Genomic DNA, 230,686 nt, shown 5'->3' on the forward strand with positions numbered 1-230,686 from the left:
CCGTCATCAGGGTTGTAATCCAGATTTGGATACCCTGCTACAGAATTATATTTAGGATGTTTATAATTATAGCTGTTGATGTCATAATCATCCGTAATATTTTTGGTTGCATTACCGGCGTTGTAAGTGTTTTTCTGAGATTTAAAATCATAAATCTTCACTTTTCTTCCGTCACCCACAGTATAGGTGTCATGATTATAACCGCCGATCAGTCTGATATTCATCTTTGGATTTCCTGTTCCTGTTACTTCATAGATGTCATCATCCTCCAGTCCGTAGATCCACAATTCTTTTGTTTTCGAATCATGATAAGTTTTTTCAAAAACCAGCTCATTCTTGTCTTTATCCTTACCCAGCTTATATTGCTGCACAAGTACAGAATGTCCGTTTTTTGTAATGACAAACTTATCAGGATTTACAGTTCCTGCCAGAGGTACTTTTTTCTGTAGTACATCATAATACTGGGCTGCATAGGTCTGAAGTTTTGTTTTTCTAATTTTCAGCTTTCTCTGGATTTCGGCGATGGTGTCGTCCTGTACTTCTTTTGGAAGATTATGGAAAGCATCATCAATATCCGCATCGGTAAGATGCTCCTGTATGTATTTTGCCTGAGCTTCCCATTCACTCTGATCAGCTCCCTTCAAGAAAACAAGATCCATCGGGTAAGGTTCCATGGCAAGCCATTTCACGCTACTGATATCTTCTGTAAAGGTCTTCATATGGCGGATGGCCGGAACATTCATGATAAGTTTAAATGCGGCACCGTCATATTTACTGAACGCCTGATCCCTGTCTTTCGGAATCGGTTTATAGATTACTTTATCGCCTTCTTCATATTCTGCCCATTTCCATTGGTCTGAATGTCTGTCCCAGTCACCGATAAGCATGTCAAACAGCCTTGCTCTGATATAAGATTCCCTGTCAACAGAATATTTATTACTCTTATTGAGGTTTTTCAGTACATCATCCGTAGAGACAATATCTTTTGCATTGTTAAGATAAGCCAGCGTCTTAGGATCAGAAGAAAAACGTTCTTCAATCATATACATTTCGTCCCCGTAGTTTTCATTATATCTTCCCAAGGCTTGCTGCTTAGGGATGTAATACAGTTTTGGGTTACTGTGAAAAATACCCAGTTTTTCCGACATGTTCCCGATCGTAAAAGGGGTAAACGGATGATTGGTCGTGTAAAAATCCAGCAGGAATTTTTCAGGGAATGTATCGGCCAGTTCTTCACCTAATGTGCTTTTCTGGAAAGCCATGTTGTTAAGGAAGCGGATCGCACTTTTTTTCACACCGCGCATTACAAACTCCTGTCCTTCTGCAGACTTCAGACGTAAACTGTTGGATTGGTTTCCTCCTCCTTCTCTGAAAGGAATATACCCGCCATTCAGTTCTGAAAGATTAGCGGTTGGGGCTTCAATCGGGATTCCGTAATATTTTCTGTAGTGGTCTCCCCAGAGCCATCTGTAAAATTTTCTTTTTTCTGTAAGCTGTACGGGATAAATAGTTGAAGAAAATGTTGCCGGAAAAGAATTGGGGAAGTTATTGACAAATACATCCGGTTTAGACATCACGGAAATATGAGTCAGTTTCTGAAGCCGGGCATCTCTGGTTGAAAAATACTCAACATCTGTGCTTTCGTCTTTTCTGAAATTTAAAACAGCAAAACCACTGCCTCCGTAAGAGAAGTCTGTTTTTTCTACAATGGTAGACGGATCGGTTTTAGAACCCGCACCACTGATAATCTGTCTCAGGTTCCCATCTTCATGATATTGCAGATTATGATCATGTCCTGATACGAAAATAATGTTTTCCTTATCCTGTACAATACTTTTCAGCCTGTTGGCAAGATCTGCATAATGTTGGTTGTTAATATCTTCAGGGCTTGCTCCTGAGGAACTCCTTAAAATATTAACCACACTGGCAACAACCGGAACAGGGATTTTACTATTTAAAGGAAACAGATGGGATTTAGCAGAGGTAAAACCTGCGTGTGTTCCACTGCTGATGACAGGATGGTGTAAGGCAACAATTATTTTTTTACCCTGATTTTTAATAATAAGGTCTTTAAACTCCGTAAAAAAATCTTCCCGTGTTTTAATATTACAGTTTTTGTTGATTCCCGGGTAATTATCCCAGTTGGCAATCACCCATTCCGTATCGATGGCAATGAGCTTAATGTCTTTAGAAATGTTGATGTCATCAATAGGACATCCGCTTTTTGGTAGAAAAGCTTTTTTATCATCGAGATATTTTTTTACCAGTCCTTCCTGAGCATTCAAACCTTCCAGCCCGTTATACCAGTCGTGATTTCCCGGAATGACCAATGTTTTTCCCTTGAAGTCTTTTGTAATGGCCAGCTGGTTTTCCAGTTTCTGTTTCGCTAGTGCATAATCTTTGTCCGTTTCTTTGGGCATCCCGTTAGGATAGATATTGTCGCCCAGAAAGATCAGCATAGAATTGCTGTCGGCGGAATCCAGTTTGCTTTTCAGTAAATTCAGCGTTTTTTGTGCCTGAGGTTCATCTGCATTTCCTGCATCTCCAATCAGAAAAAGTTTAAAATCATTTTCTGATTTTATTTCGGAATCTTTTACTTCAAATAAGTTTTTGCCCTTTTGTACGTTATATGTAGCACAGGAATAAAGGACTCCTGCGGACATTACTGTTCTAAGAACAATAGAAGTATTTTTAAGATGAGTTTTAAAGGATAAATTCATAAATTTACATTAACAAAATTTCAGGAATGAACATTCTAGACAAAGCTAAAAATTATGTTGAAATCTTATTCAAAGATAAGTTATCTTCGGTATATTTTTATCATAATTTTATCCATACTGCCTACACGGTAAATAAGGCTGAAGAAATTATGAAGAACACCCCTGTTTCCGAAGAGGATCAGGAGAAAGTTCTCGTTGCGCTGTGGTTTCATGATACAGGGTATATAGAGTGTGCTCTCAATCATGAGGAGAGAAGTGTGGAGGTGATGAAGAATTTTTTGCAACAGGAAAATTATCCTGAAAATTATATTGCTGATGTTGAAAAGCTGATTCTGGCTACCAAAATACACTATGAACCTCAGAACTTACTGGAAAAAATTGTAAAAGATGCGGATTTCAGTCATTTTGCAGGTCATGATTATACCGATATTTCAGATGCTTTGAGAAAAGAATGGGAGCTGACCAATGTTAGATGCTTTTCCAATGAAGAATGGAATGCCGGAAATCTTGATATGCTGAAAAACAAACATACTTTTTATACGGATTACGCTAAAGAAAACTGGGAGCCTTTGAAAAAGAAAAACATCAAAAAGATCGAAAAGAAACTGGAAAAAGAGGAGGAGAAAAAAGAGAGTAAGAAGGATAACCCAGAAGGTAAAAAAGAGAAAGAAAAATCAGACAGAAGTGTGGATACCTTATTCAGGGTAACGCTGAACAACCATACAAGGCTGAGTGATATTGCGGACAGTAAAGCCAATATTCTTTTATCTGTAAATGCGATTATCATTTCAGTGTGCCTTTCCGTATTGGTTCCGAAGCTGGATGCTCCCAAAAATTCGCATCTGATTCTTCCGAGCTTTATTTTACTGCTGTCAAGTGTACTGACTATTATCTTTGCGATTCTGTCCACAAAACCGAATGTGACGAAAACAACATTTACTCCTCAGGATATTGCCAACAGAAAAGTAAATCTTCTGTTTTTCGGAAACTTTCAACAGATGCTGTTTGATGATTATAACAATGCCATGAAAGACCTGATCAAAGACAGAGATTACATTTATGATTCTATGGTGAAAGATTTATACTATCTGGGGAAAGTGCTTAACAGGAAATACAAGCTTTTATCCATTACCTATAAAATTTTTATGGCAGGGATCATTATTTCTGTTTTGTCTTTTGGAGTGGCTTTTCTAAGTCTTTAACAGGATCAAGATCAATTTTTGAAAATAAATATAAATACATCCGGGACTTTTGTGCCGGATTTTTTATTCCTGTGGTAGGGTAAAGGAGACCCTTAGCGCCAGCAATCCTGTAATTCCCTGGAGATCCTCAACCTTCAAAAATTCCACGTCATGTTGTAAAACCCCTTTTTTCTGAAGTTTTGAAATGTAGTCGAGATATTCTTTCTGGTTTTCCATTCCGAAATAGACAATGGTGATTTTTCCGGGAGCTGTGATGCGTTCTGAAGAATCTTTGACATGAGCTTTATCCAGACGCTTTTTGATAATTTCGTAATAAGAATTGTATGCTCCGTCTACGTCAAAACGTTTTTCATCCATTCTGAAACGGATGTCGATCTTTTCATTGTACACAAAGATGAGCGAGGCAATATCCAGCTGTATAGGAAGATCTTTTTTAAAAGTCTGGAAATCAAGTTCCATTTTACAGATGGTTTTCATCTGCCAGTATCTCAGTTTATGAACAACTTTTGAGGTATAATGAAGCTCAGGTGCAATGGTAGGGCCAATGTACAGATTATGCTCTACACCGTCAGACTTGAACCTTTCATAATAATGTGGGAAAATTTCCTGGGCTTTTACCTGGCTTTCGTCCAGCATATCCGCCAGCTTACGGTTAACCAGAGTAATAGAGTCATCCAGTTTTTTCCGATGGGTGTAAAACAGCTCCGTTGATGAAAAAATCTGTGAAAAATAATCTTTGATCTTTGTCTTTATTGCTCTGGGGGTTTTAATTTCCAGTTTCCCCTGTAAAAAGGGATGAATCTCTTCCCTCAGCAATCTCTGAAAGCGTTGTTCCGTATCAGCTTTTATTTCATTATTGAGCTCATTTTCAAAAATATCCAGTGCCAGCAGAAACTTTTCTGATTCGGAATTGGTAAGCGTTAAAATTTCGTTCAGTGATTCAATCTGCTGGTTGAGATCCTGCAGCATCAGATTAAAACGTTTTTCTGATGAAGAGCGGATGTCTGAAACCCCGAACAATGGCGTAAGGTTTTTAAATGAAATCTGCTTTAGTGTATAAATTTTCTTTCCCAGCGATGCCGTAAAATATTTTTCAGCTTCATTCCTGAACTTCCACACCACACTGTCATGAATGGTGGTATATTCACGTTGAATAATAGCTTCTATCTGATAGTTTTTCTCAAAATAGAATCTGTTCAGAGAGAAAAGAACCATATCAGTGAAAAATTCCAGTTTTTTAAGCTTTAAGCCATTAAAGCTGCCGGCAATAGGAGAAGTAAATTCCATGATGGCCAGGAGCTCACCGTCTTTCATGATAGGTATTACCATGAAGCTGTTGACATTATTATCCTTTAAAATACTGAAAGAAGGCAGTTTTTTAACGCTTTCATCCAGATTGTTTACATTGGAAACAACAACAGGTTTTGAATTATGATTCAGATTGTTGAAGGTGCTCTTACGGGTTTCTTCATCAAAGGCATTGATCCAGAAATCGAGGATATGATTAGTGAGAAGACTCTCATAAATCGGAAGCTTATCCAGCTTCTGTTCCTTTTTGTTGAAGGTCATCAGTCCAAAACTGAGTTCCGGAACATCAAAATAGGATTTAAAGATTTCGGTCAGATTTTCATCGGGATTCAAATCTTCGGGATCAATTTCGATCATGCTTGATTTCAGATCAGAAAGTGCCACTTCAGAAGTGCAGTCAACCAGTGAAATAATCGTAAATCCTTTTAAAATCCAGGATTGGGAAGGAAAGTATTTCTTCCACAATTTAAAATCATCCAGATTTTCCAGGAGCATATCCAGTATATCATCAGATGGAATTTTGGCATCCTCTGTAGGGATAATTTCTGTGAAGTCTGAATTGACGGTAATCTTATAGTGCTTCATGATTCCCTGCTTGTTAGGGATATCATAATAAAGCGGAATCGTACTCTTAATATCTTTTTTGAAGTAGCTCTGAAGAATCAGACAGCAGCAGAACACATAAAATTCATTATCTGAAATATTTCTCAGTTCTATTTCAAAATCTTTTCCAGCATCTTTCAGAATGTCTTTAAATCTTTCTGTATAATTGAAAGTGATATTGGAAAGAGGAATACTGGCCGCTTTGATCTCATTTTTGGTAAGTCCGGTCGGGAACAGATCGGCAAGAAGAAGCCTGATGAGGTCTTCATATTTTTCGAGGAGGGCGGTGTCCTGGAAGCCTTCTCTGAACTCTTTAAAGTTTCTCGTACTCTCAATCAAAGACTCCGCATAGTTCACCCTGTATTCTAATCTGTCATTATACCGGATATGCTCCAGAACATCCAAATATTTTTTGAATGATATATAAACCTGAAAAGGGGAGTCTTTTTTATAGAGATTAGCCAAGAGCTGAAAAATTTAGAGTAAAGTTATGAAAAAAGCGGAATATTAATAGGAGGATAATTTATTTTATTGTACATAATTTACTTGTACTTCAGGAAACTTTATAAGATATTTTGTAATTATTTGTTGTTTTTTTGGAAAGAGGATGGCAGGATTAATGAATAATAAATTTTATGAATTTTGTTTCAGATATGGCCAAAAAAAGCACAACTGAAAAGTTGTGCTTTTAATATCTTAAAATTCAGGTTTTACAATCCGAACATTCTTGCAAACAGATCCGGGAAAATTCCCAGGATAATAATCAAAGCAATAACAACGACTGCAATGATGTTGTAAGTAAGGGTTACTTTTTCTGATGATTTGAATGTTGATTCTTTAAAGAAGAACATCGCGATGATCAGTCTTAAATAGTAAGCGATAGACAGGGCAGAACCTAATACTGCTACCAGTACAAGGAAAGCTGCACCATTCATAGCCTGGGAGAATAAAGCAAATTTTCCCATAAATCCGGCTGTTAACGGAACTCCTGCCATTGAAAGCATAGAGATCGTTGCTGCTGTGGCTAATAAAGGTTCAGTTTTCGCCAATCCTTTGAATGCCCCGAAAGAAGTTTCTCTTTTCAATTTCTCTACCCAGATCAGACACATGAAAACTCCTACTGTAGATAAAGAATAAGCAAATAAATAAAAGGCAAGGTTATAAGTAGAAAGGCTTGTCATTCCGAAGAATACCAATCCGATATATCCTGCGTGAGAAACTGAAGAATACGCTAACATTCTTTTTGCATTCGTCTGAGCAAGACCCATAACGTTTGCCAAAAGTAAAGTAATGATTAAGAATACTCCTAAAACATTGATCCATTCGTGCGTAACTCCGGTGAAACCCAGTGTCATCAATCTGAACAGGGCAAAGAATCCGGAGATCTTTACCACACTTGCCATGAAAGCTGTGATCAATGATGGTGAACCTGCATATACATCAGGACTCCACATATGGAAAGGTGCTAATGCTACTTTGAATGCCAATGCGCAAAGGATCAGTAATACTCCCAGGATGAACATTACGTTCCCTGAGTTAGCCACACCGAAGTCATGAATTTTATAAAGATCAAAACTTCCTGCACTTCCGTAGATAAATGCAATACCAAACAGTAGGAAACCTGTTGCAAATGCTCCCATAAGGAAATATTTGATAGAAGCTTCATTTGATCTCAGATCAGTTTTGTTAGCTCCGGCCATTACATATAATGGAATAGAAAGGATTTCAACTCCCAAGAACATCGTCACTAAGTTCTGATATCCGAAAAGGATAATTCCTCCGCATAATGCAAACAGCATCAATGCATATAATTCTGACTGGTGGCTTCTGTGGTTGCTGAAAGCAAAACCTCCCAGGAAGAATAATAATAAAGTCGTTACGATTGATATTTTAGTGAATAATGCAGTATTGTCACTGTACTCATACATATGCTTGTAATGGTCGAAGAACGAACATTCCGGCATAAAACTTACGTACAATGCGATGATTAATCCCAAAATCCCAATGTATCTTGCGAATTTTCCTTGTTCAAAAACTCCTGAAAATAACGCAATAACTGCCGTTAGGAAAACAATAATTAAAACACTCATTTCTTAAAATATCAAATTAACTTACCATTGATTGGTAGATAAACTTCACCGAACTACTCACCATTTCAATTACCGGTTGTGGGAAAATACCAAGTAAAATCACAAAAACCGCTAAACTTGCCAATACAGAAAATTCTACACCTGATAAATCTTTTGCTGTACTTAGAACTGCTTCATCTCCTTCACCAAACATTGCTTTTCCGTAGAATCTCAATAAATATACAGCACAAAGAATTACTGTAAGACCAGCAATTACTGCTGCTGTTCCGTTAAAATCATACACTGATTTCAACAAAATAAATTCTCCGATGAATCCATTGGTCAATGGAACTCCCATTGAACCTAGTATAATAATCAGGAACAATACAGCAAACTTAGGCGCTACTTTAGCCAAACCTCCCATTTGTCTGATGTCTCTTGATTTAAATCTCTTGTATAAAATATCACAACAGTAGAATAATCCCACTACGTTGATACCGTGAGCGAAAGTCTGTACCAAAGCACCTTCAGCACCTTCTACATTGAAAGTTCCTCTGAGAGTAACTACTGCGGAAGCAAAGATACCAGCTACCATCAATCCTACGTGGGAGAAAGATGAATAGGCAATGATTCTCTTCATATCCGTCTGGATAATGGCAATCAAAGCTCCGTGAACAATGCCCACAATAGCAAGGATGATCACAATCTGTCCGGAAATTCCGGCAATCGGAATCGGTGTGATTGGAAGTAAATAACGCATTACACCGTATACTGCCATCTTAAGCATAATTCCTGATAATAACATCGATCCCTGAGTAGGAGAGTAGGTATAGGTATCAGGCTGCCATGTATGGAAAGGGAACACCGGTAGTTTCACCGCAAATGCGAAGAAGATGAACCAGAATACCACAGTCTGTTGTGTTTCGTTCAGTTGTGCATTATATAAATCTGTCAAAGCGAATGATGCAGAGTGGTTGTACACATAGATCAGCCCGGCTAACATAAATAATGATCCAACAAATGTATATACGAAGAATTTCGTAGTGAATTCGAACCTTTTATTTTCTTGTCCCCACAGTCCGGCAATGAACCAAATTGGAATCAAAGTTACTTCCCAGAAAATGTAGAATAACAATCCGTCTAAAGAAGTGAACACTCCTACAAGACCAAACTGCATCAATAGAATCAATCCGTAGAATGTATTTCTGTAGTTTACATTTTCGTTGAAAGAAGATAAAATAATGATTGGAGCCAGAATATTGGTCAGTAATAAAAGAAGCATGCTCATTCCATCGATACCGAAGTGAAGAGAGCTCTTCATAAATTGTGACCATGGATAATTGATCTCATGCTGCAATACGCTGTCTACCGTTGGATTAAAATCAAAATCCGAAAGTACATAGAACGTAAGAAGCATTTGTACCAATGCAATTCCAAGCGCCAAATATTTGCTGGAATTATTCTTCCAGGCAAAAACTAATCCCGAACCTACTAGAGGTAATAGTAATAATGTTAATAACAAACAAGACATTATTATTGTAATAAAAAGTTAACAATTAATATAATTCCCACCGCTAAAGACATGATAAGGATATATGTCTCTACATTTCCGTTCTGTACACGCTTCATAGCTTTTCCGCTGTCTTCAGCACCATCACCTACAAAGTTTACAAAACGGTCTAAGATACCCTTATCAAACATTTTTCCTCCGCGTCCTAATCCTTCAACAGTTTTTACAATCAATGCGTTGTAAAGTTCGTCTACATATAATTTTTTAGCAGAAAGCTTTTCCCATCCGGTATAGCTTTCTTCTGCCACAGCCATCTTTTTCTTTTTCACGTAGGTATTTCTTACGATAAACCAAACAGAGAAGAACATAATTACTGTAGCTGCCAATAAGATCATTTCAGTATTGAAAGGTACTCCTGAAAGAGTAGCTTCCATCTGGCTGAAGCTTTGTTCTGTAAGAACAGGCTTTAACCATTCCATCAGTTTGGCATAATGACCGTGACCGATGAAGTGAGGCAGGTTTATGAAACCTCCGATCACAGAAAGAACAGCCAATACGATCAATGGTAATGTCATATTAGACGGGCTTTCATGTAAGTGGTGTTTTTGTTCTTCAGTACCTCTGAATTCTCCATGGAAAGTCAGGTAGTACAGTCTGAACATATACGTTGCAGTGATTGCCGCTAAAACAAATAGGATTACCCAGTAAACAGGGTTTTTAGCGAAAGCTGCTACTAAAATTTCGTCTTTGGAGATCATCCCCGATAATAAAGGGAAACCTGAGATCGCTAATGTTCCGATCAGGAATGTAGCGTGCGTAAGAGGAATATATTTTTTAAGACCTCCCATGAAGCGCATATCCTGTTCGTTGCTCATAGCGTGGATTACAGAACCTGCACCTAAGAATAATAACGCCTTAAAGAATGCATGCGTCATTACGTGGAACATTGCTGTTGTATATGCCCCAAGACCTAAAGCAATGAACATAAACCCAAGCTGTGAAACGGTAGAGTATGCCAATACTTTTTTGATGTCGTTCTGACGAAGTGCATAGAATCCTGCCAAAGCAGCTGTTAAGAACCCGATGAATAAAATTCCTCCCTGAACGGTTGGGGCTAAAGTAAATAAGAAATTGGATCTTACCACTAAATAGATACCCGCAGTTACCATTGTTGCCGCGTGAATTAGCGCAGAAACCGGAGTCGGTCCGGCCATCGCATCCGGTAACCATGTATATAATGGAACCTGAGCTGATTTACCGGTAGCACCGATGAATAAACTCGCTGTGATAAAGATGATCACTGTTCCGTCCAATTCAAATTTTGAAGCATTTTCTGCTACAGAAAGATAATCTACAGCATTGGTCTGAGAAGCGATCATGAAGATACCGATCAATAACGCAAGGTCACCAATCCTGTTCATGATGAAAGCTTTTCTTGCTGCTTTACCGTATTCTTCGTTGGTATACCAGAATCCGATCAACAGGTAAGAACAAAGACCTACACCTTCCCATCCGATGAACAGGATAAGGTAGTTGCTTCCCATTACCAAAAGTAACATGGAGAAGATGAAAAGATTCAGGTAAGTAAAGAACTTGTAGAACCCTTTATCATGACTCATATATCCGATAGAGTATAAGTGGATCAGTGAACCGATCCCCGTGATGATCATGACCATCATTAACGAAAGCTGATCAATCTGGAATCCAAAATTGATTTGAACTCCGTTTACTCTAAACCATTCAAAAGCTTTTACAATGACAGGCTGGCTTTCAGAATTGAAATTCATGAAAAGACTTACCGCAATACAGAAAGATCCGAAAACTACTGCAGTAGCCAGGGAACCAACCAATATTTTTGGAAGATTTTTTCCGAACAGCCCGTTAATAAGAAACCCTAAAAGTGGTAAAAGTACTATTGCATATACTAGATTCTCCATTCTTATCCTCTTAATTTATTAAATATACTCACATCTACAGAACGGGTGTTTCTATACAGCATAGCAATAATTGCCAGACCTACCGCTACTTCAGCAGCAGCTACCACCATAATGAAGAAAACTAAAAGTTGTCCGTCGCCGTTGCCTTTGTATGCTGAAAAGGCCGCCAATAAAAGGTTTACAGAATTCAGCATAAGCTCTACACAGCCCAGAATCACAATAGCATTTTTTCTAAGCAATACTCCCATTACTCCCAGACAGAACAATACTGATGAAAGAATGATGAAGTAGTCCAAAGGGATGCTTTGTATAAATGTATTTACTTCTCCCATAATTTTATAAATCTTTTTTACCGATTAATACCGCGCCTACAATACCTGCCAGAATTAGGATGGAAGCAAGCTCAAACGGTAAAACATATTCATTAAACAAAAGTCTACCCAGATTTTTTGTAAGACCAACTCCTCTGTCTACATTTTCAACAACGATGTGATTGTCCTGAATCCCTCTGAATACCCCTAGAACTCCAATTAATAAAAGCCCTGCAGTAAAAACTCCGACAAACTTTAAAGTATTGTTCTTCTTACTTTCGTCTGCTTTATTAAGGTTAAGCATCATTAAGATGTAAAGGAAAAGTACCATGATGGCACCTGCGTATACTATAATCTGGATAATTGCAAGGAATTGTGCATTTAAAAGAATGTACATTCCGGCAATTGAAAACATTGTAACAATTAATGACAAAATAGCATATAAAGGATTTTTTGAAAATACAAAGTAAACCGCACTTGCCACTGCTAAAAACGCCACCAAGAAAAATAAAAACTGATCCATTATTTTACCGCATTTTTTTGTTTCTCGGATTGTCTTGTCGTGATATCAATCCTTTCATTTATTTTTTCAACTAATTTATCTTTTCCGTAAATGAAAGAACCTCTGTTGGTTTCTACATCCACCAATCTGTCTGTAAGGTAGATGGCAGATTTAGGACAAGCTTCTTCACACATACCACAGAAAATACATCTCAGCATATTGATTTCATATACTGAAGCATACTTTTCTTCTCTGTAAAGATGTTTTTCCTCTTTAGTTCTTTCAGCAGCAGTCATCGTAATGGCTTCTGCAGGACAAGCTACCGCACAAAGCCCGCAAGCTGTACATCTTTCTCTGCCTTCCTCGTCTCTTTTCAAAACGTGCTGACCTCTCCAGATAGTGGTTCTTGGCTTCTGTACTTCCGGATATGAATATACTGCGGGAGCACCCTTTATCACGGTTCTTACAGCATGCTTAAATGTAATCCCCATCCCTGTAAAGATCGCAGGAAGGTAGATTTTTTCAGCAAGGGTCATTTCTTTATTGGAAACAACTTTTGATCTGTTTGTAAGTTTCATTTAATTATAGATATTAGATGTTAGACACCAGATTTTAGACTAATCTTGTCTGTTATCTTAATTTTTAATATTCAATATTCACACAAACCTAACAGGTTTTTAAAACCCGTCAGGTTTAGATGGTTTAATTTCCAAACGCTAAAATTACAGCTCCTGTAATTAACAGGTTTACCAATGCCATCGGGATTAATGTTTTCCATCCCAAGTGCATTAACTGGTCGTATCTGAATCTTGGAAGGGTCCATCTGATCCACATGAAGATCAGAATTCCGATAACAGTTTTCGTTAAAAATGCTACGATACTCAAGATTCCTGCTGTGTTTTCTCCCCAGTTCTGAGTGACCCATTCAATACCAGGATAGTTGTATCCCCCGAAGAAAAGAACTACCATGAAAGCGTTTGAGATAAACATGTTCACGTATTCCCCGAACATATATAAACCTAACTTCATAGAAGAGTATTCTGTAGAGTATCCTGTTACCAATTCAGACTCACACTCAGGTAAATCGAACGGGTGTCTGTTGGTTTCTGCCAAAGCGGCTACAAAGAAAACAAGGAAAGCAACCGGCTGGTAGAAAATATTCCAGTTCAATCCGGAAACCCAAGGAATAACACCCCATAATTTACCGGTAGTCTGGCTTTCAGTGATTTCTTTTAAGTCTAAACTTCCTGTCATCATGATGATAGAAAGAAGCGCTAACCCCATTGCCAATTCGTAAGAAATCATCTGAGAAGAAGCACGGATAGCACCTAATAATGAATATTTGTTGTTCGAAGCCCAACCTCCGATCATGATTCCGTAAACACCAATTGAAGCCATTCCGATGATGAAAAGTACGCCAACATCAATGTTAGCTACCTGAAGATCAAAAGAAGTACCTGCAATATTTAAACTTTTACCCCAAGGAATAACAGCTCCTGTAATCAATGAAATAAACATTACCAAAGCTGGTCCTAATACGAAAAGGAATTTTTCTGCATTGGCAGGCGTAAAGTCTTCTTTGAAGAAAAACTTTCCACCGTCAGCAAGCGGCTGCAGTAATCCGAAAGGTCCGGCTCTGTTAGGACCAATTCTATCCTGCATGATAGAGGCAACTTTTCTTTCTGCCCAGGTAGAGTAGGCGGCAATCGTCAGTGATAGCAGGAAAAGTGCTAGTACAAGTATAAGTTTAAATGTAAGTAAATCCATTTTTTATTTAGATTTTAAGATGTCAGATGCTAGCTATCAGATGGTCTGAAGTCTGAGGTCTGAAATCTGATGTCCTATTAATTATTTTTCGTCTTTTTCACTGATTTCTTTAGCCATCGGATTGTCTAGAACTCTTAGCTCATCTTTTGGCTTTTCGTAGTGGTTCAATGAAATTACAGAATGTCTGTCGATATGTCTCGGCCCTTCGATATTCCAGTCTGATAACGCTTTTCTTTCAAAACGGCATGTATCACAGATGAATTCTTCTACTTCACCCCACTGGTCTTTTCTTGCGGTAACTCTTACAATTTCATCACCTTTCATCCAGACTACAGCTTTTCCGGAACATTTATCACATTTGCAGGAAGCGTTCATAGGTTTTGTAAACCAAACTCTGCTGGCAAAGCGGGCTGTTCTGTCTGTTAATGCTCCAACCGGGCAAACATCAATAACATTTCCGATGAAGTCATTATCCAAAGCTTTATTTAGGTATGTTGAAATCTCAGCGTGATCTCCTCTGAAAAGGATCCCGTGCTCTCTTTCCCCTGTTAATTGGTTGGCAGCCAATACACATCTTGCGCAAAGAATACAACGGTTCATATTCAATTTGATGTGTGGCCCAAGATCATCAGCTTCGTAAGTATTTCTTTCGAATTCTGTTCTTGTATTCTCCACACCATGCTCATACCCTAAATCCTGAAGATGGCATTCTCCTGCCTGGTCACAGATAGGGCAGTCCAGCGGGTGGTTTACCAAAAGGAATTCGGTAACTGCTTTTCTTCCTTCCTGAGCTTTCTCAGAAGTAAGGTTTTTTACTTCCATCCCGTCCATTACATTAGTTCTGCAGCTTGCAACCAGTTTTGGCATAGGGCGCGGATCTGCTTCAGATCCTTTAGATACTTCTACCAGACAGGTTCTGCATCTTCCTCCACTGGTCTCTAATTTGCTGTAGTAGCACATAGCAGGAGGTACAGATTTTCCACCGATTTGTCTTGCAGCTTCAAGGATAGAAGTTCCTGGCAACACTTCAGTAGTCTGTCCGTCTATAGTTATTTTGAATTTTTTAACTTCTTCGCTCATATTGTATGCTTTAAGCTTTATGCATTAAGCAATAGGCTTTGTTATTTATATTTCTTAGTATTAAATGTATATCCGATTCCTGCAAGGAGCTGTCCGAAAACGAAATCCTGCTGGGCTTTGTCCGGCTTATTATTCAATGTAGTCTTGATATCCCACATATTGATGTAACCCGCTTTTCCTTCTAATCTTACCATTACATGGTCCCAAAGAACAAGGTTAAGACTGGCTCTTACGTCTGTTCCCATACCTGCCACGTGGAAACGGTCGCTTCTTTCATTTCCGAAAAGCTTTACATTACTTTTCGGGAACATGAATCCGATACCGGCTCCGTAAGACCAAACCAGATCAACATTTTTCTTATTGATCAGATTCTGATATCTTTCAAGACCTAAATTTTCATAATTAAGTCCGTCAGTATGTTCAAAAGTAAGGAACTTCTCATCTGCCAGGTTTACCTGTCCGTTTTGTACCATTGCTGCATATTCAGGATCTGAAATATGGCCTTTGAAATTTACGGTCTGGTTTTGATCCATTACATATTTCATATGGTCTATTCCCAAAACCAGGGCTAAATTATCTTTAATAAAATATCCCGCTCTGAAATTGTACTGAACCACTGTAAACCAACCCGGATTGATATAAACAATACCAAATTTGGTAGGTCTGTCCTGTGCAGATACATTATTAAGCTGAAAGTCATAGCCATTTCCTGTGAAACGGATATCAGAGTTACTGAACGCCGCTCTGTTCCATCCGAAGAAAACGAACATCTGACCTTTTTTGCTTAAAGGTTCCGGTTTCTTTCTTGAAACCAATGCTCCTTTATCTGAACTTCTATCTATTAAAGAATCCTTTTCTTTATTTTGTCCAAAAACAAAACTCGACATCATTAAGCCGACAACCAACAATTTTTTCATTTCACCTATGCATTCTTTTCTACAGCCGGGATAGGATCTGCATAATGTGCCAATCCATAATTTTGTGTCTGAGACAACTCTGGGTTTTTCACGTGCCACTCAAATTCATCTCTGAAGTGACGTATTGCTGCTGCAACCGGCCAGGCTGCTGCATCACCCAACGGACAAATCGTATTTCCCTCGATCTTTCTCTGGATATCCCAAAGCAGATCGATATCTTCCATTTTTCCTTCTCCTTTCTCGATTTTCTTTAAAATTTTGTACATCCATCCCGTTCCTTCACGGCAAGGAGTACATTGTCCGCAGCTTTCGTGATTATAGAATCTTGCCAAAGTCATGGTGTGTTCTACAATACACTGGTCTTCATCCAAAACGATGAAGCCTCCTGAACCCATCATGGTTCCGGTAGCGAAACCACCGTCTGCCAAGGACTCATAGTTCATATATCTCGGCTCTCCGTTCACTGTTCTCAGCAATAGATTTGCAGGAACAATCGGAACAGAACTTCCTCCGGGAATACAAGCCTTTAATCTTTTACCGTCTTTAATACCACCGCAGTATTCATCAGAATAGATAAATTCTTCTACAGTGATCGTCATATCGATTTCGTATACGCCAGGTTTGTTGATATTTCCACAAGCAGAAATCAATTTCGTTCCTGTGGATCTTCCCACCCCGATTTTAGCATATTCAGCACCTGTTATATCAATGATCGGAACCACTGCTGCAATAGACTCAACGTTGTTTACCACCGTTGGTCTTTCCCAAAGACCTTTTACAGCCGGGAATGGTGGTTTTAATCTTGGGTTACCTCTTTTTCCTTCAAGGGATTCAAGCAATGCAGTTTCTTCACCGCAAATGTATGCTCCACCACCTCTCTGTACGTAGATTTCAAGATCGAAACCGGTTCCTAAAATGTTTTTACCTAAAAATCCTGCTGCTTTGGCTTCTTCAATAGCTTCCTCAAGGATATCCGGAATCCATGAATATTCTCCACGGATGTAGATATAAGAAGTATTGGAACCTAAACAGTAAGAAGAAATCAGCATTCCCTCGATCAATAAATGAGGAAGGAATTCCATCAGATATCTGTCCTTGAATGTTCCGGGCTCAGATTCATCCGCATTCACAACAAGGTGTCTTGGAACACCTTCAGGTTTTGCCAGAAAGCTCCATTTCATTCCTGTCGGGAATCCGGCTCCACCACGACCTCTCAGTCCTGAAGCCTTTACTTCTTCAAGAATTTCGTCAGGAGTCATTTTCAAGGCCTTTTCAGCTGCTGTGTAACCTCCCTGCTTACGGTAGGTTTCAAAGTAACGGATACCTTCTATATGTGCGTCTTTAAGTAAAAGTTTTTTACTCATTGTTATTTGCTTATTGCAATTGGCTTTTGGTGCCTTGCATTAATTATGATTAAACGTTAAGTGAATAATTTAAAATCTACAATTTAGAGTTTAAAATTTCTATTAGTCTAAAGCAACCTGTCCCTGTCTGCAAAGATCAAGGATTTCGTCTACTTTTTCTATCGTTAAATTTTCATGAAAGAATTTCCCAAGCTGCATCATTGGTGCATATCCGCATGCTCCAAGACATTCTGCCGGCTTTAGTGTGAACATGCCGTCTTCAGTAGTCTCTCCGTCTTTAATGTTCAGTTTGGTTCTGATATGATCCAGAATTTTTTCGCTTCCACAAACCATGCAGGGACCTGTTCTGCAAACTTCCAGAACATATTTACCTACCGGCTTCATATTGAACATTGTATAGAAAGTAGCCACTTCATATACTTCGATCGGTTTGATGCTTAATAGTCCGGCAACATAATCCATTACAGGAACATCTAACCATCCTCCGAACTCTTTCTGTGCCAGGTGAAGTACAGGAAGAAGAGCAGACTTCTGTCTTCCTTCAGGGTATCTTGCGATAATTTTGTGTACCTGTGCTAAACTTTCCGGTTTAAAAGCTATTGTTTCGCTCATTTTTTTAAATGTATTATTGTACAGTGTACAATGTACTAATGACTTATTTATTTATCATTGTAAAATCATGAATACATTTTACAATGGTACTTTTTTACAATTGTTATGCGTCTAATTCTCCCGCAATAATATTCATACTACACATCGTTACAATGGCATCTGAAATTACAGAACCCGTAATCATTTCAGGATATGCCTGATAGTAGATGAAGCATGGTCTTCTGAAGTGAAGCCTGTAAGGACTTCTTCCTCCGTCGCTCACAAGATAGAACCCTAATTCTCCGTTTCCACCCTCTACTGCATGATAAACTTCTCCTTTCGGTACATCAGTTTCTCCCATTACGATTTTGAAATGGTAGATCAATGCTTCCATTTTCTGATATACATCTGCCTTTTCAGGAAGATAGAAATCAGGAACATCCGCATGGAATGGCCCTTCCGGAAGGTTTTCGTATGCTTGTTTGATAATTTTGATTGATTCCCAGACTTCCTGTTGACGAACCATGAAACGGTCGTAAGTATCTCCTGAAGTTCCTACAGGAATAATAAAGTCGAAGTCCTGGTATGAAGAATAAGGCTGTGCAACTCTTACATCGTAATCTACACCTGCTGCACGTAAGTTTGGACCTGTAAAACCATAGCTTAATGCTCTTTCGGCAGAGATGGCCCCCGTACCGATGGTTCTGTCCATGAAAATTCTGTTTCTTTCCAATAAAGTACAGAACTCTTTGAATCTTGGCGGGAATGTCTTTAAGAAATCCTTGATCAGCTCATGGAACTTAGGCGTGAAGTCTCTTTCAAAACCTCCGATTCTTCCCATATTGGTCGTCATTCTGGCACCGCAGATCTGCTCATACATATCGTAAATACGTTCTCTTTCGATGAACATATAAGTAAGACCTGTAATAGCTCCTGAGTCCATTCCGGTTACCCCGTTACAGATCAGGTGGTCGCCGATTCTGGCAAGCTCCATCAGGATGACACGCATATAATCTACACGTTTTGGAACTTCTACGCCGATCAGCTTTTCTACTGTCATATGCCAGCCTAAGTTATTGATTGGTGCAGAACAGTAATTCATACGGTCTGTAAGGGTAGTGATCTGAGAATAGTTTCTTCTTTCAGAAATTTTCTCAAACGCTCTGTGGATATATCCCACTGTTTGTTCAGCGTGGAGGATTCTTTCTCCGTCCATCGTTAAGATATTCTGGAAAATCCCGTGCGTAGCAGGGTGGGTGGGTCCTAAGTTGAGGGTATATAATTGCCCGTCAATCTGTTCCTTACTTTCGTACTGGTTTAGTATATTAGATAATGAGTTATCTTTCATAATTTAAATGCTTTAGGCTATAGGCTCTAGGCTTTAAGCTTATTGCTTGCTGCTTACTGCTTATTGCATTATTTTTTATCTTCCGAACATACTATCGTTCTTGTCGGTCCTTGTACCGTCTTCAAGGCGATATTCTTTCAACATTGGGTGATATCCGAGATCTTCCATATTCAAAATAGGTCTGAGGTCCGGATGTCCTTTAAATTTAATCCCATAGAAATCATACGTTTCTCTTTCCATCCAGTTTGCTCCCGCATATAGATCCGTAAGGGAATCTACCTCTATATTTTCTCTGGACATGAAGATTTTCAGACGTAATCTGAAATTGGTCATCATATTATGTAAATGGTAGACAACACCTATTTCCTTTTCCGGGAACTCAGGGTAATGAATTCCGCAGACATCTGTAAGGAAATTGATTTCCAGAGATGAATCTTTAAGATAGTGAATGATTTTCTTAATATCTTCTTTTTTTACTTCAATCGTCAGCATTCCATAAGGCTCTGAGCTTGAAATGACAGATTCCGGAAATTCTCTTGTGATAGCTTCTAATACAAATTCGTTTGTCATTTCCGTTAGTTGCTTATATTGTAAGAATCTAATAATTTCTGATACTCAGGCATGTCTCTTCTTCTGATGCTTTCGCTTTCTGCCAAAGCCTGTACCTGCATTACCCCTTCAATGATCTGTTCAGGTCTTGGAGGACATCCGGGAACGTAAACATCTACCGGAATAATTTTATCAATTCCCTGAAGTACAGAATACGTATCAAAAATACCACCGCTGGAAGCACAGGCTCCCACTGCTACCACCCATTTTGGCTCAGCCATCTGAGTGTACACTTCTTTCAGGACTGGTCCCAATTTCTTTGATATAGTTCCGCAAACCATCAGCATATCTGCTTGTCTTGGAGAGAAAGAGTTTCTTTCCATCCCAAATCTTGAAGCATCATAAGTAGGGTTCAGGGTAGCCATAAACTCGATACCACAACAAGAGGTTGCAAATGGTAACGGCCAAAGTGAAAACTTTCTTGCCATCCCGATTACACTGCTCAGTTTTGTTGCGAAAAACCCTTCTCCTTCATAGCCTTCAGGAGCAGGTGCATCTGTTCTTATTACTGGTTTTTTATCTGACATTTTTAGTAAATATTTAAAGATTAAAATATTTAAAGATTAAAAAAATAAGATCTTGAAAATCTTTAAATTACTTAAATACATTCAATCTTTTAATTAAAATTTATTTATCCCAATCTAACGCACCGCGTTTCCAGACATAGAAAAACGCCATGAAAAAGATGGCTACGAACGTAAGCACGGCAAGGAATCCTTCCATACCGAATTCTCTGAAGTTTACAGCGTAAGGATAAAAGAATACGATTTCAATATCGAATAGTACGAACAATACCGCAGTCAGGAAGTACTTGATAGAAAACGGTGTTCTGGCATTTCCTTCTACAGGAACTCCACATTCCCAGCTTTGGTTTTTTACAGAGTTTCCTTTTTTCTGCTGTGGGCCTAAGAAATGGGCACCAAGCAAAGAAACCGCTACAAATCCTACTGCTACACCAGCCTGGATAAGGATTGGAATATAACTTTCAGGTAAATTCATTTTTGCATTATTATCTCAATTTGCAAATTTAGCGAATAAACAAGAAAGCATGAAATTTATCAGCTTAAAAGTAGGATGAAAATGAGTTAAATCAGTAATTTAGAATCAATAAAAATTAGCTTTTTATCTTCGTTTTTTTGCCGGGTTTTTCCCCGTTTTTTGTAGTGAATGTGGAAAATTACATTCTGCCGGATAATATTTGGGGTATTTTGAATGCTTTGTACAAATAAAGATAACTTGTTAAAAGCACTGTTGGGGTTGATTTTATTTTTTCATTTTTTTCAAAAGCGTATAAGCCATAAATGAAATATACCCGAAAAGAATACTGGCAAAAAGAATATTAATCACCGTATTTGTTTTGTCATCCGGTGACTGAAAGAAGAAATTGTAACTAATAAATCCAGTTATTAAAATAGCAAAAATGATCAGCTGTGGTTTCATAAATTTTTAGATTTTAAATTATTGCTTAGTACAAAATACAGCATCAGTTATTGATATCCATAGAATAGGTCCTTCTTCTCTTATGATTTACCGGATTATAATCCTGCCATAACAGCTGAATACTTTTGTTTTCTTCCAGCTCCGGGTTGGTTTCCAGGTATTTGACTCCTTTTTTTCTGAATATATCCCAGATTTCTTTGAAGATGATAGAGGTTACCCCTCTTCTCTGGTAGTCCGGATGAATTCCGATCAGATAGAAATTAGCCCTGTCATTCTTCTTTCCTGCTTTTAAAAAGTGCCACCAGCCAAAAGGAAGCAGCTTTCCTCCTGATTTTTGCAGGGCCTTGGAGTATGAAGGCATTGTAATCGCGAAAGAGATCAGATTATTGTGCTCATCAGCAATGCATACAATAAAATCTTTGTCGATAAGTTTGAAATATTTCTCTTTATAGGTTTTACGCTGTTCGTCAGAAATAGGAGTGTAGGTGGAAAGGTGTTTGTAAGTTTCGTCCAAAAGATCAAACATAGGATCCACATACTGAATGATTTCCTCCTTTGTTTTGAATTTTAAAACTTTCAGTTTGTATTTTTCGGAAATAAGCTGATTAAATTTATGGATTTTTTCAGGCAGGGTTTCAGGGAAGATAATTTCAAATTCTACCCATTCCTTCTCCTTGGTCAATCCCAGATTTTCCAGATGTTTCGGATAGTATTCGTGGTTGTAAATTCCGATCATTGTAGCCAGCTGGTCGAAGCCTTTTATCAGCATTCCGGCTTTATCCAGATTGGTGAAACCCATAGGGCCCTCAATTTTGCCAATGTTTTTTTCTTTGGCATAATCAACCGCTTTCTGAATTAGTGCTTTTGAAACTTCAGCATCATCAATAAAATCGATCCACCCAAAGCGTACTTTTTTAATTCCTAACTCTTTCTCTTCTTTGTGGTTAATAAGAACTGCAATTCTTCCTACAATTTTATCGTTTTTATAAGCAAGATATTGTCTGGCCTCCGAATATTGAAGCGCAGGATTTTCATCAGCATTCCAAATGTTGATTTCGTCATTGATAAAGGACGGAACGTAGTAAGGATTGTTTTTATACAGATCCATCGGAAATCTTACGAATTGCTTCAGCTGACCCGCAGTTTTTACTTCAATAATTGAAATTGTAGACATGTTTTTTGAGAAGAATTAAAGGACAAATATAAATAATAATATCGTATACTTTGGCACAGTTTTTATTTGATTATGGGTAAAATTAAACACAAAATTTATATAAAATGGTGGGTTATTATATCATTATTGGTATTTCAATGTTGGTGAGCTGGTGGGTTTCGTCCAGGTTGAAATCGAAATTTGAATATTATTCCAATGTACACCTTCGAAATGGCCTTTCGGGGAAAGAAGTAGCGGAAAAGATGTTGAGAGATAACGGGATAAATGATGTTCAGGTAATATCAGTACCCGGGCAGTTGACGGACCACTATAATCCGGCAGATAAAACAGTTAACCTTTCTGAAGGGGTTTATATGCAGAGAAACGCAGCGGCAGCGGCAGTAGCAGCTCACGAATGCGGCCATGCAGTACAACACGCGGTAGGCTACTCTATGTTGAATTTACGTTCAAAACTGGTTCCTATTGTTAATATAAGTTCCAATCTGATGCAGTTTGTCCTGATTGCAGGTATCGCAGTAATGGCAGCATCAAGAACGATTGAGAACCCAAATGGAAATACAACAGTTCTTGCCATCGGAGTTGCAATGTTTGCTGTGACAACGCTGTTTGCTTTTGTAACACTTCCGGTGGAATATGATGCGAGCAACAGGGCAATGAAATGGCTTAAAGATACAGGAACAGTAACTGCAGAAGAATTCGTTGGGGTACAGGACAGTCTGAAATGGGCGGCAAGAACTTATGTGGTAGCTGCTTTAGGTTCACTGGCACAGCTTCTTTACTGGGCATCTTTGCTCCTTGGAGGAAGAAGGGATTAATTAATCATTAAATTCAAATGAAACATACTGCATCTCGGAAAGTTTTTCTGAGATGCTTTCTTTTTGGGCCAGTTTCAGGGATGCTGTAAGGATACAGTTTTCATTTGCATCGAAATTCAGGACTTTGGCATCAAATTTTGAAAGCAGGGTGAATATCGTGTTCTGTTGATTGAAATTAAACCGGATCTCGACTTCTGTTTCCAGCTCACGGGTAATGATATTGGCTTCCTCCAATGTAATCTTCGCAGATTCTTTGTAAGTTTTCACAAGGCCGGAAACTCCGAGTTTAGTTCCTCCGTAATAACGAACAACAATTACAAGTACATTCGTGATCTCATTCGCCAAAAGCTGATTGTAGATGGGTAATCCTGCACTTCCGGAAGGTTCGCCGTCATCATTGGCGCGATAGTTTTCGCCATTCAATCCCATTCTGAAAGCATAGCAATGGTGGGTCGCTTTCGGATGTTCTTCCCTGATCTTTTCCAAAGCTGCCTTTAACTCTTTTTCATTATTTACAGGGTAAGCAAATCCGATGAACTTACTTCCTTTTTCTTTTAAAAGAGTGTTTTCTATGGGTTTCTCTATGGTTTTGTATTCAAACGTCATCGTGTATTCCGGCTTTATAGATGCAAAAATATAAAACGCATTTAAAAGTTAATAGTATTTAAAAGAAAATACCACCAAATGATGGTGGTATTAAATTATTTTTGAGAGATGTTTTTTAAACGCATATTACATCTCCACCTCCGCCACCTGGATTTCTCCAGTAGCAAGTTCTTGTTTCTGGGGGGCAACCGTATAATTCTACACAGCTTTCTTTTTTGATAAGTCCTCCTTTAACTTGTTTTAAACTTTCTCTTGAAATTTTTTTTAGATTTTTCATGATTTTAATATTAGTTTTTAATTGTAATCCTAAATTAGTAAATTATTTCAAGAGCGGGTGATAAAAAATGAGGATTATGAATTTTTTAACTTATGTATTGATATGGTATTATCCCTGTAGTTTTCAGTTTTGCCGGGTATATGGCTAAATTCCGGGGCTTTTGTGCCATTCTGTAATTTTAGATTTTCGTTTTTAATAACTATAGCTTCGTCCCAAAGACCGGCATCAATGAATTGTTGTAATGTAAAACGCCCGCCTTCAATAATGACGGACTGTATCTGTTCTTTGTACAGTGCTTCCATCAATTCTGACAGAAAATTGTCCTTGTTTGTTTTTATGAATTGGATGTGGTTTTCGTTACCTTCTTTTACAGAATTTAAAACCAGTGTTTTTGCTGCGTTATTGTAAATATTGTAATGAGCCGGAACTTTCAGATCAAAGTCGATTAAAATTCTGACAGGGTTTACTCCTTCTGCATTTCTTACGGTAAGGCTTGGATTGTCATTTAAAGCTGTTTGTGTTCCTACTAAAATAGCATGCTCGTCGGCTCTCAGCTGATGAACAAATTGATTTACCAGTGAGTTGGAAACAGCAGTTGGTTTAAAATCCTTATCCAGAAATCCATCACCGGATTCTGCCCATTTTAAAATGATATAAGGCCTTTTCTTTTCATGATAGGTGAAGAATCTTTTATTAAGTTCAATACATTCTTTTTCCAGAATTCCTGAAACGGCTTCAATGCCTGCATCCTGAATGATTTTCTTTCCTTTGCCGTTCACTTTATCATGGGAATCCATTGCCCCGATCACCACTTTTTTAAATCCAAGTTCTTTAATTTTCAAAGCACAAGGCGGAGTTTTTCCGTAATGTGCACAGGGTTCCAGGGATACATAAATTGTTGATTCAGGGATAAGGTCTTTATTTTTAACTGAATTGATGGCATTGATTTCAGCATGGTTTTCCCCTGCCTTATGATGGTATCCTTCACCAATAATTTCCCCGTTGTGGACAATCACACTTCCTACAAGAGGGTTGGGATATGTTTTACCAAGTGCCTTCCGGGCCAGTTCTATACATCTTTTGATATAAAGTTCGTCGTTGTTCATATTGTATAAAAAGAAAAAGCGAAGACAAATTACTTTGCTCCGCCTTTATGTATTTTGTTATGTATTATTCTCCGCTGATAATGTTGTGGAGATTTTGTTTTAACGTTTCCAGATGGGCTTTTTTCTCATCAATGGTATTGTAAGTATCCTTTAAAAGAGGATTTTCTCTTGACGGCTTGTTGAAGAAAGACAGGTTGTTTTCCAGCTTTACAATTTCTGCTTCAAGATCAGAGATCTGATTTTTGATCTTTCTCGCTTTGTCGGTAAGCTGATTTTCAGATAAACCTTCTTCTTTCAGCTCAAGCTCATTGATCTTGTTTATTTTCAATTTCTCTCGTAATGTTTTGTTGAATTCAGAGTTGATTGAAATTTTGTCTCTTGGAACTTTTCCGATATTATTCCATGAAGTTTTGATCTGCTCGATTCTTTCGATGCTTCCTTCGTCATTGGAAACTTCTTTCAGTTCATCAAGAAGAGCTTTTTTGTTTTTATAGTTCTCCTTCCAGTTGTCAGTTGAAGTATTGCTTTTCTCTCTGTAATTGTTGAAGAATGCGTTACATGCATCACGGAATTCATCCCAGATCTTATTGGTCATGCTTTTTGGTACGTGACCGATTTTTTTCCAGTCTTCCTGAAGCTTTTTGAATAGAGGCACTGAGATATCCCATTCCTCATTGTTCATATTATCCTGTGCAGTCTGGATTAGTTTTAGTTTTTCTTCAAGATTGGCCTGCTGAGATCCTTTCAACGATTTGTAATAATTGTTTTTCGTTGTATTAAAGGCCCTTAGTGTTGTTTTGAAGTCATTCCAGTTCTGGTTGGAAAGTTTTCTCGGCACACTTCCTGTTTTTAAAAAGTCAGATCGCAGATCTTCCACTCTTTTGATGGCATTTTGCCAGTAGTTGTGGTTAGGTGTTTCTGAAGGTTCGGAAAGCTTTTTGATTTCAGCAATGATCTGATTTTTCTTTTCAAGGTTTTCACTCTGTTCTTTTTCAATAGAAGCAGAAAGCTCAGATTTTCTTTCGTGAATTTTGTTGGAGATTTCTTTGAATTCTTCCCATGTTTTTTCACGGAATTCTTCTGCTACAGGTTCGGCTTCTTCTTTCCAAAGTTTATGAAGATACTGAAGCTCATTCAGCGCCTTCTGGATTACCGGTTCGTTTTCCAGTTCTTTGGCACGGGCAATGATGTGCTCTCTTTTTTCCAGATTATGGCTGTATTCCTGCTCCAGGAATTCTTTGTTCAGATCCAGCATCTGATAAAACTGATTCAGGTGATGGAAATAGTTATTATTAAGAATTTTAAATTCAGATTTTGCAACCTGTCCGGCTTTTGACCAGTCTTCTTTTATTTCACGGATGGATTTGAAAAGATTGATCCCCGGTTCAGAGCTGGTATAAAGATTTTTAAGTCTTTCAATAATATTCTGGCGGTGTTCAAGGTTTTTCTTCTGTTCTTCTTCCTGTCCTTTCTGGAAGTCGTCATGTTTTTCCTTGAAAATATTGACTAATGCAGAATACTTAGCCTGAGAAGGGTGCTCATAGCTGAAATTTTCAGCAACGTTTCCGGCTTCTATGTATTCGTGTCTTTTGTCTTCCACTTCATCATGGATGTAATGACTTGCTTTTTCCTTCAGTTGGTTGAATCTTTTGAAGTTTTCACCGGCATTAGGAGTGTTGATGATTTTTTCCATTTCCTTTAAAGCATCGGCAAGAGAGAGCTCTTCCTCTTCATGTTCTTCCAGGTGTTCTGCATCATCTTCATGCGGGTTTGCATCATGAGAAACCGCGTTTTCTGATGTGTCCTGAGATACTTCGTTAGGATTTTTCTTTTCTTCGTTTTCAGAAAGATTGTTTTCTGTAGTCATAGCAAATCTTTTATGTGAGTGGCGTTAATATCCTTTAAATATAGCTGTAAGGCCAATTAAAGTACTAATTTATGTTATTTTTTTTGAAAATTCCAAATTTCCCAGGCTTTTTCTGCTTGCTGTTCAAGCATATAATACCCATTTACAGTTTTTGCTCCTTTTTCAGAGGCATTGAGGATGAATTGGGTGTAGTTGGGATTGTAAATCAGATCAATAACCAGATGATCTGAGGAAAGCCCGTCAAAAGGAAAGTTCAGACAGTCCTTAACATTTGGAAAAGTACCTACAGGCGTACACTGAACAATAATTTTATGTTCTGAAACCGTTTCCTTATCAAGATTTTCAAAATTGATTTCTGTACTTCTGGAGATAGTTATTGAAGGAATATTATGTTTATCCAGCGCATACTTAACTGCTTTTGCGGCTCCTCCGTTTCCTAAAATGAGTGCTTTATCCTGTGAAGGTTTTCTATGCAAAAGAAGTGTCTTTTCAAAGCCGAAAGCATCCGTATTATAGCCTGTCTTTTTACCATCCTGAATAAGAACACAGTTAACAGCGCCTATTTTTTCAGCTTCATCACTTAATTCATCAAGATAATCAATTATTTTTTCTTTATAAGGAATGGTAACATTAAACCCTAACAGCTCCGGAGAAGCAAAAAGATTTTCTACTTCATTGATTTCGTTCAGATCAAAAATGTCGTAGGAAAAGTTCTTCAGCATGAGCTTCTGGAACTTGTTTTCGAAGAATTTTTTAGAAAATGAGTAAGAAATATTTCGTCCTATCAATCCTAATTTTTTGTTGGAATCCATATATCAAAAATAAAAAAAAGACCGGACAAATCCGGCCTTTGGTTTTAAATATTTTTTAATAATTAATCTACGATAAATTTAGCGGAGAAACTGTCTGTTTTCAGGATGTAAGTTCCTTTTACCATGCCTTTAAGGTTAATCTTGTTTGAGTGTCTGAAAGGATTGGCAATTGTTTCAATTAATTTTCCAGAAAGATCATAGATGTCAGCTTTTGAAATTTTGCCGAGATTTTCTCCCTTTACGGATAATTCATTATTTCTTACCGGGTTAGGGTAGATGGTGAATTCTGATTTATTTTTTGGAGTTTCTGCTGTTGCCAGCGTACCGAAACATGTCCAGCTGAGATCATCCATTGCAACCCTGTCGCCACTGTTTGGATTTACGATCTTAATTGTCACATTACCGCTAACATTTACATTAATGGTAGTCGTTGTTACAGTGCTGCTGTATGGAATAGTTCCTACAGTAACATCATTTATCAATACGTTCAGATTGCCGTTGTTACCGTTGTATTTTCTCTGCGTGGTCAATGTCAGAGACTGAACACCGCCTGAAATAACAGAACTTGTTAAAGTTCCTTTATTGGTACAGACAGCTTTACCATTGATGGTTTCGTCGGTTCTTGCCAGAGTGGCTGTCCATGTGATATTATTGTTTGTCCACGTTCTTGTGGCATATGAAGACGGTAAAGATGAGCCATCCTGCATGGTGCTGAAATCTTCCGTTCCACAGCTTCCGCCTCCTGCAGGCCCGTCAAGGGTTGTCTCTGTAGCGGTTGTACTTTGCGGAGATGAATTTCCTGCTGCATCTTTAGCAATGACATAGAATGTATATTGAGTAAGCGGAGATAATCCTGAAATTACAGTAGAGGTAGTTGTACCTGATACGGTAGCTTTTAGGGCACCGTTTGCATAAACCAGGTAAGATGCTATTCCGATGTTATCCGTAGCAGCCGTCCAGCTTACATTGATAGAGTTTGAAGTAGGATTGTTGGCTACAACGTTTGTTGCAGCTGTAGGGGCCTGTGTGTCAACAACCGGAGTTCCCCAGATCTGAGTAACATATTCAGGGTGGTCAATGAAAGGGTTTCTGTTTCCCTGGTAGATATAAGATGCATTATTTCTTGCAATTTCTTCAGGAGATACAGGGTCCATGGCATTCCATGCCAAATACTGGTTAAGTGCCCAGGGCTGCAGTCCGGGGTATGCTGTGTTGCCAAGCATGTCCCCTGTAGTAAAATTGGGAAGATTGTCTTCATATCTTGTCACAAAATAAAGGATCATTCTGGCAATATCACCTTTAAACGCATCAATCGGCTCAAATACAGTGCCCGAATATCCCGGAGATACTGATGTTCCTAATTTTGATCCGTTTTTAGATAAGAAAGAAACGCTGCCAACAACTCCGTAAGGATAATTCGATCTCATTCCGTTTACTTTTCCATCGGTAGGACGGATAAAGTGAATGTCAGCGACCATAGGGGAAGCACTGTTGAATAAACTTTGAGGAATGACGTGTTCTCTGTTGTAGCATTGTCCTTCCGTAGAATATGTTCCGCACTGGTTAGTTCCTAATGTATAGCTGTATTGATCCGGTCCAGTGGGATTTTCAGAATAAATATCCAGAATGGTTCCGTCATTTTCGTAAAAATAGTCACGGTCAGTTGTTGCATAACCTGTCCATAAACCGCTGTACCCATGGTCTACATGTCCGTTACTGATAATGTTTTTAAGGGCTGTTTTAAGAGCTGCACCTGTTAATCCTGGCGATTGATTATAATATCCTGCCGGAGCCTGTGCCAAAGCGCTTATAAATGTCACGCTTACAAGAAAAAAAGATAAAAGTTGTTTCATTTTTTAAAATTGGGGCGTAAAGGTACGAAAAAATGAAACCGAAGTATATTAATTGTGTGTAATATATGAAGTTAATATATTAGTTTTTAGTAATATATTCTTTGCTGATTTTTGAAAAAAACCATGAAATTGTGATTCCAAATAAGGAAGCTGTAAGGGCTACAATAAGATAATTCTTTCCTACAATTTTTACCGGGAATGGCAATACCTCATTGGCTCTGAAGAATTCTGTATAAAGCTGGAAATAGCAAAGTGCTGTTCCCATAATTAATCCGGTGATGACTCCGGAAATGACAATCAGGATTCCGGTGTAGAAATAGGTCATCCTTAAATGGCTTAAAGGGAACCCAAGTGATATCAATGATTTTGCCTGCTCTTTTTTATCAAGCTGAAGAATGATGATAGCTCCGGCAAGATTAAAGGTGGTAATAAAGATAACCAGTGCAAAGATCAGGTAAATAAAAAGCTTTTCAGTGTTGATCATCTTCCAGAAAGCAGCATTTTCTTCTTCTTTGGTTTTAATCTCAATATTTTTTCCGATTGAAGAAAGCAGGTTCTGTTTTACTGCATCTGCATTTTCCGGATTTTTCAGTTTAATGACAATCTGGTAAGCTGATTTTTTAGGAAGGCTAAGTAATTCTTCTGTAAGTTCGATAGGAGAGACGATATAATTGTCCAGCTGATCTTTTCCAGGGAAAACACCCGTTACCAGAATATCTCTTTTATTGTAAATGTCTTCTTCCTTACTGATGATTCCTGTACCCGGCTTGGGCATAAAGATGGTTGCATAATGATTGGAAGAATCCACAGGAATTGAAAGCCTGTTGTCCAGACTGTTTTCCATCAATACCTCATTAGAGTATCTGAAACTTGGATAAGTTCCGTAGAATACTTCTTTATTAATAGGATTTACGTTGACATAAGCAGAATCAACACCTCTTAAATAGGCAATATCACCTTTTCCATTGAAGCTGATGTATACTTTTTCTTCAATAACACGGGAGAAACTGCTGATCTCTTTATTTTTACTCAGAATTTGAGTAACATTATCGAGATTTTTGATAGTTTTTCCGGAAGTGCTTTTTAAAGTAAGATCTGCATGAAGATTGGAAATAAGGTCCTTGTTCAGGTCTTCAAGTCCTGAAAAGACAGAAATAATGACGAACATTGCAGCCACAGCAACCGTCATGGCACCCACAGCCAGCCACGTAATGAACGTAACGGCAGTACTTCCTTTTTTAGCCAAAAGGTATCTGGATGCTATGTAAAATGCAATATTCTTCAAGATCTATAAAACAGGATTGTCGCCTTCGCCCCTTAATTCTCTTTCCAGTCTTTCAACATCATCAAGAGCGGTATCCAGGTAAAAGTTAAGTTGTGGAATAATACGCACCTGCTTTGCCATCTTCTGGCCAATGAAGTTTCTGTATTGAGGTTTGTTTTCTTCAATCTCCTTCATTACAGCGGTACGGAATTCCTGTGGGAAAATGCTTAAATAAATCTTGGCAATTCCTAAGTCAGCAGTTACTTTTACATCTGAAACAGATACCAATATGCTCTGTTTGCTTTCTGCAGCCTGTTTGCGGAAAAGTTCCGCGAAGTCTTCCTGAATGATCTGTGCTACTTTTCTTTGTCTGTTACTTTCCATAATTTCTGCAAATTTAGTACTTTTGTTTGAATTGATACTTTGAAATTCAACTGCAGTATCAAATTTACGATTTAATTATATTGATTATTATTTATGAAGCTAGAACATATTGGTATTGCCGTACAATCTTTAGGCGTTTCTGATGAGCTTTTTGCAAAACTGTTAGGGAAGGAATCCTATAAAAAAGAAACAGTGGAAAGAGAGGGCGTTGTGACATCTTTCTATGAAACAGGAGAAAGTAAAATCGAGCTGCTGGAAGCCAGTAATCCTGAAAGCCCGATCTCAAAATTTATTGACAAAAAGGGAGAAGGCATCCATCACCTGGCTTTTGGAGTTGAAAATATCCTGGAAGAAATAAAAAGATTAAAAAAAGAAGGATTTCAGTTTATCTCTGAAGAACCGAAAGAAGGTGCTGATAACAAATTAGTTGTATTCCTTCATCCGAAGTCTACCAACGGCGTGCTGGTAGAACTTTGCCAAGAAAAGCAATAAAAAATTTTGTAGTGAAAGAAATTTTACTATTTTTGCAAACACAAAATTTAACCAAGTTTTGAGGTCCTATAGCTCAGTTGGTTAGAGCACCTGACTCATAATCAGGTGGTCCCTGGTTCGAGCCCAGGTGGGACCACGACTTCGAAGAACAGATTTCTTCAAAAAATTATAAAGCCCCTGTTTTAGGGGCTTTTTTTATTTTTTGTTTCGTCATCGTTCGTTATAAAATCGTCCCCCTTTTCGCCTCCCTCTTTTTTGGTAGATGGTACCACATTAAAGAACCTTCCCATCGCAGCAGCACAGTTTCTCCATCTATAAGAACTGACGGCATTTTTAAAATAGCTGAGGCGTACATTTCCCAAATGGTCTGTATATGCCTGTGTCTGTCCAAAAGTAGTTCCGGTTCCGGTATACCCAAACCCACCAAAATCAGCAGAAGTACCACCGCTTCCATTAGGAACTTTCTGATGAGGATTAAAACTGCCTCCTAACATCTGCCACATATAAGACCCTTCTACCAGATGGTTCTCCATTCCTTCGTAAAGAACAGGTACCGCTTTTCTTCCGTCAGGATCGATAAAGCTTATTGGATTGTTTAAAGCATAGGCATAAGGTGAGAATCTTCTTGATGATTCTGCTAGAGGATCAATTACTCCCCATCTTCCGATATCAGCCATATACATTCTGGCACCATAGTCATTCCACCCGGTTTCTTTTTGCAGTTCCTTACCGTTGTACTGGTAATTGTAAGATGGGTTTCCGCCTATGTTATTATATCCTAAATGCTTTAATCCAAAAGGGCAGTAGTTGTTTTCTTCAAGAGTTTCTGCCTGCCACTGGTGTTTTTAGGAAAATTTAAAATAGAGTATTGATTTTCAATACTCTATTTTATTACCAACATGTTTGAAACATTACCAGACTATCTAATATTACGAAGTATTACATCAGCGACATTCCACTTCTCATCATTCTTAACAACAATAAAACATATTGCATCATTATCATTTGCCCAAAAAACTGCATATGCAAGATCACTATTCAGTTTATAATACTTTACAAACAAATCACTATCTGAGTTTTCTTTATTGTTTATTGTAATTTTAATATCTCTATTTGAAAACGACAATGGTTCTTTAGTAATAAGATGCTTTGAGTCTAAAATTATAATCTCATTTTTGTTTGGAAATTTTTGTTTAATTGTACTATAAAAACGTTTATCCAAAAAGAACTGTTTTTCAAAGCTTTTTTTATCTATAGTATTTTGAAGATGATTGGCTGAACAGGAAATTGTAATTAAAATATAAACTGTCCATAAAATAACTTTTTTTAACATATTAATAAGATTTAAATATATTTGATAACATTTGAAAATTATGGGAGACATAATTTTTAAATATGATGAAAAATTTGGAGCATGACCACTATATAAAATACCTGGAGCGGTCTTTGCATTAGTGGCCCGGCCTGAAATAATCTAAATTCAAAAGCATTTCCATGCTCATTGTCAAATTTCTTAATAAAATTATTTATCTCTGACGTTGGCCCTTTAATATTATTTCAACTTTACATTTTTACTAATATTTTTAAAAGAGTATTGAAAACCAATACTCTATTTTATTACCAACATGTTTAGAACATTACCCTATTCTTCTTCTATTTTTATTTTACCAGTAAATAATAATTGTAAATACAATTTCAAATTGAATTTATAACTATAAATTCTTTTCAATTTAATAGAAGAGTCTATTTCTTTGAAATTATCATAGAAAAGTCCACTTATTTTAAAAACAGTATATCCTTTCTTGACGAGATAAACTACTTTATATTCTCCTCTCATACTAGTTTCCGATGTTTTTATTTTATTATCAAAATCATCTAATTTAAAAGTATATCCAAAAGGTCTTAATACCGAATAATATTTTAATGAGTTCCTTTGCCTATCTATAATTATATATTTGAAATCTTTAATTACTAGTAATAATGATAAAATAACTACAATCAGAATTGCTATTGGAATAAATGATTCATTATTTTCATGAATATTATTTGTCTTTTTTATAATTGCTTTTATTAAGCCGAATAGTATTCCAAATTCACAGAATACCAAAAAAAAGAACCACAAATACCAATTACGGTGTATCTTACTTTTAATCATAATTTTAATTTAATAAAGTCCATCGTACATTTCTACCAAGGGACCTCCTGTTGCTTCGTCAATCATATCTCCCAAAGCTCCTCCTGTCCACCAGCTCATATAACCGTTTCGGTTTTTAAGCGAGAAATCTCCTCCGTTTTGTAAAGATTGCATCAGATCAGCGTAGGCCTGTGTCTGTCCAAAGGTGGTTCCGGTTCCGGTATACCCAAACCCACCAAAATCAGCAGAAGTACCACCGCTTCCATTAGGAACTTTCTGATGAGGATTAAAACTGCCTCCTAACATCTGCCACATATAAGACCCTTCTACCAGATGGTTCTCCATTCCTTCGTAAAGAACAGGTACCGCTTTTCTTCCGTCAGGATCTATAAAGCTTACAGGATTATTTAAGGCATAGGCATAAGGTGAGAATCTTCTTGATGATTCTGCTAGAGGATCAATTACTCCCCATCGTCCGATATCAGCCATATACATCCTGGCACCATAGTCATTCCATCCGGTTTCCTTCTGTAATTCCTTACTGTTGTACTGGTAATTGTAAGATGGGTTTCCGCCTACGTTATTATATCCCAAATGCTTTAATCCAAAAGGATAATAGTTGTTTTCTTCAAGAGCTTCTGCGCTGCCGCCGGCATTTTTAGGAAAATTTAAAATAGAGTATTGATTTCAATACTTTATTATATTTATTAATACATTTTAAGAACATATTTTTGCAGTAAATAAACAGATAAAAAAAAATTAGTTGTAATACAAATAGTAATTACCCAAACAATAGTAGTTCCTTTTTGATTTTCTTTTTCAGATAATTTATCAAATTCTTTGTTATACGTTTTCCATATGTCTGTACGTATAAAAGAAAAATAATTAATAATAGAAAAAACGACAAGAGAAGTCAATAAAATAGGACTAATCGTATCTATATTTAATTTTTTATCATTAATAATTGAATAATAATTCAAAAAAGAGCCTACAATCCAAAGTTCAAGAGTGAGAATTACTAACCCAGCTTTAAAATCAGTCCAAAACGCACCTCCTACCATTTCAGAAGTATATTGGATTGATTTATAAACTTTATAAAAAAGATAATAATATGCTTTTTTTATTTTTTCCATAATTATTTTTATTTCGGTTCATGGGCTCCAAACACATTGATTCTATAGGGTCCTGCCTGATTAAATCCTTGATCTAGTTTTCCTTGAACAAAATTGCTATCATTAAACATACCTGGCCAACCTCCAGGATAAAAACTATCTACCCCAAAATATACTGTACTAAGAGATGATCCTATTGATCCACCCCAATTGCCTAAAGCTCCAAATCCTGTATTTATAAGAGCTTTTCCCAATGACACTTGACCAGTTGCCATTCCACCTATATCACTTATAACACCTATTCCAAAGGAAAAATGGCCGACAAATCTTGCTGTTCTTGCAATATTAGAAACAGGTTGTGTTGCATCAGTCATCGCCATCTTACCAAATTGGCTTAGGTTTCTACCTGTAAGTTGATAATTCCCAGCGATTCCTCTCCTAATGCCTTTTGAATACATATTATGAGAGTCAATAACTCCTGCAGTACCACTCAAAACTCCTGCAGTACCAAAAAACCAGTTTCCCTTTCCTGCAAGGCTATACCAATCATTTGACACATTCTCTACAAGTTTCATCATATGCGCAATCATTTCCTGAGCTGTTGTAGCATCTCCCAAAGCTCCTCCTGTCCACCAGTTCATATAACCGTTTCGGTTTTTAAACGAGAAATCTCCTCCGTTTTGTAAAGATTGCATCAGATCTGCGTAGGCCTGTGTCTGTCCAAAAGTAGTTCCGGTTCCGGTATACCCAAACCCTCCAAAATCAGCAGAAGTACCACCGCTTCCGTTAGGAACTTTCTGGTGAGGATTAAAACTGCCTCCCGCCATCTGCCACATATAAGAACCTTCTACCAAGTGATTTTCCATCCCTTCGTAAGGAACAGGTACCGCTTTTCTTCCGTCAGGATCGATAAAGCTTATTGGATTGTTTAAAGCATAGGCATAAGGTGAAAATCTTCTTGATGTTTCAGCCAACGGATCTATTACTCCCCATCGTCCGATATCCGACATATACATTCTGGCCCCGTAATCATTCCAGCCGGTTTCCTTTTGTAATTCTTTCCCGTTGTACTGGTAATTGTAGGCAGGATTTCCGGTTAAAAAGTTATAGCCCTGATGCTTTAAACCAAAGGGATAATAATTGTTTTCTTCAAGAACTTCTGCATTGCCACCTACATTTTTAAGTTATATTCAAAAATTAGAGCATTGAAATCCAATGCCCTAATTAGCTATCAAAATTTTGGAATATTATTAATACTATAAGTTTTTATACAGATTTACTATTTCCAAAAATCTTCAATAAGATTGGTGAAAGACCTACTGAAACAATTAAGAATAATCCTAAATTTGATATATTCAATTTATTAGGAAACATTACCATTAACATTAGCCATGTTAACATTATACCAATCATTGTATAACCATAAATCTTAGCTGATTTAGTACTATACCAATTGTATTCAACAATCGAATCATTACTCCTTTTTTTATTCTGCATAGTAATAATTTCAATTAAATCTTCTTTAAAATCTAAATAATTTCCACTATCTTTTTTAGGAATATTCAAAAAAATTTTATAAGACTTAAAGACTAATCTACATCCATAAAATGTTTCAGTTTCACTAAAATTATAATTACGAATATCTATTATATCAATTTTTTTATTGTTAAAAAAAATATAATCATCATCCAAAATTATATTATATGTAAATGTACAATTATTTTTAATTAACATAAAGCTTAAAGCTGATAATGCAAAAAGTACAATCGCAGGAAAAATCCTTGGATTATAATAAATAGAAGTTAGTATAGTTAATGACATTACTAAAACAAAAGAAAAAGACATAAGCAATATCAGTCTTTTTATTGAAAAATTTTTAAATTTATATTTTTTCATTTAATTTTTTTATGGATACCAAATTGTAGATTTTCTACCAATGCTCTTATCTAACTGATCACTTACTCCAAACATATAGTCTGCTACTCCATAAATTGCAATCCCTGCAAGGATGGCAGGAGCTGCTGCAACTATAACAGGAGCTGTGGCAAATGTAGCAACAGCTGTTGCACCTAATAGACCAAGATTTACAATTGAATGGGCATCCCAAGTATCAGTTCCAAATTCATATAATGTTACCCCAGCAGTTAATGCTGTACCAACATAGCCTAATCTTTTAGATATTTTACCTACAGATTTCATAAATCCTTCGGTTGATCTTAAAATCTTTCCTGCTCTAATACCACTAACTGCTGAAAGAAACGTTGAAGCGTTTATTTTGTTTATGTTAGATAATTTATTATACTCATCTATTATCATATTAGCATTTCCTAATTGTCCATTTAAGTGCTTTTCAGTGTCTTTAAAAAAATCTTCCGTTTGATATTTCATTAAAGAATGACTTGCACTTTCTATATCATTCGTAAGTCCTAATAAACCATCTCCAGCGATCTTTAACATATGGCCCATCATTTCCTGAGCTGTTGTAGCATTTCCCAAAGCTCCTCCTGTCCACCAGCTCATATAACCGTTTCGGTTTTTAAGCGAGAAATCTCCTCCGTTTTGTAAAGATTGCATCAGATCAGCGTAGGCCTGTGTCTGTCCAAAAGTAGTTCCGGTTCCGGTATACCCAAACCCTCCAAAATCAGCAGAAGTACCACCGCTTCCGTTAGGAACTTTCTGGTGAGGATTGAAACTGCCTCCTAACATCTGCCACATATAAGAACCTTCTACCAAGTGATTTTCCATTCCTTCGTAAGGAACAGGTACCGCTTTTCTTCCGTCAGGATCGATAAAGCTTATTGGATTGTTTAAAGCATAGGCATAAGGTGAAAATCTTCTTGATGTTTCAGCCAACGGATCTATTACTCCCCAACGTCCGATATCAGCCATATACATCCTGGCACCATAGTCATTCCAGCCGGTTTCCTTTTGTAATTCCTTACCGTTGTATTGATAATTGTAAGATGGGTTTTCGCCTACGTTATTATATCCCAAATGCTTTAATCCAAAAGGGTAGTAGTTGTTTTCTTCAAGAGCTTCATTAGGGACTCAATACTCTAATCTATAATAAACATGCTTAGAAATAGCGCTGCTACTTATTTTTATATTTATGATAAAATTTAAGTATTGTACTTTCTAATTCATCAAAATTAAATGCTAATGTATTTGAAGAAATTGAAATAGGAGTTCCATATGTTTTAAGAGTTCTCCTTAACAATTTCTGTTTTGTAGTATTTTGATTGTTTATATATTTATTAGGATCTTTTACATTAATAATTAAAAATTTTGTAGATACAACGCTAATACTTTTTATTGATGTAATATCATCCCATAAAATCATTCCTACACTAACGTAGCTAGAATTATCAATAATTCCTTTTTCGTTAATAACAAGATTAAATTTACTTGAAAAAATACTTTTTGATAAAAACATTAGGCAAATTCCAAAAAATAATATTGCTGCAATACCTGTAATACGTATAAAAGAAGTATTCCTAAATATTGTGGATAAGAATTTATCAGGGTTAATTGCTAGCCACCCACCTAAACATATAAATATTAGTGAGCCTAATAGCATTAAGGTCAATTTTGTATTGCTTCCTTTTATTTCAATTGAATCCATTTTTATTTTTCTATTTGATATTATCTGCTTTATTTAAAAAACCGTCAGCCCAGCCTTCTGCAATCTCTCCTCCCCAAAATCCGCCAACAATACCTCCAACTACACCTCCTATTGCGGCTCCAACAACTGTTCCTTCTGGACCGACAAGAGTTCCTATAATTCCTCCAACTTTACCTAATGCCCATGCTCCTGCTGCTGCGCCTGCCATTCCTCCAACTACACCAGCTGATGCCACCTGAGATCTAACTCCAAACTTCCCACCATCTTGATACATACCATATCCTATTTGTCCAGCACTAATTGCATAGCCTACATAACCAGCTCTTTTGGCATATTTTCCAAGCATTGTAGTAGTTCGCACATAATCGCTTCTTAACCCTATTAACGATCCTCTAGCTCTTCCTGCGTATGCAGTACTTCTCATTTGTCCAAGATTATCAACCCAATATCCGCTATTATATAATGCTGTTCTCTGTTCAGCAAGGTATTTAAATCCTCCTCCAACAGTACTGGCCCCCCAATCTGCCCAGTTTTTATAGGCATCCCAAGGTGTACCGGCATTAAGTTTCATTCTATGAACAACTAATTCTTGTACTCCAAACTCTAATTTTCCATCTACAATTCTACCATATCCTAATTCATCACCATCTGTCCACCAGCTCATATAGCCGTTGTTGGTTTTGAGGGAGAAATCTCCTCCGTTTTGTAAAGATTGCATCAGATCTGCGTAGGCCTGTGTCTGTCCAAAAGTGGTTCCGGTTCCGGTATACCCAAACCCTCCAAAATCAGCAGAAGTACCACCGCTTCCGTTAGGAACTTTCTGGTGAGGATTGAAACTACCTCCCGCCATCTGCCACATATAAGACCCTTCTACCAAGTGATTTTCCATTCCTTCGTAAGGAACAGGTACCGCTTTTCTTCCGTCAGGATCGATAAAGCTTATTGGATTGTTTAAAGCATAGGCATACGGTGAAAATCTTCTTGATGTTTCAGCCAACGGATCTATTACTCCCCAACGTCCGATATCAGCCATATACATCCTGGCACCATAGTCATTCCAGCCGGTTTCCTTTTGTAATTCTTTCCCGTTGTACTGGTAATTGTAGGCAGGATTTCCAGTTAAAAAGGTATAGCCCTGATGCTTTAAACCAAAGGGATAATAATTGTTTTCTTCAAGAACTTCTGCGCTGCCAGCTGAGGATCTGGAGTAGCTTACCCGTACATTTCCCAAATGGTCGGTATAGCTGTAAATATACTTATTATTTTCAAAATTATAATAGCCTTCTGCAGTGGGAATAAATTTCAAAACAAGAGGTCCTGCTCCTTTTTTGCTTGTTGTGGTTTCATACTGAAAGCCATCAAGGTATTCAGTAATATCGGATGTAAGTTCTGTGGCAGTTCCCAGGGGATCAAAAGGAGTGTAGTTATACACTTTCTTTACTTTTGTTCCGTCTGCACGGTAGGTATAGATTGTATTTTCATTAATGATGCCTGTACGTGTTTGTAATCCCTTATCAAATTTTATATAATCCGGGAGGTTCAGGAAGTTATAATCAATCTGCAATACCCCTTTGTCCTTATGGCTGGCCATGTTTCCATTGTCATCATAAGAGATCATATTTCCGGATATCTCAGAATAACCGTTGTAATTAGTGGATATATCGGTAACTGAATTCAACCTGTTCCCGGTATAATTGTAGGTAAGATCATCCATAAGGGCAGCCATTCCTGACATCCCTGTATTTCTCTTAAGCGAAGTGATATTGCTTCCGGAATCATATTCCACGGTCTCATTATACAACCCATTCTGCGGTGCAGAGGCATTAGGTTCAGAATAAATTCCTTTCTTTAGCCTGTTTAAAGCATCATATTGGTAATTATACTGCCTTAACACATTATCAGTAGAGGTTTTCCAGCTTACTTCCGTTATATTCCCGTTATATTTTGCCGGGGAATTGGCGGTATTCTGGGGGTTGGTATATTTCAGTTCAAATCCAAACAGTTTGGTTCCCAGCTGTGCCGGATCGTTCAGTTTGGTGAGCATGCCCCGGATATCATAGGCATAATCTATACTTTGCAGGTTGTTTCCAACTTTTTTGTTGCTGATCTGTGAAAGCTCATTATATGTATTTTCCGCCAGCAGTTCCTGTGGCTGGCTGCCTACCTGGTGCCATTTCTTTTTCAGGCGGTTTTTACTGTCATATTCATAAACCTGGCTGATGATTTTCTCTGTATCGGCACTGACTCTTTTGTGATACACCTTGGTTTGTTTCACAACGCCTGCAAAATCAAATTCTGTCTCTGTTTTTGTGTATCCGCCAAGATGATTGATAGAATAAGCACCGATAGCCATGCCTTTGGTATTATAGTAGGCATAGTTTTTAGTCCAGTTATTATCTTCAATATTTTTGATAAGGCTAAGGGTGAGAAAGCCTTTTGTGCTGACAGGAGTTGCATCAGTGATAACATTTTGCCCCAATATGGCTGCCGGAAAAGCAGGATTGAAACTGTAAGCGGGATAGGTATCATAATAATTGACACTTAATACGGTGATATTCCCGGTTGGAAAAGCATTCTGAGTATAGAAAACCTGCATTCCGTTTGCGGTAAATGAAGTATCACTCCTTGATTCATTATTTTCAGCATTTACCGTCACATTGTTGATCGTATTCTGCAGGGTAAGCCGGGAATCATCACTCGAAAAAAAACCGGAATACAGCACTCTTCCCCATTTATCATACCTGGTAAACATCCATCCTTTGGCAGAAAAAGTATTGTTCACGGTTCTCAGTTTAGCATCCTGTGTCATAATTACCCTGTCCTGCTGATCATAGATGATGTATTCCCAGCCTTTACCGGGAAGCTTTTTCTCTACCTGCCTTCCCTGGGAATCATAATGATATTGATAACACAGGTTATCCAGCACAGCAGTGGTAAGGGGTGCTGAAGCAGACATCCCGGCAGATGCCAGCGGAGGTATGACATAGGCGAGGTTTCCGAACTCATCATAGAGATAATACGTATCTATGGGTTTTGTTCCGTCGTTTTTCCTTACCAATACGGTTTTACCAGAGCCGTTTGTAAACTCAGTGGTAGTATTGCCGTCTCCATCTGTTGCAATGCTCTTTGAAAGCTGATTGGGAGCATAATCAGGATTGTAGCTCAACGTATAAGAAGTAGCATTGTTCACCCATGAGGTAACAACAGTTATTTTTCTGACCTGATCTCCGGAAGCATTTCCGGAAACGGCAAGCTGTAAAGGGTGGGAAGCCCATGCATTTCCTGCGGGAATCACCTGTTTTACCTGTCCGGAGATATCATTCTGAAATATTTTTTCGGAATATATTTTCTCTGATCCATACACAGCGCCTGCATTGGACAGCGGAGAGGAATAAATAGCTCCGCCCTGTGACCCTTGCTGGGGTACAGGAAGGAAACTTTTTACCTGTCTGTCATAATTGTCATATTCCATATGCTGAACAATATCTTTTCCGGAAGGAGTCGCTCCGATGGAAATTACCTGTTTATTTCTTCCGAATCCATCCACATACTGAACAGCCTCACTTTTTTTGGTACAGGTTTCATCCAGGCAGTTTTTGCTGTATATATAATTTTCTGTAGTGCTCAGTGTCTGGGCATCTATAAACAATGCCAACCCTAAGCTTGCTATTGATAATATTCTTTTCATGATCATGAGTTTTTATTGCTTATAGTTATATTGATATGTTTTCAGTATTTTGCCGTCCTGGTCCGTTACCTTCTCAAGCCTTCCGGCTTTATCATAGGTATACGTTTCTTTTGCTCCGTTAGGGGCTGTTACAGAAGTCATCCCTGTGAAGATATCCCAGGTATAGGTAGTAACGTTGAAGTCTTTCACTGTACTGCTGGTCCGCAGGTTTTCAAGAGCCGTTTTCAGAGCTCCTTCATTTTCCGGAGTTGCAGAATTGGAGGCGGTTACTGCATTCTGTACAGCAGGCAGTGAAATAATCTGAGCATAGGAAGCGCCCTCAATTTTTGCAATAGGTTGGGTATTGTTATATCCATATACAACAGCGGTCGGAATTCCTTTAGGCGTTTTGGTTTCCACGGGATTTCCATAGCTGTCATAATTACTGAAAATTACTTTCGTCTGTGCTGACTGATTCTGCATTTCATATGAATTCACAGAGGTTACCTGAAGTGATGCGGGATTATCATATTTGGTTTCTGCTTTACTGACGAGTTTTCCGTTTATTTTTATTTCCGTATTTAAAGGAGCAGAAAGGATACGGGCATTTACCAGTTTGGTATTATTAAGCTCAGAAGAGTATTTGATGTTTTTTTCAGTTACTGTTCCATCCGGAGTTGTCACTTTTGTATATAGCGGCTCGAAATTAACCGGACTGTAAATGACCTCAGAACTGTTTTCCAATGCGGACCCATCGCTGAAAAATGTTTTTGAAGTTGTCTTTGCAGACTGTGTCCAGGATGATCTGCTTGTCGTTCCGTCACATAGGGTATATTCAGGTGCGTTATTGATTTCAGTAAGTACATAATCCGTATTTTCATTTGAAATCAATTGGTTCTGCGCATTATAGACTTCTTTCTTATACAGTAATCCTCCTGAAACGATATTATAATGAGGTCTTGTCCCATTCCCTGCAAAATCTTTTGGAGTCTTGAAATAATACTGGGTATAGCCAAGATTGTTATTAGAATCTCCATAGATTTCTTTCACATTATTATATAAAATTACAGAATTCAGGTAATCATATTCCTGAGACTGGCAGGTTTCCAGTGTAAAGTAGTCTCCACTTGAGTTCAATGCATTGTCAAACGCATTATATTCATAGTTAATACTTTTTTTCAGGATATTATCATCATAGTATTGTATTGTTTTTATCCTTGCTGCAACATCTACTTTTTTAGCATTTCTGTAAGGCGGGGGATCTGTCTGGATCATCCCGATGTGAAAATCCCCATTTCCAAAGCCGGTTTTTATTTCTATCGTATAGGTTCCGGGGGTTACCAGATATCGGTCCGGACTTCCGTTGCTGGAGATCACGGTGCTCCCTTTTTTAATAACATAGGTAATCTGGTAATTATAAGTGTCAGGATTATCATGAATACCAAGAGTGTATTGGTCTTTATAATACACTTCGGAATCTTTGCTTACAAAGACGGCCCGGGGAGCATCTATCTGGAAAGTGTAAATGCGGCTGGTATTGGTGTCAAAAAACATTGGATTTGAAACAAACCGCTGGATTTCAGGATATTTAATTGTATAATTATCGGCATCTGAGTAATTGACAGCAGTGTAGATTTCATTGGCATCATATTGATACCTGATACGACCTCCTTCTGGCAGCTTCATTTCTGTTAAAGTTCCTATCATTTGTGAAGAAGAATTTAAACTCCCATACTGAAAAGAATAGCCTTCTAATGTATTCTGGTTCTTATCAAGCCTGTACAAGCCGGAAAGAATCCTTTTTTCCTGTGTCTGATCGCTCGTCATATTCATGGTTCCATAATCAAATCTATATTTGGAAACCTGTCTTCCTGAATTATCGAGTAAAGCAATACTCTGTATTTTGTTGGGATCACTGCTTCCGTGATCCTCCCAATACGGCTCATAAACATTTTCAAAGCTGATTTTTCCAAAGATGGTTGTGACTGTTGCCAGGTTACAATTCTGATATTTTACAAATGTTCCGCTATACCTGGTGTCTTTCTGATAGGTAAGCGTTACAATTTCAATATTATTTTCATCCAGAATTTTACTCAGATAAAATGCAGATCTGTAATTGGTGTTATAGCCATCCCTCGAAGCAAGACTGTAATTATCATATATATATTTAAATCCTTTATCATCTGTTATTTTAAATGATTCGAGGATAAGGGTTGCTGTATTGGCAGTTCTGGTAAATTCTATTTTAACATTATTTCCTGAGAGATTATTAAGCGTAAAGGTATTGTTTATCGTATCTCTTACAAATTTAAACTTCCCTGAACTTCCCGGTAAATAGTAATGATATACATCATCGAAGGCATTCTTCTTATAATCAGGTTTGGTGATATTATCATATTTTTCATCAAGCTCATTGTTGATCACCCTGGAAATAAGTCCTACTTTTGAAAGTGACCATCCTAACCCCGTTTCTCCAGCCGGTTTTCCTAAACCAACATTATAGATGTGATAGTTCAGTCCAACAGGAATACTAAGATTCTTATTGCTTGTGGGTAATGTAAACAAGGGCACGGATATTTCCGGAACCCCGGTAGCTAATGAAACGGGAGTATTGGAATAAGAAGCAAAAGAAGAAGCCGAAGGTACCGGATCAGGAGTGGTACCGAAGTTTCTTTCTATCTGAGCCTTGCCCGATCCATACACTAAAATAAATAGTAGTAATATTTTTTTCATTGTATTTATTTCTTAATTAGTTTAGCATTCGCCGTTTTATTGTTATCCGTTTTTATCGTCACCAGATAGGCTCCCTGAACCAAAGCCTGGGTATTAATTTTAGTCACTTTATTCTTCGTTTTAATACTCTGAAGCTGTCTTCCACTCATATCATACAACAGAATATCAGCCTCTTTAAAATCAAAACCGATTTCTATGTAAGCATAATCTGACACCGGATTCGGGTAGATCTTGATATCATATTTTTCAATTAACTGATCAACCTGCTTGTCCCCAAGCTTTACGATCTTCCAGTTCTCTTTACCCAGCTCTTCAGCACTGGTTCCGGCCAGAACAATAGAACCATCCCTGTTGAGTTTTACATCAGAAAGTCTTTCTTCCTTCTTTCTGGATTCTCCTTTGACGTGTTTTCTCCACTGCTCATTGCCATTCTGATCCAGATACAGCATCCAGAAGGTTTCATCATCCGTTTCTATTCTTCCTTCCGCCTGGGTATAACCGCCCAGCAGAATGCCTTTAGAACTCCCGTTTCCGTCTTCCTGCTTCCCGCTTATTACACTCATTCCCATCAGGATATCCCGGTTACCCAAATTGTAAGATTTCTGCCACTGTTCATCACCTCTTTCATTCAAGGAAATCAGCCAAAGGTCTGTTCCTTCTTCAATCCCTACGGTTTTATTTCCTGACCTTTCCGATCTGGATTCCCCGCCAATGATAAAGCCGGTTGAAGTTAAAGCAAGGGTTCTGATATGGTCATCACCTTTTCCTCCGAAATTCTTTTCCCATTCTACTTTTCCGTTTTTGTCAAGCTTTACGATCCAGTAATCGCCTTCGCCGAAGTTGCTGCTGGCTTTGGAATAAGAGTCGATCTTCACGCCACTTCCAGCTTCCCGCTTCCCGCTTCCCGCCTTTACTTCAGAACTCCTTGAATAAATACCCAGTAATGCTCCGCCGTCTTTTGTTGGAATCATTTTTTCTACTTCATCCAAACCTTTCCCCCCTAAAATTACCTGTGAGAGTTCTTTTCCGTTTTTGTCCAGTTTTGTGATCAGAACATCTTTGGAGCCGTACCCTTTTGAAGAGCCCTGTACGTTACCCGCAACAAAGAATCCTAAATCGGTAGTCTGGATAACTGCCCTGGCTTCTTCATCGGAAGTACTTCCTAGTGTTTTCTGCCATAATTCATCCCCGAATTCATTGATTCTGACCAGCCAGATATCTGATCCTCCTTTGGAATCCTCTTTTTTATCCAACCCTTTTCCTGAATAGCTGGTACCAGCTAAAAGAAATCCACCGTCCTGTGTGGTAACCGTTGCAGAGAGATAATCATGGTTTTGTCCTGAGAAGTATTTTTCCCAGACCTCTTCTCCCTGCTGGTTCAGTTTGATAAGGTGAAAATCGTAACCGTTGTTCTGCTTACTTCCAGCCTCCGGCTTCCCGCTTCCTGACTGTATGGAACTTCCGGTGATAAGATACTGCTGATCAATGGTAGTGGTAACCTGGCTTAGGAAATCCTGCGTAGAGGATTGGATATCTTTCTGCCATACCACTTCCTGGGCATGCATACCCAGGGCTGTACATAAGATGAATGCACTGAGAGAGATTTTTTTCATTCCCGTGTTTTTTTAAGTTAATATTGTTTTGTTTTTATAGATCATGGATACATCCAATTCTTTAATGAAGAGGTTGTTTAAACTTTTATCATCATTATTTAAACCACAAAAGATTTAAACCACAAAAGGCATAAAGTTTTAAATACTTCAATTTTTTCAGAGCCCAACCTTATGCATAATAAGTACACGTAAGTTTTCTGAAAATCTTTGATTTTCTTCTGACTTTTCTGTGGTATCATTTTAAACTTACTTAAGCACATTCAAGTGTTTTGTGGCTTTGTAAAGTTTAAACCACTTTAATAATAAATTTTTCAAAACTATTGAAAATAACATTCTTCTGGGGGCATAAAATATTGTATTTCATATGCATGAAAATGTGTACACATTAAACTGGTTTTTGAATATTTTAAAAGCCACTGAAGAATATCCTCCGAATGAATGTAATTGAATAAAAATTTCATAGTTATTGTTTTTTAAGCATGACTTTGACTGATTCATAAAATCCGGCAAATTTAACATTTTTTAACACACCTGTCCGAATATGGCATTGATTTAATACAAAAATATTGCTTTGAAGCGACAGAACCTGTCGTGTTATTTAAAGCATCCCCATTTTATAATAATCCTTACCCATATATTCATCAGATGCTGCAATAATAATAAAGACTTCGATTGTCTGCTTACGGAAAAGCGTAAATTCCTTTAAATCACTCTCAATACCGCTCAGAAATACCCGTAGGCCCTTCGGAAGTGCCTCCAGCCCGTTCAATAAGTGTCTGGAGGGACTTCATGAACGGGCTCCACCCCCTTCATGAAGGGGCTGTACCCCCTTGGGTAAGGGGGTAAAGGGGGTTGCATAAGGGGGTACCGGGGCTTGTATAATGGGTAGAGACCGTTACCAAAGAGGGTAGAGACTGTTGCTGTACTGCCTGGAGGGGGTAAAGAAGGAGGTAGGGGAGGAAAACGTGGCTTTATTCAATAAATGGACACACTAAGACACATTAAGCCTGCTCTAAAAGTAGCAGGCTTAAAGCTGAAAAACAGAAACTAAAATATTCCTCAGCTAACTTTCAATGATAGTCAGTTCAATACAATAGCTAAAGACTACTATGAAGATGAGAGCTTTTGTAAGGCTGATGATGGAGAGATTAACCTATGGAATGTATAATCTCTTTACACAAGCTAATAAGAGTAGTTATATAGATACTTTCCTTGACAGAAATCTGAATGCTTTTGAATTTACTAAAGGTATTCAGAAAACGCTCAGTGATAATCTAATTATCATTGGTTTTTGAGTTGGGATCTCAGATCAATAGTGATATTTGTAGACAATGTTATCTCCGATACTTACACTACAACGACAGAAAAAACATATACGATTTCATAGTTTTAGTTTAAGTATATCTTATTTTCAATTGGGTACAAAAGAGTCATGGCATTACTATGACTCTTTTATATTATTTACTTTTTTAGTATCTTGAACAGATGCAAGACGATGTAAGAAAAGATTTTTTGCCATTAACATCTGAAACATGGTGGTTCATGACCTGGATAACCAGGACTTTTGGCGGGCTTTTATTGTTGGTGGCATTTCTGCTGGTATTGGGATTACCCGTTATGATCAGTGATAAACTGGCCATATTTAGTATTGTAGCAATGGTATATTATCCGGCTCTTGCTTTCGGTTTATACCGTTTCTTTAGGTATCAGAAGAGACTCAGAAAGAAAGTGATCCGAAAGATAAGGGTTGATAATCAGGGGATTCATTACGAAAGAGCCGATGGGACGATAGATCAAATTCTTTATCATGATCTGGAAAAATATAACCTTCCCGATGTATATGATGTAAGTTTCAGCCCAAGAAACAAGATGTATGTATTGAATGTGAAGCACAAAGGCTCTTCAGCAGACGTAGATTTTGACGGAACAGATGCCGGTTACTGCTATTATTTCGGAAACTTAAAAGCTTTACGAAGAAGATATATTCAGGGAATTGTCCGTTTCCGGCCAGATGTACGCATAAATCCTATGATTTATGAAGTTTATTATATCAATCCTGCTGATTTTACTTTCGATAAAAAAAAGTACCGTACAGAATTGGCACTGACTTTTGCTGTCATGACAATAGGCTGCATAGTGTTAGGAGTAATTATGCTTGGACTGGTTAAGTGGATTTTTTAAGAATAGAAAATTAAAATTTCCACAGCCTCTTCATTTTATTTTCACATCTCAGAATCTTATGCTTATATTTATTTTATAGAAAGGTTTCTCAGCCAATAAGATAAAAGAGCATTGCTTTAGAAACGGGGCTGGATTTAAAATAAAATACATGAAAAATTTAAAAAAGCAGCTCGGGCAGTTCCCTGATGAAAAAAGAAAAGAATATTTCAATACACTTCCCAATTATCTCAATGGCAGATTTCAGAATATATTACCGACACCTGCTCTGTTAGAAGGTGAAAGTATGACCAAAGTACTTTTTCATACCTTATGCAAAGTAGAAAATACTTCACCCAAAACGGCACTTCCGTTTGTGGTAACTGATCTGAAAAACCTCCAGTCCGAAGAAAATGTATTGGTTTGGTTCGGGCACAGTTCCTATTTCATACAGGTGGATGGGAAGAAATTTCTGATCGATCCTGTGTTCAGCGGAAATGCTTCCCCGATGCCGGGTTCCATAAAAGCTTTTCAGGGAGCCGATTATTATAAACCGGAACATATGCCGGAGATCGATTTCCTGCTTATCTCCCATGATCACTGGGATCATCTGGATTATAAGACTGTTCAGGAATTAAAAGATAAAGTGGGTAAAGTCATCTGTGGGTTGGGAACCGGCCAGCATTTTGAATACTGGGGCTGGAGTTTTAATAAAATCATCGAGAAAAACTGGTGGGAAAGCATAGACATTGCTGAAGGTTTCAGGATCACTCTTACTCCTGCAAGACATTTTTCCGGAAGATTACTGAACCGTAATATCTCACTCTGGACATCTTTCGTTTTAAAAACCCCGTCAAAAACTCTGTTTTTAGGAGGTGACAGCGGTTATGGAAATCATTTTACAGAAATCGGAAACAAATATGGCCCGTTTGATCTGGCCGTCATGGAAAACGGCCAGTATAATGAAAAGTGGCCCTATATTCATACTTTGCCGGATCAATTGATAACAGAAATAAAGGAACTGAAAGCCAGAAATTTCATTCCTGTACACAATTCCAAATTCAAGCTGGCACAGCATGCATGGTATGAGCCTTTGGAGCTGGCATCAAAGCATGCAGAAGAAAATAATATCCCGATAACACTCCCGATGATCGGGGAAAAAGTAAATCTCGATCAGTTAGGATCAGCAAGCTGGAAAAAATGGTGGGAACAATACATATAGTGAAAGAAACAGAAGCTATATAAATTTTCACATCGGTTATTTATAACCATTTAACTTACTGAACTAAAACTAAAGTGTTTTAAATAAAGGTTTGTGGTTTTGTAAATTTAATATAAAAACCTGCCCATCACTGAGCAGGTTCTTCCTTATTATAAAAAAATAATCACTACAAAGGCTCCTTATGGTTTACCTTCGTATGGATGATGTCGTAAAATACAGACGGGTTGGTGGCATCAGGAGTAATTCTGTAAGTGAACGTAGTTTCGTTCAGGACCAGGATATCCACAACACGGGTAAAAGTAGGCGTAGTAAGTGTTCTCTTTTTTCCGTCCGGAGAAATAGACCATGTTCCTTCAGATCTTACTACATCGTTTAATCCGAAAATTCTGAAAGTTCCGTTGGCCTTGAAGTAAGAGTATCCTACATAACCTGCAACACTGGCGTCACTTAAAGCAACATTATTTCCGCTCTTATCCTTAGCTCCGGTGGTCTCCCATGGAGTGGAAGCAAGGGTAAGCTGTCCGTTAGCAGGTTCAGCATGGGAGGTTCTTGTATGGATAATGTCATAATACAGAGAAGGATCACTCGAGTTAGGATGGATTCTGTAAGTAAACTCATTTCTGTTCAAAACAAGAATTTCAACATCACGGGTGAAAATAGTGGTTCCGTCCGGGTTTAATGCTGCAATAGTCCTTGTTTTTCCCTGCGCATCCACAGACCATGTTCCCATCGATCTCAGCACGTCAGTCAGATTATAAATAGCAAACTTCCCGTCTGCCCTGAAGTAAGCAAAGCCTACATATCCGGCTACGCTGGCATCAGTAAGGGCTACATTGTTTCCATTCTTATCTTTTGCTCCGGTAGTTTCCCATGGAGTAGAAGACAGAACCTGTGAGGGGGTCTGCTGTTCAATACTTATTTCATGATCATCGCCTGAACATGAAACGAAAGATGCTGTTAGCAATACAGCTGCAGACAGGTAACATAATTTTTTCAGTGTATTCATAAGGGAATTTTTAAGTCTTTGCAAACTTATCCCTAATACATATCAATGCATTGTACAAAATATCTCTTTTGTTGTAGAAAACATAACAAATGCCCAATTAGAATGAGAAAAATAATAGCATTGGCAAACTTCTCTATCAAAGGTTTCCAATTCCCCTCCTTTGGAGGGGTGGCGAAAATTCAAAGAATTTTTGACGGGGTGGTTGAATATTCCCGGATAAAAAATATTTCTTACCATAAAAACTCTATTTTTGAGTATGAATAACAGAAACCGCGGGAAAAATACAGGGGATGATACCCTGTTCGGTTCAGAGAAACAGATCAGCAAGCTTAAACTGGCGGTTGAAGACATGCTGTATCTGCTGACCAGAGACTATCCGGAAAAAGCAGCAGCTGAACTGGTCGGAAACAGGTACAGACTTAAAACCCGGCAGATACAGGCTCTACGGGGTGCATCCGCTTCTGCTGCACAGCTTCAAAACAGACAGCTGAAACATGTAGATGCTTCAATGTTACAAGGTAAGACCATATACCTGGACGGTTTCAATGTTTTGATTTTGCTGGAAAGTCTGCTTTCCGAAGCCTATATTTTTGAAGGACTGGACGGCTGTTTCCGTGATCTTTCCGGAGTTCATGGAACCTATAAAAGAGTAAACCAAACGCTGAGAGCCGTGGAATTGGTAGCCTCTTTTTACCGGCAAAATCAAATTGAGAAACTGGTATGGATCTTTGACAAACCTGTTTCCAACAGCGGACGGATTAAACAGATTGTCCTTGATTTTGCAGAACAGCAACATCTTAATTGGGAATCGGATCTGCAATATAATCCGGATAAAATTCTGGCAGAAAGTGCAGAAATCATTATTTCCTCCGACGCATGGATTCTGGATCATTGCAAAGCATGGTTTAACCTGATCGGTTATCTGATCAAAGAAGAAAAACTCTCTGTTAATCTGATCAAAATGATGTAAATATGAATCTGTTTGAACCCTATATTTCCCTCTTTTCTGAAACATGGAAAAGTAGATACAAAGCCATTTTAGAAAGAGAGCATCTGGAAAATCTGGAAGAAAATATCTTTAAGTTTAAGAAGAATAATCTGGAACAGGATGTACCTTATTTTAACGAAGAAATAATAATCAACCGGGAAGAAAGTTTCGGAAAACTGATTACCATTCTTGAAAGCAACAATTCGGATGAGGTGAAAACAAAACTTCTGGAAGCAATTCCGTTTGAACATTGGCTGAATGTTTTAGAGCAGAGAGTAACCTCTGCAAGCATCCGCGATGAAAACGCTATTCCACCTTTGAAAACCGTGCTGATCAATGCCTGTGAAGAGCCTTTCAATAGTGAAATTACCATTGCACAGAGGGCCTGGGAAAAACATATCGGAAGAATGGATGATAACTTCTGGGGAGAAATCAAAGGGAACAATCAGCAGAAGCAGGAAAAAGTAATGGCAAAAATCCATGAAATTCTTGAAAATAAAACCTGGTGGAACGTTTTCTTCCATTACAAGCATCAACTGGTTTTTGAAGTCCGGGAAAAACAGGGCCACGGAATCCGCTGGAGCCACGGAGGGACAAAGCTGATCGGCTTTCTGGAAAAATTTATCAACGAATAAACACAAATCTCTGTGGCATCTGTGAAATTCGTGGGAAAATAAAACTCTCGCAGATTTTGCAGATTCTTTTAAACAATAGCTGCATTTCCTTAGTCGTTGCCTTTAATGGAAGATTTACCTTTCCACCTTTTTATCTTTTTTTTAACTACGTAAAAACATTGCGCACTGAGCTTCTAGTTTTGCAGACATAAAACAGAAGCTATGAATCCATCAGATCAAAAATTTTCAAATGAAGAATGGGAAACCTGCCTCAAAGTTTTGAATGCTTTGAAGGAAAACCCTTTCCTGAATCCTGATAATCAAACATTTTCAGGACTGATCACCAAAATTCATAAAAGTGCCAAAAAACAAAGCCGTCATGAGAATTACTCAGAAATGAAGTCCCATGACCTGGCGGTAAATTCCAATTCAGTGTTGATGCAGAAAGCATTGGCAGGGGTTTCTGCTTTTTATGATGATGAAAAGGAAGAAGTGAAATTTACAAAACTTCAGATTCCCAAAAACTGCTACTGCTGTAACCAGAGCTATCAGTATGCACACTCTTTCTATTCCAGATTATGTCCTGCCTGTGCTGAAGAAAACTATGAAAAGCGTTTTGAAACGGCAGATCTTACCGGCAGAAATGTAATCCTTACAGGAGGAAGGGTGAAAGTAGGTTTTGCCACCGCATTGAAGGTTTTAAGAAGCGGGGCCAATCTGGTTTTAACAACCCGTTTTCCGGCACTGGCGATGGAGCTTATGCAGCAGGAAGCAGACTATGACAACTGGAAAGACAGATTGTGGATATACGGGTTGGATCTGAGAAATCTAAAGGCAATTCAGGATTTTATCAACTTTTATCAATTCAATTTTGATACGCTGGATATCCTGATCAATAATGCTGCGCAGACCATAAAATATCCTGATGAATATTACCTTCCGATCATAAAGCGTGAGAAAGAAAAACTGGTGGAATTTAAAAATATTCATACCCTGATCCCGAATCAGACGGAAATTTCAAGTGAAACTGCAAAACTGGAGTATGCTCATAACGAAGAAACCCAGGTGGCACTCACCCGTTTTGGACAGCCTGTGGATAACAGAGAAAAAACGAGCTGGAATTCTACGCTGGAAGAAGTTTCATTGTATGAGCTGGTAGAGGTGAATCTCATCAATCATATTGCGCCTTATTTTCTGATCAAAGAACTGAAACCATTGATGAAAAGCTCAGCGTTTAAAGAAAAATTCATCATCAATGTGACCTCATCAGAAGGAATTTTCAGCTACGAAAATAAAACCATTTTCCACCCGCATACCAATATGACAAAAGCAGCGCTGAATATGATGACCCTGACGTCTGCAAAAGAATTTGAAAATGATCAGATCTATATGAGTGCCGTAGATGTGGGATGGATTTCTACAGGAGCAAAAGAAAGCCTCAGAAAGAAGCAGTTTGAGATGGGATACATCCCGCCACTGGATTCTGTGGATGGTGCAGCGAGAATTCTGCATCCTGTGATGGAAGGAATAAAAGGAAATTACTTCAGTGGAGTTTTATTGAAAAATTATAAAGTTCATACCTGGTAAAATCCATACGGAGATAATAGTAATAATGGAAAAATACATTTTGCTAAAATGAGTTGCAGGTTCGATTCCTGCTTATCTCCCAACCAGAGAAACGGTAGTTCAAAGGAAGAACACTGACCTTCCACGTCAGAGGCTGCAGGTTCGAATCCTGTCCGTTTCACAGGAGTACATAGTTCAACAGTGAAGAATGCGTCCCTGTCACGGACGAGGCTGCAGGTTCGAGTCCTGCTGTACTCCCAATTTAAATAATGGAGATAATAGTTTAACCGGAAAAATAATTCCTGCACAGAATAGTTGCGTGTTCGAATCACGCTTATCTCCCTAACTGGAAAGTCAGAGTGGTAGTTTAAGACGGAAAAACATATCCACGAAGGATAGGTTGCCGGTTCGATCCCGGTCTCTTTGGCTTTCATTTTAAAATATTAATACCATGCTTAAAGATTTATTGATTTTTTTGAACATCATTGACGAAGTAAAAGTTCCGGTGCCTATGCAGTGGAAGGAAAGAAAACCGGTTGAAAGAACTACAAGGCCAAGAATCCCTAAAACAGAACTGGTTAGAAAAACAGAAGTAATTCCGTTGGAAATTAAACAGGAATCTCTTGAGGATACACTTGTAACCCAAAATGATAATATACCGGAATACTTTTCAACAGCAAGAGAAAGAAAAAGCAATAGAAATTATCTGAACAGAATCAACGATCTGGCACAATATACAAAAGGGTATAAAGAATACTGTCTGGAAAAAACAAGTAATCAGCACATGCTGAAAGCAGAGGATTATCATATTTATGCTAAAAGCGGCACTACAGAAACATTTCTGATTGCAAAAGATGCTTTTATAACCCATAATGAACATAAAATGCTGCGGATAGAAAGCAATTGCTTTGTAAAGTATATCCAGCAGGAATACAACCCAATAACCCAAATGATTGAAAATGCATACGACTGATACCATACGACGATATAAAATATTCTCCGAAGAAGACTGGGCGAATATTGTTTTTGATGAATATGCTTTGATAGAGGTATATGCTAAAAATATGACCTTTCATTGCACCGAAATATCAGGAAGCCTGGTTTTGCGTGGCGAAGGCTGCCGGTTTCCGGATCTGAAGTACATCAAAGGAAGTCTTTCTATTGATGCCCCGAACTGTGAAATTCCGCTGCTGGAAACGGTGGAAGGACATTTTAAAATGCATTGCCGTACCCAGCTGGACCAGCTTAAAAAAGTAAGCGGTCATTTTAAGTGTATCATCAACTGTACCTTTAAAAATCTGGAAATAATTGGGGGATATGTTTCTGTAAAAAATACTAAGGTATACGCCAGGAACGGTCAGCTGCTGAAGACAAGAGTGGTTATTCCTGTTCAGGACCAGTTCCAGGCTGATGCACTTCTGAAAGACGGTATTTTTGATATCAATATCCTTGGAGACAATATTATGATTCCTCACCGGGAAATCCGCGGTAAGATCAATGTTGTGGGTAAAAATATTTCATTCCCCAATCTGGAATTTATTCAGGGTACCCTTAGAATCAGGTGTGACGGGGCATCCGGACACAGGTTTACTCATCATTTTCCTGAGCTGAAAAAACTGATTGGTAATCTGAGGCTGGACAATACAAGAGTTTTATTCCCGAACCTTCAGGAAACCAGCGGAAATATCAATCTGCAAAATGGCTCTTATGCTAACTTTCAGGCGCTTGAGAAATGCGGAAACGTGGCTGTCAACGGAGGAAGCGGAGTGGCATTTCCGGTGCTGACAGATATTAACGGGAGCTATCAATATTATGGTTCTGAAATCTGCTACCTGCATGCACTTCAATATGTGAAAGGAAGTTTCAATGCGTTTAAAACCATTGCTCCTAATATTGCTGAGATAGGAGATTTGATTATCCATGAAAACGGAGATTTCGGGCATCTTCAGAAAATTAACGGGCAAATTCAGATCCCTTATCATGCGGATGTTCGTGTAGATTTTAAATCATTGGAATATCTGGGAGAATGGGGCGATTCAAAACAGCAGGAGCTTCAGTTTCCGGCTTTGGGTTGTGTCAACAATTATTTGTATGGTACCTATGAGGGTTTTGAGCAGATCGCAAAGAATATTTATTTTAAAATTAATGACAATATCTATCTTACAAAAGATCAGTTCATTGTCTCAAGGTTACCTTTCCATTTTATTTTACAGGAAAAAGGTCATCCTTTGAGAAAGCTGATTGCCATTTTAAAATTACGGCACAGCAGTTTTCAGAATTTTGAAACCCGTGAATATGAAAGACAGTGGGAAAATTTTGATACTCCGTTTTTTACACAGATTTTAAATAAAATTAAAAGCCTGTGGGATGAAGTGGAACCGATGAAGTTTGAAGAATTCTTTAATGAAGAAAACCGGAACTTTAAACTTTTCTGCTTCAGCTATTATGGAGTTGGGAATCTGATGGAAAAACTGGAGGCCCAAAAAATCAATGAAAAAGAAATTGAAGTTGATTATGTAGAATACGACAAAAACGGAAACCAGAAACTAATCCGAAAGGTCAACCGTTATGAAGTACATGAAGTTGAAAACCGTAAACTGGGAGTCTTCATATGGAGAAGCAGAGCAGAATATTCTTATGCTGTGAAATGCTGGTGTCCATCTACAAAAAAAGAACATTGGCTGTGGATAGAGCAGGAATATAAAAATGATGCTTTGACAGCTATTGCCTCTACCTTCAGAATACACAGTAACCTCATACCCCATATAAAATGTTTAAAAAGACAGGGAGATTTGCTGATCTGCGAATTGAAGGAAAAAATGGCTCCAACAGGAGAAGTAAGACCTTTGACCGCTTCAGAGTACTTTAATCTCCTGAGAGCAGAATCATAAAACAGGAAACAGTAGTTTAACTGGAAAAACCTTCCACTCCAAGGAAAGTCGTCGGTTCAAACCCGACCTGTTTCTATTTTTTACATTAAAAATCATGAAAGAATTAGAATCAATTTTACATAGCATAATCAAAGAGAAAAAAGGATATATTACTTTCCTCACCGGAGCCGGAATCTCTGCGGAAAGCGGACTTCCAACATACCGCTCTATTGATGGAATTTGGATCAAAGGAACCAAATATCACCGTCCGGAAGAATTCGGAACATTAAAATATTTCAGACAGGAAACAGAAGAAGTCTGGCAGTACAATCTTTTCTGGAAAAAACTTATTGCTGAAGCTCAACCCAATGAGGGACATCTTGCGCTGGCGGAAATTGAAAATCTTTTGGGCGACAGATTTAAATTAATTACCCAGAATGTAGACGGTCTCCATCAAAGAGCAGGAACCCAAAAGGTTTATGAAATCCACGGAAATAAACAGAAAGTACGCTGCTCAAAAGAATGCAGTGAGCCTATTGACTTCCCGGAAAATGTAAAGCAGAAAGAGTATACGGAAGACCTTAAACCAGAAGATATTGACGGTTTGAAATGTAAAAAATGCGGAAGCTGGCTAAGACCTCATACTTTATGGTTTGATGAGTCTTATAATGAAAAATATTACTACTTTGATACGGCTTATGATATTGCTGATCATACCGATATTTTGTTTGTTATCGGAACTTCAGGATCTACTGCATTGCCTGTCAGTATTGTAGAAACTGTAAAAATCAGAGCCAGGTGGATTGTCCTTGTCAACCCTGAAAGTGATACCTATTTCGATCATATCCTGAAAGGAAGCAAAACACTTTATTCAATTCGGGAAAGCAGTACATCAGCATTGCCGGAGCTAAAAACAATAATTAAGGAAATAATAAAAATGTAAAAAACAAATGAACACTTATATTGATATTGGCATTAATCTGACCAATAAACAGTTCTATAATGAACACGATGAAATTATCAACCGTGCTTTAGATCACGGTGTGGAATATATGATTCTTACGGGAACCAGCGTAAGGGGAAGCAAAGAATCTGCAGAAATTGCACAAGAATATCCGGAAATTCTGTTTTCAACAGCAGGAATTCATCCTCATGATGCCAAATCATTTAACGGAGAAAGTATTGGGGAACTCAGGAAGTTATTGAAACAGGATCATGTGGTTTCAGTAGGAGAGTGCGGACTGGATTTTGACCGGGATTTCTCGCCGAGACCTGTACAGGAAAAATGTTATAAAGCCCAGCTGGAGCTTGCGGTAGAAGTTGATAAACCACTTTTTCTTCATGAAAGATCTGCATTTAAAAGATTTAATGAAATAGCAGATGAATATCTTTCCCGGCTACCGGAAGCGGTTGTACACTGCTTTACCGGAACATTGAACGAAGCAAAAACCTATCTTGATAAAGGATTTTATTTAGGATTCACCGGAGCCATCAGCGATGACAGAAGATTCAAACATTTGGAAGAAGTAATACAATACGTACCTCTGGACAGAATCATGATTGAAACAGATGCGCCTTTCATGCTTCCGAAAAATGTGACCAGAATGCAGAACAGGAGAAATGAGCCTTCATTCTTACCTTATGTGGCACAAACAATTGCCCATCTGAAGAAGATCAGCATTTCCGAAGTGGCTGACGAAACTACAGAAACAGCCAGGAATTTTTTCAGATTATAAAAAAGAGCTCTACTGATGAAGTAAAGCTCTTTTTTTGTAAAATTGCGAAACCGCAAAAAGGCTAAAATATTGTAGAGTAAAAAACAAATTGCAAATTCGCTTTTTCGCCGTTATGCTCCTACGCCTTTTATAAACTCTTAACTGCTGATTCCAAAGCCAGTTCCATCATTGGATTCAAAGCTTTTTCTCTCTCGTCAGCAGAAATTTTTTCGTGCGTTGGGATAATGTCAGTTACTGTAAGAATAGTCGCTGCGTTTTTTCCTAAATGCTGCGCATTGGCAAATAAACCAAAAGCTTCCATTTCTACTGCAGGACAGTTATATTTTGTAGCAATTTCCGGAGTAGCAGGATCTTTTCTGTAGAAAATATCACTGCTGTGGATGTTGATTGCTTTAGCATTTAAGGATAATTCTTTAGCCGTATCATTAATGGTATTGAAAATATTTCCCTGGTGAGAAAGGATTTCATCTTCAATTCCCCATGCATATTTGGCGTAGGTACTTTCACTGGCCGCTTTATCAATATTTAAAATATCAAAAAGTTTAAGATCGGTATTGTATGCACCACAAGTCCCGATTCTGATGATGGTGTCTACCTCATACTCTGTAAAAAGCTCAAAAGAGTAGATTCCGATACTTGGAAAGCCCATTCCACTCGCTCCTACAGTAATTTCTTTACCTTTATAAAGGCCTGTATAATAAAAGATACCTCTGGTCTTGCTTACCAGTCTGGCATTTTCCAGATAATTTTCAGCAATATACTGTGCACGAAGCGGATCCCCCGGCTGCAATACTACTTTGGCAATTTCTCCTTTTTTTGCACTGATGTGAATACTCATAATGTTATTTTGAATGGGGCAAATATAATAACTTTTAGATTGTTTCAGTCATTGCAGGAATGTAAACAATGAAGCGGCTTGTCATGATCAGAATGCATAAGATGTTATCCATAAGTGCTTTAAATAAGATGATATGAGAAGTCCTTTACATTTTTCAAAACGTAATCCGGTAAATACAGAACAATAAAATAATAATAAAGAGCAGGTATCATGAAAACGGGCTGGCTACATTTGTGGCTGTCAAACAGTAAATATTTAAAATATGAAAATTGAACATATTGCGATTTGGGTGAAAGATCTTGAAAGATCGAGAACATTTTACCAGAAATATTTCGGAGCGGTTTCCAATGAGAAATACCACAATCCGGTTAAAAATTTTCAGTCGTATTTTCTCAGCTTTGATAACGGATGCCGTCTTGAAATCATGACCAGGCCGGACATCAGAGAAAGCGGAAACTCTTACGAATCCCAGCAGTACGGAATCATCCATCTTGCATTCTCTGTGGATAAGAAACAAAAAGTAGATGAACTTACAGAAATACTGAGAAAGGACGGCTATACAGTTGCCGGAGAACCCCGCACCACCGGAGACGGTTATTATGAAAGTGTCATCCTTGATCCGGAAAACAATATTATCGAAATCGTATCACAGTAAACCATAGCGAGGATGCAATTTTTATAGTAAAGAATACATAATGTCAAACCTTATAGGTTTTTAAAACCTATAAGGTTTAATTTTAACACATACTTTTGCTGAAAATCCTTGATTTTCTTGTGCCTTTGCGTTTTCCAACCTTATCACCGGCATAAAGAATCCATATTTAACACGAATCTTTCCCACAAAAATTTTATTCTCAACGAAATAATTTTATTTTTGTTAGATCATGGAAACCCAGTCACCGTTTTTAGACACGATCTTTTTGCTTCGTAAGGAAGAATGCATTACTCTTTTTTCAGACTTACAGCAAATCTCCCCCCAGGAAGAGGCGGAAGCAGGAGATTATTTTGAAACAGAATTCGAAAAAGAACGGCTTGAATTTTTATCTGACCGGCTTACCTGCAACAAAGAAGCTGCCGTTTGGGCCGCCAAAGTTCTCTATCACAGTGCACAGCTTTATCTCATCAGGGAAAATACAGAAAAAAATATTGAAAAACTTATTCCCGGATTCAATGGAAAAAGGGATATTTCTTCCATCTTATCTGCAGATTTATCGCTGAGGTTTTTACCACAGGTGATTATTGCATTAAATACAGTTGATCCTGAAGATCCTTTGATTGCTATGCTGGAAAATATTCTGACGGAATTTCACTATTCCGGAATAGGGTTTGACCTTGATCTTAAAAATGTAAACTGGAAGGAAGAACTGACAGACAATACTTACAGAAAACTATACCTGGAAAGAATTGTTGAAAAAAGAGATTATAAACTGGCCGAAATTCCGTTTATCAATAAACTGCTAACAGCCGAATTCGGAATGCACAAAGATGTATTCTGGCGAGAACTAAAAACTATAACCGAAGACAACAATGAAAACGTATGAGAAAGTATTTGAATTTTTAACAGACCCGACAAAGGAAACATTCCTGAAGTGCCGTGAGCTGGTAATCAGTGATCCGGAATATGATCCTTATTCCGAAGACCTTGAAAACATACAGGATTTGCTCAATGAAGGAAAATTTGAAGAAGTTGCGCAATACGTCAATGTCAATATTCTGCTGAGCCCGAGAGCACATATTTATAAATATTTTGCCTATAAGGAATTGGGTGATGAAAAAGGCAGGAATATTGAAATGACAATAACGCAGATTATTTTTGAATGCCTTGAAAAGACAGGAGACGGAACCAAAGATTCCCCCTATATTATCACAAGAATTTCTGATGAAAGGGATCTGATCAGGCATCACCTCAATAAGCAGGATATATCACAAAGTCTGGTAAAGGACGGAGATAAGATTATGGATGCACTCACGCTGGATGATGGCACACAGCTGCACTTCGATATCAGGATACCTTACCAGAGACTTGCTTTTTCATTCAGTAAAAGGAATGAACAGGCAGAAAATAAAGCAGAAGAGAAACCACAGAAGAAAAAGTGGTGGAAATTTTAATTTTTAAACCAATGAATCAGAATATCAATCAACTCAATACAGTCCTCAACTACGTTAAAGATACTTTTGTAGGCAAAAATGATGTCGTGGATCTGCTGGGGATCTGCCTTTTGGCAAGAGAAAATGCTTTTCTGTACGGACCTCCGGGGACTGCAAAATCGGCTATCGTCAGAACCCTTGCGAAAACAGTGAAAGACGGGAAAAATTTTGAATATTTATTAACCCGCTTTACAGAACCGAACGAGATTTTCGGACCTTTTGATATCAGAAAACTGAAAGAGGGAGAACTTTTGACCAATACGGAAGGAATGATGCCTGAAGCTTCCATGGTTTTTCTGGATGAGATTTTCAATGCAAACTCCGCTATTCTGAATTCCCTCCTGATGGCACTCAATGAAAAAATCTTTAAAAGAGGAAAAGAAACCAAACACTTACCCGCACTGATGTTTGTAGGGGCAAGTAACGTTCTTCCGGAAGATGAAGCGCTGAATGCATTGTTTGACCGTTTTCTGGTGAGAATTAATGTCGATTACGTTAATCCTGAACTTTTACAGCAGGTTCTTCTGGCCGGAAGAAAGCTGGAAAACGAAGAAGAAACGGAAATCCCTGAAATTCATGCTGATGAAATCAGGCAGCTCCAGAATCTGTGCAGGACCATAGATCTTAAGCCGATTTATGAAGTGTATCTGAATACGATTATGACCCTTAGGAATACGGGAATTGCTATTTCAGACCGTAGGGCTGTCAAGCTTCAGAACCTCATTGCAGCAAGTGCCCTGATCTGCGGAAGAAAAGAAGCCGTGCTTTCCGATCTGTGGGTATTAAAGCATATCTGGGATACAGAAGAACAGATTGAAATTCTGGAAGGAATCATCAACAGGACGATTGAAAAAGATGATCATCCGGATTCCCATCCACAGGCAATGCAGAACAAAACACCCAATCCCGAAGAAGTTATGAAAGACGTAAAAATCCTGGTGGAAAAATGGAATGGCGGAATGCTGAGCTTTGAGGAACAGAACGTAATAAAAGATAAACTGAGATACCTGCAGACCCGTTGTGACTGGATCAGAAACCAGGAACAGAAGCAGTATATACAGCAAGAAATTGAAAGCTTATGGCAGAAGATTCTTCAAAGCGTTTAAAAGAATTCTGGGCAGAACTTCCCCGTGCTGATGAAGATTTTCTGGGCTCAATCAGAGACTGGAAAAATGTTCAGATTGCTGTGGATGAAGATATCATCTGGCTCAAAGGCTTTACTGATGAACAGGCCGAAGCTCCGGAAATACAGCAATTACCGGATTTTATCCTGTATGAGCTCCGGGATGGTCTTTTATTCAGGAAAGAAGCTTTGGTTCCCAGCAAAAAAATAAGGACAGCATTACTCTGGGCACCTATAGATAAAGCATTACAGCTTACTTTACCTCCTTCCAACCAAAACTATTTTGGAATTCAGGAACAGGTTCAGGTAAGATTAAAAGAAAGCAATGAAGAGCAACCGGTAATCGCTTTGTTGAGTAATATATCCGATATCAGGGAAAATATCATTGCATTACCAAAATTTAAGCTTGAAAAAATAAAATGGACGGTGCTGGAGGATAAAGCTCTGTTTGTGGGAACTCCGTTGTTGAGCTTTCCCGGAAAAACCTATTGGACCAAAGACAGGCATCTGCTGCCGGCAGGTCTGGATTTTGAATTTAAAAACCTAAGCACACTGTTACATCAAAAATATAATAATGAGCCGGAAGGATGGCTGCTGTGGGATGAAAACGGAAATTACCTTTCAATAAAGGATGCTGATTTCCGTACTTTATCCGTAAGCTCATTCCGTCTCACAGAAAAATCAAGAGCATGGAATTAAAGGCTTATTTCCAGTCCTATGAAAATTACTTTTGGGAATGGAAAACGGATGAAGATGTTCCCGGTGATTCCGGTTATCATGAAAACAACCTCCTCTCCATTCCCGGAGTAGGAGCCATTGCTTACAGACCTTATGTCATGGAGATTCTGAAAGAGCTTCAGCCACAGGGCTGGCCTCCGTTCGGGGCATTGCTGATGGTTCTGTATGCGATGCAGGACGGATATGCAGATTTCGCAGGACCTTTAAGACGTACAGCAGAGTTTTACAGCGGTGAAGACTTTGAGTTCAATGTGGAAAAGCCAATTGAATTCCTTGAAAAAATACATTCTCTTCCCAAAGTTTATAAACAGAAACAGAACAGAATTGTATTGTTGCAGACTTTATTCAGTAATGGTCATAACAGGGTGGCTTCTCTGTTGGCAGATGTTAATTTAAAAATCTATTATAAAAGACCGCAGGAGCTTTCCATCAGTGCAGAAAAACAAGAGGCAGCCCCCTCAGTTCTGAATAAAGATCTGAGTGCTTTGAATCTGAATGAAAAATTTCCTACAGTACAGTCTATCATTGATGCCATGAAAGGCCTGATTGATGAACCGGAACTGGATGATGAAGTGCTGGAAGAAGAAACAACAGCAGATACAGATAAAGACTTTATCAAAGAATTAATTGAAGAACCCAAAACATTTCAGGTAGGAAGCCTGATCAAAAGAATATGGAGCGGACTGAAAATCCCGATGCGTCATCTTTCTCCCGGAGAACAGCCTGTCGGAGGTATTTCTGATATGACCAATAAAGGGGATTTTCACAGAATGCTTCTTTCCGAATTTGCCAACGAAGATGACGTCTTCATGAACCGTGTAGCGAATAATGAGGCACTCTATATTCAAAGGGAAATCCCGCCTGAAGAAAATATTTTTGAAAGAATTATACTGATCGATACTTCCCTCAAAAACTGGGGGACACCAAAGGTATTGGCTTTTGCCTCTGCCATTGCCGTGATCAAACACCCGAAAGCCCATTCCGAGTGTAAAGTTTTTACCTTGGGACAGGCAGCGGTTTCCGTTGCGCTTAATAAAGTGGAAGATGTTGTGGAAAGCCTTAACCAGGTGAGTTCCGTGCTGGAAGTTTCAGCTGCGCTGGAGGCGTTTTTTAATGAAAATCATTCAGAAAAGGATATTGAAGTGTTTTTCATTACCCATCAGGACAACATGGAAGACGAAAAAATGCAGCGAGTGATCCATCAAAACAGAGACAGACTGAAGTTTCTGGTGACCACAACCTCAGATGGTGAGATTAATTTTTACAAACACCACAAAGGAGCAAGAAAGCATATTCAGAAAATAAAACTTCCATTGCAGGAGCTGTGGGCCAATCCGCCGCAACAAAAACAAAGTGTTAATACTTCTAACGGAAAGAAAACAGACCTTCCGCAAAACTATCCGATCCTGTTCCCGACCCCCGTTAATAAGATCGCTGAGTTCCTGTATGAAGGAGAATTTTTCATTCTGAGCTCAAAAAAACAATTGCTGAAGACTTATCTTTCTGATAACTATTATGACAGACACTCTTACGATTATTATAAAACACATCATGGCTGTGAAGTGCTGTTTGATAAGATTTCCATAAAACCGAGAGGACAGTTTGCTCTGGCAAAAAACAGACAGCAGCATTTTATTCTGTGCCAGTATCAGTATGATAAGAGATTGATATCAAAGCTTAATCTTAATACCGGAGAATATTCCGAACAGAATCTTACAGGGATGAACATTCCGATGTTTTATAAACTGATTTATTTTGGACGAAATTTTTATCTGCATAAACCGGATAATTCAACCCATTACAAAATCAATATCGATGGGAATATCTCTGTGGAGACTATCACTTCAAAAGAGAAGGAACTGGAAAAAAATACAGTAAAAGCAGAAGCAGAAGTTGCAAAACTAAAAGGAAGCGGGTTGCGGATTATCAATAATTTCAATAAGATCGGGATCAATCAGTACGGAAATCTGGTTATTTCCGGTAATGAATTGTACAGTGCTTCTGAAAATACGCTGGGTTTTTCCAGAAATAAATATGATTTTCAAATTTTTGCCGAGCAGGACAAAAATAAATTTACATTTCCCGATGGAAGTGAAATGATTACAGATTCCCGCGGGATGCTGACCTTCCGAAGCAGTAACAAGAGCATTGAGGAATTTTTTATTCCCTCTACACTTGGCGGTTTCCTGTCGCTGGCGACCTATACGGAATTTGGAGGATCAGAATATTATCTTCCGGAGCATGCGCTGCTGAAGGTAAGAACAATGGATGATATGTGTGACAGGTTTTTGAAACCATTTATAGAACAGATTCTGGATTATGGAGCTTAGAATAAAACCTTTCCCGAAAAATAACTATCCTAAAAAAGGACTTCTGATCAGAGGCGCTTCACCGGTGGTATGGCTGCAGGAAATGGAAATATTGAATATCGGTTTAAATCAGGTAAGATCATTCGCTATTCCGGCCAACAGTCCCAATGTGCTGTATGGCTGTTTTCTTATTTTTAATGACTATGCTCCACAGGAAATAGGAAGGAACGCTTATTTTCAATGTGTTGATGACAGACTTTTCATTCCTGAAAACACTACTTTTTATCCTAAGATCAATCCGGAAGACTGGGTACAGCTAGATTCACGTTTCCTGATTATGCATCCTGAATTCGGATTGGTAAAGCTTTCGGAAGAAATAGACTGGATCTCAATGATTCAGCAGCCCGGATCCATTAATAAAAGTGTCAGAAGACCTTTGAACGGGGTTTCGATTCCTCAAAAAATAGAAAGCTATACGGTTGAAATGGATGACGAGAAAGTGATGGAAACTTTGCAGCCCAAACAAACCGAAGAAGAATGGATGAACAACCTGCCTTTTGACCTTAAAAAAGTAATGGCCGGGAATAAAAAAGAAATAGAAAAGTATTTACAATATATTGAAAAATATCCCGAGCGGGCAGTAGAATTAGGTATTCCCCTTGACATTATGGGAACTTCCAGAGGAGATGGCTTCGGGAAATTTACCTGGCTGGAAGGATTGTTTGGAGGATCCAATGGAAGAAAGGAAAGTGCGGGAACAAGAAATTTTCGCAGAGTGTTCTGGGCAGTCATTATTGCGGCTATTGTACTAAGGATTGCTTTGCCTTCAGATAAAAAAAGCAAAGAACAGCAGGAAACCAGGCCTTCTTCAGGAACAATTGTGAACAATGCGGTAAAAGCGCCTTCTGATATGATTGCTTTTCAGTCGGGAACTTCGGAAATTGACCTTAAGATCGATTCAATGTATCATCAGGAGAGAAAAGGGTTATCAAAAGAACTGATCAATGCCGGTATCATAGAATCCAAAACAAAAAAAGACAAAGAAAACTATAAAAAAGCCGGTGGCAGAGAAGTAGGCGAAATAGGAAAAGATATTGAAAAGCTTGTTAACAAAGAAAAGCAAAGCAGGGATTCTCTAAAAACCATTTATACCCAAAAAATTACAAAACATCTTGAACAGAAAACGGAAAAGCTCAAACGTAAAATCTCAGATTCCCTGAAGCAGTATACCAAAGGAAAACCGGTAAATGGTGATGTCGTAAAATATCTCCTGAAAAAGAAGAAGGCTTTGATGGCAGATTCTCTGGGAAAACTTTATGGAACGCTGGATATTGTGGATCCCTCTTCGGCCTCAATTGACAAATCGAAAGTAAAAGGGATAGGAACAGAGGGAACTCCGATGGAGGAAAAAGCTCCCGTTTCAGATATTTTATATATGATAATCCTGATGATTGCCGGAGTAGGACTGTATTCATTCCTGTTTAAAAATAAATCCCTCAATGTCGGTGGAGATAATGTACCTGTCTGGGTGAAATTTATTCTCATTACAATTCTTGTAGCAATGCTGGTATACCTGTTTTATCCATTGGTAGAAATGTTTGGGTACAACTGGTTTGTTTGGGTGCTGGTAATCGGAGTGATGCTGATCCTTTACCGCCTTTTCAGAGAAGATAAGACTATTTTAAAATCTGATGACGATGAATAAACAGAAATTTATAGACAAATTCATGGCAGCATTCGTACTGCTGGCGATGTTTAAGGTTATCGGGATTGTTGCACAGCTGTTCCATGAAAGTTTCTGGAGTGTGGTGGGAACATTAGGTATTTTCTTAATTGTGGCCTTCATCATTCTTCTTGTCATTACCTCTTTAAAAGATAAAGAACAAAATAAGAGAAATGCAGCAGGAAGAAAAGGAAGTGGAGGCAGCTTTTATCTCGAAAACTCACTTTTTGACAGAATCCGAAGCAAATACGAAGAACTTGCCGAGAAATACATCGCTGAAAATGATTATAAAAAAGCAGCAAAGGTGTATATGAATCTTCTGCAGGATAATTACAGAGGGGCGAAAACATTGGAAAACGGAGGATTTTACAACGAAGCAGCCGTGGTATATCTTAAAAAACTGCATAATAAATCCGATGCTGCAGCTTGTTATGAAAAGGCCAGGCAATACAAAAAAGCAATCGACCTTTACAAAGAAATGGAGCAGAAAGAAAAAGTAGGAGATCTCTATAAAGAAATCAACGATCTTAAAAATGCCCATTATTACTATCAGATCGTAGCAGATGACTATACAGGAAATAATCAAATGGTGAAAGCTTCTTTGGTATACCGCAACAAAATGGAAAAACCTGAGGAAGCACAGAAAGTACTGCTGAAAGGATGGGAAGAGGACAAAGATGCATTCAACTGTCTGAATAACTATTTTGCCAATATTGTTGATATGAAAAGACTGGAATCTGAAATACAGCATCTGTATGAAAGGGCGCCGGCTCACAAAAAAATTACGTATCTGGATGCCATGAAATATGAATTCAAAAAAGATCCGAAGCTCCATACGGTCACAAGAAATATAGCTTATGAAATCATTGCAGAAAAAGTAGCGACCCGCTCTGAAATTATCAATGAACTGAAATATTTCAACCCGGACGATCAGGTAATTCTTAAGGACATTTCAAGATTCAAGACCGGAAGAAATAAAATGTTCAGAAATTAAATATTCAAAGATTGAAGAATTTATATTTAAAAACGCTTCTGCTTCATCAAATCAATTTTTATTCCTACATGAGATTCTTCCTCGTCAGCGACAATGGTGTAACATTATATAGTCGTCATAAAAAAAGTATTAAATTTTATCGCAGATCAAATCCTTGCGCCCTAAAAGCTCCATTTTTTGCGCTTTTGCGTATATAAAAACCTTCCGGTAATTGTGAATATTATAAAATAATATAAAAAAGATTTATCTTTGCGCCAGAAAATTATGACAATACAAAGAGCACATATCAATGCAGAACTATGCGGAAGTCCTTCTAACAAAGGATTATTCGGGTATGATGAGGTGATATGGAATGAGGCGAAATGTGCTGACTTTGGAAATTATTTACTGTAAACTTGTAAAAAATTAATCAAAATACGACAGAAACGCCTCGAAAAATCGAGGCGTTTTTTGTTTTTTAGGTCAGAAATTATTTAGAATGAAAAAAAATAACCATAAACATGAAAATTTTTTAATCAGCAATGAAACTTTAATACAATAAAATAGAGTGATAAGCAACCCGGTGAGAGACAGTCATTTAGGTAATTAAGAGATCTGCAAAAATATTGCGGACAGAAATTCTCTATTCTAAAACCTGAATATAAATATCTGATTATCAATAAATTAATTTGAAAATTTATTTGCGGATTTCAAAAATTCATATTTACTTTGCAACCGAAAATTGAAAGCAACAGGTTTTCAGGATTCAGTTAAAAATAATTTAGAAACAAACAAAAAATAAAATGAAACAATTACATAACATATTCAATCAATATTCAAGACTATTCGGACAGGAGCCGACAGGTGTTGCATGTATTCTTGAAAGTGGAATTGTGGATGAAAGGTGCTTATATACGTGGGTCAGCTAATGATCTCTTACGTCAGAATATATGAAGCGCCTCCCGAAAAGAGGCGCTTTTTTTATGGTTTCTTTAGCTTATTTGGTAAAGCGCCGGTCTGTGGAACCGGAGAACAGGGTTCGATCCCCGGAGATACCCAAAGTATACAATCTCATAGCTCAATTGGTTAGAGCACCGGTCTTTTAAACCGGGGGTTGAAAGTTCAAATCTTTCTGGGATTACAAAAAACGGTTCCGTAGCTCAACTGGAGAGAGCATGGGTTTTCTAAACCCAGGGTTAGAGGTTCGAATCCTCTCGGAATCACCAGGGTTCATGGAAATTTTCCATCCGGCTGTCTCCCGGAAAGAAACGGAAGTGAACCCCAAAGCTGGAAAGATAACGGTGGTTGTTTACCCGTCTTGGACGCGGGAGGTCGCAAGTTCGAATCTTGCTTTCCAGACAAATTGTTCCATTAGCATAGTGGTAAGTGCATTCGGCTTTCTACCGAACGACAAGGGTTCGATCCCCTTATGGAATACCAATGATTTCGTAGCTCAAATGGTTAGAGTATCGGTCTGATACACCGAAGGTTGAAGGTTCGAGTCCTTCCGGAATTACAATGATTTTGTAGCTCAATGGCAGAGCACCGGTCTGTTAAACCGGCAGTTGAAAGTTCGAGTCTTTCCAAAATCGCAGGTAACTAATTGTTAATTGTTTCAGGAGAAAAAGTAAAAGTTTGTCGAGAGCAGAAGATCTTTACGCCAAATACGAAAATACAGACAGGCTTTTCTTCTCTCCGGATGAGTTAAAAATTAAAAAATATCATTTATAAATTTTAGGTAAAAATAAAGTTTGTTGAGCGCAGAAGTTCTTATATCAAACAATTTTAGACAGACTTTATTTTTTAATCTGATGGTTCGCCGAAGTGGAAGAGTCGGGGCGGTCTGCAAAACCGTTGTGTACACTGAGTGGGTTTGAATCCCATAACCATCTCAATATAAAATTATAGGAGATAAAAGAATCTTTCATCAATGATCTTTTATCATCTATAACAGAATATCCTTTATTAATAAAAGAAAAAGGCTGTCGAGCGCAGAAGATCTTTAGTCAAACATTCAATATAAAGACAGGCCTTTTCTTTTTAAAAGGGAAAAAATGAGGAATTACTTGTTATTCATGATTAATTGCTCTTAAAAATCCGGAAGTACGCCGAAGTTGGAGAGTCGGGGCAGACTGTAAATCTGTTGCTTCATTGCTGAGTAGGTTCGAATCCTGCTACTTCCACCAACCACTGATAATGTAATGGCAGCATGCAGGAACTGTACTCTTGTTGTCCGGGTTCGATTCCTGGTTAGTGGGTTAAATGCTCTATTCGTCTAACGGTGAGGACGCCTGCCTTTCGAGCAGAAAACAAGGGTTCGATTCCCTTATAGAGTACTGGATGTGAATAGCTGGTCAATATTGAATGAATATAATAAATACCATGAAAGTTCAGATTTTTTAAAAAAATTGGCCAGTTACCATTCACACAAAAAATGAAGAAAAGAGAAAAGGACTGTCAAGAGCAGAAGATCTTTAGTCAATAAAAACAGACAGCCTTTTACTTTTTTTAAAAAAGTACATTAGGAAATGAGAAAGGTTTGTCAGGCGCAGAAGATCTTTACAAACACTAACAGGCATTGTTTATAAAACAGACAGAGCTTTCTCAAACCTAAATATAATATGAGTAATTACCAATGAATAATGAGTAATTAAACAGCATAAGAAATTACTTATTACCGATTACTCATTACTCATAAAAACGCTGCGGGAATGGTGGAATGGCAGACACTCTTGACTTAGGATCAGGCTTTTGGGGGTTCGAATCCCTCTTTCCGTACCAAAAATATAAGCAATAAATAATGATAAAAAATTACTCATTACCCATTACTTATTGCTCATGAATTAATCTGATTCATAGTGTAATGGGCAGCACACAAGATTTTGATTCTTGGAGTTTAGGTTCGAGTCCTAATGAATCAACAATTTTACTCTGATAGTGTAATGGCAGCATCTCAGTCCAAAACTGATGGTATTGGTTCGGGTCTGGTTCGGAGTGCAAAAAATAGAAAGTAGAAACTAGAGTTCAAAACAGAACTGCTAGTGATCATTTATCAATTATCAACAATCATTTATGAATTAAAAATGTAGAAAAAATGGAAACGCAACAACAAACATGGCAGAATATGAGTGGAAAAATTTTCCAGCACTCTATCACACAGCTGGTAGAAGAAGCCATCATTCGCGAACAGGCTAACGGACACCGTCTGAAAGTATGTGTGGGATCAGACTCTCATGTATACGGAGAGGCCATCAGTTATGCTACGGCAGTAGTGTTTATTCGTGAGGGAAAAGGAGCGTTTACCTTTATCAGAAAAGAAAGGGAAATACAGAGTATCAGTATCAAGGAGCGAATGCTGAATGAGGTCAACAAATCCGTTGAAATTGCATACGCCATCTGCTCTGTGCTGGATGCTTATGGTGTGGAAATGGAGGTACACGCAGACATTAATACCGATCCGGATTTTAAATCCAATGTAGCACTGAAAGATGCCATGGGATATATTCTGGGCATGGGATATGTGTTTAAAGCAAAACCTTACGCTTTCGCAAGTTCCAATTGTGCTGATATGATGGTGTAATAAAGATTGAAGAGGGATGTCGGAAGCTGGAAGTGTAAAGAGTTTATAAAAATTAAACAATGGAAAAAACAAAAAGATTATTATTTCTGGATGATATAAGATATCCCATTGAGGCCTATCATTATACCAGACAGGATGTTTTCCTCAGAAACGACTGGCATATCGTTCGGAATTACGAGCAGTTTGTCAACAGGATTTTGGAAAAAGGACTTCCGGAGATGATCTCTTTTGACCATGACCTGGCTGATGAACATTATCTGAAACAGGATTCTCAGGAATTTACAGAAAAAACAGGATATGACTGTGCCAAATGGCTGATCGAATATTGTATGGATAATTACCTTGATCTGCCAGAATTTTATTGTCACTCCATGAATCCGGTAGGAAAAGAAAATATTTTAAACCTGCTGCAAAAATTTAAAGAATTGTAATGGACATTTTTAGACTTATCGAAGATATAAAAAGACATCTGAAACTAACATTTAATGAGGTAGACGGATGGTTTGAAAAAGATGGAGAAACTTTGGATCATCAGCCTTTAAACGGAGGCTGGAAGATTCAACAGATTTTAGAGCACATTTATCTTACGAACTTTTATCTGCTGATCCTTATAGAAAAAGGTTCAAAAAAAGCAATGAAGAATTCTTCACATCTTGACCTTGAATCTGAAATAAAAAACTACAGTTTCAATAAAGAAAAATTCGATAAAGTAGGAGAATATGGCGCTTTTGAATGGATAAGACCGGAACATATGGAACCGAAAGGAGAATTATGCTTGGGTGAAATAAGAAATTTAATCAACCAGCAATATCTGCAGTGTATGCATTATCTGGAAGTGATGAAAAATGGGGAAGGGCTTTTGTATAAAACTACCATGACAGTGAATGAACTGGGGAAAATCAATGTATATGAATATATTTATTTTCTGTCACTCCATGCCCAAAGACATGTTACCCAGATGAAGAAAAACGAATCAGAAACGATTAAAAACTAAAACAAAATGATTTTCAAAACATATAATTCTATAGAAAATGCTTACCAGGCCCGTGTGATCGAACAGATCAGAATGCAGGGCTTTGGGGATGAGGTTTTCATCGTACAGGAAAAAGTTCACGGCGCTAATTTCTCTTTCTTTACCGACGGAAAGGAAATTAAAATCGCGAAAAGAACTGCTTTCATTGAAAAAGATGAAAAATTTTTCAATGCCCATCAGATTTTGGAACGCTACAGAAAAAATGTAATAGCAGTATTCCAAAAAGTAAAAACCATCTACCCGGAGGTAGAAACTGTAGTGATCTACGGTGAATTGTTCGGTGGTGGCTACAAACATGAAGAAGTAGAACCGGTAAAAGATGCCGTTAAGGTACAGAAAGGTATTGAATATGCACCTTACAATGAATTTTACGCTTTCGATATTAAACTGAATGGAATTACCTATTTGGATACAGAGGTGGTCAATCAGATTTTTGAAGAGACAGGATTTTTCTATGCTAAAACTTTGTTTAAGGGAACTCTTGAAGAAGCTCTGAAATTCCCTAATGTTTTCAATTCACAAATTCCGGTTTGGCTGGGATTACCTGAATTGGAAGACAATATGTGTGAAGGAACCATTGTAAAAACTTTGAAAACCAACTACTTTGGAAACGGAGCAAGAATCATTCTGAAAAATAAGAATGAAAAATGGGTAGAAAAGTCCAAAATGGTTAAAAAGAAAGCGAAAACCGTTCATAAACAGGTTCACTTCAGCGAAAAAGCTCAGGAGATCTGGGAAGAAATCCAAAAATATTTGACTGTCAACAGATTAAATAATGTGGTCAGCAAAATCGGAGAATTTGAACCTAAAATCATAGGTAAGGTAATTGGCCTTTTTGCTCAGGATATTTTAGAGGATTTCCAGAAAGATTTCCCGGTAGCTTTTGCAGCTATTGAAAAAGAAGAGCAGAAAAGGATCAACAAGAAGTTGAATTCTTTAGTCATTGATTTTATAAAAGAAGAGCTGATGACTCTTAAAGTATAGTTTCGGTAAAAAATACCGAAACTTTTTTATGTATAACCTTAACCGTAAAAGCAATATAATTTTATGGTAATTCAAACAATTAAAAAAATGAAACCCAATATATTTTTTACAGCAGACCATCATTTTGGCCACGGGAATATTATAAAATTTTCAGAGAGACCCTTTGAATCACTGGACCATATGAATGAAGAACTCATAAAAAGATGGAACGAGAAAGTTGAGCCCGGTGATACGGTCTACCATTTAGGAGATATGAGTTTAGGAAAACCGGATTTTACTAAAGAGATTTTAGATCGCTTACATGGCAATATTCATCTGATCAAAGGCAATCATGAAGGAGCGGCTCTCACATATCCTAAGCGATTTGATTCTATCAGAGATTATCATGAACTGAGAATTGATGAACCTGATAACAGTAATGGAAAACAGAAAATTATTCTTTTCCACTACGCTATGCGCACCTGGAATGGCTCCCACCGCGGGGTATGGCAATTATACGGTCACTCGCACGGAACATTGCAGGACGATGAGACGGCACTCAGTTTTGACGTTGGAGTAGACTGCCACAATTTTTATCCGGTTTCCTACGAGGAAGTCAAAGAAATAATGAAGAAGAAAAAATGGACACCTCCATTTGCTCCGAGGTGATTGGCTGTAAACTGAAGCCGGAGGCCGGAAGCAGATTACAGGTGTAAGACTTTCATCTTCCACCTTTTAACAATTAAATTATAAACAAGTGAAAACAACAGAAAATATATTAATAGTAGACCTTGAAGCAACGTGTTGGGAAAACCGCCCGCCAAGAGGCCAGGAAAGTGAGATCATCGAGATCGGTGTATGCATCATGAATGCAAAAACCGGAAAGATCTCCAAAAGTGAGGGGATTTTAATAAAACCCCAGCATTCAAAAGTAAGCCCGTTCTGTACCGGGCTTACCACCATTACCCAGAATATGCTGGATCATGAAGGAATTATGCTGGATGATGCTTTTGATATCCTGAGAGCAGAATATGATTCAGAAGAGCTGACATGGGCCAGTTACGGGAATTATGACCTGAACATGCTTCAGGATCAGGCAAGGAGATTCTACACCGATTATCCGATGAGTGATGACCACATCAATGTGAAGACATTATTCGGTGAAATTCATCCTACCATCAGGAAAAGTGTAGGAATGCAAAGAGCTTTGGGAGAATTGGGCCTTACATTGGAAGGTACACACCACAGAGGAGTAGATGATGCAAAGAATATTGCAAAAATCCTGCATTGGTGCCTGAAGAATTATTAAATAATCCAAAATATATAATGAAGACTGTCTCAAATAATGAGGCAGTCTTTTATTTTGTTAAACCAGATATTGTATTACTGATAGAATCATAAAGTTCCACCGGAATAGAATGTCCCATACCATTTATCAGAATCCATTCAGAATCTGAAATAGAATCCGCAATATCTTTTCCGCAATCAGGGTGAAAAATCAGATCATCTGTTCCGTGAATAATCATGGCTGGAGCAGTTATCTTTTTCAATAGGGCAGGATTATATTGAAAAGAACCCATCGCCAGAAGTTGCCGGATGATGCCGTTTTTTGTTCTTGAACGGGTAAGCTCCTCTTCAAGCAATGCTTTTTCCTGGTTCGGATCAAACAGATATCCGGAGCCGGATATTTTTTCTGCAAAACGGAGTTTCTCACTGAAATATTCTTCTTTATGAAGATCCGGATCAGAAGATGCCTGTGTCATCATAGCCATAATTTCAGAGTCTGGCTTAGGAAGAGAGGGATTCAAAGATGTTGACATGATAATCGTTAATGACAAAACTCTTTCAGGGTAATATGAGGCTAAAATCTGTGAAATAATTCCACCCATGGAACGGCCTGCAATATGGGATTTTTTAATCTTTAAATGATCAAGCAGCCCGATCACATCATTGGCCATATCCATTAATGAATAAGGAATACCTTCTTTACTGAAAGCAGCAAAAACCTCTTCAATGCTTTTATCTGCAGGAATTTCTCGTTTTGCATTAAAGACGGAACTCCCCGAATCCCTGTTATCAAAACGGATTACTCTGAATCCTTTTTCAACCAGAAGGTTACAGAACGCAATATCCCAACGGATCATCTGGCTTCCTAATCCGGAAATCAGGATTATATTCTCTGTGTTTTTCTCACCAAAGACTTCATAACAAAGGTCTACTTCACCAATTCTGACTATTTCCATTTAATCTCTTTTTCCATTCAACAGTATTTCTTCCAGCGGTAAAAGTCTCGAATCTTCAATAGCAGCAATTCTGTGCCCCATAATTTTCATATAGTCTTCATTCTGTTCAAAGCTGAAAAAATCATTCACACTTTTTTGCCTGATCAGCAGGCAAAGGTCCCAGTACTCAGTTTCAGGACCTATCAGAAACATGTCCCCTTTCCCTATAAATAAAATTTCCCCGCCGCTTTCTTTTAAAAATGGCTTGGTTTCTCTGATATAAGTAAAATAAGTATCCCATCCACTGATCTTTTCATCAGGCTTCAGATCAGGATATGCTGAATAATCTGCTTCTTTCCTTAGTTTAATCAGATTCAGATTAATGACTGGCCCCTGTATATTCTTCATAAACAAATGTTTCCCGGCTTCAAAAGTAGGCGATAGATATTTTTCTGACATATTTCTAGTATAATGGTGTGCTGACTCCGGAAATATAAGCTTGTTCGGCCTTTTGTATCTCCTGACGATAGTTGATATATTCATTGTTCTGATCAGGAACAATCGTGACAAATTCAAAGATAAAAGCTTCACTTCCGGATTCTCTCCATTCCTTTTGTAGCTGAGGGTGGGTGAATATTCCACCATTTAAAAGGAATTTCATTTTATTCACCAAAGCTTCAAGATGTAAAGACCCCTGGATATATTGTTTTCCATTTGTAGTATTGGTAACCGCAAGAACCCCCATCGTTGTTTTGTGGTCTTTTGCTTTTTCCCTTAGCTGTTTTTTTGCTGCATTTTTCATTGATGATTATTGTATATTTCCTCCAAGATCAAATAAAAATTCATTTACTGTTTTTAAAGATTTACTCTTCTTGGTAGAAAGGATTTCTTTCGTAATATGCTCGGCGCTTTGTTTTGCCTCTTCAAATATCTTTTTGCCATTCGCCGTAATCACAACATAGCTGACACGGGCATCTCTTTCATTGGTTTCTCTTTCAACCAGACCTGTTTTTTCAAGTGGATTCAATAAACGGGTTACTCCTGATGCTGTAAGTCCTGTTTTTTCAGCAAGATCTATCCTCCGCATCTTACTCTGGGAATAAGAACTGAGAATATAAAGTATAACAAAGTCATTGAGACCCAATCCATGAGCCCCCAGAGAATCAAACCTTCTGGCAATTACGGATTGCAGTTTATTAAGGTTAATTAAAAATAATAATTCATTGCTTATCATTGAAAAGTATTTGATTTGTCAAGTATTTTATTTTGCAAATATATAAAATTTAATGAATTACAATTCATGTTCTACCATTTTAAAGAAAATTAACGTATCCGTCCGGTTAAATGATTTTATAATGTGACAGTAGATTTCCTGAAATTAAGACACCAGATGTTGTCTAAATATCAAAATACAGGGCTTTTAACCCCTTTTAAATAAATATATCTTTAAACAGAGAATTATTTTGCACTGCCAGCGTTGATGGCAGCAGTTGTTTTATTAACTTAATATTTTGTTAAAAAACTCACATTTAAGGGATAATTTACTGTCTGTCAGCCAATATTTTTTAATTTAGCTGATAAGAATGAATTTATGTTTATTGATGGAGATTTTAGGACAATATATTTAAACTGTAAAGAAGAGATTGTACCGTTTTTAAAAAGCCTTCCAAAAGTTAAAAAAGAAACGATTGTTCTTTTCAAAAAATATGTCAATAAAGAACGGAATCAAAATGTGATTTCACTGCCCGCTTCCCGGGTTGGAAATAAAAATGGAAATGGATATGGATTTGAAGCGGCATCTGTTTATTTTGTCGACGGATTCCTGTCTGAAAATTTTTGTTTTTTGAACAGTTTATCAATTCTTATCAAGATGTTTATTACTGTGATTCATCAGGTTCTATATCGGTTGCCTTATTTTTCAGGCTCCGTTTTTGCAACAAAATATTTCAGATATGATATCGTACCCAGTAAAAAGTATATGTTTTTTGATGCATAAATGAGCCAACTTAATAAAGAAGGGCACTTTGTAGTATAGCTTTGAAACTTTAACAGAAAACAAAATAACCTGAAAACAATTATATATCAAATTGAAAGCACATGAAAGAAAGACTTTATGAGATCCTTAATGAGGAAAAAATACATGAGATTATCCCTTTTCTAAAGCAGCTTAGCATTGAGGAAAGAAAAACACTGGTACCGTCTATAAAGAAAATGGACCGGGAGATCAGCAAGATCGTAATGACCAAAAACTCTTACCACACCGCAGGGTCTGTCAATCAGCATTCTATTATTGATATTGCTTCGTTTGTCTGTATGGATAAGAAAAACTTCGGTAAAAATTACTGGAGTCTTTTCCGTAATGCAGAACAGACCGAACAGATTTTGGAGTGGGGCTGTCCGGAATGGTTTTCAGACTTTATCAACGAATCTGTGGAAGCTGACTTTACAGCATTTAATTACAAAGATATTTTAGGATGGACAGAAAAAGGCTATGTACAACCGAAACCCCAATTGCTGGGACATCACCTGAGTAATTATCCGGCCGACCTGGATCATTATCCCGAAACCCTGAATACCCATTTCTGGTACCTGTGTGAATATCCTTCCAAATCCTTACCTTTTCGTAAAGAATGGTTTCCTATTGTTCAGAAACTTATTGCTGAGAAAAAAATTGAAAGAAAAAGATTTCTGAGAGAATGCCTTTTGGCTTCGAACAGAAAATTTAATAAAAATGTCACAGGCTGGTTTATGGATGCATTTACTTCCTTAAAGCCAACGGAAGAGGAATTGTCTGATCTGCAGGAAGAATTGCTTGCAGGCCTGGCATCTCCTCAGTCGAAAGCCGTGAATACCATGTTATCACATCTTAAAAAGATTGTGGGAATTCCTGATTTCAAAAATGAGGAATTTTCACATTACCTTCCGGATCTCCTGAGTTCAGAAGTAAAAACAGTAATCGTTTCAAGCTTAGTGCTTACTGAAAAAATATTCCAGAGAAGGAAAGTAAATCCGGAACTGCTGGGAATGGCTTTAAGTACGGCATTTGTGAGCAAAGACGACGGCATACAGTCAAAGGCGGCCAAGATTATCCTGAAATATATTCCTGTTTCCGAAAATATGATTGAGGCACTTTCACATTACTCCGATAATATCCTGACGAATATACGTCCTCTTTTGTCAAAATATATTGAAGAAAAACAGCCGCAGCTGGAGACAATAGCTTCGGAAAAACTATCTTTGACAGCAGACGAAAATGCAGTTAAAGTACTTCAGAATTTTGAAGACCTGATGCTTTATCTTCCTTTGGCTATGGATGACCCGTACAGCCATCATTGTGATATTGCCCTGGCGGGATTTATCCGTTTTGCCGGTGATGTGGATGCCGGATCAGTGAAATTAATAGAACCTGTATTCCTGAAAGCCTGTAAGACAATTTCTAAGTGGGAGGTTCCCTTTCTGAATGTTCTGTTGTGCAATGCCATCATCAATTATGGCTTGGCTCTGCTTGAGCAATATCCTGTTCAGCTTAAAAATCTGGAAAAAATCTACCGGAAGACGGAAGAAGAAGAGGCGGAAAGAGAGTCTTATTTAAATTATCAGAAGAAACTGGGACCAATAGAAAATGTAGGAGCAGATTGTCCTGCCAGAAATGCATTTAAGGAGATTGCGATATATGCTTTTCAAAAAATTAAATCCGGAGACAAGATTCCTCTGCTGTTTCCTATTACCCATGCGCCATGCTGGATTTCTCCTGTTACACTGGTGGAGAGACTGGAGGCTTATCAGAAAGCTGGTGCTGAGCCACATCATCTTGATATTCAGCTGGCATTGCAGCGCTGTGCTTTAGATAACACTTCAGAAGCTGTCTTGCAGGCAGAAAAAAGACTGAAAGGGGAATATAAAGACTTATTACTTTTCTTCTTTGGTAAAAATGCTGAACCCAAAGGTGAATTTAAACATCCTTCATGGTGGATGACAGCGGGAATCACACGTTCACCGGAAACTGTGTTTGAAGAATTCAGCAGTTTTGGATACAACATTCCTGTAGAATTTCTTTCAGGAGAATACAAGTGGAGAACTATTGACAGCAGAAAAAATTCTTATTATCCTGCAGAGCTGAACATTACCATTCCGAAATACCACCTTGAAAAAAGGAAAGATCCCTTGTTTATGGAGTACTTTGTGGCAGAACAGAAAGAGCTCAATGAAATACCTGCCCTGATGCTGTGTTTTCCGAATACCCCGGCAAATGCTCTGGTAAAAGTAATGAAACACTGCCTTTTCTATTCAGGAATTGCTGAAGTTTATGAAAGAAGTCTGGTTCTGAATACTGCAAATGCACTTTATCAGACCAAAAAACCGCTGGATGAAATCGGATATCTGTTTCTGGGAACTATTTTCCTTGACAGTGATAAAACCATCCGGGAAACGGCGGCCAATATGTGGCTTGAACATGTGTCCGGCCAAATAATGGATAATGCCCGTTTAGGAAGGGTGATCGGGCTGCACGAAAAATTGGAGTGGGCACCCGTCAAAAGATTAACGGATCTTATACAGCATCATATGCTGAATGTCAGTAAAAATCATAATATTGCTTTGGAAGAACTGATTTTCAATATATTGATTCAAATGGATACCCCTGTCACCAATCTGAAAAAAATTCTGGAAATCTATCATGAAGTTCTTGCGCTGAATCATTCGGAAGCTCATCACAAGGTAATAGAGAAACTTAATAATTGGAAAGAAAATTCCAGTCTGAAAAAAATATGTAATCTCCTCTTAAAAAAATAGAAGCTTTTTGATATATCTTATTGTTGACCAATGCAAAGACGCAAAAACCTTGTTTGATTAAAGAAAAGTTTTAACTGGGTTTTTGTGTCTTTGTTTTGTATGACAGGAAAAATTTGGCATTAATTTTTTGCCTGTTTTATCCATTCTTCATAGCTAAGTACTCCTAATTCAGGTTTACCTTCACCATCAAGGATAGAAATAAATTCAAGCTGGTTTCCGTCCGGGTCATTAAAATAAACAGCCAGCGCAGGCATCCATGCAAATACCATAGGCTCAGCACTGCCATTTTTCAGGAAATTGTATGGTTTTAAGTTTCTATTTTCTAAAAACTTCACTGAGTAATTTAAAATATCCTCCTTACTGCTGGAAAAAGCAAAATGTCTGGTCTGAAGATTTTCCTTCTGTTCCCACAATCCCAACATAAATTCTTTTCCCTCTCCAACCCATAGAAAAGCAATGGGCCTGTTTTCATCTCTGTGAGCCAGTTTTAGCCCTAATACTTTGGTATAAAACTGTATCGCATTTTCCAAATCACTCACCTGAACATGAGTTTCATATAGTCCTTTAATCATAGCTTTAATTTTAATAAGACAAAGCTAGGCAACGGTTCATGAAAAAAGCGGTACAGGCGATCTCTTAAATGAAATTTAATGATAGAAGGATTTTATAATGCTGAATGATGATGCAGCTGTATTATTTTAACATGCATATAAAACTTTGAAATCTGCGAAAAATAATCTGTTTAAGATTACTCAATAGAGGTTTAGTCCGCCTTATAAACAGTATCCTTCATCCGGCTTTAGCCAAAACTTAAAATCTGTACAAACGGAGAGATTTATTTTGAATGGCCTACACTTAAAATAAAAAACAAAGAAAAATTTTCTACGCAAAAACATTGCGCAATACTGTGTTTACTTTGCATCAGAAATCAGGGAGGACTTCTCCATGTTTAACAGTTAAAACAGTAACCATGAAATTTAATTTTTTAAGAAAAGAAAATAAAGTAGTACTGAACTATGAGGGTGCAAAATCCTATGCGATGACACCTGCAGAAGAATTGTATAGTGCTGTTGTTACAACAGGACTGTCAGATGCCAACTATGAAAAGGGAAATGACAGATTGGAAAGAATCCGGTCTCTGATCAAAAAAAATGATCCTGAATTTGTGGCAAAACTGGCGGTATATGCAAGGAAAGATATGTACCTGCGTTCCATTCCTTTGGTATTGACTACTGAGCTGGCAAAGCAGACTTCCGGAACAGATCTGGTGAGCAAAACAGTAGATGGAGTCATTCAGAGAGCTGATGAAATTACAGAATTGCTGGCTTATTACCAGCTCGCCAATAAAAGGACGGAAACTAAAAAACTGAACAAACTATCCAAGCAGATTCAGAAAGGTCTGGTGAAATCATTCAACAAGTTTGATGAATACCAGTTTGCAAAATACAACAGAAAAGCAGAAGTAACCCTGAAAGATACATTATTCCTTGTTCACCCGAAAGCAAAAGACGAAAACCAGCAAATGGTTTTCAATAAAATTGCAAATAATACATTAGAAACTCCTTATACCTGGGAAGTGGAACTTTCTGTTCTGGGACAGACAAAGTTTGCTGATGATGCAGAAAGAAAGCTTGCTTTCAAAAACAAATGGGAAGAACTGATTTTCAGCAATAAATTAGGTTATATGGCAACCATGAGAAACCTGAGAAATATCCTGGATGCAGGAGTGTCTGCTGATGCAATGAATAAAGTCTGTAAATACCTTTCCGATGAAAGAGCCGTCTCCAATTCAAAACAGCTTCCATTCAGATTTCTGGCGGCTTACAGAGAATTGAAAACTATAGATTCTCCTTATCTGTCATCCGTATTGGAAGCACTGGAAGAAGCGGTTGTGGTGAGTGCTAAAAATATTAAGGGTTTTGGTTTTGATACTTCAGTGGTGGCTGCTGCAGATGTCTCAGGCTCTATGCAGAAACCTATTTCTCATAAAAGCAAAATACTGCTGTATGATATTGGCTTATTAATGTCGATGATCCTTCAGTCGCAGTGTAAAAACGTTGTGACAGGTATCTTCGGAGACCGTTGGTTGAGGGTTCCAATGCCTAAAAATGGTATTTTAAGGAATGTGGATGCTTTCTACAAACGGGAAGGTGAAGTAGGATATGCTACCAATGGCTACCGGGTGATTGAAGATCTGATTAAAAGAGGTGAAAAAGTAAACAAAGTAATGTTATTCACCGATACTCAGATGTGGGATAGCACTGGAAACAGAAACTCTTTTGAAGACCTGTGGAGCAAATATAAAACTATTGCTCCTCATGCGAAACTGTATATTTTTGACCTGGCAGGTTATGGCAGACAGCCGCTTGATATCAGGAAAAATGATGTGCACCTTATTGCAGGCTGGTCAGATAAAATTTTCGATGTATTAAACGCTTTGGAAGATAAAAAGTCAGCTGTGAAAATGATTCAGAAAGTAGTGCTGTAACAGGCACTGCTTTTGAAATAAAAACGGGACAGAAATATGACATAGGAAACGGAGGCGTTAAGAAAATAAGCTATACGAACGTTAAGAAAATTCTATTGTTTGAAGCGCGACACGGAAAGTGAAACGAAGAACTAATGTAACATTCGCGCGAGTTTTAGAATTTTTAGAGAGTGCAGGTTATTTTAGCCGGAGTTTCCAGGTCCTGAACTTTGGTTCTTTTGCTTCAAGGCAAAATGAACAAATTAAACAAAAATAAAACAATGGAAAATTTAATGCATAGAGTTGAACAGGATCTTAAAGCTGGCAGAAAGAAAAAAGCATGTGACAGGTTAAGAAATATGATCAATCAGTTTCCCAATGATCTTTCCTTGAGAAAAAAATTAGGACAGATTTATTTTAAAGCAGGATTTCTTGACGAAGCTGGTAAATTCTGGATTCTGTCTAAACCAGATAATAATGAAATGAGAGATGCAGTAGGGATTTACAGAAAGTCTTTAAGCAATTCAGGAAATGCCATTTTAAAAGACATTGTTTTTAGAGGAGATAAAAATTTACTTGATGAGCATGCAAAGAAAGTAATCATAGAGCTTGAACAAGATAGCCTTAAAGTGACCAAACAAATTCCTGTTTTTAAAGCTAAAACAAGAGAGAAAGGAACCTATCCAGAAAATAAGACAAATTTTTTTAGTAAAATCGGAATCTGTTTAATCATAGGATTTATTATATCGCTTCCCCTATTAGGTATTTTAAAACTTGTTGAAATGATTTTATCATTATTTCCTTAATAAAAATAAACTACGTAAAAAGATTGCGTACATGCAATATAATTTTGCAGTGATAATAATACTGGTGCCGTTAGAAAGATCTGCTTCGATTCCAAACTGAAAGAGTCTTTCACCAGATTGCCCGGTAACAGACCAATGCCGTTCATAAGAGTTCCATCATCAAACATTTAATTTGACCCGAATCAAAACTCTTATACCTTGTTACTTGGTTTTTAATAAAAAAAAACTGCACAAGTAGAATGTGCACCAGCAATATAAATTTGTAGAAGAAATAAAAACTGATAACGATGAACAATTAAATCAAGTGTCGTCTTAGAATCATACTTCGAGATTGAGTAAACATTGGGTCGCAGGTTCGAATCCTGCCTTTTCCCTCGAAAAGGAGAGGTAGCTCAGCGGGTAGAGCAAATGCACGGAAGATTCTGAAAAATATTACCTTGATTTGCATAAAAAGAGTGCCGTAGAAAAGACTTACTTCGGTATAATATTGGTTCGACTCCATAACAGATCACGAAAGTGTTCTTGTCAAAGTCTTTTTGAATCTAGCCTCTTTTTTTTATTTTAAAAAACAAACAAGTGCCGTAGAAAAATGTTACTTCGCTCATTACGACGGGGTCGCGGGTTCGAGTCCCGTCTCTTCCACAAAAAAAACACAGTCTATATAGGAAGAGTAGCTCAGCTGGTTAGAGCACGACTGCATTTTTCGTTTATTGCCTTGCTTTCATCATAAAGAAGCCGGAAGTGGAACGTTGAAAGATCTTTGTATCATAATTTTCTATTAAGTCGGAGGAAATCTCAGACTTGCCATCTTTCTTCTTCCACTTCCAGCTTCTTTATATGACCATTTGAAGTGTCGTCAGGAAAAAATTCATCGTACCACAATTTTGGGAGGAATAGCGAAGCCGGTAATTCCGGCAAGGCTATCCGGTTCGACTCCGGCATACGTACAGCCCGTTTTTTCCTTACTATTACCTTTAAAAAAATGCTGGTGAATTATTTACCGGCATTTTTCATTGTATCTTCAAGCTCTTCTTCAAACATGACTTTCCATTTTGAAAGCGTAGTTCTGCTTATTTTATATTTTCTCGACATATAGCTTGTGGAATGACCATGTTTTTTCTGGTACTGAAGTAATTTTAGCATAGTCTGCCTGTCGTAGGTTTTGAGTTTTTGATTTTCCCTGGACTGCTTGAACAGTTTCTCATTGAATTTAAGGACATCCTCACTCGTGTTAAGCTTTTCAAGAAGTTCTTTGATTTTTGGATCTTTCAGTTTTTCAGGATGTTCCATCTTTAGCATATCCTGATAAATTCTTTTGTAATTGGGGCGCATGTCTTATCTGTTTATCCGTTTGCATTATCACTCTTCTGAAGCCATCTGTGCAGTGTACTTTTAGGAATAGAATATTCTTTGATGACTTCGCTTTGGGTCATCTCACCGGAAAGAATCCTTTTCATAATGAAGTCTTTGATTTCCTGAGTATAAATATTTTTCCTGAAATAAGGTGTTTTTTCGGACTTTTGATTGTTTTTGTTAACGGCAGAAGGCGGAGCATATAAAATCAAATGGGAGCTGTAGAGCCTGAAAAAATCATATTCCAGTAATTTACTCCATCTTAAAAGAAGATCCGTATCCATTGATCTGCTTTCATACATCATTTCAACCGTTTCTTCATCTTTGTTTAAAAATTTGCAGATTCTTTCAATTGTTATTTCAATTTCATCAACCCTTTCCTTAATAAATTTCCCAATATGGATTTCTTTATATAACATTTTTACTGAAAATTATTCTTTTGTTTCAACTTATATATAAAAAAACGAGAATAGGTGAGATATTATTCTGATATGGTAGGAAGTAAGCTGTTAAAATTTGAAATTGATAAGAAATGATAATTATGATTGAATAATAGTTAAACGTATCCGATGAAATTATTCATCTGGAAAATGAATTTTAACTTATCAATAAAACAGGTGGGTAGGAATTACCTTAATATATTGATATATTCTTTTCAATGGTTTTTTTCTTCTTCTTTTTCAAACTTCTTTTTCCTGCCATTTGTGTGAATAATATATAACCTATTAAGGTTTTTACACAATTCTATGAGTAAGAGCTGCAGATAATCTGACAAACAGCTTTATACACATTGAATCTTAATTAGTACCAAATAATTGCTTATTTGCTTTCAAATGTAGACAAAAATAAAATGTAAAAACAGTTAAAAATATAAAAATTACACTTTATCTGTTTATTTTAAGTAAAATTAACATATTATAAGGGCTAATGTGTGAATTATTTAAAATAATAACTCCCTTACAGTAAAATCATAAAAAGAAAAAATTGTATACCATCCGCACAGTGCATACCTTTGCAAATCAATGAAGAATACACTAAGCTTATTCGATTTTTCGAAAAAAATCAATTATAAAAATGAACTGCTGGCAGGTTTTACTGTAGCAATGACGATGATTCCTGAATCTCTTTCATTTGCTATTCTTGCCGGCCTGTCTCCTCTTACAGGTTTGTATGCGGCTTTTATGATGGGACTTGTGACTGCAGTTTTAGGAGGACGTCCTGGTATGGTTTCCGGTGGGGCCGGAGCAACCATCGTGGTGTTGATTGCTTTGATAAAGTCGCATGGAGTAGAATATCTCTTTGCTACAGTTGCATTAGCCGGGATATTTCAAATGATGGTAGGTATCTTTAAGCTGGGAAAATTTGTGAGGCTTATCCCACAACCTGTTATGTACGGGTTCCTGAACGGATTGGCTATCATTATTTTTATGGCGCAGGTAGAGCAGTTCAAAATAACAGATAGCAGCGGAGCTGTAAACTGGTTGCAGGGAATGCCTTTGTATATCATGGCTGGTTTGACCACACTGACGATTGCTGTCGTTTATTTCTTTCCCAAAATCACAAAAGCCGTTCCCGCTTCTCTCGTAGCCATTATCATTGTATTTGCTGTTGTTCTTGGATTTAATATTCCAACAAAAACGGTTGCTGATATTGCGCATATCAGTGGAAATCTTCCAGGTTTTCACATTCCGGAGATTCCTTTTTCCCTGGAAACTTTGCAGATTATTTTTCCTTATGCCTTGATTATGGCGGGAGTAGGTCTTATAGAATCTCTTCTGACCTTATCAATGGTGGATGAAATTACCAATACAAAGGGAAGTGCCAATAAAGAATCCGTAGCACAGGGATTAGCGAATATTACCAATGGTTTCTTTGGCGGAATGGGAGGCTGTGCGATGGTGGCACAGACGTTGGTAAATCTTAATGCAGGTTCCAGGGCAAGGTTGTCAGGAATTGTAGCATCTCTGCTTATTTTGATCATCATTCTGGTTGGAGCCCCCGTGATAGAGAAAATTCCTATGGCTGCTTTAGTCGGAGTGATGATGATGGTTGCCATCAGTACATTCCAGTGGGTGTCCATCAGGATTGTGAATAAAATGCCGAAGTCTGATATTTTTGTTGGAGTTACTGTAGCAGTAATTACGGTGATTTTACATAACCTGGCTTTGGCTGTTTTGGTTGGCGTAATCATTTCAGCATTGGTTTTTGCGTGGGATAACGCTAAAAGAATCCGTGCAAGGAAATATATTGACGAAAATGGAGTGAAATTTTACGAAATATACGGACCGCTGTTCTTTGGTTCAGTAACGGCATTTACAGATAAATTTGATCCTTTGAATGATCCTGATCAAGTGGTTGTTGATTTTAAAGAAAGCCGCATTGTAGATATGAGCGCTATAGATGCACTGGACAAGTTATCCAGACGTTACAAACAGCAAAATAAAATAGTACATCTGCGTCATCTCAGCGAAGACTGCCGGAAAATACTGAAAAATGCAGAAGCTGTAGTAGAAATTAATATTCAGGAAGACCCGACTTATAAGGTGATGCCGGAGAAATAGGGGAGAAGTCAATGAGTGAATTTTGCTTTGCAAGTGAATCGTGAATTCTTTATAGCGCAAAAAGAATTGGCAAGCAGGGCGTATTGACGATTGACCATCCTTCATAAACAAGACAAGGACTGTAAGAAAAATCTACAGTCCTTGCTTGTTTAGGTTATTAATGTATTTGCGATAAAATCAGGCACTAATGCATAGTGCGATAATTGCATGCTGATGGAAGCTCTTCCGCTTGTCAGTGTTCTCAGGTCAGAAATGTATCCGAAAGTTGAAGCTAACGGAACTTCTGCCGCAAAAATCTTTCTTCCCGATTTTTCATCAATAGAAGTAATAATTCCTCTTCTTCTGTTGATGTCTGCTGTGACAGCTCCCGTGTACTCATCAATACTTTGGATCTCCACTTGCATGATCGGTTCCATCAGTTTAGGATAGCACCCTTTTGCTGCTGCTTTGAATCCTTCTCTTGCAGCAATTTCAAAATCTAATGCTGCAGAATCCTGAGCGTGGAAAGAACCGTCAAGAAGGGTAATCTTCATGTTTTCCAAAGGATATCCATTCAAAGGGCCATAATCCATAGCTTCTCTGAAACCTTTTTCAACGGAAGGAATGAATTCGGTAGGAATAACTCCTCCTTTGATCATATTGATGAATTCCAATCCATGTTCATTATTATTTCCAGGCCCGATTTCAAAGGTGATATCAGCGAACTGGCCGCTTCCTCCATTCTGTTTGGAAAGTTTTTCCCTATGAATTTTGGTTGTTGTCAGAATCTCACGGTAAGAGACTTTAGGTTTTCCCTGATTGATTTCAATACCGTGGTTCAGACGGATTTTCTCCAAAGTAACCTCAAGATGAAGTTCTCCCAGTCCGCTCAGTAAAGTTTCTCCGGTCTGCGGGTCTCTCTCAACCACCAACGAAGGGTCTTCTTCCTGAATTTTTGCCAGAACCAGCCCGAACGATTTTTCATCTCCGTTTGTTTTCGGCTCAATAGCCACTCTGATAACGGGAGCTGGAATTGTAATGGCTTCCAGAAGTATTGGCTTCTCCGGAGAAGATAAAGAATCTCCGGTTTTGGCATCCTTTATTCCTGTTAAAGCAACAATATCCCCTGCTTTAGCCTCTTCCAGCGATAATGTTTTGTCCGACTGCATTTGTAAAATTCTGGAAATCCTGTATCTTTCGCCTGTTCTTACATTCAATATGGTATCTCCGGATCTGATTCTTCCGGAATACATACGAAGCATAGCCAGCCTTCCCATATGTTTGTCAATTACCACTTTGAAAACAAGTCCTGAAAAAGCAGCTTCCTTATTTCTTTCCAGTGTTACCGTTTCTTCCGTATAAGGATCTCTTCCCTGCAGGTCAGCAAGCTGATCCGGAGCAGGAAGATAGGAGACAACTGCATCTAGAAGAGGCTGTATCCCTTTGTTCTTAAAGGCAGAACCACATAAAACAGGAACAGCTGATCCGGATCTGCAGACTCTTTGTATAGCTTCTGATAGCATTTCAATGGTGATTGTTTGCTCAGTATCCATAAAAATCTCAAAGAATATCTCGTCATTTTCCGCCAGAGTTTCCATTAACTTTATCCTGTATTCATCTGCTTCGGCAATATAATGACCGGGAACTTCTTTTTCTATAATGGTTTCTCCGTTTTCATCTGCCCAGTATAACGCTTTCATTTTGACCAGATCAATCACTCCTTCAAAATTATTTTCAGCTCCTATCGGAATCTGAATCGTCAATGGAACAGCATTTAGTTTGGTTTTTATCTCATTGAGAACCGCAAAGAAATCTGCCCCAATTCGGTCCATTTTATTGATGAAACAAATCTTGGAGGTTCCGTGTTTGTCAGCCTGGAACCAAACGTTTTCTGTCTGTGGCTGAACTCCTGACGATGCACAGAAAACTGCTACTACACTGTCCAGAACTCTTAGTGAACGCTCTACTTCCAGTGCAAAATCAATGTGTCCAGGAGTGTCAATAATATTGATGTTATAAACAGCATTGTTTTTTTTCCATTGGGTAGAAACGGCAGCCGATGAAATGGTAATTCCTCTGTTTCTTTCCTGAATATCTTTATCCATGGTGGTATTTCCCTCGTCTACATTACCTATTTTATGAATAAGTCCCGTATAATACAAAAGTCTTTCTGATAAAGTTGTTTTGCCTGCATCTACGTGTGCTATAATCCCTATATTTCGTGTGTTATATTTCATTCTGTTTGTTTTAAATTGTTGTTTTTTAGATCTGTGATTAGAAAAGATTCTGAAAAAAAGGACACAAAATACACTCCGGTCTCCTGGAGCCGGCGAAATATTTTTTTGTATTTTGAATCAAAAGAAAATTTTCAGAGATCTTAACAAATAACAGATGTTACTGGAATTGTTGAAGTCTGAAATCAGGGCAGCAAAAAAGACCTATCCGAATAGACAGGTCTTCAATATATTTTTGGGTATAAAAGATCTAAAGCTATTCAGATAAATATTCAGTGCTGCCAAAGAACACAGCTCTGACAGGATTGCTTAAAGTTATAATATTTATCATTTTTGTTGACATTGTTGTCATTTAATCGGTTGCGAAATTATAATTTTTTTTTGATTTCCAAAGAATTTTTGAAAATATTTTCTTTATCACCCCGTAAATCATTTTCTGCAAATTTTATTAAAACCATGGATTTTCATAAAAATATCTTAAAACAGACAACAGACATAATGCTTTTATGATAAAAATTTTATCTTTGGGAAGAATAGTATTGTAAACACTTTTTGATGATTAGAAAATTTTAAATCTTTTTCAAGAAGCTAATAAAAACTTTTAACTTAAAACGATTGAAAACAGATATCGATATTCACAACCACTGTCATTTTTCCTTTGACCTGTGGCTCACTTTAATCAAATCTCACCCTGAATTTAAAGCAAAAAGAGTTGAGCTGTTCTCCTCATTCTTCAATGTAAACAAGTCAATAGAAGAAGTTGCGAAAACCGTAAAGTATTACGATGATCTTTGTAATTCCATCAATGAAGTAACAGGAGGAAATATTGATACTTTTGAGATCTACCTGATGATTCTTAGCGCTTTGGATGTAGATGTAAAAAAGCTGGATAAAGAAAGTCTCAACGAGTTTTACAACAAAAGTGAAGAGCTATTTTTGGAATATAAGCCCGTTGTGATTTTTGAGAACATTCACGATTTTTTCGAAGATATCAAAAATCAGGGAAAGACTATTAATATTCTAAGCAATACAGGATTTATTAAAGGAAAAACAATGAGAAAATTTCTGATTCATGAAAACCTGGATCAGTACATAGATTTCCATATCTATTCTGATGAAATCAATTGCTCCAAGCCTAATCCGCTTATTTTCCAGGAAGTGAAAAAGAATATTAAAGATCAGGATTTGCCCATGAACCGGATCCTGCATATCGGTGACAATCCGGTAGCAGATTATCAGGGAGCGAAGGACTTTGGCTTCAGTGCACATTTACTTAAACACTAACTATAAACATGAACAAAAGATACAGCTTACACCACATTCATTCGGCGGATGAGTTTACATTCTCACCTGCGGAATACAGTTATTTCAAATATGGCGATAAGTCGTATGCTGAAAAATTTGCAAGAGAATTATTCGACGGATTTATTTCCGAAAATGAGACGCTTTTAAAGACTGATAAAGAGATTGTAGTGCTTCCAAGCCCTTATATGGCAATTCCTACGGCTTCTAATTTTTTATGCTTTTACTTTAAAAAGCATCTGGACTTTTATCTGTTTCAACAGGGAAAGAAGTCAAGTATTTTATCGAAAATCAACCGTAATCATACGTATATCACAGATTATGGCAACCTTAATTTTGAAGACCGCAAAAATCTGATTGCCAATGATACATATTATATCGATAAGGATTTTTTGAGAGGAAAACTTTGTATTTTTATAGACGATATAAAAATTACCGGAAGCCATGAATATACCGTAAACAGAATTCTTGATGAATATAAAGTTGAGGCAGACTTCATGTTTCTGTATTATGCAGAGCTGATGAATTTTGACCTTGATCCTAAGATTGAAAACTTTTTCAATTACTATGCAGTAAAAAATGTAAAACACATCGCAGAAGTGATGAATAAAGAAAGTTTTCAGTTTAATACAAGAATTGTAAAATATATTTTAGGCCTGGATTCAGGTAATTTTGATTATCTTACGTCTAAAGTAAAAAAGGAACAGATGGATCTTCTTCTGGAGCTGGCCATCAGTAACAATTATCATTTAATAAAAGAATACGAAAACAACATCAATACTTTAATACAAACGGAATTATATTATGGCTATTAACTTACAAAAAGGACAAAGAGAAAATATCAACGCACCTAAATTTACTGTAGGTTTAGGATGGGATATCAATAATACTTCTACAGGAACATCTTTCGACCTTGATGCATCATTATTTTTGCTTGGAGAGGACAAGAAATTAATTTCAGATGATCACTTCATTTTTTATAATAACCTTGAATCTCCGGACAAATCTGTAATCCACACGGGAGATAATCTTACAGGAGAAGGAGCAGGTGATGATGAACAGATCAAAATTGATCTTACAAAAATTGATAATGCGGTGAAAGAGATTACAGTAGTTGTAACAATTCATGAAGCAGATTCAAGAAAGCAAAACTTTGGACAGGTAAGAAATTCTTTCATCAGAATTTTCAATACAGATACGAATGAAGAGATCTTAAAATATGAATTAGACGAAGATTTCTCAATCGAAACCGCTGTAGAATTCGGAAGAATCTACAACAGAAACGGAGAATGGAAATTTGAGGCTGTAGGTGCAGGACAGAGAGACGGCCTTGAGAAATTTGTATCAATTTATCAGAAGTAAACATGGACAATCAGGAAAATCAACCCATAGATCCGCTAGGATCAATAGAACCTCTTAAAACCTTTGAACCTACTCCAATGGTTCCGCCAACTCCTGCTCAGCCTGTTCAGAATGCAGCGCCGGGAGTTCTTGTGGACAGAGAGGGAAATGTAAACCTGACGCAGCTGCAGTCAGAAGAGCGCCAGAAGTATGAAGTTCTTGCCAACTCTATTGATGAGGCCAATCCCGGCTCTATTGTAAATTTTGGGGCTGAGCTTCAGAAAACATTATCCAACCAGAGTGACAGCTTCCTGGGAAATGTAAGAAGATCAAACTCAGGAGAAGTAGGAGGACTTATCAATGACCTTTTAGTGGAGCTTAATTATGTAGATGTAGATGAGCTTAACGGAAATAAAGTGAAAAGCTTCCTGAGCAAATTGCCATTCATGAAAAAGGTAATGACCCAGGTAGAGAACTTATTTGCAAAATACGATAAGATCATCAACAATATCGAGCAGATCTCTTATAAAGTAAATGCAGGAATCATCACTTCTACAAAAGACAATGCTGTACTTCAGACTATTTTTGAAAGTAACGTGAATTCTATCAAGCAGATTGAAGAGCTCGTCATTGCAGGGAATATCAGAATGGAAAGAGCAGCAGGTGAGCTTGCCCAGATGGAAGCCAACCCGCAGAACTATCAGGATTATCAGATTGCTGATAAAAGAGATTTCATTGCAAGATTAGACAGAAGAATGGCGGATCTTAAGGTGGTGCGTGTGATTATGATGCAGTCACTTCCGCAGATCAGGCTGGTACAGAATAATAACGTTTCTATTGCTGAAAAAGCACAGACGATTCTTACCACGACACTTCCGGTCTGGAAAAACCAGCTTTCACTGGCTGTGGCAATGTACAGACAGCAGCAGAATATTGAAATCCAGCAGAAAGTTTCTTCCACTACAGAAGAAATCTTAAGAAAGAATGCAGAACGCCTTGGCCAGAATTCTGTGAATGTTGCCAGAGCAAACGAGCAGACTATCGTATCTGTGGAAACATTGAGAGAAACAACATCAATGCTGATCAATACATTGAATGAAGTGAAACAAATCCAGAAACAGGGTGCAGATAACAGAAGAAAACTGGATCAGGATCTTCAGACATTGGAGCATGAACTTAAAGCTAATGTAAGAGGTTAATTTATTGGATACAAAGGTGGGAGATGATGCTGCAACCATATTGTCACAAAGCAAAAGAAGGTTAACCAGGCTTAAGCTTCTCGCTAATTTTTTTGAACATATTGACATCATATCAATTTATATCAAAACTGATATTATCCACAATCTGTTCCAGGAAAATACGGCTTTAGATTATAATAAACTGGAACTTTTCCACCTGCAGTATACCGACAGTCTTATAGAACTTCTGACTAAAATTAAAAAACAGAAGGAAAATGACATGCTGGCGGTCATCAATGAAATTAACATCAACAATAAATATATTTCAGGTTTTGAAGAAAGACGGATAGATAACTTTCAGACCGACAGGAAAATGTACAGCGGTGTATTTTCCCAACATCTGAGAAACGTGTATCAGGATCTTACGGAAGACCGCTTTACGGCCAATTGGGATAATGTACTGTACTTTCATCAAAAATATGCCAGGGAATTTTACAGGACGGATGCAGATGAAACACTACTGAAATGCGATTCTTTCCCTTCTTATCAGTACAAGGATTATTCTATTGAAAGAAAATTGCTGGGAAGGCTTAATATACAGGGTTTTAAAGTCCGTTTTGTATGTGGCTACCTTATCGGAACCCGTGATTATGAGCTTTTCAAGATCTTTCAGTCTGATGATTATTTTATTTTCAGTGTGGATGAAAAGAAATTGTATCTTTTCGACAAAGAACTGGATAAGCTGGATATTTCTGAAAATCAGTCTAACCAGAGTTCCATTATTGATCAGCTGAGAAGCAAGAATGAACAGCTGGAACACAGTATGAACGAAAGAAAGCGTGCCCTGCCGGCAGAAGTGGAAACGGTTTTGAAAGATTATATCAGAAACCTGGAAAATATAGATATCATGAGCAAGATATTTGATTTCGATGAAGAAACGAATATCCTGCGGGCAATGCTTAATTTGAATCTGAATAATAATTAAGAGGCAAAATTGCAAACAGTAAAATCGCAAATTTGCCCTTTTGCTAAAAAATAAATAACAACTAAACATAAAAAGATGGCTATCAACTTACAAAAAGGTCAGAGAATTAACCTTAAAAAAGAAAATGGAGCTGAACTTTCCCAGGCTTGCGTAGGAATCAACTGGGGAGCAATTGAAAAGAAAGGATTTTTCGGAACTAAAAAAGAAGCAGTAGACTTGGACGGAAGCTGTATTTTATATGATTCAAACAAAAACGTTACGGAAGTAGTCTATTTTGGAAATCTTAAATCTAAAAACGGCTCTGTGAGACATAGTGGAGATGACCTTACCGGTGATGTAGACGGCGATGACGGATTGGATAATGAAGTGATTACGGTAGACTTCAGCAATCTGGAACCAAATGTAGAGCATGTGGCAATGGTGCTGAACAGTTACAGAGGCCAGGATTTTGGAACGATTCCTTTTGCTTCTATCCGCATTTATGAAGGAACACCTACCAATGTAAGAGAGGTGTTTGCAAAATATGACATTGCAAACGATGCTTCTTTCAGAGGACATGTCGCTATGGTAATGGGAGTTTTCTATAAGAGAAACGGAGAATGGAAATTCAATGCTATCGGAGATCCTACTGCAGACAGAAAGCTGGAGCAGACAATCCAGACTGTACAGATGAATTATCTATAATCAATTGTCAGTCAGAAAATAAATAGAATAGCAATATTTGTACAATGTACATCTATTGCTTTTATCATATTATAACATAACTCAAGTGGAACATCAAAGTATTTTAGAACTGCACCCTGGTCTGGTGTGGGGATTTGCAGTAACGGTCGTTATCATGCTGCTCCTGGACTTAGGGGTATTTAACAAAAAAAGTCACGAAGTGTCTTCTAAAGAAGCTACCATATGGTCTATTGTATGGATCTCACTTTCTATGGTATTTTCAGGAGTGGTATACTGGGTATTCAATACCGATGGAAGTCCTGAAAGCCATGCTCTGGCAGTAGAGAAATTCACACAATATCAGGCTGCTTACTGGATTGAAAAAGCACTCTCTGTGGATAACTTATTTGTTTTTATCCTGGTTTTTGGCTTCTTCAAAGTTCCGAAATACCTTCATCATAAGGTCCTTTTCTGGGGAATCATCGGTGCACTGATCTTCAGGGCCATATTTATTTTTGCGGGAGTAGGATTGATTAATGTTACGTATCTTCCTGAAATGAATATCTTCGGAGAGGCAGTGAAAATCAATGTTGTTATGACTCTGTTCGGATTATTCCTTGTCTATGCAGGGATCAAATCATGGGGAGACGGTGACGATGATGACGATGAAGATTACAGCAATACAGCAGGAGCAAGGCTGATCAAAAGCTTCTGGAAAGTTTCCGATAACTATGACGGAGATAAATTCTTCACCATTCAGAACGGAATCAAAATGGCGACTCCTCTTTTAGTGGTCGTGGGTGTCATCGAATTTACAGACGTTCTCTTCGCGGTAGATTCTATTCCGGCGATCTTTGCAATCTCAAATGACCCGTTCATCCTTTATACATCAAATATCTTTGCCATTTTAGGATTAAGGTCATTATATTTTCTGTTGGCGAACTTTATTCATATGTTCAGCAAACTTCCATACGGGTTGGCAATTATCCTGTCCTTTATTGGAGTTAAAATGCTTATTGCACCGTGGATTCATATTCCGTCCCCGGTTTCATTGGGAATTGTAGGGGGAGTGCTGGTGATCTCGGTTCTTTTATCCATCATCTTCCCTGAAAAAGAAGAAGAGAAGAAAGAAGAATTGGAAGAAAAATAATCATATTTAAAATATATTATCAAGCCTCTGGAGTATAACTCTGGAGGCTTTTTTGTTGATGAAGTTTTTTGTTGGGAAAGGCCAAGGCGCAAAGACAATAAGCATTGTACTCCTTTTTAAGGTGCAAGGACATTTCGACTGCGCTCAATGTGGAATTTTCAACCAGGTTGAATGTTTAAGATGTAACCCTTTTAGGTTTCAAAAACCTGTAAGGTTTGAGATAAAGGGAGTCAGATTATCAAAATATCTTCCTCAAAGATACTTACTATGATTTGTATAATTCAGAACCATAGTATTAGCGATAATAAGTTTTATCGGAAATAAAATCCTAGCGTCCTAAATATGCTTATTAATAAAAATTTAATGCCTTTGCGCTTTCCTGCATTTCAAAAGTAAATTAAAAATAAAACAGACAGACTGGTCTGTATATTGTTTTTTTTCATACATTTGTTCCAGAAAAGAAAGCATATGAAATCGCCAAGAGAAAGAATTGTAGAAGTGACCTTTGAATTGTTTGCAAAACAAGGATATAATACTACAGGAATCAACCAGATTATTTCAGAAGCAGAAGTTGCCAAGGCAAGCTTTTATCAACATTTTAAGTCCAAAGAAGATCTTTGTGTAGAGTTTCTGAAGGTGCGACATGGGTATTGGTTTAGTGAACTCAATCAATTTATATCAAAAGGAAATGGTTTACAATCTAAAATCGTCAATGCCTTTGATTTTCTGGTTTATATGAATGAAAAGGAAAACTTCAGAGGTTGCAGCTTTCTGAATATTCTCTCGGAAATACCAATGGATAATACTAAAATACTGAGTGTTATTCAGTCTCATAAAGCAGATCTCAGAAACCTTTTTTTAGAATTGCTGGAGGATCGTGAACTTTCCGATCATATCTACATGCTTTTTGAGAGCAGCATTATAGAAAGCCAGCTTTTTAAATCCAATGAATTGATTGAAAAATCAAAAAAAATAGTTATCAATCTAATACAGTAAGTTATGGAACAGAAACATCCGCTTCCGCCTTTCACACTTGAAACGGCACTTGAAAAAATTCAAATGGCAGAAGATGCCTGGAACAGTCAGGATCCCGAAAAGGTTTCCAAAGCATATACCATTGACAGTGAATGGAGAAACAGAGATACATTTGTAAATGGAAGAGAAGAAATTGTAACATTTCTTCAGAAAAAATGGGAAAAAGAGCTTCATTATAAACTTAAGAAAGAATATTGGGCACACACCGATAATCGCATTGCCGTCCGCTTTGAATATGAATATCAGACGAAAGATGGAAATTGGTTCAGGGCTTATGGAAATGAAAACTGGGAGTTCGATGAAAACGGTTTGATGGCAAAAAGATATGCAAGCATCAATGATCTGGCAATCAAAGAAGAAGAAAGAAAATTCAGATAAAATAGAATGACTGTTAGTACAACAGTCATTTTTGTTTTTAAAAGCTTTTTAAAGCAAACTGAAACGCCAAGTCAATAAATTATCATTCATAACTCATCATTTATCATTATTTTAGGTGTTTTTTCCATGCAGCAATTTATTAATCTTCCTTCTCGTCTGCAGAGAAACCTTATAAGCTTCATCACGCAGTTTCTGTATTTTTCCTACAGGCTGAAAAAATATTTTACTTTCGAAAGGATTGAATGAAAGCAATTCATTGGTACAGTCCCGCGCATCCAGCAAAGAATTTTTATTGATTCTGACCTCACCGATTTTAATAAAAGGAGAATTTTTCCACTCAACATTCAGTCTGTTGATGGGCTGATCTTTCAGGTCATAACAGATCTGTATCAAAACATCAGCTTTAAAATCGTTTGTCTGCAGATAATTTTTTAAAGCATCATTAATCTTTTGCTTTCTTCCTGTATTTTTATCCACAGATTGAGGAGAGAGCTTTATTTTAATGATCTGATCTCCCAAGCGATAAGCACCTATCGAGTAATAATCAAACGACAGAATAAAGTCATTTCTTTTCCTGAAGAGCTTTATCATATTACAGATCATATCGCCGGTACATACGTAAGGAAACATTTTGACTGCCTGAAAAAGCATTGGCAGAAGGCTGCTCCATTTTTTCATATAAAACTTATTGACAGCGGTAAAAAGTTTCAAAAAAGTTGAAACAGAATTCATTGGAAACAGCGGGAAATTGACCAATGGATAATTGGCCAGTAATCCTCCGTTTTCATCTTTGATCTGTACCGCAAAACCATAGGCAGGAATATCTTTTCCCGAATTTTTGATTTTCAGCTGGGCATTGGAAAACCGTATAATCAGGTCAAATTTTTCCCTGTCGAAGAAAGGCTGTAGTGATTCCGGGAGATCAGGCTCTATCACAAACGTACCTTTTGCTGCCGCATAGGTTTTGGCATGAGCATTCCTCGTAGCATAATTGACATCACTGATGGAAGAAGACTGTTCAACAAAATCTGCTATTGTTTTTTTATTGATTTCCAGAAGTTTTTTTTCCTCTTCATTCAGTTCATCAAACTTCTTATTATATTTTATTGGATTTGGCATTTAGTTTTTAAATCCAATTATAACGCCAAGTTTCGAAATCTGTGTTAAGCAAGTATTACAATTATTTGAATTTTGTTGAAAAGACCTTTTAAGAAAATAAAAGTAAAGTAATATGATTATTGAATTTTAATAAGTAAAACATTTAACTTGTTGATTACTAATATTAAATTGTTTTTGAATAATAATGTTTTGAAACAAACAGATCAGATATATAATATTTTGGATTTTAACCTTCCATCCTCATACTTCCGTCTTCCAACCTTAAAAAGCCTTATCTTTGTAAAAAATTATCATATGGGAGTAGCAGATATGTTATTTAAACGTAAAAAAGAATTGGCAGAAAAGAACCTGAAAGACGGTAAAGAATATATGGAAGAGTATGGTAAAAGAGAAAGCGTTGTGCAGTTACCAAGCGGCTTGCAATATGAAATCATTACGGAAGGTGACGGCCCGAAACCAGGTCCTAAGTCTACTGTAAAATGCCACTATCATGGAACAACCATTTCCGGTAAAGTATTCGACAGCTCTGTAAAAAGAGGGACTCCGGCTTCTTTTCCTTTGAACAGAGTAATTTCAGGATGGACGGAAGCTCTTCAGCTAATGCCGGTTGGCAGTAAATGGAGACTGATCATTCCTCCGCACCTGGCGTATGGAGATCAGGAAATCAGCAAAGAAATCGGGCCAAACAGTACCCTTGTTTTCGAAGTTGAATTACTGGATATTAAGTAATCCTTCTTAAAAATAGATTAAAAAATTACCTGACTTCAGGTAATTTTTTTTATTTGTGCTATATTCGTATTGATAAATGGTAAGACTGAAGGAGATTGCATCTTGGCAGCAATTTATCAATAAGGCACAAAAAAACGACTGAATGAAAAAACTTTTTTACCTTTTGATTGTTTTCGGGCTTCTTACTTCTTGTGTCTCAAAGAAGAATCAGGCTATTCAGCAGAATATACTTACGCTGAAAGACAGCTATTGCAAAGCACCTTTCAAGTATAACTACAGCAATAAAATCCCATCTTATAACGCAGACTCTATCCTGTCTGCCAATAAAGAATTGAAAGAGCTGTTTTCCGATCAGAGTATCCTGATATTGAATGCACTGGATAATCTGGATGAGGTTCACGAAATTATTGACCTTAAAAAAGACTCATCCCTTGCTTCGCAGGTTAAAGTTTTACAGTTAAAAACAAAAATAAACAGTAAAATCACGATTGCGCTGACAGAGCTGGATGCTGTAGCCGCAGAATTTGACTGTGAAGGAGAAAGAGTAGCCCAGATCGGAAATTATGTGGATAACCTGAACGCATCAAAAAATAATAAGCTCATCCTTTATTCCATTATTACCGGAGCCGCTGCTTCTATAGCCGGAGGTATTGTTCATGACCAGGGCTGGAGCAATGCGATTGATATCGGAGGAGGGGTTTTAGGAGCGGGTTTTGGTTTGGCAACCCTTAATCCCAAAGGAAAAAAAGTAGAGTTTATTCATCAGAGAAATCTTTTGAGAGATATCTGGAAAGAAAAGCTGGAATCTCCCAATTTTCCACCTTTTATCTGGTATATGTATACCGAGAAAAAATTTTCCAACAGGGAAGATCATTCTATCATCGGGAATATGAAGATGAGATGGCTTCACTACCAGTTTGATGATAATAAAGAAGCGGCAGACAAGTCTGTCATTTTCAGTGATGGCGGATATTACAGGGCAGATGATCTTCACAACCGTGCAGCCATGCTCAATCAGATGCAGTCAGCAACACGTACCATTAATCAGAACATCAATTATCTGCTGCTTGACCTTGACAAATTAATCCTTTAAGAAAAATTTAACTGTAATAAATTTTGTTACATTTAAAAAATGTATATCTTTGCCCTGTAATTACAATGAACAATACAAGATTTGCTACGGCAGTACATATAATGACATTATTGGCAAAGAGTCCTCAGGAGTGGCTTACTTCTGACTGGATGGCCGGTAGTATCAATGTGAATCCGGTGATTATCCGAAAGGAGATCAGCGTATTGAGAGAAGCAGGTCTGATTATCAGCAGACAGGGAAAAGAAGGAGGAAGCCAGCTTGCAAAAGAAGCGGATATGATCACAATCTCTGAGATCTATAAAGCAGTTAAAAATACGGAAGTATTAGGAAAGAAAAATCAGAATCCTAATCCGGCATGCAGTGTCGGGAAGGAAATAAATATCCATTTAAATACCTTATTTGAAGAAACAGATCATTTGGTTATCAATTTTTTAGGAGACAAATCATTACAGGAATTTACCGATCAGTTCGAATAAATTTTTTTTAACCCTAAATGTAACAAAATTTATTACAATTTAATTTAAAAAATAAAACGTTATGAAAAAAGTAGCAGTAATTGGTGCAACAGGATTTGTAGGAGCACACGTAGTAACAGAATTGGCAGAAAGAGGATATGCTGTAGAAGCATTGGTAAGAGATGCATCGAAGGTAAAAACGCAGGAAAATGTAACCGCTAAAAGTGTTGATGTAAACAATGTAGATGCATTAGCTGAAGCACTGAAAGGAAATGATGCTGTAATCAGTACATTCAATGCAGGATGGACAAATCCTAATCTTTACAACGATTTCTTAAATGGTTCTCAGAACATTGAAAAAGCAGTGGAACAATCAGGGATAAAAAGACTGATTGTGGTAGGTGGAGCAGGAAGCCTTTACACACCGGATAATGTTCAGATTGTGGATACTCCGGACTTCCCTGAAGCTTACAAACCCGGTGCAACAGCAGCAAGAGATTACTTAAACAAAATCAAGGAAAATAATACTTTGGATTGGACATTCTTCAGCCCTGCCATAGAGATGAACCAGGCCAATGTAGGAGAAAGAACAGGAAAATACAGAACTTCACTGGAAACTCCGGTATTTGATGAAAACGGAAGAAGCCGTCTGTCTGTAGAAGATGTAGCCGTAGCTCTGGTAGATGAATTAGAGCAGAGTAATCACATTCGTGAACGTTTCACAGCAGCATACTAATATATAAAAGAACAGAAATGATACAAAAGAAATTATGGTCGTTATTCGCACTGCTGGGCTTTATCAGCGTATTTGCGGGAAACCTCAAAGTAAAAGTATATAATCCGGGGACCAAAGCTATTTTCCCGATTACTTCTACCATTATTTATGGTGATAAAGATGCCATACTGGTAGATGCCCAGTTTCAGAAACAATATGCTGAACAGCTGGTGAAAGAAATAAAGGCAACAGGAAAAAATCTGAAAACCGTTTTTATTTCGCACAGTGACCCCGATTTTTATTTTGGATTGGATGTGATTAAAAAAGCCTTTCCTAATGCTAAAATTATCTCAACGGCGCAAACAGCTTACCTGATATCAGCTTCAAAAGATGATAAGATGGGCGTATGGAAACCGCAGCTGAAAGCGGACGCTCCGTCAGAAATTATAGTTCCTGAGGCAGCTGCTTCAATCCCTGATCTTGAAGGGAATAAAATTGAGATCAGACAAAATCCGGAAGACCCTGCACACAGCTTTCTTTGGATCCCTTCCATTAAAACCATTGCCGGCGGAATTTCAGTTTCTGTAGACTCCCATCTATGGATGGCAGACACGCAGAATGTAAAAGCAATTGATCAGTGGATAGGGCAGATTGATGCCATGAAAGCATTGAACCCGGAGCAGGTCATTCCTTCCCATTTTGCAAAACCGTCTACATCTCCACAATCTCTGGATTTTGTGAAGGGTTACTTGGAAAATTATAAAAAAGCAGTGACAGAGAACAAAACTTCATCTTCCATTGTTGATTTTATGGTTAAAAAGTATCCTGATCTTCCGGGAAAAGAAGAGCTGGAGATGGGAGTAAAGGTTTTCCTTAAAGAAATGGAATGGGATTTAAAATCACCATACCCGGCCATCGGACATAAAGTGGAAGTGGATTTTGGAGGTGTAAAATTCCTTCTGGATTTTAAAGACAATAAAACCATGACGTTTACAGGAACAGCAGGAAGTTCAAAAAATAGTACCGATACGGTAGAATATACTGCTGTAGAAGTAGCAAAGAATGTTTTTATGGTATACTGGCATGAGCCTCATCTTGGCTTCAATGTTACCCATATTCAGGATTACAATAAAAATATTGTGTATTCAAATATTGCAGGCCCCGATGGTACGTTTACCCATCCGAAAGGGATTCTTACAATTTTAAAATAAGATAAAAACTACCATTACATGATGGTAGTTTTTATTTTGAACCATTAAGGTTTTTTGGAGGATTGAAGCTGCATTAAGGAGATACCAATTAAAGCGGACTCTTCTTAATATTCTTAAAAACTAAATATTCCTTAATGGTTTAAAAAAGATTTGGCCTTCTTCCCATATGTAAAAAGGCTGTCGGATAGACAGCCTTTTTATTATAAATTCATAAACAATTTCGGGTTTACCGGAGTATTGTTTTTGTGTACTTCATAATGAAGATGAGGTCCTGTGGAACGCCCGGAGTTTCCGGATTTGGCAATGACCTGTCCTACTTTTACTTTATCATTCACTTTTGATACAAGTTCAGATAAATGTCCGTATAATGTAGCCAATCCGTTACCATGGGAAACGATCACACAGTTTCCATAACCGCCTTTCTGCCCTGAGAAAATAACGGTTCCGGCAGCGGCAGCTCTTACATCAGAACCATAAGCAACTGCAATATCGAGTCCTTTGTGAAACTGCATCTGATCAGCTTCAGCAGGTGGATTGTTTTTTTCAGCAACAGTTGTTGGTGTTGTAGTTGTACCCGCAGCAGGTTTGGCAGTTGCCGGAGATGATGTTGAAGCTACAGGAGCCACTTTTGGAGTAACCATCACTTTTACTTCTCTTTTATTTCCGTAGCTGTCTGTAAGTTCTATGACTTTTTCAACAGGTTCAGCTTTAACTTCAGGTTTTGGTGCTGCAGCGACTGCTGATTTAGCTTCTGCTGGTGCGCCTGATCTTACCGAAGCAAAAACCGTTTTAAACGGAATCGGATTTTTTCTTACGCCAAAGTTAGAAGAAATATAGCCATCTGTAGGCATTCCTAATGGTACCTGCATCAGTTTTTTCTGAAGATCCATCAGATACTGGCTGTATCGGTTAGCTTGTTTGGAAAGATAAATAGAATTTGAAATACTGTCCTGATTAAGCATCATCAGTTTTTCGTTGGTAATGTCTTTGGACTTCAGGAAGGAGTTGAGCTGTGCAACGGTCTGATCTACAAGAGTAAGATCAGTTTTCATTTTCAGATAATCTACACTGTCTTTTTCAGTGTTTATTTTTACAAGATTCACTTCGTAGGTTTTATCATCTCTTTCAGAAAAGAGCTTCGCTATGAAGACGCCTTGTGCAAAAACTACTAGTAAAAGCCCTCCCAGGAGAATGTTTACGTTCTTCTTGCTGTTTAGAAATTTTTTCATATTTCTTCTCTTAGTAAATTTAAAACGGTTTTGAATCTGCAAATTTAATTAAAAATAAGTTTTGTGAGTTATTTTTAATTAAAATTCAGTTTTTTCTGTATTTAACGGTTAATTAGCTGTTTAATTGTGCTGAAGTGTTAATTTTTTCAGAAAATGGCTTTTATCATGGTTTCAAAGCCTGCGTTCCGTCTTTGTTTTAATATCTTTGCAGTTCACATTCCAATTATGGCTAAAAAGAAAATTATTTCAGAATCTTCGAATCCAAAAAAGAATAAAAAGGATATTTCTGTAGGAGTTGTAGGAAGCGGAAGTTTTGCAACCGCTATTGTAAAAATGCTTGTTGAAAACTGCAAAGTAGTACACTGGTGCGTAAGAAATGAATTTGTAAAAGGAGCTATTGAGCTTCGTGGGCATAACCCGACTTATCTTACGGCTGCCCATTTTAATCTTAAAAGTTTAAAGCTGACAACGGACATTAATGAACTGGTTTCTGCCTGTGACGTTATCGTTCTGGCAACTCCGTCTATCTATCTGTCTGATACACTGGATAAGATGACATGTGATTATTCTGATAAGATCTTTATCTCTGCAATTAAAGGAATTATTCCAAAAGTAAATGATGTGGTAGCCCATTATCTGCGCGATGAATTTAAAATCGGATTCAGAAATCAGGCGGTTATCGCGGGACCTTGTCATGCTGAAGAGGTTGCGATGGAAAGACTTTCTTATCTTACCATTGCAGCGGCCGAAGATGAAACTGCTGAAAAGCTTGAAGGAATTTTCAGCTCAGACTTTATTAAAGTTCATACAAGCAAAGATATTTTAGGAAACGAATACAGTGCTATTCTTAAAAATATTTTTGCGATCGGGGCGGGTATTGCAAGCGGATTAGGATATGGAGATAACTTTACAGCGGTCTTTGTTTCCAATGCGATCCGTGAAATGGAAACTTTCCTGGAAGCCATCTATGAAGCACCAAGAGATGTGAACGAAAGTGCTTATCTGGGGGACCTTCTGGTAACGGCATATTCACTTTTCTCAAGAAACAGAAACCTTGGAAATCTGATTGGAAAAGGTTATACGGTAAAATCTGCCATTCAGTCTATGAACATGGTTGCAGAAGGATATTATGCTGCAGATTCCATTTATAAAACGGCAAAACAGAAAAATCTTAAGCTGCCGATTATTGATACGGTATATGCCATCCTTTATGAAGGAAAAAATGCCGAAAAGCAGTTTAAAAAACTGACGGCAAAACTGAATTAAAATGAGGCTTATTACCAAATCTTGTTTGTAAAATAATTAAACTTAAGCATCCTGTGCTTAAGTTTTTTTGTTCATTTTGATATAAGAACCATCAATGATTTCAATAGCACTTTATTGAAATTTTCGATGGTTTTTTGTTGCGTACTAAAGAAGTGTTTCTGACTCAAAAAATAACGTGTTAAAATCGTTAAACGCGTTCCGGTTTTTAAAACTTTTCCCGAAATTTGAAGTAAAATTTAAAATTATGTCACAATCGCTTACAAGCAGAACACCGAAACCTAAATACGACGTTGTACTGATAGGCGGCGGAATCATGAGCGCCACTTTAGCAACGCTGCTGCATGAATTTGATCCAAATCTTGAAATTGCAATCTTCGAAAGGCTAGGAAGGTTTGCCAAAGAAAGTACAGCAGCATGGAACAACGCCGGAACAGGGCACTCCGCTTTTTGTGAGCTAAATTATACTCCGGAAAAGCCAGACGGATCTATTGATATCAGCAAGGCAGAAAGTATTGCAGAACAGTTTGAAATTTCAAAACAATTCTGGGCTTATCTGATTACCAAGGGATACATTCATCAGCCGAAAGAATTCATCAACTCATGTCCGCATATGAGTCTTGTGTTCGGGGAAAAAGATGCAGAATATCTGAAAAAGCGCCACGATAAAATGGCGGAATCTGTTCTGTTCTCAGGAATGGAATTTTCTACAGACCATGATAAACTGAGAGAATGGATTCCATTGGTAATGAGCAAAAGAAATCAGTCTGAAGTAATGGCTGCCACGAAGATGGATATGGGAACTGATGTAAACTTCGGAACACTGACAAGAAAGATGGGAAGACATCTTCTGGAAGATTCCAATGTAGAGGTTTTCCTGTACCATGAGGTAAAGGATATTGATGCCAGAGAGAACGGTCAATGGGAAATGAAGGTAAAAGACAGGATCAACAATCACAAACAGGAAGTGGTTGCTGACTTTGTATTCATTGGTGCCGGAGGATATGCGCTTCCGTTACTGGACAGTTCGGATATTAAAGAAAGTGAAGGATACGGAGGTTTCCCGGTTTCCGGGCAGTGGCTGGTAAGTCATAATCAGGAACTGGTAGAAAAACATCAGGCTAAAGTATATACACAGGCAACGGTAGATGCGCCGCCAATGTCTGTTCCACACCTTGACCTTAGAATCATTGATGGTAAGAAAGCTCTTCTTTTCGGGCCTTTTGCAGGATTCTCCACCAAATTCCTTAAAGAAGGAAGCTACCTTGATCTTCCTGAAAGTGTTAATACCAAAAATCTGAGATCTCTTTTCGGAGCATGGTGGCACAATATTCCTTTAACGAAATATCTTATCCAGCAGGTGGCCATGACAAAATCCCAGAGGATGCAGCATTTGCGTGAATTCATCAAAGATGCCAAAGAAGAAGACTGGGAACTAAAGGTCGCAGGACAGAGAGTTCAGATCATTAAGAAAGATGAAAAAGAAGGAGGTAAACTTGAGTTCGGAACTGAAGTAGTTGTGAACAAAAACGGAACAATCGCTTCTCTTCTGGGAGCGTCGCCAGGTGCTTCTACAGCAGTTTATGCCATGCTGAATGTGCTGGAAAAATGCTTCCCGGAAAAACTTCATGGAGAATGGAAAGCAAAACTCCTGGAAATGGTTCCATCCTATGGACAGAAACTGGCAGAAAATCCTGAACTGACCCATGAGGTAAGAAATTATACAAAAGAAAAATTAGAATTAGAATATTAACATCAGTAATGAGCAATAAGTAATCATGATTACTTATTGCTCATTACCTATACTCATAAAAAGGTGGAAGAAGTAATTGTAAAACCGGTCATTGCAAAGGAAATCCTGGAATCTCTTCAGGCGAAAACAGAAGAAGAGAAGCAGGTTATTGTGCACTGTTGCTTCCCGGCTTCTCCGTTTTTGGGAAACCTGATCAGGATCTGGCATTCGACCTATCTTTTTGATAATCAGTCTGACCATAGAAGTAAGCTGATCCACGCAGAAAATATTTCTATTTCACCATACTGGACACCGGTTCCTTTTATGAAAGACTTTTGGTTTACCCTGATTTTTTCCGGACTTCCCAAAGATTGCAAAAGCTTTGATCTGAAAGAAGTGATTCCTGAAGAAGGCGGTTTTTTTGTAGAATCAATCAAAAGGAATTCTTCTGACGTATATCGTGTAAAAATATCAGAGTCCTATTAATATGAAAATAAGGGAAGAAAAGCTGGAGCAGATTATTCACTGGGCTGAAAACAATCCTGATATCCGTGCTGTTCTTCTGACCAGTTCATTGGTAAATCCTTATGCGCCTGTAGATGATTTCAGTGATCTGGATGTAGAGCTTGTCTTTAAAAACAAAACGCCTTATGAATCGGACAACGAATGGATAAGTTTCTTTGGCGATCCTATCTCGATGATTGAGGAAGGTGACAGTGTGTTTGGCGGAAAGCATGCCATGAAAATGGTTTTGTATAAAGATCATGTGAAAGTTGACTTTAAACTGTATCAGGTCCCGGAATTTATTAAGGAGGTTAACGAAGAAACCCTTCCCGAGGATTGGGATGTGGGATATAAAGTTTTAATCGATAAAGATAAACTGACTGAAAACCTGAAACCACCTACGTACCAGTCAATCATGATTCAGAAACCAACTGAAAAAAAGTTTCAGCAGCTGATGAATGACTTCTGGTGGGATACCACGTATGTAGCAAAATGTTTAAAACGCGGTGATATTTTTTATGCTAAGTTTATGTCTGAAAATGTCCTGAGAACAGATTATCTTGTTCCTCTGATTGAATGGTACATTGCAGAAAATCATAACTGGAACAATATAACCACCAATAAGCACGGCCGGCTTTTTAAACAATACTTATCTCAGGAACTCTGGCATAAAGCAGAAGCTACTTTTTCAGGAAGTAATATCAGCGAAAACTGGTCAGCACTGTTTGCTTATGCTGATCTGGTACATGAAATGGGTGCTTATTTGGCTGAAAATCTTAATTTTACCTATCCGGAACAGCTGGAAAGCGATATCAGGAATTATCTTTCCGAAATACAAACAATACCTTAATGCAAGAAAAATTCATTTTGCCGGATCAGGTTTTCAATGCAATATTCCGCAATGGCAGTAATGGTAACAAAAGGATTCACACCGATGGTTCCCGGAATTAATGATCCATCCAGCACATATAAATTTTCGTGATCTCTGAGTTTTCCATATTCGTTGGTAGCTTCGCCTAATACACATCCTCCAAGCGGATGATAACAGATATCAGCTCCGAAACCATTATTGAAAAGCAAGTGGCTTCTGGTTCCTCCATTTGCTTTATTCATTTTACGGATAAAGTATTGGGCATTTTCTTTCATTTTAGCGGTATTGCTTTCATCCCAGTTCAGTATCAGGGATTGGCTGGCTTTACTGTAGGCAACTTCTCCCTTTTTATCAACCCTGTTGATCAGCAGATATAAGGCTGTTGCAACATCCATTCCCATAGGCAGTGGAGCTATTTCCGTGAAAAACGGATGTTCGGGATCATCCCAGTTGTCAATTCCTCCCACCGGAATTGTGGATTGTTTTGTGCCTGTACCGCCGGATAAAGGTTTTACCCAGTTTCTTCCCGTCATAAAGTTTCCATTGTTCCCCCAGTTTTTGCCGATTTTTTCATGGATAGGAAATCCGTTTTCTGCATTGGACCGTAACAGAATCTGTAAAGTTCCCATAGTTCCTGCGGAAAGAATCAGTTTTTTACAGTTGACAACCTTATCTGCAACCGGAATGCCGGAAGTATCAATCTGCTGTACACTGAGAGTGTAGCTTTTATCATCATTAAGTTTAAGCGTTTCTACGCGGTGAAGATCAAGAATTTCCAGGTTTCCGGTTTCAAGAGCTTTTCTCAGGTAAGTTTTATCCAGACTGTTCTTCCCGTAATTGTTACCATAAATGACTTCCGTATTAAGAGCAGAACGGGGAACCTCATTCCTGAATTCTTTTTCCATATATTTAAAATCGTAGACGTTCGGTACCCTCATCGTTTTAAAGCCTGCTTTATGAGCCTCTTCTTCACCTACTCTTGTAAACTGATAATAAGGACAGTCTTTCAGAAATTGTTCATCAATAACATTTACCTTGAGTTCTTCCCGCACCAGTGGAAAGTAATGGCTGTAAAATCTTTCAGTATCAAGATCCGGAAAAACTTCTCTGAAATAGCTTTCTTTAGGAGTAACAGCCATTCCGCCATTTACAAGGGAACCTCCGCCAACACCTCTTCCTACCCAGATATTGATGTGCTCAAAATCCAGACGGTCTAATGTTCCGGTAAAAGGAGCCAGAGAAAAAATATTCATAAAAGGAGCAATGCTTTTCTTTTTCAGCCAAGCAGAACTTTTTCCGGGCTTCAGCAGATTGGAAAACGGTATTCCTGCTTTTTCCCAGTTAAGACCCATTTCAAGCATCATTACTTTTTGCCCGGCTTCGCAAAGACGCAGTGCAGATACCGCTCCTCCGTAACCGCTGCCAATAATCACAACCGGTGCATCAATAATTTCTCCTGACCGGTTATTTTTTCTTTCTGCAGCATGAAATAATCCGGATTGAAGAAAATAAAAACCTGCTAAAGCCATAGCACTTGTCTGAATGAATTTTTTTCTGTCCATGACCCTTATTTTTCAAAAAGTATGCTAGATCGGAAGACGTTTATGGTATTTAAAACAGATTATACTTTTTATTACAATTTTAACTTTTTGTTGTTATGAAAATTCATAGCTTTACTTATAATTTATACTCATGAAAAAATATATAGTACTCTTTTTACTCCTTCCGTTATGGGCTTTTTCCCAGAAAATGATTTCAAAGGAAGAGAAAGAGGTACAGAAATTTCAAAAGGAACTTAACGCTGAATATTTTAATCCAAAAGAGACCCCGCTAAGAGGTGATAATTTTAAAAATTTCAAAGGACATCCATTTTTTCCCTTTAATGCCAAATATAGGGTAACCGCAGAATTTGTTAAGTCAAAAGATACAAAACCCTTTGAACTTCCTACTTCATCAGGGAAAACAAAGACGTACCAGGAGTATGGCAAAGCAACATTTACCTTGGATGGTAAGCCTTATACTGTAACGTTATACCAAAGTTTGGCTTTGATTAAGCAGGAAAAATACAAAGACTATCTGTTCCTTCCTTTCCGTGATGCAACCAATGAAAAAGAAACCTATGGAGGAGGAAAATATATGGATCTGAAGATTCCTAAAGGGAACACGATTGTTCTTGATTTTAATAAATCCTATCAGCCTTTCTGCGCTTATAATGCTTACGATTACAACTGTCCTGTTGTTCCGGAGGAAAATAAACTTCCTGTGGAAATCCGTGCAGGCGTAATGTATGAAGATATTTACCATCACTAATAGGATATGATACATTTAGAATTCTTTAAAACAGAAGATCTTTCCGGAGTCAGTTATGCTCTCGACGAAAATCAGATGAGATTTACGGCGACTGCTCAGCAGGCCTTACAAAGTATCAGTGAGCGGGATGATAACAATGCATTTCCCGTAACTATATTTTATAATGACCAGCCTGCAGGCTTCTTTGTACTTGATTTTGGAAAAGATAAATTTGAACTTACTGATAATGAAAACTCAGCTTTGTTACGCTCATTATCCATTAATCCCCGGATGCAGGGCAAAGGAATCGGGAAAGCAGCCATGCTGAAAGTAGAAGATTTTGTCAGAGACCGTTTTAGCCACTGTGACGAAATTGTACTGGCTGTCAACCAGAAAAATGATTCAGCCTATCATATTTATCTTAAGGCAGGGTATATTTACGATGGCAAAACCAGAATCGGCAGAAGCGGGCCTCAATATCTGATGTACAAGAAACTTTAATAAAATTTTAAAATCATAATTTTTCATCTGCTGATATCTTTCCATAACTTTGAGTAACATCAAATTACAAAACATGGAAATATCACTTCGAAATCAGGTGGCTTTGGTAACCGGAGCTTCCAGCGGAATCGGTTCCGGAATAGCAAAATCATTGGCTGCAGCAGGTGCAACGGTTATTGTCAATCATTCTTCAGAAAGATCTACAGACGAAGCCAAAGCAGTTTTGAAAGAAATAACCGATGCCGGCGGACAAGGAATGACCTATCCATGTGATGTTTCAAAGGAAGATCAGGTCGTGAGAATGTTTCAGGATATAGTTTCCGAATATCAAACCGTAGATATCCTGATCAATAATGCAGGAATCCAAAAGGATGCAAAGTTTACAGAAATGACGCTGGATCAATGGAACGCTGTCATAGGAGTAAACCTGACCGGACAGTTTTTGTGTGCAAGAGAAGCCATTAAAGAATTTCTAAGACGCGGAATAGATACATCCCGTTCTATCGCTTGCGGGAAGATCATCCATATCAGTTCAGTACATGAAATCATCCCATGGGCCGGACATGCCAATTACGCATCCAGTAAAGGTGCTGTAAGAATGCTGATGCAGACCCTTGCCCAGGAATATGGTGCAGATAAAATCCGTGTTAATTCTATTTGCCCCGGAGCTATTCAGACTCCGATTAACAAGAATGCGTGGGATACCCCGGAGGCCCTCAATTCACTTCTTTCCCTTATTCCTTACAACCGGATCGGACAGCCGCAGGATATCGGAAATTTAGCCGTCTTCCTTGCCAGTGATCTTTCTGATTATATTACGGGAACAAGCATTTTTATAGATGGGGGAATGACTACGTTTGAAAGTTTTTCTACGGGAGGATAGCATAGTTTAAAGTTCAAAGTTTCAAGTTTCAAGTTTCAAGTTTTGAGCTTATCATCATCAATACATGAATACATTTTACAATTGTACAAAACATCTTATTTATGTCAGAACAGCAGAGAATCGCAGATATTTCATGGAAAAAATGGGGGCCTTATGTCAGCAACCGGGAATGGGGACTTGTCCGCGAAGACTACAGTGAAAACGGAGACGCCTGGAATTATACCAATCATGAAACGGCAGAAGCCAAAACATACCGTTGGGGTGAAGAAGGAATATGCGGAATCTGTGATGATCTCCAGAAGCTGGTATTTTCTGTGGGATTCTGGAATAAAAAGGATAAGATGGTGAAAGAACGGTTCTTTGGACTCACCAACGGACAGGGAAATCACGGTGAAGATGTAAAGGAATATTTTTATTACCTGGATTCTACGCCTACGCATTCCTACATGAAGATGCTGTATAAGTATCCTCAGAACGCTTTCCCTTATGAAGATCTGGTAAAAACCAATGCGGAGAGAGGAAAAGGCGATCCGGAATATGAATTGATTGATACAGGGATTTTTGATACCAATGAATATTTTGACATTTTTATTGAATATGCAAAGGAAAGCCAGAATGATATTCTCGTCAGATTAACGGTTGCCAGCAAATCTGAAAAAGAAGCTTCTCTCGTAATTCTTCCGACTGTCTGGTTCAGAAACACCTGGAACTGGGGGTATGATGACTATAAACCTCAACTGTCTGCTGAAGATGCTGACCATATTAAAGTAAATCATCAGGATATTGATATTAAAAATGTGTATGCAAAACAGTCCTTAAAAACCCTGTTTTGTAACAATGAAACCAATAATGAAAAGCTGTATCAATGTTCTAATGAATCAAAGTATTGTAAAGACGGAATTAATAATTTTGTGATGACAGGAAATTCCCAGTCAGTGAATCCACAAAATACAGGTACCAAGGCTTCTTTCTTTATTGATGAAGATTTTAAAGCCGGAGAAACTAAAATATTTGAATTCCGGCTGTCAGACAAAGATTTACATGAGCCGTTTAAAGATTTTGATATACTTTTTCAGGAAAGGCAGAAAGAAGCAGATGAGTTTTATGCGGAGATCCAGAAAGGAATTTCTGCGGATGATGAAAAATGGGTACAAAGACAGGCTTTTGCCGGAATGCTGTGGAATAAAATGTTTTACCATTACAATGTGGAAAAATGGCTAAAAGGTGATCCTGCCGAAATGCCGCCGCCAAAGTCCCGGGAAACAATAAGAAACTTTGATTGGAAGCATCTTAACAACGAACATGTTATTTCCATGCCTGATAAATGGGAATATCCGTGGTATGCAACGTGGGATCTTGCATTTCATACCATCAGCTTTTCATTGATAGATCCGGATTTTGCCAAACATCAGCTGAAACTTTTCCTGTTTGAATGGTATATGCATCCCAACGGGCAGCTTCCTGCTTACGAATGGGACCTGAGTGATGTGAATCCTCCTGTACATGCCTGGGCGGTTTTCAGGGTGTTTAAAATTGATGAATATTTAAAAGATAAGCCCGACCTGGAATTTCTGGAAAGTGCTTTCCAAAAACTTTTGATGAATTTTACCTGGTGGGTTAACAAAAAAGACCTTAACGGTAATAATATCTTTGAAGGTGGGTTTCTGGGACTTGATAATATCGGTGTATTTGACAGAAATTCTGTTTTGCCCAATGGGGAACAGCTGGAACAGTCGGATGGAACAAGCTGGATGGCTATGTTTGCTCTGAATATGATGAGAATCGCACTTGAACTGGCTCTTTACAATAAAGTATATGAAGAAATGGCAATGAAGTTCTTTGAACACTTCCTGTCGATTGCCCATTCATTGGATAATATGGGAGATGAGAATTTCAGTCTTTGGGATGAACAGGACGAATTTTTCTATGATGCGATTACTTCCAGTGACGGAACTCATATGTATCTGAAATTAAGAACTGTCGTTGGGCTGATCCCGATGTTTGCCGTTGAGGTTATAGACGATGAAATGATTGAAAATCTTCCCAATTTCAAGAAAAGAATGAAATGGATACTGGATAATAAACCTGAACTTGCTGCGCTGGTTTCAAGGTGGGAAGTCAAAGGCCATGATTCCAAACACCTTTTATCATTGCTTCGTGGCCACCGTCTGAAAAGACTTTTAAACCGGATGCTGAATCCGGATGAATTTTTGAGTGATTATGGGGTAAGGGCATTATCGAAAGAATACGAAAATAATCCTTATACTTTAACTTTGAATGAAACAGATTATACCGTAAAATATACTCCTGCAGAAAGTGATAGCGGGCTATTTGGTGGAAACAGCAACTGGCGGGGTCCGGTTTGGTTTCCTATCAATTTCCTCATTATCGATAGCCTTCAGCGTTTTTTCTTCTATTACAGTCCTGATTTTTTAGTAGAATACCCCACCGGAAGCGGTAATTATTCAAACCTTGATCAGATTGCAGATGCCTTAAACAAGAGGCTTGCGAAGATATTTTTAAAAGATGAAAACGGAAAACGGCCGGTTCACGGTCAGTATGAAAGATTTCAGACCGATCCTGATTTTAAAGATTATATCCTCTTCTACGAATATTTTCATGGAGATAACGGCCGTGGAGTGGGAGCTTCCCATCAGACCGGATGGACAGGGCTTATTGCCAAGATCCTGCAGCCAAGATTTTCCAAAAAGGAGATTGCAGAATCGGAAACTGAAATGCCGGAGGATGCTGAAAAAACAAAAGGGGAGTAAACCGCAGATCTGTCTTATAAGCTACTCAAATATCTGCTGGATAATTTCCAGTGAAGCCGGGGTTTTGAAGTCTGTGATATGATAGTGATAATACACTAAAAGACTGTCCAGAAAATCTTTTCTTAATGAAGAATGGATTTTTGTGGCATAAAAATCTTCTGCACAAAGCGCTTCTTTCCATAATGTGGAAATTTCTTCATTGAACAGCTGATGGCACATTCCCGGAGAAAAAGTTCCGGTTTCCGGATCTAAAAATTTTCCTTCGCTTAGTAATGGAGCAACTCCCTGTATTTTTAAAACAGCCAGTAAAAAAAGTAGGTGTGCCTGATAATTTTTGTTGGTCAGTTCACTGACAAAATCATCAATACCGGAATAGATCGGAATATTTTTATTCTCATATTTAAGGATATGACTCAGAAAGTCCGAAATAAAGAAAATAACAGTATTGACCTTTATATCTGTATAAATGTCATTGTTTTTTACCAGCTCAAACTTTGAGACAGACGGGATTCCGTTGCCCCGTGATGGATTGACAGAAAAATTGAGCTGGCTCAGCGGCTGCAACAGGGCTTTTTTCTTATTCTTTTTAGAATAAATTCCTTTTAGAAAATAGCTCTGAAACCCCTCTTCTTCTGTAAAACAATGCAATACAGCATCATTTTCTCCGTATTTTATAAATGAAAGTAAAAATCCGTTTTGTGAATTCATTAATTAACCACTCCTATTTTGGCGGTAGCTTTATCAGATCCGTCTTCATTGGTCATCAGGACAAAATAAATTCCTGAAGCTACTCTTTTCCCTTTCTGATTGTTCAGATCCCATTCATAATATCCTCCTCTGGCTACAGCAGAATGCACTACATTTCCTGCAGCATCTACAATTCTTATATTGGTTTTTTCCGCAAGACCTTTAATGGTAACTTTTCCTTTGAAATTGGAATACACAACAGGATTAGGATACACCACAACATCACCGAAATTGGATGTCACATCTGCTACATCTCCCTGGTAGGTTACAATACCGTTATACGTTACAAAATATACTTTTCCTGTTTTTTTATCAACTTTTATATCAGTAACACTGTTTGTAGGAAGAGGTGAATTTTCCTTTGTAAAATGCTTTATGGTTCTCTGTCCGTCCGAAGACAGGTAGTAAACACCACCACCGTCAACAGATACCCATTTATAATCACCTGCATCCACTGCAATCTGCAGAATTGCTGATTCTCTGAAAAGCTCTTCACCCAAACCATTCTGCTCTATCACTATAGGCTCTACTTTAGGCTGAGCATTTTTTATTTCTGATGCTGCGTTCGGCATGATCCTTAAGCCTTCGTCTGTCCCAATCCAGGCATCACCGGACTTATCAAATGCTACTGATAATATTCCTCCCGAACTGTTGAACCCATTAGAACTGTCCAGGATATAATCCGTATCATCAGAAAGGTTCAATGCGTTTTTATAATCATATACCCAGAAGTTATTGGATCTTGGCAGAGGAGTCCATAGCATATTTTCATAATAAACAGTCTTTTGTATTCCATCACTGGCAAGAACAATTTTCTTGATAAGAAAATCATCACTGGCTTTATCATAGATTCCCATAGATGGGTTTCCGTCATTAAATCCGAAAGATACAAACAAGTTATTCTGCGGGTCTACAGCAAAACCTACAGGACGTCTGTAATAAGGCTGAGCCCCCAGGTTATAATATTTTACCAGTTCAAAATCTTTGCTTGTTGCATTGTATTTCATTCTGTAGACACCATTATCAAACATTGTGTAATTGGTGAACAGTACTTCGTTATTGTTATAAGGGCTTATAATAGCATCCAGGACATTGACATTGCTTGGAGGATTTTTAAGAAAGAATGAAGGGTAGATCCATTCTGTACCATTGAAATAATAAAAACCAGGACTTGGCTTTTGCACTGGAATAGACGGATGGTTATAATTATTTGTTCTGGCACCGGAAGAAACCAGAAGCTGATTATTATCGAAAAGATTAATGTTATAGGCATAGTTAAAATAAGGACCGGAAGGTTTAAAAGTATTGTTACTTTCATCCTTTATCCCTGATAATACTGTTCCTCCTAAAATTTTTCCTCCAGCTGTTATGGCAGTATTACATTCCTCACCAAGGCTTACTGCATTTTGTGACACCCCGTTGATACCATAAGTATAAACCCTGTTATCTGTAACAACAACATTATTGGAGTTTATCACAACATCACGTATATTCTCAAAAGTTGTCGGAAGCTGTATCGGGGCGCCATTGTTGTAAACATATGCCGCTGTTGCAGTTGAATAAACCAGTTCTGATTCTGAATCTATATGTTTAAAAGCTCCGGGTATTTCGGTTGTCCAGGTAGAGTATACCGGGAAAGTCGTGTTCATTTGATGGCTTTTCAATCCTGTATCAGTTACGGAATATACTTTATTCCCGAATATCGTAGCTTCATTACTGGCCTGATAAACCCCGCCGGTTAGGAAAAATGCAGAATCACCAAATTCCTTATTTTGCAGGTTAAATATGGAAACTCCGTACCCCACAGAAATGACAGCCTGATCTCCGGTTATAGAAATGTGGTTGATTTTTTTATTTCCGTTATAACCCGTAGCAATAGGAATATCAACAATATATTTGATTTCCTGTGGGGTAATAACATCCATAGATCCGTTTTCATAACCGATAAGACCTGTTTTAGTCTGTGGATTATAATCGAAAGCTGTGATTCCGATATTGTGAAGACCATTGGCTTTGGACAACTTCGTAATTTCTCCCGTTGATATTGTATAATAGAATATTCCGTTTTCTGTGGCTGCAATGATTTTTCCATTGTCTTCTTTCATTGCCAGGATCTTGTTGTAGGAAAACAGATCTGCCCACTTTTTGGATGAAATAACCTGAGCTTTTGTCAGCTGCAGGGATGCTAAAATACCAAGAGAAATTATAGAGAGTTTTTTCATATTATGCGGTTATGCTGCTATCTATTACCTGATTGTTCCAGGAAATATGCTGTACGTTTTTGTTTGTATCAAAATAAAAATCTATTCTGCCCAAAAGAAGACCTGCCCATCCCACCTGGTTAACAAGTACATTTTTGCCCTGTCTGTTGGTAAAGGATTGAGGTTCCGGTAAGAATGTATGCGTATGGCCTCCCAGGATAATATCAATATTTTCTGTGTTAGCCGCTAAAATTTTATCACTTATTTTGTCCGGTTCGTCTCTGTAATCGTAGCCGATGTGCGAAAGACAAATCACCAGGTCACACTTCTGCTCTTTTTTCAGGAAATTTGAATAATGCTGGGCTACATCAATCGGATTGGAATAAGCGGTTTCTCCATACTGTTTTTTACCTACCAGTCCATCCAGTTGAATTCCCACCCCGAAAATTCCCACTTTGATTCCGTTCTTGTTGAATATCTGATAAGGGGAAGTTTTCCCATCCAGAACAGTATTCTTAAAATCATAATTGGAACAGATAAAAGGGAATTTCGCATTCGGAAGCACTTTTAAAAATCCGTCAAGGCCATTATCGAAATCATGATTTCCCATAGTGGATGCATCATATTTCATCATGGACATTAATTTGAATTCCAGTTCTCCTCCAAAGAAATTAAAATAAGGAGTTCCCTGGAAAATATCTCCTGAATCAAGAAGAAGCACATTGCTTTCCTGATTTCTGATTTGCTGAATTAAGCTCGCCCTTCTGGCAAAGCCTCCCTGATTAGGGTTTTTTGTATAGCTTGAGTCAAAAGGCTCTATTCTGCTATGCTGATCGTTGGTATGAAGAATAGTCAGTTTATTTGCGGATTTTACATCAAGAATTTTTAATTCTTCCGCCATCATCATATTGGGAGCTAAAGCCATTGCTAAAGATCCGCCTCCTATTGCTTTTAAAAAACTTTTTCTATCCATTATTTTTTCCCGATAAAATTTAAACGAACATCCGAATTGACGACAACTTCAGGAGATCTTTTAAAATAATCAATAAATAAATCTCTCATTTTAATTCCTGTAGCAATGGATTCTCCTTTGGCAAAGAATTTCATATTGTCTCCTCCCAGCGCAAGATAGTCTGAAGTGGCAATATAATAATCTTTAGCCGGATCTACTGTTTTGCCGTTGATTAACGATTTGATTACCTGTCCGTTCTTTGTTTCAATATATAAATGAGAAACAGGGTTGTTGACCTGCGTTTTTGCATAATACTCAAAAAGTCCCTGTAAATCTGCTCCTTTCATTTTTACAATCACCACTTCATTTTCGAAAGGCATTACCTCAAATACATTTTTCAGTAAAATATCTCCTTTACCGATTGTGGTGCGGATTCCTCCGATATTGATCAGCGCAGCGTCTACGTTTTGCTTAAGATGAGCTTTAATCCATTCATTACCTCCTTCAAACGTATAGTCAGCTAAAAGATTTCCCAGATTGCTGTTATCGCCCTGCTTGGTAAGATCTACACTGGTGTGGGAGATCTTCTGGTTCATCTCTTTATCCAGTTTCTGCTTGTAGGGCTCAATAAATTTTACAAACTCCTCATCATTTTTTAGCTCATTATTAATAGAAATATTTTTCTGGGTCTTTACATTCACAAGCTGCGGCGCAGAGGCTGTTTTGCATGCAGTAAGGGACGCCAGGGCAATTCCTAATAACAAGAATTTATTTTTCATAATCTTTTAGTATATGCAAATATAACTATATGTATAATAAAACATTATTATTTATTACAAATTCTTACTGTAAATGATTAAATTTGGCAAAAATAATTCTAACAGATGAGCATTTTAAAAGGAGTAGGTGTTGCATTGGTAACACCCTTTAATGAAGATTTATCCGTTGACTTCGACAGTTTAACAAAACTGGTTGATTATAATGTCGAAAACGGAACCAATTATTTAGTAGTATTGGGAACTACGGCAGAAGCCGCAACGCTTTCTGCAGAGGAGAAGAAACAGGTAATTGAGCATATCATTAAGGTGAATAATAAACGTCTTCCTTTGGTTTTAGGAATTGGCGGCAACAATACTCTTGAGGTCAAGAAACAGATTGAGGAAGCTGATCTTTCTGCATTTGAAGCAGTACTTTCAGTGTCCCCATATTACAATAAACCCAATCAGGAAGGTCTTTATCAGCATTATAAAGCTTTGGCCTCTACAGGGAAAAATATTATCATTTATAATGTCCCTTCAAGAACAGGGCAGAATATAGAAGCGGATACGACAATTCGCCTTGCAAAAGAATTCCCTAATTTATTTTTAATTAAGGAAGCGGCACCGAATATTTTACAGTATTTTGATATTCTCAGAAAGAAACCTGAAGGATTTTCTTTAGTATCCGGAGACGATGAGTATACCTTGCCTGTAACATTAGCAGGTGGAGACGGAGTGATTTCTGTAATCGCACAGGCGTATCCTAAAGAATTCTCAACGATGGTACAGCTGGCTTTTGAAGGGAAAGTAAAAGAAGCTTATGAAATCCACAACAAGCTGGTTGATATTACCCGCTTGATTTTTGCTGAAGGAAACCCTTGCGGTATTAAAGTAATTCTTGCAGAGAAAGGAATCATTAAAAACTATCTGAGACTTCCTTTGGTAAAGGCATCAGAAGGGCTTCATGCAAAAATTAAGGCTGAAATGGCAACTATTTAATAAAGAAGCCGGCAAAATGAATTTTGACCCTGTTAAAAATTCATCAACTGTCATTCAATAATACAAAGGTGGAAAGTCTAGGCTTTTCACTTTTTTTAATCACCATAATATAATCAATCATGAAATTAAGACAGGCAACAGCCGCAGATATTCCTTTGATTCAGGATCTTGCACAAAGATCATGGGAAAATGCATATGCAGACATTCTTTCGAAGGAGCAAATGAAGTTTATGCTTTCCGAAATGTATTCTGAACCTGAGATTCTGAGTCACCTTCAAAACCCACATTATCATTATTATCTTATTCAGGATGAGCTTCATGACAGCTATGAAGGTTTTATCGGGTATGAGCATAATTATGATGAAAATACAACCAAACTGCACCGTATTTATCTGGTTCCCGAAAGTAAAGGGAAAGGATTTGGGAAAGCTGCGCTTCAGTTTCTGAATGAGAAAGTTTCTGAAAACGGAAACAACAGGATAATTCTGAATGTTAACAAATATAATTCTGCCAGAAACTTTTACGAATCCCAGGGATACAGGGTTTATGATGAAGGGGTTTTTGATATCGGGAACGGTTTTGTAATGGATGATTATCTGATGGAATTCCTAATTCACAATTGATTGACTTAAAATTTTGTAACTTTATCCTGTAATTCTATAACAAGTGAGTTCTTTTTTTGATTCATCTTTGTTTCAGAACCAAATCACTTACAACAATACATTCATATGCTTGGTTTTGAGCTGACTCAGCTTTTTATCAGTATATTTTTTTCATCCTTAGTGTTTAAATTCCTGTATTCAACAATACAGGAGTTTTTTCGTATATAAAACAAAATTTAAAAATGTACGCCTATTTCACTTTTAAATGAAATAATTTGCTATATTTACTAAATAAAATTGGCTTTATATATACTAGGATGAAAATGTATGTTAAATTTGATTTCAATGCCCTCTGCAAAAAGGTATTGGACGAAAAACTTAAAGAACACGGGCTGAAGTACAGGCTGCTGAACTTCGGCGAGGTGGAATTCTATGAGCCCCTGACCCAGGAACAGCACAATCTTTTTAAGAAAAACCTTGAAGATTATGGGATTGAGATCATAGAAAGCCAAAAAACCGCTCTTGTACAGAAAATAAAAGATGTTATAGTGGAACTTGTCTTTTCTGATGAAATTATTCCCGTAAAAGCATCTATCTATATTTCTGAGAAACTAAACCACAGTTACGGATATCTTTCCAATCTGTTTTCAGAGGTTGCCTATACCTCTATTGAGAATTTTATTATTCTGCAAAAGATAGAGCATGCAAAAGCATTAATCATAAGAAATAAGCAGAGCCTCACAGAAATTGCCCATAAACTGAATTATTCCAGTGTGGCACATTTGAGTACCCAATTTAAAAATACAACAGGAATTACTCCATCTCAGTTCCAAAAGATTATTGGCAGACGAAGAAGAGTACAGAGCACGGCAATAAACCCTAAAATGCAGTATGAATAAAGAATTTCTGAACGTAATAGTAGCAGATAACGATGAAAACACCTTGATTTTTTTTAAAAGTATTTTGAAAGAGTTGAAAATCTCTATAAAAGTTCAATGCTTCAATAACGGTAAAAATCTGATGGAATACCTGAATAATGACGATGCGGTAGTTCCTGAGATTGTTTTTATAAACTATGCAATTCCCGGAAAAGACAGCATGGAATGTCTGGAAGAAATTGATTCGAATTCAAAATTCAATAATATGGTGACTGCGATTTTTTCTGAACCGATTCCTGAAAATGAAATTGAAGATATTTTTGTAAAAGGAGCCAATATTTTTATGAAAAAACCGGACTGTTTTGAGAAACTGAAAAAGGTGCTTACAGAAATTATTACGATCAATTGGCAATATCATACTTCAGGATTGAATAAGGATAATTTTATACTGAAAGTATGATGAATAAAGGATATGTTAATTTAATATGAACAAATTTAAAATCGTATTTAATGCATACTATTCACAAATAGGTGAAAATTTTATAACTAATCATTAAAATAATATAAAAAGGATCTGAATTAATATACTGACATTTGTAAAAGTAAACTCAGACACAAATTTCATTATAAAGTGGAAGATACAGATGAATGAAGAGTAATTGTTTCTATAACAAAATTATATAAATCACGATGTTAGTAACAAAATGAATTATAATAATTTTCCAATTTTAAAGCACAGAAGATCTTTAAACAAAACGGTACAATCATGAAAACTCAATAAGTAGTTGGAGGTATTTTTATTCGTTTCATTCCCTCATCTCCATCGAAACACAGTTAGTTTTTATAATAAGCAAGTTGGAAAAAATAATTCATTTTGTTTTTTTATAATTTATTTTAATAGTTGTGGCTTTGACTCCATCATTATTATATAAATATTTTCACACCACATCACAAAATATTAAGTCTAAACTATTAAAATAAATTTTTTACAGAGAGCAAAAAGTAATTTCTTCTAAATAACAGTTTTATAAGGGGGCCGCAGGAAAATCTTTTTCTGCGGTTTTTTTATGATATTTTACTCCACTTATTTTTTCCTTTATAATATCTGATGTAATAATTTTTGATGATCTGATTATCAGTTCTGGATAGCATGGGATCCGCTTCCAGTATTTTTTCCACCGTATTTTTTGTTGTTTTAATGATCGCTGAATCATGAATGAGATCTAATCTTTTGAAATCCACCACGCCACTTTGCTGGGTACCCAGTATATCCCCCGGACCGCGCAGCTGCATATCCACTTCAGAGATTTTGAACCCATCATTGGTCTCAGTCATAGTCTTGATACGCGTTCTGCTTTCTTTTGATAATTTATCGGAAGTCATCAGGATACAGTAACTCTGTTCTGCCCCTCTTCCTACACGTCCTCTGAGCTGGTGAAGCTGTGAAAGCCCGAACCTTTCTGAGCTTTCGATCACCATTACGGAAGCATTGGGAACGTTTACTCCTACTTCAATAACCGTTGTAGCAACCATTATCTCAGCTTTTCCTGAAGCAAAATAAGCCATGGCAGCATCTTTTTCATCCGGTTTCATTTTTCCGTGAAGCATCGTGACATTGTATTCGGAGAAATAATCCATGACATGCTCCAAACCTTCCATCAGGTTTTTATAATCCAGGGTTTCGGATTCTTCAATCAGAGGATATACAAAATAAACCTGTCTGCCTTTTTTAATTTCATCTTTACAGAAATTATAGACATACAGCCTGTCTTTTTCACGTCTGTGAGCTGTAATAATGGGTTTTCTTCCCACTGGCATCTCATCAATCACAGAAACATCAAGATCAGAATAAAAACTCATGGCCAGGGTTCTTGGAATAGGAGTGGCTGTCATCACCAGAATATGAGGCGGAATCTTATTTTTAGCCCAAAGTTTTGCCCTTTGAGCAACACCGAATCTATGCTGCTCATCGATAATGGCTAATCCAAGATTTTTAAATTTAACCTTATCCTCTAAAACAGCATGGGTTCCGACTAAAATTGAAAGCGCACCATTTTCCAGTTCTTCATGGATAATTCTTCTTTCTGCGGCCTTGGTAGAGCCTGTAAGAAGGCGGATATTGATTCCTGTTTTTTCCAGCAGTTCCTTAATTCCATTATAATGCTGCTGGGCAAGAATTTCAGTTGGAGCCATCAGACAGCTCTGAAAGCCGTTGTCCATTGCAATAAGCATGGTAAGAAGTGCCACCATTGTTTTTCCTGATCCTACATCTCCCTGTAAAAGCCTGCTCATCTGGATCGGCCTTTTCATATCCATCCGGATTTCCTTTAAAACTCTTTTTTGTGCGTTGGTAAGATCAAAAGGAAGGTGATTTTCATAAAAGTCATTAAAATGATCTCCGATAATAGGAAAAGGATTACCATGAGACTGTGTTTTATGATGAAGTTTCTTTAAGCCGTATCCTAGCTGAAAGAAAAATGATTCTTCAAATTTCAATCTGTAATCCGCTTTATCAAAATGTTCCTGGTCTTTTGGGAAATGAACATTCAGGAAAGCATGCTGTCTGGACATGAATTTGAATGTCTTCATCAGATATTCCGGAAAATTTTCCTCGATAAGACCCGGAATCTCTCTGCAGATATTTCTTAAAGCATTCTGAAAAAATCTTTGGTTTAATCCTCTTTTTGTCAGTTTTTCAGAGCTTGGGTATATCGGTTTCAGGCGGGTGTCACCTTCTTTTTTTTCTTCAGCCTCTATTTCCGGATGCGGCATGGAAAACTGGCGGTTGAAAACATTGATCTTTCCGAAAATATAAACCTCCTTGTTGATCGGAAGCTGTTCTTTCAGCCACTTGGAATACTGAAACCAAACCAGATCCATACTGCCGGTATCATCATTGAACTTTGCAGATAATCTCTTGGTTTTACCCGTCTGGATTTCCTGCACCTGAGTGATTTTTCCTTTCAGCTGTATTTCCTGACTGCTTTCCTCCTGAAGCTGGGATATTTTATAAATTTTACTTTTATCCAGATAGCGGATAGGATAGAAGTTCAGCATATCTTCTACGGTAGACAGGCCCAACACGTTTTTAATGAGTTTGGCTCTCTCCGGACCTATTCCTTTTACGTATTCTATGGAAGTTTCTAAAGTCATTTTTTGATTTGTAATCTGGTTTCAACATCTCCAGATCTATATGAAAAACAAAGGTCCGAATTTCGGTAAAATAAAAAAGACTTCCAAAAAAATTGAAAGTCTGTATAATGAATTTTTAGAATTGGACCCGAAAAAGCCGGTTTAAATTCTGAATTAATCTTTGATTTTAGATTTGAACTTTTTCTGGTAGTCCTCCCATTGTTCCCTGGTCTTAATCTTTTTGAATACATCTTTTGAGATCAGTTCCAGATAAGGCTCCAGTTCTTTGGCAGACAATTCTCCCTGAAGAATAGTGATAGGATCTCCATGTTCATCCAGAAATACGGTGCTTGGAACAGCGCCTACATTCATGTATTGTGTAAACTCATGCAGAGAATTTCTTCCTTTTTTATGTTCGGTATTTGGGTTGGAAAATGTTCTTCCAAAAATCTCAATACTCTTTTTTTCTTCTGCGTTGAACTTTACAGGATAGTAATTCTCATTCAGATTCTGTGCAATTACTGAATGCCCGTATGTTTTCTTATCCATAATCTTGCAGGGACCACACCAGTCTGCATAAAAATCAATAAGTATCTTTTTGGGATTTTCTTTCTGAGCTTTTAAAGCTTCCTCAATGGTCATCCACTTTACCTGGGCAAAGTGAAAATTTAATAGAAGTAAGAGAATTATGCTTAAAATTTTCTTCATATTGTGATATTTAGGTAAAAATAAGCATAATTACTTATTTTCTATTTTACATCCTGCATTAATTTTTTCACGTACGGAGATATCAAAATTAATACCACTCCGGCAATTACCGCATACAATCCCAATTGTTTATATCCATCAGTATAAGTGATCAAAGCATCATAGTTGCTGGAACCTCCTTTTGATGTAGCAAGGCTGGCTCCGATAATCCCTGCAACATACTGTCCATACGCTGAAGCAAGGAACCACATTCCCATCATCATTCCCTGAAGATTCTTGGTAGAAAGCTTTGTCATGATAGATAACCCGATAGGAGAAAGGCATAATTCTCCAAGGGTAATGATTAATAATGCCAGCGTGAAGAAGTTCAATGAAGTAATCCCCTGAAGATCTGCAAATAGTCTGGTTGCAAATAAGACATAATATCCTAATCCCAGGAAAATAAATCCTAATCCGAATTTGATAATAGTGTTAGGCTCAATCTTTCTTTTGTTCAGCCAGATCCAAAGGAGACCTACAAGCGGAGCAAGGAAAATAATGAAGAATGCTCCCCCTGAGTTATTAACGCCATTAGGATCTAGTCCGAAAAGGTCTTTGTTCAGGTTCTTGGCGGCAAAAATGCTTAAAGAGCCACCACTTTGCTCGTAAATTCCCCAGAATATGATGGAGAAAATAATGAAAACCAAAGCAGCCCAAAGCTTTTTACGTTCAGAAGCTGTTACTTTAGACATTTCATAGAATAAATAGATTAAGGTCAGTGGTCCGATTGTCCACATAAAATAATCCGTATATTCTGTTTTAGCAACCATTGTCATAATGATAGGCACAAAAACCAGTGACAGTACATATACGCCATATTCTTTCCATTTTGGTATTGGAGCTGTTTTTGTTTCTGCTAAAGGGTGCCCCGGCTGTAACCCGATAGTACCTAATGTTCTTTGTGTAAATACAAAGTTAATTAAGCTTACTACCATTACGATTGAAGCCAGTCCAAAAGCAATATGCCATCTCATTTCTTCTGCAATAATATTGCTTAAAAATTCTCCTTTACCAATAGCAATGCATAAATAACCACCCAGCAATGCGCCAAGGTTAATCCCTGCATAAAAAAGTGAAAAACCTGCATCAGCTCTTGAATCATTGGGTTTATAAAGCTGCCCCACCATTGAAGAAATATTAGGTTTGAAGAAACCTGTTCCTACTACGGTGAAAGCTATTCCCAGGAAAAAGAATTTATGGGGATCGGTAGCAAGAATTAAACTTCCTACGATCATCAGAAGACCTCCCCAGAACAGGGACTTTCTGAATCCTAAAATTTTATCGGCAAAAAGGCCTCCTACAAAGGTAAAGGCATATACGAATGCTTGTGTGGCACCATATTGAAGGTTGGCTTCTTTTTCATGGAAATTAAGCTGTGAGATCATGAAGAAGACCAGCATTCCACGCATTCCGTAGAAACAGAAGCGTTCCCACATTTCAGAGAAAAACAGGCTCCAGATCTGTCTGGGATATTTTCCTTTGAAATTTTGTATTTCATCTAAAGTTAAGCTCATAATGATATATGATTAAGTTCTAATTAGGGTTTTTATTTTCCTGATCCAGCTCAAAACGGATTCTGTCCTGGTCAATAATTTGTTTTAATTCTTCTTCTTTTGGGAGGTACAGCAGGTATTTGCTGGCAAATAAATTGTTTTTATCATTCAAAACGGAATATTTTACAATAGTCTCATCCTTTTCTGAGCATAGTAAGATTCCGATGGTTGGGTTATCTCCTTCACCGCGTTTCAGATCATCATACATTCTTACATACATATCAATCTGTCCAATATCCTGATGAGAGAGTTCTCCGGTTTTCAGATCAATGATGACAAAGCATTTTAAGATGTAATTATAGAAGACAAGATCGATGTAGAAGTCCGATGTATCCGTAGAAATATGTTGTTGTCTCGCTACGAAAGCAAACCCTTTTCCAAATTCAAGTAAAAATTTTTGAATATGATCAATAATAGCTGTTTCAATTTCCTTTTCAGAGAATTGTTCATCAGCTTTTAAGCCAAGGAATTCAAAAATATAAGGATCTTTTAAAACACTGTGAATACTTTCTGATGAAGATTTTTTATGTTCTAAAACGCGTTCGTAAGCCAGAGAATTGATTTGTCTTTTGAGATCTCTTACATTCCAGTTGTTTTGTACTGCTTCATTCAGGTAATAATGTCTTTTGTCTTTATTATCCTGGGCTGAAAGCAGCCTGTAATGGGACCAGCTCAATTGTTGAGACAATGTGTCAACAATTGGAAACGCTGTGTAAAACTTTCGCATATTAGACAAGTTCGTATAATCAAACCCTTTTCCAAATTCTAAGGTAAGCTTCTGAGAAAGTTTTTTTAGCGTATACTTTCCGTATTCTGCACGTTCTTTTCCCTGCTGTTCATCTTCAACAATAAGTTTTCCAATCTGCCAGTAGGTAAGCAGTAGAGTAGAGTTCGCTATCCGAAAAACTTTTTCGCGCGACTGCCTAATGATTTCCTTTACGGATTGGAATAAAGAATCTTCGGAAATTTCCATCATACGAAAATAAAAAAAACCTCTGACTTGGCAGAGGTTTTATAATATTTTGTTGATACAATTAGTTTACGCCGTGCATCATTTTCTTTAAGATAGGTGAAATTAAACCTAGAATTACAGCAGCAATACCACAAAGTACTACGAATACCATGAAGAATTCAAATAAGTTATGGATTTCGAATCCTACAAAAGTAGGGTTGTGTAATGGTAATTGAGCTTTATCGAAAGCAGCTACCTGATCCGCTGTAAGGGTTACTTTTTTATCTAAAACATCCTGTAGATTAATACCCATTTCTTCAGCTTTCTTGAATTTATCACCTGTTGCAGGGATAAGTGCTCCTAATGAACCTGCCAATGCATAACCTGCAGCGTTAGAAATAAAGAAAACACCGTACAGTAATGAAGCAAATCTTTTTGGTGCCAGTTTACCAACCAATGATAAACCTATCGGGGAAAGACAAAGCTCACCACATGTCTGGATGAAATATAGTAACATTAACCATTTGATGGCTAATAAACCTGAGTTTCCAAGGTCTTTTACGTTATGAGCAATAATGAAATAAGAAAGAGCGATCAATGCCAGTCCCATTGCTTGCTTGAATGGAGATACCGGTTCTTTTCCTTTAGCTCTTAATTTATCCCAGATTAAACTGAAAGGAACAGCCAGAATAACAACGAAGATTCCGTTGAAGATCTGAACCATTGAAGGCGGCATATTCCATCCGAAAATATTTCTGTCAGTTTGGTTATCTGCGATAAATGTTAATGAAGATCCTGCCTGTTCAAACGCAGCCCAGAAGAAAATAATAAAGAAAGATACAATATAGATTACCCAAATTCTCTGTCTTTCCACCTTATTTTCAGCAGAAGACATAATTAGGAAGGCAAGTGAAATACCGGCTGAATAGATGAACGGATAAATGATTCCTTTGATCAGTTGTCCCATTTCTACAGAATTGAATCCAAACTCACCTACAAGAAGGTATCTGAATACAAAGAATAAAATCACAAATATTCCTCCTGTGATTCCTAAAGCCTGCCCAGAGAATTTGGCAGTCTGTGTTTCTCCTTCTTCAAAGTCAGCACTTGTATTATTTTTTGGCAATCCCCCGATAGGTCTTCCCTCCGGAGTTACCACATATTTATTTTTAAGGATAAAGAATGTCACCGTTCCGATAACCATTGCAATAGAAGCCGCTAAGAATCCCCATTTGAAAGCAAAGATATCTCTTACTCCTGTTGCTGCATCTTTTACGTCTCCTACGTATGGACAGATGAACTGCCCCAGGAATGCTCCGATGTTGATCCCCATATAGAAAATAGTGAAGGCAGAATCCAGCTTGGACTTTTCCTGTTTTGGATAAAGGCTTCCTACCATTGAGGAGATATTCGGTTTGAAGAATCCGTTACCAAAAATGATCACGAATAATGCCAGCCACATGATAAGCTTAGCACTGCCAATATCTGCTGAGAAAGTAGAGGCACTGATGAATAATAGGAACTGGCCGATAGCCATTAACGATCCACCAATGATGATAGCGTATCTGTTTCCGATATATTTATCAGCAATAAATCCTCCCAAAAGAGGGGTTAAATAACATAAAGCTAGAAATCCACCATAGATGATCGCTGCATCAGCTTCTTTTATTAATAAGGAATTTACCATGAAGAGCGTCAAAAGTGCTCTCATCCCATAAAAGTTGAAACGCTCCCACATTTCTGTTCCGAAAAGAACCCATAATCCTTTAGGATGCCTGGAATTCTTATTCTCTACAAATTCATCCGGTTTCGGACTCAATGCTTCAATATTATCCATTTCTATTGTTAATTTTTGTTAAGACTGACAAATATAGTTTATTTTGGGTTTTTGGCAAGGTTTTAATTTTATTTTTAAATAAAAAAGCTGCGGAGGACTTCCGCAGCTTGCTAATTTGTATAATATCAAGGATTAATGTCCTTTTTCCTTCATAATTTTGTTCAGTCTTTTCAGCATGGAAAGCCCTAAAAGTGTAGCAAATATTAACAAAGCGAAGTTCACAAGGAAATAATTCGTCTTATTTTCATAATTGTACCATGTGCTTGCCAGAATTCCTGAGAGCTTGTTTCCAACGGAGTTGGCCAGGAAGAAACCTCCCATCATCAGGGCTGTAATTCTTGCAGGAGAAAGCTTGGAAACGAAAGAAAGTCCCATTGGAGAAAGACAGAGCTCACCAACGGTGATTACTCCATAGCTGGCAACCAGCCATAACGGAGATACTTTTACAGCACCATTGTCTCCCGCCATTACTGCTAAAACCATCACCAGACAGGAAAGTCCGGAAATAAAAAGTCCTAAAACAATTTTGGTAGGCGTTAAAGGTTCTTTTCCTTTCCTTCTCAGTAATGCCCAGAATCCTACAATAACTGGCGTCAAAGCAATAACCCAGAACGGATTGATAGACTGGAACAATTCTGTATTGTATAAATAGACTTTATTTTCAGGGTTTTTCTCAAGAGCAGCACGCTGTTCAGGAGATATGTTTTTAAAATAAACATCTTTTCCCATTTCCTTTTTAGTCTCTCCGTTATCATCTTTCTGAGAGCGGAACTGATTATCATATACAGGAGTTTCTTTGTCTTTATAGCTTTTCCCATCTACCATATAGATACCTTCCAATGGCTTTTCAAGAGAGGCCGGAACACTTCTGTCCGTATAATAATTGGCCCATCTTGTTAAGGCTGTACCGTTTTGTTTGAAAACAGCCCAGAAGAACATACTGATCAGAAATACGGAAAGCAATGCGCCGATAGATGCTTTTTCATCAGGTTTCGCTTTAAAGTAAAGGGAAGCATAAAAGTAAATAACAGGGATACATGCAAAAATAAAGGCATCCGTACTGTCACTCCCGAAAATATTATCAGGAATAAACCAGCCTATTGCTCCGGCAATAATAGCAGGAACAAATACTTTGATCAGAATTTCTGAAAGCTTGGTATCACCTTCCTGCACAGGCTTCATCTGTGCTGCGTGGATATAATGTTTTCTTCCGACTGTAAATATAACCATCCCGATAAGCATCCCTACTCCGGCAGTGATAAAAGCTTCACCCCAACCGAATTTATTACGCATGAAAGCCGCAATAATATTACAGATAAATGCCCCGATATTGATTCCCATGTAGAAAATATTATACCCGGAATCTTTATTGGCTTTATAGGGTTCTTCAGAATAAAGGTTTCCTAAGAGTGTTGAAATGGTAGGCTTAAAGAAACCGTTTCCGATAATAATTAACGCCAGAGAGGTATAAAATAAAGGCAAATCCTTAAAAACACCCATTCCTATATATCCTGCAGCCATTAAAAAACCTCCGAGATAAATAGATTTAATATACCCTAACACTCTGTCTGCCAGGAATCCTCCGATGAATGGTGTCAGATAGGTTAAGGCAATATAAGTTCCGAAAATGTCATCAGCAGTTTTATCCGGAAGTCCAAGTCCGCCTTTCATACCCGTAGGCTCAATAACATACAGAACAAAGATTCCAAGAATCAGGTAGTACCCGAAACGCTCCCACATTTCTGTAAAAAACAGATAAGGCAGCCCTTTAGGATGTTTAGTCTTCATATAATCAATTTTCAAATTTCCCAAAAATAGGTTTTTAATTTTAATTGATAAAATAAATAATACATTCACAAATGATAAATGAAATGAATGCAAAATTTTAATTCAAAACGAAGTTTTACATTAATGAAATTAATTTGTACAACCTGTATTTATTTGATAATTAACGATTTACTTGTGTGGTTTAATCGGAATAATTCTTTTTTGTGTTCTTTTTTTTCTACATTTATATATCGTCAATAATGACACATAATCATTTAAAAAAACATTATGAAGAAATTAAAAAAACTTTCGAGGAAAGATTTGAAAATTATTAAAGGAGAGGCTGCAGGAGATGGTAGCAGTGGAGTGTATTATAAATGCTGCTTTAAAATCATCGATATATGCAGTGAATGTAGATATACAAGTTCTACACCTTTATGTGAAAGCAGGGCTTACCCAGTAGTTTGTTAAATAAATGAGTTTTTCTTAACAAAAAAAGAAACGTTTAATCATCTTATGGAATTGGATAAGCTGTAAAAATATCCTTTCTATACAAAGAACACCCTTTCAAATTATTGAAAGGGTGTTCTTTGTATCATAGTAAATCTTTCCAATTGTTTTCTTAGAAAAGTTTGTAGGAGGAGTATAAGAATAAAATGAATAATACTTTGCAAAACGATGGCTGAAATACATATAAAAATTAAATACATGGTATTAGTTAAAGAATTTTGTATAGATGTACACAATATGTATCAGGAGACAATTTAAAATTACACAAAATATGCAAGCCGATTTCTTTATGATAAACGGTTTGTTTCCTAGTTTCGAGATGTCAATATTGACACATAAACATTTATTATGAAGAAATTAAAAAAGATTTCGAGAGAAAAGTTAAAAAGTGTCCAAGGAGGTCTAAAAGATTTTTGTCAGCCGGGAGCTGGTGATATATGTGCACAATGGGGTCTGGATGTGGTTTTCATTATACGGTCCAAAACGGACAAGTAGTTGAATCACTAACTCATAATGCTTGTATGTAAACTTAAAAAGTTATTTTATATGAGATGCAGTAATGCATCTCATATTGTTCCTGTGCTTTAATATTTTCATTGAGTTTGTTGAACAAGGACTTAATATTTACTATGAAAAAATTATTATTTATTTTACTTTTTCTTTCAAATATTTTATCTGCACAACTTATTTCGTTTGTTTACGAAATTAAGCATAAGCCAAATCCGGATAAAGAAATTTTTGAAACCGGCAACTATTATCTTGATATAATCGGAGGGCAGTCTGCTTTCCGGTCAAAAAAAGAAAGGTATGCTGATTCATTAATGTTGAAAAACGGATATTGGGAAGGCGGACCAAAAACTTCACTTAATCAGCTTTATATTATTAAGAATTTAATAAATAAAAGTATCATCAAATGTATAACAACTCTATCAATGCATGATTTATATAACATCACTATAAATGATAAGCTAAGTTGGGAGATTCTGCCCGAAAGAATGAAATTGGGAGATATGGAATGTCAGAAAGCCACAGTAAAGTATGGTGAAAGAAATTGGATAGCATGGTTCAGTCATAGCATACCCCTACCGGAAGGACCTTATATATTTCATGGATTGCCAGGATTGATCATAAAAATTTCTGATGATAAAAATGATTATGATTTTAGTTTGATAAAGACTATAAATATTGATAAAAATAAAACGTTTTATTTGAGAAAGGGAAAAGAAATAACCTGGGAAACCTATGAAAAGATACAACGGGATTATTATTCGGATCCGTTTACAGAAATCAAGGCAAGAAATATAAAGTATAAAGTAACTGATGAAAAAGGATATCCGGTGGAAATAAGTTTAAAACAGATGACGGAAAGTATTCAAAAACGAATAAGGGAAAACAATAATCCAATTGAACTCAACCATAAAGTCAATTATAATTAAACAGGCTTTAAATGTTTTAAAACTACCTGAATATAAAAAATGCACTCAGCTGAGTGCACTTTTATTCCCTTACTTGATTATATAACCCTTTTTTCTACAATTTTAAAAGGTATTTATAGTATTTTATTATAAGTTATTCAAAATAAAATCCGTCATTTTCTGATACAGCTGTGGTCTTGTCTGTCCACCATAAATTCCGTGGTTTTTATCCGGATAAGCCATGAAATCAAATTGTTTTTTATTTTGAATCAAAGCTTCAGAAAACTCCATTGAGTTCTGGAAGTGAACATTATCATCAGCAGTTCCGTGGATTAACAGGAATTTTCCTTTCAACAGATTCGCATATTCTGTAGGAGAGTTTTTATCATATCCATCAGGATTTTCCTGAGGCGTTCTCATAAATCTTTCCGTGTATACTGAGTCATAATATCTCCAGTTGGTTACCGGTGCTACAGCAATTCCCATCTTGAAAACATCTGCTCCTTTCGTCATGGCCAGACTGGTCATATACCCACCAAAGCTCCATCCGAACATTCCGATTCTGCTTTTGTCAATATAAGACTGGTTTCCGAACCACTTTGCTGCAGTGATCTGGTCTTCAATCTCATATTTTCCTAAGTTCATATAAGTTACTTTCTTATATTTTGCTCCTTTGTAACCCGTTCCACGCCCGTCTACACAAGCTACAATATATCCTTTTTGTACAAGGTGATTGAACCACATTGCATTGCCATTATCCCAGGAGTTCGCCACCTGCTGAGATCCCGGTCCGGAATACTGGAACATAAATAAAGGATACTTTTTATTTGGATCAAAGTTCTTAGGCTTCATGATCCAGGCATTCATCTGATCACCAACAGCATTGGGGATCGTGATGAATTCTTTTTCAACAAAATTATCAGCTTTTAACTTCTGTAGCTGTTCGTTGTTGTTCTGAAGTTCTTTCACTGTCTTTCCATTACCATCCTTTAAAACATAAGTATAAGGTCTTGAGGCAGTGGAAGAGGTTTCAATAAAATAATTATAGTTTTTGCTGAAATTGGCAGAGTTGTTTCCTTCCGCATTGGAGATCAGCTGAGCTTTTCCGTTTTCGATATTTACTTTGGAAATTACCTTATTAATGCTTCCTTTCTCGGTCGTCTGAACGTAAATTTCTTTAGATTTTGGATTAAATCCATAATAATCGGTTACTTCCCAGTTTCCTTTTGTAATCTGCTTTTTAAGCTTGCCGTCTTTGTCATACCAGTAAAGATGGCGGTTTCCGTCTCTTTCAGAAGCCCAGAGGAATGAATCGTCTTCAAGGAATTCCAGAGTAGGGCTGTCTGTGTCGATCCATTTTTCATCCGTTTCAGTAAACAACTTCTGAACAGCTCCTGTTTTGGTATTTACTTTTAAAATGTCTGAAGCATTCTGGATTCTTTCGGAAGTAATTAAAACGATTTCATCCGGTTTTGCTGTCTGGAAGACATTCGGAATATAATAGTTTTTGAAAGAACTTAAGTTCAGCTGCATTGTTTTTCCGTTGTCAAGACGATATAGCTGTGCAGAAACTACAGAGTTTTTCTCGCCTGCTTTCGGATACTTATAGCGCATTTCAGTCGGATAAAGGGTTTTTCCATAGATCGGGATATAGATTTCCGGAACCTGGCTTTCATCAGACTTTACAAATACAATCGCATCAGAATTCTTGGTCCACTCGTATTGTCTTGCGTGTCCGAATTCTTCTTCATACACCCAGTCTGCCAGACCATTCAGGATTGAATTCTTTTTACCATCGGTAGTAATCTGTGTGATTTTCCCTGAACCAAGATCCTGATAGAAAAGATTATTGTCAGAAATAAAGGCTACTTTCGTTGCATCAGGCGAGAATGTAGGTTCCTGAACCGGCTTTCCTTCATTCAAGCTGATTACTTTCCCGGATTTTAAATCTTTAACATCAAATTTTCCAAGGAAAGAATGCCTGTAAATAGGCTGGCTTCCCAGCTGTAAAAGGATTTTAGATTCATCATCAGAAAAAATATAGCTTTCAAACTTTCCATCTACAAGATTTCCTTCTTTTTGTGAAGTTTTGTAAGAATATTTTGCAATTCCTGATGGTTCAATAACAAGATAGTTTTCCCCGTTTTTCATGGAAGAGATTCCTGCAATCCCCTTTCCACGGTAATATCCTGAATAAATTTTATCTAAAGTGATTTCCTGCGCCGATACATTTTGAAATACTGCCGCCACAGTAAGAGTTAAGAGTAGTTTTTTCATTTCTAACATTAATGGATTTCAAAGATAATAATTTTATTAAATGTGTAAAAAAGCTTTTCAAATAAGCTTTTTGGCAAAAAAATTGAATATCATTAACTATAATCAAATCAAATAATAATTATGGAAACGAATGCATACAACCAGAAACTGAACCGTTATGTAATGAATGATCAGATCGTTTATACAGGTTTTTCCAGTTTTAATGACGCAGAGGAATGCGCCCGTAAAAAAGGAGGAACATTGGTGGAAGTCGTATTCAGAGACGGGAATGATAATCCCGAAATCAATGATGAAGCGGGTTTGATAGAAAAAAAACTTCATTACTATGTGTATGCAGGCGATGAATATAAATTTATCCATTCCTCAGACCCGGGATTCAGAAAATATGCGGATGAACTGCAGAAAATTAAAGCAAAACAACAGCAGTCTCCGCCGGATGAAAGGTATTTAGCCAATTTTGAAATTGAAAATGCGGAAGACCCGATCATTGTGATCAAGAATGATCATTTTGAGTCGGTAACATCGAGAGAGCGTTCAAAATATTTGAAACATGCCTGTGTTTATGAATTAGGGGTATCCCTGCCAAAATCTTAAAAAAATCTTATCATGAGCAAGACTAAGTATTCAGAAAAAGCTCAGGACAAAGTAGGAAAAGTTATGCACGAATTCAAGGAAGGAAAACTGAAATCTTCTTCCGGAAAGAAAGTGACAAGCAGAAAACAAGCCGTAGCCATCGGTATTTCTGAAGCGAGGGAAAAAGGCCTTAAAGTGCCTTCTAAGAAAAAAAGTAAATAAACTCAATAAAAAACCCGGAAAATTTTTCCGGGTTTTTTATTGAATGGCAAAATATCAAATATGTTATTCGTTTTTAGCTATTCTGCCTTTTTATTTTACCAGTCCGCTTTAGTATATAGTACTTTGTAATATTCATCCGCCATCCTGTCGCTGTTGAAATGATCTTTTACATCATTCATCGCATTGTGCTGGATTTTTCTCCATTCGTCAGGTCGGTCATAATAGGTAGGAAGTATTTCGTTTTCCAGGATTTCATACAACTTGTTTAAATCGTAATTGTCCTGCTCATAGATACTCATATTCAGATAATCTGCTTTGGGAACTACAAAAGAGTTTTCTCCATGTTTTGCGAATTCCGGGATCCAGCCGTCATCTGTGGATAAATTAACAGAGCCGTTCATTGCAGCCGTCATTCCCGAAGTTCCTGAAGCTTCCCTTGGAACCCTTGGGTTATTAAGCCACACATCAGAACCCTGTTTCAGAGATTTGCTTAAAGAAAGTTCATAACCTGTAAGAACAGCAATATTCTTATGGTTTTTACTTTCTTCAACCAGCGTATTGAACGTAGAAATGGCAGAGTAGTCCATTGGATAGGGCTTTCCTGCCCAGATGATCTGTACCGGATATTTTGGGTTATTCAGGAGTCTGTAGAATCTTTCTTTATCATGTAAAAGAAGCTCTGCTCTTTTATAACCGGCAAATCTTCTCGCCCAGACAATGGTAAAGACATTAGGATTAAATAAGTTCCCTGTCTGATCTGCGACAATGCTGAACAGCTTTTTCTTTAAATACTTTTTACGGAAGTCAAAAGCAGTTGCATCATTTTCATCTTTTGCATTGTATAAAGGTTTATCGGACCAGTATTTAAACTCCTGGGCATTTGTAATAGAGGTAATTTCGCAGATTCCAGGGTATTTATTCCACATTGCTCTGGATACTACACCATGAAGCTGGGAAACCCCATTGGCCATTCTTGCCATTCTTAATGCGCAGAGAGAATGATTGAAACGGTCATCATCAGATCCTTCAATCTTTTTCACTTCTTCCATGCTGTATCCTGAAAAATAAGACATATCATAACATAACCTGAAGCTATGCTTTTCATTACCTGCTTCTTCCGGGGTATGGGTTGTGAAAACCAGTTTTTCCTTAACTTTATTAAGATCTCCGTTATATTTTCTTAAAAGATAAAAAGCTGCAGGCAGTCCGTGAGCTTCATTCAGGTGATAAACGTCTCTTTCAATATTCATTTCATCCAGTAACTTGGCTCCGCCTTTTCCTAATAAAATATATTGTGCAAGCTTTGTGGATTCATTGGCATCATATAATTTGTGGCAGATTGTTTTGGAAACGTGGTCATTTTCCGGAACATCCGTAGAAAGGAAAAACATGGGTGCCGTATTGAAAATTTCAGGGTCCAGATACCATACCTTTACCCAAACCGGAGCACTGTGGATTTCGATTTGAAATTTGATTCCGGTGTCTTCAAGAAAGCTGTACATCTTTCTTGTCCATACCGGCTGTAAGGTCTGATCGTGATTTCTCGCCTGGTCATAATAACCGAACTTCCATAAGATCCCGATGCCAATAAGATCCTGCTTAAGATTGTAAGCGCTTCTCATGTGAGATCCTGCCAGAAAGCCAAGCCCTCCCGAATATATCTTCAGTACCTGCTCAAGAGCAAACTCCATTGAGAAATAAACAGTTTTTTTGGAATATTGAGGATTGATATTGTAGGGTATTCTGAAATTCCTAAAATCCATAAATGTAGGTTTGTGTTTAAAAAAGCAAAGGTATAAATAATGAAAATAAACTTTACATTAATTAATAGATAAATTAATGTAAAAACTAAGCATTGAATTGTTTTTTTACTTATCTTTAAGAGTGTAAATTTTTGATTATCAAAAACTTTTAATGATGAAAGCCAATGGCTGCATGTGTTCTTTAATTAAATAAAAAAATCACACATGAAAAAGACATTTTCTGATGAAGATCTGATCAAGAATCTGAGTTTATATTACCTGAACAGGCATTTGAAAAAAAAGCCCATAGAAAAGTATCATCGTACCATAGACGAATCTCCGCTGCATGACCGTGAAAAATACAGAAAGAAATCTGAGATTCTTCTTCTCAACTCTTTCATGCACCACTTCCCCGAAGTGAAATTTGAAAACCTTACCTGCGAGAGCCCGGACTTTATCGCAAAATTAAACGACAAAAAAATCGGAATAGAACTTACTGAAGTCATCAACCATCTGGAAATGAAAAAAGTGGAAAGCACTTTGAATAAAATGTTCCGTCAGGCAGAAATATTATTAGAACAGGAAGACACTACGAAATATCGTGGTGTTTATTTTTTAGAATTCCATCCGGCAACCAAATTTGATAACCTGGAAGTACAGCAGGAAAACATTATCAGTATTTACAAAAGCATAAAAAAAAATAAACCCGTAGGCTGCGTAAAAAGTCTGAGAAAATCTTTCCATCGCAGGAATGTTTTTATCACCCATGAGTACAGCATGAACCTGTTTGATGAGCTCTGTTCGGAAAAGATTCTGGAACTCATTGAAAAAAAGAACGAAAAATTTCCTTATTATGACACTTCTGTGGATGAATGCTGGCTGGTTATTGTTTCAGACATGAATTCCATTGCTTCACGATATACTTTTATTCAGGACAAAGAACATCTGAAGGAAGTGAAAAGTCCTTTCCACAAAATATTCCACCTTGAAAATCTTTGTGGAAATATTACAAGTATCAAGTAAAGTGAGTGTTTTTATATGTTTAGTTATTTTGTGTTTTAATTGAAAATAATATAAATAATTTTAAATTATTTCATTTTTTAATTTGTAATAGTTTAAAATTATTGAGATTTTATTGTTTATAATTAAAATATAGGTATATTTGGTGTGCATTGACTATCAGTGTGATGTATAACTAATATAACCATAAACATATATCTATGAGAAAAATTTTACTTTTCATACTTCTATGCCTCTCTCATACTTTCTATGCCCAGGCCGATTGTGCTACTGCACTTTCCGTTTGCGGAAACTCAAATATCACTTACAGTCCTACAGGATATGGTAATATAAAAGAATTGGTCAACTCGGGAAGCTGTATAGACTTTACCGGAGAGCACAACTCAATATGGTATAAAATCACCATTGCTACAGGAGGAACACTCACTTTCGACCTCGTCCCGAACAATCCTGATGCCGATTATGACTGGGCCATTTTTGGTCCTAATGTAACCTGTGGAAGCTTAGGTTCACCAATACGTTGTAATGCTGCAACGGTTATCGGGCCTGGCCCTGCTACAGGCCTGAACATGACAAGCACACTTCTAAGTGCCGCAGGAGGCTCACTGACTCCTTATTGCAAGTATCTTGATGTTTTGCCGGGACAGACTTATTATTTGTTTATTGATAACTGGGTAAGCAGCACCAGTTCTACCACGGCTCCGTTTTCTTTAACATGGGGCGGAACTGCAACACTGGCTTCACCGTTCACGGATCCAAGCATCCAGACCCAGCCATTTAATCCTCCCGGAATTCCGGCAGCCAATCCTGCTGACCCGAGAGAAGTGGTAATATGTTCTCCTACAGCTTTATTTGATTTTTCTACATTATCCTCAGGAATTCTTAACGGGAATCAAAACTTTGGGGTAAGTTACCATGTGAGCCAGAATGATGCCTTAACAGGGAATAATCCGATTACAACCCCTGTCACTGTCAATACAACCACTGTTTATTATTACAGTATCAGTTATACCGACCCTACAAATGCTTCTAATCCGCTTAATAAGTGTAAGCAGGTAGGAACATTTAAATTCAAAAATGGAGCTATAACAGTTAAAAATGTAACATTGACCGAGTGTAACAATAATAATGCAGGCACAGCTTTATTTGATCTGACTACAGCTGACGTTATCGCAAACCCGAATGTCACCAAAAAATATTATCATACGATGGCAGATCTCAATGCCGGTACTAATGAGATTACCAATCCAATGGCATTTGTTTCTGCAGAAGGCGTTATCTATGTGAAGGTGATATCCGAATTCGGTTGCAGTGCTGTAGCACAGATTACCCTGAAGTTTTATCCGGTTGTGATTGTGAATGAAGCAACCTTAAGATCATGCTTCATTGAATCCAACCCATCCACGGCTTCTTTCAATCTTGTCAATGCTTCAGTAACAGGACAGACCAATCCGACAAAAAAATATTATCCTTCATTGACAGATGCTCTTAATCAAACTAATGAGATCCTGAATGCCAATAATTATATTGCACCTAACGGATTTGTATATGTAAGGGTTTCGAATGCCCAGGGATGTTACACAATTGCCAGAATTACTTTAGTCGTTATTCCACCGGTATATTCCGATAAACTTAAAGATGTGACGATTTGTGCCGAAGATCAGACAACGCTGGATGCAGGACCTGGATTCAAAAGTTATGAATGGAGTACAGGAGCTACAACTCAAACCATCAAGGCAGGGATAGGAGTATACTGGGTGAAACTTAAAACAGGAGAATGTATCACGACACAAACAGTAAAAGTACTTCCTTCCGAGCAACCGGTTGTTTCCGGTATTGATATTTCGAATAATACCATCACAGTATCTGTAATCGGAGGAACCCCGGCTTATAAATATTCAATAGATAATATCATCTGGCAGGATTCCAATGTTTTCAATAACCTTTCAAGAGGGGATCATAAAGTATATGTAAAAGATGCCTATGATTGTGATCCGATAGAAATCGGAATCGTTGTGCCTAATCTGATCAATGTAATTACTCCTAATGCAGACGGAATAAATGATGTGATCGACTATTCTGCACTGGCCAGTAAACAAAACCTGATCATGAATGTTTTTGACCGGTATGGAAATAAAATCTTCCAGGCAGACAGATCAAATGGTTATAAATGGGATGGTACCCAGGGCGGAAGAAGAGTACCTACAGGAACCTACTGGTATTCTATCACATGGAATGAAAATGATAAAAAGAATACAGCCATTAAATATACAGGCTGGGTTCTGGTGAAAAACAGAGAATAATAATAAAACAGATAGAAAAAACCACTTCAATTTGAAGTGGTTTTATTTTTAAAGTTTTTAATTTAGGTAGCAAAATAGAAAGCATGAAAGACCTGTTCATAAAACGTTTTGAATACTATAAATCACTTGGGGATAAAACCTTTGATCAGCTCACAGACGAGCAGATATTCTGGCAGTATAATGAAGAAAGTAATTCGATTGCTGTAATAGTGAAGCATATTGCCGGAAATATGCTTTCAAGATGGACTAATTTCCTTACTGAAGACGGAGAAAAATCTTATCGTAACCGTGATGATGAGTTTGTCAACTCTTTTACAACTAAAGCAGAAGTCCTTGAATATTGGGAAAAAGGCTGGACCTGTTTTTTTAATGCTCTTGATAAAATAAATAATGAGAATCTTTATTCAACAATATATATCAGAGGAGAAGGACATTCCGTGATGGATGCCGTTTTTCGTCAGCTGGCTCATTATCCGTACCATATCGGTCAGATCGTTTATATTGCTAAAATGATAAAAAATGAAGATTGGAATACACTTTCTATTGCCAGAAACCGTTCCCAACAGTTTAATACAGAAATGAAAACCAGATTTTCAAGTACAGATCAGGAAAGCAATTCATCACCTGTCTGCTTTCAAAACAGTCCTGAAGTGAGGGACGAATATAAACAATAGATTGAATCAATCTTGCATTCTTATTAAAATTACTATCTTTGCACCCATAAAATTCAGGAGTAACAAATGTCTACTTTTCACAGAACTGCCGCGTTTCATACACTGGGCTGCAAATTAAACTTTGCAGAAACATCTACTATTGCCCGTCAATTAACAGATGCAGGTTATGAGAAGGTAAGTTTTGATGAAAAAGCAAATGTGTATGTTATCAATACATGTTCCGTAACAGAAAATGCTGACCGTGAATGTAAACTTCACGTAAAAAGAGCAATGAAAGCCAATCCGGAAGGACTGGTAGTAATTGTCGGATGTTATGCACAGCTGAAACCTGAAGAAATTTCACAGATTGAAGGCGTTGATCTCGTTTTGGGAGCAAAAGAAAAATTCAATATTCTAAGCTACCTTGATGATTTGGAGAAATCTGAGAACGAAGGTATAGTGCACTCCTGTGAAATTGAAGAAACCGACTTTTTTATCGGAAGCTATTCTATCGGGGACAGAACCAGGGCTTTCCTCAAAGTGCAGGATGGCTGTGATTACAAATGTACCTACTGTACCATTCCGTTAGCAAGAGGAATTTCACGTTCAGATACCATTGAAAATGTTCTTAGAAATGCTAAGGAAATTGCTGCTAAAGATATCAAAGAAATTGTTCTTACAGGAGTAAATATCGGTGATTACGGTAAAGGTGAGTTTGGAAATAAAAGACATGAACATACGTTTCTTGATCTTATTTCAGAGCTGGATAAAGTAGAAGGGATAGAAAGAATCCGTATATCTTCTATTGAACCCAATCTTTTAAAAGATGAAAGCATTGAACTGGTTTCTAAAAGCAGAAGCTTTGTTCCGCATTTTCATATCCCGTTACAATCCGGAAGTGATGATCTTTTGAAAAAGATGAAGCGTCGTTACCTGACTAAACTTTACAACGACAGAGTGAACAAGATCCGCGAGGTTATGCCTGATGCGGCTATCGGTGTAGATGTTATTGTAGGATTCCCGGGAGAAACAGAGGAAAGATTTATGGAAACCTATAATTTCCTGAATGAGCTTCCTATTACCTATCTTCACGTATTTACCTATTCTGAAAGAGAAAATACGGAAGCCGCAGCAATGGACGGAGTAGTTCCTGTGGCGGAACGAAAAAAACGTAATAAAATGCTGAGGATCCTTTCTGAAAAGAAGAAGATGGCATTTTATCAGACACAACTTGGAAAGACGCTTCCTGTTCTTTGGGAGCACGAAAATAAAGACGGGAAAATGTTTGGCTTCACCGAAAACTATGTGAGAGTCCAGAAAGACTTTGATCCTGCATCCGTAAACCAAATCGAATTTCTGAATTTAGAAAAAATCCTGTCAGATGGCACGGTTTCTGTGCAATCTTCCTACCAAAATTTTTTAGCAAAAGCATAGGCTCTTTGCAAAAATTCTACTAAATTTATTTTTAAACTTTAAATACTACATTCATGAGAGATAAGTTTTTATCTTGGGGAATTGTATTAGTAGTTGCTACATGGATTATAGCAATGCTGATCAGAGCGCATTACTGGATACCGACGCTGTTATCCGCAATTTATGCATTGGGTGTTTACAATGCTTACCAATCGAAACATGCTATTTTAAGGAATTTTCCGGTATTGGGATATTTCCGGTATTTTTTCGAGAGTATTTCACCAGAAATGCAGCAATACTTTATTGAAAGGGAAACAGACGGAAAACCGTTTCCAAGAAACCAGCGTTCTGCAGTATACAGACGTGCAAAAAATTTAAGTGATACGGTAGCTTTCGGGACACAGCTTGAAGTGAACCACAGAAAATACGAAGGGATCAAGCATTCTATTTATGCAAAGTCACCATCAGAAGAACTTCCCAGAGTATGGGTTGGCGGTGAGCAGTGTACACAGCCTTACCATGCTTCCTTATTCAATATCTCAGCAATGAGTTTCGGAGCATTGAGTGACAGAGCACAGATCTCACTGAACAGGGGGGCTAAAAAAGGAAACTTTTATCATAACACGGGAGAAGGGGGAATTTCGCCTTATCATCTGGAGGGAGGAGATTTATGCTGGCAGATTGGAACAGGGTATTTCGGGTGCCGTGATGATGAAGGAAAATTCAATCCTGAATTATTTACCAAATATTCAACCCTTCCTAATGTGAAAATGATTGAGATCAAATTGTCACAGGGGGCAAAACCAGGCCATGGAGGAGTGCTGCCGGGCGTGAAAAATACTCCGGAAATTGCAGCAATTCGTCACGTAACACCGGGAATGACTGTTATTTCTCCACCATCACATACCGCTTTCTCTGATGCTGCAGGGCTGTTGAGGTTTGTACAGCAGCTGAGAGATCTTTCAGGAGGAAAGCCTGTTGGTTTTAAACTTTGTATCGGTGATACCAAGGAATTTGAGGATATCTGTGTGCAAATGAACGTTTTGAAGATCTATCCGGACTTTATTACTATAGACGGAGCCGAAGGAGGAACAGGAGCAGCACCACCGGAATTTTCTGACGGGGTAGGAATGCCATTGGAGCCAGCTTTAATATTTGTAAACAGGACACTTAACAACTATAATGTAAGAAGTAAATTAAGAGTGATCGCCAGCGGTAAAGTTCTTACCAGCCTTGATATCCTGAGAGCCATTGCAATGGGAGCAGATATGTGTAACAATGCCAGAGGATTTATGTTCTCTTTAGGATGTATCCAGGCGTTGAGATGTAACTCAAACAACTGTCCTACGGGAGTAGCAACACAGGATAAAATGCTTATTAAAGGACTTGATGTAACGGATAAGGCAGAAAGAGTATATCACTTCCATAAAAATACCCTTCACACCTGCAATGAACTTATTGCTGCTGCGGGAAGAAGTTCTTATGAAGAAGTAGATGCCACCATGTTTATGAGGGGAGATGAATTTGACCACCTTGCAGACCTTTATTTCCCGGATATTTTAGGAAATGTAAAACAGAAAGCAAGATCATAATTCATGTTGATAAAAATAAATAGCCCCAAAATCATCATTTTGGGGCTATTTATTTATTGTTATTATATAGTATTGTTACTGTTTTTCTCCGCTAGGTCTGTCTGCTCTTCCATAAATCTGAAAGTTGAACACAAAAGATTTATTTCTGTAAGAAGTATTTAAATACGGATAATGAGGATTTCTTGCAAAAGCAGCTCTGGAGGGAACGATAATGACTCCCTGTAAGTTATAAGGTGTCTCACTGGTAAGGTTATCAAATGCTTTAAATTTCTGTAAAGCTTCTCTGAAACCTGATATTTGATAATAACCTGGTTGTTTTGCCGCATCAGTACCGGCCTCCAGTATTGATTTCTTTACATAATAATACATTGGGTCAATAACAGGAACACCTGTTCCATCAATGGTATTTAAAAAGGCAGCTTTTGCTTGAAATGTGGTGTTTCCATCAGAATTAACAGCCAGGTAAGAGTATGCTCTTCCCATAATTTTGATAATATCATCATCATTAATGGTTTTTGCAGAATCAGCTGGCGTTGGCTGAGCTCCGTTTCTCATAATGTAGATAGTTCCTGAAGGTAGTGTTACGGGACTCAGTTCAGACAGCTTCTTTTCATTATCATCCGCAGTATCCGTAGAACTGAAAGCTTTTATATTACCTTGTGCATCCAGATAATTCTCATCCATGAATTTCTTAATGGCCTGATCATCGTATGTGTTTTGCGTAGCAACATCTTCCGGCTCTACATAGGTTGATACATCATCATCTTTCTTACAAGCAGAAAAACATAAAGATCCTGCAAGGATATATAAAAATATTTTTTTCATTTCAAAAAACTTTAATTACTTTACAAATAATATAACGGCAAAAGTATAAAAAAATATGAGAATAGATAAATTTTTATGGAGCATTCGTTTTTATAAGACGAGAAGTATTGCAGCAGAGGAGATTAAAAAGAACAGAGTTTCTATAGGCACGTCTGCCGTAAAGTCATCTAAAGAGGTAAAAGAAGGGGATACGATTAAAATCCGTAAAAATCAGATTGATTATAAAATAAAGGTAATTCAAATTCCAAAGAGCAGGATAGGAGCCAAGCTGGTACCGCTTCATATCCAGGATGTGACGGATAAAGAACAATACGAATTGCTGAAGCTTCGTAAGATGTCGCAGGATTATTACAGGAATAAAGGTGAGGGAAGGCCTACCAAAAAAGACAGAAGAGAAATGGATGAATATGTAGGAAATGATATCGACTCAGATTTTACAGACTGGGATGATTTCTTCGGAGAGACAGATAGTGAAGACGGGAACGAAGATTAATATAAAAGTAAAAAAGCTCTAGAGATAGAGCTTTTCTATTATTTCGTTAACAATATTTTCCGGCTCCCGGGAGTCTGTTCCTACTGTGAACTGCGCTTTGCTGTAAAACTGATTTCTTTCAAATAAGTGTTTGGCAATAAATTCCGGAAGATCTTCATCTGATATATTGGCTATCAGCGGCCTTTTTTCTTTCTGTTTTGAAAGTCTTTCTACCAGTGTTCCTACACCTGTTCTTAAAAAAACACTCTTAGAATTGTGGTTGATGATTTCCATATTATTATAGTACACAGGAGTCCCTCCGCCAAGGCTTAAAACCACATTTTCTTCAGAAGCCAGTATCTCTTCCAGCGCCTCCCTTTCCAGCTTTCTAAAGTAAATCTCTCCCTTTTTCTCAAAAATCTCAGGGATGGTTAATTTATTTCGTCTGGAAATCTCTTTATCGAGATCGATCAGTTTAAAACCGATTTTTTCGCTTAATATTTTGGAAATGTGTGATTTGCCACTTCCCATGTATCCGATCAATGAAATTACCATGAATTTTTTTTAAACAAATTTGCGAAAAAGTTTTGAGATAAAGAAAAAAGTCATATCTTTGCACCACTTAAAACAAGGGACATTACTTAAATGAAAACTTGTTGTAATAAGTGGCCGACTCGGTAGCTCAGCTGGTAGAGCAATACACTTTTAATGTATGGGTCCTGGGTTCGAATCCCAGCCGGGTCACTAGCAATAAAGATTACTGTCTTGTAATTTTATTGCCTGCGTGGTGAAATTGGTAGACACGCCATCTTGAGGGGGTGGTTTCCTAAGGATGTGCTGGTTCGAGTCCAGTCGCAGGCACTGCAAAGAAAAATTTAATAATTAATATTGAAATTTATTTCATTTTAATTGTGGCCGACTCGGTAGCTCAGCTGGTAGAGCAATACACTTTTAATGTATGGGTCCTGGGTTCGAATCCCAGCCGGGTCACAAGTTTACTGAAAAGTAAATTTTTTTCATATTAATATTTTGTGATTTGGTGTTTCAAAGGCTTCCTTCAGGAGGCCTTTGATTTTTGTATGAAATCAGGTTTGTTGTCTTTATTTTGTTCAATAAAAAATCCCCAACTAAAAGCCAGGGATATTATTATGTAAATTCTGAATGATTAATCCAGATGCATATTGTCAATTAATCGTACTCCATCTACCACAACTACAATAAAGGCTCTGAAATTTCTGTCTTTATAGAAAAAATCAGTCTCCTGTAATGTGTTTTCATCGGCAATCAGGAAATATTCCAGCTTCATTCCCGGCTGATCATCAAAAATATCAGCTACTCTTTCCTTGATTTCAGGAATGCTGACGGTCCTGAACCAGTCGTTTACTTTTTTTAAAGTCTCATAGATTACTTTTGAAGCTTCTTTGCGGTCTTCATGAAGTCTTTGGTTCCTGGAGCTTAATGCTAATCCGTTTTCTGCTCTGTAAATAGGAACTCCGGTTATTTTAACAGGAAGATGCTTTTTATCTACCATCTTTTTAATGATAGCGAGCTGCTGGAAATCTTTTTCGCCAAAATAAGCATTGTCTGGCTGTACCTGTCTGAAAAGCTCTTCTACAACAGTTCCCACCCCGTCAAAATGGCCGGGTCTTGATTTTCCTTCCATCTCACTTTCCAATCCATCAAAATCATAGTGCTTACTTTCTGCCTTTTCAGGATAAATATCTGCTACCTCCGGAATATAAACAGCATCTACAAGGCCGGAATTCTGGAGAATGAGTATATCTCTGTTGATATCTCTCGGATATTTTTCCAGATCTTCAGGATTATTGAACTGGGTCGGATTTACAAAAATTGAAGAAATAACAAGGTCATTTTCTTTTTTTGCCTCTTCATACAGAGAAAGGTGGCCTTGGTGTAAGGCTCCCATAGTAGGGGCAAAGCCAATTCTTTTTCCCATTTCTTTCTGTCTTTCAATGAAATCCTGAAGAATTTTCCTGTTTTTTATAACTTCCATAGTTTATTTTAATACTATTTCAAAAATAGTAAAAATATCGCATAATAATATGCGCTTTTATTAATTTGAAAAAGGGAATTATCGTAAAAAAATGTTAATTAAAATAATGTTGGATGTTTTTTTGTAATTTTGCACATTAAAGCATTTTTACAAAAATTAGATAGAAAGTTTATGCCGAATCAAAAAATACTGTACATTACTACAGAGATGTATCCATATCAGGAAGATACAAATATGGCTGCAGTGGTAAACAAAATGGCACTTAAGATGCACCAAGAAGGCAATGATGTAAGAGTTTTTATGCCAAGATTTGGACAAATAAGTGAGAGAAAGTTCCAGCTTCATGAGGTAATCCGCCTTTCAGGGATGAACATTATTATCAATGACCTGGACCAGCCTCTGATCATTAAAGTAGCGTCTCTTCCGGGGGAAAGACTTCAGGTTTACTTTATTGACAATGAAGAATACTTCAAAAGAAAACAATATTATTTCGATGATGAAGGAAATCCTTTCGAAGACAATGACGAAAGAGCTATTTTCTTTGCCAGAGGGGTTATTGAAACCATTAAGAAGCTAAACTGGGTACCGGATGTTATTCATTTAAATGGATGGATGTCCTCTTTTGTTCCAATTTATCTTAAAACGTACTACGAATCAGATACTTATTTCAAAGACGCTAAAATTGTACTTTCTCTTTACAATGAGAAAGATGCTGATCTGGATAAAAAGATCAACGAAAAGCTGCAATTTGATAATATTTCAGGATTAAAAGCGTTAGATAACCCAACGATTAAAAGTTTTGTTATTGAGAGTATGAACTATGTGGATGCCGTTGTGAAGGGAGACGAGTTTCTGGATGAAGACCTGGATAAGGCTTTCAATGAAACCGCAACTCAAAAGTCGGAATATCTTGACATAGATTCTATAAATCAAATTTATTAAAAACACATTTTTAATGACTCATAATCTTAAAAAGACCTTCGCCATACTTTTGATGGCGTTTTTCGGAAGTACATTCCTTCATAACTGTGAACCTGATCCGGATTCTCTTGGTGAGCAGCTGTTTAATGGTGATGCAGTACAAGGCAATGAAATTTCATATCCTGTTATAGCATACAATTACGATAATAAAGATTCCATCAAAAGTGATGCTTCCAGGCTGATCAGCGGACTGAACGAATCGGGTGCCGCTTCTTATGTTGGCGTTCTTGGAGCTTTTACTGAAAACCAGTTCGGAATGCAGAGAGCTTCTTATGTTACTCAGCTGAGAATGCCGGTAGATAACTATGACTTTAACGGAGCGAATCCAAAAGTAGATTCTGTAGTCCTTGTAGTGAGACCACCAGCGAATACAACGGCAAATACTTATTTCTTTGAAAGCGATTCATTGAAAACAAATACATTTGATAAAAGTGATTTCCCGGTAGATGGGGTTGCTACAGCAGTTTCCATTGAGAAGAAAACTTACCCGGTTCGTAAATACGGTAAAGTGGCTTCAAAAACAATGAAAATCAATGTACACGAAGTGACAACGTTCTTAGATGCAAATAATGATGCTTTAAAACGTTCCAATGCATCAATAAGTACCGGTGAACTGTTAGGTTCAGGAGTATTTGACGGTAAAATCAGTTCCGTATCCATTACAAAAAAATCTGATAACTCAGTCGTATTTACAGGAAACCTTGGATTCAGAATGAAGCTGAGCAATACAGACTTTTTCCAGACTCACATTCTTGATAAAAAAGGAAAGCCTGAACTTCAGGATGCTGCTAACTTTATCAGATATTTTAAAGGAATAAAAATTTCTGTGGATGAAACGGATAAATATCTTTATCAGTTCTCTCCTAATGATCTGCAGCTTATCATGTATTATAAATATGATAAAACAGACAACGGAACAACCACAAGACCGCAGACAACACTTAATTTTAATTTAGGAAGTGCTAATGTGCATCTGGGGCTCTATGAATACAGCAGATCCGGTTCGGCTGTTGCATCTTCATTGGCTACGAGTAATCCTAATGATGGTGATGCCAGACTTTTTGTTCAGGGAATGGGTGGCCCTTCTGTGATCGTAAAAATTAAGGATGAAACAATTGCACAGCTTAAGGACATTTTTGTAAAAGATAAAGCGGGTATTGTAAGTGCTAAGATCAGAGTGTACCTGGATCCTGAAACATGGAAAAATACAGGCTCTACTGAAGACCGCAGGTTTACACTTTTAGCTAATACATTAGATTCTGCTGGTAAAATAGATTACAAAAATTTATTATTCACTTCAGATCTGACAACTGGGCTGGGGCTATATTATTATAAAGAAAATCCTGGTTATTATGATTTTGTAGTAACCAAAACAATCAAGGATCTTGTTGAAGAAAAAACAGAAAAAGATCCTGATGGAAATACCAAGCTGATTACTAATAAACCATTAGTAATTACTGCCGGGTCATTTGTTACAAATCCTACAGGAACCCTTTTAGGAGTTCGTAATACGACAAGAGCATTTGACATGAACAGAATTATTCTTACAGGAGTAGATAAAACGAATACCAATCCAAAAAGAATCCAGTTACTGGTGACTTATGGGACGAAAAAATAGAAGAAAATAAACAACAAACAACACTAGACAAAATAAAAATATGTGCGGAATAGTAGGATATACAGGTTTTCAAGACGCTTATGAAATTGTAATTAACGGTCTTAGAAGATTGGAATATAGAGGGTATGACAGTGCCGGAATTGTTTTGGAAAGTCCAGATAACAAGCTGGAAGTAGAAAAAACAAAAGGTAAAGTGGAAGATTTGGTGAATATTTCTAAAGAACTGAAAGGAAAGTCTAAAATTGGAATGGGACACACCCGTTGGGCTACCCATGGAGTTCCTAGTGACAGAAATTCCCACCCGCATTTGTCAAACAACGGAAAAATAGCAATTGTACATAATGGTATCATCGAAAACTATGATACGATTAAAACAATGCTTACTGAAAAAGGATTTACTTTCAAATCAGAAACAGATACAGAAGTATTGGTAAACCTTATCCAGTATTTTATGGATCTTAATCCTGATATTGATTTCCCGACAGCAGTAAGATATGCTTTGAATGAAGTATACGGAGCTTATGCAATCACTGTACTTCACGAAGATTACCCGGGAGTATTGGTGGTAGGAAGATTAGGCTCTCCTTTAGCAATCGGGATCGGTGATAAAGAATACTTTATTGCATCTGATGCTTCTCCTTTCGTAGAGTTTACAAAAGAAGCTATTTATCTTGAAGAAGGTCATATGGCAACCATCTCTCTGGAAAACGGGGTAGACATCAGAACCATCAATGAAAACTCTAAAATTGAGCCGGAAATTCAGGAGCTTAAACTGAGCCTTGAGCAGATTGAAAAAGGAGGTTACGAGCATTTCATGCTTAAAGAAATCTTTGAACAGCCTAAATCTGTACATGATACCATGAGAGGTAGACTTCTTGTTGATGAGGGAATTATCAAAATGGCCGGGATCTGGGATCATGTGGAGAGATTCAAAAATGCAAACAGAATTATTATTATCGCGTGTGGTACTTCATGGCATGCAGGTCTTATCGGAGAATATCTGATTGAAGAATATGCAAGAATTCCAGTGGAGGTAGAGTATGCATCAGAATTCAGATACAGAAACCCGATTATTACCGATAAAGATGTGGTCATTGCCATTTCCCAGTCCGGAGAAACTGCTGACACAATGGCTGCCTTAAAACTTGCCAAAGAAAAAGGTGCATTTATATATGGTATATGTAATGTGGTAGATTCTTCCATTGCAAGAATTACAGATGCCGGTTCTTATACACACGCCGGTCCTGAGATTGGAGTTGCTTCTACAAAAGCATTTACAGCGCAGCTTACCATTCTTACTTTAATTGCATTTAAATTAGGAAAACACAACGGAAATTTAGGAAATGCCGAGTTCATGAGCTTAATTGCTGAGCTTGATGCTATGCCTAAGAAAATTGAAGAAGTGTTAAATACCACTCATGAGCTTACACAGGATATTGCGAAAGATTTTGTGAAAGCTACCAATTTCCTTTATTTAGGAAGAGGATACAACTATCCTGCAGCCTTAGAAGGAGCATTAAAATTAAAAGAAATTTCTTATATCCATGCAGAAGGATACCCGGCTGCAGAAATGAAGCACGGTCCGATTGCCCTGATCGATGAAAACATGCCGATTGTTATTATAGCACCAAGAAAAGGTCACTATGATAAAATTGTAAGTAATGTTCAGGAAATTAAAGCGAGAAAAGGAAAAATTATCGCTGTAGTTAATAAAGGAGACCGTCAGGTGAGCGAAATGGCAGATTATGTTATCGAAATCCCTGAAACTTCAGAATGTTTCTCTCCAATCGTTGCTTCCGTACCTCTGCAACTGCTTGCTTATTATATTGCAGTTTATAGAGGAGCCAACGTAGATCAGCCGAGAAACCTTGCAAAATCTGTTACCGTGGAATAAAAAGTTGTTGTAAATAAAATAAATTTAGATTTCTTCCGTTATTTCAAAAAAAATCTTAAAAGTTTCTTAAAAAAATTATATATTTACGGCTTAATTATAAAAATTAACATGAAAAGGATATTTCTTTTATTATTGTCTGCGTCGGTAGCATCGGTATCTTGTTCAGGTGGTGGCAGCTCTTCTGTAGGGAAGCCAGGAACAAAAGGAGAATTGATACCAAGAGAAAAAACTAAATCATTTGTTGCGGAAAGACCATACGGAATGGTCGCAATTCCTGCAGGTTCGTTTGTTGCTGGTTTAGCAGACCAGGATCCGACAAATACACCTGAAAAAGCAGCATTGAAGACAGTTACTGTTTCTTCTTTCTTCATGGATGAAGCAGAAACCACCAATGCAGAATACAGAGTATTTATCAATTATGTAAGAGACTCTATCGCGAGAACTTTACTTGCTGAAGCTGCCGGAGAAGGTGGTGATGAAGGCGGACGTAAAGGGGCAAGCATAGGAGATTATGCATACCTTGCTAAAAAAGAAGAAAATTTAACACCTTATCAAGAATATATGGAAGGCCAGGGGGGCCGGGAAGACGGAGGCTATGATGCAAGCAAAAGATTAGATTGGAAAATTCCTTTACACTGGAGCACATCAAAATATCCGGATGTAGAATACGCAGAAGTTTTAGAATCTATGTATCTGCCTACTTCCTCAAGAATCGGAAACGAAAGAATTTTAGATGTAAGCAAGCTTAAATATACTTACCGTTGGGGAGATATGGATGCTGCAGTTGCTGATAACGAAAGAGGAGCTAATTACCTGAAAAGCGAAAGTATCGCGATCTATCCTGATACTACAGTTTGGGTAAAAGATTTCCACTTTGCTTACAATGAGCCATTGTTTGAACAGTATTTCTGGCACAAGGCTTACAAAGACTATCCTGTTGTTGGGGTTACCTGGGATCAGGCAAGGGCTTATTGTAACTTCAGATCTAAATTGAAAACAGATTACAACGAAAGTTTAAAAAGAAAAAAACAAAGACCATTAGAGTTCCGTCTTCCAACAGAAACTGAATGGGAATATGCCGCAAAAGGCGGAATGCAAAATGCTACTTACCCTTGGGGAGGTCCATATTTAATGGATGACAGAGGTTGCTACCTGGCTAACTTCAAGCCTAAGAGAGGTAACTACATGGAAGACGAGAAAAAAGGTACTTATACATATACAGCTCCAGTTAAGAAATTTAAGAAAAATGGATTTGGGTTATTTGATATGGCTGGAAACGTTTCTGAGTGGACATCATCTTCATACAACAACTCTTCAGCTGGATTTACTTCTACATTAAATCCTTCTACTAAAGATAAACTAGATACGAAGAAATCTGTAAGAGGTGGATCTTGGAAAGATATAGGATATGCGCTAATGACTGGTGCAAGAGATTGGGAAAGAAAAGATTCCGCAAGAAGCTATATCGGGTTCAGAACTGTACAGGATATTCCTGAAGCAGCTGTGAAGCCAAGAAGAGTTAACAGAAATTAATCAGACAATTTTTCATAACAATTTTATTTAATATTAAAAAAACTAACTCAATATGTTTAAGACTAAAGATGCTTGGATGAATTTCTTTTATTCATTCGGTGCTGCAATTGTAATTCTTGGAGCTTGGCTTAAAATTACTCACATTACACTGGGACCAATTAACGGGAATATGGCTCTTACAGTAGGGCTTATTACTGAAGCGATTATCTTTATCATTTTCGCATTTGACCCGCCTAAAACTGAGGAGTCTTATGCCTGGGAAAATGTTTACCCTGAGTTATTGGATAAGCATGCCAACCCAAACCCTTTACACTCTAATGTAACCACTAAAAATACAAGTGCTCAGTTTGCTGAATTGGAAAACTCTCTTTCCAGCAAATTGGATAAAATGCTTGAAGACGCAAGATTAGACGTTCAGCTATTTGAAAGATTAAGAACAGGAATTGATAAATTCTCAAGCTCTGTTGATCAGATCAACCAAACTGTTGACGTATCTGCTTCTACTCATAAATATAACGAACAATTAAACAAAGCTGCCCAGCATATGGAAAGCATGAATGCTCTTTATGCAATGCAACTTGAAAGCGGTAAGAGACAATCTGAATTTGCTAACAAGTATGTTGCGGATATGCAGAAATCTGCAGAGCAGTCTGAGAAATTCAATCAAGAGCTACAAGGTTTAACAACTAATCTTAATAACTTAAATAGAGTTTATGGTGGTATGCTAACTGCTATGAAGTCTTAATTCCTAACCATTTCTAAATTTAACTACTTAATTAAAAAACAAAGAAAAGAGAATGGCACAAGGAAAACAGACCCCTCGTCAGAAGATGATCAACCTGATGTATTTGGTGTTCATCGCGATGATGGCCCTAAATATTGATGCAGAAATCATCAGATCATACTATGACTCTACCAGAGCATTGAATGAAACAAGAACTTTAACAGAAAGAAAGAACGAAAAGATCTTTGAAAGAACGCTGGAAGCCAAAGCTCAGCAGGTTCCGGATACCTACGCACAGCCTTGGGCTCAGTACAAAGTATTGAAAACCAAAATTGATGTGTTGGTAAAATCTGCTCAGGATGTTAAAGATTTGTTGAAGAAACAATCTGAGTTTCATGACAAAGATCCTCAAACAGGAAAAGATATCGATGTAAGTGAAAACTTTGCTGCACTAAACAATAACGAAGCAACAACTGAATACTTCTTTAAAGAGGGAGATGAAAATACCCCTTCAAAGAATGCATTAGATCTGAAAGCTAAAATTGATGACGTAAGAAACTACATCAATGCTACTTTTGGAAGCAATTCTCAGTTACAGGATTTAGTAGCGAGAGCTAACAAGTCTCTTATTGCGGAGTATCCTAAAGGAACATCTCCCAATGAAAAGACGTGGTTCCAGAATAAATTTTATCATCAGCCGTTAATTGCTGCAATATCTAATTTGGAAATTATCCAAAATGATGCCAGAAACGTTCAGTCTGATGCATTGGCACTATTACTTCAGGAAAAAGTAGATGCGAATATCAAATTCTCAAGCTATGAGCCTATTGTTTCAGGTCCGATTGATATTCAGGCAGGAAAACAGGCTGAAGTAAAAGTAATGTTGGGAACTTATTCTAACAGCAATAAGATCAGCATCTCTGGAGTAAGCAGAGTTGAAAACGGTAAAGGGATCATGCAGATTTCAGGTTCTGGAATTGGTGAACATAAATTAGGAGGTACTATTACATTAACAGATGCTTCAGGGAAACCTCAGTCTTTCCCTTGGACACATACTTATAATGTAATTGCAGGACCAAGAGAAGTAAAACTTGAAAAAGGTTTATTGCTTTCTGCTGATAAAATGAATGTAATGTATAGAGGACTTGAGAACCCTGTTTCAGGATCAATCTTAGGTGCTGACAATTCTAAGCTTTCATTATCTGCAGCAGGAGCTACTGTGAAGAGTACAGGTCAGGGTAAATGGAATGTTACTCCTACAACAGGAAATGTAGTGAAGTTAACATTATCAGGAACAGATCCATATGGTAAAACAGTTTCTCAGGTATTTGAATATAGAATTAAGAATATTCCTAGACCACAAGGTCAGATCAGAGGTAAAGCTGTAAACTTTATGCCGGCAGGTTCTATACCTAACCAGATTGTTACTGCTACGTTACCAGACTTTGATTTCCCTGTTTCATTCACTGTTAACAGCTTTATTATTAAGCTTCCAGGAAAAGCAGGTACTCTGATTCAGGGTAGCTCATTATCAGGAGCAGAAGGTATGCTTAGAAACCTTAGACCTGGTGATGTAGTTCAGATCTATGATATTCAGGCGACAGCTACAGGGCTTGGAAACCAAAGGCTTAAGGAAATTTCACCTGTAATTATTAATGTTCAATAAGGTTAATTTGTAAAATCATATTATGAAAAAATATATTAGCACCCTTTTCGTTTTAGTTTCGGGATTCGCGTTTTCCCAAACTATTCTGAATGCTGCTTCTCCTGAGGAATTCAGACAGATGAGAGCTGAATCAATGAGAAAAGCAGGGGATACTGTTATCAGCAATAAAGTAAAGCCTCTTGAATATGGTTTCGTTGATGACAAGGATATTTACAAAAGTATGTTTGTTTGGGAAATCATTGATATGAATGATAAGATCAACCAGCCGTTCTATTATGATAATCCGGATGGTTTGCTTTCAAGTTCTACAAGATCTTTATATCAGTTATTACTTGATGGAGCCCTTAAAGGTGACATCAAAGAAGTTTATGATGACGAAAACTTTGTTACAAGACTTTCACCTGAGGCCATTCAGAAAAGATTGGAGAGTGTAAGACTTGACGAAGAAGCCATCGATATCCTTAACTCTGGAAGAACACTTACAGAAGACGAGAAGAAAAGACTTACAGATATCATCAGAACAACTACTGATAAAGTAAAAGTTCTTAAAATAATGGGTATGTGGTTTATCGATAAAAGAGATGGTCAGATGAAGTACAGACCGCTTGGTATCGCTGCTATGGGTCCGGATCCGACATCTGTCGGAAGAATTGGTCCTGATGGCCAGCCATTGGCCGGTGCTGATGAACTGATCGATTTATTCTGGATTTACTACCCAAGTGCCCGTGATATTTTAGCAAACAATTATGTTTTCAACAGAAAAAATTCGTCTGCTGATCTATCTTTTGATGATGTTATCAATGCAAGAAGATTTTCTTCTATTATCTATAAATCTTCAAGCGGGTTAGGAGATGGTACTATTAAGGACTATATTCCTAAAAATGCTGATGAGCAGCTGGAAGAGAGTGACAGAATCAAAGCACAGATTCTTGAAATGGAAAATGATATGTGGAATTACTAGATTTCACTTGATATTTATAGAAAACCTGAGTATTTTTACTCAGGTTTTTTTTATTATGAAATCGCCCTTTGTTTACTACCGATCAATAATCAATGATACAGGCGATTACATATGACCTTTAAACAAATGAAATTTCTCATATGAAAAATGTAGATTATATTATTGTAGGAGACGGATATGCAGGACTTTTTCTGGCTCATCAGCTGATTCAAAATAACAAGTCCTTTGTGATCTTTTCCGAAGGAAGAAAAAGTGCTTCCCAGGTTTCGGCAGGAATTATCAATCCTGTAGTCTTAAAAAAGTTTACTACTTTCTGGAAAGCACAGGAACAAATAGATTTTCTTAAAAAAAGTCTTCAGAAAATACAATCTTATACCGGAGAAAATTATCTGATCAATGCTCCTATCCACAGAATTTTTCACGATGAGAACGAACAGAATCTTTGGCTTAAAAAATCGGAAAATGAGGAGCTGTCCGATTTTCTTGATAAAAATTTCGACCGCTTAAATGTAGTAAAAAACGATTTTCTCACCGGAAAGGTGAATCAGTCTGCCAGGCTTAATGTTAATGGGTTTTTCGATGGTTTATTCACTTATTTTGAAAAAAACGGTCATTTAATTAAAGAAAAATTCGATTATGCGAAATTGAACCCATCCCAATCGGTCTGTAAAGATTTTAGTTTCAAAAATATAATCTTCTGCGAAGGAATGGGAGTGAAAGATAACCCGTACTTTTCTGAAATTACGGTAAATCCGAACAAAGGCCACCACATAAAAGTCAAACTTTCCCAACCGATTCCGGAAAATATCACGATTAAAAAGAAACACTTCCTGTTCCCAACCGGAAACGGGCTATATTTTTATGGAGGAACGTATGATAGAGAACAGCTTCACCACCATATTGATGAATCTGCAGTTGCACAGTTAGTCAGCGGGCTCTCGGAGTTTTATCCATATGATTTTGAAGTGGAAGAAGTGCATTTTGGATTCCGTCCCACCGTAAAAGACAGAAGGCCGATTATCGGCAGGCACCGGATATTCAGCAATCTGTATGTTTTTAACGGACTGGGTGCCCGTGGTATCCTGAATGGCTGTTATTTTTCCAGGGATTTATTCCGTTTTATTGAAGAAGGTATTCCGTTGCATGAAGAAGTATCGCTGAACAGATTTCAATAATGTATCTTAGTATGGATATACAATATTTATAATTATGAATGAAAACGTATTAGGTATAGTAGCGGGAATTCTTACTTCAGTATCAATGATTCCACAGCTTGTAAAAGTGATCAGAGAAAAGAACGTGGAAGATATCTCTTTGCTCATGCTTTTAGTCCTTATTTCAGGACTTTCGCTATGGGTATGGTACGGTTTTAAGAAAGAAGAGCTTCCCATTATTTTATCAAATTCATTTGCTGTTTTGGTGAATGTAAGCCTTTTGGTCTGTTATATCCTGTACAACAAGAAAAGTAAATAAATAAAAAAGACGCCTGATGTATTTAGGCGTCTTTATATTTTTATGTAATACTATACAATTACTGAAGAACAAACTTAGCTAAAGGAGCCATTCTTGCTTTGTTTAAGGTAAGAGTGTTTCCATTTACAGAATAATTATCTGCAGCGAGAATTGCTTTGGTAAACTGGTTTTCGATATCCAGGTCTTCACAGGCCATCATCGTAGACATTCCCTGGTTGAATTTAATTCTCATCACTTCAGGCTTGATTTCAAATGTTCCTCCCAAACCGTTGCATCCGGCATGTCCTTCATATCTCATTCCATCCATTTCAAGTTTGAAATAAGGATTGTTTTTAGGATTCTTCAGTTCAATCGGCTTCCCGTTCAGCTCAGTAAGCTTCCAGGTTTTCCCTGTAATATCAGTAGTTGGTTTTTGTGCATTTTGTGTTGTGCAGGAAACAACTAAAAATGTAGCGATAACAAGTGCCGATAAATAATAATATAAACTTTTCATAATGCTTATTTTTTTTAATATGAATGCTATTCCCTATGCTAATACGATGCCATTTTTGCCGGACCAGACTCTTTTTTTGACTGTTTAAGATGGAACAGGACCATATCTACATTCTTTTTCAGGAAAGTTATATTGCCTTTAATATCAGAGTATTGATACTCTTCATTGGAGGCCGTATATTCGGGTAATGCATCACTTTTCTTAAGGTCAAAAGTTTTGCCGTTTAAATGTATTGTTGCAGTATTTTTAGTGTTGTTGATCGTAACTTCTATTTTTTCTCCATAGCTGTCAACATACACATTTTTTGTAATGTCATCTGTATTTTCAGGAGCAGCAGCAGTAATGGTTTCAGCTTCTTTTCCAGGATGTTTACACGCTGTTAGGGAAAGAATGGTCAATCCCAGAAGGATTGGAGTTAATAATTTTTTCATAGTGATAAGTGATTTTAAAGTGTTTCATGAATTATGATATTAATACTATATAAATTTACAAATATTTTTAATAAATATATGTTAATTTTACATAAAGTAACAGGAAATTTAAATTTGTAATCATTTAACTCACTGTTTTTTGAAACTTTATTCACGAAACAGAAAGTAGATAATTATTGTTGAATAGTAAGGAAGGTATTGTTAGTTCAGGATTTTCAAAGGACTTGTTCCCAGCAGGATAAAGTAGTTTTTCTTCATTTTTCATTTGTTGTGTACATTTTCGGCAAAAATAATTCAAAAAGAAGAGAAGAACAATAAGTTAATGTTAATAATCTGAAATTATGATAAAGTTTAGGTTTAATATTTTTGATTTCAATTTCAAGAAAATATTTTTCGAAATAGCACTTAACAGCCTTTCTGAATGTTCAAAAAAGCAACAACTTTACAATTAAAATTTCCTTAAAATCAAAAATGTGGCTTACTATTTGACAATCCAAAGGTACCCAGGTGATATTCAGAATTGCCCGGATTATGCCTGAATAAAAGAAATGTTTCATTTTTTGCAAACTTTTATATTCAGCTAATTTAAAGGAGAGTTAAATTTTGTTAATCTGCTATGATAATAGCATAAACTGGGTGTACATTTGCAACTTCAAAATGAGAAACTTTATAGTATACTTTTTAACCGGTCTTTTTCTGCTCTTTGTAGTGGAAAGCAGACTCAACGTTAAAACTCTCCGAAATGACTATAACGGTCATGTTTCTCATCATATGCCTAAAAGAGCCAACCGCCTGAACCAGACTTTTGAAAAACTTTCTGTTCAGCAGATGGCAGACAATGTAGACAATTCCACTTTAGAACTTACCGAAAATGATTTCCAGCTGTCTGACGTATGGCAGGCTATTGTTGTTTTTGCCGGGGTTTTCAGTCTGGTCTATATTTTTGGATTAAAAAGCTACAAACGGTTTAGACCCGATATTCATGGCTTTGTTCCTGGCTTTGCCACCAAAAGATTTATTCTGATCCGTTCCATTAGAATTTAAAATTCAAAGATCTGTTTTTTTCTGCCTGGTTATGGGTGGAAACACTTTACGTTGTGTATAAGTCGGTAATCAGCACACCGTACCCCTTTTATTACCGTTTATTTCTATTCAAAACATTAACGATTTATATAAACTCTAGAATTATGATAAAAAGAGTTGCTTCGGGAATTGCGCTGAGTGCCCTTCTGCTGGCGGTTGGCTGCAATAAGAAAAAAGAAGAAAAAGAAGAAGTTACCGTATATCCGGTGACATCCCCTGTAGTAATGGATACTGTAATCAACAAAGAATACGTAGCCCAGATTCAATCTGTAAAAAACATTGAAGTAAGAGCGCAGGAAAAAGGTTTCCTGGAAAAAATCTTTGTAGATGAAGGTCAATACGTGCAGGCCGGACAGACATTGTTCCGCATCATGCCTAAATTATATCAGGCAGAATTATTAAAAGCAAAAGCGGAAGTAGAACAGGCTTCCATTGAGCTGAAAAACGCAAGCACACTGGCAGGAAACAACATCGTTTCCAAAAATGAAAGAGCAATGGCAAAAGCCAAGCTGGATGCTGCCAATGCAGAAATGAAGCTGGCTCAGATCCACCTTTCCTTTACCGATATCAGAGCACCGTTCTCAGGGATTATCAACAGAATTCCATTGAAATTGGGAAGCCTTGTGGATGAGGGTGATCTGCTGACTTCCTTATCAGATAACACAAGCATTTACACTTATTTCAATGTTTCCGAACCGGAATATTTAAGCTATCAGACCCATGCAGCAGACAGAGGCAGCAATCAGGTATCTCTGATCACTGCAAACGGAGAAACCTATACACAGAAAGGAGAAATCCAGACTATCGAAGGAGAATTTGATAACGAAACAGGAAATATTGCGTTCCGTGCCAAATTCCCTAATCCTGACAAACTTCTAAGAAACGGGGAAACAGGTAAAATACAGATGTCAATGCCTGTTCACAATGCGCTGATCATTCCACAGAAGGCAACTTATGAAATTCAGGACCAGAAATATGTATTTGTTGTTGATAAAAACGGAGTGGCAAAATCCAGAAATATCAAAGTAGCTTATGAGCTTCCGGATCTGTATGTGGTAGGCTCAGGAATCTCAAAAGGAGATCAGATCCTTCTGGAAGGAGTTCAGAAAGTAAAGGATGATCAAAAAGTGAAAACAAAATTCCAGGATCCTAAGAAAGTCCTTCAGTCATTGAAATTAAAAGCAGAGTAGTGGTCTCTAAAATGAAGCAGTATGTTTAAAAAATTCATTCGCAGACCAGTTCTGTCCATAGTAATCTCATTGATTATTGTATTTATGGGGATATTGTCATTGGTAAAACTTCCGGTGACACAGTTTCCATCCATTTCTCCACCCAAAGTAAATATTACCGCAGAATATCCCGGAGCAAACAACGAATTGTTGATTAAATCCGTTGTTATCCCTTTGGAAAGAGGGTTAAACGGGGTTCCCGGTATGAAATATATGACCTCAGATGCCGGAAATGACGGGGAAGCTTCTATCCAGATTGTATTTGATCTGGGAACCGATCCCAATGTAGCGGCAGTAAACGTTCAGAACCGTGTATCCTCAGTAGTCAATAAACTGCCGCCTCTTGTAGTACGTGAAGGGGTAAAGATCACGCGTGAAGAGCCTAACATGTTGATGTACATTAACCTGTACAGTGATGATCCCAAAGCTGACCAGAAATTCCTCTTCAACTACGCAGATATCAACGTAATGTCTGAATTGAGAAGGGTAAGCGGTGTCGGTTTTGCCGATATCCTGGGAACCCGTGAATATGCCATGCGTATCTGGCTTAAGCCGGACAGGTTAACGGCATACAACATTTCAGCTGATGAAGTAATGGAGTCGCTGAATGAGCAGAGTTTGGAGGCATCTCCCGGTAAAACAGGGGAAAGTTCAGGAAAACGCTCACAGTCTTTCGAATATGTATTGAAATATCCGGGCCGTTTCAACAATGAAAAAGATTACGGAAACATCATTTTAAAGGCAAAACCTAACGGAGAATCGGTAAGGTTGAAAGATGTTGCTGATATAGAATTCGGAAGTTCCATGTATGATATTTATTCAACATTGAACGGGAAACCTTCTGCAGCGATCACCGTGAAACAGTCCTATGGCTCCAATGCAAGTGATGTAATCAAGAATGTGAAAGCCCTGATGAAGGATCTTGAAAAGAATAACTTCCCGAAAGGAATGCATTATGACATCAGTTATGACGTTTCAAGATTCCTGGATGCCTCTATGGAAAAGGTTATTCATACCTTGTTTGAAGCCTTTGTCCTGGTTGCTATTGTAGTATTCCTGTTTCTGGGCGACTGGCGTTCAACCTTGATTCCTGCGCTGGCAGTTCCGGTTTCATTGGTAGGAACATTTGCAGTAATGTCCGCCTTCGGAATTACGCTGAATATGATCTCCCTCTTTGCTTTGGTAATGGCAATCGGGGTTGTGGTAGATGACGCGATCGTGGTGATTGAGGCCGTTCACGCGAAGATGGAAGAAAAGCATCTTTCTCCGTTAAAGGCAACAGAAGAAGCAATGCATGAAATCAGTGGAGCAATTATCGCCATCACATTGGTAATGGCATCCGTATTTATTCCGATTGCATTTATGTCCGGTCCTGTTGGGGTATTTTATCGTCAGTTCTCCATTACAATGGCTTCGTCCATTATTTTATCAGGGGTTGTGGCACTTACTTTAACACCGGCTTTATGTGCTTTGATCTTAAGAAATAATCATGGAAAAGCTAAGAAGAAAACTCCGGTTACTCTTTTCCTTGATAAATTCAATAACCTGTTTACAAAAGGAGCAGGGAGATATGAAAAGCTGTTGAACAAAACAGTAACGAAAAAAACAATAACATTACCGCTGTTATTAGCATTCTGTGCATGTACGTTCTTCCTGAGCAACTCTTTACCTTCCGGGTTTATTCCGGCTGAAGACCAGGGGATGATCTATGCCATTATTCAGACGCCTCCGGGATCTACGTTAGAAAGAACCAATCAGATTGCCAGAGAGCTTTTGAGGGAATCTGAGGACATTGACGGGGTACAGTCTGTTTCTTCTCTTGCAGGATATGAAATTTTGACGGAAGGTACCGGATCCAACTCAGGAACCTGTCTGATCAACCTTAAAAGCTGGGAGGAGCGTAAAGAATCTGCTGCCGAAATCATTGAAAAGCTTGAAGAAAAGGCCAAAAATATTCCGGGAGCCAATATTGAATTCTTCCAGCCGCCTTCCGTTCCGGGATATGGGGCTGCAGGAGGTTTTGAGCTTCGTTTGCTGGATAAAGCAGGAAGCGGAGACTATCACAAAATGGAGCAGGTGAGTAACGACTTTGTGAAAGAACTTAAAAAGCGTCCGGAACTTGGATCAGCATTTACGTTCTATTCTGCAAGTTTCCCGCAGTATATGCTTAGGATAGACAATGATCTTGCAGAGCAAAAAGGAGTAACCATTGAAAAAGCGATGGATAACCTCTCTACATTAATCGGTTCCAACTATGAAACGAGTTTCATCCGTTTTGACAGACCATATAAGGTAATCGTTCAGGCCGGTCCTCAATACCGTGCCCTGCCGACTGACCTGCTGAAGCTGTATGTTAAAAATGATAAAGACCAGATGGTGCCGTACTCAGACTTTATGAGGCTTGAAAAAGTATACGGATTATCGGAGATTACCAGACATAATATGTATAACTCAGCAGAGGTGAGCGGAACTCCTGCCCCTGGATACAGTAGCGGGCAGGCGATCCAGGCGATTCAGGAAGTTGCAGATAAAACACTTCCGAGAGGCTTTGGTATCGACTGGGCCGGTATTTCCAAAGATGAAGTAAGCCGTGGAAATGAAGCGGTATTTATCTTCCTTGTGTGTTTAGGATTTGTTTATCTGATCCTTTCTGCACAGTATGAAAGCTTTATTCTTCCGTTACCGGTTATTTTATCACTGCCTACAGGTATTTTCGGAGCCTTCCTATGTTTAAAGCTTTTAGGACTGGAAAATAACATTTACGCACAGGTGGCAATGGTTATGCTGATCGGGCTTCTGGGTAAAAACGCGGTGTTGATTGTCGAATTTGCTGTACAGAAGAAAGCCGAAGAAGGAATTCCTGTGGCAAAAGCCGCTATTGAAGGAGCTGCCATCCGTTTCCGTCCGATCTTAATGACTTCATTTGCCTTCATTGCCGGATTGATTCCGCTGGTAGTTGCAACGGGGCCGGGAGCCGTTGGTAACAGAACGATTGGTACTGCAGCGGCAGGAGGTATGTTAATCGGAACCATTTTCGGACTGATGATTATCCCTGGATTGTATTATATCTTCGGAACAATTGCTGATAAATCGAGGCTGGCGAGATATGAAGAAGAAAATCCTTTAACAGAACAAACTGAACCTTATGAACATGATGGAAAATTCGAAGACTAAAAATATAATCACAGCCATTGCCTTATCGCTTGTACTCGCGAGCTGTAAGGCGCCAATGGCGACTGTCATAAAAGATGAGGTAAAAGAAAATATTCCTCAGAACTTTAATCAGGAAGAGCAGCAGGATGCCGGTAACAATAGCGGAACAACTCCCTGGAGGCAGTTCTTTACGGATCCTAACCTTGTAACCCTGATTGAAACAGCTTTAAAAAATAATCAGGAGCTGCTGATCACTCTTCAGGAGATTGAGATCGCTAAAAGTGGTGTTTTAGCTAAAAAAGGAAGATTGAGCCCAACCGTTTCTGCGGGAGTAGGAGCAGGACTGAAAAAGTCCGGCCGCTATACCAGCGAAGGAGCCGGAGATGCTACCACAGAAATAGAGCCGGGCAAGGAAATGCCGGATCCGCTTGGGAATTTTGAAGCAGGCTTAAATGCGAGCTGGGAGATTGACATCTGGAAAAAACTCAGAACCGAAAAAGAATCTGCTGTAGCGCATTACCTTTCTACAGTAGAAGGTAAAAACTTTGTCCTGTCTAATCTTATTGAAGAAGTTGCGGATAACTATTATGAATTGCTGGCACTTGATAACCAGTTGGATATTATACAGCAGTATATCAAGCTTCAGCAAAGGGCATTGGAAATTTCCAAAATTCAGAAAGAAGCTGCTGCCGCAACAGAACTGGCGGTGAAGAAATTCGAGGCAGAGCTGGCAAAATCCAAGGCTGCAGAATATACCATCCGCCAGCAGATCACGGAGAAGGAAAATGAAATCAATGCTTTGCTGGGAAGATATCCACAACCGATCGTGAGAACGAAGGAAAACTTTATGTCTACCATTCCTCAAACGGTATATACCGGGATTCCGTCACAGCTGTTGGCCAACCGTCCGGATATCAAGCAGGCAGAGCTGGAATTAAAGGCCTCAAAGCTGGATGTGGAAGCAGCGAGAAAAGAATTTTATCCTTCCCTGGAAATTTCGGCTACATTAGGTCTGGAGGCATTCAAACCTTCATACCTTGTTAAAATGCCGGAATCAATTGCTTACAATCTGGCTGGTGAACTGGCAGGACCTCTGATCAACAAAAGTGCAATAAAAGCCAATTTCCAGACAGCAGATGCAAAACAGATCCAGGCATTGTATGAATATGACAAAACCATTCTGAATGCTTATCTGGATGTTGCCAATCTGATGTCGAAGGTTAAAAATATAGACCAGTATTATCAGCTGAAATCTCAGGAAACAAAAGCCCTGGATCAGTCTATTGATATTGCCAATCAGTTGTTCCGGAATTCCAGGGCAGACTATCTTGAGGTTCTGTTGAACCAGAGAGATGCACTGGATGCTAAAATGGAGCTTATTGAGGCCAAACAGAAACAGCTCAGCACTGTAGTCGACATCTATAAAAGTTTAGGTGGCGGCTGGAAATAAAACATCATAATTCTATCAATAAACAGTTAATGTTTTTTGGAAGGGTCAATTCTTTTGAGTTGGCCCTTTTTATTTTTAATGCGACAGGTTCTGTCGCTTCAGAGCAATATTTTTGTATTAAATCAATGCCATATTCGGACAGGTGTGTTAAAAAATGTTAAATTTGCAAAATTTTATAACCCGGCCCAATCATGCTTAAAAAACAATAACTATGAAATTTTTATTCAATTACATTCATTCGGAGGATATTCTTCAGCTGCTTTTAAAATATTCAAAACCAGTTTAATGTGTACACATTTTCATGCATATGAAATACAATATTTTATGCCCCCAGAAGAATGTTATTTTCAATAGTTTTGAAAAATTTATTATTAAAGCGGTTTAAACTTTACAAAACCACAAAAGTCACAAAACACTTGAATGTGCTTAAGTAGGTTTAAAATGATACCACAGAAAAGTTCAGAAGAAAATCAAAGATTTTCAGAAAACTTACGTGTACTTATTATCCATAAGGTTGGGCTCTGAAAAATTGAAGTGTTTAAAACTTTATGCCTTTTGTGGTTTAAATCTTTTGTGGTTTAAATAATGATGATAAAAGTTTAAACAACCTCTTCATTAAAGAATGGGATGTAACCATGATCTATAAAAACAAAACAATATTAACTTAAAAAAACACGGGAATGAAAAAAATCTCTCTCAGTGCATTCATCTTATGTACAGCCCTGGGTATGCATGCCCAGGAAGTGGTATGGCAGAAAGATATCCAATCCTCTACGCAGGATTTCCTAAGCCAGGTTACCACTACCATTGATCAGCAGTATCTTATCACCGGAAGTTCCATACAGTCAGGAAGCGGGAAGCCGGAGGCTGGAAGTAAGCAGAACAACGGTTACGATTTTCACCTTATCAAACTGAACCAGCAGGGTGAAGAGGTCTGGGAAAAATACTTCTCAGGACAAAACCATGATTATCTCTCTGCAACGGTTACCACACAGGACGGTGGATTTCTTTTAGCTGGTACCAGCTATTCAGGAAAAGGGTTGGATAAAAAAGAGGATTCCAAAGGAGGATCAGATATCTGGCTGGTCAGAATCAATGAATTCGGGGATGAATTATGGCAGAAAACATTGGGAAGTACTTCCGATGAAGAAGCAAGGGCAGTTATCCAGACTACCGATTTAGGATTCTTTGTTGCCGGTAACGTACAGGGCTCTTCAAAAGGATATGGCTCCAAAGATGTTCTGATCACAAAACTGGACAAAGACGGAAAAGAACTCTCACAGGTAATTTTAGGAGGAAAAGGTTTGGATGAAGTAGAGAAAATGATTCCAACAAAAGACGGAGGAGCATTACTGGGTATTTATTCGAGAAGTTCTGAAGTAAAGGCGGGAAGCGGGAAGCTGGAAGCTGGAAGTGGCGTGAAGATCGACTCTTATTCCAAAGCCAGCAGCAACTTCGGTGAAGGCGACTACTGGATCGTAAAGCTTGACAAAAACGGAAAAGTGGAATGGGAAAAGAACTTCGGAGGAAAAGGAGATGATCATTTGAGAACACTGGCTTTAACTTCTACCGGCTTTATCATTGGCGGGGAATCCAGATCAGAAAGGTCGGGAAATAAAACCGTAGGGATTGAAGAAGGAACAGACCTCTGGCTGATTTCTTTAGATGAAAGAGGCGATGAACAGTGGCAGAAATCTTACAATTTGGGTAACCGGGATATCCTGATGGGAATGAGTGTAATAAGCGGGAAGCAGGAAGATGGAAGCGGGAAGTCTAAAGGCATTCTGCTGGGAGGTTATACCCAGGCGGAAGGAAGAATAGAAACGGATGATGAAACCTTCTGGATGCTGTATCTGGATCAGAATGGCAATGAGCAGTGGAGAAAACACGTCAAAGGAGAATCCGGAAAGAAGGAAGAAAGACTTTCTGATGTAAAGCTGAACAGGGACGGTTCTATTGTCTTAGCCGGAACCAGTGCAGAAGAGCTGGGGAAAGAAAACTGGAAGATCGTAAAGCTTGGGGACAAGCAGGTTGATCAGCTGATTGAAAAATACGATATCAAGATCTACCCGAATCCTGTTTCAGATTATGCATATGTAGAAATTGGCTTTGACTTTAAGGATGCAGATATTCTGTTGTATGATATGAGCGGAAGGCAGCTTCAGAGTGTTAAAACCAAAAACAACGTAACAAAAATCAATACCCAGGCTTTGGTTCAGGGGGCTTATCTGGTGACGATAAAAACGGATAACAACAAAACGGCGAATGCTAAACTGATTAAGAAATAAACTCAAATATGAAAAATATACTATACGCAGCACTATTATTAGGCAGCAGCCAGCTGTTTTTCGGACAATTACCCACGATAAAAGATAATTTTCTCTCGGCTCCCTCGGTATCATCGCTGCCCAGTTATGTGCAGTCTCCGGTATCTCCATCTTCAGGAATTCCGGATATCAGCATACCTTTCTTTTCTTTGCCTACCCATAACAGCAGTGTAGCAGCCAATTGCGGAATAAGCTACCATCCTGGGAATTCCGGACGTTACAATAAAGCATCCGATATTGGAAATGGCTGGTCTGTATTTGGATTAACAGCTTTAATTTACCAAAACATTGATCCGTACACAGGGTTCCCGGAGGGAGATACTTTCTACTATACCATTCCGGGAAGATCCGGTAAATTTTCAGCAAAAAAAGACCCTTTAGGCGTTCCGCAGGTGACCAAGATCTCTTATGATAAGCTGAATATTAATGCAACTGTTGCCAATGGTGAGTTTAATTTTACCATTACTGATGAAATGGGGAATACCTATTATTTTAATACACTGGATATTTCTTATGTCTATCAGGACGGACTTCCTAAAAACTTCACCACCTGCTATTATCTGTCAAAGGTAGTGGATGTCAACGGGCTGGAATTATTAAAATTCGAATACCAGGAGGATAATTATACCGTAAGCCCTCCTGAATTTCCCGGAGTACAGAAGCCTGTTAAAAGTCTTAAAATAAAAAAGGTAACCTCCTCTGATTTCGGGGAAATTAACCTTACTTATACATTTGATGCTGCCCGGAGGTCTTCCTATAATGATCCTTTTCAGCTGGAAAGTATTGAAATGAAAACGCTGGCAGGGAAAACGGTAAAAAAATTCGGGTTCCTGTATTCAACAGCCAATTTTACATTTCCTTACGGATATATGCCTGTACCACCCGATCCTTGCGGATATATTGAAGGGCAGGCAAAAAGAATTCTGGATAAGGTGGTGGAATATGACAACCGGGGATTGAACCCGCTCAGTACAGAATTTACTTACAATTACAATAATTTTGATCTGCCGGTATGGACAGATGCCGTAACCCCTTACATGCCATGTTTCGTGAATGAGGATAAAAATCCGAAATATCTGGGCAAAGGTCTGCTTACTGCAATAAAATTTCCCGCAGGAAGCACGGTAAAATATGAATATGAACCCAATCAGTACCGGGTAAATAAAAATACAGAAGAGTATTTGAAAACATATGCTCCTCCTCATGCGGTGCAGGACCGGGAAGCCCAGTATTACGAAGATGTGGTAACCACGGACTTTGATACCAATGTGAGTACCACCAAGTTCTTTAGCTTACCTGCAAACCCTGACAATACTGAAGGAGTAAGTTATTTAATCTACTGGATTAATGTAGAGCAATATTATGACAATCCCATCCTGGAGCCGGGACAACCGCCTTTTGTCAATGTAAATCTGGGAGGAGCCACTACAACACCGGAAGGCCAGCAGAAATATTTTCCCGGATTCAAAAGTCTTAATTTTACAGGAACCGGAGGAAGAGGGAAAGCATATGTCAAAAGGATCCGGTACAAATCAGTGCCGCTTCCTAATTATTCCACAGGAAAAGGGGTAAGGATTAAAAAGATTGAATATTATGATGGAGCCAATCTTATACCGGCACTGACCAGAAATTACTCCTACCAGAATTTCAGCAACAGTAACGAAACCAGCGGTTTTCTGAATGAATATGAAGAGACGGGAATTGTATACAAAAATGTAAAGGAAACTGTTGGGGAAAACAAGGGATATACCCGGTATTACTTTAAGGCATTGGATGATTACCCTGAAAACCTGAAACCAGACGGAAAAATGAGAACAGATACCCTGAACTACTATAACCTTCTGATGAATGGTATTGCAGACAAAACAGAAGTTTATAATAATGCCAATGCTTTGGTCAGCAGTGAATCCAACACTTATGAGTTTTATCAGACTGCTACTAACAAAGCCTTAAAACTGGCGATGATCCAAAAACAGACTGTTGCTGCAACAAACTATACAGCAAGTGGTGCTGTTACCGTTAATACAGAAATCATCCGCAGCCCGAGGGACTTCAACATCATTAACAGCAAAACCACCGGGGCAGACGGAACAGTCAGTGAAATCAGTACAACCTATCCATGGGGGATATTTTTTACAGATTCGAGATTATGGAATGCAGGTTTAAAAGCAGTTCCGCTTGTAGTGGAAAACAAAAGAAACGGTAAGACCATTTCCAGAAATGAAGTAAAATACGGCAACCTGTCTCATTATAATCCAACTTCACTGGTATCCACCAATCCTAATGACGGCAGCCTGAAAACTTCTGTACGGTATGATGCCTACGATGCCAAAGGAAATGTAACCCAGTATACGACAGTGAGTGATGAAGCCTCAGGAATCGGTATTCCTACCACGATGATCTGGGGATACAATGGCACTTATCCAATTGCTGCCATAGAAGGAGCTACCCTGAATGATATTGGTTCTTTGGCAGCTGATATCATAACCAAATCCGGCCAGGATGTTGATAATGCTTCAGAAAAAATACTGCTGCAGGCTTTGGATGCGTTCAGAACCCATGCTTCCCTGAAAAACTTCCGTATTACGACCTATACATACAACCCGCTGGTGGGGATTACTTCAACCACGCCTCCGTCAGGGATCCGGGAAGTATATCAATATGACGGAAGAAACAGGCTGCAGTACATCATTGATGTGAATGGAAATATGATCAAAGATTTCCGCTATAATATAAAATCACAACCATAAGACAAATCATGAAAAAAATACTAACTTTTATAACATTTCTGACGGCTGTCCTGTTCTATTCGCAGAGTTTGACATCCTCAGAAAATTATGTATACAGCAGAACGTACCTGGAGCCTGTAACCGCAGATACGCCGGGAGCAAAGCAGGTACAGAGTGTTCAGTATTTTGACGGGCTGGGAAGAGCCGTACAGAGTATCGGGATCAAGGCGTCTCCCAACGGAAAAGATATGGTGGTCCCCTCCGTTTATGACAATGACGGAAGACAGACCCGTTCTTACCTTCCGCTGCCTGTAAATACCCAGAACGGTACTTTTATCACAGGAGCAACGGAAAATGCGGTTAATTCCTATTACGGAGTGGCCAATGCCTATGCTGAACTGCAGGTTGAAAAATCCCCGTTGGCTAGAACTGAAAAATCAGCGGCCCCGGGAGCCGACTGGCAGATCAGCGGCAGCCATACCCGGAAAATCAATTATCTTTCCAATGCCGAAGGAGTGTTGAAAAGGTTTAAAGCGGTCACCACGTGGAACCCCTCTGCACAAATTAATGATGTTGCTGTTTCCCTGGCACCGGATGACCGCTATACCGCGGGTGGTTATTACAAAGCCAGTACTTTACTGCTGACCGTATCTGCAGATGAGGACGGCAATGAAGTCTATTCCTATTCCAGCACCGGCGGACAGAAGGTCCTGGTAAGGCAGGTCAACAAAAAACCGGAAGGCGGAACAGAAAACCTGGATACCTATTATGTATATGATGAATTTGGTAACCTGTCACTGATCATCCCTCCGAAGGCCTCAGCTGCTCCCAATCTGTCTGCTGTGCTGGATCAGCTGTGCTACCAGTATAAGTATGACAAATACAACAGGCTGGCAGAAAAAAAGCTTCCGGGCAAGGATTGGGAATATATCGTGTATGACAAGCAGAACAGGCCGGTTCTTTCACAGGATGGAAACCTCAGGACCACGGCCAATAACTTTGGGCAAAAGGGCTGGATGTTTACCAAATATGATACCTTCGGAAGAGTGGTATACTCAGGGTTTTTTGCCAGCACGGAGACAAGGGCATCCATACAGGCAGCCGTGAACGCGGTGTCCGCCAATGTCCTGAACAATGAGAACAGCAGTACCACTGCTTTTACACAGAACGGGCTGGATGTCTATTATACCAGAACTGCTTTCCCTACGGGAAGCGTGACTCTTCTTAGCGTTAATTATTATGATCAGTACCCTGCCGGGTCTCCGGCTCAGCCTGCCCAGATACAGAACCAGGCAACACTTGGAGCATCGCCTGTAACCATCACCTCCAACGGATGGTCTTCCGTAAGAAGTATTAAAACATACTCTACTGCAAGCTATACGAAGAATATAGAAAACGATAACTGGACCTCTTCTTTTATCTGGTATGATACACTGGGTAGAATGATAGGTGCTTTCGGTAAAAACCCGCTGGGTGGATTTACCAAAACAGAAAGTATTCTGGATTTTTCAGGAAAAGCACTGGAAACTTATACTTATCACTCCCGCAATACTTCTTCTGCTGAGGTGAGTGTTAAGGACAGGTACGTATACAATCCCCAGCATTACCTGTCTAAACATTATCAGCAGATTAATGCCAATCCTGAAGAACTGCTTTCAGAATATACCTACAATGACCTGGGACAGGTGGCCAATAAAAAGGTGGGCAACAATCTGCAGAGCATCGACTATACTTACAATATCAGGGGATGGCTCACAGGCATCAACCCTAATGATTTTTCAGGAGTAAACAATAAGCTCTTTGCCTACAAACTCAAATACAATACGGTAGAAGGAGCCGAAAACCCCAACAATTCCTACCCAGGCCTTAAGGTAAAGCCAAAATACAACGGGGGAATTGCTGAAGTAGACTGGAAAACAGCCTATGGCGCCAATGAACCGCTAAGAAGATACGGCTATGTGTATGACGGAGCCGATCGTTTAAGAGCCGGGTTCTTCCAGATGGCCACCAATCCTTACTCCAAAGAGTACAGCGAGGTGACGGATTACGACCTTAACGGGAATATCAGTACCCTGAACAGAACGGGTGCCCTGGTAGGTGGAACCGCTGAAGTAATGGACGACCTTACCTATACGTATGACGGCAACCGCCTGTCCTATATGAAAGAAAGCGGAAAAGGAAATGCCTTAAGCGGCTATCCTTTAGGAACAGGACAGGGGCAAACGATCGGGTACGATGGAAACGGAAATATGACCAGCCATCTGGATAAAGGATTTACGGCCATCAGCTATAACTTCCTGAACCTTCCGTCAAAAATTACCCATACCAATACCGCCAACAGCCTTCAGTATGTATACGCTGCAAATGGAAGCAAGGTACAGATGATACAGGGAACTGAAACCACCTATTATTTAGGGAACTTCCAGTATACCCTTGCAGGAACAGCAATTTCTTCACAGATTCTGGCTAATGAAGAAGGGTATTATGATTTTGTCAACAGCCGTTATGTATACCAGTACAAAGACCATTTGGGGAATATAAGAATATCCTACACCAGAAATACAGGAGGAGGTACCACGATCCTGGAAGAAAATAATTATTATGCTTTTGGATTAAAGCATGGAGGTTATAATACGGGAGATACAACCAACAATAAATTTAAATATCTTTACAACGGCAAGGAATTGCAGAGCAATGGAAATTTAGACTATGGCTGGAGGCAGTATATGCCTGATCTGGGAAGATGGAACGGGATGGACGTCCTTTCAGAATCATATCAGTCTACCAGTCCTTATGCCTATGTGATGAATAATCCTGTATTGAAGATTGATCCTAATGGAATGCTTTCACAGGCTTTTATGGATGAGATCAGCAGTTCAGCATCGGGCACCACATGGACCAATAACAATAACGGAACCTTCACCAATAACTGGGGAGGGATGATGAATAGCAAGGGAAGAGCTTTAAATTACCGTTTATCCGCTATAAATTCTCTTAACAATGATGGAGGTGGTTCTGGGCCCAAACCTGGTTTTTGGACAAAGGTAAGCAATTGGTGGGATAGTTTGTTTGGTAGGAATAGAAATAAAGTAGAAGTTGGCCCTGCTGAACAAATTTCAGAAAAACAGTTTTCAAACGAGATTAGTGCATGGCAAATTGTTAGTGCTTTGTTGTTTAACAGCACAGATCCTTACTCAGCAATTGGAAATATGGGGGTAGGAGACTATGCTGAGGAAAGAGAAAATGTTGGCATGGCCGCTATGATCTTTATTAATCCCGAGGCAGCTGCTGAAGGGTTAGAGCGAAAAGCTATCTCAAAAGCAGCAATGGCAAAAATTAAGGGTGGTGGTATTAATACAATTATTGATGAAATGCCTTCTTCTTTAAAACAATTAAATATGTGTAAAGATTTTGCTTCAGATTTAGTAGAAAGAATGACTGCGCAAGGAATCAAAGGAGAAATGGTTGTTTTAAAATCAGACACTGGATTTATTTGGTCAGAAAGATTAGGTAAAACTATTTCTACAAATGGAGACCATGTTGGAGTAAAAGTGGGAAATATGGTATATGATAATATGTTTCCTAAAGGCCTACCTTATAATCAATGGATCAATGATTTAGGAGTAGGATTTCCAGGAATGCATCCACCAATTATAAAATCTTTTTAATTAGTTTACTATGGATATAGAAGAATTATTGCAATATATTGAGAAAAGGCCTCAAATCTACTTTCGTGAAAAAGATGTATTTTTTTTAGAAACTTTTTTAGGAGGTTTTTTTGTAAGTGAATATGCTAAAGACAAGAATTTTAAAGATGATTTTAGATCGAATTTTTACATATGGTTACAGAATAAATTTAATCTTGAAAACAATACAACTTGGGCTGATTTTATAGATATAATAAGCAAAAGGGAAAATTTAAACTCTATTGATATTTTCTTTAGAGAATATAATTTATTTAAAAAAGAAAAATAAAACTCCATTTTGGTAATGTTCCAACATGTTGGTAATAAATTAGGGTATTGATTTTCAATACTCTAATTTTAAAAATATTAGTAAAAATGTAAAGTTGAGTTATTATAGCCAAGATCAATATTTAAAAACTATCGAAAAATTTTGCTGATGAAACCAGTGAACATATTCAGGAACAAGCTGTGGGTAAATTTTTAGTTAAATTTAACAGCAATACACAGAAATTCTTGTTGGAAGAGTGGACTTAAGAGAGATCAGAACGTTCTATAAAGCAAACCCTAATATAAGTACGACTCCTTTCCAGGATGTTCTTGATTTAGCGGCTGGTCTAGCAAAATAAAAAGTATGATAAAAATAGAATTAAATACGGTAATAAACATACTGTCATTACATGAACTTTCAGGAATGACGGAGGAAGAACGAGAAGAATTCATTGAAAACGAAGGAATTGAGAAAGAAGAAATCTTCGAATATTTAAAAGAAAAATATATTGGAGTAAAAGCTTCTTATATTGAAGAAAAAATTAAAACTTTATATCAATTACCTATTACTGTTATTGGAGTTGTAGAAAAACTAAATCCATGCCCTTGTTGTAATTTCAGAACAATTTTTGAAAAAGGGAATTATCAAATTTGTCCAGTTTGCTTTTGGGAAGACGATGGGAATATGAATGATATGAAAACTAGCTCTGTTAACCATATGACATTAAAAGAGGCAAGAGATAACTTTAAGACAAAAGGTGCCATCTCAGATCAATTTTTGAAATTTGTAGATAAAGAAGCTGTACTTAAGTATTATAAAGATATTTAGTTTAAATCCTTTCTCAAGCTGGGTGGGGATGTTCCAAATGTGTTGATAATAAATTAGGGTATTGATTTTCAATACTCTAATTTTAAAATATAACGGCAAAGACTTCAGGAAACCGGCATGTACAGCTACGGCTGGAGAGATTATATGCCGGATCTGGGAAGATGGAATGGAATAGACCAGCTGGCAGAAGCCTATACTTCTACCAGTCCTTACGCATATGTTGCCAACAACCCGGTTTTACGGTTTGATGTAGATGGCAAATGGTTTAACCAGGACGGTTCAATTGACACTTCAGGAAGAACTCCAGGTTTTACCAACGGCAGGCAGATGTACCAACAGTTCTGGGCCAAACACACGCTGGAAGTGATAATTATTCTGTTTTTACATCTTGGACAACAAGTAAATCAACTGCCAGAGATTTTGCAACAGCTATGGGAAAAGCACCAGGAGTCATTTTATCTAAACGTTTAATGCTATTCCTAATGTTTCAGAGACAGGAAAAAGAATGCAAGAAAACGAATGGTTAATTTTTGGACCAGTAATAAGAGCTAATGTAGAACATATAAAGCCATAAAATGAAAACAGAAGAAGAGATTTTTAATTTAATAAAAAAAAGTATCAATATAAAAGGAGAATTTAAGAATTATCATATAAAATTGAGTAATGGAAGATTTGACAGGGAGAATATGATTGGGGTATATAGTATTAGAGAAGGGATAGCTATCAATCAAAAAAACTATAAGCTTGCAGAACAAATACGTAAATTACTTATTGGATTAAAAAATGATTCTGGAATTGTATTAAAGGGGGTAACTATTCAAGGTGAAAATTATTCTGGAATGTATTATCTAAGTGCCAACTATGAAAAAGTGATTGGGTATTTAGAAAGTGAATTTGATGAAAATGGTAACTTAATAAATTGAATCGATTGATGGTAATAATCTTCCCTAAACTGGCGCGATCGTCTCGCTCGCATCCTAAATTAATTAAAACCACTGTTTTTCAGTGGTTTTATGATCTAAAATTATAAAGTAGTGGCAAATATGAACAAGAAATGTTGATTCTTAGAATAGTAATAGGAGGAACACCAATAGTCGTAAAATAAATGGAAACAAGCAATTTTCAAAAAATATTAAATTTATTTAAAAAGCAAAGTGATAATTATGTATGTGCGACCATATATAATTATTTAAAGTCCATAGATAAACTTGAATATATTCTTATTGATAAAAATAAAGCAAATTCTATATATACAGTAAGAAATAAAATCAATAATACTGTAAATGAAAGTCTAAAAATTCAAGGCTATGATGAGTTATTAAATAATCTTAATCAATTTAATAGTAAAAAAGTAATTATTAGCAACTTTGATTATAACAAAAAGGATTTCACCATATTTATCAATGACAAAGAGACCCAAATATTAGGAATATTATGGCGGGATATCAATCAATAAAAATAATATCCTTCGTTAATGAAGAGCGTACTTGCGTCTTTAAGTATAATATGCTATCCTATAGCTGGACAATAAAATAAATTGTTAGTAGAGAAATGAAAGAATTAATTTATTCTAAAATAAAAGAATATGATCCTCAATTAAAAGATTTTGAAATCTCATACTCAAATCATGCTTTATTGTTGGATGATATGATTATGTCTTATAAAGGAAGAAATAAATTAGCTAAAAATAAAAACATAAAAGAATTAACATCCAAAGTTTTAATAAACTTATCTATAGTTAAAGAAAAGCTTATTCAATGTATAAAACTTGTTGTTGTTAGAAAAGATAATGTTAGCAGAATATTTTTCTTTAATGAAGATTTTTCAGAAATATTTTTTGATTTTACATCTCCCACTGAAAACAATTCAGAATCCAATTAGAAATTAAAGAAATAAGCATATTTAGGTAATGTGCCAAACGTGTTGGTAATAAATTAGAGTATTGGTTTCAATACCTCAATTTAAAATGATATTGTGGATAGCTGATACAGAAAAAGAGAAAACAGGCTGTCTAAAATATTGAAAATTATATCAGGTATTTCGGAGCTATTAGTGAAAAGCAAACTATTTTCACATCATGACCAATCCTTAAAATAGGTCATATAGCAAGGAATTGCAGAGCAATGGAAATTTAGATTATGGCTGGAGGCAGTATATGCCGGATCTGGGAAGATGGAACGGGATGGACCAGCTTGCAGAAGCCTATACTTCTACCAGTCCTTATGCTTATGTTGCCAATAATCCTACAATGTATATTGATCCTGACGGAAGATACACATCTCAGATACAAGGTCTTAAAGATTCCATGCCAAATATTTATTCTGGTTGGGAATATGTTGATGGTGTTAAATTGGGAGACTGGAACAGGTATCCACAGCAGTTTAATAGTATGATCAGGAGTTTATCAGTAAACGACACTCGTGGTGGGAATGGAAGTATATCAGGAAGTGGGAACAGTATTAAGTGGAGCCTTGGCGGTTACTATTATCTTAATCATTGGTCTGGTGGTTCCGAAGGTCCAGGATATACGGATTTAGGAACAGGATATTGGAAGTTTGTAAGTGAAAATTTTCCATCAAATAAAGAAATAACTCCTTGGGAGCTGGGTGTAGAATGGATTTCAGGAAAAGGGCCGCGACATAGAGATTTTACAAATGGAGATTTAATGACCGAAATGTTGAAGAAGCACTCACATGTACAGAACACGAGAGATGTAATCTTGGCTAAAATAGCTGATGGGGAAACTACTCTAGAAGGTTCAAATCCATATAAATTAGGAGGAATTATGGGAGTCGGACTTTACTTAAAAGATTATTCAACACTATTAACAGGTGGTTTGACTGGAAATTTAACCGTGACATACTTAGGTTCTTACAATTTAAAATATATAGCAGCAGCATATAATAATACCGTAGTGGTATCATTTAATGTTGAAAATTCCTCTACAATGCAATCAGCATCTCGACCTCCTATACTTGGATATCTTCCAATTTGGCAGCAAACAGCAGGAAACCTTATTAATGAAAAATTTAAAACAGGTTGGGGCTCGAAAACTACTCAATCATTTAATTGGCAAGAAATATTATATATAAAATGAAAACAAAATTAAATTATTTATTAATTATAATGGGATTAATTCTATTATACAGTTGTAATGAGGTTAAACCAAAACAAAATGATTTTATAGGTACATGGAAGTCTTCTGATAATGCTTTCATTAATCTAAATGCAAATGGAACTTGCACCCTGAAGAGCATTGATTATTATAAAATTAGCAGTTTTCCAAAAAATAAAAATAAAGAATTGAATGCAGAAGGGACTTGGGTATTTTTAGAAAATGCAGAAAGTGGTATTATTGATAATATAGATAATGGAATTAAAATAACATATAATTTGCCAAAAGAAAATATAAAAGGTGAAATTATATTATATATTTCAGGACAGGGTATTAAGGGAAATAATCCTCCTTGGAATCTTTTTTTATGGGATGGTGACCCTGATGAAATGCTTAAATATGAGTTCATAAAAATTAAATAAATAATGCGTAACATTTTAGCTTCATTGACACAAATTCCAACTGTCATTTGCATCTGGTAATAGAATAATGTTCTCAATATGTTGGTAAAAAACAGATTATTTTAGGTTATAACCAAATCCTTACAATATAATGAATACACCAAGGAATTGCAGAGCAATGGAAATTTAGACTACGGCTGGAGGCAGTATATGCCTGATCTGGGAAGATGGAACGGGATGGACGTCCTTTCAGAATCATATCAGTCTACCAGTCCTTATGCCTATGTGATGAATAATCCTGTATTGAAGATTGATCCTAATGGAATGCTTTCACAGGCTTTTATGGATGAGATCAGCAGTTCAGCATCGGGCACCACATGGACCAATAACAATAACGGAACCTTCACCAATAACTGGGGAGGGATGATGAATAGCAAGGGAAGAGCTTTAAATTACCGTTTATCCGCTATAAATTCTCTTAACAATGATGGAGGTGGTTCTGGGCCCAAACCTGGTTTTTGGGGAAGTGCAGGTATTTTTCTTAGAAAATTATTTAGCAGAGATAAAGGAGCAGGAACTAGTACAATTGTACCTGGGGCTGCCATTTCCAGAATTCCTGCTTTGGAAATAGGAAATGTAACATTTAGAGGAATACTTTCTTCAGCAAGTTTAGATGCTGTTGTATTAGGTCTTACAAGAGCAGGTGTATGGAGTTTACCTTTAATGCTTAATGGAGACAGTGGTTTTTCTGCAAATTCTAAACCGATTACGGGTGCTATTGATATTCCTGTTACAACAACGGCTGATGAATCAGAGCCAGAATTTGAATATTTTTATAGAGCAATGTCTTCTAAAGAATATCTAAGTACTGGAGGTTTTTTACAACAGAAAAGCGACCAAAGTGGAAATTATAGAGGAGAAGGTCCATTTGTTACAGATCGCTTGGAGTATGCAGAAAGAGCATTAAACGGTTTTAGCAAAAAAGATAAATATGATTTGATAGTCCAATACACCATGCAACCAGGTACAACCAATCTTCTTAACTCTATCTCTTTACCACATGGTCCAGGGGTAACTGGAGCCTATTCCGAAAAGTTAGGTTTACCTATAAAGAAAGTTGAACTTGGAGGAACAAATTATGGATTTTATGGATCTAATGTTAATATTTTCAATATTAGATTAATGGGACCTCCTATACCTATAAGATACAAATAATAAAAATAAATATGTTAAAAGAATTATTAAAAAAGACTGATGATGATTTGGTTAGTATCAGTGAGCAATATAGAAAATATTACAATTCCAATCTTGAAACTTTTAAAATTGAATATGAAAATTATGCTAATACAACAAAAAAGGAATTACCATTATTAGTTTTAGATTTTATCAAGATTTATCAGTTGTTTGGATATAATCAGGATGAAATATCATTCTTTATACGCAAAAAACTAGTTTCTTTTTATTTGCATAATATATCTGATTTTATAAAAAAAGAGGATGGGTTTGTCATATATTCATTTATTGACATTTTTTATTGTGATCCTTTGTTTTTTGAAGATAAAGAAACTTTAACGACTTTTTTTGAAGCTACTTATCCAATATTATTATTGAAAACTGAGGATATGTCTTCATTTATTGCTATAGCCTGCATGAGATATATTGCTATATTGGGTTCTGAAAAAGAAGGAAAAATATTTTTAGAAAAATACTTGCAAGAGAACAAAAATGGTATTTATATAGAAGATGTAAAAGAAGAGCTATAAAGTATAGAGAATTATTCCCTAAACTGGTGCGATCGTCTCGCTCGTGTCTTAAATAAATTAAAACCATTGCTTTTGCAGTGGTTTTACAGTCTTCTTTTTATCGAGAAACAGCACAGGCGCTCTTGAAGTTACAGATATCAACAATTATTATCCGTTCGGGCTTAATCATATTTCTGGAATGTTAAGTATATCCGGTTTCGGAAGTTACTATTCTTACAAATATAATGGTAAAGGGCTTCAGGAAACAGGGATGTTTGATTATGGAGCAAGAATGTACATGCCGGATTTAGGAAGATGGGGAGTCATTGATCCACTAGCAGAATCATCCAGAAGATTTACCCCTTACCATTATGGAAATAATAACCCGATAAGGTTTATCGATCCGGATGGCAGACTTACCGTAGACAACTTACAGGGTGGATATACCAGAGGAAGTGCAGTAGCAGACTTTATGCAGAGAACCGGGTTGGCAGCAGTTAGTGAACAGAATATGCCTTTATTCTACCGCGATGAAGGAGGAGCGATGATAAGGACGGAAGCTTTAGGTAATGATGGACAAGGTGGCGGAAGCGGACCTACTCCTAGAAACAGTACAGGTCCCGGAGTTATAGGAAGATTTATAAGTTGGCTGTTTGGGGGAAAGAAAGGTGCAGGAATCAGTACAATTGCACAAGGAGCTGTCATTTCGAGAACTCCTATTGTAGAGGTTGGAGAGCCAATACGAATTGCAGAATTTTTTTCAGCTGAAGAAGCAACTTCGGTAGCGGTGGGAGCAGCAACTTTAGGAGCTGTGTTAACACCTGTCATGATGAAAGATCCAGAATATAACTGGACAAGGGATTTACCTTTAACTGTACCTACTACAGTAGCAACAGATGTACCAGCTGATGAATCTGGAAATTTATATTTATACAGAAATATGAGAAATGTAAACGGTATGCCTATGGTTGGAGAAGGCTTAGATAAACTAGGCTTAAGAGATAGAGATGTTAACCTTCTTTCTAACTCTACGATGATAACACCTCTTTTCGCAAATGGTTTATCCGTTACTGTAGGCTATGGTGATGTAATACCACCTAATGTTCCTGATTTTAGCAGAGGAAAAGGAACAATTTTTAGAATATGACTCACTATAGATCAGTATAGAGATTTCTTCTTTTCAATATTTGAATACATAAATTTGTATAAAAATAAATACCATTTGACAGAAAAAGATTTTGTTGAATTTAGCAAGAATATACACCATAAATATAATTATGATTTATACGAAGATAACTGTTGGGAAAGAGTTGCTTTTTTTATGGACGAGCTAATATTTCGGTTTGCTACACCTCCACCTTATTTTTTTCATGCTAACTTTGAAGATTTTAAAAATAAATTAAAAAGAGATTTTACGAAAGGTAATGGGTTGTAGTAGAACTATTTGTACTTCTGGCAATGTTCCAAACATGTATTTTATAAAATTAGAGTGTTGATTTTCAATACTCTAATTTTATAAGATACAACGGCAAAGAACTTCAGGAAACCGGGATGTATGATTACGGCGCCCGGATGCTGATACCTGATCTGGGAAGATGGAATGGAATAGACCAGCTTGCAGAAGCCTATACCTCTACCAGTCCTTATGCTTATGTTGCCAATAATCCTACAATGTATATTGATCCTGACGGAAGATACACATCTCAGATACAGGGTCTTAAAGATTCCATGCCAAATATTTATTCTGGTTGGGAATATGTTGATGGTGTTAAATTGGGAGACTGGAACAGGTATCCACAGCAGTTTAATAGTATGATCAGGAGTTTATCAGTAAACGACACTCGTGGTGGGAATGGAAGTATATCAGGAAGTGGGAACAGTATTAAGTGGAGCCTTGGCGGTTACTATTATCTTAATCATTGGTCTGGTGGTTCCGAAGGTCCAGGATATACGGATTTAGGAACAGGATATTGGAAGTTTGTAAGTACTTTGGGTTCGGACATTGATGTTCCTCAAACAACATCCAATACCACCTGGTGGGTAAATACTGCAGTAGATGCAGCTTCTACAGCAAATTTACCAAGAACAGGTTTCTTTAAGTATAATGAATTATGGCACCAGACAAAGACAAGAGGCGTTTCTTTTGTTTGGCAAAATAAATGGAAAAATCCTGGAGCGAAATATTGGAGAGGACAGCAGGTAAAAGGCTTCCAGGGTGCAAGAGCTTTAGGAGATAAATTAACAAAAGCCGGGGCAGTATTACTTGTTGCAGACATCGTAATGTCCGGTGAAATTAAACCTTCTCATGCTATCAATACCTTTATGCTTGGAGCTTCTACGACTGGAGTTGGCTCCATCGTTGCCGGAGTTTGGTTTGTTGCTGATATGAGTACAATGGGAGTAAACTATTTAATGAATGGAGAAGCTAAGGGATTAGGTGATATGATTGATGAGTCGGTTTCAAATAAATATGGAAAACTTGAGCTATATGATGGCTTATATTAAATTAATTTAATCATGATAAAAAGTAGACTTTCGGGAAATAGTATTTTTTGGGGAATTTTTATGCTTATTCCTTTATTCTCTTTTATTTTTTTTTCTATAAAAATATTAAAGAAATATTCTGGAGAAATTAGAGGTACATTGATTCTACTACTATTTGCTTTTTTATTTTATTTTTTAATGAACTTTCTTAAGCATATAAAGATTATAAAAATTAATAAAAATAAATTGAAATATTATTCTTTTATAAGACCTTTTGGTAAAACTCTTGATATGGAGGAATTTATTGGGAAAATAACTATTACTGAATCTGGAACCAGAGGTAGTTACAATGTTGTGTATTTGGTTGATAAACAGAATAAAACCTCTTTTAAATTAATGGGATTGCATTACAATAATTTTGAAGAAATAAATAATGCTATAAACTTAAAAAAAATCAATTTTTCTCCTACTGCTTCACAGTATTTTAAATTACTATTTTTTGAGAAAATTATTGTTAAAAATGATAAAAGCTCGAATAGTGAAGCAATTAATATTATTATAGAAATATTTAAAATAATTTCTACAATAGGTATTATTTTATTTATTTCAGGTTTTTTAATCAGGAAATTTCTTTAAATAATTAAGATTTAGCCCCTCTCTATTATGAGATGTTTTAAATCTGTTTGTAATAAAAATCTCAATTTAAAATGATATTGTGGATAGCTGATACAGAAAAAGAGATAACAGGCTGTCTAAAATATTGAAAATTATATCAGGTATTTCGGGGCTATTAGTGAAAAGCAAACTATTTTCACATCATAACCAATCCTTAAAACAGGTCATATAGCAAGGAATTGCAGAGCAATGGAAATTTAGATTATGGCTGGAGGCAGTATATGCCTGATCTGGGAAGATGGAACGGGATGGACCAGCTTGCAGAAGCCTATACCTCTACCAGTCCTTATGCTTATGTGGCCAATAATCCTGTTTCTAATACAGATCCGGATGGAAGATGGATTAATGAAGATGGAAGTATACGCCCTTCCACAGCGTTTGATTATATGCCGGGTTCATACAAACCTATGTATTCATTCAGTACCTCAAATGGATTTCAGGATAATAGCGGCGGAGGTAGTGGAGATGGATATAATTTCAGTGGAAATCAAGCAGTATCTGTTTTTAATTACTTTAAAAATGGGGGATCTATGTCTGGACTTAGCTTCGGTGATACTGAAATAACATGGTATACGGGTACTGCTACCCAGGATGCTTATAGAATGGGTGACGACATCTATTCAGACATAAAACTTGGGATAATACATAAAGCAACCTTTTCTACTTATGAGCCTAGCTTTTTTGGAGAGTTTGTTGAAGGTGTTCGATATGCAGATAAAAGTAACTTTATATCAGCATCTGCTTTAATTGGTTACACTGGACTCCATTTAAACAAATACGAAGCGTTTTTAAGATTTGGAGCAAAAGGGGGATCTATAAGTACTTTGAGAAATTTATCAACAAATCTAAAAACAATTGGAAAAGCTGGAAAGTATTAGGATATCTGGGGGTAGGCTTAAGTGTAATAGAAGATGTTTCAGATAAAAAAATGGGATGGGAACTATTGCTAAAGTTGCTTTAGGTGTTGGCCTTATATATGCTGGACCTATAGGTATAGCATATGGTATTACAGACTTAACTGTAGGAATCATTACAGGAACTACTATTACAGATAGAATTGCTTCTGGTATAGATAATAGCCGTTTAGGTACTGATTTTAATATTTTTAGTTCATTAAATAAATAACTATGAAAAATTTTTTTGACTACCATTATTATAGAGTTGCAAAATTTTATTATAAGAGGGATGGAGCCGATGCTACAACAGCATTAATAAGTGTATCAGCTGTTCAGGCATGGATTGTAATTAATATTTTCTTATTTATGAAGGAATTGTTCTTCAAGGATATAAAAATTAAATATAGTTGGATTATATTTCTAGCTGTGATGGTTGGGATTCTGATTTATAATAAGAAAAAATATAAAAGCAAATATCCTATATTAAGAAATAAATGGATTAATGAGAGTAAAAAGAATAAAGCAATTAATGGGGTAATAATTATTTTAACAATTATTTTTTCATGGTTATTGATATTCATTAATTTATTTATAGTGAAAATGATCCAGCAATAAAATTACAAAAATAATCTCAGCTCAGACATTAGGGGAAATTTTCAACAGCTTAAAAACGGGGAGAAAGAGTAGTTGGTACTGTTGGAATTGCAAATACACTATATCAAATGAGACAAGGAAACATCTCTAATTCAAAGGGGTAATTGATCTAGTAATGGGAGTTACCAAGTGTTGGTAATAAATTAGAGTATTGGCTTTCAATACCCCAGCTGCGCAAAGTCTCCTGACCTTGAGCCAATAAGTAATTTCTTTACAAATTGCTCCAAAAGCATCTCTCGTGTCACAAATAACAAAACCACTGCATCCGCAGTGGTTTTTATTTATTTAAAAATATTTTTGAATCTCTTACTTATCAAGCAGCTTCTCCAGTCTGCTCATCATTTCATCCTTTTCCTTCAGCATACGCTCGTATAAAGCAATTTTTTCTTCGTGAAGCTGAACAATTTTATCAATAGGATTAATATTTTGAACTTCGATTCTATTATTAAACATTGCATTATCTGAAAATGTACAGGAAATTAGGTTCACAGCCTGTTCCTCATCAAAATTCTGAAAAGCTTCTACGGGAATTTTCAGTACTTCGGATATTTTTTCCAGCAGCTGGTTTTCAATGGTTTCTTTCTGTTCAAGTAAAGAGATCTTTTTTTGGTTCCAGTCGTCGCCCAGATCAAGCGCCAATGCTTCCTGCTTTATGCCCAGCATTTCTCTGAAACGCTTTACATTTCTTCCCTGATGTATTTTGTAGTCCATTCTTTAATCAATTTGTGAAGATTCAAAGATAATACATTCTGTAAAGTAAAGGTGAAAAAATGTCCGGTAAAATATCCGCATTGCTGTTATACAACTATCACGAGCCACTTCATAACTGCCTCCAGCCCCTTATAAAGCCCCTCTAGCCCCTATGGTAAGTCTCTTCAGCCCCTTCAATAACGGTCTCCAGCCCCTTTGATAAGTGGGTACAGGGACTTACAGAACGGTCTGGAGACCGTTACTGAACACCCTTCAGCCCCTTATGTAACCGGGTATATCCCCTTCCCCAAGGGGGTAGAGGGGGTTGGTGAAGGGGGTAACCTTATTTTCAATAACTGCATTTGGGTAAATGGAAACAGGTCATCCCCGGAACATTTTAATTTCCTAACTTTGTAGTTCTCAACAATAAACAAACAAATATGTCAATCACCAACGAAGATCAGATGCTCGGAATGCAAAAAGTAAGTGAAGCTGTTGCCTGTACTTTGAAAAAGATGATAGCGTATGCTGAGCCCGGCATGACCACAAAAGATCTTGATGAATACGGAGCCGGAATACTGGAAAGTTTCGGGGCAAAATCAGCGCCTTACCTGACGTACGGATTTCCGGGCTGGACGTGCATCAGCGTAGATAACGAATTCTGCCATGGTATTCCCACAGATCAAAGGGTTTTGAAAGAAGGTGACCTGATCAATATTGATGTTTCTGCAGAGCTGGATGGATATTGGGCAGATAACGGCGGATCTTTTGTCATTGGAAAAGATATTCACGGGCATCAGAAACTGGTGGAGGCATCCAAAGACATCCTGAGAAAGGCTATCAGCAATATAAAAGGCGGCGTAAAAATAGCAGACATAGGACATTTGATGGAAACCGAAGCGAAGAAAAGAGGTCTTAAAGTTATCAAGAATCTTGCAGGCCACGGAGTAGGAAGAAGCTTACACGAGCAGCCTGATGAATTGCTTAACTACAGAAACCGTTTTGATTCCAGACGTTTTAAGAAAAACTCTGTGGTGGCTGTTGAAACATTTATCTCCACAGATTCCAGCATTGCTGTGGAATTAAAAGACGGATGGACTATGGCAGGCAATAAAGGCGGTTACATGGCCCAGCACGAGCACACCATTGTAATTACCGACGGAAAACCTATCATTTTAACCGAAATGAACGGAATCCTGAATTAAATTAAGGATATTGACTCATAGTTGATAAACCGCAAAGACGCAATTATATAATAAAGCTGTTTTTAAGGCGCCAGAATTTTATCAGGGATAAAATTTCTCAAATCAAATGATATCATCATTTCCCTGCTGAAAATCTTCAATTTTCTTGCGCCTTATCTTCAGAGATCAGCAATGTAAAACTTTGCGTTTACAATAAAACCTGCTAAGAAATGTCATTGACAGGATTAAAATCTTTCAGCACACTTTCATAATCCGCTGTAAATCCGTTTTCCATAGTTCCCTCAATGTGATAGGTTTCTACATCCGTAATTCCTGCATAACTTCTGAAAACATCCCTGAGATAAGCCGAAATATAATCCGGCGCACCTTCAGTACGTCTGCCGCCGGAAGCAACAGCAAGATATACTTTTTTCCCTGTAAACCGGCCCACACGATTCCCTTGTTCGTCAAAGACATAGGTAATTCCTGCCCGGATCAGCTGGTCAAGCCAGGCTTTCAGAGGTGTGGAAATGCCGAGGTTGAAAACCGGTGTTCCAATGATAATAATATCTGCTTTACGCACTTCATCCACAATCAGATTGGCATATGAAAGAAGCTGTCTGCTTTGTTCATCGTATAATTCCGGATGTTTATAAAACTCATGAATGGACATTTCATCCGCATACGGTGGTGCATCCTTCACCAGGTCCCGTACAGTGACCGTATTGATATTACCCTGTTGTAATAGTTTTTCCAGAATGGCTGAGCTTAGCTGGCTGCTATAAGACTGTTCTCCTCTTGCGCTGGAAATAATGTGCAGAATATTCTTCATACTTTTTATTCTGATGACGATCTTAGTGTCATTAAGGGGACATATATCCGTTTATTTTTATCTGATGACTGTACTTAACAGATTCTCTGTTCGAAAAGCCCGGTTTTAAATTGCCAGACACCCGATACTTTACTATATTTATGGAATCAAACCACCTCACAAACTATCTGCTATGAAAAAATTTCTTTTAATCCTTCTGGGAATCATTGTCGTTCTGGCTGCTGTTGTATTGATTAAAACCTATACTTATCCGTTTAAGAAAAATAATACCGGTGCAGGAGAAGGTTGGAAACCCGTAAAAAATGACTCTGCGGTAATGAGACTGTCAGGAGGAATAAAAGTTCCCACAGTTTCCACAGGCAGCCTGGGTGAATTCGACTATGCACCGTTTGATCAGTTCAAAACCTATTTAAAAGCCTCTTATCCGTTAGTTTATCAGAATACGGAAAATGTTGAGGTGAATCAGTATGGATTGGTGTTCAGGCTTAAAGGAAGCAATCCTGCTCTGGAGCCTGTTTTATTCCTTTCCCATATGGATGTTGTTCCTCCCGGAGATGCAGATATTAAAAATAATGAAGAAAATGTATTCCGGCCGGATGACAAACCGCTTGAGCCTGTTTCAAAAGTAGCGGAAGACTGGGATTTTGCCCCTTTTTCAGGAGCGGTAGCCAATGGAAGAATCTACGGAAGAGGAGCGATAGATATGAAAGGAATGCTTTTCTCTTTAATGGAATCTGTGAATTCTATGATTAAAAACAAACAGATTCCCCAGCGGGATATTTATCTGGCTTTCGGTTTTGATGAAGAGGTTGGCGGACAAAAAGGAGCGGTTCAGATCGCAGATTATTTTAAAAAGAAAGGATTGAAATTCGATGCTGTCTATGACGAAGGAGGATTGATTATGAGAAAAGGAAATGTAGCAGGGATTGATACTGATGTGGCTGTGGTGGGATGCGCTGAAAAAGGCTTTCTGTCCGCAAAGATAAAAGTTAAAGGGCTTGGCGGGCACTCCTCTATGCCGCCTATGGAAAGTGCTATCGGGAAGGCTGCTATCATCATGCAGCGTCTGGAAGATGATCAGATGAAACCCATGATCACGCCTTTAATCAAAGAGTTCTTTAATAATATTGGTGGTGAAATGCCTTTTACCACAAGAATGGCGCTGGCCAACCAATGGCTTTTAAAACCGGTATTGATCTCACAGCTCACCAAGAACAATACCACCAATGCATTGGTAAGAACGACTACAGCATTAACGATGATGAAAGGAAGCGACGGCACCAATGTGCTTTCTCCTGAAGTGGAATTTGTGGTTAATTTCAGATTGCTTCCCGGAAATTCAGTGAAAGATGTAAAAAATCATATTGCCAAAGCCACTGAAGGTTTTGATGTGGAGGTAGAGGAAATTGACAATACCAGAGAAGCATCTGCCATTTCTCCAACCAATACAAAAGCTTTTAAAATAATAGAAGCAGCCGTTAAGGAAATTCATCCCGGAGCAATTGTTACGCCTTATCTTACCATGGCAGGAACGGATGCCGGTAAATACGAAATCGTAAGTAAAAACGTCTACCGGTTCATGCCAATCAAAATCAATAGTGCCGAACAGCAGAGCATTCACAGTACCAACGAATATCTCAGCATTGAAAACTATCTGAAAATGATCCGTTACTTTGAGTACATCATGAAGAATTATGATAAATAAATGTCAATGGAGGACAGTCGGTTCGCTGCGCTTGTGAACTTTTAATCGGGGTCCGGGTCGTGGATATCTGGTGTTTTTATCTATAGATAATGTATTTTCCCTATGGGTTTGCGAAGCAAAATTGACCCCTGACCAAAAATCTTTCACAAAAAATATATTGCGTCAAGTTTTGTCGCATTACACCTATAGCTTTGTCATATCAAAATTACAGAGCTATGGAATTGCCATTTTACTTAAACTTTAACGACTTTGAAAGTAATTATTATGACAACCTTGAAAAATGGTTTGAAGAATATCATAATACCAGCGAAACAGACTATCTGAATGCGCTTGCTGAACTTTACAGTCCGTATGTCTATTACAATTTTGCAGATGACAGGTTAAAGCCGGATGCCTCCATTGAAGTAAAAGACTGCTTTTTCCCTTATCATGAAAAAATAGGGATTTCTTTCTGTATTGATTGCGAAAACGAAACCTCACCAGCCAACAGGATGAGCCAGGTTTTTGAATTTAAAAATATTTCCATGATGGAGTATGCCCAGCATATTCTGGATAAGATCAATAAGTTTTGTTCAAAAAATCCTCAGGCTCTGGATGGTAACAAAAACATTCAGGATTATCTCAATAACTATGCTATTGTTACCTCAGTAGACGGTGTAGGATATTGCATCAGCTATAACCGCCATCAGAAAGCAATACCCTTTTTAAAAGCGTACCTTCCGTACTATGGCCAGACGGTCAATATGGCAGTGTACAGGGATTTTCTGTTCTCTGTGGTGCAGATTGCAGAATTTATTGATCAGAAACTGAAAACAGTACATGCTTTTAAGCATACGATTTATGCGCGCTCCAAAGCGGACGCTAAATTTAATGTACAGATGAGCCGCGAATTCCTGAAGCTTTGCAACTAAAATATACACCAAACATTCATACTTAATTATATTGCAGAGAAACTTATGTTTCAACAAAAATCCCGGTCAGTGATGATCGGGATTTTGTTTATAAAAATACAGTTTTTTTGTCATCTCTTTCTGTAAGGTATATTCCAGATCAGGTCTGCAGCAAGGTAATGAACACCTCCATGATGAATGCTCCTGCTGTCTCGGATCAGATCATCCATATAGCCAATATCTACTGTAAAAGGTGAATCAGGAATGGTAAAGATATAGTATGCTGCAATCCGCATTTCACGATACCCGAAGGAGTTCCATTCAGAATCCGGTTCATTAAGGTGGCTTATGGAAAAAAGCGCTTCTGCACTTAATGCCAGCTTTTGATTATTCTTTGGAGATAAAGTATAGGTTAACTGACTCTTGATACGGGTTCTGAGCTGAAAATCTTCCTCTGCTTTATGAAAGTCTGCATCAAAAAACTTCCTGAATTCCTGCCGTACTGTATTTTTCAGCTTCCACCTTCTTCCCAGGTCAAAAGTATATGCATATCTTCCGTAAATCCTGAATTCCTGTTCCGTATTTTCTTTTTCATAAGGGGCGTTGCTTTCATAGTGGGGCTGTCTGCGGTAGCTGAGGGCATAGCTGTACTGCTGATGCGGGGCAAAAGAATGGTATATCTCATGATTCAGGACAATGATAGCCTGCTTTGACAATAAATTATGGTTATCCGGGCTGCTTTTTCTCCCGATGGCAGCATAGCTCAAAGACTGTTTTTTCCCTAAAGAATCCAGCTGCTGTTTAACTCCGAAGGCGCCCCAGAATGCATTGTTGGCATCTCCCAGCCCCGGCGGACTGATCTGTGCCTTGATAGTGGTTCCGATACATCCCAATAAAAATATACCTGCAAAAATTTTCTTCATACCCAATATAATGGATTGTTGTTTTACTGTTAATTTTAAATGGCTGCGAAACCATAAGATAGAAGATAATACCGCAGTTACGCAGAGAGAATACTTTATTGCTGCAAAATTATAAGCCTGGTTCATAGAATGTTTATTCAAAATCTTTCAATACTGTTTAAAAACAAGACAAAATAAACATCTGATTTAGGATAGAATTAGGAATGGGAGTTGTCAAAAATCTTTTTCATAGCAATAATGAATTGTGGATAACATGTGGATAACGTATTAGCATCTTGTGGAAAAGTTGATTTCTATCTATTGTTTAAAGCTTAACTAATCTCTTAAACACCCTTATTATTGAATGTTTCTATAAATTTACATTAGGTTGGAAGCTGTACTTTTTTTAAATTTTATTTAGAATAATTCAAATTAATATTGTGAGGAAGCCTGCGTTTCCGTTATTTTGCACCTTTATTTATAATCACTTTAAATAAGGCTGAAAAAATGATACAAGCTAATGAATGTATGCTTCGCGGGAGGCATATGCCTCATTCCGTAGAAACAAGACAGAATGATATTTCAACCAATAAACAGCAATGGATAAAACCATTTCTTATTTTTTTATTCTTTCTAATCGGTTTAACGGCAACACACGCCCAGAATCTGCAGGGTGGCATCTCTGGAAAAGTAAATATGGTGGACGGACAGCCGTTGAGGGCAATATCTGTCTCGTTGCCGGAAGCGGATCGCCAGACCCTTACGGATGACGAAGGAAATTATCATTTTGCAAACCTTAATGCAGGTTCTTATACTGTGAAGTTGCAGATTCTGGGTGCTAAAGAAGTACGCCTTCCGGCAGAGGTAAAAGCAGGTGAAACAACTATACTGGATTATCAGCTTACCCGGGAAAATATCCAGGCTATACAGGAAGTGGTTATAATGAAAAATACAAACCGTTTTTCGAAAAAAGAAAGCGGGTTTGTAGCCAGATTGCCTTTGAAAAATTTAGAAAACCCTCAGGTCTATAATACGGTTACCAAAGAATTATTCCAGGAGCAGGTAGCTGTGGATCTGGGAAGCATTTCCAAAAACGTACCGGGAGCAGGAGTTCCTATGATTGCGAATCAGGGAAGAGTGACATTCCGCTCAAGAGGATTTGAAACAGAACCCAATGCCAGGAATGGAGTCGCAGGCGCTGCATTTTCAGTCATTGATCCCGTAAACCTTGAACGTATAGAAGCCATTAAAGGACCTTCAGCGACTTTATTCGGGAAAAGTGTGGCCAGCAGCTATGGAGGAGTATACAACAGGGTGACGAAAAAGCCTTACAATGATTTTGGCGGTGAAGTAGGATATGTAGGAGGAAGCTGGAATTATAACCGGCTGACAGTGGATGTTAATACACCGGTAAATAAGGACAGAACGGCTCTTTTCCGCCTTAATGCGGCAGGAACTACAGAAAAGAGCTTTCAGGATATCGGGTTTACCAACTCATTGGCTATTGCTCCCAGTTTTTCTTATCAGATCAATGACCGTATGTCGCTCCTGCTGGATGTAGAGTTCAATCAGGCAAAAGGAACATCGGTTGTACGGTTTAATCCTTATACCGGGAGTAACAAAATCCAGTCTGTTGCAGATATGAAGTTCCCGTATTATAAGAACTTCCTGAGTGATGACCTGGCCTACGAAACACAGATGCTGAACATCTTTGCCCAGCTGAATTATAAAGTTTCGGAAAACTGGACATCTCAAACGATACTGTCCCGCGCAAGATCTACCATTAACGGATATATTTCTGCCATCAACGGGAAAACAGATTCTACAGCAAGCGCTCAGGTGATGGTGGGAACCACTTCATTTATTGCCACCAATATTCAGCAGAACTTCATCGGGGATTTCCGTATCGGACGTTTCAGAAACAGGATGGTTGTCGGTTTGGACTTTTATAACAATTCCAATCATTTTGACCGTTACCATACCAATACCAAAGTATTTAATTTTGTTCATCCTTCGGCCGACTTCAGAGTGAACAGCAATACCATAGACGCGCTTACAGCTACTTCAGCCTTCAGAAGGGAAAATAACAGTGACAATACCTATGCTGCTTATATCTCAGATGTTTTTAATATTACGGATCAGCTGATGGTAATGGCCAGTGTAAGGGTAGACCGGTTTCAGTTTAAAGGAGTGTATGATATAACCACAGGAGAAATAAAAGGCGGCCTGAGCAGCAGCGGAGCGCAATCGGGGCCTTATGGGCAGACCGCTTTTTCACCTAAAATGGGAATCGTCTATGAAGTATTGAAAAATAAACTTTCTCTGTTTGGAAACTATATGAATGGCTTTAATAATGTGAGCGGAACGGATATCAACGGGAATACTTTCAAACCTGAATATGCCAATCAGCTGGAATTGGGGGTAAAAGCAGATGTTTTTAACCACAGACTTGTAGGTACGTTAAGCTATTACAATATCCGTGTGGATAATATTTTAAGAACAAATCCTGATGATATCAACTATTCCATACAGGATGGGACGCAGGTAAGTAAAGGATTTGAAGCTGAGCTGACGGCTAATCCTTTTGATGGATTCAATGTTGTTGCAGGATATGCTTATAATGACAGTAAATTTACGAATGCCAATCCTTCGGTAAATGGTTTAAGGCCTGCATTGTCCGGACCTGCCAATATGCTCAACTTCTGGATCAGCTACCGTATTCCTGAAGGAAAATTAAAAGGCCTGGGAATAGGCGGTGGTGGAAATATGGGATCCTCTTCCTATCAGACCAATACACAAACAGCTAAAGTGATTATTCCGTCTTACAAAATGTTTGATATAGGCATTTTCTACGATCAGCCAAAATACAGAGTAGGGCTGAAATTTGATAATATTACCAATGAAAAAGCATGGTCTGTACGTTTGACACCACAGGCTCCGTCACGATTTCTTGGAAGTGTTTCTTTAAAGTTTTAAATAAAGTCAGTTATACAGCCCGGATTAAAGGTCCGGGCTGTATATTTTAAATATTCATCCGCCGGATTGAAATTAAATTGCCACAATATTCTACATACTGTGGCAATTTGTTTTTACGTACTGTTTATTTTATCAGTTCTGTCTTACTCCGCACATAGCATCCCATGTTGTCCAGAAATGGGCATTGATGGCTCCGATAGGAGGGTTGGTGCTGTCAGCAACAATGCCTACCATAGAGGCACAGTTGGAATTACAGCCTATTTCATTGTGACTTCCTGATTGTGGCGGAATCTGACGCCATGTGCCGGTAGATCCGCTTAATAATTCTACTCTGATATCAAAAATCCCTGAAAGATTAGGGGTTTGAATTTGTTTGGTAGGATTCTCACTTGAGATAAAGTCACTCCAGTCTCCCTGTGAAAATGTTACACGCCATGTAGAAATCATTCTGGAAGTATCATTTTGTGGTGAAAGATACACCCAGAATTGTGCTCCGTTTCCAAGTACTAACTGACCTGAAGAATTTGCATTTACACTTGTTGATGTCATAATTAAGTTGGTTTTTTGGTGATTAGATTGTTCTTCAAAGTAACGGACAACAAAGGAAATGGTGTAGCGTAAAAATTACCAATTAGTAAATTGAGTAGAAATACTTAGAAACTGAATAAGTATAAACGATCAGATAAATTATGATGATAAAAAAAAGCCTGTGCTAATTCAGCACAGGCTTTTTAATCTGCAGAAAGGAAGGGATTCCATGTTGCAATATATTGTTATTGATAATCAATTAGTTATAATTTCTAAATACGTAAAAAATAGGCGTTATTTACTCATTTCTTACTCATTTTACTCAAATGTTCGGAGTGCAAATATAGAAAATATTACCAATTATCATCAGTTTGATTTGTGTTTGTAATATAGTCCTTTAATTTAGAGTTTAAGAAATTGAAATAGACGACTAAGTCATCGGCATATCTATATCTTGACCTGAATTGACCATTGGACTTTCTAACACCTTCATTATTTTTAGACAGATCTAAAGCCATAAACGGCCTTCTAGAAAATTGTGGGAACATATAGTTTTCCTCCTGTAATTCGGCAATCTCAAATTTATATTTATCATCTTTGAAAGATATTTCGATTTGAAACTTTATTGGCTTTGTCATTGCTCCGCCAATTCCTCCGTATCTCATGGCACTATAACTAACAGCTTCTATTCTAATATACTCATTTTCAATGGTTCCTTTTATGTTCTTTTCAGGAGTATTGAATTTCTTATTGATCCAATCAATTGTTTTCTTATATGCTATTTCTTTACTTATTCCGGGTATAGATGTAACAACATATTTGCTTAATCCATCATCATTTATTGAAAATTCAGTATTTTGACAGTGAACTAATATTGTGTATAATAAAAAAAAAGAGAAATAAATTTTTTCATAATTAATAAGTTATATTACTGCTTTATGAAATTCTCTTTAAAATTTAAATCACCTGAGTTCTCCAGGTTAAATTCATAAGTTTTATTAACCACCTTTTTATAATTAAGTTTTGAATATGAATCACTTCCATTGAATTTAAAGTACATTGATCCATCACCTCCTTTTAAGTATAATGGTCTTCCTTGAAAATATCTGCCAGACCTAGATATGTACAGTTTTGGCGTATAGTTGCTTTCTTCGGAAAAAGTTAATGAAACTTTGGTATAAGCGTTTTCAGGCCTCCAATCTCCTATAATATCATAAGGCATTCTTTCTAGTTCTTTATAATTGCTATCTTCATCATCAGAATGTGAACATGATAGCGTAAATAATCCAGCGCTCAGCACAATAAAAATTAATTTTATTTTTTTCATGATTCAATTTTACGCAAAGATATAAATTAAAAAATATTGTCAAATTATGGAATCCCGTAATAAATCCGTATAAATACGGTATAATAAAATAAAATAAATGTATATATTAGCAGGACTGATGAAGTTTATATGAATTCGTGTAACACTTTAATTATTAGTATTTTTACATAGAAATTAAAACCCTTATTTTATGAAAACAAAACTAATAATCTTGATTGCTGTTGTAGCTGTTATTCTTTATGCATGCTCAGATCGTGACGAGGAAACAAGAAAAGAAGCAATCGAGTCAGTAAAAAAGAGTAACCAAGAAAAATTTAAGTTAAACAATTCTGGAGTTCATAGCCGAGAAGCAGAGCCACAAGCAATAAGTGATACAATTGTCATCAAAAGCGGAAGCGGTTTATTAAGCGACGATCCAGATACAAATCTAGATCCAGTAGATGGAGGAGACCCAAAAGACGTTCCTATCCCGCCTAGGAGGTAAACATAGACTAACATATTTAAAATTAGCAGGCTCGATAATAGTTATATTGTCGGGCTTTGTGCCTTTTACAGATAACATATGGTCATGGATAGACCCAGGTTTTAACACAATGTTAGATGGAAGAGGGGTGAAACTTAGATCAGACATATGGATAGAAAGTCTTTATGTTGCTATACTTATGTGTTGTATAGGAAGATACATGCGTGCATACTCTCATTGCTACATACTGCCAATTTATGCTTCTTTATACTCATTAACAATGTATGAATTAATGAGGTTTGGATATGAAATAGACCCTGACTGGTGGCATAGATTGGGTTTCTTAATAATGCTTATTCCGTTTATTTATGTAATTTATAGACTAAATGAGCATATTAAAGATTTAAAATTAAAAGATGAAATCCAGTTTAAAACCATCGAAAGTATTGTAAATAAAAATGATGCAAAGTAAAAAAGAGAACAGAAAAAAGATAATGAATCTTCATTTTAGAAATGAGGATCTTTACAGGTGTGGTCTTATTACTTTTGATGAATACGTAAGCAATAACCATGTTTTACTTGTTAAACTAAAAACATCGATATTCACTGATCAACAATCTATAATTTTGTTTAATTTATGTTTAGATAATTTAGATTTACGACGATTTAATTTTTGTATATCAATTTTACGCACCAGTGCTAATTAAGATGGTCAAGAATTTTCTTTTTTAAATCTGGATCGATATTTATTTCCATTTTCATAGCAATAGGAGCAAGGTAAAGTTCTATTAACGCTAAAGTATCGTCTAATCTATCCGATAATTTATTATTTTGTTTTTTTAACTTTCTTATTTCTTTATGAAGAATAGCCATTTGTTCGTCAAGTGGCTTGTTTTTGATTATGGAAGTTTTATCACTTGACTTTTCAGAATCTGACTCTATATTCATTTCCCCTATTCCATGTAATAGCCATACTTTATTCAAATGTGGAAATGCGGGATGTATTCTTAAATCAAATACTTTATCGCTGATTGAATTCTTAATATTATTTACATATCCGTTTGACAAGTTCGCTTGCTTCTCAAATTTACTCTGTGATAAGTTTTCATGATTAATGAACTTAATTAATCTTTCTTTTACAGATAATTGTTCTGTGTTTTCTGTGGTGTTGTTTTCCATTTTAAAATTTGGATTGCAAATAAACTACTTTTAATTTCTGAAAAACACCGTGATTTTACGGTAAATTCATAATGATTCACTTGTGTGTAAAATAATTATCTTGATAATCAATAAGTTAGAACTATTTTCTGTAAAAATAGATAAAAATTCTATTTTTTATTTTGTTTTACAGAGAAAAGTTCTATATTTGCTATATCAAAATGATAGAACAAAATGAAATCACAGACAAATATACTAAAACCTCGAAAAATAAAAGGCGAAGTATTTAGAATGATTCTAGATGATTACACTTTATTAAAGAAAATCGCAGAGGAAACGGGTAACAGAGAATCAACAGTAACTAACTGGGCTTACAGAGAATCAGACAAAGTTTCAAACTATTTCGCAGTGACGGCAATTAAAAAGCATACTGGCTGGAAAGACAAGCAAATATTTCAATCATGAACACTGACTACATCATAGCAAAAGAATATCTGAATAGACTTCCGGATAATGAGAAAGAAAAATTATGTAAACGAACACTTGAGGGAGTGGCCGAGAAAAAGAAAAGCAAAAAGGATCTTCGGAAGTTTTATTCAGATTATTTAGACACTCAATTCGCTAAGGGTAAAATATAAAAGTCGCCTGTGGCGCAGACGACTTAAGCAAAATCGTGTAACAATTAAAATTATCACAACATGGCAAAAGTACAAAAAACAATTTTAGGAAAAAAGATCAAGGGCTTTAATTTTTACAAGCAAACTGATTATAGAACTAATAAAGAAATGATTCATGGGTTTGTGTGGTTGGAAGATGGGGAAAGGATTCATGTAATAAGAGGTCAGTATCATATTTTGAATAAGCTAGGGCAGGTTTCCGGAATAGTTTTAAAATCAAATCCTGGTTATAAACAGATAAAGAGAATGATTGCAAGGTGGTTCCAGACATACAGAAAAGGGGGTAAATCATTTTTCAGAGAAAGAGTCTCAACGCTTAGAGAAGCGTGTCAGCAGGCTCAGTACGGTTTGAACATCAAAATGATCCAAAGCGGTCGTATTTCATTTAACCATTATTTTACAGCATCATGAGAACGTTACTATTAACAATGCGTTGGTTCGGCCAACAGTATATGTATTTCGTAGAATACTTAATCAAATATCACTAATAATTATGGAATTCAAAGGAACAAAAGAAATTTTAATTGATCAGGGATCTGTTTTTAAACCTTTATCCGGTTATGTATCTGTAAAACTGACCAATTCTGAAGGCTGGCCTGTTGCGACTGTGTTTGCTCCTGATTTTGAAAAGCTCAAAGCAGATTCATTAATGTTATCCAAGGCCCCTGAAATGCTTGAATTTATTCAGTCAATTTCTACAAGTGAAAATACTCCAATTGCTTATAGAAAGATAGCACAAAAACTAATCAAAGAAGCCACAGAGATATGAGCATAACAGACTACCTACAAAAGCCAATTGCCGAAAGAAAACAAATTGTGACTGAACCGGTAGGGATTAAAGACCCTATTTGGATGGAAAGACTAAAAACCGCTGTTGAAAAGATGAATCCCTTTGCGGTAATGTTTAATCAGGAACTCATCAACGAATACTGGGCACTTAAAAAAGCATAATCATGAAAGTAACTGTAATTATAGAAAACGTTGGCGGTGTTTTTTATGTAAACCACAAACGTCTTGGGCATGAGCCATTATCCGAAATGGAGACGACAGCCTTAAATGAGTTCATCAAAGAATTTAAACAATCAAATCAATAATTATGGATAATCATAAGTACAAAGAAGGGCAAAAGGTAATATACAGAGGTATAATAGGCGAAATAGAAGGCTTGTCAAAATCAGTATATGGAACGCTATTGTATGATCTTGTGTCTATTGAAGATTCAGAACTCACTTGTTCTGCAGATGAAGAAGAGTGCGAATTATATGAAGATCAGGAATTTGATCAAAGAGAAGGACTTACAGAAGCATATTTGGCAAGTGAAAGGATAAGAAATACTGTAGCATCAGTAAAATAACCAAAGCAAAAATGAAGATATGGATATTCAAGACTACAGCCGGGGGCGGAATAACGCTAATTCCAAAATCGCCTTCGAAAAAATTAAACATACTGTCGAGTCTAACCGGATCACAGTATACAATAAAGTCGATGGAGTTAAAAGCACATTAGACATAGCAACAGAAATGGGAGTTTCCATTCATCAGATTTCGGGAAGGTTCTCAGAGCTACGAGCAAAACAAAAAATATTTCAAACATCATCAAAGAAGATAGGCTGTAAATCTTACGCGGTCTATTCAAAAACAATTAATTAATCATGTCATCAACAAATCAAAAATCAGCTTTAACACTTTTCAACCAAACTAATGTTCAGGAAAAGTTTGAAAAGTTATTAGGAAAAAAATCACAAGGATTTATTTCTTCTGTTCTTCAAATCGTAAACGGGAATAAACTACTTCAGAACGCAGACCCTATGACAGTTTATAATGCTGCAGCAACAGCCGCGGTTTTAGACCTTCCAATTAATCCGAATTTGGGTTTTGCTTGGATAGTTCCTTATAAAGGTTCTGCGCAGTTTCAAATGGGATGGAAGGGTTTTGTTCAACTTGCCCTAAGAACTAATCAGTATCAAAACATAAATACAACAGAAGTTTATGAAAATCAATTCAAATCATTCAACAGGCTAACAGAAGAATTAGAGGCGGACTTTGATGTTCCAGGTGAAGGTGAAATAGTTGGTTATGCTGGATATATGAAGTTGAAGTCAGGGTTTTCAAAAACAACATATTGGAGTAAAGAAGAAGTCATTACCCATGCTAAAAAGTATTCCCAGGCTTATGGTAAAGGTTCAATGTCTCCGTGGAATGATAAGGAACAATTTCATTCAATGGCAAAAAAAACAGTACTCAAAAATCTTATTTCTAAATGGGGTATCATGAGTGTGGAAATGCAAACGGCACACCTCGCTGATCAAAGTGTTCAAAAGGAAGTTGGTAATTATGATTATGTGGATAGCTCGAACACTATCGACATTGAGGCTGAAAATATAAATGAAGAAGAGAAACGCATTAAGCTATTCATTGATAAAGCTGATACTTTGGAAGCTTTAGAGCTGCTAAAAGAAAGTGTTCCTGAACAATTGATGTTCTACTACGAAGCCAGAGAAGACGAACTTCAAATTGCGTAATTATGAAAGTAGTTGATTTTAATGAGCATTTATTCAGATGCTCTCAATTAGGAAAGTTAATGGTTGGCGTATCACCTGCCTTAACAGCAAATCAAGAAAAAGAACTTTCGGAACTCAGATCAAAAATGCTTGCTGGAAAAATTACCGATAAGCAGATTATTAAGATGGGCGATCTGATCCGGAAGAAGGAAGAAAAGCCTGAACTGTCTAAAAGTGTAGAAACACATCTGGCGGATATTCACAAAGGATTTTTCATGAAACGTGACCGTCAGATCTCAAATAAGTTTACTGAAAAAGGAATTATTGTTGAAGAAAAATCGATTACTCTTTACTCGGAAGTTAAAAACACCTTGTTTCTGAAGAATCAAAAGTACTACAAAAACAAATTTATTCACGGCACACCGGATAACGTACAGAAGAAAGTTCGTGACATGAAAAATAGCTGGTCTTTAGATTCATTCCCAATGTATGAAACGGTTATCGGAAATAAGGATTATGAGTGGCAACTACAGGGATACATGGAACTAACAGGAATAAAAGAAGCTGAGCTGGTTTATGCGCTTGTAGATACTCCAAACAAAATCATTGTTGATGAATTAAGGCGGTTAGATTGGAAACAGGGAATTTATGACATCAACGGAAACGTAAAAGAAGATCGAATTCCTTTAGTGGTTGAAACTGTAACCAATATGATTTACACCGAACAAGGATTAAATGAATTCTGTCAGGAATCAATGTCAATAGAAAAAAAGTGGTTCACCGATTTCTTCGAAATTCCGAAAGAACTGAGAATAAAAGTTTTTGATCTTGAATACTCTAAAGAAGCAATTCAGGCTTTGTATGAGCAAATTAGACTTTGCAGAGAAAGACTTAACAGTTTGACTGAAGAAATGGCATCACAACTTTTTAATGTAGCATAATGAAAGAAAAAGACGGATACTGGTCAGGCCGTTACAGCAACGGCCTATTTAAATGGAATGAAAAACGCTTAATCAGAATAGAAAACGATAAAAAGAAAACCAATGAAAAACCCAAAACCAAACCCAGAAATAGAGGTAATTAGATTAAGCCTATGTAAAAAATTAGGCTACCTGCCTGGTGATAAAATTCCTAACAGTAGAGTTTCAATAGAATTAGGAAAAATAGATGCGACCGCAACACTAATCTACGCAAAAACGCTTAATCGTCCGGTCAGAATGGCTAAAGAAGGTGAATGTCAGTACACTATTGAGCTTGAAAAAGAAAGAGCAAAAAATCCAAAAATTGAGGAACCGAATGATCGCCTATTATCTGCAAAGCAAGCTGCAAAAATACTAAACGTTCCTATACCTTTTGTAAATAGGCTTAGAAAAAATGGAAGTCTTCAAGGTGAAGAAGTAGGAAAAAGATTCTACTACAAACCTGAAGAAGTTGAAAGAGTGAAGATACAAAGAGCTATCGATAAGCTTTAAAAAAACTACCATGCATTAGTGATGTTTTAGCATGGGTACCGATTGAAAATTACAAAGAATTAAAATGAAGATATGCCTAATAGAATATTACGAGACTGGACCGACAGTTTCATTGTGGACGAATTAGATGTTCACGCTGAAAGATTCTTCGTTAGGCTTATCATGAAGGTAGATGATTTTGGAAGGTTTTCTGCTGATAAAAGATTATTGAAATCACAACTGTTTCCGCTAAAATCCGACATAAGAGATACTGACATTGCCCGTTGTCTCACTGCTTGTGAGAAAGCCGGATTGATTACTATCTATACAGTCGCATCGAAATGCTATTTACAGATTGAAAATTTCAAACAAACATTGAGGCAAAAAACTACTAAATATCCTTCGCCTGACGAATGCATAGCAGATGCTACGCATATGATAAGCAATAGCGAATCAATTGCTTCCCTGAAACGAAACGAAACAGAAACAAGAAAAGAAACAGAAGAGAAAGGAATATATAGGGCATTCGCCCATCTATCTATTTCTTTTGAAGAGGTTGAGAAATTAAAGTCATCAGATTATAAGGAAGACGAAATTAACTCAATTCTAGACGATATAGAAAATTACAAGGAAAATAAAAAATATTCATCCCTGTATTTAACAGCCTTAAAATGGCTTAAGAAAAATAAAGAGAAAAATGCAGATAGTTCTAAACCTAAGTTATCAATGTTCTAATGGAAACTATAATTTCTTTATCAACAAGACAGATTTATGATATAACAGCAGATAGGAATGGAGAGAATCAAATGCCTTGTCCTGAATGCTCACGTAATAGGCGCAAAAAGAATGTTAAGTGTTTTTCGTACAATACGGAAAAAGAGGTTGGTTACTGCAACCATTGCGACACTCGATTTGTCAAACATCAGCCCCATGAGGAAAAACAATATATTAAACCGCAAATTGAATGGCAGAATTATACAAAACTTTCTGAGAACGTGGTTAAATATTTTGAAAGCAGAGGTATTTCACAGAGGACTCTGTTGGAAATGAAGATCGGGGAAAAATCAGAATACATGCCACAGGTCGAGAAGAATTCTAACTGCATAATTTTCCCGTACTTCAAAGAAGGGGATCTTGTGAATATCAAATTCAGGGACGGGAGCAAGAATTTTAAGCTTTCGTCTGGCGCAGAGCTGGTATGGTATAACTACGATTGTATCAGAAAGTGCATTGATAATGAAGGGGAATTAGTTATTGTAGAGGGAGAGTTTGATTGTTTATCAGTCATTCAATCTGGTCATGAATATGTAGTTTCCGTTCCAAACGGTGCCAGTACAGGAAAGATGGAATATTTTGATAGTAGTTTTGATTTACTAAATCAGGTTAAAACTTTCATAATAGCAACTGATAACGATCTTAAAGGAATTGAGTTAAAAAATGATCTAACAAGAAGGCTTGGTATTGAAAAATGCAAAATAGCCTCATTTAGACAGTTTAAAGATGCGAACGAGGTCTTAGCTCATGAAGGAAGAGAAAGTCTTTTAAATGCAATTAAAACAGCCAAATTAGTTCGTGTTTCGGATGTTTATGAGGTGTCTGACTTTGAAAGTGAATTGGATTCATATTTTGAGAATGGTTTGCCACAAGGAAAAACACTAGGTATTGATGATCTGGATGAAAAAATTAGATGGTTAACTGGGCACTATGCTACTGTAACTGGTTCGCCAACTTCCGGAAAATCTGAATTTATTGATTTTGTTTGCGCTAAATTGAATTTCTTACATAATTGGAAAGTTGGATATTATTCGCCTGAATCAGCGCCTTTGTCGGTTCACTTCAGTAAAGTATTTTCCAAATTCGCAGGGTTTAAATTTGAAAAAAAGTATTGCCCTTCGGACGCTGAAAGATATTCGGTTCAGGACTATTTAAATGAAAATTACTACTGGGTTGCTCCGGTTGATGATATGAGTTTGGATGAAATACTGTCTAGATTTGAATACCTGGTTAAGGCTAAAGGAGTGAAGCTTTTTGTTATTGACCCATTTAATCGGATCGAGACTGATCAAGATTATACCCAGGATAAGCTTTTATACATCAAAAAAGTATTGAAAAAGATTATCTCTTTTGTAAAAAGGAATGACGCGCTTTTATTTTTAATTGCACACCCAACAAAGCTTCAAAAAACCAAAGACGGAAAATTTCCCATTGCTTCGATGTATGATATTTCTGGTTCTGCCGACTTTTTTAATATGACTTCTTACGGTATTTCCGTACGAAGAGAACAGAAGGATGATACTTTAGAATTTCTATCATATGGTCAGGTTGCGATCAGCAAAGCGAAGCTGAATCAAACAATGGGAAACACTGGTATTTGGGAGTTTAGATACAATATGAATAATGGTAGATATGAAAGTGAAAATAGAAATGGAGCAGTACAATTTGATAATTTGAACTGGATAACCAAGAATGAATATAAATATTCGGAATTTAAAGTTCCTGTAGCAACTGTAAACCAAGCTTTTGGAGATGAATACACAGATTTACCGTTCTGATTTTGAAAAATTTTACTCCTTTTATGCCAGATTGCATGCGTATGGAGTATCTCTAATTGTCCTTCTAAAATATCATGAAGAAAAGGAAGATTATTTTAAATGTGAAGTTATAAACCAAGTTATAAACGAAGTAAAAGGGGGTAATAATGGAAAATATAGAACAATTTAAAAAGAACTACCAGCAACGGATAGAAAATTTAGCAAAGTCAAAAACAGAGTGGTTAAAGGACTTTGTTGAATCCCAAAAGCCAAAGAAGCCTGTAAAGACTGTGGGTGAAATGTACAAGGAGTTAAAAAGAAAATCACTTCTTTAAAACTCCTCTCCATTCTCCATTCTCATTGTAAGAATGTTCAGCGTACTTATCCGAAGCGATAAGCTCAAAAACAGAACACTCGAGAGCGTCAGCGCACTTTTGTATTAGCTCCATTTTAGGACCTCTTTTTAACCTCTGATTAAAATCGATATAGCTTATGCCAATCCTTGAACACATTTCTTGTAATGTGATCCCCTTACGTGTAGCTACGTCTTTAATTCTGAATTCCATATTGCAAATATACAATATAAATAATAATGTTTATATTAGAAATTAAAAATAAATAAAAAAGTTTATAATTTATTTGTTAATATAAATAAAAGTGTTTATATTTGTAACAGCAAAATCAACAACAATTAAAATCAACAACATGAAACAATTAGAATTAGAAATGAAGAAATCCGATGCTTACTATGCTTACTTAGAATTATGTAATGCAATAGCAGAAGTTCCACGGAAAGAAATCTACGAATCAATTAACAATTGTGATGACGCTGAGAAGTTAGAAGAAATAATTTCGATAATTGAGAAAGAACATTCTGACTTTGAAAAGAAAAAATAGAAGTGTTTAACAAGGCCGGCCACCTATAACGGCTGACTGTTCCGGGCGGAACTATCATTTCCCCGCCCGGTTTTCAAAATTTCTAAAAATCAAAATCAAAAATATTATGTATAAATACACAAAATCAGGCTTTCAAGTGTTTGTGGAAGCAGAAATAGGAAACAGAATTTTTGCAAGAGCATTGACAATCTTTACAGATGATGAGTATGGTCATGAATTTGAGGGTTATGGCTCTTTGGAAGAATACAAGAAAGAAGAGTTATTTGATACTCAACCTGTTGAAGTTCTAAATCTAGAAATAGATGAGATTAACAAACAAATTATAAGCAAAAGAAATGAGCTGAAGTCAATTGAACACGAAGTGAGAATGAAGAAATTAGAATTGGAACAGGCTCAAAAAACTCAAATAAGTAACGAGAAATTTATAATAAATAGGACTGAATTATTAAAGGCTAATACGATCACGATGTTTCCAAGTGATTCCATTGTGCCAATTACTAAGGATAAGAATGATAAAAGCTTCTACGGTCTAAAATTATCAATGGAAATTAAGATACAGGATGGAGAAGCAAATATGTGGGGCTACAAACTTTATCATGACTATGGAGATCATTCATGGCACTTGGATAAACGATATGGTTTCTTTGTGGATATACCGGAAGAGGAAGCGATAAGGATCTGTAAACAAAGACAATCAGAAGTGTCTTTTAGCGATTCCCAGATAATGCGAACCCCTGATAAATGGTTAACTGAAAAAAATTTAGAGAAAAAGCAACTAATTCTTCAAAACGAAGAAGAATCTAAAAAGGAAAAACTTAAAGAAGAAATTGAAAAAAAGCAACGTGAGTTGGACAAAATTAAAGCCTTAGCAAATGAAAAATAGCAAATACATTAAAGTATCCATATATGAGCGACTGCCAAAATATGGGTGGGCTGTTGTTGAGAATGGGTGCGGAGAAATTTTAACGGTGTTATTTAATCCAAATACCAACGTTAAAAAATTTAAATCGAATTATATATTCTTTCTTGAAGAAGTTCCAGACTATGAGGATGAGATGAAAGAGGTTCTACTTCAGTTTGTAGGTTGCCACACCTGTGGTCATACAATACCAGATTGGCTAAATGATAAAGCCGAAGAATTACTAACCAAACTAAAAACAGAATCATGATTGATGTAAAGGAAGGTGGTGTTTATAAAACTAAAGGAGGTTTTAAGGTTCTTATTACAGATATTGATTATGAAAGACAAAGGCCTTATCTAGGACATTTGTTTCATAAACAAGGAATGCGAGTGGTTTCATACTATCATAATCTTACTCACAAAGAAACAGATTTTGAAATAGTTTCAGCATGGGACAATTCAGAATTGCCTATTTATTATCACAAAGAAGTTCCTTTTAATAAAGACTACAGAGAAATACCAACAAATGTAGAAGGAATAAAAGGAGCTATTAAAGCAAATGAAGATCTTTGGTTTGTTGATAAAAACGGCAATAAATATCAAGGCTCAAAAACCTGGCAAGATATTTTAAATTATCGCTTAACAGGAAAATTCCCGGAAGCAAACCTATTTAACTACTAAAATAAACGGAACCCGGACCGTTCTTTCCGGAAATAATTTAAAATTTTAATCAATGAAAAAACAAATTTTCATCGGTGCATTAGCACTGGTAATGATGGCTGCATGCCAAAACGAAACTAATGATGTGCCAACTAATAGCACAGTAACTATGAAAAATACCATGTCAAGAGAATCAGCACCTGTAATGTGGGATAAACCCTCACAAAATCCCTTCGAGCTTGATGGTTATATTCATATTGATCGAGCTTCTTTAAGAACAGTATTTATGGGTGTTGAATTCAATCCTGTCGAAAGAAATTCTGAGATGTTCAGTTTGGTGACAAATGCGGTAAACAATAAAAGCGGTATGTCATCAAGGGTTGTAGCGAATGTATTGTGTTCCGTCCAGGAAGGTGATATGAATATCGCGCTTGTAAATGTTTGTGACAGTGGTAACTGCCAACAGTTCACTGTATACACTTTTGATTCAGGTAATCAGTATGTATCGCAGTTTAATGGAAATTACGCACTTCAATGTGCAGCAATCTATTTACATCCAATTGTTTTTGGATAATATCTAAGCCCCTTCGGGGGCATTTTTAAAAAAATACCAATGGAAAATACATTAGAAAATAAAGCAAAGTTCTTCGCTCAGTATTGGGGGCAACGAGTTGGTAATTTCATAGGCTCTACAGGTTTGTTTACGATAAGCCAATTATACTTGAAAAAATCAGTAGTTAAGCAAAGCTGGTTAGAACTCAAACCTCTTTCATCAATTACAGATGAAGATAAAATTCGAATAAAAAAAATTGAAAATATTGGAGATGAAGAAAACCCTGAAGCGTATTTTCATTTTGGAAACACATATAATCAGTCTTATTATAGTAATGAAGGATTCGAGAGATTTATGTTGTTAGACACTTATCAATATTTACAGAGTAAGGGCTACGCATTACCGTGGATGGGATTATCAGTTGAAAAACAAATCGAGTACGGTTGGATTAAACTTAAAAACACTGATTTATGAGTCACCAAGAGAAACAAAGCATATTTGATGAGTATGCAAAGAGTCAAGGATATTTAGATTGGAGTGATTTAAAAGCCGATTGCGATGAAAATCTTATGACTGAGGATGAATTTAGTCTTTTCATGTTTGAGGCCTGCGATCTCATACAGGCTGAGCAGCAGAAACGCATTGCAGAGAAAGAAGAAACTATTTCCGGTGACGACTTTTATTTCAGTGGCGTTCCGGTAGACAAAATAATTAATCCCGAAAACAAAATACAATGAAAAGAACGCCAAAAGAAATAATTAAAGATCAAATCAATGCTCTTTATTATTTAGCTTACTATGAAGATATAAGAAGTTTAGAAAACATTCTTCCAAATCATTATTCCATCAATGAAATACCTGGCAAAAATGCAATTAGATGCAAATCTGATTTAGGACTAAGGACGCATCGTAATGATGATCATGAAATGTGGAATAAAGTACATGGTGAAATTAAGGAAAGCTTTGGTGATATGCTAATTGAAATAGATTTTAATACATGTGCATTTTATCAGGACTTTACAATTTTCCACAAGGCTTATAATAAGAAAAATCTCATCAAATGAAAGAACTAGAAGAACTAACCCGGGATATACGGGAGAAGCTGCCGAGGCTGAAAAACTCAATAAAGGCTGAAAGACTGCAAGACAGCAAGAACAATTGTTGGAGGATCTTTATGGGAGGTATATTTATGGGAACAACCAGTAATAATGAATTATCAAAATATGTAGTGAAGCATATTAATGATGATGAAATAAAGCTTAACAACGTGATGGAATGGATTAACATCATACACGAAGGGGATCGATATTATTTCTTCATATTTAAAGAATTGTACTACCGTTTATTTGAATTCTGGAATCTTTCAAATCCTTATCTCAAAGACCAATCCCCTGAACTTATCACTTTTTTACACTCACTTATAAAAACAAAACAATGACAAAAGAAAATAAAATCCCATATACAAAAAATACCATTGAAGCAAGACAAGTATTGCAATCATTAGGCTACAGGCCATTGTCTTTTTTTCAGGGTAAAAAATATGTTTTCGGTATTATTTCCGATCGTGCAAATGCTTATAGTGCTTGGAAAGAAAAAGACTATTCAACTTTTGATAACAGAGAGGCTTATCATGAGTTTGAAGCATGTGATTTACAAACATTTACAGAAAAATTAAAAAAATATGAAAACTAAACAGCAAGTCATCGAAGAAGCATGGGGGAATAACTACCCAGTGTTCAAAGAATTCATTGACGAAAATGGTTGGGGTAAATATCCAGAGTTTCAAAAGCATGAAATGGTTGAAAACGTAAGACCTTTGGAATTTAATTATTCTGACTTTCGTCCTTTGTCTCTGCATGGAATCGAAAACAATAATGGTTGGATAAGAGTAGAAGATATACTTCCGGAAGAAGGATTTGAGGTTATTTGTTTTAACGAAAAGTGGATAGATGAAGATTTTAATCCGAAAGGTGTCAGGATTGGTTTTTTAAATGGTAACGAATGGACAACTGCTCATTACTGGAATTACCAAGATACATACGTTACTATTTCATATTCAGATTGTGATGAAGAATTCAGCGATGAAATAAGAGAGAACATAGACCCTACTCACTATAGGATAATTGACAAACCACCAATTTACTAGCCATGAATAAAGACGAACTTTTAAAAATTTACTCAGCTTATCTGCCGTATGAACTTAAAGGAAGATCAATATACAATGCCAATGATGATGAACAAAATGAAGATTGTATACTTACTCTTAAAGACGGTTTGAATAATCAAGTAGGAATTGACGATTGGGTAAATCAATATTCATATCCAATAAAGCCCTACTTATACGATCTATCCTATTTAACCAAGGAGATAGAGCATGAGGGGGAAACGTTTGTGCCAATGATCAAACTTTTAGAGCTACAAGAAACGAATGCTTTTTCAAGAAATGCAATTATCAAAAATGCAACATCATTCAATAATGAGAAAGTTATCGACTGCAAAAGCAAAACCTTTAAGATGCATCCAGATGCTATGACGGAACATAAAGTTAGATACTTGGTAGAAACATCTAATATGGGAACTCTGGTTTACTCATTAACATATGATGAACATTTTGATCGGTTTTATATGGCTGACGAGACCAGAAAATTAATATTAGGAGTAGGACACCAAAGACAAATGTTTGAAAAGCTCTATGAGTGGAAATTAAACGTCTTTAACCTTCCGGAAGACCAGTTTATCAACAAAGCAACTTTAACCAATAAATAATAAAGCTATGACAGTAAAAAAATTAAAAGAGATCCTAGAGCAAGTTGATGAAACTTTGGAGGTTTTCATTAGTCAGGAAAACATTGAGTACAATCACTCAATTTGCGAGAAAGCAGAAGTAAAAAGTATTGTAATGTATGATGGTGATACCCCAATGTGTGAAAGTACAGTATTTGCCATTTCTGATGAAATTTAATTTTAACCCCGTGCCATCTTAGGGTGGCACTTTAAAACAAGAATTATGAAGCATCAACGATTCGTAGTGCATGTAAGCTACGCAAAAATAGATTTTAAATGTCCCTATTGCGAAAAACCGTATAAAGATTCTGAAGATGTTTATTTGGATAGATGTAATAAAAATAAGTCAGGATGCACAACAATTAAATGTGAATGTGAAATGACTTTTGGAATGACATACGATATTACCGGAAAAGCGGTTTCTTTTAAAATTAATAAATCATGAAAGCACCACAAGAACTGCGTTTAGGAAATTACGTTGAATATAGAGGATATTTTTATCAGGTTTGGAGTATTGGCAATAATTCCAATCCTAGAAGAGAAAGTTACTTTATTGATTTAGATTCTAGCACTATTGATAATCATTTAAAAGGAGTCGATTCAAATGATATTTCTGCCATAGAGCTAACAGAAGACTGGCTTTTGAAGTTTGGATTTTTAATTGATTACATGAATAAGGACATTTTAATTTGCGCTTACTATGGAAATAATCCTGTGACCAAAGATTATATTTTAGAGTTGAAAAATGTAGGCGATGGATGGTTTTACCGAAATGGTTATTTTAAAATGAAATACGTCCACCAATTGCAGAACCTTTATTTCGCCCTTACCGGGGAAGAACTTAAAATTAAAGAATCATGAAAATAAAACACGAAAACGTTATCACAGCATTTTTAGTTATAGGAATACTAGGAATGTTATCTATTATGATTTTAGGAATGGTTTTATGGGCAATTGAAAATTAAAGAATCATGAAACAGTTAGAGATAAAAACAAATAAAAGACTCCTTATTGTGGAGTATGAAACAGAAGCGGAATCTGCAATCGAATGGGCTTTAATGCATGCTTTTAAGAACCCGAATATTGTTAATCACGGGCATAAGGTTAAACCGATATGTAATGGCTCCGATCTTACCAATGAAATTGCAAAGGGGTTTATCCCAATTGATGAAAAAGGAGCACGGACAAAATACCCAAAAGCATTTTTAATTTCTTACAAAAGATTTCTAAATGCTTTTATAGATGTGATTGAATCAAAAGGTTGGTATTGGGGAGAAAATCCGGTATCATTAGAACGCGAGAAGATTTATCGTAATATGGGTGATATTTTTAAAGCAGATGGGATTTTTAAAGTATGGCAGGAATCAGAATCCAGGACCTTCAAACCTGATCAATGTTTAATCTTTGAAATACTGTAAAAATGAAATGTAAATATTGCAGCATGGAAATTAAATTTTCAGAAATATCAGATAAGTGGAAAAATTCAAAGGACCATTTTATAAGGCATAAGTGTAAATCTTGTGGAATGTGGAACCCAATAACACAGGATATAACCGGAAAGCTTTTAGTTTATTAATTACGGAAACCCACAATACACAACCCAATAAAAAAACTAAATTAGAGCTATGAAGATAAAACATCAAAACTCACTAATACTCGCTACAATATCTGCTATTAATTCCTCAGTACTAGGCAAAGGGATAAAGGCTACATGCGACATTAAAGTTAAAAGAGGTGATTATGATTCACTTTTGGAGATTACGAGAAAAGACGGAGACCCCGTACAACCAATAGATGCATTTATGCTCGGTTATTTCGTTGGAAGGGATTATGATAAGTAGTATCTTTACTTCATGGAAGAAAAAGAAAGACAATTCTTAGAAGCAGTTAAAAAAGAATTTGATAAGTCAGGAGGCGCAAATGGTATTGATCACAATGTGTACGACCCCATTTTAAAAATGCCCCTGGCGGAAAAGCAAGAATTTTTCAAACGGTTAATCCGGGAAAAGAAAATTATCCAAATTAATCATCTTAACGGCATTTCGTTTACGCTGCCAAAATAAAGCCCCTGAATTAACAGGGGTATTTTTTTGTCTAAAATTTAGAAGTTAGTTTAATGAAAAAAAATTGTTAGAAAAAACTATAAAAAAAATTAGGTAGGTATTGTTTGGACACATTTGTTTTCGTAACTTTACTGTAAAGCAGTTGGTTATGAAAGAGATAAAGCCGAAGAAATGCGCAGTATGTGGTAATGAGTTTGTGCCTTTTTTGTCAACTCAGAAAGTATGTGGAACGAGCTGTGCAATTTCTTTAGGTAAATCAAATATTCAAAAACAAAACGCTAAAGCTTGGAGAAAAGAGAAGAAGATCAGGAAGGAGAAATTAAAGACTCAAAGCGACTGGCTACAAGATCTCCAAAAGGTATTCAATGAATTTATCAGAGTTAGAGACAAGGGTAAGCCGTGTGTGAGTTGTGGGTGTATGGTTAATGGAAATGGACACGCCAGTCATATGTTTTCGGTTGGATCAAGCCCTTCATTGCGTTTTAATGAGGATAATGTTTGGAGAAGCTGTGTAGAATGTAATCTTCATAAACATGGAAATACAGCAGAATACAGCATAAGACTTAGAGAAAAAATAGGTGAAGAAAGATTCAATAGTTTAGTTGTTAATAGAAATAAGCCTTTAAAGCTTTCGGTTGAAGAAATTAAACAGTTGATTGTAGAATATAGGAAAAAAATTAAATCACTAAAATATGCGTGAAGTCTGGAAAGATGTCGTAGGATACGAAGGTTATTATCAGGTCTCTAATCTAAGTCGAGTAATGAGGATTGCAGGATATGTAAAATACAGAGGCGATAAGAGATGGTGTAATGGCAGGATATTGACCCCTCGGGATAATGGGATGGGATATTATAGAGTTAAATTAACTGTAGATAATAAGCCGAAGGCTATTATGCTTCATAGAATAATTGCTATGGCATTTATAGAAAATCCTAAAAACTATCCATGTGTAAATCATAAAGATGGAAATAAGAAAAATAATAATATTTCAAATCTTGAATGGTGTACGCAAAAAGATAATATACTACATGCCAGAGCAACTGGGCTGGTTGATTTGGAGAAGCTCAGAAAGGCGACGTCCGCTACTGGAAAGAGAACAGTAAAAAGAATTTGTGGATGGAACTCGAAAAAAGTAATAAACAAAAGTAACGGGGTTATATATCCTAGTGTGACAGCTGCCGCAAAAGATTACGGGATTGATAGAAGGCATTTGAATGATGTTCTTAGTGGCAAGTTCAGAAACAAAACTACTTTGGAATTACTTTAGATATGATTAATTTTTGTTGTTGAATTACCAAGCACAGATGATGAGTGCAGAGGGGGAGGAGAGTTGGTTGATGAAGGAGGGTGCTTGGTGTTTTTTTGAAGAAAAGAAAAATTATATATGGAAAAGGAAATTGAGTTATTAGATCATTTCGCAGGGCAAGCGCTACAAGCACTAATCTCTAAGATGCCGTTTTATGATGTAAATGGGGAATATGGAGAGAAATTAACACAAGATGAATTAACAGTGATAAAAGAAGGTATAGCAGCTACTGCCTACGAATACGCATCGTACATGTTGATTAAGAGAAAGGACAGCTTAAAGTGGATTGATAAAAACGAGTCATTCTTTAAGGAATAGTTAAAACGTGTTGCCAGTATATGAGATATACGACCTTAACATCGGTTAAGTGTTACTGAGCGAAACAGGGGGCAACAGCAAAAAGAGGGGTGAGAAGATTTTTGCCTTTGTTTTTAACATTAATATTCAAAAAATCCATATTGCAACTATGGTTGACTCCCGGTAAAGGCCGGGAACAGATAAGATGGCGGAATTGGTAGACGCAAGGACAGCATTTAAGTTGCTTATAAAGAGGTTCTATCCTTCAGTGCAGGTTCAAGTCCTGCTCTTATCACAATGAGGCATCTATTATGCTGACTGATAGGAAAGACTATCATTATAAAGAACAGTGGCGGGTAAGACCGCAGTAATGAGATAGTAGCGTTTAGCACGTGAGGTGCGAGTGGATTACTCTGAAAACACTTGGAGGTGTTGCTGGGAGGAGGCTCTTAAAAGTATGCTGAAACCCCCATTGTTCTTTTTAGATTGAATAAATAGAGCAAAGGTGAACCGGACACCATCAGCCACGTTCGGAAGGCGGTAAAGCTGATCTCTATTTTTAATGCAGTAGGAACTATTTTTTTCATATTAATATTTTGTGATTTGGTGTCCCGCTGCTGTAATAGGTAGCGGGGTTTTTAATTTAGGGAGTATGGGCAAGGTTAAAAAGACAATAAAAGTTTTGTTTGGTAAAAACGCAACTCAAACGTATTGGGGAAGACGAGGGTGTTCACATGGAATGTATAATACATATTCTTTCAACTACTTTATATACGGAGTTAAAGGAATTATTTGTATTGAAATAAAAGAAGAATGGTAATGATATTAACAATTTTATTAACAGTTTGGATAACCTGCGGGATTATTTATTGCTCGAAAGAAATGGCAAGGCCATTTAGCACATGTAGAAGCAATTTGGTGATTTTGGACTTTATATTTTCTCCCTACTTAATCGCGTCTGATATTATTCAATATTGGAAAGAATGCAAAGAATCGAGAGACAAGTATAAATACTAAACTAATTTTCTATGGCATGTAACTGTAAAGATATAGACTTTGGTTCTGAGGAAAACTTCGCCCAGCAAATTATGGTCGATATTCCACCACATATGGATGGTTATAAGCAAGCAAGGCTAAATGAAGGGTTATCTGATAAAATATGCATTGATCCTTGTATCATTGATGAGGTTAAGGAACTTTGGAGTTTGGGAATCAAAACGCTTGGATGTTGCTGCGGGCATAATAAAGCAGAACCATTTGTAAATGTTCATGAAAAGGATATTCAAAAAATGCTGAGTCTAGGATATGTTCAGAACCACCAGGATAAAAACAGAAAAGACACATTTAGATTAAAATCAGTTTGAAATGGCAAAGAAGAAGAGTGAAGAGAATGAAGGGAGAATGCCGGACGGTAAGTTTGCGGAGGGGAATAAGTTTTCTCCTGGCAGAACGCCTGTATATTCAAACGGTGAAGAACTCGCTGAAAAACTTCTTGAATATTTTGAGTGGATTAAAGGGGAGTATGAGATTCACGATATAATTACAACAAATACAAAAGGTAGTGGTAAAGATGCCGTAACCACAACGATATTAACTCCTACTAAAGTATGGATCAGAGATCCAGAGGAACCTACAATGACAGGACTTGCAATTTTCTTAGGATTTGAAAGTCGTCAATCCTTACATGATTATGCAAAAAAGGACGGTTTTACTTACCCGATAAAAAGAGCTTTGTTAGAAGTAGAAAATAACTATGAAAAGGGTTTATGGAGCGATAAGGTTGCGGGAGTTGTATTTGGTCTTAAAAATATGGGATGGAGTGATAAACAAGAACATGTAGTAGAGTCTACTGTATCAATGAAAGAACCTCCTAAGTGGAATGTAGTTGACGCAAGCAAGAAATGAATGTTTTAAAAGAATATTACCCACTATATACTGAAGATTATTTCATCGCTGATTTATGGGGCGGAAGAGCAGGGGCAAGGTCTTACGCAATGTCACAAAGGGCCTTATATAACTTGCTTCATAAGGAAAATTCAAGGGCGTTCTTTCTAAGGCAGACACACGCTACGATTTATACTTCATGTTGGCAAGATCTTAAGGACCGTATTGCAGAATATGAAGAATTTCACGGAGTTAGTTTAGCTGGGGTAATTGAAATTACCGATAATGAGCATGGAAATAATAGTGCTAAAAATTTACTAAATGGAAACTCAATAAAAACAAAAGGTTTTAAAGTTTCTTCAGGTAATCAAACGGCAAGTTTAAAATCTCTGGCAGGAGTAACAGATATTTATATCGAAGAAGCAGATGAAGTAGAAAAAGAAGATTTTGATAAGCTTTTATTGTCTTTGAGAAAGAAAGGGGCAGATATTAGAGTGTTAAGGGCATTTAACCCACCTGAAAAAGATCATCACATTTGGTTAGACTATAAACTTACAAAAGTATCTAATGAGGTATTAACTGAAATAGTTCTTAAACATAGCCGAAAGAATAGGAGTGAGGTTGAGCAAATAGTTAAACAAAACAATAAGCCTTATTATTTAGCAGTTCCAAAAAGAAAGAATCATCTTTCTATTCAGAATACTTTCATAAATAATTATCAAAATCTTAACGAGACCGCTCTAGAACTATATGAGAAATATTTAGAAGATGATTTTCACTACTTCTGTACTACAATTTTAGGTTTAATTCCAGATAAAGGTGGTCATTCGGTATACAATGATTATGACGATATAGAAAACCATAGCGATAGAGTAGTTCAACCAAACGATGTTCTGCATATCGGAATGGACTTTAACGTAACAAATATGAGTGCTATTATTCATGTACATGAAGGAGATTCAGATTATGCAGTTGCAGAACTTACCGGAATATTTGATACGTTTAGTATGTGTGAAAAAATAAAAGAGTTATACGGTGGACATAGTATTGTTATTTATCCGGATGCTTCAGGTCAGAATAGAAAAACAAGTGGAAAGTCGGACTTTGATATTATAAGACAGTATAAGTATGTGATCAGGACAGGTGTTAGTAATCCGGCAGTACGAGATAGGGTTAATGAGGTAAACACGGCTTTTAGGGAGAAAAAGTACTATGTTAACAGGTTTACATGTCCGGTTTACTCAGAATCACTTAAAAAGCAAAAGTATAAAAATGGTGAGCCTGATAAAAAAGAGGGATATGATCATACAAATGATGCTGGAGGGTATTATATAACTAAGAAAGGAAAAACGATAAAAATTAGTTCAGGTGGCGCAAGGACAAGGGGATAGTTTAGAAACGATACTGCAGAATGAATCTGTTTTTAAAGCAGTATATGAATTAATACCCGCAGAAGATACATTTAATGTGGGTAATATTTTCAAGGTATCTTTTACAAAAATTTATCAATGTTTTGATTTGTATAAAGAAGGTAAAGTATTAGAAGCGGTAGGATTAATAATTAACAAAACGTTTGAAGAAGTTTTACAATTGCCTGCTAATGAAACTATGAAGTTCATGAAGTGGCTAGAACAAGAGATTTTAAAATGTTCCAACCTTCTGAACAATATACCTTCAGTAAATAACCCGGATATGATAGCAGCAGGAGCGGATAGAATGAATGAATTAGGTGAATTCGCAATTTATCGCGCAATAACAAATGATCCTAGAGAGTGGAAAAGTTTAGGAGATATAGAGTTTGAATTGATGTATATAAAATTGAAAGGAGATGGGATTGATTCGGTAATTCAGCGAGATTACAATGAAATAATTAAAAATAAGAAGTAATGAACATAATCAAGCAATTTGAAAATCTGATAACCGGGTGGAATGAAGAAAGTAAATGCGGTAACTGCTGGAAGTTTGTAGGAGCTGGGCGCCCTGATCTATTCAATATGTTTCAAGGGGTCGAGGAGGCTGAATGTTGTATTTATGTTGGGTTGTTTAATATAAAATTCGGTACTAGATATACGCCTGACATTAATGGTTTCACTAGTAAACAATATTGCTTCACGAGTTTTGAAGGATTTATTGGTATCCCTAGCCGATTAGACATACAGTTTTATAATGAGCTAGGTAATTCCGACCAAGAAAAAGAAGAATCAAAGTGGACAATATTAAATTCTATAAAAGATTGTCTCGGTTGTGATTTCCTTGAAATACTTTGTGACGATAATGGCTTATATCAACCTTCTGAATTTACAGCAATTCAAAAGATAAACTACCAAGATTCTAACTATGATGGATGGCTAATTAAAGGACAATATAATTATTGATTATGGTAGCAACGGAATATTTAACAGTTGAGGAAATAGCTTCCGTAATGGAAGAGGTAGTAGAAAAGTTTCTCATACCTAGATTTAATGAACTTGGAATGAATGCAACAGGTGACTGGCTTAAAAACGTCGGTGGTGAGGCTGAGCCAGGAAAAGGGTTGATAATGGGATTAGATTATACCGAACAACTTGTAAAAGGGCAAGAACCGACTACAGTACCTCTGCCTGATCTGAAACGATGGGCAAAGGCTAAATTTAAATTAAGTGACAATGTTGCAGCAAGTGTAGCGACAAGAGTTCAGAGAAAGATAAAAGAAGAAGGAACAACATGGTATGAAAAAGGAGGAAGTAACTTGCTTGAGGTACTTGAAGAACAAGATACTATAAACTTTGTCAATATGAAGTTAAGGCAATATGCAACACCAAGAATTCAAGAGCAATTAATAAGACAATTAGGGGGATGAAAAAGATAAAGATTGACCCGGAAAAAATTATTAAAGGCAACCCAGTTAATATAAATGGTAGATGTTGCAATATTCCTCCACACAGAAATGCTCCTCCTCCACCATCAAAAAAGAAAAGTATATGGGAACGATATTCCAATGGTGAAATACTTATTCCAACTTATGATTTAGTACTACCAAAATCAATAATTAGAACTCCTGAGCGTATTCCATCTCCACAGGAGCCAAGAAGGATACAATATGGGAAGTTAGATAAATCAGAAATAAAAACATTTTTATTAGGGGTTTTTGTTTTTGCATTTGTAGTAACGTGTATGTGTTTAAAAAAATAAAAACTATATGACAATAAATGGATTAGAAAATAATTACTATCTCACCCAGAATGATATTTGGGTTAAGATAAATGGTTTTACGGAAGTGGTTTCAAAAATTATTTTGGAATTTAAGAACCTAACTACAGGAGAAGAATTAAAAGGCTTTGAGTGTTCAGCGAGTCCGGATAACGATTGTTTTTTCAATGTGTGTTTCCCGATTCGAGCATTAATGCCGGAACCTAACCATATTGTTTATAATAGCCTTCAAAACTTTCAGATTAAGATTACTGCAAAGTTTAAGAATACAACATTACCTGATGAAGTTTCAACTATTACGAAATACTTCATCAGAGGTGGTAGAAATAAGCAAGGGCAAAAAGAATGGTACTTGAATGATGGCGATTTCTTGGTGAATGATTTCTGGATTTCAGGAGGTAATTCATGGACTGCCTTAAGCGGCCCTTTAAAGATAAGTTCAGGAACATTAGTTGAAGACAGTACGTATAGTAAAGAAACTATGCAGGAAGAAAGAAAAGCATGTGATGGTAAAGTTTTAAAGTATTTGAATTCAATTGGAGGTTATGAGTATTTCTATTTCGATAGATACGAAGTTTCAACCAAAACAAAACCTGATAAAATAGTAAGCAGAATTACAGACCGATTAAGAAAAGACAATTTTCAAAATATCGGATATGAAGAAACTAAAACCATAACTTTTAATGTTTACACGGAAGAAAAAATTCAGTCGAATTTTGAAGAGCTAATAAGTAGTCTGCATGTTCTAATGTATAATCCTGAAGGTAATGATAATGATTCTAAATGGTCTTTGCTTAAGTTAGATGATAATACATCAGTGTACAATAATTATGAAAATGCCTATGAGAACAAAGCGACATTTACATTGCCAACTTTTAGAACGATTAAGTTATGATAATTGAATTATGGGTTGATGGGGTATCTCTTGATCTATATCAGGATACGGAAATAAAACATACACTGCAGATTAATGATGTTGCGGAAGTTAAAGACCGTCAGGCATCTTACACCAATTCATTTAAATTACCCAAAACACCTAAAAACGTTAAAGCGCTTGGTGGTTTGGGTATACATTCCAATACGTCAAATATACCCTATTTAAAGCCTGATGCTTTACTTAAAATAGAAGGTTTTGATTTTCTAACTCAGGCGTGGGTTCAGATCACATCAACAGATGATGAATATAGTGTATCAATCTATTCCGGTATAATTGAATTTTTTAAAATCTTTGAAAACAAAACGATTGGAGATTATCTCGCAGCAGAGCTAACTGAAATCAACCATAATAAAAACTTAACAACTGTTATCAATACACAAAACGATGATACATTAAAATACACATATCTGTTTGCCGACTTCAATGGAATAACTCATAGAAAGTCTAATAGTAATGTCGTTAATATTGATTTCGTAGTGCCAAGTGTATTGGTTTCATACTTATTTGAGAAAATACATACTAAGGCTGGATATACATTCAGTGGAGAATTTATGACATTTGACGATTATATAAATTGGTGGATTTCTTACCCAAAGGCACCTGAAGATGATGGCTCTACCATATATTTTGATGAAACAAAAACAGGCATTTCTTTTTCTCCACCAGGCGCTGAAGGATCTTTTGGATTTACCTTTAATAATGGAGGATCAAATGGTGTAAAAATATTAGAAAAAGGGATATATAATATTTTGGCAGATGGAATAGCGGGTTTAAACGAACCTGTCCCTTCAGGTCTTGGGAGTTTATCATATAATTTCTATGCAACAATCAATGGTATACAAATGAATTTAGCTCCACAAATGGAACTAAATGAAAATGATGTAATTGAATTATTTTATGATATTCAGTCTGATTGGAATGGTTCTGCATCAATGCATCTTAAAATTAGGAAGCTTGAAGATGTTTCATTTACTGAAGAATTCAAAGATCTTAAAGTTACTGATCTTTTAAAGGATGTTTATAATTTTTTAGGTTTAACACCAAATATAGACAATGTTAATAGAAGTATTGAATATTTGACCAATGAGAAGCGTTTTAAGAATTCAGAAACTGAAGATTGGTCAAATTATTTAATAAGTATAGATAATGAAACTTATAAATTTGGCTCATCATATGCTCAAAATAACTTATTTAAATATAAATATAATGATCAGGAGGATAACCAGTCTGATGGCGCTTTAGTAATAGACAATAAGAATCTTGATGAAGAGAAAACCGTATTTACTTCTATAACATATTCTGTAGAAAAAGAACGGCTTTCAGATTTTTATGTCAATAGCTCTTTGACGCAAAAAGCATCTATTTACAAGCTGTACGAAAAGGAGCCGCAAGATGGATCTACAGAGCTTAAATATAAACCTCTATCAAAGAGATATTTCTATCTCAGAATGAATAAAGTTAACGAATCTGTTGTTATTGGTTCTGACATTCAAGATTTAGAACAAACAAACTCTATCATAAAATTTGGGGAGTTCAGAGATCTTACGATGGGATATATCATTGGGAAATATTATAAAGATTTCAAAAACGTTATCAACCAATCTATTATTTGGAATGTTACTTTAAATGTTCCTTACCCAAAACTATTGAATTTGGATTTAACTAAAGTATTGTACTTTGATCAGCTCCAACAATACTGCTTTATTAATAAAATTTCATTTGATGATTCCAAAACAACAGCAGAATTAGTAAGAATTAAAGACTTTAGATCATGAGTAATATAAGGGATATATCATTAATAATACAAAACCTATCGAAGGTAACTGGATTAAAATTTGTAGGTGGCACATCACTGTTTATTCAGGGTAAATTAGAAACTATCAATGATATTGATGTTACCGTTCCAAACTTGGAAGAAATCAAAAAAGTATTTGATGTAAGGGTAATTGATGGGACGAATGGTGAAAGGGCTTACAGTGTCCATAATGGAATTTTAATCGATATTTTTATTCGTGAGAACGATGAGCAAACAATATTAGTAGGCGAAAAAGCTAATTGTGTCACGATAGAATCTCAAATAGAACATTTGGTAAGCAAATTAAAAACAAATTTGAAAAGTAGTGTAAGGCAAGAAACGGTCGCAAAAATAGAATATTTAAAAACACTATTGTAGGCAATAAAAAAAAATGAAGGAGGATTATGGCAGAAAGAATAGTTTTAGCACAGTTTGATATTGATTCCAGGCTTCTTGAGGAAAAAATAGCCCAAAATCAAACTAAAATAGACCTTTTAAACGGAGAAATTAGAGACACCCGTAAGGCGATTAAAGAATACCAGGATCAGGCAAAGTTAATGGCCGGGATTATTACCGAGGGTAATAAAGCAATTGAAACGGCCAATGAAGAATTAGCCCAAGGTATTATCACTCAGCAACAATATAATTACATTGTTGGTCTCACTACCGATGTTATCCGGGAATCTGAAGTTGAATTATCACGTTTGATTGCCGTTGAAAGAGAGCAACAGTTGCAATTGGTATCGTATAGAACTGACCTGCGTAATGTTAATGACGAAAATAGGGAGTTAAACACCCTTCTTAGATCAGGAAGAACCGAAGTTCAAGGTAACGAAGGAGCTTATCGGGAAATGTCTCAACAATTAGCAGCTATTAGAATAGAGGCAAATAATCTTGGCGCTCAAATGAGACAGCTTGAACGCGAAGGGAAAGAAAATACAGAAGAGTACCGTAACGTTTCACAACAATGGCAAGAGGCAGGGTCTAGGGCTAGAGAGCTTCATGATCAATTACTTGAGCTTGATAGGGCAACGGGAGACAATAGGCGAAATGTTGGGAATTATGCGGAAAGTATTAAAGAGGCGTTCGGTGAGTTAGGTGCAGGATTTGGACAATTGATGTCAGGAAATATTATTGGTGGTTTCCAGGCTATAAGAGGTTCTATAGGCTCAGTTAAAACAGCTTTAGCAGAACTATGGACAGCTATATTAACAAATCCTCTTCTTGCGCTGGCTGCGGCATTAGCAGCAGTTGCGGTTGGATTTGTTCAAGGTATGAAGGCTGTTTTTGAGTATAACTCGGAGGTTGCGAAGCTGAACAAAGAAATAGAAGGTTTAACAAATCTTACAGGCACTGTAGTAGATAGATTAAGAGAATACGCAACAGCTATTGAAGCTGTTTTTGGGAAAGAGTTCACTGATGGTATTCAGGAAATGGGTTCATTAATGACTGATTTTGGGCTCACATCAAAACAAGCATTCGACCTGTATTCTAAGGGACTTGCAAAGGGCGGGGCTATGAATTCAGAGTTTGGAGATAGTATAAAAGAATACGGTGTTCTTTTTGCACAAAATGGATATTCAGCTGAAGAATTTTTAAACTTACTTAATGCAGGTATCGACTTAGATATTTATACCGATAAGTTGCCAGATGCAATTAAAGAAGCGGGTTTGTCTTTAAATGAACAAACTAAAGCTACTAGGGATGCTTTAGTAAATGCATTTGGACAATCATTTTCTGATGATTTACTAAAAGGAATAAGAAATGGATCTATAACGATAAAGGATGCGGTTGATCAAATAGCTACTCAGGCTCAGAAAGTAGGGTTAAATACCCAACAAATCGCGCAATTAAACGCAGATGTTTTCAAAGGAGCCGGAGAAGATGCGGGAGGTCTAGTGAAAATTATTGAAGCTGTAAATCTTGCAAATAACAAAGAGGCAATGTCATTAAGCCAAGTAGAAGCAGCAACAACTACATTAACAAATGAAACATCTAATTTAGAGAAAGCAAAAACAGAAGCTTTTAAATCAGATCAGATTATAAATTTCACAAAAGGATTCGAACTTGCATGGACAAGAATCAAAACAGTATTTGTTCAACTGGTAGGGGGCATAGTTGATGCAGTTTTATGGTTCGATAAAATAACCGGTGTCTCTGAGTCTGTTAATAAAGTCATGGATGATTTAGCAAATCAAGGAAAGGCTGTTATGAAGGCATTTGAATCATTAGGTGATGTTTTCAAAGATATATCTGATGCTTTAGGGATAAATACAGATAAAACAGGGTCTTGGATTAAAAGTATAATGCAAGCGATAAATCCAATAAACTTATTAAAGGGTGTAATATTAATAATTACATCTACTATTCGAACTTTTACATCCGTTATCGAAGGTAGTAGAATACTTATTACAACTTTCACGATAACAGCAAAAAGCTTAATAGGTCAAGTAATAGACATTGCCAATGATTTGAAAAATCTTGACTTTACCGCTGCACTAAATCGATTAAAAAACATTTCTATTTCGAAAGAGCTAGCTGAAGCGAGAAAGGAGGCTGAAAAGATAATTGCGTTAAATAGAAGCAAAAAGAATGATGTAGAACAAGTTTCAAGTACTACACCAAAATTAAAGGGAAATGACAAAGATACAGGAGCTTCAGCAGATGCGGCAGCAAAAGCAGCAGCAGAAAGACAAAAGATTTTAGAGAAGCAACAAAGAGAAGAAGAAGCGGCAAGGAAAAAAGCAGAAGCGGCATTAGAGGCTGCGGCTAAGCAGGATTTAGCAAATGCCAAAGAGAGGGCCAACATTGCAATACAAGCTACTCAGGCAGAACTTGCAGAGTATATTGCAATGAATGCTGAAAAACTGAAATCTGACAAAAGACTTACACAGGAAAAGGTAAATGAAATGCAAAGGTATCTTGAGAGCGTAAGAGAGAAGTCACAAATCGCTAATGAACTAGAGAAGCAACAAAAAATTCAGTCACTTAATGATCAGATTGAAGCGATAAAAGGCTTTTCTCAACAAGAAATAGCGCAAAAGGAAAACCTTGAAGCCCAAAAAGTAATTATCACTAAAGAGTACGCTACCAAAGAGTTAATTTTAAACAACGAAGCCAATGATAAAAGAAAAGAACTTGATAAAAAATTTTTAGAAGAAAAGACGCAGGCCTCGAATTTAGCTAGAGCATTAGAGTTTCAGAAGCAATTAGCAGACCTTGAAACAAATGGAGCTACTGAATTTGAATTACAAAAAGCACAGTTAAACCAACAGACCGAGCAAAGGTTAACAAGTTTCCTAGAAGAAAATGAATTAAAAAGGCAATTAGACCAAGAAAATTACGACATAAACGCTGAAATAGAAGCTCAAAGAAGAGAAGTAGAAAATCAATTGGCATTAGAACAAGATGAAATTAAGAAGACGAACCTAGAAAATTTACTTTCTAATTTAAATATTATTCAGCAAGATTATGCAAATAAAGATGTTAAAATATCTCAGGATAAAGAACTTTCAAAATGGGGGCTTGCATCATCAGTAGCATTAGGAATGGCTAAAGTTGCAGGAGAGCAGACAGAAGCAGGTAAAACATTAGCTGTAGCTGCTGCAACGATCGATACAATTGCCGGATCTGTTAGAGCTTTAAAAGATTATCCAGCACCGTATAGTTATATATTGATGGGAACAACCATTGCGGCAGGTTTAGCACAAGTAGCAAAAATACAAGGTGTAGATACAGGAGGAGCAGCAGCTGGAATAGCTGGTATAAGTTCAGCCGTAACATCATTTGCCCCCAAAAAAACAGCTAAGGCAGCCAATGGGATGTTGATAGGTCCTTCTCATGCTAATGGTGGAATTCAAATTAAAACACCTGACGGTATGATTGAAGCGGAAGGCGGTGAAGTTATTATCAATAAGCGTAGTTCTGCGATGTATCGAGGTTTATTATCGCAAATAAACCAGATAGGCGGTGGAGTTAAATTTGCGTCTGGCGGAATCCTTGGAAATTTAAGTAGTTTATCGACGGTCCAAAATAATTTTAAGTCAGTAATTGATATGGATGCAATGAGACAAATAGTAGGAGAAGCTGTATTAGAAGGCTCAATGCAGGGAACGCTTGCGGGAAGCCAAATGGGTATTGTCGAATTGTCAAATAACAGAGAAATTCAAAACGGAGCAAATTTTTAAGATATGAAGGAGGAATTTAAAAGGTTTTGCGAAAGCTTAAATAAACAAGAGGAAATTAATATTATCAGAGATACTAAAGCAGTAGCGGTAGGGTTATTAAATTTTAAAACAGGAAACAAAAAAGCCCTAGAATTAGCTAATAAAAGACTTGAAAATCACTGTAAAAGTTGTAAATTTAGTATTGACGAACCAATCCCTGAATTACGAGTTGAGGACAAGCAAATCCCGGAACTTTCCGGTAAAACTTGCGGGGATTGCGGATGTATTTTATCATATAAATTAAGACAGTCAGTAAAGAAGTGCAGAAGATGGGAACAGTAAAGGAAGCAGTTCAGAATAACAGAAGTTTATTCTATAAATTAAACAAGTGCGGAATCAAAAATATTGAAACCGCACTGGATTATCTTTCTATTTATGAGCAGTATGAAAATCAAAAACACATAGATTCATGTACTGAACGTAAAAAAGTTGTTGCTGTATTTTGCAAAGTAACAGTTAGAACTGTAGAAAAAGCCTTGCAGACTATGAAAAGGGCTATTTAGCTATCTACAAGTAGTTCTATA

At 37.0% G+C, this 230,686-nt stretch carries 228 protein-coding genes, 21 tRNA genes and 5 pseudogenes (1 of these 254 running past the window's edge); 178 read left to right on the forward strand and 76 right to left on the reverse strand.

The window, feature by feature from the left end; genetic code table 11:
* Positions 1–2,720: the 5' portion of a metallophosphoesterase gene (locus tag ACR1PO_RS14475; protein WP_433987208.1), read on the reverse strand. It extends 997 nt beyond the left edge of the window; only the first 2,720 of its 3,717 coding nucleotides appear in the window; the start codon lies at positions 2,718–2,720; its stop codon lies off the left edge, out of view.
* 26 nt (positions 2,721–2,746) lie between these two features.
* Between ACR1PO_RS14475 and ACR1PO_RS14480 the strand changes: the two genes are divergently transcribed.
* Positions 2,747–3,922: a Pycsar system effector family protein gene (locus ACR1PO_RS14480; protein WP_433987209.1), complete on the forward strand. Its 1,176-nt coding sequence runs from the start codon at positions 2,747–2,749 to the stop codon at positions 3,920–3,922.
* Positions 3,923–3,985: 63 nt separating this feature from the next.
* Here the strand turns inward: ACR1PO_RS14480 and ACR1PO_RS14485 are convergent, their stop codons facing one another.
* The 17 genes from ACR1PO_RS14485 to ACR1PO_RS14565 form a co-directional block, all read right to left on the reverse strand.
* Positions 3,986–6,298 (reverse strand): GAF domain-containing protein, encoded by a 2,313-nt coding sequence (locus ACR1PO_RS14485; RefSeq protein ID WP_433987210.1) that lies wholly within the window; start codon positions 6,296–6,298, stop codon positions 3,986–3,988.
* Positions 6,299–6,543: 245 nt separating this feature from the next.
* The gene (locus ACR1PO_RS14490; RefSeq protein WP_332386322.1) at positions 6,544–7,923 is read right to left on the reverse strand and encodes an NADH-quinone oxidoreductase subunit N; all 1,380 of its coding nucleotides are present in this window, start codon (positions 7,921–7,923) and stop codon (positions 6,544–6,546) included.
* A 16-nt stretch (positions 7,924–7,939) separates the two neighbouring features.
* Complete coding sequence (locus ACR1PO_RS14495) at positions 7,940–9,433, reverse strand: complex I subunit 4 family protein (RefSeq protein WP_332386321.1); 1,494 nt, start codon at positions 9,431–9,433, stop codon at positions 7,940–7,942.
* A gap of 2 nt (positions 9,434–9,435) precedes the next feature.
* A complete protein-coding gene (nuoL, locus tag ACR1PO_RS14500; RefSeq protein ID WP_433987211.1) occupies positions 9,436–11,349 on the reverse strand; it encodes an NADH-quinone oxidoreductase subunit L in 1,914 nt (637 codons plus the stop codon).
* 2 nt (positions 11,350–11,351) lie between these two features.
* The gene (gene nuoK / locus ACR1PO_RS14505) at positions 11,352–11,681 is read right to left on the reverse strand and encodes an NADH-quinone oxidoreductase subunit NuoK (RefSeq protein WP_002983557.1); all 330 of its coding nucleotides are present in this window, start codon (positions 11,679–11,681) and stop codon (positions 11,352–11,354) included.
* A 4-nt stretch (positions 11,682–11,685) separates the two neighbouring features.
* Positions 11,686–12,183 (reverse strand): NADH-quinone oxidoreductase subunit J family protein, encoded by a 498-nt coding sequence (locus ACR1PO_RS14510; RefSeq protein ID WP_433987212.1) that lies wholly within the window; start codon positions 12,181–12,183, stop codon positions 11,686–11,688.
* Positions 12,183–12,740 carry a NuoI/complex I 23 kDa subunit family protein gene (locus ACR1PO_RS14515; RefSeq protein WP_002983553.1) on the reverse strand — a complete coding sequence of 186 codons (558 nt, stop codon included), beginning with the start codon at positions 12,738–12,740 and terminating at the stop codon, positions 12,183–12,185. The genes ACR1PO_RS14510 and ACR1PO_RS14515 overlap by 1 nt, the downstream gene beginning before the upstream one ends.
* A gap of 124 nt (positions 12,741–12,864) precedes the next feature.
* Positions 12,865–13,929: an NADH-quinone oxidoreductase subunit NuoH gene (gene nuoH, locus ACR1PO_RS14520; protein ID WP_332386319.1), complete on the reverse strand. Its 1,065-nt coding sequence runs from the start codon at positions 13,927–13,929 to the stop codon at positions 12,865–12,867.
* Between the two features lie 81 nt (positions 13,930–14,010).
* Positions 14,011–15,009: an NADH-quinone oxidoreductase subunit G gene (locus ACR1PO_RS14525; protein ID WP_433987213.1), complete on the reverse strand. Its 999-nt coding sequence runs from the start codon at positions 15,007–15,009 to the stop codon at positions 14,011–14,013.
* A gap of 41 nt (positions 15,010–15,050) precedes the next feature.
* Positions 15,051–15,926 carry a hypothetical protein gene (locus ACR1PO_RS14530; protein ID WP_332386318.1) on the reverse strand — a complete coding sequence of 292 codons (876 nt, stop codon included), beginning with the start codon at positions 15,924–15,926 and terminating at the stop codon, positions 15,051–15,053.
* Positions 15,927–15,931: 5 nt separating this feature from the next.
* Positions 15,932–17,290 carry an NADH-quinone oxidoreductase subunit NuoF gene (nuoF, locus tag ACR1PO_RS14535; RefSeq protein WP_002983547.1) on the reverse strand — a complete coding sequence of 453 codons (1,359 nt, stop codon included), beginning with the start codon at positions 17,288–17,290 and terminating at the stop codon, positions 15,932–15,934.
* A 102-nt stretch (positions 17,291–17,392) separates the two neighbouring features.
* A complete protein-coding gene (locus ACR1PO_RS14540) occupies positions 17,393–17,902 on the reverse strand; it encodes an NADH-quinone oxidoreductase subunit NuoE family protein (RefSeq protein WP_002983545.1) in 510 nt (169 codons plus the stop codon).
* A 103-nt stretch (positions 17,903–18,005) separates the two neighbouring features.
* Positions 18,006–19,229 carry an NADH dehydrogenase (quinone) subunit D gene (nuoD, locus tag ACR1PO_RS14545; RefSeq protein WP_002983543.1) on the reverse strand — a complete coding sequence of 408 codons (1,224 nt, stop codon included), beginning with the start codon at positions 19,227–19,229 and terminating at the stop codon, positions 18,006–18,008.
* Between the two features lie 75 nt (positions 19,230–19,304).
* The gene (locus ACR1PO_RS14550; RefSeq protein ID WP_065400513.1) at positions 19,305–19,799 is read right to left on the reverse strand and encodes an NADH-quinone oxidoreductase subunit C; all 495 of its coding nucleotides are present in this window, start codon (positions 19,797–19,799) and stop codon (positions 19,305–19,307) included.
* A gap of 5 nt (positions 19,800–19,804) precedes the next feature.
* Positions 19,805–20,365, reverse strand: coding sequence for an NADH-quinone oxidoreductase subunit B (locus tag ACR1PO_RS14555; protein WP_002983540.1), 561 nt, complete (start codon positions 20,363–20,365; stop codon positions 19,805–19,807).
* 100 nt (positions 20,366–20,465) lie between these two features.
* Positions 20,466–20,837, reverse strand: a complete 372-nt coding sequence (locus tag ACR1PO_RS14560) for an NADH-quinone oxidoreductase subunit A (RefSeq protein ID WP_002983537.1) — start codon at positions 20,835–20,837, stop codon at positions 20,466–20,468.
* 484 nt (positions 20,838–21,321) lie between these two features.
* The gene (locus ACR1PO_RS14565; protein ID WP_433987214.1) at positions 21,322–22,452 is read right to left on the reverse strand and encodes a GNAT family N-acetyltransferase; all 1,131 of its coding nucleotides are present in this window, start codon (positions 22,450–22,452) and stop codon (positions 21,322–21,324) included.
* 104 nt (positions 22,453–22,556) lie between these two features.
* Here ACR1PO_RS14565 and ACR1PO_RS14570 point away from each other — a divergent pair, with 104 nt between their 5' ends.
* Positions 22,557–23,267, forward strand: coding sequence for a zinc metallopeptidase (locus tag ACR1PO_RS14570; RefSeq protein ID WP_172617047.1), 711 nt, complete (start codon positions 22,557–22,559; stop codon positions 23,265–23,267).
* Here the strand turns inward: ACR1PO_RS14570 and ACR1PO_RS14575 are convergent, their stop codons facing one another.
* The 8 genes from ACR1PO_RS14575 to rbfA form a co-directional block, all read right to left on the reverse strand.
* Positions 23,268–23,873, reverse strand: coding sequence for an IMPACT family protein (locus ACR1PO_RS14575; protein WP_433987215.1), 606 nt, complete (start codon positions 23,871–23,873; stop codon positions 23,268–23,270).
* A 115-nt stretch (positions 23,874–23,988) separates the two neighbouring features.
* A complete protein-coding gene (locus tag ACR1PO_RS14580) occupies positions 23,989–24,150 on the reverse strand; it encodes a bacteriocin-like protein (protein ID WP_336961317.1) in 162 nt (53 codons plus the stop codon).
* 74 nt (positions 24,151–24,224) lie between these two features.
* Positions 24,225–25,256, reverse strand: a complete 1,032-nt coding sequence (gene ribD, locus ACR1PO_RS14585) for a bifunctional diaminohydroxyphosphoribosylaminopyrimidine deaminase/5-amino-6-(5-phosphoribosylamino)uracil reductase RibD (RefSeq protein WP_332386313.1) — start codon at positions 25,254–25,256, stop codon at positions 24,225–24,227.
* A 64-nt stretch (positions 25,257–25,320) separates the two neighbouring features.
* Positions 25,321–27,123, reverse strand: a complete 1,803-nt coding sequence (locus tag ACR1PO_RS14590) for a DUF349 domain-containing protein (protein ID WP_433987216.1) — start codon at positions 27,121–27,123, stop codon at positions 25,321–25,323.
* A gap of 74 nt (positions 27,124–27,197) precedes the next feature.
* Positions 27,198–27,935 (reverse strand): shikimate dehydrogenase family protein, encoded by a 738-nt coding sequence (locus ACR1PO_RS14595; protein ID WP_433987217.1) that lies wholly within the window; start codon positions 27,933–27,935, stop codon positions 27,198–27,200.
* A gap of 62 nt (positions 27,936–27,997) precedes the next feature.
* Complete coding sequence (locus tag ACR1PO_RS14600) at positions 27,998–29,788, reverse strand: endonuclease (RefSeq protein ID WP_433987218.1); 1,791 nt, start codon at positions 29,786–29,788, stop codon at positions 27,998–28,000.
* A gap of 79 nt (positions 29,789–29,867) precedes the next feature.
* Positions 29,868–31,073 carry an ABC transporter permease gene (locus ACR1PO_RS14605; protein WP_433987219.1) on the reverse strand — a complete coding sequence of 402 codons (1,206 nt, stop codon included), beginning with the start codon at positions 31,071–31,073 and terminating at the stop codon, positions 29,868–29,870.
* A 3-nt stretch (positions 31,074–31,076) separates the two neighbouring features.
* Positions 31,077–31,436 carry a 30S ribosome-binding factor RbfA gene (rbfA, locus tag ACR1PO_RS14610; RefSeq protein ID WP_002983518.1) on the reverse strand — a complete coding sequence of 120 codons (360 nt, stop codon included), beginning with the start codon at positions 31,434–31,436 and terminating at the stop codon, positions 31,077–31,079.
* Between the two features lie 93 nt (positions 31,437–31,529).
* Here rbfA and mce point away from each other — a divergent pair, with 93 nt between their 5' ends.
* Together mce and ACR1PO_RS14620 are read left to right on the forward strand one after the other, a co-directional pair.
* On the forward strand, positions 31,530–31,928 hold the full coding sequence (mce, locus tag ACR1PO_RS14615) for a methylmalonyl-CoA epimerase (RefSeq protein ID WP_433987220.1): 399 nt from the start codon (positions 31,530–31,532) through the stop codon (positions 31,926–31,928).
* Between the two features lie 62 nt (positions 31,929–31,990).
* Positions 31,991–32,064: transfer RNA gene (locus ACR1PO_RS14620), tRNA-Ile, on the forward strand.
* A gap of 46 nt (positions 32,065–32,110) precedes the next feature.
* On the opposite strand, the pseudogene ACR1PO_RS14625 reads toward ACR1PO_RS14620, so the two are convergent.
* From ACR1PO_RS14625 to ACR1PO_RS14680, 12 genes and pseudogenes are all read right to left on the reverse strand, one after another.
* Positions 32,111–32,722: pseudogene (locus ACR1PO_RS14625) on the reverse strand (RHS repeat-associated core domain-containing protein); the annotation flags it as partial.
* A gap of 125 nt (positions 32,723–32,847) precedes the next feature.
* Positions 32,848–33,261 (reverse strand): hypothetical protein, encoded by a 414-nt coding sequence (locus ACR1PO_RS14630; protein ID WP_433987221.1) that lies wholly within the window; start codon positions 33,259–33,261, stop codon positions 32,848–32,850.
* 309 nt (positions 33,262–33,570) lie between these two features.
* Positions 33,571–34,083: a hypothetical protein gene (locus ACR1PO_RS14635; protein WP_433987222.1), complete on the reverse strand. Its 513-nt coding sequence runs from the start codon at positions 34,081–34,083 to the stop codon at positions 33,571–33,573.
* Between the two features lie 9 nt (positions 34,084–34,092).
* A complete protein-coding gene (locus ACR1PO_RS14640; protein ID WP_433987478.1) occupies positions 34,093–34,737 on the reverse strand; it encodes an RHS repeat-associated core domain-containing protein in 645 nt (214 codons plus the stop codon).
* Between the two features lie 32 nt (positions 34,738–34,769).
* Entirely contained in the window at positions 34,770–35,195 is a 426-nt protein-coding gene (locus ACR1PO_RS14645) for a hypothetical protein (RefSeq protein WP_433987223.1), read from the reverse strand.
* A gap of 8 nt (positions 35,196–35,203) precedes the next feature.
* Positions 35,204–36,301: pseudogene (locus ACR1PO_RS14650) on the reverse strand (RHS repeat-associated core domain-containing protein); the annotation flags it as partial.
* Between the two features lie 139 nt (positions 36,302–36,440).
* Complete coding sequence (locus tag ACR1PO_RS14655; RefSeq protein ID WP_433987224.1) at positions 36,441–37,070, reverse strand: hypothetical protein; 630 nt, start codon at positions 37,068–37,070, stop codon at positions 36,441–36,443.
* Positions 37,071–37,946: 876 nt separating this feature from the next.
* Positions 37,947–38,213, reverse strand: a pseudogene (locus tag ACR1PO_RS14660) (RHS repeat-associated core domain-containing protein); the annotation flags it as partial.
* A gap of 52 nt (positions 38,214–38,265) precedes the next feature.
* The gene (locus tag ACR1PO_RS14665) at positions 38,266–38,796 is read right to left on the reverse strand and encodes an STM3941 family protein (RefSeq protein ID WP_433987225.1); all 531 of its coding nucleotides are present in this window, start codon (positions 38,794–38,796) and stop codon (positions 38,266–38,268) included.
* Between the two features lie 10 nt (positions 38,797–38,806).
* Positions 38,807–42,484 carry a DUF6443 domain-containing protein gene (locus tag ACR1PO_RS14670; RefSeq protein WP_433987226.1) on the reverse strand — a complete coding sequence of 1,226 codons (3,678 nt, stop codon included), beginning with the start codon at positions 42,482–42,484 and terminating at the stop codon, positions 38,807–38,809.
* Between the two features lie 12 nt (positions 42,485–42,496).
* Positions 42,497–45,196 carry an RHS repeat domain-containing protein gene (locus ACR1PO_RS14675; RefSeq protein WP_433987227.1) on the reverse strand — a complete coding sequence of 900 codons (2,700 nt, stop codon included), beginning with the start codon at positions 45,194–45,196 and terminating at the stop codon, positions 42,497–42,499.
* A gap of 5 nt (positions 45,197–45,201) precedes the next feature.
* On the reverse strand, positions 45,202–46,809 hold the full coding sequence (locus ACR1PO_RS14680; RefSeq protein WP_433987228.1) for a T9SS type A sorting domain-containing protein: 1,608 nt from the start codon (positions 46,807–46,809) through the stop codon (positions 45,202–45,204).
* Positions 46,810–47,902: 1,093 nt separating this feature from the next.
* Between ACR1PO_RS14680 and ACR1PO_RS14685 the strand changes: the two are divergent.
* The 3 genes and pseudogenes from ACR1PO_RS14685 (at position 47,903) to ACR1PO_RS14695 (ending at position 50,188) form a co-directional block, all read left to right on the forward strand.
* A pseudogene (locus tag ACR1PO_RS14685) lies at positions 47,903–48,104 on the forward strand (DUF3871 family protein).
* 190 nt (positions 48,105–48,294) lie between these two features.
* Positions 48,295–48,990 (forward strand): hypothetical protein, encoded by a 696-nt coding sequence (locus ACR1PO_RS14690; RefSeq protein ID WP_433987229.1) that lies wholly within the window; start codon positions 48,295–48,297, stop codon positions 48,988–48,990.
* Between the two features lie 148 nt (positions 48,991–49,138).
* The gene (locus tag ACR1PO_RS14695) at positions 49,139–50,188 is read left to right on the forward strand and encodes an MBL fold metallo-hydrolase (protein WP_433987230.1); all 1,050 of its coding nucleotides are present in this window, start codon (positions 49,139–49,141) and stop codon (positions 50,186–50,188) included.
* 166 nt (positions 50,189–50,354) lie between these two features.
* Here ACR1PO_RS14695 and ACR1PO_RS14700 read toward each other — a convergent pair whose 3' ends face one another.
* A complete protein-coding gene (locus ACR1PO_RS14700) occupies positions 50,355–51,194 on the reverse strand; it encodes a DUF4822 domain-containing protein (RefSeq protein WP_433987231.1) in 840 nt (279 codons plus the stop codon).
* A gap of 102 nt (positions 51,195–51,296) precedes the next feature.
* On the opposite strand from ACR1PO_RS14700, the gene ACR1PO_RS14705 reads away from it, so the two are divergent.
* The 12 genes from ACR1PO_RS14705 (at position 51,297) to ACR1PO_RS14760 (ending at position 58,968) form a co-directional block, all read left to right on the forward strand.
* A complete protein-coding gene (locus ACR1PO_RS14705; RefSeq protein ID WP_433987232.1) occupies positions 51,297–51,458 on the forward strand; it encodes a hypothetical protein in 162 nt (53 codons plus the stop codon).
* Positions 51,451–52,164, forward strand: a complete 714-nt coding sequence (locus ACR1PO_RS14710) for a DUF434 domain-containing protein (protein WP_433987233.1) — start codon at positions 51,451–51,453, stop codon at positions 52,162–52,164. Before ACR1PO_RS14705 ends, ACR1PO_RS14710 begins: the two co-directional genes overlap by 8 nt.
* Positions 52,165–52,166: 2 nt before the next feature.
* On the forward strand, positions 52,167–52,817 hold the full coding sequence (locus ACR1PO_RS14715; RefSeq protein ID WP_433987234.1) for a tRNase toxin domain-containing protein: 651 nt from the start codon (positions 52,167–52,169) through the stop codon (positions 52,815–52,817).
* A 201-nt stretch (positions 52,818–53,018) separates the two neighbouring features.
* Positions 53,019–54,383, forward strand: a complete 1,365-nt coding sequence (locus ACR1PO_RS14720; RefSeq protein WP_433987235.1) for an SDR family NAD(P)-dependent oxidoreductase — start codon at positions 53,019–53,021, stop codon at positions 54,381–54,383.
* 9 nt (positions 54,384–54,392) lie between these two features.
* A tRNA-OTHER gene (locus tag ACR1PO_RS14725) sits at positions 54,393–54,464 on the forward strand.
* Between the two features lie 7 nt (positions 54,465–54,471).
* Positions 54,472–54,543 (forward strand) — tRNA-Gly (locus tag ACR1PO_RS14730).
* Positions 54,544–54,546: 3 nt separating this feature from the next.
* Positions 54,547–54,620, forward strand: a tRNA-Asp gene (locus tag ACR1PO_RS14735).
* Positions 54,621–54,813: 193 nt separating this feature from the next.
* Positions 54,814–55,335, forward strand: a complete 522-nt coding sequence (locus ACR1PO_RS14740) for a hypothetical protein (protein WP_433987236.1) — start codon at positions 54,814–54,816, stop codon at positions 55,333–55,335.
* Positions 55,322–57,253 carry a hypothetical protein gene (locus ACR1PO_RS14745; RefSeq protein ID WP_433987237.1) on the forward strand — a complete coding sequence of 644 codons (1,932 nt, stop codon included), beginning with the start codon at positions 55,322–55,324 and terminating at the stop codon, positions 57,251–57,253. Before ACR1PO_RS14740 ends, ACR1PO_RS14745 begins: the two co-directional genes overlap by 14 nt.
* A 5-nt stretch (positions 57,254–57,258) precedes the next feature.
* Positions 57,259–57,328: transfer RNA gene (locus ACR1PO_RS14750), tRNA-OTHER, on the forward strand.
* 19 nt (positions 57,329–57,347) lie between these two features.
* Positions 57,348–58,175: an SIR2 family NAD-dependent protein deacylase gene (locus ACR1PO_RS14755; protein ID WP_433987238.1), complete on the forward strand. Its 828-nt coding sequence runs from the start codon at positions 57,348–57,350 to the stop codon at positions 58,173–58,175.
* Between the two features lie 7 nt (positions 58,176–58,182).
* Entirely contained in the window at positions 58,183–58,968 is a 786-nt protein-coding gene (locus ACR1PO_RS14760; RefSeq protein ID WP_433987239.1) for a TatD family hydrolase, read from the forward strand.
* A 127-nt stretch (positions 58,969–59,095) separates the two neighbouring features.
* Here the strand turns inward: ACR1PO_RS14760 and deoD are convergent, their stop codons facing one another.
* A complete protein-coding gene (deoD, locus tag ACR1PO_RS14765; protein ID WP_433987240.1) occupies positions 59,096–59,806 on the reverse strand; it encodes a purine-nucleoside phosphorylase in 711 nt (236 codons plus the stop codon).
* A gap of 262 nt (positions 59,807–60,068) precedes the next feature.
* Between deoD and ACR1PO_RS14770 the strand changes: the two genes are divergently transcribed.
* From ACR1PO_RS14770 to ACR1PO_RS14905, 28 genes are all read left to right on the forward strand, one after another.
* A complete protein-coding gene (locus ACR1PO_RS14770) occupies positions 60,069–60,461 on the forward strand; it encodes a VOC family protein (RefSeq protein WP_332386289.1) in 393 nt (130 codons plus the stop codon).
* Between the two features lie 229 nt (positions 60,462–60,690).
* Positions 60,691–61,347, forward strand: a complete 657-nt coding sequence (locus ACR1PO_RS14775) for a hypothetical protein (RefSeq protein WP_433987241.1) — start codon at positions 60,691–60,693, stop codon at positions 61,345–61,347.
* Positions 61,334–61,915 carry a DUF4919 domain-containing protein gene (locus ACR1PO_RS14780; RefSeq protein ID WP_332386288.1) on the forward strand — a complete coding sequence of 194 codons (582 nt, stop codon included), beginning with the start codon at positions 61,334–61,336 and terminating at the stop codon, positions 61,913–61,915. The genes ACR1PO_RS14775 and ACR1PO_RS14780 overlap by 14 nt, the downstream gene beginning before the upstream one ends.
* 11 nt (positions 61,916–61,926) lie before the next feature.
* Positions 61,927–63,060 carry an AAA family ATPase gene (locus tag ACR1PO_RS14785; protein ID WP_433987242.1) on the forward strand — a complete coding sequence of 378 codons (1,134 nt, stop codon included), beginning with the start codon at positions 61,927–61,929 and terminating at the stop codon, positions 63,058–63,060.
* A complete protein-coding gene (locus ACR1PO_RS14790) occupies positions 63,033–63,776 on the forward strand; it encodes a hypothetical protein (RefSeq protein ID WP_433987243.1) in 744 nt (247 codons plus the stop codon). The genes ACR1PO_RS14785 and ACR1PO_RS14790 overlap by 28 nt, the downstream gene beginning before the upstream one ends.
* A complete protein-coding gene (locus ACR1PO_RS14795; RefSeq protein WP_433987244.1) occupies positions 63,767–66,145 on the forward strand; it encodes a hypothetical protein in 2,379 nt (792 codons plus the stop codon). Before ACR1PO_RS14790 ends, ACR1PO_RS14795 begins: the two co-directional genes overlap by 10 nt.
* On the forward strand, positions 66,135–67,829 hold the full coding sequence (locus ACR1PO_RS14800; RefSeq protein WP_433987245.1) for an APC family permease: 1,695 nt from the start codon (positions 66,135–66,137) through the stop codon (positions 67,827–67,829). The genes ACR1PO_RS14795 and ACR1PO_RS14800 overlap by 11 nt, the downstream gene beginning before the upstream one ends.
* Complete coding sequence (locus tag ACR1PO_RS14805; RefSeq protein ID WP_433987246.1) at positions 67,822–68,841, forward strand: soluble NSF attachment family protein; 1,020 nt, start codon at positions 67,822–67,824, stop codon at positions 68,839–68,841. Before ACR1PO_RS14800 ends, ACR1PO_RS14805 begins: the two co-directional genes overlap by 8 nt.
* A gap of 264 nt (positions 68,842–69,105) precedes the next feature.
* The gene (locus tag ACR1PO_RS14810; protein ID WP_332386280.1) at positions 69,106–69,234 is read left to right on the forward strand and encodes a penicillin-binding protein; all 129 of its coding nucleotides are present in this window, start codon (positions 69,106–69,108) and stop codon (positions 69,232–69,234) included.
* 389 nt (positions 69,235–69,623) lie between these two features.
* Positions 69,624–69,749 (forward strand): hypothetical protein, encoded by a 126-nt coding sequence (locus ACR1PO_RS14815; RefSeq protein ID WP_374463400.1) that lies wholly within the window; start codon positions 69,624–69,626, stop codon positions 69,747–69,749.
* Positions 69,750–69,811: 62 nt separating this feature from the next.
* Positions 69,812–69,879: transfer RNA gene (locus ACR1PO_RS14820), tRNA-His, on the forward strand.
* 8 nt (positions 69,880–69,887) lie between these two features.
* Positions 69,888–69,961: transfer RNA gene (locus ACR1PO_RS14825), tRNA-Lys, on the forward strand.
* An 8-nt stretch (positions 69,962–69,969) separates the two neighbouring features.
* Positions 69,970–70,046: transfer RNA gene (locus tag ACR1PO_RS14830), tRNA-Arg, on the forward strand.
* Between the two features lie 61 nt (positions 70,047–70,107).
* A tRNA-Pro gene (locus ACR1PO_RS14835) sits at positions 70,108–70,179 on the forward strand.
* Between the two features lie 6 nt (positions 70,180–70,185).
* Positions 70,186–70,260 (forward strand) — tRNA-Glu (locus ACR1PO_RS14840).
* A gap of 2 nt (positions 70,261–70,262) precedes the next feature.
* Positions 70,263–70,336, forward strand: a tRNA-Ile gene (locus tag ACR1PO_RS14845).
* A gap of 4 nt (positions 70,337–70,340) precedes the next feature.
* A tRNA-Asn gene (locus ACR1PO_RS14850) sits at positions 70,341–70,412 on the forward strand.
* A gap of 218 nt (positions 70,413–70,630) precedes the next feature.
* Positions 70,631–70,712: transfer RNA gene (locus ACR1PO_RS14855), tRNA-Cys, on the forward strand.
* Positions 70,713–70,919: 207 nt separating this feature from the next.
* Positions 70,920–71,006, forward strand: a tRNA-Tyr gene (locus ACR1PO_RS14860).
* 78 nt (positions 71,007–71,084) lie between these two features.
* Positions 71,085–71,156 (forward strand) — tRNA-Glu (locus ACR1PO_RS14865).
* A 369-nt stretch (positions 71,157–71,525) separates the two neighbouring features.
* Positions 71,526–71,601, forward strand: a tRNA-Leu gene (locus ACR1PO_RS14870).
* A 68-nt stretch (positions 71,602–71,669) separates the two neighbouring features.
* Positions 71,670–71,741, forward strand: a tRNA-Gln gene (locus ACR1PO_RS14875).
* 173 nt (positions 71,742–71,914) lie between these two features.
* Positions 71,915–72,400 carry a ribonuclease H-like YkuK family protein gene (locus ACR1PO_RS14880; protein WP_332386279.1) on the forward strand — a complete coding sequence of 162 codons (486 nt, stop codon included), beginning with the start codon at positions 71,915–71,917 and terminating at the stop codon, positions 72,398–72,400.
* A gap of 59 nt (positions 72,401–72,459) precedes the next feature.
* Positions 72,460–72,831, forward strand: coding sequence for a cyclic-phosphate processing receiver domain-containing protein (locus ACR1PO_RS14885; protein WP_332386278.1), 372 nt, complete (start codon positions 72,460–72,462; stop codon positions 72,829–72,831).
* The gene (locus ACR1PO_RS14890; protein WP_433987247.1) at positions 72,831–73,394 is read left to right on the forward strand and encodes a DinB family protein; all 564 of its coding nucleotides are present in this window, start codon (positions 72,831–72,833) and stop codon (positions 73,392–73,394) included. The genes ACR1PO_RS14885 and ACR1PO_RS14890 overlap by 1 nt, the downstream gene beginning before the upstream one ends.
* 6 nt (positions 73,395–73,400) lie before the next feature.
* Complete coding sequence (locus ACR1PO_RS14895; RefSeq protein WP_332386276.1) at positions 73,401–74,417, forward strand: RNA ligase, Rnl2 family; 1,017 nt, start codon at positions 73,401–73,403, stop codon at positions 74,415–74,417.
* Positions 74,418–74,504: 87 nt separating this feature from the next.
* Positions 74,505–75,065 (forward strand): metallophosphoesterase family protein, encoded by a 561-nt coding sequence (locus ACR1PO_RS14900; RefSeq protein ID WP_332386275.1) that lies wholly within the window; start codon positions 74,505–74,507, stop codon positions 75,063–75,065.
* Between the two features lie 88 nt (positions 75,066–75,153).
* A complete protein-coding gene (locus ACR1PO_RS14905; RefSeq protein WP_332386274.1) occupies positions 75,154–75,705 on the forward strand; it encodes a 3'-5' exonuclease in 552 nt (183 codons plus the stop codon).
* A 49-nt stretch (positions 75,706–75,754) separates the two neighbouring features.
* On the opposite strand, the gene ACR1PO_RS14910 is transcribed toward ACR1PO_RS14905, so the two are convergent.
* Genes ACR1PO_RS14910 through ACR1PO_RS14925 form a run of 4 tightly spaced genes read right to left on the reverse strand, consistent with a single transcriptional unit; the run spans position 75,755 to position 77,852 of the window.
* On the reverse strand, positions 75,755–76,639 hold the full coding sequence (locus ACR1PO_RS14910) for an alpha/beta fold hydrolase (RefSeq protein ID WP_332386273.1): 885 nt from the start codon (positions 76,637–76,639) through the stop codon (positions 75,755–75,757).
* Positions 76,640–77,026, reverse strand: a complete 387-nt coding sequence (locus ACR1PO_RS14915; protein ID WP_433987248.1) for a DUF1330 domain-containing protein — start codon at positions 77,024–77,026, stop codon at positions 76,640–76,642.
* A gap of 55 nt (positions 77,027–77,081) precedes the next feature.
* On the reverse strand, positions 77,082–77,420 hold the full coding sequence (locus tag ACR1PO_RS14920; protein ID WP_332386271.1) for a GIY-YIG nuclease family protein: 339 nt from the start codon (positions 77,418–77,420) through the stop codon (positions 77,082–77,084).
* 6 nt (positions 77,421–77,426) lie between these two features.
* On the reverse strand, positions 77,427–77,852 hold the full coding sequence (locus ACR1PO_RS14925) for a MarR family winged helix-turn-helix transcriptional regulator (RefSeq protein WP_332386270.1): 426 nt from the start codon (positions 77,850–77,852) through the stop codon (positions 77,427–77,429).
* An 863-nt stretch (positions 77,853–78,715) separates the two neighbouring features.
* On the opposite strand from ACR1PO_RS14925, the gene ACR1PO_RS14930 reads away from it, so the two are divergent.
* On the forward strand, positions 78,716–81,409 hold the full coding sequence (locus ACR1PO_RS14930; RefSeq protein ID WP_433987249.1) for a DUF6493 family protein: 2,694 nt from the start codon (positions 78,716–78,718) through the stop codon (positions 81,407–81,409).
* Between the two features lie 119 nt (positions 81,410–81,528).
* Here ACR1PO_RS14930 and ACR1PO_RS14935 read toward each other — a convergent pair whose 3' ends face one another.
* Positions 81,529–81,981, reverse strand: a complete 453-nt coding sequence (locus ACR1PO_RS14935) for a VOC family protein (protein WP_332386268.1) — start codon at positions 81,979–81,981, stop codon at positions 81,529–81,531.
* A gap of 398 nt (positions 81,982–82,379) precedes the next feature.
* Here ACR1PO_RS14935 and ACR1PO_RS14940 point away from each other — a divergent pair, with 398 nt between their 5' ends.
* Together ACR1PO_RS14940 and ACR1PO_RS14945 are read left to right on the forward strand one after the other, a co-directional pair.
* On the forward strand, positions 82,380–83,897 hold the full coding sequence (locus tag ACR1PO_RS14940) for a TROVE domain-containing protein (protein WP_433987250.1): 1,518 nt from the start codon (positions 82,380–82,382) through the stop codon (positions 83,895–83,897).
* A 260-nt stretch (positions 83,898–84,157) separates the two neighbouring features.
* Entirely contained in the window at positions 84,158–84,682 is a 525-nt protein-coding gene (locus ACR1PO_RS14945; protein WP_433987251.1) for a DUF6584 family protein, read from the forward strand.
* A 993-nt stretch (positions 84,683–85,675) separates the two neighbouring features.
* Here ACR1PO_RS14945 and ACR1PO_RS14950 read toward each other — a convergent pair.
* Both ACR1PO_RS14950 and ACR1PO_RS14955 read right to left on the reverse strand, forming a co-directional pair.
* Positions 85,676–86,014: a helix-turn-helix domain-containing protein gene (locus ACR1PO_RS14950; RefSeq protein WP_332386265.1), complete on the reverse strand. Its 339-nt coding sequence runs from the start codon at positions 86,012–86,014 to the stop codon at positions 85,676–85,678.
* Positions 86,015–86,025: 11 nt separating this feature from the next.
* The gene (locus ACR1PO_RS14955) at positions 86,026–86,454 is read right to left on the reverse strand and encodes a transposase (RefSeq protein WP_433987252.1); all 429 of its coding nucleotides are present in this window, start codon (positions 86,452–86,454) and stop codon (positions 86,026–86,028) included.
* Positions 86,455–87,057: 603 nt separating this feature from the next.
* Between ACR1PO_RS14955 and ACR1PO_RS14960 the strand changes: the two genes are divergently transcribed.
* Positions 87,058–88,596: a SulP family inorganic anion transporter gene (locus ACR1PO_RS14960; RefSeq protein ID WP_433987253.1), complete on the forward strand. Its 1,539-nt coding sequence runs from the start codon at positions 87,058–87,060 to the stop codon at positions 88,594–88,596.
* A 149-nt stretch (positions 88,597–88,745) separates the two neighbouring features.
* On the opposite strand, the gene fusA is transcribed toward ACR1PO_RS14960, so the two are convergent.
* Positions 88,746–90,812 (reverse strand): elongation factor G, encoded by a 2,067-nt coding sequence (gene fusA / locus ACR1PO_RS14965; protein WP_433987254.1) that lies wholly within the window; start codon positions 90,810–90,812, stop codon positions 88,746–88,748.
* A gap of 612 nt (positions 90,813–91,424) precedes the next feature.
* On the opposite strand from fusA, the gene ACR1PO_RS14970 reads away from it, so the two are divergent.
* From ACR1PO_RS14970 to ACR1PO_RS15010, 9 genes are all read left to right on the forward strand, one after another.
* On the forward strand, positions 91,425–92,093 hold the full coding sequence (locus ACR1PO_RS14970; protein ID WP_433987255.1) for an HAD family hydrolase: 669 nt from the start codon (positions 91,425–91,427) through the stop codon (positions 92,091–92,093).
* A gap of 8 nt (positions 92,094–92,101) precedes the next feature.
* A complete protein-coding gene (locus ACR1PO_RS14975; protein ID WP_433987256.1) occupies positions 92,102–92,926 on the forward strand; it encodes a phosphoribosyltransferase family protein in 825 nt (274 codons plus the stop codon).
* Positions 92,916–93,473, forward strand: a complete 558-nt coding sequence (locus tag ACR1PO_RS14980; protein ID WP_332386260.1) for a TerD family protein — start codon at positions 92,916–92,918, stop codon at positions 93,471–93,473. Before ACR1PO_RS14975 ends, ACR1PO_RS14980 begins: the two co-directional genes overlap by 11 nt.
* Positions 93,474–93,475: 2 nt before the next feature.
* Entirely contained in the window at positions 93,476–94,651 is a 1,176-nt protein-coding gene (locus ACR1PO_RS14985; RefSeq protein ID WP_332386259.1) for a toxic anion resistance protein, read from the forward strand.
* A gap of 4 nt (positions 94,652–94,655) precedes the next feature.
* Positions 94,656–95,615: a hypothetical protein gene (locus ACR1PO_RS14990; protein WP_433987257.1), complete on the forward strand. Its 960-nt coding sequence runs from the start codon at positions 94,656–94,658 to the stop codon at positions 95,613–95,615.
* A gap of 75 nt (positions 95,616–95,690) precedes the next feature.
* Positions 95,691–96,299 carry a TerD family protein gene (locus ACR1PO_RS14995; protein ID WP_433987258.1) on the forward strand — a complete coding sequence of 203 codons (609 nt, stop codon included), beginning with the start codon at positions 95,691–95,693 and terminating at the stop codon, positions 96,297–96,299.
* Between the two features lie 85 nt (positions 96,300–96,384).
* The gene (locus tag ACR1PO_RS15000) at positions 96,385–97,428 is read left to right on the forward strand and encodes a TerC/Alx family metal homeostasis membrane protein (protein ID WP_332386257.1); all 1,044 of its coding nucleotides are present in this window, start codon (positions 96,385–96,387) and stop codon (positions 97,426–97,428) included.
* Positions 97,429–97,896: 468 nt separating this feature from the next.
* The gene (locus ACR1PO_RS15005; protein ID WP_433987259.1) at positions 97,897–98,424 is read left to right on the forward strand and encodes a TetR/AcrR family transcriptional regulator; all 528 of its coding nucleotides are present in this window, start codon (positions 97,897–97,899) and stop codon (positions 98,422–98,424) included.
* A gap of 3 nt (positions 98,425–98,427) precedes the next feature.
* Positions 98,428–98,841, forward strand: coding sequence for a nuclear transport factor 2 family protein (locus ACR1PO_RS15010; RefSeq protein WP_433987260.1), 414 nt, complete (start codon positions 98,428–98,430; stop codon positions 98,839–98,841).
* Positions 98,842–98,952: 111 nt separating this feature from the next.
* On the opposite strand, the gene ACR1PO_RS15015 is transcribed toward ACR1PO_RS15010, so the two are convergent.
* Positions 98,953–99,960: a catalase family protein gene (locus ACR1PO_RS15015; protein ID WP_433987261.1), complete on the reverse strand. Its 1,008-nt coding sequence runs from the start codon at positions 99,958–99,960 to the stop codon at positions 98,953–98,955.
* Positions 99,961–100,254: 294 nt separating this feature from the next.
* Here ACR1PO_RS15015 and bamJ point away from each other — a divergent pair, with 294 nt between their 5' ends.
* The 5 genes from bamJ (at position 100,255) to ACR1PO_RS15040 (ending at position 104,163) form a co-directional block, all read left to right on the forward strand.
* Positions 100,255–100,689 (forward strand): BamJ family beta-barrel-assembly machinery protein, encoded by a 435-nt coding sequence (gene bamJ / locus ACR1PO_RS15020; protein ID WP_052198510.1) that lies wholly within the window; start codon positions 100,255–100,257, stop codon positions 100,687–100,689.
* Positions 100,690–100,831: 142 nt separating this feature from the next.
* Positions 100,832–101,782: a hypothetical protein gene (locus tag ACR1PO_RS15025; RefSeq protein WP_433987262.1), complete on the forward strand. Its 951-nt coding sequence runs from the start codon at positions 100,832–100,834 to the stop codon at positions 101,780–101,782.
* A gap of 65 nt (positions 101,783–101,847) precedes the next feature.
* A complete protein-coding gene (locus tag ACR1PO_RS15030; RefSeq protein ID WP_433987263.1) occupies positions 101,848–102,258 on the forward strand; it encodes an Rrf2 family transcriptional regulator in 411 nt (136 codons plus the stop codon).
* 61 nt (positions 102,259–102,319) lie between these two features.
* Complete coding sequence (locus ACR1PO_RS15035) at positions 102,320–102,973, forward strand: NAD(P)-dependent oxidoreductase (protein WP_433987264.1); 654 nt, start codon at positions 102,320–102,322, stop codon at positions 102,971–102,973.
* Positions 102,974–102,990: 17 nt separating this feature from the next.
* Entirely contained in the window at positions 102,991–104,163 is a 1,173-nt protein-coding gene (locus tag ACR1PO_RS15040; protein WP_433987265.1) for a MoaF-related domain-containing protein, read from the forward strand.
* A gap of 200 nt (positions 104,164–104,363) precedes the next feature.
* Here ACR1PO_RS15040 and ACR1PO_RS15045 read toward each other — a convergent pair whose 3' ends face one another.
* Entirely contained in the window at positions 104,364–105,392 is a 1,029-nt protein-coding gene (locus ACR1PO_RS15045) for a M23 family metallopeptidase (RefSeq protein WP_433987266.1), read from the reverse strand.
* 225 nt (positions 105,393–105,617) lie between these two features.
* Here ACR1PO_RS15045 and ACR1PO_RS15050 point away from each other — a divergent pair, with 225 nt between their 5' ends.
* From ACR1PO_RS15050 to ACR1PO_RS15065, 4 genes are all read left to right on the forward strand, one after another.
* Positions 105,618–106,658: an NAD(P)H-dependent glycerol-3-phosphate dehydrogenase gene (locus tag ACR1PO_RS15050; protein WP_433987267.1), complete on the forward strand. Its 1,041-nt coding sequence runs from the start codon at positions 105,618–105,620 to the stop codon at positions 106,656–106,658.
* A 244-nt stretch (positions 106,659–106,902) separates the two neighbouring features.
* Positions 106,903–108,408, forward strand: coding sequence for a malate dehydrogenase (quinone) (mqo, locus tag ACR1PO_RS15055; protein WP_433987268.1), 1,506 nt, complete (start codon positions 106,903–106,905; stop codon positions 108,406–108,408).
* Positions 108,409–108,471: 63 nt separating this feature from the next.
* Positions 108,472–108,873, forward strand: coding sequence for a hypothetical protein (locus ACR1PO_RS15060; protein WP_002984777.1), 402 nt, complete (start codon positions 108,472–108,474; stop codon positions 108,871–108,873).
* A gap of 1 nt (position 108,874) precedes the next feature.
* On the forward strand, positions 108,875–109,741 hold the full coding sequence (locus ACR1PO_RS15065; RefSeq protein WP_433987269.1) for an AadS family aminoglycoside 6-adenylyltransferase: 867 nt from the start codon (positions 108,875–108,877) through the stop codon (positions 109,739–109,741).
* On the opposite strand, the gene ACR1PO_RS15070 is transcribed toward ACR1PO_RS15065, so the two are convergent.
* Positions 109,738–111,324, reverse strand: coding sequence for a GMC family oxidoreductase N-terminal domain-containing protein (locus tag ACR1PO_RS15070; protein ID WP_332386244.1), 1,587 nt, complete (start codon positions 111,322–111,324; stop codon positions 109,738–109,740). The genes ACR1PO_RS15065 and ACR1PO_RS15070 overlap by 4 nt on opposite strands.
* A gap of 130 nt (positions 111,325–111,454) precedes the next feature.
* On the opposite strand from ACR1PO_RS15070, the gene ACR1PO_RS15075 reads away from it, so the two are divergent.
* From ACR1PO_RS15075 to ACR1PO_RS15090, 4 genes are all read left to right on the forward strand, one after another.
* On the forward strand, positions 111,455–112,072 hold the full coding sequence (locus ACR1PO_RS15075; protein WP_433987270.1) for a DUF1684 domain-containing protein: 618 nt from the start codon (positions 111,455–111,457) through the stop codon (positions 112,070–112,072).
* Between the two features lie 6 nt (positions 112,073–112,078).
* Positions 112,079–112,552, forward strand: a complete 474-nt coding sequence (locus ACR1PO_RS15080) for a GNAT family N-acetyltransferase (protein ID WP_332386242.1) — start codon at positions 112,079–112,081, stop codon at positions 112,550–112,552.
* 73 nt (positions 112,553–112,625) lie between these two features.
* On the forward strand, positions 112,626–113,435 hold the full coding sequence (locus tag ACR1PO_RS15085) for a glucose 1-dehydrogenase (protein ID WP_433987271.1): 810 nt from the start codon (positions 112,626–112,628) through the stop codon (positions 113,433–113,435).
* A 101-nt stretch (positions 113,436–113,536) separates the two neighbouring features.
* Positions 113,537–116,206: an MGH1-like glycoside hydrolase domain-containing protein gene (locus tag ACR1PO_RS15090; protein WP_433987272.1), complete on the forward strand. Its 2,670-nt coding sequence runs from the start codon at positions 113,537–113,539 to the stop codon at positions 116,204–116,206.
* Between the two features lie 21 nt (positions 116,207–116,227).
* Here the strand turns inward: ACR1PO_RS15090 and recO are convergent, their stop codons facing one another.
* Genes recO through ACR1PO_RS15110 form a run of 4 tightly spaced genes read right to left on the reverse strand, consistent with a single transcriptional unit; the run spans position 116,228 to position 120,885 of the window.
* Positions 116,228–116,914 (reverse strand): DNA repair protein RecO, encoded by a 687-nt coding sequence (recO, locus tag ACR1PO_RS15095; RefSeq protein WP_433987273.1) that lies wholly within the window; start codon positions 116,912–116,914, stop codon positions 116,228–116,230.
* Complete coding sequence (porZ, locus tag ACR1PO_RS15100; protein WP_433987274.1) at positions 116,914–119,175, reverse strand: type IX secretion system anionic LPS delivery protein PorZ; 2,262 nt, start codon at positions 119,173–119,175, stop codon at positions 116,914–116,916. The genes recO and porZ overlap by 1 nt, the downstream gene beginning before the upstream one ends.
* A 1-nt stretch (position 119,176) precedes the next feature.
* Positions 119,177–120,127 carry a bifunctional metallophosphatase/5'-nucleotidase gene (locus ACR1PO_RS15105; RefSeq protein WP_433987275.1) on the reverse strand — a complete coding sequence of 317 codons (951 nt, stop codon included), beginning with the start codon at positions 120,125–120,127 and terminating at the stop codon, positions 119,177–119,179.
* Entirely contained in the window at positions 120,127–120,885 is a 759-nt protein-coding gene (locus ACR1PO_RS15110; protein WP_433987276.1) for a 5'-nucleotidase C-terminal domain-containing protein, read from the reverse strand. Before ACR1PO_RS15110 ends, ACR1PO_RS15105 begins: the two co-directional genes overlap by 1 nt.
* A gap of 105 nt (positions 120,886–120,990) precedes the next feature.
* On the opposite strand from ACR1PO_RS15110, the gene dapA reads away from it, so the two are divergent.
* The 4 genes from dapA (at position 120,991) to ACR1PO_RS15130 (ending at position 123,803) form a co-directional block, all read left to right on the forward strand.
* Positions 120,991–121,863 carry a 4-hydroxy-tetrahydrodipicolinate synthase gene (gene dapA, locus ACR1PO_RS15115; protein ID WP_332386237.1) on the forward strand — a complete coding sequence of 291 codons (873 nt, stop codon included), beginning with the start codon at positions 120,991–120,993 and terminating at the stop codon, positions 121,861–121,863.
* Positions 121,864–121,982: 119 nt separating this feature from the next.
* The gene (locus ACR1PO_RS15120; RefSeq protein ID WP_332386236.1) at positions 121,983–122,486 is read left to right on the forward strand and encodes a GNAT family N-acetyltransferase; all 504 of its coding nucleotides are present in this window, start codon (positions 121,983–121,985) and stop codon (positions 122,484–122,486) included.
* Positions 122,487–122,782: 296 nt separating this feature from the next.
* Entirely contained in the window at positions 122,783–123,364 is a 582-nt protein-coding gene (locus ACR1PO_RS15125; protein ID WP_433987277.1) for a helix-turn-helix domain-containing protein, read from the forward strand.
* Positions 123,357–123,803: a response regulator gene (locus tag ACR1PO_RS15130; protein ID WP_433987278.1), complete on the forward strand. Its 447-nt coding sequence runs from the start codon at positions 123,357–123,359 to the stop codon at positions 123,801–123,803. Before ACR1PO_RS15125 ends, ACR1PO_RS15130 begins: the two co-directional genes overlap by 8 nt.
* Positions 123,804–124,408: 605 nt before the next feature.
* Here the strand turns inward: ACR1PO_RS15130 and recG are convergent.
* The 6 genes from recG to ACR1PO_RS15160 all read right to left on the reverse strand — a co-directional run bounded on the left by recG (position 124,409) and on the right by ACR1PO_RS15160 (position 133,352).
* Positions 124,409–126,496, reverse strand: a complete 2,088-nt coding sequence (gene recG / locus ACR1PO_RS15135; protein WP_433987279.1) for an ATP-dependent DNA helicase RecG — start codon at positions 126,494–126,496, stop codon at positions 124,409–124,411.
* Between the two features lie 153 nt (positions 126,497–126,649).
* Positions 126,650–127,183: a thioredoxin family protein gene (locus ACR1PO_RS15140; protein ID WP_433987280.1), complete on the reverse strand. Its 534-nt coding sequence runs from the start codon at positions 127,181–127,183 to the stop codon at positions 126,650–126,652.
* A gap of 41 nt (positions 127,184–127,224) precedes the next feature.
* Positions 127,225–128,736 carry a peptide MFS transporter gene (locus ACR1PO_RS15145; protein ID WP_433987281.1) on the reverse strand — a complete coding sequence of 504 codons (1,512 nt, stop codon included), beginning with the start codon at positions 128,734–128,736 and terminating at the stop codon, positions 127,225–127,227.
* A gap of 19 nt (positions 128,737–128,755) precedes the next feature.
* A complete protein-coding gene (locus ACR1PO_RS15150) occupies positions 128,756–129,751 on the reverse strand; it encodes a PDDEXK nuclease domain-containing protein (RefSeq protein ID WP_332386233.1) in 996 nt (331 codons plus the stop codon).
* 58 nt (positions 129,752–129,809) lie between these two features.
* Positions 129,810–131,564: a peptide MFS transporter gene (locus tag ACR1PO_RS15155; protein WP_332386232.1), complete on the reverse strand. Its 1,755-nt coding sequence runs from the start codon at positions 131,562–131,564 to the stop codon at positions 129,810–129,812.
* A 132-nt stretch (positions 131,565–131,696) separates the two neighbouring features.
* Positions 131,697–133,352, reverse strand: a complete 1,656-nt coding sequence (locus ACR1PO_RS15160; protein WP_332386231.1) for a peptide MFS transporter — start codon at positions 133,350–133,352, stop codon at positions 131,697–131,699.
* Positions 133,353–133,619: 267 nt separating this feature from the next.
* On the opposite strand from ACR1PO_RS15160, the gene ACR1PO_RS15165 reads away from it, so the two are divergent.
* The 3 genes from ACR1PO_RS15165 (at position 133,620) to ACR1PO_RS15175 (ending at position 135,277) form a co-directional block, all read left to right on the forward strand.
* Complete coding sequence (locus tag ACR1PO_RS15165) at positions 133,620–133,802, forward strand: bacteriocin-like protein (protein WP_433987282.1); 183 nt, start codon at positions 133,620–133,622, stop codon at positions 133,800–133,802.
* 387 nt (positions 133,803–134,189) lie between these two features.
* Positions 134,190–134,336 carry a bacteriocin-like protein gene (locus tag ACR1PO_RS15170; RefSeq protein ID WP_433987283.1) on the forward strand — a complete coding sequence of 49 codons (147 nt, stop codon included), beginning with the start codon at positions 134,190–134,192 and terminating at the stop codon, positions 134,334–134,336.
* A 134-nt stretch (positions 134,337–134,470) separates the two neighbouring features.
* Positions 134,471–135,277 carry a GLPGLI family protein gene (locus ACR1PO_RS15175; RefSeq protein WP_433987284.1) on the forward strand — a complete coding sequence of 269 codons (807 nt, stop codon included), beginning with the start codon at positions 134,471–134,473 and terminating at the stop codon, positions 135,275–135,277.
* A 126-nt stretch (positions 135,278–135,403) separates the two neighbouring features.
* Here the strand turns inward: ACR1PO_RS15175 and ACR1PO_RS15180 are convergent, their stop codons facing one another.
* Positions 135,404–137,533, reverse strand: a complete 2,130-nt coding sequence (locus tag ACR1PO_RS15180) for a S9 family peptidase (RefSeq protein ID WP_433987285.1) — start codon at positions 137,531–137,533, stop codon at positions 135,404–135,406.
* A 120-nt stretch (positions 137,534–137,653) separates the two neighbouring features.
* On the opposite strand from ACR1PO_RS15180, the gene ACR1PO_RS15185 reads away from it, so the two are divergent.
* Positions 137,654–138,127, forward strand: a complete 474-nt coding sequence (locus ACR1PO_RS15185; RefSeq protein WP_433987286.1) for a hypothetical protein — start codon at positions 137,654–137,656, stop codon at positions 138,125–138,127.
* A gap of 12 nt (positions 138,128–138,139) precedes the next feature.
* Entirely contained in the window at positions 138,140–138,328 is a 189-nt protein-coding gene (locus ACR1PO_RS15190; RefSeq protein WP_002984739.1) for a DUF6496 domain-containing protein, read from the forward strand.
* 95 nt (positions 138,329–138,423) lie between these two features.
* Here ACR1PO_RS15190 and glgP read toward each other — a convergent pair whose 3' ends face one another.
* Positions 138,424–140,091, reverse strand: coding sequence for an alpha-glucan family phosphorylase (gene glgP / locus ACR1PO_RS15195; protein ID WP_433987287.1), 1,668 nt, complete (start codon positions 140,089–140,091; stop codon positions 138,424–138,426).
* Positions 140,092–140,295: 204 nt separating this feature from the next.
* On the opposite strand from glgP, the gene ACR1PO_RS15200 reads away from it, so the two are divergent.
* The 5 genes from ACR1PO_RS15200 (at position 140,296) to ACR1PO_RS15220 (ending at position 147,051) form a co-directional block, all read left to right on the forward strand.
* Positions 140,296–141,093: a hypothetical protein gene (locus ACR1PO_RS15200; RefSeq protein WP_002984735.1), complete on the forward strand. Its 798-nt coding sequence runs from the start codon at positions 140,296–140,298 to the stop codon at positions 141,091–141,093.
* A 197-nt stretch (positions 141,094–141,290) separates the two neighbouring features.
* Positions 141,291–143,393 carry an FIDD domain-containing protein gene (locus tag ACR1PO_RS15205; protein ID WP_433987288.1) on the forward strand — a complete coding sequence of 701 codons (2,103 nt, stop codon included), beginning with the start codon at positions 141,291–141,293 and terminating at the stop codon, positions 143,391–143,393.
* Positions 143,394–143,476: 83 nt separating this feature from the next.
* Positions 143,477–144,067: a DUF1572 domain-containing protein gene (locus tag ACR1PO_RS15210; RefSeq protein ID WP_433987289.1), complete on the forward strand. Its 591-nt coding sequence runs from the start codon at positions 143,477–143,479 to the stop codon at positions 144,065–144,067.
* Positions 144,068–144,133: 66 nt separating this feature from the next.
* Positions 144,134–145,480 carry a tRNA (N(6)-L-threonylcarbamoyladenosine(37)-C(2))-methylthiotransferase MtaB gene (mtaB, locus tag ACR1PO_RS15215; protein ID WP_332386221.1) on the forward strand — a complete coding sequence of 449 codons (1,347 nt, stop codon included), beginning with the start codon at positions 144,134–144,136 and terminating at the stop codon, positions 145,478–145,480.
* Between the two features lie 53 nt (positions 145,481–145,533).
* Positions 145,534–147,051 carry an FMN-binding glutamate synthase family protein gene (locus ACR1PO_RS15220; RefSeq protein WP_433987290.1) on the forward strand — a complete coding sequence of 506 codons (1,518 nt, stop codon included), beginning with the start codon at positions 145,534–145,536 and terminating at the stop codon, positions 147,049–147,051.
* A 75-nt stretch (positions 147,052–147,126) separates the two neighbouring features.
* On the opposite strand, the gene ACR1PO_RS15225 is transcribed toward ACR1PO_RS15220, so the two are convergent.
* Positions 147,127–147,876 (reverse strand): hypothetical protein, encoded by a 750-nt coding sequence (locus ACR1PO_RS15225; protein ID WP_332386220.1) that lies wholly within the window; start codon positions 147,874–147,876, stop codon positions 147,127–147,129.
* A 55-nt stretch (positions 147,877–147,931) separates the two neighbouring features.
* Between ACR1PO_RS15225 and ACR1PO_RS15230 the strand changes: the two genes are divergently transcribed.
* Positions 147,932–148,369, forward strand: coding sequence for an RNA-binding S4 domain-containing protein (locus ACR1PO_RS15230; protein ID WP_332386219.1), 438 nt, complete (start codon positions 147,932–147,934; stop codon positions 148,367–148,369).
* 18 nt (positions 148,370–148,387) lie between these two features.
* Here the strand turns inward: ACR1PO_RS15230 and ACR1PO_RS15235 are convergent, their stop codons facing one another.
* Positions 148,388–148,903: a shikimate kinase gene (locus ACR1PO_RS15235; RefSeq protein WP_433987291.1), complete on the reverse strand. Its 516-nt coding sequence runs from the start codon at positions 148,901–148,903 to the stop codon at positions 148,388–148,390.
* Positions 148,904–149,019: 116 nt separating this feature from the next.
* On the opposite strand from ACR1PO_RS15235, the gene ACR1PO_RS15240 reads away from it, so the two are divergent.
* The 3 genes from ACR1PO_RS15240 to ACR1PO_RS15250 all read left to right on the forward strand — a co-directional run bounded on the left by ACR1PO_RS15240 (position 149,020) and on the right by ACR1PO_RS15250 (position 149,338).
* Positions 149,020–149,092, forward strand: a tRNA-Lys gene (locus ACR1PO_RS15240).
* Between the two features lie 34 nt (positions 149,093–149,126).
* Positions 149,127–149,209, forward strand: a tRNA-Leu gene (locus ACR1PO_RS15245).
* Positions 149,210–149,265: 56 nt separating this feature from the next.
* A tRNA-Lys gene (locus ACR1PO_RS15250) sits at positions 149,266–149,338 on the forward strand.
* A gap of 175 nt (positions 149,339–149,513) precedes the next feature.
* Here the strand turns inward: ACR1PO_RS15250 and panC are convergent.
* Positions 149,514–150,362 (reverse strand): pantoate--beta-alanine ligase, encoded by an 849-nt coding sequence (gene panC / locus ACR1PO_RS15255; protein WP_332386218.1) that lies wholly within the window; start codon positions 150,360–150,362, stop codon positions 149,514–149,516.
* A gap of 171 nt (positions 150,363–150,533) precedes the next feature.
* On the opposite strand from panC, the gene ACR1PO_RS15260 reads away from it, so the two are divergent.
* The 9 genes from ACR1PO_RS15260 (at position 150,534) to ACR1PO_RS15300 (ending at position 161,212) form a co-directional block, all read left to right on the forward strand.
* The gene (locus ACR1PO_RS15260; protein ID WP_332386217.1) at positions 150,534–151,304 is read left to right on the forward strand and encodes a glycogen/starch synthase; all 771 of its coding nucleotides are present in this window, start codon (positions 150,534–150,536) and stop codon (positions 151,302–151,304) included.
* Between the two features lie 13 nt (positions 151,305–151,317).
* Positions 151,318–152,961 (forward strand): DUF4270 family protein, encoded by a 1,644-nt coding sequence (locus tag ACR1PO_RS15265; protein ID WP_433987292.1) that lies wholly within the window; start codon positions 151,318–151,320, stop codon positions 152,959–152,961.
* 40 nt (positions 152,962–153,001) lie between these two features.
* The gene (gene glmS, locus ACR1PO_RS15270; protein ID WP_332386215.1) at positions 153,002–154,855 is read left to right on the forward strand and encodes a glutamine--fructose-6-phosphate transaminase (isomerizing); all 1,854 of its coding nucleotides are present in this window, start codon (positions 153,002–153,004) and stop codon (positions 154,853–154,855) included.
* 108 nt (positions 154,856–154,963) lie between these two features.
* Positions 154,964–156,388, forward strand: a complete 1,425-nt coding sequence (gene porK, locus ACR1PO_RS15275) for a T9SS ring complex lipoprotein PorK/GldK (RefSeq protein ID WP_433987293.1) — start codon at positions 154,964–154,966, stop codon at positions 156,386–156,388.
* Between the two features lie 52 nt (positions 156,389–156,440).
* Positions 156,441–157,133 (forward strand): type IX secretion system motor protein PorL/GldL, encoded by a 693-nt coding sequence (porL, locus tag ACR1PO_RS15280; protein WP_002984713.1) that lies wholly within the window; start codon positions 156,441–156,443, stop codon positions 157,131–157,133.
* A 52-nt stretch (positions 157,134–157,185) separates the two neighbouring features.
* Positions 157,186–158,778, forward strand: a complete 1,593-nt coding sequence (porM, locus tag ACR1PO_RS15285; protein ID WP_332386214.1) for a type IX secretion system motor protein PorM/GldM — start codon at positions 157,186–157,188, stop codon at positions 158,776–158,778.
* Between the two features lie 22 nt (positions 158,779–158,800).
* Positions 158,801–159,739, forward strand: coding sequence for a type IX secretion system ring subunit PorN/GldN (gene porN / locus ACR1PO_RS15290; protein ID WP_433987294.1), 939 nt, complete (start codon positions 158,801–158,803; stop codon positions 159,737–159,739).
* A 140-nt stretch (positions 159,740–159,879) separates the two neighbouring features.
* The gene (locus tag ACR1PO_RS15295; RefSeq protein ID WP_433987295.1) at positions 159,880–160,914 is read left to right on the forward strand and encodes an NAD(P)/FAD-dependent oxidoreductase; all 1,035 of its coding nucleotides are present in this window, start codon (positions 159,880–159,882) and stop codon (positions 160,912–160,914) included.
* Positions 160,915–160,948: 34 nt separating this feature from the next.
* Complete coding sequence (locus ACR1PO_RS15300) at positions 160,949–161,212, forward strand: SemiSWEET transporter (RefSeq protein ID WP_332386212.1); 264 nt, start codon at positions 160,949–160,951, stop codon at positions 161,210–161,212.
* Positions 161,213–161,270: 58 nt separating this feature from the next.
* Here ACR1PO_RS15300 and ACR1PO_RS15305 read toward each other — a convergent pair whose 3' ends face one another.
* Together ACR1PO_RS15305 and ACR1PO_RS15310 are read right to left on the reverse strand one after the other, a co-directional pair.
* On the reverse strand, positions 161,271–161,705 hold the full coding sequence (locus ACR1PO_RS15305) for an META domain-containing protein (protein WP_433987296.1): 435 nt from the start codon (positions 161,703–161,705) through the stop codon (positions 161,271–161,273).
* Positions 161,706–161,743: 38 nt separating this feature from the next.
* A complete protein-coding gene (locus ACR1PO_RS15310) occupies positions 161,744–162,136 on the reverse strand; it encodes a multicopper oxidase domain-containing protein (protein ID WP_332386209.1) in 393 nt (130 codons plus the stop codon).
* A gap of 657 nt (positions 162,137–162,793) precedes the next feature.
* On the opposite strand from ACR1PO_RS15310, the gene ACR1PO_RS15315 reads away from it, so the two are divergent.
* The 23 genes and pseudogenes from ACR1PO_RS15315 (at position 162,794) to ACR1PO_RS15425 (ending at position 188,817) form a co-directional block, all read left to right on the forward strand.
* Positions 162,794–163,180: a hypothetical protein gene (locus ACR1PO_RS15315; protein ID WP_332386208.1), complete on the forward strand. Its 387-nt coding sequence runs from the start codon at positions 162,794–162,796 to the stop codon at positions 163,178–163,180.
* Positions 163,181–163,326: 146 nt separating this feature from the next.
* Positions 163,327–164,409, forward strand: a complete 1,083-nt coding sequence (locus ACR1PO_RS15320; protein ID WP_433987479.1) for an efflux RND transporter periplasmic adaptor subunit — start codon at positions 163,327–163,329, stop codon at positions 164,407–164,409.
* Between the two features lie 21 nt (positions 164,410–164,430).
* A complete protein-coding gene (locus tag ACR1PO_RS15325) occupies positions 164,431–167,622 on the forward strand; it encodes an efflux RND transporter permease subunit (RefSeq protein WP_332386206.1) in 3,192 nt (1,063 codons plus the stop codon).
* On the forward strand, positions 167,594–169,051 hold the full coding sequence (locus tag ACR1PO_RS15330) for a TolC family protein (protein WP_332386205.1): 1,458 nt from the start codon (positions 167,594–167,596) through the stop codon (positions 169,049–169,051). Before ACR1PO_RS15325 ends, ACR1PO_RS15330 begins: the two co-directional genes overlap by 29 nt.
* A gap of 680 nt (positions 169,052–169,731) precedes the next feature.
* The gene (locus ACR1PO_RS15335; RefSeq protein WP_433987297.1) at positions 169,732–171,339 is read left to right on the forward strand and encodes a T9SS type A sorting domain-containing protein; all 1,608 of its coding nucleotides are present in this window, start codon (positions 169,732–169,734) and stop codon (positions 171,337–171,339) included.
* An 8-nt stretch (positions 171,340–171,347) separates the two neighbouring features.
* Positions 171,348–174,128 carry a hypothetical protein gene (locus ACR1PO_RS15340; RefSeq protein WP_433987298.1) on the forward strand — a complete coding sequence of 927 codons (2,781 nt, stop codon included), beginning with the start codon at positions 171,348–171,350 and terminating at the stop codon, positions 174,126–174,128.
* Between the two features lie 8 nt (positions 174,129–174,136).
* Positions 174,137–177,775 (forward strand): DUF6443 domain-containing protein, encoded by a 3,639-nt coding sequence (locus ACR1PO_RS15345; protein ID WP_433987299.1) that lies wholly within the window; start codon positions 174,137–174,139, stop codon positions 177,773–177,775.
* 10 nt (positions 177,776–177,785) lie between these two features.
* Positions 177,786–178,082 (forward strand): hypothetical protein, encoded by a 297-nt coding sequence (locus ACR1PO_RS15350; protein WP_433987300.1) that lies wholly within the window; start codon positions 177,786–177,788, stop codon positions 178,080–178,082.
* A 342-nt stretch (positions 178,083–178,424) separates the two neighbouring features.
* Positions 178,425–178,889 carry a CPCC family cysteine-rich protein gene (locus ACR1PO_RS15355; RefSeq protein ID WP_433987301.1) on the forward strand — a complete coding sequence of 155 codons (465 nt, stop codon included), beginning with the start codon at positions 178,425–178,427 and terminating at the stop codon, positions 178,887–178,889.
* Between the two features lie 111 nt (positions 178,890–179,000).
* Positions 179,001–179,360: pseudogene (locus tag ACR1PO_RS15360) on the forward strand (RHS repeat-associated core domain-containing protein); the annotation flags it as partial.
* A 104-nt stretch (positions 179,361–179,464) separates the two neighbouring features.
* On the forward strand, positions 179,465–179,812 hold the full coding sequence (locus ACR1PO_RS15365) for an enoyl-CoA hydratase (protein WP_433987302.1): 348 nt from the start codon (positions 179,465–179,467) through the stop codon (positions 179,810–179,812).
* 182 nt (positions 179,813–179,994) lie between these two features.
* Positions 179,995–180,345: a hypothetical protein gene (locus tag ACR1PO_RS15370; RefSeq protein WP_433987303.1), complete on the forward strand. Its 351-nt coding sequence runs from the start codon at positions 179,995–179,997 to the stop codon at positions 180,343–180,345.
* A gap of 95 nt (positions 180,346–180,440) precedes the next feature.
* Complete coding sequence (locus tag ACR1PO_RS15375) at positions 180,441–180,770, forward strand: hypothetical protein (RefSeq protein WP_433987304.1); 330 nt, start codon at positions 180,441–180,443, stop codon at positions 180,768–180,770.
* Positions 180,771–181,002: 232 nt separating this feature from the next.
* Positions 181,003–181,986, forward strand: a complete 984-nt coding sequence (locus ACR1PO_RS15380; RefSeq protein WP_433987305.1) for an RHS repeat-associated core domain-containing protein — start codon at positions 181,003–181,005, stop codon at positions 181,984–181,986.
* Positions 181,983–182,426: a hypothetical protein gene (locus ACR1PO_RS15385; RefSeq protein WP_433987306.1), complete on the forward strand. Its 444-nt coding sequence runs from the start codon at positions 181,983–181,985 to the stop codon at positions 182,424–182,426. Before ACR1PO_RS15380 ends, ACR1PO_RS15385 begins: the two co-directional genes overlap by 4 nt.
* Before the next feature lie 108 nt (positions 182,427–182,534).
* Complete coding sequence (locus tag ACR1PO_RS15390; protein ID WP_433987480.1) at positions 182,535–183,620, forward strand: RHS repeat-associated core domain-containing protein; 1,086 nt, start codon at positions 182,535–182,537, stop codon at positions 183,618–183,620.
* Positions 183,621–183,631: 11 nt separating this feature from the next.
* A complete protein-coding gene (locus ACR1PO_RS15395) occupies positions 183,632–184,168 on the forward strand; it encodes a hypothetical protein (RefSeq protein ID WP_433987307.1) in 537 nt (178 codons plus the stop codon).
* Between the two features lie 136 nt (positions 184,169–184,304).
* Positions 184,305–185,294, forward strand: coding sequence for an RHS repeat-associated core domain-containing protein (locus ACR1PO_RS15400; protein WP_433987481.1), 990 nt, complete (start codon positions 184,305–184,307; stop codon positions 185,292–185,294).
* Between the two features lie 368 nt (positions 185,295–185,662).
* Positions 185,663–186,652 carry an RHS repeat-associated core domain-containing protein gene (locus ACR1PO_RS15405; RefSeq protein ID WP_433987482.1) on the forward strand — a complete coding sequence of 330 codons (990 nt, stop codon included), beginning with the start codon at positions 185,663–185,665 and terminating at the stop codon, positions 186,650–186,652.
* A gap of 12 nt (positions 186,653–186,664) precedes the next feature.
* Entirely contained in the window at positions 186,665–187,267 is a 603-nt protein-coding gene (locus ACR1PO_RS15410; RefSeq protein WP_433987308.1) for a hypothetical protein, read from the forward strand.
* A gap of 218 nt (positions 187,268–187,485) precedes the next feature.
* The gene (locus ACR1PO_RS15415; RefSeq protein ID WP_433987309.1) at positions 187,486–188,184 is read left to right on the forward strand and encodes an RHS repeat-associated core domain-containing protein; all 699 of its coding nucleotides are present in this window, start codon (positions 187,486–187,488) and stop codon (positions 188,182–188,184) included.
* Between the two features lie 55 nt (positions 188,185–188,239).
* Positions 188,240–188,431 carry a hypothetical protein gene (locus ACR1PO_RS15420; RefSeq protein WP_433987310.1) on the forward strand — a complete coding sequence of 64 codons (192 nt, stop codon included), beginning with the start codon at positions 188,240–188,242 and terminating at the stop codon, positions 188,429–188,431.
* Between the two features lie 2 nt (positions 188,432–188,433).
* Positions 188,434–188,817 carry a hypothetical protein gene (locus tag ACR1PO_RS15425; RefSeq protein WP_433987311.1) on the forward strand — a complete coding sequence of 128 codons (384 nt, stop codon included), beginning with the start codon at positions 188,434–188,436 and terminating at the stop codon, positions 188,815–188,817.
* A 345-nt stretch (positions 188,818–189,162) separates the two neighbouring features.
* On the opposite strand, the gene ACR1PO_RS15430 is transcribed toward ACR1PO_RS15425, so the two are convergent.
* Entirely contained in the window at positions 189,163–189,567 is a 405-nt protein-coding gene (locus tag ACR1PO_RS15430; protein WP_433987312.1) for a helix-turn-helix domain-containing protein, read from the reverse strand.
* Between the two features lie 419 nt (positions 189,568–189,986).
* On the opposite strand from ACR1PO_RS15430, the gene map reads away from it, so the two are divergent.
* Positions 189,987–190,751 carry a type I methionyl aminopeptidase gene (gene map / locus ACR1PO_RS15435; RefSeq protein ID WP_433987313.1) on the forward strand — a complete coding sequence of 255 codons (765 nt, stop codon included), beginning with the start codon at positions 189,987–189,989 and terminating at the stop codon, positions 190,749–190,751.
* A 202-nt stretch (positions 190,752–190,953) separates the two neighbouring features.
* On the opposite strand, the gene ACR1PO_RS15440 is transcribed toward map, so the two are convergent.
* Positions 190,954–191,562, reverse strand: coding sequence for an FMN-dependent NADH-azoreductase (locus ACR1PO_RS15440; protein WP_433987314.1), 609 nt, complete (start codon positions 191,560–191,562; stop codon positions 190,954–190,956).
* 172 nt (positions 191,563–191,734) lie between these two features.
* Here ACR1PO_RS15440 and ACR1PO_RS15445 point away from each other — a divergent pair, with 172 nt between their 5' ends.
* Together ACR1PO_RS15445 and ACR1PO_RS15450 are read left to right on the forward strand one after the other, a co-directional pair.
* On the forward strand, positions 191,735–193,267 hold the full coding sequence (locus tag ACR1PO_RS15445; RefSeq protein WP_433987315.1) for a M20/M25/M40 family metallo-hydrolase: 1,533 nt from the start codon (positions 191,735–191,737) through the stop codon (positions 193,265–193,267).
* 215 nt (positions 193,268–193,482) lie between these two features.
* Positions 193,483–194,178: a hypothetical protein gene (locus ACR1PO_RS15450; RefSeq protein ID WP_332386183.1), complete on the forward strand. Its 696-nt coding sequence runs from the start codon at positions 193,483–193,485 to the stop codon at positions 194,176–194,178.
* Positions 194,179–194,288: 110 nt separating this feature from the next.
* On the opposite strand, the gene ACR1PO_RS15455 is transcribed toward ACR1PO_RS15450, so the two are convergent.
* Entirely contained in the window at positions 194,289–195,080 is a 792-nt protein-coding gene (locus ACR1PO_RS15455) for a DUF2490 domain-containing protein (RefSeq protein WP_433987316.1), read from the reverse strand.
* Between the two features lie 486 nt (positions 195,081–195,566).
* Here ACR1PO_RS15455 and ACR1PO_RS15460 point away from each other — a divergent pair, with 486 nt between their 5' ends.
* Positions 195,567–198,035: a TonB-dependent receptor domain-containing protein gene (locus ACR1PO_RS15460; protein WP_433987317.1), complete on the forward strand. Its 2,469-nt coding sequence runs from the start codon at positions 195,567–195,569 to the stop codon at positions 198,033–198,035.
* A 132-nt stretch (positions 198,036–198,167) separates the two neighbouring features.
* On the opposite strand, the gene ACR1PO_RS15465 is transcribed toward ACR1PO_RS15460, so the two are convergent.
* From ACR1PO_RS15465 to ACR1PO_RS15475, 3 genes are all read right to left on the reverse strand, one after another.
* The gene (locus ACR1PO_RS15465; RefSeq protein ID WP_332386179.1) at positions 198,168–198,584 is read right to left on the reverse strand and encodes a hypothetical protein; all 417 of its coding nucleotides are present in this window, start codon (positions 198,582–198,584) and stop codon (positions 198,168–198,170) included.
* 332 nt (positions 198,585–198,916) lie between these two features.
* On the reverse strand, positions 198,917–199,483 hold the full coding sequence (locus tag ACR1PO_RS22445) for a DUF4468 domain-containing protein (protein WP_491701021.1): 567 nt from the start codon (positions 199,481–199,483) through the stop codon (positions 198,917–198,919).
* 8 nt (positions 199,484–199,491) lie between these two features.
* Complete coding sequence (locus tag ACR1PO_RS15475) at positions 199,492–199,890, reverse strand: hypothetical protein (protein WP_433987319.1); 399 nt, start codon at positions 199,888–199,890, stop codon at positions 199,492–199,494.
* A 190-nt stretch (positions 199,891–200,080) separates the two neighbouring features.
* Between ACR1PO_RS15475 and ACR1PO_RS15480 the strand changes: the two genes are divergently transcribed.
* Positions 200,081–200,374: a hypothetical protein gene (locus ACR1PO_RS15480; RefSeq protein ID WP_433987320.1), complete on the forward strand. Its 294-nt coding sequence runs from the start codon at positions 200,081–200,083 to the stop codon at positions 200,372–200,374.
* Positions 200,331–200,825 carry a hypothetical protein gene (locus ACR1PO_RS15485; protein WP_433987321.1) on the forward strand — a complete coding sequence of 165 codons (495 nt, stop codon included), beginning with the start codon at positions 200,331–200,333 and terminating at the stop codon, positions 200,823–200,825. The genes ACR1PO_RS15480 and ACR1PO_RS15485 overlap by 44 nt, the downstream gene beginning before the upstream one ends.
* Before the next feature lie 227 nt (positions 200,826–201,052).
* Here the strand turns inward: ACR1PO_RS15485 and ACR1PO_RS15490 are convergent, their stop codons facing one another.
* Positions 201,053–201,532, reverse strand: a complete 480-nt coding sequence (locus ACR1PO_RS15490) for a hypothetical protein (protein ID WP_433987322.1) — start codon at positions 201,530–201,532, stop codon at positions 201,053–201,055.
* Positions 201,533–201,745: 213 nt separating this feature from the next.
* On the opposite strand from ACR1PO_RS15490, the gene ACR1PO_RS15495 reads away from it, so the two are divergent.
* The 36 genes from ACR1PO_RS15495 to ACR1PO_RS15670 all read left to right on the forward strand — a co-directional run bounded on the left by ACR1PO_RS15495 (position 201,746) and on the right by ACR1PO_RS15670 (position 218,426).
* Complete coding sequence (locus ACR1PO_RS15495) at positions 201,746–201,976, forward strand: hypothetical protein (protein WP_233332840.1); 231 nt, start codon at positions 201,746–201,748, stop codon at positions 201,974–201,976.
* Entirely contained in the window at positions 201,973–202,149 is a 177-nt protein-coding gene (locus tag ACR1PO_RS15500; protein WP_433987323.1) for a hypothetical protein, read from the forward strand. Before ACR1PO_RS15495 ends, ACR1PO_RS15500 begins: the two co-directional genes overlap by 4 nt.
* 60 nt (positions 202,150–202,209) lie before the next feature.
* Positions 202,210–202,599, forward strand: coding sequence for a hypothetical protein (locus tag ACR1PO_RS15505; protein ID WP_433987324.1), 390 nt, complete (start codon positions 202,210–202,212; stop codon positions 202,597–202,599).
* 82 nt (positions 202,600–202,681) lie between these two features.
* Positions 202,682–202,957 (forward strand): hypothetical protein, encoded by a 276-nt coding sequence (locus tag ACR1PO_RS15510; RefSeq protein ID WP_433987325.1) that lies wholly within the window; start codon positions 202,682–202,684, stop codon positions 202,955–202,957.
* Positions 202,954–203,139: a hypothetical protein gene (locus tag ACR1PO_RS15515; protein WP_433987326.1), complete on the forward strand. Its 186-nt coding sequence runs from the start codon at positions 202,954–202,956 to the stop codon at positions 203,137–203,139. Before ACR1PO_RS15510 ends, ACR1PO_RS15515 begins: the two co-directional genes overlap by 4 nt.
* A gap of 2 nt (positions 203,140–203,141) precedes the next feature.
* Positions 203,142–203,282, forward strand: a complete 141-nt coding sequence (locus ACR1PO_RS15520; RefSeq protein ID WP_433987327.1) for a hypothetical protein — start codon at positions 203,142–203,144, stop codon at positions 203,280–203,282.
* A gap of 2 nt (positions 203,283–203,284) precedes the next feature.
* A complete protein-coding gene (locus tag ACR1PO_RS15525) occupies positions 203,285–203,542 on the forward strand; it encodes a hypothetical protein (protein ID WP_433987328.1) in 258 nt (85 codons plus the stop codon).
* Positions 203,543–203,561: 19 nt separating this feature from the next.
* Entirely contained in the window at positions 203,562–203,837 is a 276-nt protein-coding gene (locus ACR1PO_RS15530) for a hypothetical protein (RefSeq protein WP_433987329.1), read from the forward strand.
* 2 nt (positions 203,838–203,839) lie between these two features.
* A complete protein-coding gene (locus ACR1PO_RS15535; RefSeq protein ID WP_433987330.1) occupies positions 203,840–204,709 on the forward strand; it encodes a recombinase RecT in 870 nt (289 codons plus the stop codon).
* A gap of 2 nt (positions 204,710–204,711) precedes the next feature.
* The gene (locus tag ACR1PO_RS15540; RefSeq protein WP_433987331.1) at positions 204,712–205,629 is read left to right on the forward strand and encodes a hypothetical protein; all 918 of its coding nucleotides are present in this window, start codon (positions 204,712–204,714) and stop codon (positions 205,627–205,629) included.
* A 102-nt stretch (positions 205,630–205,731) separates the two neighbouring features.
* On the forward strand, positions 205,732–206,160 hold the full coding sequence (locus tag ACR1PO_RS15545) for a helix-turn-helix domain-containing protein (protein ID WP_433987332.1): 429 nt from the start codon (positions 205,732–205,734) through the stop codon (positions 206,158–206,160).
* A gap of 72 nt (positions 206,161–206,232) precedes the next feature.
* Complete coding sequence (locus ACR1PO_RS15550; protein ID WP_433987333.1) at positions 206,233–206,874, forward strand: hypothetical protein; 642 nt, start codon at positions 206,233–206,235, stop codon at positions 206,872–206,874.
* Entirely contained in the window at positions 206,874–208,691 is a 1,818-nt protein-coding gene (locus tag ACR1PO_RS15555) for a toprim domain-containing protein (protein ID WP_433987334.1), read from the forward strand. The genes ACR1PO_RS15550 and ACR1PO_RS15555 overlap by 1 nt, the downstream gene beginning before the upstream one ends.
* Positions 208,692–208,837: 146 nt before the next feature.
* Positions 208,838–209,005: a hypothetical protein gene (locus ACR1PO_RS15560; protein ID WP_433987335.1), complete on the forward strand. Its 168-nt coding sequence runs from the start codon at positions 208,838–208,840 to the stop codon at positions 209,003–209,005.
* Between the two features lie 370 nt (positions 209,006–209,375).
* Positions 209,376–209,567 (forward strand): hypothetical protein, encoded by a 192-nt coding sequence (locus ACR1PO_RS15565; RefSeq protein WP_433987336.1) that lies wholly within the window; start codon positions 209,376–209,378, stop codon positions 209,565–209,567.
* Positions 209,568–209,673: 106 nt separating this feature from the next.
* Complete coding sequence (locus tag ACR1PO_RS15570; RefSeq protein ID WP_433987337.1) at positions 209,674–210,450, forward strand: hypothetical protein; 777 nt, start codon at positions 209,674–209,676, stop codon at positions 210,448–210,450.
* A complete protein-coding gene (locus ACR1PO_RS15575) occupies positions 210,440–210,736 on the forward strand; it encodes a hypothetical protein (RefSeq protein WP_433987338.1) in 297 nt (98 codons plus the stop codon). Before ACR1PO_RS15570 ends, ACR1PO_RS15575 begins: the two co-directional genes overlap by 11 nt.
* Entirely contained in the window at positions 210,733–211,149 is a 417-nt protein-coding gene (locus tag ACR1PO_RS15580; protein WP_433987339.1) for a hypothetical protein, read from the forward strand. Before ACR1PO_RS15575 ends, ACR1PO_RS15580 begins: the two co-directional genes overlap by 4 nt.
* A gap of 52 nt (positions 211,150–211,201) precedes the next feature.
* The gene (locus tag ACR1PO_RS15585) at positions 211,202–211,702 is read left to right on the forward strand and encodes a hypothetical protein (RefSeq protein ID WP_433987340.1); all 501 of its coding nucleotides are present in this window, start codon (positions 211,202–211,204) and stop codon (positions 211,700–211,702) included.
* A gap of 39 nt (positions 211,703–211,741) precedes the next feature.
* The gene (locus ACR1PO_RS15590) at positions 211,742–212,155 is read left to right on the forward strand and encodes a hypothetical protein (protein WP_433987341.1); all 414 of its coding nucleotides are present in this window, start codon (positions 211,742–211,744) and stop codon (positions 212,153–212,155) included.
* Positions 212,152–212,418, forward strand: a complete 267-nt coding sequence (locus tag ACR1PO_RS15595) for a hypothetical protein (protein ID WP_433987342.1) — start codon at positions 212,152–212,154, stop codon at positions 212,416–212,418. Before ACR1PO_RS15590 ends, ACR1PO_RS15595 begins: the two co-directional genes overlap by 4 nt.
* Positions 212,415–212,744 carry a hypothetical protein gene (locus tag ACR1PO_RS15600; protein ID WP_433987343.1) on the forward strand — a complete coding sequence of 110 codons (330 nt, stop codon included), beginning with the start codon at positions 212,415–212,417 and terminating at the stop codon, positions 212,742–212,744. The genes ACR1PO_RS15595 and ACR1PO_RS15600 overlap by 4 nt, the downstream gene beginning before the upstream one ends.
* Entirely contained in the window at positions 212,741–213,118 is a 378-nt protein-coding gene (locus tag ACR1PO_RS15605) for a hypothetical protein (protein ID WP_433987344.1), read from the forward strand. Before ACR1PO_RS15600 ends, ACR1PO_RS15605 begins: the two co-directional genes overlap by 4 nt.
* On the forward strand, positions 213,115–213,372 hold the full coding sequence (locus tag ACR1PO_RS15610) for a hypothetical protein (RefSeq protein ID WP_433987345.1): 258 nt from the start codon (positions 213,115–213,117) through the stop codon (positions 213,370–213,372). The genes ACR1PO_RS15605 and ACR1PO_RS15610 overlap by 4 nt, the downstream gene beginning before the upstream one ends.
* Positions 213,362–213,826: a hypothetical protein gene (locus tag ACR1PO_RS15615; protein WP_433987346.1), complete on the forward strand. Its 465-nt coding sequence runs from the start codon at positions 213,362–213,364 to the stop codon at positions 213,824–213,826. Before ACR1PO_RS15610 ends, ACR1PO_RS15615 begins: the two co-directional genes overlap by 11 nt.
* Positions 213,827–213,828: 2 nt before the next feature.
* Positions 213,829–214,446, forward strand: coding sequence for a hypothetical protein (locus ACR1PO_RS15620; protein ID WP_433987347.1), 618 nt, complete (start codon positions 213,829–213,831; stop codon positions 214,444–214,446).
* A 7-nt stretch (positions 214,447–214,453) separates the two neighbouring features.
* Positions 214,454–214,642, forward strand: a complete 189-nt coding sequence (locus ACR1PO_RS15625; protein ID WP_433987348.1) for a hypothetical protein — start codon at positions 214,454–214,456, stop codon at positions 214,640–214,642.
* Positions 214,643–214,687: 45 nt separating this feature from the next.
* Positions 214,688–214,909: a hypothetical protein gene (locus tag ACR1PO_RS15630; RefSeq protein WP_433987349.1), complete on the forward strand. Its 222-nt coding sequence runs from the start codon at positions 214,688–214,690 to the stop codon at positions 214,907–214,909.
* Positions 214,906–215,325: a hypothetical protein gene (locus ACR1PO_RS15635; RefSeq protein ID WP_433987350.1), complete on the forward strand. Its 420-nt coding sequence runs from the start codon at positions 214,906–214,908 to the stop codon at positions 215,323–215,325. Before ACR1PO_RS15630 ends, ACR1PO_RS15635 begins: the two co-directional genes overlap by 4 nt.
* Positions 215,326–215,435: 110 nt before the next feature.
* Entirely contained in the window at positions 215,436–215,882 is a 447-nt protein-coding gene (locus ACR1PO_RS15640; RefSeq protein ID WP_433987351.1) for a hypothetical protein, read from the forward strand.
* Positions 215,883–216,089: 207 nt separating this feature from the next.
* Positions 216,090–216,305, forward strand: coding sequence for a hypothetical protein (locus tag ACR1PO_RS15645; RefSeq protein WP_433987352.1), 216 nt, complete (start codon positions 216,090–216,092; stop codon positions 216,303–216,305).
* Between the two features lie 12 nt (positions 216,306–216,317).
* Positions 216,318–216,527, forward strand: a complete 210-nt coding sequence (locus ACR1PO_RS15650; RefSeq protein WP_433987353.1) for a hypothetical protein — start codon at positions 216,318–216,320, stop codon at positions 216,525–216,527.
* Positions 216,528–216,675: 148 nt separating this feature from the next.
* Positions 216,676–217,227: a recombination protein NinG gene (locus ACR1PO_RS15655; RefSeq protein WP_433987354.1), complete on the forward strand. Its 552-nt coding sequence runs from the start codon at positions 216,676–216,678 to the stop codon at positions 217,225–217,227.
* Positions 217,220–217,795 carry an NUMOD4 domain-containing protein gene (locus ACR1PO_RS15660; RefSeq protein WP_433987355.1) on the forward strand — a complete coding sequence of 192 codons (576 nt, stop codon included), beginning with the start codon at positions 217,220–217,222 and terminating at the stop codon, positions 217,793–217,795. The genes ACR1PO_RS15655 and ACR1PO_RS15660 overlap by 8 nt, the downstream gene beginning before the upstream one ends.
* 117 nt (positions 217,796–217,912) lie before the next feature.
* Positions 217,913–218,152, forward strand: coding sequence for a hypothetical protein (locus ACR1PO_RS15665; RefSeq protein WP_433987356.1), 240 nt, complete (start codon positions 217,913–217,915; stop codon positions 218,150–218,152).
* 178 nt (positions 218,153–218,330) lie between these two features.
* Positions 218,331–218,426: transfer RNA gene (locus ACR1PO_RS15670), tRNA-OTHER, on the forward strand.
* Positions 218,427–218,580: 154 nt separating this feature from the next.
* Here ACR1PO_RS15670 and ACR1PO_RS15675 read toward each other — a convergent pair.
* Positions 218,581–218,718 (reverse strand): hypothetical protein, encoded by a 138-nt coding sequence (locus ACR1PO_RS15675; protein ID WP_433987357.1) that lies wholly within the window; start codon positions 218,716–218,718, stop codon positions 218,581–218,583.
* A 441-nt stretch (positions 218,719–219,159) separates the two neighbouring features.
* On the opposite strand from ACR1PO_RS15675, the gene ACR1PO_RS15680 reads away from it, so the two are divergent.
* From ACR1PO_RS15680 to ACR1PO_RS15740, 13 genes are read left to right on the forward strand one after another with little or no spacing between them, the layout of a single operon-like run.
* Positions 219,160–219,495, forward strand: coding sequence for a hypothetical protein (locus tag ACR1PO_RS15680; RefSeq protein WP_433987358.1), 336 nt, complete (start codon positions 219,160–219,162; stop codon positions 219,493–219,495).
* A 1-nt stretch (position 219,496) separates the two neighbouring features.
* Positions 219,497–220,036 (forward strand): terminase small subunit, encoded by a 540-nt coding sequence (locus tag ACR1PO_RS15685; protein ID WP_433987359.1) that lies wholly within the window; start codon positions 219,497–219,499, stop codon positions 220,034–220,036.
* Entirely contained in the window at positions 220,033–221,406 is a 1,374-nt protein-coding gene (locus ACR1PO_RS15690) for a phage terminase large subunit (protein WP_433987360.1), read from the forward strand. The genes ACR1PO_RS15685 and ACR1PO_RS15690 overlap by 4 nt, the downstream gene beginning before the upstream one ends.
* Positions 221,384–221,902, forward strand: coding sequence for a hypothetical protein (locus tag ACR1PO_RS15695; RefSeq protein WP_433987361.1), 519 nt, complete (start codon positions 221,384–221,386; stop codon positions 221,900–221,902). The genes ACR1PO_RS15690 and ACR1PO_RS15695 overlap by 23 nt, the downstream gene beginning before the upstream one ends.
* Entirely contained in the window at positions 221,902–222,390 is a 489-nt protein-coding gene (locus ACR1PO_RS15700; RefSeq protein ID WP_433987362.1) for a hypothetical protein, read from the forward strand. Before ACR1PO_RS15695 ends, ACR1PO_RS15700 begins: the two co-directional genes overlap by 1 nt.
* A gap of 2 nt (positions 222,391–222,392) precedes the next feature.
* Positions 222,393–222,854 carry a hypothetical protein gene (locus ACR1PO_RS15705; protein WP_433987363.1) on the forward strand — a complete coding sequence of 154 codons (462 nt, stop codon included), beginning with the start codon at positions 222,393–222,395 and terminating at the stop codon, positions 222,852–222,854.
* Positions 222,851–223,186: a hypothetical protein gene (locus ACR1PO_RS15710; protein ID WP_433987364.1), complete on the forward strand. Its 336-nt coding sequence runs from the start codon at positions 222,851–222,853 to the stop codon at positions 223,184–223,186. Before ACR1PO_RS15705 ends, ACR1PO_RS15710 begins: the two co-directional genes overlap by 4 nt.
* Positions 223,187–223,193: 7 nt before the next feature.
* A complete protein-coding gene (locus ACR1PO_RS15715) occupies positions 223,194–224,099 on the forward strand; it encodes a hypothetical protein (protein WP_433987365.1) in 906 nt (301 codons plus the stop codon).
* Positions 224,096–225,916: a hypothetical protein gene (locus ACR1PO_RS15720; protein WP_433987366.1), complete on the forward strand. Its 1,821-nt coding sequence runs from the start codon at positions 224,096–224,098 to the stop codon at positions 225,914–225,916. The genes ACR1PO_RS15715 and ACR1PO_RS15720 overlap by 4 nt, the downstream gene beginning before the upstream one ends.
* Positions 225,913–226,314, forward strand: a complete 402-nt coding sequence (locus tag ACR1PO_RS15725) for a hypothetical protein (RefSeq protein WP_433987367.1) — start codon at positions 225,913–225,915, stop codon at positions 226,312–226,314. The genes ACR1PO_RS15720 and ACR1PO_RS15725 overlap by 4 nt, the downstream gene beginning before the upstream one ends.
* Positions 226,315–226,340: 26 nt before the next feature.
* Positions 226,341–230,123: a phage tail tape measure protein gene (locus ACR1PO_RS15730; RefSeq protein ID WP_433987368.1), complete on the forward strand. Its 3,783-nt coding sequence runs from the start codon at positions 226,341–226,343 to the stop codon at positions 230,121–230,123.
* 3 nt (positions 230,124–230,126) lie between these two features.
* Positions 230,127–230,444, forward strand: a complete 318-nt coding sequence (locus ACR1PO_RS15735) for a hypothetical protein (protein ID WP_433987369.1) — start codon at positions 230,127–230,129, stop codon at positions 230,442–230,444.
* Positions 230,432–230,665 carry a hypothetical protein gene (locus ACR1PO_RS15740; protein ID WP_433987370.1) on the forward strand — a complete coding sequence of 78 codons (234 nt, stop codon included), beginning with the start codon at positions 230,432–230,434 and terminating at the stop codon, positions 230,663–230,665. Before ACR1PO_RS15735 ends, ACR1PO_RS15740 begins: the two co-directional genes overlap by 13 nt.
* The last annotated feature ends 21 nt before the right edge of the window (positions 230,666–230,686 follow it).

Source organism: Chryseobacterium amylolyticum, assembly GCF_051011775.1.
Taxonomy (GTDB): domain Bacteria; phylum Bacteroidota; class Bacteroidia; order Flavobacteriales; family Weeksellaceae; genus Chryseobacterium.

What these genes read in the sequence shown, in the direction of transcription:
- ACR1PO_RS15125 (WP_433987277.1), top strand. Translation starts at nt 122,783, where the DNA reads ATGAAAATGTATGTTAAATTTGATTTCAATGCCCTCTGCAAAAAGGTA.
- ACR1PO_RS14960 (WP_433987253.1), top strand. Translation starts at nt 87,058, where the DNA reads ATGAAGAATACACTAAGCTTATTCGATTTTTCGAAAAAAATCAATTAT.
- ACR1PO_RS15025 (WP_433987262.1), top strand. Translation starts at nt 100,832, where the DNA reads ATGAAAAAACTTTTTTACCTTTTGATTGTTTTCGGGCTTCTTACTTCT.
- ACR1PO_RS15365 (WP_433987302.1), top strand. Translation starts at nt 179,465, where the DNA reads ATGAAAACAGAAGAAGAGATTTTTAATTTAATAAAAAAAAGTATCAAT.
- ACR1PO_RS15725 (WP_433987367.1), top strand. Translation starts at nt 225,913, where the DNA reads ATGAGTAATATAAGGGATATATCATTAATAATACAAAACCTATCGAAG.
- ACR1PO_RS14770 (WP_332386289.1), top strand. Translation starts at nt 60,069, where the DNA reads ATGAAAATTGAACATATTGCGATTTGGGTGAAAGATCTTGAAAGATCG.
- nuoH (WP_332386319.1), bottom strand. Translation starts at nt 13,929, where the DNA reads ATGGATTTACTTACATTTAAACTTATACTTGTACTAGCACTTTTCCTG.
- ACR1PO_RS15560 (WP_433987335.1), top strand. Translation starts at nt 208,838, where the DNA reads ATGGAAAATATAGAACAATTTAAAAAGAACTACCAGCAACGGATAGAA.
- ACR1PO_RS15140 (WP_433987280.1), bottom strand. Translation starts at nt 127,183, where the DNA reads ATGAAGAAAATTTTAAGCATAATTCTCTTACTTCTATTAAATTTTCAC.
- ACR1PO_RS15185 (WP_433987286.1), top strand. Translation starts at nt 137,654, where the DNA reads ATGGAAACGAATGCATACAACCAGAAACTGAACCGTTATGTAATGAAT.
- ACR1PO_RS15075 (WP_433987270.1), top strand. Translation starts at nt 111,455, where the DNA reads ATGAAAAAATATATAGTACTCTTTTTACTCCTTCCGTTATGGGCTTTT.
- ACR1PO_RS14645 (WP_433987223.1), bottom strand. Translation starts at nt 35,195, where the DNA reads ATGGAAAAAATAAAAAAAGCATATTATTATCTTTTTTATAAAGTTTAT.
- deoD (WP_433987240.1), bottom strand. Translation starts at nt 59,806, where the DNA reads ATGAGTATTCACATCAGTGCAAAAAAAGGAGAAATTGCCAAAGTAGTA.
- ACR1PO_RS14710 (WP_433987233.1), top strand. Translation starts at nt 51,451, where the DNA reads ATGAATAACAGAAACCGCGGGAAAAATACAGGGGATGATACCCTGTTC.
- ACR1PO_RS15035 (WP_433987264.1), top strand. Translation starts at nt 102,320, where the DNA reads ATGAAAAAAGTAGCAGTAATTGGTGCAACAGGATTTGTAGGAGCACAC.
- ACR1PO_RS15585 (WP_433987340.1), top strand. Translation starts at nt 211,202, where the DNA reads ATGAAAAAACAAATTTTCATCGGTGCATTAGCACTGGTAATGATGGCT.
- ACR1PO_RS15430 (WP_433987312.1), bottom strand. Translation starts at nt 189,567, where the DNA reads ATGGACTACAAAATACATCAGGGAAGAAATGTAAAGCGTTTCAGAGAA.
- ACR1PO_RS14565 (WP_433987214.1), bottom strand. Translation starts at nt 22,452, where the DNA reads ATGTCTACAATTTCAATTATTGAAGTAAAAACTGCGGGTCAGCTGAAG.
- ACR1PO_RS14630 (WP_433987221.1), bottom strand. Translation starts at nt 33,261, where the DNA reads ATGTTAAAAAAAGTTATTTTATGGACAGTTTATATTTTAATTACAATT.
- ACR1PO_RS15420 (WP_433987310.1), top strand. Translation starts at nt 188,240, where the DNA reads ATGGGAACTATTGCTAAAGTTGCTTTAGGTGTTGGCCTTATATATGCT.
- ACR1PO_RS14810 (WP_332386280.1), top strand. Translation starts at nt 69,106, where the DNA reads ATGACAATACAAAGAGCACATATCAATGCAGAACTATGCGGAAGTCCT.
- ACR1PO_RS14800 (WP_433987245.1), top strand. Translation starts at nt 66,135, where the DNA reads ATGGAGCTTAGAATAAAACCTTTCCCGAAAAATAACTATCCTAAAAAA.
- ACR1PO_RS14920 (WP_332386271.1), bottom strand. Translation starts at nt 77,420, where the DNA reads ATGAAAAATGCAGCAAAAAAACAGCTAAGGGAAAAAGCAAAAGACCAC.
- ACR1PO_RS15545 (WP_433987332.1), top strand. Translation starts at nt 205,732, where the DNA reads ATGAAAAACCCAAAACCAAACCCAGAAATAGAGGTAATTAGATTAAGC.
- ACR1PO_RS14930 (WP_433987249.1), top strand. Translation starts at nt 78,716, where the DNA reads ATGAAAGAAAGACTTTATGAGATCCTTAATGAGGAAAAAATACATGAG.
- ACR1PO_RS14995 (WP_433987258.1), top strand. Translation starts at nt 95,691, where the DNA reads ATGGCTATCAACTTACAAAAAGGTCAGAGAATTAACCTTAAAAAAGAA.
- ACR1PO_RS15465 (WP_332386179.1), bottom strand. Translation starts at nt 198,584, where the DNA reads ATGACATCAACAAGTGTAAATGCAAATTCTTCAGGTCAGTTAGTACTT.
- ACR1PO_RS14775 (WP_433987241.1), top strand. Translation starts at nt 60,691, where the DNA reads ATGGAAACCCAGTCACCGTTTTTAGACACGATCTTTTTGCTTCGTAAG.
- ACR1PO_RS15440 (WP_433987314.1), bottom strand. Translation starts at nt 191,562, where the DNA reads ATGAAGAATATTCTGCACATTATTTCCAGCGCAAGAGGAGAACAGTCT.
- ACR1PO_RS15375 (WP_433987304.1), top strand. Translation starts at nt 180,441, where the DNA reads ATGAAAGAATTAATTTATTCTAAAATAAAAGAATATGATCCTCAATTA.
- ACR1PO_RS15660 (WP_433987355.1), top strand. Translation starts at nt 217,220, where the DNA reads ATGCGTGAAGTCTGGAAAGATGTCGTAGGATACGAAGGTTATTATCAG.
- ACR1PO_RS15705 (WP_433987363.1), top strand. Translation starts at nt 222,393, where the DNA reads ATGGTAGCAACGGAATATTTAACAGTTGAGGAAATAGCTTCCGTAATG.
- ACR1PO_RS15340 (WP_433987298.1), top strand. Translation starts at nt 171,348, where the DNA reads ATGAAAAATATACTATACGCAGCACTATTATTAGGCAGCAGCCAGCTG.
- ACR1PO_RS15555 (WP_433987334.1), top strand. Translation starts at nt 206,874, where the DNA reads ATGGAAACTATAATTTCTTTATCAACAAGACAGATTTATGATATAACA.
- ACR1PO_RS15410 (WP_433987308.1), top strand. Translation starts at nt 186,665, where the DNA reads ATGATAAAAAGTAGACTTTCGGGAAATAGTATTTTTTGGGGAATTTTT.
- ACR1PO_RS15180 (WP_433987285.1), bottom strand. Translation starts at nt 137,533, where the DNA reads ATGAAAAAACTACTCTTAACTCTTACTGTGGCGGCAGTATTTCAAAAT.
- ACR1PO_RS15120 (WP_332386236.1), top strand. Translation starts at nt 121,983, where the DNA reads ATGAAATTAAGACAGGCAACAGCCGCAGATATTCCTTTGATTCAGGAT.
- ACR1PO_RS15630 (WP_433987349.1), top strand. Translation starts at nt 214,688, where the DNA reads ATGAAGCATCAACGATTCGTAGTGCATGTAAGCTACGCAAAAATAGAT.
- ACR1PO_RS15650 (WP_433987353.1), top strand. Translation starts at nt 216,318, where the DNA reads ATGGAAGAAAAAGAAAGACAATTCTTAGAAGCAGTTAAAAAAGAATTT.
- ACR1PO_RS15210 (WP_433987289.1), top strand. Translation starts at nt 143,477, where the DNA reads ATGAAAGACCTGTTCATAAAACGTTTTGAATACTATAAATCACTTGGG.
- ACR1PO_RS14955 (WP_433987252.1), bottom strand. Translation starts at nt 86,454, where the DNA reads ATGTTATATAAAGAAATCCATATTGGGAAATTTATTAAGGAAAGGGTT.
- nuoF (WP_002983547.1), bottom strand. Translation starts at nt 17,290, where the DNA reads ATGAGTAAAAAACTTTTACTTAAAGACGCACATATAGAAGGTATCCGT.
- ACR1PO_RS15580 (WP_433987339.1), top strand. Translation starts at nt 210,733, where the DNA reads ATGATTGATGTAAAGGAAGGTGGTGTTTATAAAACTAAAGGAGGTTTT.
- ACR1PO_RS15640 (WP_433987351.1), top strand. Translation starts at nt 215,436, where the DNA reads ATGAAACAGTTAGAGATAAAAACAAATAAAAGACTCCTTATTGTGGAG.
- ACR1PO_RS14780 (WP_332386288.1), top strand. Translation starts at nt 61,334, where the DNA reads ATGAAAACGTATGAGAAAGTATTTGAATTTTTAACAGACCCGACAAAG.
- glmS (WP_332386215.1), top strand. Translation starts at nt 153,002, where the DNA reads ATGTGCGGAATAGTAGGATATACAGGTTTTCAAGACGCTTATGAAATT.
- mqo (WP_433987268.1), top strand. Translation starts at nt 106,903, where the DNA reads ATGTCACAATCGCTTACAAGCAGAACACCGAAACCTAAATACGACGTT.
- glgP (WP_433987287.1), bottom strand. Translation starts at nt 140,091, where the DNA reads ATGGATTTTAGGAATTTCAGAATACCCTACAATATCAATCCTCAATAT.
- ACR1PO_RS14515 (WP_002983553.1), bottom strand. Translation starts at nt 12,740, where the DNA reads ATGAAACTTACAAACAGATCAAAAGTTGTTTCCAATAAAGAAATGACC.
- ACR1PO_RS15720 (WP_433987366.1), top strand. Translation starts at nt 224,096, where the DNA reads ATGATAATTGAATTATGGGTTGATGGGGTATCTCTTGATCTATATCAG.
- ACR1PO_RS15450 (WP_332386183.1), top strand. Translation starts at nt 193,483, where the DNA reads ATGGAATTGCCATTTTACTTAAACTTTAACGACTTTGAAAGTAATTAT.
- ACR1PO_RS15205 (WP_433987288.1), top strand. Translation starts at nt 141,291, where the DNA reads ATGAGAAAAATTTTACTTTTCATACTTCTATGCCTCTCTCATACTTTC.
- ACR1PO_RS15530 (WP_433987329.1), top strand. Translation starts at nt 203,562, where the DNA reads ATGGATATTCAAGACTACAGCCGGGGGCGGAATAACGCTAATTCCAAA.
- ACR1PO_RS15040 (WP_433987265.1), top strand. Translation starts at nt 102,991, where the DNA reads ATGATACAAAAGAAATTATGGTCGTTATTCGCACTGCTGGGCTTTATC.
- panC (WP_332386218.1), bottom strand. Translation starts at nt 150,362, where the DNA reads ATGGAAGTTATAAAAAACAGGAAAATTCTTCAGGATTTCATTGAAAGA.
- ACR1PO_RS15635 (WP_433987350.1), top strand. Translation starts at nt 214,906, where the DNA reads ATGAAAGCACCACAAGAACTGCGTTTAGGAAATTACGTTGAATATAGA.
- porZ (WP_433987274.1), bottom strand. Translation starts at nt 119,175, where the DNA reads ATGAAAAAACTCTCTATAATTTCTCTTGGTATTTTAGCATCCCTGCAG.
- map (WP_433987313.1), top strand. Translation starts at nt 189,987, where the DNA reads ATGTCAATCACCAACGAAGATCAGATGCTCGGAATGCAAAAAGTAAGT.
- ACR1PO_RS14490 (WP_332386322.1), bottom strand. Translation starts at nt 7,923, where the DNA reads ATGAGTGTTTTAATTATTGTTTTCCTAACGGCAGTTATTGCGTTATTT.
- ACR1PO_RS14895 (WP_332386276.1), top strand. Translation starts at nt 73,401, where the DNA reads ATGATTTTCAAAACATATAATTCTATAGAAAATGCTTACCAGGCCCGT.
- ACR1PO_RS15225 (WP_332386220.1), bottom strand. Translation starts at nt 147,876, where the DNA reads ATGAAAAAAATATTTTTATATATCCTTGCAGGATCTTTATGTTTTTCT.
- ACR1PO_RS15260 (WP_332386217.1), top strand. Translation starts at nt 150,534, where the DNA reads ATGCCGAATCAAAAAATACTGTACATTACTACAGAGATGTATCCATAT.
- ACR1PO_RS15010 (WP_433987260.1), top strand. Translation starts at nt 98,428, where the DNA reads ATGGAACAGAAACATCCGCTTCCGCCTTTCACACTTGAAACGGCACTT.
- ACR1PO_RS14575 (WP_433987215.1), bottom strand. Translation starts at nt 23,873, where the DNA reads ATGACGTTTGAATACAAAACCATAGAGAAACCCATAGAAAACACTCTT.
- ACR1PO_RS14480 (WP_433987209.1), top strand. Translation starts at nt 2,747, where the DNA reads ATGAACATTCTAGACAAAGCTAAAAATTATGTTGAAATCTTATTCAAA.
- ACR1PO_RS14665 (WP_433987225.1), bottom strand. Translation starts at nt 38,796, where the DNA reads ATGGATTCAATTGAAATAAAAGGAAGCAATACAAAATTGACCTTAATG.
- ACR1PO_RS15220 (WP_433987290.1), top strand. Translation starts at nt 145,534, where the DNA reads ATGAGAGATAAGTTTTTATCTTGGGGAATTGTATTAGTAGTTGCTACA.
- ACR1PO_RS15490 (WP_433987322.1), bottom strand. Translation starts at nt 201,532, where the DNA reads ATGGAAAACAACACCACAGAAAACACAGAACAATTATCTGTAAAAGAA.
- ACR1PO_RS15730 (WP_433987368.1), top strand. Translation starts at nt 226,341, where the DNA reads ATGGCAGAAAGAATAGTTTTAGCACAGTTTGATATTGATTCCAGGCTT.
- ACR1PO_RS15735 (WP_433987369.1), top strand. Translation starts at nt 230,127, where the DNA reads ATGAAGGAGGAATTTAAAAGGTTTTGCGAAAGCTTAAATAAACAAGAG.
- ACR1PO_RS15190 (WP_002984739.1), top strand. Translation starts at nt 138,140, where the DNA reads ATGAGCAAGACTAAGTATTCAGAAAAAGCTCAGGACAAAGTAGGAAAA.
- ACR1PO_RS14715 (WP_433987234.1), top strand. Translation starts at nt 52,167, where the DNA reads ATGAATCTGTTTGAACCCTATATTTCCCTCTTTTCTGAAACATGGAAA.
- ACR1PO_RS14720 (WP_433987235.1), top strand. Translation starts at nt 53,019, where the DNA reads ATGAATCCATCAGATCAAAAATTTTCAAATGAAGAATGGGAAACCTGC.
- ACR1PO_RS15535 (WP_433987330.1), top strand. Translation starts at nt 203,840, where the DNA reads ATGTCATCAACAAATCAAAAATCAGCTTTAACACTTTTCAACCAAACT.
- ACR1PO_RS14790 (WP_433987243.1), top strand. Translation starts at nt 63,033, where the DNA reads ATGGCAGAAGATTCTTCAAAGCGTTTAAAAGAATTCTGGGCAGAACTT.
- ACR1PO_RS14910 (WP_332386273.1), bottom strand. Translation starts at nt 76,639, where the DNA reads ATGGAAATAGTCAGAATTGGTGAAGTAGACCTTTGTTATGAAGTCTTT.
- ACR1PO_RS15590 (WP_433987341.1), top strand. Translation starts at nt 211,742, where the DNA reads ATGGAAAATACATTAGAAAATAAAGCAAAGTTCTTCGCTCAGTATTGG.
- ACR1PO_RS14690 (WP_433987229.1), top strand. Translation starts at nt 48,295, where the DNA reads ATGCAAGACGATGTAAGAAAAGATTTTTTGCCATTAACATCTGAAACA.
- ACR1PO_RS15595 (WP_433987342.1), top strand. Translation starts at nt 212,152, where the DNA reads ATGAGTCACCAAGAGAAACAAAGCATATTTGATGAGTATGCAAAGAGT.
- ACR1PO_RS15645 (WP_433987352.1), top strand. Translation starts at nt 216,090, where the DNA reads ATGAAGATAAAACATCAAAACTCACTAATACTCGCTACAATATCTGCT.
- ACR1PO_RS15165 (WP_433987282.1), top strand. Translation starts at nt 133,620, where the DNA reads ATGAAGAAATTAAAAAAACTTTCGAGGAAAGATTTGAAAATTATTAAA.
- ACR1PO_RS15715 (WP_433987365.1), top strand. Translation starts at nt 223,194, where the DNA reads ATGACAATAAATGGATTAGAAAATAATTACTATCTCACCCAGAATGAT.
- ACR1PO_RS14755 (WP_433987238.1), top strand. Translation starts at nt 57,348, where the DNA reads ATGAAAGAATTAGAATCAATTTTACATAGCATAATCAAAGAGAAAAAA.
- ACR1PO_RS15495 (WP_233332840.1), top strand. Translation starts at nt 201,746, where the DNA reads ATGAAATCACAGACAAATATACTAAAACCTCGAAAAATAAAAGGCGAA.
- ACR1PO_RS14815 (WP_374463400.1), top strand. Translation starts at nt 69,624, where the DNA reads ATGAAACAATTACATAACATATTCAATCAATATTCAAGACTATTCGGA.
- ACR1PO_RS15105 (WP_433987275.1), bottom strand. Translation starts at nt 120,127, where the DNA reads ATGGATAGAAAAAGTTTTTTAAAAGCAATAGGAGGCGGATCTTTAGCA.
- ACR1PO_RS14570 (WP_172617047.1), top strand. Translation starts at nt 22,557, where the DNA reads ATGGTGGGTTATTATATCATTATTGGTATTTCAATGTTGGTGAGCTGG.
- ACR1PO_RS15485 (WP_433987321.1), top strand. Translation starts at nt 200,331, where the DNA reads ATGGAGGAGACCCAAAAGACGTTCCTATCCCGCCTAGGAGGTAAACAT.
- ACR1PO_RS15385 (WP_433987306.1), top strand. Translation starts at nt 181,983, where the DNA reads ATGAAAACAAAATTAAATTATTTATTAATTATAATGGGATTAATTCTA.
- ACR1PO_RS15540 (WP_433987331.1), top strand. Translation starts at nt 204,712, where the DNA reads ATGAAAGTAGTTGATTTTAATGAGCATTTATTCAGATGCTCTCAATTA.
- ACR1PO_RS15170 (WP_433987283.1), top strand. Translation starts at nt 134,190, where the DNA reads ATGAAGAAATTAAAAAAGATTTCGAGAGAAAAGTTAAAAAGTGTCCAA.
- ACR1PO_RS14940 (WP_433987250.1), top strand. Translation starts at nt 82,380, where the DNA reads ATGAAATTTAATTTTTTAAGAAAAGAAAATAAAGTAGTACTGAACTAT.
- ACR1PO_RS14635 (WP_433987222.1), bottom strand. Translation starts at nt 34,083, where the DNA reads ATGATTAAAAGTAAGATACACCGTAATTGGTATTTGTGGTTCTTTTTT.
- ACR1PO_RS14805 (WP_433987246.1), top strand. Translation starts at nt 67,822, where the DNA reads ATGAATAAACAGAAATTTATAGACAAATTCATGGCAGCATTCGTACTG.
- ACR1PO_RS14980 (WP_332386260.1), top strand. Translation starts at nt 92,916, where the DNA reads ATGGCTATTAACTTACAAAAAGGACAAAGAGAAAATATCAACGCACCT.
- ACR1PO_RS14785 (WP_433987242.1), top strand. Translation starts at nt 61,927, where the DNA reads ATGAATCAGAATATCAATCAACTCAATACAGTCCTCAACTACGTTAAA.
- ACR1PO_RS14655 (WP_433987224.1), bottom strand. Translation starts at nt 37,070, where the DNA reads ATGAAAAAATATAAATTTAAAAATTTTTCAATAAAAAGACTGATATTG.
- ACR1PO_RS15085 (WP_433987271.1), top strand. Translation starts at nt 112,626, where the DNA reads ATGGAAATATCACTTCGAAATCAGGTGGCTTTGGTAACCGGAGCTTCC.
- ACR1PO_RS15005 (WP_433987259.1), top strand. Translation starts at nt 97,897, where the DNA reads ATGAAATCGCCAAGAGAAAGAATTGTAGAAGTGACCTTTGAATTGTTT.
- ACR1PO_RS14550 (WP_065400513.1), bottom strand. Translation starts at nt 19,799, where the DNA reads ATGACAAACGAATTTGTATTAGAAGCTATCACAAGAGAATTTCCGGAA.
- ACR1PO_RS15710 (WP_433987364.1), top strand. Translation starts at nt 222,851, where the DNA reads ATGAAAAAGATAAAGATTGACCCGGAAAAAATTATTAAAGGCAACCCA.
- ACR1PO_RS15565 (WP_433987336.1), top strand. Translation starts at nt 209,376, where the DNA reads ATGAAACAATTAGAATTAGAAATGAAGAAATCCGATGCTTACTATGCT.
- ACR1PO_RS14670 (WP_433987226.1), bottom strand. Translation starts at nt 42,484, where the DNA reads ATGAAAAGAATATTATCAATAGCAAGCTTAGGGTTGGCATTGTTTATA.
- ACR1PO_RS15605 (WP_433987344.1), top strand. Translation starts at nt 212,741, where the DNA reads ATGAAAGAACTAGAAGAACTAACCCGGGATATACGGGAGAAGCTGCCG.
- ACR1PO_RS14695 (WP_433987230.1), top strand. Translation starts at nt 49,139, where the DNA reads ATGAAAAATTTAAAAAAGCAGCTCGGGCAGTTCCCTGATGAAAAAAGA.
- ACR1PO_RS15155 (WP_332386232.1), bottom strand. Translation starts at nt 131,564, where the DNA reads ATGGATAATATTGAAGCATTGAGTCCGAAACCGGATGAATTTGTAGAG.
- ACR1PO_RS15570 (WP_433987337.1), top strand. Translation starts at nt 209,674, where the DNA reads ATGTATAAATACACAAAATCAGGCTTTCAAGTGTTTGTGGAAGCAGAA.
- ACR1PO_RS15395 (WP_433987307.1), top strand. Translation starts at nt 183,632, where the DNA reads ATGTTAAAAGAATTATTAAAAAAGACTGATGATGATTTGGTTAGTATC.
- nuoK (WP_002983557.1), bottom strand. Translation starts at nt 11,681, where the DNA reads ATGGGAGAAGTAAATACATTTATACAAAGCATCCCTTTGGACTACTTC.
- ACR1PO_RS14555 (WP_002983540.1), bottom strand. Translation starts at nt 20,365, where the DNA reads ATGTCAGATAAAAAACCAGTAATAAGAACAGATGCACCTGCTCCTGAA.
- ACR1PO_RS14600 (WP_433987218.1), bottom strand. Translation starts at nt 29,788, where the DNA reads ATGAAACAACTTTTATCTTTTTTTCTTGTAAGCGTGACATTTATAAGC.
- ACR1PO_RS15550 (WP_433987333.1), top strand. Translation starts at nt 206,233, where the DNA reads ATGCCTAATAGAATATTACGAGACTGGACCGACAGTTTCATTGTGGAC.
- ACR1PO_RS15600 (WP_433987343.1), top strand. Translation starts at nt 212,415, where the DNA reads ATGAAAAGAACGCCAAAAGAAATAATTAAAGATCAAATCAATGCTCTT.
- ACR1PO_RS15300 (WP_332386212.1), top strand. Translation starts at nt 160,949, where the DNA reads ATGAATGAAAACGTATTAGGTATAGTAGCGGGAATTCTTACTTCAGTA.
- ACR1PO_RS14495 (WP_332386321.1), bottom strand. Translation starts at nt 9,433, where the DNA reads ATGTCTTGTTTGTTATTAACATTATTACTATTACCTCTAGTAGGTTCG.
- ACR1PO_RS15370 (WP_433987303.1), top strand. Translation starts at nt 179,995, where the DNA reads ATGGAAACAAGCAATTTTCAAAAAATATTAAATTTATTTAAAAAGCAA.
- fusA (WP_433987254.1), bottom strand. Translation starts at nt 90,812, where the DNA reads ATGAAATATAACACACGAAATATAGGGATTATAGCACACGTAGATGCA.
- ACR1PO_RS15475 (WP_433987319.1), bottom strand. Translation starts at nt 199,890, where the DNA reads ATGAAAAAAATAAAATTAATTTTTATTGTGCTGAGCGCTGGATTATTT.
- ACR1PO_RS15145 (WP_433987281.1), bottom strand. Translation starts at nt 128,736, where the DNA reads ATGAGCTTAACTTTAGATGAAATACAAAATTTCAAAGGAAAATATCCC.
- ACR1PO_RS14915 (WP_433987248.1), bottom strand. Translation starts at nt 77,026, where the DNA reads ATGAAGAATATACAGGGGCCAGTCATTAATCTGAATCTGATTAAACTA.
- ACR1PO_RS15520 (WP_433987327.1), top strand. Translation starts at nt 203,142, where the DNA reads ATGAAAGTAACTGTAATTATAGAAAACGTTGGCGGTGTTTTTTATGTA.
- rbfA (WP_002983518.1), bottom strand. Translation starts at nt 31,436, where the DNA reads ATGGAAAGTAACAGACAAAGAAAAGTAGCACAGATCATTCAGGAAGAC.
- ACR1PO_RS15305 (WP_433987296.1), bottom strand. Translation starts at nt 161,705, where the DNA reads ATGAAAAGTTTATATTATTATTTATCGGCACTTGTTATCGCTACATTT.
- ACR1PO_RS14985 (WP_332386259.1), top strand. Translation starts at nt 93,476, where the DNA reads ATGGACAATCAGGAAAATCAACCCATAGATCCGCTAGGATCAATAGAA.
- ACR1PO_RS14900 (WP_332386275.1), top strand. Translation starts at nt 74,505, where the DNA reads ATGAAACCCAATATATTTTTTACAGCAGACCATCATTTTGGCCACGGG.
- ACR1PO_RS15505 (WP_433987324.1), top strand. Translation starts at nt 202,210, where the DNA reads ATGGCAAAAGTACAAAAAACAATTTTAGGAAAAAAGATCAAGGGCTTT.
- ACR1PO_RS14795 (WP_433987244.1), top strand. Translation starts at nt 63,767, where the DNA reads ATGGAATTAAAGGCTTATTTCCAGTCCTATGAAAATTACTTTTGGGAA.
- ACR1PO_RS15015 (WP_433987261.1), bottom strand. Translation starts at nt 99,960, where the DNA reads ATGCCAAATCCAATAAAATATAATAAGAAGTTTGATGAACTGAATGAA.
- porN (WP_433987294.1), top strand. Translation starts at nt 158,801, where the DNA reads ATGAAAAAATATATTAGCACCCTTTTCGTTTTAGTTTCGGGATTCGCG.
- ACR1PO_RS14945 (WP_433987251.1), top strand. Translation starts at nt 84,158, where the DNA reads ATGGAAAATTTAATGCATAGAGTTGAACAGGATCTTAAAGCTGGCAGA.
- ACR1PO_RS15690 (WP_433987360.1), top strand. Translation starts at nt 220,033, where the DNA reads ATGAATGTTTTAAAAGAATATTACCCACTATATACTGAAGATTATTTC.
- ACR1PO_RS14745 (WP_433987237.1), top strand. Translation starts at nt 55,322, where the DNA reads ATGCATACGACTGATACCATACGACGATATAAAATATTCTCCGAAGAA.
- ACR1PO_RS15525 (WP_433987328.1), top strand. Translation starts at nt 203,285, where the DNA reads ATGGATAATCATAAGTACAAAGAAGGGCAAAAGGTAATATACAGAGGT.
- ACR1PO_RS15050 (WP_433987267.1), top strand. Translation starts at nt 105,618, where the DNA reads ATGGCTAAAAAGAAAATTATTTCAGAATCTTCGAATCCAAAAAAGAAT.
- ACR1PO_RS14950 (WP_332386265.1), bottom strand. Translation starts at nt 86,014, where the DNA reads ATGCGCCCCAATTACAAAAGAATTTATCAGGATATGCTAAAGATGGAA.
- ACR1PO_RS14975 (WP_433987256.1), top strand. Translation starts at nt 92,102, where the DNA reads ATGAACAAAAGATACAGCTTACACCACATTCATTCGGCGGATGAGTTT.
- ACR1PO_RS15455 (WP_433987316.1), bottom strand. Translation starts at nt 195,080, where the DNA reads ATGAAGAAAATTTTTGCAGGTATATTTTTATTGGGATGTATCGGAACC.
- ACR1PO_RS15200 (WP_002984735.1), top strand. Translation starts at nt 140,296, where the DNA reads ATGAAAAAGACATTTTCTGATGAAGATCTGATCAAGAATCTGAGTTTA.
- recO (WP_433987273.1), bottom strand. Translation starts at nt 116,914, where the DNA reads ATGAATTCACAAAACGGATTTTTACTTTCATTTATAAAATACGGAGAA.
- ACR1PO_RS15680 (WP_433987358.1), top strand. Translation starts at nt 219,160, where the DNA reads ATGGCATGTAACTGTAAAGATATAGACTTTGGTTCTGAGGAAAACTTC.
- bamJ (WP_052198510.1), top strand. Translation starts at nt 100,255, where the DNA reads ATGGGAGTAGCAGATATGTTATTTAAACGTAAAAAAGAATTGGCAGAA.
- ACR1PO_RS15110 (WP_433987276.1), bottom strand. Translation starts at nt 120,885, where the DNA reads ATGAAAAATAAATTCTTGTTATTAGGAATTGCCCTGGCGTCCCTTACT.
- mce (WP_433987220.1), top strand. Translation starts at nt 31,530, where the DNA reads ATGAAGCTAGAACATATTGGTATTGCCGTACAATCTTTAGGCGTTTCT.
- ACR1PO_RS15065 (WP_433987269.1), top strand. Translation starts at nt 108,875, where the DNA reads ATGAAAATAAGGGAAGAAAAGCTGGAGCAGATTATTCACTGGGCTGAA.
- ACR1PO_RS14525 (WP_433987213.1), bottom strand. Translation starts at nt 15,009, where the DNA reads ATGAGCGAAGAAGTTAAAAAATTCAAAATAACTATAGACGGACAGACT.
- ACR1PO_RS15030 (WP_433987263.1), top strand. Translation starts at nt 101,848, where the DNA reads ATGAACAATACAAGATTTGCTACGGCAGTACATATAATGACATTATTG.
- ACR1PO_RS14740 (WP_433987236.1), top strand. Translation starts at nt 54,814, where the DNA reads ATGCTTAAAGATTTATTGATTTTTTTGAACATCATTGACGAAGTAAAA.
- porL (WP_002984713.1), top strand. Translation starts at nt 156,441, where the DNA reads ATGTTTAAGACTAAAGATGCTTGGATGAATTTCTTTTATTCATTCGGT.
- dapA (WP_332386237.1), top strand. Translation starts at nt 120,991, where the DNA reads ATGAGCATTTTAAAAGGAGTAGGTGTTGCATTGGTAACACCCTTTAAT.
- ACR1PO_RS15575 (WP_433987338.1), top strand. Translation starts at nt 210,440, where the DNA reads ATGAAAAATAGCAAATACATTAAAGTATCCATATATGAGCGACTGCCA.
- ACR1PO_RS14885 (WP_332386278.1), top strand. Translation starts at nt 72,460, where the DNA reads ATGGAAAAAACAAAAAGATTATTATTTCTGGATGATATAAGATATCCC.
- nuoD (WP_002983543.1), bottom strand. Translation starts at nt 19,229, where the DNA reads ATGAAAGATAACTCATTATCTAATATACTAAACCAGTACGAAAGTAAG.
- ACR1PO_RS15515 (WP_433987326.1), top strand. Translation starts at nt 202,954, where the DNA reads ATGAGCATAACAGACTACCTACAAAAGCCAATTGCCGAAAGAAAACAA.
- nuoL (WP_433987211.1), bottom strand. Translation starts at nt 11,349, where the DNA reads ATGGAGAATCTAGTATATGCAATAGTACTTTTACCACTTTTAGGGTTT.
- ACR1PO_RS15070 (WP_332386244.1), bottom strand. Translation starts at nt 111,324, where the DNA reads ATGGACAGAAAAAAATTCATTCAGACAAGTGCTATGGCTTTAGCAGGT.
- ACR1PO_RS15700 (WP_433987362.1), top strand. Translation starts at nt 221,902, where the DNA reads ATGAACATAATCAAGCAATTTGAAAATCTGATAACCGGGTGGAATGAA.
- ACR1PO_RS15610 (WP_433987345.1), top strand. Translation starts at nt 213,115, where the DNA reads ATGACAAAAGAAAATAAAATCCCATATACAAAAAATACCATTGAAGCA.
- ACR1PO_RS15230 (WP_332386219.1), top strand. Translation starts at nt 147,932, where the DNA reads ATGAGAATAGATAAATTTTTATGGAGCATTCGTTTTTATAAGACGAGA.
- ACR1PO_RS14880 (WP_332386279.1), top strand. Translation starts at nt 71,915, where the DNA reads ATGGAAACGCAACAACAAACATGGCAGAATATGAGTGGAAAAATTTTC.
- ACR1PO_RS15675 (WP_433987357.1), bottom strand. Translation starts at nt 218,718, where the DNA reads ATGAAAAAAATAGTTCCTACTGCATTAAAAATAGAGATCAGCTTTACC.
- ACR1PO_RS15345 (WP_433987299.1), top strand. Translation starts at nt 174,137, where the DNA reads ATGAAAAAAATACTAACTTTTATAACATTTCTGACGGCTGTCCTGTTC.
- ACR1PO_RS15325 (WP_332386206.1), top strand. Translation starts at nt 164,431, where the DNA reads ATGTTTAAAAAATTCATTCGCAGACCAGTTCTGTCCATAGTAATCTCA.
- ACR1PO_RS14590 (WP_433987216.1), bottom strand. Translation starts at nt 27,123, where the DNA reads ATGACTACAGAAAACAATCTTTCTGAAAACGAAGAAAAGAAAAATCCT.
- ACR1PO_RS15130 (WP_433987278.1), top strand. Translation starts at nt 123,357, where the DNA reads ATGAATAAAGAATTTCTGAACGTAATAGTAGCAGATAACGATGAAAAC.
- ACR1PO_RS15175 (WP_433987284.1), top strand. Translation starts at nt 134,471, where the DNA reads ATGAAAAAATTATTATTTATTTTACTTTTTCTTTCAAATATTTTATCT.
- ACR1PO_RS14510 (WP_433987212.1), bottom strand. Translation starts at nt 12,183, where the DNA reads ATGGATCAGTTTTTATTTTTCTTGGTGGCGTTTTTAGCAGTGGCAAGT.
- mtaB (WP_332386221.1), top strand. Translation starts at nt 144,134, where the DNA reads ATGTCTACTTTTCACAGAACTGCCGCGTTTCATACACTGGGCTGCAAA.
- ACR1PO_RS15335 (WP_433987297.1), top strand. Translation starts at nt 169,732, where the DNA reads ATGAAAAAAATCTCTCTCAGTGCATTCATCTTATGTACAGCCCTGGGT.
- ACR1PO_RS15510 (WP_433987325.1), top strand. Translation starts at nt 202,682, where the DNA reads ATGGAATTCAAAGGAACAAAAGAAATTTTAATTGATCAGGGATCTGTT.
- ACR1PO_RS15460 (WP_433987317.1), top strand. Translation starts at nt 195,567, where the DNA reads ATGATACAAGCTAATGAATGTATGCTTCGCGGGAGGCATATGCCTCAT.
- ACR1PO_RS15425 (WP_433987311.1), top strand. Translation starts at nt 188,434, where the DNA reads ATGAAAAATTTTTTTGACTACCATTATTATAGAGTTGCAAAATTTTAT.
- ACR1PO_RS15740 (WP_433987370.1), top strand. Translation starts at nt 230,432, where the DNA reads ATGGGAACAGTAAAGGAAGCAGTTCAGAATAACAGAAGTTTATTCTAT.
- ACR1PO_RS15665 (WP_433987356.1), top strand. Translation starts at nt 217,913, where the DNA reads ATGGAAAAGGAAATTGAGTTATTAGATCATTTCGCAGGGCAAGCGCTA.
- ACR1PO_RS14935 (WP_332386268.1), bottom strand. Translation starts at nt 81,981, where the DNA reads ATGATTAAAGGACTATATGAAACTCATGTTCAGGTGAGTGATTTGGAA.
- ACR1PO_RS15350 (WP_433987300.1), top strand. Translation starts at nt 177,786, where the DNA reads ATGGATATAGAAGAATTATTGCAATATATTGAGAAAAGGCCTCAAATC.
- ACR1PO_RS14675 (WP_433987227.1), bottom strand. Translation starts at nt 45,196, where the DNA reads ATGAAAAAAATATTACTACTATTTATTTTAGTGTATGGATCGGGCAAG.
- ACR1PO_RS15500 (WP_433987323.1), top strand. Translation starts at nt 201,973, where the DNA reads ATGAACACTGACTACATCATAGCAAAAGAATATCTGAATAGACTTCCG.
- ACR1PO_RS14890 (WP_433987247.1), top strand. Translation starts at nt 72,831, where the DNA reads ATGGACATTTTTAGACTTATCGAAGATATAAAAAGACATCTGAAACTA.
- ACR1PO_RS15090 (WP_433987272.1), top strand. Translation starts at nt 113,537, where the DNA reads ATGTCAGAACAGCAGAGAATCGCAGATATTTCATGGAAAAAATGGGGG.
- ACR1PO_RS15310 (WP_332386209.1), bottom strand. Translation starts at nt 162,136, where the DNA reads ATGAAAAAATTATTAACTCCAATCCTTCTGGGATTGACCATTCTTTCC.
- ACR1PO_RS15295 (WP_433987295.1), top strand. Translation starts at nt 159,880, where the DNA reads ATGAAAAATGTAGATTATATTATTGTAGGAGACGGATATGCAGGACTT.
- ACR1PO_RS15620 (WP_433987347.1), top strand. Translation starts at nt 213,829, where the DNA reads ATGAATAAAGACGAACTTTTAAAAATTTACTCAGCTTATCTGCCGTAT.
- ACR1PO_RS14680 (WP_433987228.1), bottom strand. Translation starts at nt 46,809, where the DNA reads ATGAAAAAAATCTCTCTCAGTGCATTCATCTTATGTACAGCCCTGGGT.
- ACR1PO_RS15480 (WP_433987320.1), top strand. Translation starts at nt 200,081, where the DNA reads ATGAAAACAAAACTAATAATCTTGATTGCTGTTGTAGCTGTTATTCTT.
- ACR1PO_RS15615 (WP_433987346.1), top strand. Translation starts at nt 213,362, where the DNA reads ATGAAAACTAAACAGCAAGTCATCGAAGAAGCATGGGGGAATAACTAC.
- ACR1PO_RS14595 (WP_433987217.1), bottom strand. Translation starts at nt 27,935, where the DNA reads ATGGATTCCAACAAAAAATTAGGATTGATAGGACGAAATATTTCTTAC.
- ACR1PO_RS15045 (WP_433987266.1), bottom strand. Translation starts at nt 105,392, where the DNA reads ATGAAAAAATTTCTAAACAGCAAGAAGAACGTAAACATTCTCCTGGGA.
- ACR1PO_RS14560 (WP_002983537.1), bottom strand. Translation starts at nt 20,837, where the DNA reads ATGAATTTACCTGAAAGTTATATTCCAATCCTTATCCAGGCTGGTGTA.
- ACR1PO_RS14700 (WP_433987231.1), bottom strand. Translation starts at nt 51,194, where the DNA reads ATGAATACACTGAAAAAATTATGTTACCTGTCTGCAGCTGTATTGCTA.
- ACR1PO_RS14925 (WP_332386270.1), bottom strand. Translation starts at nt 77,852, where the DNA reads ATGATAAGCAATGAATTATTATTTTTAATTAACCTTAATAAACTGCAA.
- ACR1PO_RS15445 (WP_433987315.1), top strand. Translation starts at nt 191,735, where the DNA reads ATGAAAAAATTTCTTTTAATCCTTCTGGGAATCATTGTCGTTCTGGCT.
- ACR1PO_RS14580 (WP_336961317.1), bottom strand. Translation starts at nt 24,150, where the DNA reads ATGAAAAATCTAAAAAAAATTTCAAGAGAAAGTTTAAAACAAGTTAAA.
- ACR1PO_RS15150 (WP_332386233.1), bottom strand. Translation starts at nt 129,751, where the DNA reads ATGATGGAAATTTCCGAAGATTCTTTATTCCAATCCGTAAAGGAAATC.
- ACR1PO_RS14705 (WP_433987232.1), top strand. Translation starts at nt 51,297, where the DNA reads ATGAGAAAAATAATAGCATTGGCAAACTTCTCTATCAAAGGTTTCCAA.
- ACR1PO_RS14530 (WP_332386318.1), bottom strand. Translation starts at nt 15,926, where the DNA reads ATGAAAAAATTGTTGGTTGTCGGCTTAATGATGTCGAGTTTTGTTTTT.
- ACR1PO_RS14540 (WP_002983545.1), bottom strand. Translation starts at nt 17,902, where the DNA reads ATGAGCGAAACAATAGCTTTTAAACCGGAAAGTTTAGCACAGGTACAC.
- ribD (WP_332386313.1), bottom strand. Translation starts at nt 25,256, where the DNA reads ATGAACAACGACGAACTTTATATCAAAAGATGTATAGAACTGGCCCGG.
- ACR1PO_RS15080 (WP_332386242.1), top strand. Translation starts at nt 112,079, where the DNA reads ATGATACATTTAGAATTCTTTAAAACAGAAGATCTTTCCGGAGTCAGT.
- ACR1PO_RS15265 (WP_433987292.1), top strand. Translation starts at nt 151,318, where the DNA reads ATGACTCATAATCTTAAAAAGACCTTCGCCATACTTTTGATGGCGTTT.
- recG (WP_433987279.1), bottom strand. Translation starts at nt 126,496, where the DNA reads ATGACTTTAGAAACTTCCATAGAATACGTAAAAGGAATAGGTCCGGAG.
- ACR1PO_RS14760 (WP_433987239.1), top strand. Translation starts at nt 58,183, where the DNA reads ATGAACACTTATATTGATATTGGCATTAATCTGACCAATAAACAGTTC.
- porK (WP_433987293.1), top strand. Translation starts at nt 154,964, where the DNA reads ATGAAAAGGATATTTCTTTTATTATTGTCTGCGTCGGTAGCATCGGTA.
- ACR1PO_RS15655 (WP_433987354.1), top strand. Translation starts at nt 216,676, where the DNA reads ATGAAAGAGATAAAGCCGAAGAAATGCGCAGTATGTGGTAATGAGTTT.
- ACR1PO_RS15625 (WP_433987348.1), top strand. Translation starts at nt 214,454, where the DNA reads ATGACAGTAAAAAAATTAAAAGAGATCCTAGAGCAAGTTGATGAAACT.
- ACR1PO_RS15685 (WP_433987359.1), top strand. Translation starts at nt 219,497, where the DNA reads ATGGCAAAGAAGAAGAGTGAAGAGAATGAAGGGAGAATGCCGGACGGT.
- ACR1PO_RS15160 (WP_332386231.1), bottom strand. Translation starts at nt 133,352, where the DNA reads ATGAAGACTAAACATCCTAAAGGGCTGCCTTATCTGTTTTTTACAGAA.
- ACR1PO_RS15315 (WP_332386208.1), top strand. Translation starts at nt 162,794, where the DNA reads ATGAGAAACTTTATAGTATACTTTTTAACCGGTCTTTTTCTGCTCTTT.
- ACR1PO_RS15330 (WP_332386205.1), top strand. Translation starts at nt 167,594, where the DNA reads ATGAACATGATGGAAAATTCGAAGACTAAAAATATAATCACAGCCATT.
- ACR1PO_RS15355 (WP_433987301.1), top strand. Translation starts at nt 178,425, where the DNA reads ATGATAAAAATAGAATTAAATACGGTAATAAACATACTGTCATTACAT.
- ACR1PO_RS15235 (WP_433987291.1), bottom strand. Translation starts at nt 148,903, where the DNA reads ATGGTAATTTCATTGATCGGATACATGGGAAGTGGCAAATCACACATT.
- porM (WP_332386214.1), top strand. Translation starts at nt 157,186, where the DNA reads ATGGCACAAGGAAAACAGACCCCTCGTCAGAAGATGATCAACCTGATG.